This is a genomic window from Aquimarina hainanensis, assembly GCF_042684685.1.
Taxonomy (GTDB): Bacteria; Bacteroidota; Bacteroidia; order Flavobacteriales; family Flavobacteriaceae; genus Aquimarina; species Aquimarina hainanensis.
The window spans coordinates 115344-346029 of the sequence record NZ_JBHULX010000048.1 but is presented as its reverse complement, the minus strand read 5'-3'; the positions used below and the strand labels follow the sequence as shown (position 1 = coordinate 346029).

Genomic DNA, 230686 nt, shown 5'->3' with positions numbered 1-230686 from the left:
AGGAATTTAATGCCCGAGTCGTTGTTAATGCAGAGCAAACAGGGCAACCGAATCTACAGGTGTTTAAAACCTTGGAGCGTTCGATGACTGAGTTTGTAAATAATAATAAATGGACAGATAAAGAATTTAGAACAGAAGAACGAATCGAATGTACTTTTTTTATCAATATCAGTAGCTACGATAATGATAATTTTTCGGCAACCTTACAAGTACAGGCATCCAGACCTGTATTTGGTTCTGGTTATGCTACAACTATTTTTAATGTCAATGATAAACAATTTAATTTTAATTATCTGGAATTTCAGCCGCTGAACTTTAACCCTAATGGTTTTGAATCAAACCTGATTTCCGTAGTTTCTTTTTATTTATATACGATTTTAGGAGTAGATGCAGATACATTCGAATTAAATGGAGGAACTCCTTATTATCAGCAAGCCAAAACGATTGTAGGAAATGCACAGGGGAGTAACACGCTGGGATGGAATCTTCAGGATGGAGATAGAACACGATTTAAATTAAATGACGACTTGCTTTCAGGAACCTATGACGGATACAGAAAAGCAATGTATAGCTATCATAGAGAAGGCTTGGATGTGATGAATACCAATGTAAAAGAAGGAAAAAAAGTTATAGTAGAATCAATGAAGTCTATAGAAGAGATGCATAATGTAAGACCTAATTCTTATATGATGAGAGTCTTTTTTGATGCCAAAGCAGATGAGATATCGAGTATTTTTTCAGGCGGTCCTTCTATTGATATTGCCTCAACGATCACTTTGCTAAACAGGGTGGCTCCTACCTATTCAGACAATTGGAAAAAGATTAAATTTTAGCCATTTCTTTTTTTTGAAAGTTTTTTAAAACAATGGTATCTTTGGATTCTTGTAAACCCATTTAATATTCTATCCTTTGTTAAAAGGTCTTTCAATAAATAACTTCGCATTAATAGAACAATTACAGGTATCGTTTGATTCTGGATTGACTAATATTACAGGAGAAACTGGTGCCGGTAAATCATTGTTATTGGGAGCGCTAGGGCTTTTGTTGGGAAAAAGAGCAGATCTGTCCAGTAGTAAAGATAGCACTACTAAGTGTATTATAGAGGGGGTGTTTTCCCTGGGAAAATACAACTTAGTTACTTTTTTTGAAGAACAGGAACTGGATTATGAAGAAGAAACAATTATTCGTAGAGAGATTTTGCCTTCAGGTAAGTCCAGAGCTTTTATCAATGATACCCCCGTAACATTACAATCTCTGGCAGCTTTAGGAGGGAGGCTTATTGATATTCATAGTCAACATCAAACGCTGGACGTAACAACCAATGAATTTCAATTTCAGGTATTAGATGCGCTATCAGGAGCAGAAAGAGAAATAGAGTCCTATAAACGAGGATTGGTTCTTTTGAAACAAAAAGAAAAAGAAGTCGCTACACTTAGGCAAAATCAAGAAGAATTTACAAAGGAGTTTGAGTATAATTCATTTTTATATAAAGAACTGGAAGAAGCGAAGCTGAAAACAGAAGAACTTCAGGAGCTGGAAGAATTATATGAAACCCTAAATAATATAGAAGAAATACAGGAGCGATTGTCCGGAGCAGTCTCTTTACTTAATACAGAAGAAGTAGGGATATCGGATCAGTTGCATACGGTAAAATCTAATGTGTCACGAATAGCATCGTTTTCTAAAGCCTTAAAAGAGTTAGAAGCGAGAATTGAAAGTGTATATATAGAATTAGATGATATTGGAGGAACGCTGCATACAGAGCTCGAGAGTTTAGAGGCAGACCCGGGAAAATTACAGGAGGTTAGTCAGCGATTAGAATTGCTAAATACGCTTCAGGCTAAGCATGGGGTAAGTTCAATAGCAGCGTTGATTGCAATTCGAGATGAGCTGGAAGAAAAAGTACAAAAAACAGCTTCGTTAACAACGGACATTGAATCTCTGGATCAGGAAATCGAAAAAATTAAAACGAAGTTAGATAAAGTAGCGTTACTGATTCATGGTAAGAGGAAAAAAGCACTCCCTAAACTGGTTAAAGAATTAGAAACGATTCTCAGTGATCTGGGAATGGCAAATGCTACTTTTAAGGCAGCTGTAACCATGGAGGAAGCCTATCTGGCAAATGGGAAAGAAGTACTGGAGTTTTTGTTTTCTGCGAATAAAGGAGGAAACTACGGTTTGCTAAAAAAGGTAGCTTCCGGAGGAGAATTATCCAGAATCATGATAGCGATTAAAGCTATTTTATCCAGATATACACAATTACCTACCATTATTTTTGATGAAATTGATACAGGAGTATCAGGAGAAGTCGCTCATAAAATGGCAGATCTAATGAAAGCCATGAGTGAAAATCTGCAAGTTTTTAGCATTACACATTTACCGCAGATAGCAGCAAAAGGAGCCCATCATTATAAAGTATTCAAAGAAGATAGTAAGAATACGACTGTTACCCAGTTAAAGCTTTTAAGCAAAGAAGAGCGCGTAAAAGAAATAGCGGAGATGATCGGAGGAAAAGATATTTCAGAAGCCGCATTAAGCCATGCAGCTTCATTATTGGATCATTAAAATAAAAACAGAATACTAGGACATTTAGGTTGTTTTACTATCTTTACCGATCATATCATTTACTTTAAGTTATTACTAAATGTCACATAATTTATTAAAAGGAAAAAGAGGGATCATTTTTGGAGCATTAGATGAAAACTCAATCGCTTGGAAAACAGCAGAACGAGTTTTTGAAGAAGGTGGAACTTTTGTATTGACCAATGCTCCTGTAGCAATGCGAATGGGGGCAATCAATGAGCTGGCAGAAAAAACAAACTCCAAGATCATACCGGCAGATGCTACTTCATTAGAAGATTTACAGAATTTAGTGGAACAGTCTATGGAAATCCTGGGAGGAAAACTCGATTTTGTATTACACTCTATCGGAATGTCTGTCAATGTTCGAAAAGGACGTCATTATACAGATCTTAATTATGACTGGAGTGGAAAAGGATGGGATGTTTCGGCATTATCTTTTCACAAAACAATGCAGACATTGTATAAAAAAGATGCAATGAATGAATGGGGGAGTATTGTAGCATTGACCTATATGGCTGCACAACGCGTATTCCCTGATTATAATGATATGGCAGACAATAAAGCATATTTGGAATCTATAGCACGTAGTTTTGGATATTTCTTCGGAAAAGATAAAAAAGTTCGTGTAAACACCATATCACAATCTCCAACACCTACCACAGCAGGGAAAGGAGTAAAAGGGTTTGATGGATTTATCGATTATGCTGATAAAATGTCTCCTCTAGGAAATGCCACAGCAGATGAATGTGCTGACTATACAGTTACAATGTTTTCTGATTTTACTAAAAAAGTAACATTACAGAATTTATATCATGATGGAGGGTTCTCTAATGTAGGAGTAAGCCAGCATGTGATGGAGAAATTTATAGATTCAGAATAAGAAATACGGTTTTTTTAACCCTATTGATACATAAGAGCTTACTCTATATCGGAGTAAGCTTTTTTAGTCTGGGAGGTCAGTGTTTTTTCTTGATGATTCAGGAGCTGAAAAAAGGAAACTTCAATTTGGTTCGATATGAATAAATACTTCTGTCAGATGTGGGATTTTATCGAGTAAATGATCTTTTAGTTTGTGCGCTAAATCGTGCCCTTCAACAACAGTAAGTGTTCCTTCTACTATCGCGTGAAGATCAGCATGGTACTTCATGCCTGTTTTACGTATAAAACACTTTTCTGTTCCTAGAATTCCAGGCACCTCAAGAGAAGCATTTCTGATTTCTTCTACTAAATCATCATAGAGATGTTCGTCCATGATTTCTCCCAGCGCAGGTCTGAAAATAAGATAGCTGTTGTATATGATAAAACCAGCAGCAGCCAGTGCTGCCCAATCATCAGCAGTTTCGAATCCTTTGCCAAAAATCAGCGAAATAGAAATCCCGATAAAAGCCATTATAGAAGTGATGGCATCGCTTCTATGATGCCAGGCTTCTGCAATCAGAGAAGTACTGTTTATTTCTTTTCCTTTTTTGAGTACGATTCGATAAGATAGCTCTTTCCATAGAATGATAGCACTTAATACAAATAAAGTCCAGGGGGCAGGAGCCTGATGTGGAGTCTGTATGTTCTGAATGCTTTTATAAGCAATGATCGTAGCAGAGGTGACCAAAAATGCCACAATGATAAAGGTGATTAAGGGCTCGATTCTTCCATGGCCATATGGATGATTTTTATCAGCAGGTCGTTTTGCATAAGAAAAACCTAATAATACTAAAAAAGAAGCAAAAATATCTGTTGTAGATTCAATAGCATCAGCAATTAGTGCATAAGAATTTCCATAAATCCCGGCTATCCCTTTGATGATAGCAAGACAGGAGTTACTTATAATACTAAAATAAGTAGTTTTTATGGCAGCTTTTTCATGGTTCATGTGCGAGGGGTAAATGCTGTTGCTGGAAAACAATATGTGAGTTTTATCAAAGACTAAAAGAATGTGTCAATGATACGATTAAGATAAGGATAAAAAATAACAAAACCGATGAATTGTCAAACAAGTGTTTTGATATATTCGAAACCATTGGTGTTCTTTATTCCGTGGGTTGGATAGCCTAAGGAAGAACTGATATCATCCCCATAAAAGAAATTAAAAAGGAGGTGATAGCTTTCTTCCTTTTTATGAGTATGGTAGAAATGTTTGATAAAGGTATCGTCGTTTTTTTCTTTGAGAGATCTGATACTGTTAGTGTGTTTGTAGACATACCGCTCTTGCTGTACATGTTCTTCTAGAGAGCGAGGTTTTCCGTTCAAGCGCCAATATAAAGTTCGATACACGTATTCGAGGGTTCTTTCTTCGATTAAACGCTTTGTGTATATTTCGCTGGACCAGAAATAAGGCGTGCAGAAATTACGCGTAACCAGGGCGTTTATGTTGAATTTACTGTCAAAGTCGGTTGTGTATCTGTTTGTCCATCCTCCCTTTTCATCATCTGCTATATTAAGTGCTACTTGTATAGGGTGTTTTGATGAGGTGTTTATAGGAGTGAGGTTGCTAAGGGTGGTGGCGATTACGTCTTCTGCTCCTAATAGTTGCAGCTCTTTTATTTTTTGTAATAGATGAGGTTTTGCCATTGGGTTAAAACCTCCAATAGGAAATTTGAGCCCCCCTTTGACTCCTCCTTGAAGCATCCTAAGGTACGTTTTAAATCGTTCTATAGTAATCGGTTTTTGATATAGAGCTTCCATTGCAGATAGAACAGGTAGTACTTCGAATGTCATAAAGTAATTGTTTCGAGAGCGACTAAGCTACAAAAAAGATAGAGAACGAAACGTTGTTTTTGATAGAGGAAGGTTAGAAATGTTCGAGGTATTGGACTACCTGGTAATTTTAATATCTATATCATAAAACTAAAAAAACCTTCTTAAAAAGGGCTTAAAATTAGTTGGGTTTTGACAAATTACAGTAGGGGAGCGGTTACCGTATTACACGCAGTTATTTTTCAATTTCTTTAATGGATTTCAAAGTGTATTTATCGTAAGCCATTAAGTCTAATACTTTTGATTGACCAGTATGTAAGCATTTTTTGTAAATTAGTTTTCCATTCAGATAAACATAAAGTTCATTATCAACAGTCTTTTCTTTAAATACCATTTTCTTGAAAAGTTTTATTGAAATCTCGAACTCTTTTATTGTTATCTGAAGCTTTTCGATTTTCGTATTCTGCCCACCACATCACATCTCTCGGGTCGCCTTTTGCAGATTCCAAAAATGATTTAAAACTTTCAATTCCATTATCAGCTAAAAAAATAACACAGCGAATAATTCTATCAGAATTCAAATACTCATAATTAGTCAAATATTCGTTCAATATTTTTTTAGCAGAATCAAAATCCGAATTAAATCGAACTTTTATTTCTTTAACAATATCCTTTGGTAGTTCTTGCAATTTTGCTGCTAATTAAAAAGTGTTTATAAAAAAGCTCATAACTCCAAGGGTTCCAATATCCAGGATATAATAATAACAAACAATATAACAAGGAAACCAATATTTAACTTCAAAATTCTGTTGGCATTTCGTTATGTTATGCATTCAGTAATTTTTCTTCTACCATTATTCTTATTGCTTTTTCAGTTTCATTTTGTCCGTCATTCATTGAACCAGGTAGCATTATTAGTCTTTTCTTTAATTTAGAGTTATCATCTTCAAATAGCACTTCAAATCGAGAACGGGTTAATCCAAATATTGCTTTTTTTAATTTAATTTCTTTTATTTTATTTCTTTCTATTATTGGAGTTGTAGAATTATTCAAGCTTGTAATTATTCCATAGATCAGATATAGTCCGATAAAGCCGAAAAATATTGGTGTCACAATTTGACCATCTTGATAACTTTTAAATGCTGAATATAAAAGAAGTAAAGAAAGGCCACCATAAATTAATAATACTCTATTAATAGTATTTCCAACAGTAACTTTAGCTACATTACCAATTATTCCATCTCTCGTTAGAATAATTTTATCAGATAAGATATGACAAAATCCAGTTTTCGTTTTAAATATCTTTTCTGTTTTCATTAACTTTTTCTCGATTTACAAGGTTTATTATAAACTTTATCAGATGCTTTTTCAGCTTGTTCTCTAATTAATTTTGAACTGCCTTTTATTTTATAAACGATAACTATCCAATTTCAATTTTTAAGCGAACTTTGTAATTGGGTTTCTTCTTTTTTCGTTTACGATTATATCTTTCGTTTGCAAGGTGACTTAAAAGCCTTTTGGCTTTTTAAAATTAATGTTTAGTGTAAAATGTATTTTTACACCTTGTTGTACACTGTATTTTTATTTCCATTTTTCTATTAATTCAACTACTCCATTTTTAATACCTGCATAGAATTTTCCATTTTTAAATTCGGGTACTATGGTTTGGTTTATTACGTTTTTACAGATTTTGTCTGTCAAAATCTGTTTGGTTCCAGTTCCAGTTGCAATTCCGATTTTTCTACACGGATTGCACACGACAATTGTCATTCCATTATTTTTTTCTGCTTCACCAACTCCCCAATAATTACTTAAATCAATAGCAAATTTTTGTATATCCGAATAAGGTGAAATACTATCAATTGTCACAACTACTATTTGTCGAGTTGTTTCAATGTTATAGTCATAAATCAAATCCGATAGTTCTTTCCTTTCAGAAGGACTGAAAATACTATTATAATCGTTTACTATTTGACCTTTAAGTTTAGTTTCTCTGAACTTTTCAATTGTCGAGAAATCGAATTCGGGAATAGGTTTTTTTGTTTTAGTTTCTTGCGCTGAACCTTTGCAAGAGAGCAAATTTAAAGCCAGAAAAAAGATTAATATTTTAGTTCCGATTTTCATTTTTTTGATTATGTACAACGATTAGTATATGGCAAGTAAGGCAGTAGAAAGCGATGACCTTTCAAGTTTGCACAGGACCAAAACGTTGTATTTTGTTTTTAATTTATTCATTCTTAAAAGCCAAATCAACGATTTGGCGTTGTTGGTAAATAGCATTGAACTTTCGTAAACCACCGAATGCCCTATTTGCTATATACATTTAGCTTTTCGTTTTCATTTTTTTTCTGTCAAATCAATAAATTCAAGCATTTCAAGAGCATTATTTATCACAAAACTTTGTTTAGCGGATTTAGGATTCCAACCATTAGCTAAATAATAGTCAATCAATTTTATAATGACCATTGGTCTATTTAGATTTATCGTCCTACAATCAGAATTCTCTCCTTGAATTGTCGTTTTTCCTGTGTTTGAGAACCAAATAACTCCCGAATCAGGATAACCAACGATCCATTTATCTTTTTCATTATTATGATTTATCAATACATTATCTTCCTCTCGAAAATGTAATTTAATAGGTGAGTTTTTAAAGTTCTCTAGATAAATAACAATCAGTTCGGCACATTTTGATAATTTATATTCATCAAGATGGTAATGAGCTCTTTTCCAAAGATAAGTCTCCTTTTTGTGAATAATCTTCCTCATCTTTATTTTATTTATCCACTTCATTTTAATGAAAGCTAACGTTCTGTGTATGGCGTGTTGCGGAATTTTCCGAAGGAAACATTCCTATGAGTCACTAAGGTAGCAAATTTGCAATATACACTTTGTTACCTACAGTATTTTTAATTTTTTCGCTAATTCATTTCTCCAACTGTCAATCTCATTATATTTCTCATTGTATTCCTCCACTGGAATATTCAATAGTTTGTACAAAGTCTCTGATTTGTCAAATCCTAATTTTTCTCCTACAGTTTTAAATTTCACTATATCCAGTCCATTTTCAATATCGTCATTAAAATATTGAAACATAATATCTAAAAGAAGTAAATTCCAGTTAGTTCCGTAATCGGTATATATTTCGTCATTCTCTAGTTCGAAATGAAAGATTTTTTGAATAGTTTCATTGTATCCAAATACTCGAAAAGATTCTCCTTCATCATATATTGGAATTATATTTAACCCACTCAATATTTCGTAATTTGTAATTGTTGGAAAATAAAAATATGCACCATCGACTTTTTCAACACGAAATTTTAATTCAGAAATTTTTCCAATGTTTTCAATAAACGATTTTGGGGCGCCAAACTCTAATAGTTTAGATTCTCTTTTGTCTATTGGAATTAGTTTGTTCATATGTTCGTTAAGATACATAGTTTACATAAGTTAAAGATTAAGTGTTTACACTAAATTAGTTTCTACTCTTGTTGCTTATGTTTTAGGTTTCTTTGATCAAAGAAACCTAAAAATACATTTCTATAATAGACTTTCCAAATTCCGTTTCCTTGCTCTTGTATTCCTACGTATTTTCCTTTTAAAGCAGTTGTTAAATATACCCAGTAATAAGACTTCCATCTGATTGCTCCACTCTTAGTTCCTTTGAGTACTTTATAGTCATTATCATAATGATAGTGTGCTATTTTTTCAGGAAAAGGTCTACATGAAAACTCGTGTATATCAGCTGGTGTTTTCATATCCATTGTTAGCAAACGTATTATATTGGTCATAATCTGCTAAGCATCGAAGAACTTGAACACGAAAAGTCTGGATAACAAAATGAATCAAGATAATTTCTTGATCTTGTCATATTTCCTTCGAATACTTCTCCAGCAAGATTCCCTTGGAAAGAATTCGTTATTGTATAATTGCTAGAATCAGTACTGCCATCAGGACAAACTAATTCACCTGTATAAAAAACATCAGATGTCCATTCTAAAGATAAACTGTTTCCAGAAAGCACATAATTACCTATGTATCCAGCAGAACTACTATATGTGCCATCTTCAAAAAATTGAATTTGTTCAATTATACCTGCTGAAAATGTAGCATCGGGACAAACCATATCTTCTAATTGATTCCATTTCCAAATACCAGATAATTCAAAAGCGTTTAATGTAATGCTAAACTCATCTTCGGTAGAAAAATCTCCATCATTATATTTTATTTTTCCTGTAACAGTTCTTGGTAAAGTTGATTCATCTGCTGTTAGTTTTAAACTAATAGAATTATCTGAAGCTACATTTACTTCTACATTCACATCTGAAGGAAAGTCTTCTATAGTGATAAATTTACTATCACCTTCGGAATCAATTTCTTCTGAAGATTCAGGGATATCGTCATAGTCATAAGAAATAGGTTCGTAACTTGAACTTGATGAACCAAACCAACTACTAAACCAATTTGAAGTACTTGAAATTATGTTATTAACTCCGCTTTTTAAAGTATTCCACTTTGATTTAACTAAATTCATTTTTTCAATTGTGAAAGCCACAACTGTATTTGAATTTGAAATGTCAGAAGCAATTATATGTCTGTCTTTCGCTGTAATAGTGAAATTATGAAAAGAATCATTATTAACTTCAAAATCATTTGAGTTACCGAAACTATCACTTAAAGCGTGTTTAAAAGGTAAAAAACATTCGTTTATTAACAATTCGTGTGCTGCGCTAAGGATAGAATGTGCTGCATAAACACCAGCAATAAAACCTACAGCAGCAGTAACAGAACCTAATGGACCAGCAGCATTCAAAGATGGTAGAGCTGCAACAAAACCTAATACAGTTACTGTGGTTAAAACTACTCTTTTAGAATTAACATTAAAACAATCATAATCTGAATTGCCAGTCATAGAGTTACGTGATGCAACATTTAAAAAATCTGTAGTAAAGAGTGGATTTGCATTGTAAAATTTGGCAACTTCCATTTTTTCGTCATCAGATAATGTATTGAATTTTGTTAAAAAGTCATTTATTATCTGATTTGCAGAATTTAAACTACTAGTGACCTCTTGTGAAAAACTATTACTTGTTAAGTAGTCGTTTATGTCTTGACTCATTGAATTTATAGGATTTATCAATTCTGTCGTTATTACGCTATTTGGGTCTTGAACATTGTTTTCTGATACTTGAAAATCTAAACTACCAATTTTATCATCTATTTCTAATTCCAATATTTGATTTCCAGAGTTAATTTCAGGTACTGTAAAAATCAATTCATTATCAGAAGATTTGTAGAGTTCGATATCTTGACCTCCAAAAGTTCCTGTATAATTATTTTGCCCAAGTGTAATATTTGTGGTTACAATTACAAACCTTTGAGGCATTACAGAATTTGATTCAGTCGTAAGTTCAAAAGTTTCTGTTTGAGGATTAGCTTCTGTATTATCGTCTTTTGAGCAACCAAAAGAGATGATAATCAATAAAATCAAAAATAATTTTTTCATTGTAATAGTTTTTAAATTCAAAGATTAATATGTTCTTTGAGTTAGTCAATACCCTATTTGGGGTATTTATGTTTGCTAACGGTCTCGTATAACCCTCAGTTACGGGTTAAATTAACGTTTAGTATCGGTTTGGCACTGAGTTGAGCAATTCCGAGTAGATTCGGACGTAGTCGAATCCGCCGTAATTGCGGTTAGCATCCATGAAAAAGAGTTGCCTTAAGTTTGGTAATAAAACCAAATATTACGCAAACAAAAGACAACCCTTCAGCTAAGTTATTTATTGGCATCGACGTACACAAGCGAAGTTGGAAGATTCATACTTCAACCGATTTATTTGATGGCAAAACCATTACCAGCCCCTCTGTTCTCAAACCTTACAGCATTACATAGAAAAACACTACCCTAATCACCAAGTATCTATAGTCTATGAAGCAGGGTGTTTTGGATATGCAGTCCATAGAGCATTTGTCAGCTATGGATGGACATCCTTAGTTGTCAATCCATGAAAGATCACCTATTCCAAGTCCATGAGAATAGTTAAAACATTCATCTAACTTTTCCAATTGATAGTAAAGGTAGTAACTGTAAACTTCCGCATCCTTTTTACATTTGTAGCATTTTCTAGACCATTTATACAAGTTGATGTCTTCTTCGACAAAGAACCTAAAAATTAAGTCATGTAATTTCAGGGAAGAAGTACGCTTTGGATAATTGGAACACCCACCAAATTCACCATATTTTCCTTCGCGCAAAACATAGTGTCCTGTACAATCATTACATTTTATGTTCATCTAATTTTTTATTACTGTCAACGGTTTTGTGTAAAATGCGTTTTAATGCATTTTTACATAGTGTTAACTATCTTTTTCTTTTTTATACCATTCAATGAATCTAATATATTCAGTATCTATACAATTCGACCAAAAATCTCCATGCAAACTAGACCATCTTTTTGCTTCTTGATTCCAACTGAACTTATGGACAACTCTTCCATTATTCATCAATTCAATACTTTTGATAAAATCATTTCCATTTTTTTGGGCTTCGTTAAAAACAAAATCTAAAACGTTCAATCTTTCTGTTCCATAACGAGATACCTCAATCAAATCAAGGATGAATCCATCTTTAAATAACCTGTTTTCAACATCCTCATTTTTATTATTATCTAGAGAACTAATCGTTGACCACCTATCATTGGTTGCAGAATAAATTAATTTTTCATCTCTGATGTAAATGTTCTTGGTGTCATTGAATGCTACTTCGTAAGCATCTTTAAATATCACTTTTACATAATTTTTGAAATCATTACTAAACCCTGAAAATCTTATTTGATCTGCTTGATAATAAGATATTGAAGAATAATTAAAGACTGATTGACCTACTTTCGTTTTGTAAAATTTGGACCGTCCCGTGATTGTATCATGATCATACCCTTCATCTGCACCTATTTCCCAGTAGTGGAATTTCTCTAGGACAGAGTCATTCAAAAAATAATCTATTAAATGTTTTGAGGTATATAATATGTCTAAATATGAATGATCCGAATTCCAATAATAGTAGCACAAAGAAATTTCATTAATCTGCTCTAATATAGAGGTTAATTCATGTTCATCATTCTGAAAATTAACTGGAAACAATCTTACGTATCTGGAGGTATAATTCATTGTTTTCTATAATAGTTAACGGTTTTATGTACCTTGTTGTCTACAGTTTTTTACTTGTTAATTCACTCGAAATTATTTCGTTTTCATTTTCCTTAATGTGTTTTACTATCCCGACACCTAACGCAATGTATATTGTTGTTTTATAATTTTCCATTTCATTATTAACTTCAGTAATAGGACTTATTATATATTGACAACAAGTATATGTTTTGTTATTAATTTTCAGGTCTATATACTTAGAGAATAAGGTGATTTTACTAGTTGCTATCTCGGACATACTAAAACTATCTCCCATGTCATAGAACTCGGTAATTTCAGTATATTCAAAAGGAGTGTTTTCAATTGTATTTGGGTGTTTTAAAAATAAAGATCTAGTTATAAAAACTTTTTTTTCAAAATTAGAACGCCTCAAACCTTTCTCGGTGTTACGGACAAAATACTCCTCATCAAAAATATTAATTATATACATCTTATTTTCATCTTCCCATGAATCGATGACTTTATTTGTTACTATTCGTTCCTTAGTTTTAAATGTTTTTTTATTATAAATAGTCTGTTTGTAAATCCATTCATTACCGATTTTTAAAGGAATTAAATCTTTCAACTTACTTTTATTTAGGATTGATTCAAATTGTAGGGAACGTTTAGTATAAAATACGTTTTTAATGCATTTTTACACCTTGTTGGTAGTAGTTTTTATTCTTTTTTGGGTTTAGGAATGCTAATAGAGGGAAGTTCTTCCCCCATTTCTTTAGCTACTTGGTAATGGGACCAGTTCTCAATTTCCTGCTCCCCATAAATAATCATTCTTACTGCCGTATCCTTCACGTCCATATCACCTACATACATTCTCTCATGTTCAGGAATATTCTCATAAGCTTCTTTTAATTCTTCCTTTAATCTTACTGTGGGATTACCCATATATTTTTGATATATCTCTCGACATAATTCAATGGTTGAAGGTTCTCCATTTAACACCCGAATTGTGTCTTTTACTTCTAGTAGTTTTTCTGATATTTTCGCTGAATACCGTTCTTCTTTAATTTTGAAAAAGCCTAATCCAAAGATATTTACTTGAGTGCTAATAGGTAATTCTGTCAGTATCTTTTCCTCTAAGATCATTTGTTCAAATTGAGTCAATGATATCTCAAAGGGCTCCTCAAATCGATTAACCCATATTGATTCTTGGTCATAAACATCGAATCTCACTAAATGATATTCACCTTTCTCGTCCTTAAAGAAAAGGTTAATTCCCGTACCTTTTATTTTTTCAGGAAATGGGTCGTTTGGGTTTTTTTTCTTTTCCTTATAGATTTTTCCTTTTCCGCTTTCACCAATTGTTACTCCATTAACTTTTTTCTCCGAATAGCTGTAAATGTTGTCCAGTTTCGGATTTAGGTGTTTAACAATTGACCAAACGTAATCAATAAATGAATCTTTGTTGTAATTCCATGAACCATCACTTACAGTCCAACTTCCAAGACTATGAATTGAGATTTCTTCACCATTAGGAATATTAACAGCAACCCAACCTCTTTTGACGTCTTTTTTGAAATGCTCGAAATCTTCAAAATTCCAGCATTCAACCCGACCGTCTTCATATACTTCTAAGTCCACAAAAAAATGCGTTCCATTTCTGATAATTCCTGGAATTGAAACTCCTTCAATTACTTTAGTCCGATATGTGCTTGGGAGATTAAAGTCCACTTTATTTTTTCTAAATAGATTTAATTTCATTTATATTCAATTGCCACCAACGTTTAATGTAAAATGCATTTTTACATAGTGTTGTATTTTTGTTGTTTTTTTTGTTCAATTATCTGATTAATGTTCGATTTACATAATTCAATCAATTTTGACTGATCAAGTTTTTCATGGGCTTGCTTGCTGAATGCAACAATGTTGTAACTGTCAATCTTAATGTCTTGTGGAATTTTGAAGCCTTTTTTAATTTGTTTAAAAGTATCTGATTTTGAGAATTCAGAGTTTCTTGATTCAATCACTTCGATTGAGTTTTGTGCTACTATTAATTTCTTTTCCAGTTCTTTATAACCCCCATCAATTCTCCATGGGTCTAGGGAGCTTTTTTCAAGTTTAGACAATTCATCTTTCAAAAAGTTAAGTATCTGATTCATTCTTATTTTTGTCTCATTAATAATCTCAGACTCGTTAGTTAAATCACTAAACCCAAAATCAAAATCACGAGATTGATTTTTTGTATACCAATCATCAAATTCCTTATCACTACTGAATAAAATTTCGTTTTGGTTCACAGAATCTAAGATTTTTATTGGTCGACCTTTCTTGCAAACATTTGAGCTAAACCCAATGAGGTTTGATTGATGACTAGCCCAGAAGACCCGCTTATCAGTAAAATACTCTTCACCAAATAGTGAATAGTGTGATTTGTCTTTAAAAATTGCCTTATATCTCATTGATTTAGATTGATGAATTACAACGGTAACGCATAAGAATAGTAGCGGATTTTTATGCTATTGCTTTTCCGTTTGTTACTGCTGTTTGTTCTATAAATTCATTTTCGTTTTAGCGATTAAACCGCAATTATTTTTATGCATTGTTGTGCTTAGTGTTTTTATTTTACCACGCCATCGTAATTATCAAGTTTCCACCCTTTTTCAGGTCTTATTTTTCTCCAATCCCAATATTTGTCATAAAGTTCATCGTGAAGAAAATCTAGGTTTTCTGCTAATTCATCCGTTTTGTCAACAAAACAAATTTCAGTCCATTTTCCAAATCTCTCATCAGGTTCTGAAGTTCCGTCAATTATATTAAATAAATCGAACAAAACTCCAGCAGAGTTGTCAGCCAAAATTTTTCTTAATGCACTTTTTAAATTCGGGTCATTTTTTAATTTTTCTAAAGAGTTATATTCTTCTTGGGTAAAACCACAATTTGGCGGATATGTTACAAAATCCATATCACTTCCTTTATTTAGCCGATCAGAAATGAATTCAGCATTTTCCTCAATTTTTTGATTAGCGGATAATAAAAAAGTTTTGATGTTATATTCAGATAGTTTCATTTTTCAGCATTAAGGATAACGTTTACTATAAGTGGCGTAGTAGGGTAAAATGTTACCTTGCTATTGACATTTTCTGCGCTGATTTTATAATTTTCTTGCCATAAAATCTTTGCACAATAGCAACTATACACGAGCCTTCAAATCAACCCAAAAACCTGCTATGATATATACTTGATGCTAGAGTGCATGTTTTTTACGTTTCACTTTTCGTTTGGATTCGATTAAACTTCCATAAATATTTTTCAATTTCACATTCCTCTTGCGTTCCGTTTTTCACATTTCTTCCGCTTTCTGATTATCAATTTCGAGTTGCGTTCTGCTTTTTGTTTAAATAAAGTAATAATATTATGATCAAAACTGGTACAATCACACAAATCACAACTGATGCTTGTACATAATTCAATCCTATATGTTCAAACCAGTTTAAAAAATCTACAGATAGATCAAATAATTTATCTGAGAAAATTTCGAAATCTGGTATAATTAAAAATAATATTAGAACTAAAACCAGAAAGCTAATAATTAGGTGTTTTTTCTTGAGAATTTTACTGATCAAGAAAACAAAAAACGTTGGAATTACTATAAAATAGACAATGATATTTACTTCACGATATGTCAGTCCTGTAAGTTCTGAAATCCATTTTAGAAGTCTGTAAATTAAGTCAAAAATTTCATTCATTATTCAAAATGTACTCTAACGGTCTAGTGTATGAAAAGTAGCGGATTTCTACTCATTTACCTTTCGGTTTTGCACTGCTCTTTTTTATATTTACTTACTTTCATTTTATCACTTAAACCGCTATTACTTATACACCGTGTTATGCCACGTTATTATTTTGTCAATTCCAATATCTTTAAACTCGTTTCCCTTATAAAAACTGTTGTAAAAACTGGTTCTGTCTTTTGGATAATCAGTTTCATAGTTGGGCGGCACTCCTGTAATTTCATAAATGTTTCCTTTTGGGTCGCTATAAACTTCATTAGATAAGCTAAACTCCCATCCATTCGGTAAGTTTTTCCATAAAATTTCAGAAAAAATTCCATTTGTTGAAGAACCAAAACGTTTTATTTCAGGGTAAGCCATTGTACCAAGTGCAAAAATTTCGGCAGCGCTTGCAGTATTGTGACTTGTTAATACTGTCACTTTTCCTTGATAAACGTTCTTCGCTGGGTTTAAAATATATTCTTGCTCATTTGTGTAATTATTCCCATTTTTTGCCTTAATTGATAAAATGTGTTTTTGTTCTTTAATGAAATGACTCAATAGTTTTAATGCGACAGTTTCATAGCCACCACCGTTAAATCGTAAATCAACAATTATGGAATTAGTTTCTGCCAAATCTGACAGAATTTTGTTCATAGCAAAATCAACTCCTTTAAGCTCATCATCTAATTGAGTAATGCCAGATTTAGTTTCCAGAACTTTTTCATATTCTTGTTTAAACTCTTGTGCTGTTAAATCTTGATTTGGAATGTAATTAGAGAAATTGTTCATATCCGTAATCACAATGTAACCTATATTTTCTTTTTTCAGAATTCCCCATTGTATAAGGTCATTATTATAACTCTTGAAACCGTTCAAATAAGTAGTTACAATATCGTTTATTACTTCCTTTTTTGTTTTTCGGTTTTCATTCTTTTTGCTAATGACATTTTTTACTCTCAATGAATCTGGTACATCTAATCTGATGTGTCCATCATTAAAGCTTTTTAAAATATCTGCGAAAAGATTATACAATTCCTTATCGGACTGAATGTTTTTTAGGTTCTCTTGATATTCTATTTTTACGCTATTCCAATCGATATTACGTTGTTCGAAAAACGCATAATGTTTATCAAAAGTATTCCATAAAATGTTGAAATTTAGTTCAGGGGAATGATCTTTTTTTATGTTGTGATTTACACAATATTCAGGAAGTTTATCCGACCTTGTGAAACCATAATCAACAATACCACCTGGATTTAAAATAAGCTTGTCATTTTTGAAATCTACGATTCTAAATCTATCGGTTAATTTACCATTTGAAATTAATGGTAAACAAGAATTTTCAGTTGTATTAAAATATGTGTAAGTGGAATCTTTGATTGTTATAATTCTACCATAACCTTCTTGAATCCAAACTCCACTAATACTTTTATTAGGCATTGGTCTTTGGCAAGAAGCTAGAATTAAGATAAGAAAAATTGATGATTTTAATTGAGCTTTAATATTCATTGATTAATGTTTCAATAAGGACATCAAGTTTTTTAATTTGTTACAGTCCTAATGTAGCATGATGGTCTCGGCTATGGTCCGTGACCAACACCAGACATTTTTTAATACATTCAAGATAGGAAAAAATGACCAAGTGATAGGCATGGGTTATAGTCATTGTTAGCTACCGTTTTTTATTATTTTTTTCAATTCATCAACACTTAGAGAATCCAATTCACGATGAAGCATTCTATGACAATTTGCACAGACTAAAGCCAAATCATTTATTGATGTTAAAGATTCACCTTCTATTTCAGACAATGGTGTTTTGTGGTGACATTCCATAAACCCTTTTCCTAATTCTCCATAGATTTCATAAAAGTCAAATCCACATATTTCACAATCTAATTTTCGATACTTCTTTAAATAATTCTCTTTTTTCTTTTTATTCAGTTTCGGATTCCGTTCTCTATGTTTATGTAATTTATATATTACTTTTCCTTCTTTTACTTTTAATTGCTCTTCTTCGTCATCATCTCCAATTCGATATAAATTTTCGGTTAGTTCCGAATCAGAAATGGTTTTCTTTATTTGTTCTGCGATTCGTTTAAGTCCATCAGTATTATTTTGAAATTCAAAGAAAACTTCTTCGTCAAGTTTACTGTATCTATCCATTCCTTTTCCTTCATATTTAGGGTCAATGGCTTTGAAGTTATTCAACTTCATAGATACACCATTCGGATTTCTAAATTTCAAACTATCAATTCTCTCTGTATGAATTGGAAGCTTATTAAGTATTTCAGAAACTTCAATGACTTTCGGATTCTTACTATCCATTTCCCTTGGTTCAATTGAATGATAAAGGTCAAGAGCAAGTATTATTTCATCTCGATGCCATTTTGGTGGTTTCATTGTCTTTTCAAATGGTAGCTAACGGTCTAGTGTATGAGTAGTAGCGGGTTTATTCTCATGAACCTTTCGGTTTTGCACTGACCTTTATTTTATGTTTATACTTTTGTTTTATCACTTAAACCGCTATTACTTATACACATTGTTAGCACCTGGCTTTTTTCAAATTTTCAAAATTACTTATAAATAAATTCAATTAATTCAAGAGTCTTAGGGTATTTGACGCTAATTGTTTTCTGAATTTGGTTATAGTTTAATAATTTCAGGGTATGCTTTCCTGATTTTTTATCTACGGTTGTGTTATGTTGTACTCTGCTTCTTATGACATATAATTGCTCAAGCCAACTGCCTGCATTGGAAATTGGCTGTTCATAGGATTTCATTTTATCATATCGCCTTCTTTCTTCACCATAATTATTTTTATCACCTGTATAATCTTCTGGGTTTATTGTGTCATTTCGTATTTCTTGAATATAGTGAAGGACTAGGTAATCAACGAATTTTAGTGCGTCACTTAACCAAGCACCAACCTTAATATTTTTCGGTAAATTTTGAAATTTAGGGCAAAGTGTTAAACATACTGTCGCATGTTCTGAAGAGCCAATATATTCCTGTTCAGATAATATTTCATTAAAATTAACAGCTAATTCTCTTTGTATAACATCTTCATAGAAGAGAATAAAATTATCGTCAGAATCCGAAACATTAATAATTTTTTCTTCTATTAAATCGGTTACAATAGACCTCATTTTAGGGGATAAATTATTATCTGATTGTATAATCCCTTTTAAGTGGTTCAAGTTGCTTAAATCCATCATATGCTGAACCAAGATTTTATGAGTTCAACTGAAATTTCTTCTTTTCTGTAGTTCATAAACCAGTCTGACAATGTATACCTGATGTAAGGTTCTTTGTCATTTTTTATAAGGTCATTTAACTTATCTTTATTTATTGTTGAATAATCAGAATTACTTAGAAGTATTTTATAAAGGGATAATCTAATTAAAGGTGAGGACTCACTTTTTAAATTTTCAAAAACCTTTAAATTTTCTTCTTCACTCAGGTTTATGTTCTCTATAAAAAGAATATTTGTTTGATAACTAAACCATTCAAATCTTTTATATTTTTCTTTGATTGAAATGATTTCCCTTTTATATTCATTATCTATTGGATGATTGTTTAGATTCCAACAGAAATGATTTGCCCTCCAAAAAAATGTATTTAAACCTGCTATCCATATGGGTATAAGAGTTTTGCTTAACTTGATTTTGTCATTGTATTGATGCAATAAACGAACATAAACTCTCCATATATAAGCAGAGCCTATCAAGTCAACTTCTAACGATTCTAAATCATCAGAAACAAACATTCCATCATCAATTAGTTCATAATAATTCTCAATAATCTCATTTTCTATATCGTCAATTCTTCTTTCAATAATTGAAACTGCTTCATCTGGCTCAACATTTAATTCAAAGTAATCTCTTTGCATTGAGAATTCTTCAAAATATTCACTTTCGATTAATTTCTTTTCATCCTCGCTTAATATGATTTCCGAGACACTTTGATTTTTCAGGGCTTTCTTTTTTTCTTTGTCTAAATCACTTGAAACTTTCTCAATAATTGTTTTCTTGGAATTGATTGATAAAGCATGGTCTTTTAAATAAGAATCAATTAATAACAACCCATTTTCTAAATCGATATATTCATTAGAATAAATCTTAAAGTCATCTGTATAACGAAAGTATGATAGGGACTTATCTATCATTAACTTATCTAAATCATGTAATAATAAATTAGCTATAAAAAATGAAGCAATCGGACCAGTTGGTATACCGACTTGAAAAGTTGGTGAATTTCTTGTGCCACTCCAAATATTAAGACATAATAGAAGTAATTCGATTATTGAATTTTCAATTTGATTACTTTGTAAAATAAAGGCTAAGCTAGAATGAGGAATTGAATCGAAAAATCCCGTAATATCAGTATCTAGTTTGAATGTCAATTCGTTATTCTCTAATTGCTGATTGACCGAGTTTACAAATTCATTAAATAAGGGTACATAGTTCTTAAAGAAGCTATAATCAGGATTGAAATCATCTAGAATATTTATCCCAAACTTTACATTTTCATGAAGTATATTTCCAAAAACACATGAAGAGGTTGTTTGCATTTCATCATATACTTTTTCAGCTACATGATTTGCAATAGCCTGATAAACTATTGAGTCTTCAATGCTTAAAACTGTTTTTACTCGTTGAGTGCCAATTACTTTTGGTTCATAATATTTAAAAGGTCTGCTTGGTGAAAAATTTTGATTTTGAAGTCTTTCACTTAAGTCTCTTAGATTATCATCAAGCTTAATTTTATACAATGATTCTCCGAAAAAGTTTCTTACATCTTTAGTTGAAGACTTTTTAACTCTTTCATAAGCAAGTTTTAGTGATTTATAGTTGAAAATATTTTTCATGTATTTTTTTCAGCTTAGTGCTAACGTTCTGTATAAAAGCAGTAGCGGATTTATGTGTACTAACTTTTAGTTACCAAGTTAGTGAATTAAAACAAAAAACGGTTTGAGATTACTCCCAAACCGCTGTTGCTTTTATACCTTGTTGTAAGTAGTTTTTATTCTACTTCAGTAATTAAATCTTCTCTACTTTTCCTAACCTTTTTAAGGTTGACTAACCAATCATTTTCTGTATCCCGGTAACCCAGGGGAAGCAAAACACAGCTTCTTAACCCTTTTTCTCTGAGACTTAGTATTTCATCTAAGGCATTCGCATCAAAACCTTCCATTGGAGTAGCATCAACTTCTTCAAATGCGGCTGCCGCAATTGCTTGTGAAAATGCAATGTATGCTTGTTTTGCTGCGTGATTGAAATTTATTTCAGGATCTCTTGGAGGATACCCCTTCAAAAGCATCTGCCTGTAATTTTCCCATCCTTCATTTTTAAACCCTCTAACCTCATTAACTAGGTCGAACATCTTGTTAATTCTATCTTCAGTATATGTGTCCCAAGCTGCAAATACTAATAAGTGAGAGCAATCTGAGACCACAGACTGATTCCATGCGATTGGCTTAATTTTATCTTTTACTTCTTGATTAGTAACAACATATACTTCAAAAGGTTGTAATCCGCTAGAAGTTGGTGCCAATGATATCGCTTCTATTATATTATCAATTTTTTCTTGAGGAATTTTTTGATCATTCATGGCCTTGGTGGCATAACGCCAATTAAGTTTATCCAGTAATTCCATTTTTTTAGTTTAATTTTTTCAATAAAGTATTCGCTGCAAGCTTCCCTAATTCATTTGATGCTAGTGGACTAGATCCAGTAATTAACCTCCTATCAACACATACGGTTTTATCCATTTTAGTATTCATCAAATTAACACCTAGACTTTTTAATTTTTCACTTAGTCCATATGGCATTTTACCTGGTAGATAACCGAACATTGGTGTTTTATTGTCAACTGAATCTGGGAAAACAGCCATATTATATCCTTTGTATAAGAACTCTTGATTATCCAAAGTGGTTGATAAGAATGCTCCTGGTCCATGACATAGACTAATCGTAAATAAATCCTTTTCATTTGCCCATCTGAGTATTTTTCCAACATTTACGTCCTCAGGAATGCCAATCATTGCTCCATGACCTCCAGGTACAAAAACGGCAGCATACGAATCCGAATAATCAAATGAAGACTTAATGAATTCAGAAAGCTTAAGTGGTTTTTCAAAGCTTGCTTTATTTTCATTATAGATGTCTTTTACATGTTCATCTTTTTCAGGGAAAGCCCACATTTCAAAAACCACAGGTTTTCCCGTTGGGGTGGCAATTTCAAATTCAAATCCTGCATTTTTCAAATGAAGCATAGGTAACAAAGCTTCTACTGGGTGATTTCCTGTGGAGAAGAATTTACCGTTTTTCATTTCTAAATTCTTTTCTTCTGTGAAAATGACCAGAATTTTTGATTTTTTACCTTGGTATTTTTGATAGGTGATATTTTCAAAATCTGTTTTGTCAGATACTCCCATTTTTAAAGCCATTTTGGATGGGCTGTATGATCCATCTGATTCCAGTTTAGGAGCAAAACCCAATATTTTTTTAAGCATAACCTTTGTGTTTTAAATTTCAACTTCAAAAATCGGGTGCTGTTTTTGGATAAAAATTACCCTATGGTAATAAATCTATTTTTTAGCTATTTCTGCTCGCACTCTACTCAGACTTTGTTGAGTTATGCCTAGGTAAGATGCAATGTGATAATTGGAAACGTGTTGTTCAATATTAGGGTATTGTTCAAGGAACAAATTGTATCTCTCAAGAGCCGTCAATTGCAATTGGTTTAGGATTCTTTTATGCAAACTAACTACATGCCGCTCTAAGTTTTTTCTTTGAAAAGGTTCAAATTCTGGAAATTGAATGTAAATCTCATTTAATTTTTGAGCATTAAATTCAATAACATCAGAATCAGAGATACATTCTACTGTAAGTGAAGCGGGCTCATTGTTGTAAATTGCCATAAAATCACTAATCCACCAATCGTTAATTGCAAATTGTAGAGTATGCTCCTTGCCTTCCTTGTCAATACAAAACGAACGAAGACTACCTTGAGTAACAAAGAAAGTCTTGTTTACAGTTTGACCTGCTCTTATTAAAATTTCTCCTTTCGACACCATTTTTTCTTTGGAAATAGAATAGATATACTCCTCAGCTTGTGAGGAAAGGGAAATTGAATTTTTTATTTTATTGATTAAGCTTTGCAACTATAGTTTTTGAATTACTTACAACGGTAAATATAACAAACGTTGTTGTTCCGAAGGACAACTATGTTTTGTTATATAGTGTTATGTTCTTTTTTTATTTGTTCGGTCAACTTTAATATTCTTTTTGAATCCATTTCATCCCAATGAGGTTTTTTATATGAATATGAATTAAATTTTTTGATTGCTCGGTACAATGGTAAAATTATCTGATCATAATTCCCTTCGAATTCTTTGACCAGTTTTACCGGTTTACTTTCGAATTCGTCAGATTCTGAAATTATAATGTTGTAACTTTTCTCAAGTTTTTTTATCTCAAAATAATAACAATGAGGTCCCAAATGCCAGATTACTTTCGAAGGGTTTGTTATTCCGCTACTTAATTGAAGTAACGTATCACATAATTGTTCAATTGGATCGGTTGGAACATTAGAAAGATCTATTTCTAAACTGAAATCCTGCCATTGAAAATTCATAAATAGCCATCCATGTTCTGGAATTCCAAATTCGATATATATCCTGTTGTTCTTTTTCATTTAAATAACTCTGCCATTTCTTTGTTTCCAGAGTTCTGAGCTAAACTATGCCCTAAATTCCAAATCTCTTTTTCCCAGTTTTTCCATCCAGTACTATTTGGATTATTTGCCAAAATTTGAGTTTCAATATTTTTTGCAATCACATTATACTCGTAAGAAACTCCATCCAATGTAATTCCTTTGTTGGCGTCAAACATTTCAAGGTTATTTATTTTCCAGATAGGATCATCAGTATCATTGATTTTATCTTGAACATATAATTCTGTAATTTCTCCATTAGCGTTATAGAGAAAAAGACCTTGAGTAAGTTTCTCAGGATTATTAATTCCTCTGAATTCAGTTTTGTTATACTTAATTGTTATTAAACCACCCCAACCAACAAATGACAAACTCATTTTTGCGATCCAAATATAATCTATTGAAATTTCGTTGTCGCGCCAACCTTTTTCATTACGAATTGTATGTCCGCCAGCATAAAGTTCGTTCAATCCAACTTTAAGAGCTAAATTTCTTTTTATAGCTTCATTCAGCTGGAATTTTTTCAGTTTTTCAGATTGTTTTATTTCAGCTCTGGTCATTTTTTTGATTGAACATAACGGTTAGCTATGCGTAGTGCGGAAGCAGAAAATCACTGTTTTTCCGAGCTAGTACTTAGCCAAAGTTTATGTTTTGTTTTTATATTTTCTAAAATACTAAATTTAAATCTTTGGCAACAAACCAAATAAGCAACAACCTTTCGATTAAGCCAAAACCCCGCATTATCGCATAGGTGTTGTTACCCAACGTTTATTTTAAATCTTTTTGGTGACCGTCTACAATTGTTATTTTGTCAACAGTGCCGTCATATAGATTAAACACAATATAAGGTCCATTCTCAATTTTTAATGTTAAAGAGTCTTTGTCAATTCCGTTATGTGCTTTCCAATTTAGTTGAAGGTGATTTACAAAGCCTATCACTTTATGAATTTTACTTTTGGATTTGATTTTAAAATTTTCGAAAAGTGAAATGTCATATTTTTTGTATTCCAAATTAGAAAACTCCAATGGTTTTTCAATCAGTTTGAATTCAATTGCCATTTCATTAATTATACCATCAGTAAATCCATAACGATATTCTCCGTAATGGATATAACCATAATTTTTTTCTCCACTAACATTTGTCGGTTTACCCAAAGTCGCATATAAATTCCCTACAGTCATTCCCATTTTTACTCCATTTAAAGTTTTTCCTCCTTTTAAGAATTCAATCATACTTTTATTCCGATTTTGTTTTCAATCCAGTCGTGAAAATATATTATCAATCCAATTATGAGATGAAAACCAATTAATATTTGTCCAAGCAATTCTTCTGAACCTCTAGAATACATTCCAAATAATCCTGTGACAATATGATAAGCTGTCAATAAGAAAAGTCCAATATTAGATTTACTATTCAAAACCCATAATATTAATATTATCTGGACTATTTAATCTACCAATTTGAGTTGGAAGTCTTTCTCCTCCAATTTTGTTGTACACTAAAATCATCAAAATAATTTCAACTATGATTGTTAAAATTATGGCTGAAATTAAAACAGGTCTACTTTTCATCTAGTTTCTCTATACAATTTCTGTTTACGAACGTGTTTATATTTCCACATTCAATATCTTAATTTACCTAAGAACTTATTTAATTTGTGTCTGATTCCACCAAGTTCCCAATTTACGTCAAATTTTTTCTCTGGTTTATTCGAGTTTGGAGGTTTAGTGGCATAAGAAGGTCGAGCAACTTTACAATGTAACATTGGCTCGTTATTTATTATTGTTGGATAAAATTCTGCTGTATGAGATGTTTTTAAAAAGTATCTAATTTCGATTATCGTTTTATTTGATAGCGATTTATATATGTAAAGGTTTATATCATAAAGATTTTCATAAATCGCAGTCAATTCAGTAACAATTTTGTTCAACGATTTAGGTGATTTTTTATCATTAATTTTTTTTCGAATTTTAGCACGCTCAAAATAGTTCTTTCCAATACTTTCGTCAATTTCCGACATTATATATTCACAATTCCTCGATATTTTATTCCAACAAATATTAGTTGCAATATCAATCAAACTTGATGTAGCCTCAGAAATTTTATTTTCGAGTTCCGCTTTTTTCATAATGTTGGGTAACGTTTAATATATGTGTCGTAGCGGAACAAATTGTTACCTAACCATGGACACTTCTGCGCAGATTTTATACATTATTCTGCTTTAAAATCATTGCGCCATCATAAATATACGTGAACCATTCGATTAATCGATAATTAGCTATGATCACGTCATATAGTGTTATGCACTGATTTTATTTTTTCTTTTATTTCGTTCATTTCCCAATTCACAGGATAATCAAGGTCAATTTTTGAGATAATTTTTGGATTCTCAATTAATTTCAATATTTCATTATTCTGCTTAGTTGTCTCTTTAAATTTGTTCTTCATTTCTTCCGCTACATTTTCATAATTCCGTTCCGAAATAAGATCTTCAATGTTTTTTAATTCCAAAACCCATAACCTACTAATTTCAAAATTAGATTTAGATAGTAATATTTCTAAAGAATTAAATTGCTCTTTTGTTCGAGGATATCCTGTAAGTAAAATTCCGTTTCTAATTCCTTTAATATTCTCAGCGATTAATTCCGTAATCAGATCAGTTGAAACCAATTTTCCATCTTCCAGGCATTTATTAATTCTAATAGCTAATTCAGATTTTGAGTCATTCCTCAACTTATTATTAAATAAATCTTTGATAGAAACTTTTGTCAAATCAAATAACTTAATCAAAGTATTTTCAAATGATTCTTGAGAAGAAAAAGTACTGGATGTTATTAGGTGACATTGTTTCATTTAGTTTGTGCATAACGTGTTTGTATATGGTTTGTTGCGTGGTTTAGCACGTAATTTAGCAAACAAAAACCGAATAGAAAATCCGCGAGGATTTTCGTAAGTAGGCTAGAACTAGCAATAAATTATATACGGTGTTGGCAACAGTTTTACTCTTCTAATTTTTTTATTCGACTTTCAAGTGAATTTAACTTTTTCATATCAGGAAACAAATTTGAAACTTGTTCTGGTTGATTTAAAGCTGGATGTATTTCCGCTCCTTTTTCAATTAAGTTAGAAAGCATTTTAACAGATAATTTAAGTCGTTCAATTTGTTCATTATCATCACCCTCAAAACTTTCATTATATAATTCTCTTGCCTCAGCTTCTATCATCAAATCAAGTGCTCGTTTTTGTTTTTCCTGAATTTCTTTCAAGCTATCATTTTTAATCTCTAGTGATTTTACGTGTTGCTCAATTAATTGCCCTTCTTTAAATTTTTTAAAAATCACAGCAGCTGACCAAGTCAAACTTCCAATTAGAGTGACAGCAGCAATTGACCCTAAATAAACATCTAACCAAATTGAACCATTTTCTACACTGTCAATTCTGACTTGTCCGTTTATTTCATCATTTACAATAGCTTGTGATAGAATTTTATGGAAATCGGAACTAAATTTAGAGAGGTCTTCAAAGTCGGTAACTTCAGGAAGTTTAATGCTTATACTGTTTTCATTAGTTTCTCCAGTAATTTCTTTGAAACTTTTACTTAAAGAGCCTACAAGATTTATTAAATTTTCCAATTTTGCTTTTAATGGACGAGCTTCATTTATGTTTAATGAAATTCTATCTTTATTTGTTGTGAAAATTGCACTAGAACGTAGTTCATTTATTTCGTCTATTAATAAACCTGTTTTCTCTAATTTATTTATTGCTTTTCTAAACCCAACTAATTTATCAAAATAGGACATTCCATTATTTCCATTTTCCTTATACTCAAGAACTAATTCTTCGTTAAGTTCTGAAAAATGGTTTTTTAATTCTTTAATTTTCATATGAGTTTTTAATTGTTGCCAACGGTTTGTGTATGGTGCGTTGCGTTAGGTTTAGCGACTAATTTAATAAATAAAACTGCTGATAGTTCTTTTGCGAGTGATTTTCCGAGAAGAAAATCCGAAGCAATGAACTATACACGGTGTTGTGGCACGTTTTTTTTATTCCGCCATAATTAATTCCGCCATATTTATTAAATCCTTAGTTTGGATTTTTTCCAGACCATGATTATTAGCAACTTCCACAAAATCATTTAAATCACCGTTGTCAATAATGGTTTTTAATTCAAGTTGAAGTTCAGAAAATTCCTGTTCCCCTTCAAAATTTTTATAGTTTTCAATCTGCTCTTTAATTCCTGATTCCGTTAAATCATTATTCATCGTGGAAAGCATAGCAATCCAGTGATTAAAATATTCCTCAGGATATTTTTCAGAAAGTTCCATTCGTTTAATTTCCAATTTTACAATGTGCTACAACGGTTTTGTGTATGATTTCGTTGCGTGTTTAAGCACTAATGTTAGCAAATAAATTACAGATAGAAAATCCGCGAGGATTTTCGTAAGTATGCTATAACTAGCAATGAATTATACACGGTGTTGTAGCTAGTATTTTTTCAATTTTTTTCTGTTTCTCTTCATTATTCTTTTAAGTCTAAAAGTCAAAAATCTTTCGGTAATTCTTGATTCGATTTTATATTTATTTGCTTCAGCATATAACTTCTTTTCATTTTTCTCAATTTTTTCTCTTTGTCTTCTAATATCTTCTTTCCATTCATTCTGTTTTATTTTATTAATATGATTACCAAGTGATTTTGAAACTAATATTTCAGAATTTAAATTGTTTATGTGGTTATACAAAATTGATAGATGCAAATTGTAGTATTTTAAAAAAAGGAAATACTTTTTTTCTTTGATACACTCTATAATTAATTCTCTTAAAATGACTGTGATGTCATCTAAAACACTATGTACTGTTAAAATATAATTTGAATAAGCGCTACTTATATTTTTATAGCTTGGTTTTGTTAAATGAGTTAAGACTATATTAGAATTATTATTAGTTAAATATCGTTTAAAGTATTCGTCTTCGGCTTTATTAAATCCATTAAACGAGTTGATTTTAGGTATTTCATCTTTTTTCGTTTCAATTAGAAAGAATTTGTGATTGTATTTCATTTCCAATTCTAACCATCTGTTCCTTACTTTTAGGTAGTTACGAGTAAAAACTTTACTTAAATTTTCAAAATATTTATATTCTTTTAAAACTGAAGCAATAAAGACTTTGTCTTTAAAAACAAGTGATTTTCTTTTTGAGAGCAAAAACAAAAATTTTTCCAGTTTTTTATCTTTTCCGTATTCTTTTAATTGAGAATCAAAGATTACATCAGTTATCTCAACAAGAGTAGCCCAATTATGGTCAAGTCTATTTCTTAATTGAACTTCAACAACTTTATTGTCATTTGGTAGTTGTAGATAAAGATGAAGAGACTTATATCCATTGGGTTTAGGATTTTTTATATAATCTGTACGTTTTCGAACAGTAAATTTTTTAGTAATTAATTTTTCTAGTTTGTAAACTTCTCTATCATTATCAACTATACATCTGCATCCGGAAATATCCCACATTCTCGCAAATAGTTGTTTTTTTTTCGGGTCAACATTTAATCTTTTTAATTTCCCTATAATAGTTTCAATTCGCTTAATACGATAAGTGATAATTGCATTTTTATTTACTCGTTTACTTAATGAACATAGAGAGTTAAAAGTTGCATTAGTAGTTTCTTTGAAAGAGATTCTATGTTCTTGAATTTGTTCTTTTGTAGAGTTTTTAATGTTAGGATATTCAGCTCTAATTTTATCGCCAAGTCTATTTATATCTCCGTTAGTTTTTAACGTTATTTTCATTTAATAAATTTCATTTTCATATGAGTTCGCGATATTAGCTACAACGATTAGTATATGGCAAGTAGGGCAGTAGAAAGCGATAAACTTTCAAGTTTGCACTGAGCCAAAACGTTGTATTTTGTTTTTAATTTATTCATTCTTAAAAGCCAAATCAACGATTTGGCGGTGTTGGTAAAAAGCACTGAACTTTCGTAAATCACCGAACTCCCTATTTGCTATATACCTTGTTGTAAACCGTTTACTTTTCAAAATACCAGCCAATTGCGTTTAACTCATTCCACTTTATTGCGTCAATTAATTCTGCTTCTTTTTTAATGTTCTCAAGCCCAATTTTATTAATTAGAATTTCAACTTCGTCAAATAAGTCAATAAAATCAGGAATCTTTTCATAATCAGTATCCAATTCACATTGAATTCCAATTGCGGGATATTTATTTCCTAAAAAATCTCCATATCTTATAATTCCGAATTTTGTTCCATTAGGAAATTCCTTGAAGTGTATCGGTAACTTTCTTCTTAACACTTCTAAGCATTTTAATGTAAAATCGTCACAAGGATTCAAGACATCATAAAAGGAAGGTTCTATTACGAGAAATTGTTCCGTTTTATTATTTTCTTCTATTATCCACATTTTAGAACTTGATTTAGCAATGGTTTACAACGTTTAGTATATGAAAAGTAGTGGATTTTCAAGTACTAACTTTTCAGTTTTACATTATCCATAAATTTATGAAATTCATTTTTATTTAAGCAGTTAAACCACTATTTTTTATATACAGTGTTATGCTCTTTTTCTTTATTAACTGTTATTATCAGTTTGTTCTTTTCCTGGTCAATTTTTACAGTATCCCCTTTTTTAAATCCAAGTTGTTCAAGCCATAAACCTTCGAGTCTAATTTCAGGTACAAAGTAATCGCTTCCCCATCTGCGATAACGGAACTTACTGTGTATTTTTAAAATTCTAAATTTACCCACTTGTCAACTACTTATATGACAAATATAAAAATTTAAAACAGAATGTCAAACTTTTGTATGACAAAATTGTCGTATAATTAATTGACATTTGTTCTATGAATAAAGAACAACTTAAAAAGAAAGTCGGTCAGCGTATTGTTGAGTTAAGAAGTCAGAAAGGTTGGAATCAATCCGATTTGGCTCGTGCTTGCAATAAAGATAGACAGGCACTTGAAAAGTTAGAGAATGGAAGAGTTAACCCGACTATTTACACACTTTTGGAAATCGCTAAGGCTTTGGAAGTTCCGTTAAAGAAATTAGTTGATTTTTAAGTTGATTTTTTTTTTAACCATCTAAGCTTAGATCATACTTTACACAGTTTTTAAGATCCTGCTTATAAATATTGAGTCAATCCGATATGAGTTACTTACCGTTTTGAAAGTAATAAAACACTAATGAAACTATTGCTGAACTTGCGACACCAATGAAAAAACCCATTAAATAGTCAAACCATCTTGCCCTTTTTTGACTTGTAGAATGTGCTTTTAGAATAGCTTCAACTGTTGCTTTTTGAGTTTCTACAATTGGTTTGAGTTTCTCTTTTTCACTTTCAAGTTCTTGAATGGTTCTTTCGTTATCTTTTAGGCTATTTTTTTGCTCTTCAATAAAATCTTTTAAATTTTCTAAACTTTTAGAAACAGAGTCAAGGTCTTCAATTTGTTTTTCAATAGTCCTTGGTTGTTCTTTTCTTTTCTCTCTATCTCTAGCAATTTTTGTAACTAATCCTCCAAATAAACTTATTATAGCAGCTATGAATGTGAGTATTTCCATTTATTTTTAGTTTGGATTTTAGTTAATTGAGCATAACAATTGGATATGTGTACCGGTACACATATTTCCATTATATTTTTCTACAAATCTAGCGGATTTCTAATTGATTTAAAATTATTTAGGGCAACTTGTGTGTATACTTCTGTTGTTTTTGTACTACTATGCCCTAGTAAAGTTTGGATGTATCTAATATCTGTTCCGTCTTCTAAAAGGTGAGTGGCAAAAGAATGCCTTAACATATGAGGAGTTACCTTTCTTCTAATACCTGCTTTCTCACCTGCTCTTCTAACAATCTTGACAACACTTTCTGCTGAATATTTGTTTCTAAAAGCTCCTTCGAACAAATAGTCTTTAGGTTTCCATTTTTTGTAATAGATTCTTAAATCTTTTAGTATGGTGTGAGAGAGTAATGAATACCGATCTTTATTATTTTTAGCATTTCGAATAAAAATTAACATTCGTTTACTGTCAATATCAGTTACCCGTAGGTTTAATAGTTCACTTCGACGTAAACCTGCTGAATACAATAAACCAATAATGCAACGATGTTTTATATTATTAGCATGTTCGAGCATTGTGATAATTTCTTCTTTTGATACTACTTTAGGGAGTTGTTGCTGTTTTCTAGGTCTTTCAATACTATAAAATCGATTAGGCATTCCCATTACAATTTCATAATAGAATTTAATGCTATTGATAGCTTGATTGAGATAACTATTGGATTTGTTTTGACTAATGAGATGCTGTAAATAGCTTCGGATTTCCTCCTCTGACAAGGTAATAATATCCTTATCGAAATAGTGGTTAATAAATTTTTCAAATTGTGATATGTAGGTTTTACAGGTGTTTAAGGCATATCGTTTGAGTTCTAACTTTCTCAGGTATTCCTCTGGTACATACTTGTAAGAAGTTGTTTTGGTTCGATTACGATACCAGTTAATATCTACAGGTTCATTGTCTAGAATTACTTTTTCCTTAAAAAAAGAATTCCCGTTTACCCAAGTCACTCCTTTAAATTTGTTAAATATTTGATCTAGATTTTCTTTAGTGTTTACAATATACACCATTGAAAACTCTTTACTCCATCTAGGATTTGGAAGTTCTTTAATCAGTCCCTGAATCACCTTGTCAGGATAAAATTGTATTCCGATCATCTTTTGATTATGGATCAATAAATGTTTAAGGGTGATATGTTTATTAGGTTTCATAATACAAATATGTGCTATTTATAAACCATAGTAGTATTTTAGTCGAATAACATTCGAATAGGATTCGACTACTATTTGGTTAAACAAAAAATAATGAACACTTGTCCTCATTGCAATGCAGAAATCATTGGAAGATCTGATAAGAAATATTGTTCCCCTCACTGTAAATCTGCTCATCAATATCAAAAGCGTAAATCAGAAGAAGCTTTATATTATGCTATCGATAAACAGTTAAAGACGAATCGAAAACTTTTAAAGACCTACAATAAATCAGGAATGTCCACCATACGGAAAGAAAAACTGATTTCAGAAGGTTTTGATCCATCTTATTTTACACATTACTGGAAAAACAAAAAGGGACAAGTATATCTGTTCTGCTATGAATATGGGTATCTGGATTTAAAAGAAAGTCAAAAAGAAAAATATCTCTTAGTCACCTGGCAAGATTATATGAAGCATTAGATTATGATGATTTTAGGAGCTTTTTTTCTCCAATTGTGCTCCCAAAACAAGCGTAAAATTCTCCAAAAACAGTCGTTTATAAGGTGTTTTTATGCTTAAAACACCAGTGTTTTTGACCTAAAAAGGAAGAAAAAGACAGTGCTTAGGTAAGTTATTTCTTACTTTTTTATTGAAAAAAAAGAGACGTACAGCAATTAGTCAAGTGTTGTACAACAATTTGATGTTTGTTCTTAGAACAAATTCGGCTTTTTTTAGGCAAAAAAAGCCCCCAAACAGTAGGTTTCTCTGTTTGGGGGATGAGGGGTTATCCCATTTTTAATGGGGTGTTATTCATATTTCCATACGTATTGTACCTTCCCGGATTGTTCCGAAATGTCATTTCCGGATACTGCTTCCTGAGTGTAGAATGTATAGGATAGTGATAGAGCGGGATTCGATTGTAATAGGGAGGCTGTTATGGAGGTGTGTACTGTTTTCATGATGATGTTATTTATTAATGATATTGCAAAGAATGTTCCAAACTATAAATGTTGGGATGTAAATATTTGTTAAATAGTGTTTTATAGCTATTGAGGAGGGGTGCGCCGCGGGAGTTTAGGTGTGGATGTGCTGTGATGAAATTCTAAAATGCGATAGCGTAGCATCGTAGCCCAACTATGGTTGAATTCCTCATGTTTAGCAAATTGAAATAGGTTTAAACCACTTCTATAAGAAGAGTTCATTTTCGAAACATAGTTTTGAGATGTATTTCTGTTTAAAATAAAGAGAACGGTTTTATTCAAAGAATCATTCTTTGATTACCTTTGCTGTATGAAGCCAGACTTTTCATTTATTATACCTGTTTATAACAGGCCCGAAGAGATTAAAGAATTATTAGCGAGTATGAAAGCTATGGAGTATGATCAGCCATATGAAATAGTAATTGTAGAAGATGGTTCCACTGATACTGCAGCCGCAGAGGTAGAAAAATATAAAGATCAATTATCGATCAGTTATTATCAAAAGGAAAATACGGGACCGGGAGATTCCAGGAACTATGGGATGCGTGTGGCAAAAGGGAATTACTTTATAATTTTGGATAGTGATGTAATTTTACCGGCGGATTACCTAAGCGAAGTCGCTTCTTTTTTAGCGAAGAAGTTTGTTCATTGTTTTGGAGGTCCTGATGATGCACATTCGAGTTTCTCGGACCTGCAAAAAGCAATTAGCTTCAGTATGACTTCATATATGACAACTGGAGGAATTAGAGGAAGAAAAAATACGATGGGTAAATTTCAGCCGAGAAGTTTTAATATGGGCTTATCCAGAGAGGCTTTTGAAAAATCATCCGGATTCGGAAATATTCATCCCGGAGAAGATCCGGATTTGACCATCCGTTTGTGGGAGCTGGGATATGAAACAGCTTTGATTCCAACGGCAAAAGTTTTTCATAAACGAAGAATCTCCTGGGAAAAATTTAAAATACAGGTTCATAAGTTTGGGTTAGTGCGGCCTATTTTGAATAAATGGCATCCGCAAACAGCAAAAATAACCTATTGGTTTCCAAGCTTGTTTATCGCATTTGCAATACTGTCGATAGTCGCTGCATGTTTTGGGTACTGGTATTTTGCAGCCTTCCTGGCAGGGTATTTTTTACTGATTTTTATAGGAGCACTGCGATCTTATAAAAGTGTATCGATAGCAATCAAAGCTGTAATAGCTGTTTTGATACAGTTTTATGGGTATGGAAAAGGTTTTTTAACCGCTTATTACTATATTCATGTATTAGGTAAAAAACCAGAAGAGAAGTTTCGGAAATTATTTTTTCGGCAGTAGGTAAAAAAATAATTTAGCACAGGTGTTGATAAACCAGGGCAGGAACTCGGTGGGATGTCAGATTTTTAACGTCTCTTTTAAAACGATACTAATTATAGATGAAAGAACAAAGCAGTATACGTCATAGGTTTTCTTTTAAACGGAACAATGTAAAAACATTTCTGTTTTTTCTCACGTTTACATCCATGCTATGGTTGTTTATTCAGTTTTCTAAAAACTATACAAGAGAGGTGGAGGTGCCAATCCGATATGTGAATATCCCCAACGGAAAAATACTCAATACGACTAGTGACCTGAGCCTGAAGATTATTCTCAATGGAAACGGGTTTCGTCTGATGAGTAATAACTGGAAGAAAAATGCCTTGACTTTTGATGTAGAAGATGCTGTAACTGCTTCCGGTAGAGGGTATTCCTTTTTTATTGATAAGCAGGCATTATTACTTAAGAATAACCTGGATTTTAAAGGTCGGGTGTTATCTGTTCAGAAAGATACAATCCGGTTGAAACTGGATGAGAATTTAGAAAAAAAGATACCTGTAACAATCAATGGAAATGTGACTTTTACAGCAGGTTACGGAAGTGCAGAAGGAGTAATTCCAAGCCCCGATTCAGTAATTGTCTCCGGAGCAAAAAGGATTGTGGATACGATTGCATCCATACAAACAGAAGAATTTCTGATAGAAGGGGTTCATAAAAACTACAGTACAAAAGTAGCTTTGGATCGAAGTGATTTTCCTTTGGGAGTTACTGTGAGTCCCTTAGAAATTACCGCTTCTATAGACGTAAGTAAATTTACGGAAGGAAGTCAGGAGATCCCGGTGACACTTATTAATGTACCTGACAATCATGAGGTAAAGGTATTTCCAAAAGAAGTCAAGGTAGTGTATAGGGTTGGGCTGGATACATATAATACAATAGCGCCCTCTGATTTTAAAATTATCGCGGATTATCAAAAAGTAGCAGAAGGGAGTTCTTTTTTAATTCTGGAGATTAAGGAATATCCGGTTACGGTTCACGATGTGAGGCTGGGAGAAAAACAGGTGCAATTTGTAATCTTAAAATAGAAAGAAGATGAAAGTAGTAGGACTTACCGGAGGAATTGGAAGTGGCAAATCGACAATTGCTAATATGTTTCAGGATATGGGGATTGCTGTTTATATCGCGGATAAAGAGGCAAAACAGTTGATGAATACAGATGAAACCCTACAAGCTGCTATTGTAGACTTATTAGGAGAAAAAGCATATCAGGACGGAGCATTGAATCGAGCGTATATAGCGAATAAAGTTTTTCGGGATAAAGCTTTGTTAGAAGCATTAAATAGTATCGTGCATCCTGCAGTAGCGAAAGATTTTAACAATTGGAAGAATAAACAAAAGGGGCAATACGTTATAAAAGAAGCAGCTATTCTATTTGAGAATGGAGGATATAAAAAATGTGATTATACGATCCTGGTTGTCGTGCCAGAAGAAGAACGTATCAGGCGGGTGATGCAACGAGATAATACAACAGAAGAGCAGGTAAAAGATCGAATGAAAAACCAATGGACAGATGACCAAAAAGTCCCGTTTGCTGACTTTGTAATACGAAATAATAATCTGAAAAATACACACGATCAGGTTCAGAAAATCCACAATAAAATTATTCTCTTATCGTCTTGTGAATAAGTCATAGTATACTGTTAACATTTGGTTAAACCATAAAGTGGCTAAATGTTAAAGTCTTATTTTTGGGGCATGAATAAAAGACTATTCGTCCTGCTAATAATTTTGATGAGCTTGTCACTGATTGGTATCATTTTTGTGCAGGGATATTGGATTAATAATACGGTAGAAAATAATGAGGAACAGTTTTCGTTAAATGCAAAACATATTCTTATATCCGTATCAAAAGATATTCAGTATAGAGAGTTTGAAGAGATATTTTTTCCGTTGCAGCAAATTATAGATACAATTGATGCTCCGGATAATAAAACGATTCGACAATTGCTTGATATAAGCATTGATAGTACCAGAAAAGGATTGTCATATGCAAATGGTAGTTTAGAAGAAGATTATAAGCTGTTTTCTTCTTTTATAGCCTTCAATATCGATACGGTAAAGTTGAAAAAAGTAATATTGAATCGAAAGACAGATACGATAGGAGGAGAAAATGGAGCGCGTATCACAAAAAACAGAAAGATTTCTAAATTAGAAAGAATTCAAAGATTGACAGATCTTCAGCGAAGAGATTATGAAGAGGCTATAGGAGAAATCGCAAGTTATTTTCCGATACACAGGAGAGTAAAAAAAGAAGAGATAGAAAGATTAATAAATAAAGAGTTAGAAAAACGAGATATAAAAGTGGATTTTGAATATGCTATATATAGTAATGCACTAGCGACAAGAGTCCATTCTGATGATTTTAGCCTGGAATACCCAACTACTTATTCAGTACCACTTTTTATTAATGAACAAGGATTTAGTAAATATCAGTTGTATGTTAATTTTACAGGAAAGAAAAAATATGTATTATCCTCGATAAAAGGGATGACAATTCTTTCTATCATGTTTACATTAATTATTGTTATTGCTTATTCCAGTGCATTATCTCAATTAATTATGCAGCGTCAGATATCGGAGATAAAAACAGATTTTATCAATAATATGACGCATGAATTAAAAACACCAATAGCAACTATAAACCTGGCGCTAGATGCCATTAAAAACCCGAAAATAGGTGGAGATAGCGAAAAAACACAACGATACCTGACGATGATACGAGAGGAAAATAAAAGAATGCATGCTCAGGTAGAAAATGTTTTACGGATTTCTCAACTGGAGAAAAATCAATTAAATATTAAAAAAGAAAGACTAAAGCTACACGATATTATAGAAGATGCAATAACCCATGTATCTCTTATAGTAGAAGATAAGTCCGGATATATTAAAACCCATTTGGGCGCATTTAAATCAGCGATATTAGCCAATGATAGTCATATGATTAATGTCGTAGTTAATATACTGGACAACGCTATAAAATATTCTGAAGACTCACCAAAAATAGATATCTATACAGAGAATGTTAAGGATAGTATTCTTCTGAAAATTAGAGATCAGGGAAAAGGGATGAGTAAAGTAGTACAAAAGAAAATATTTGAAAAATTCTTTAGAGAACACACAGGGGATCTTCACAATGTAAAAGGGCATGGCTTAGGACTTACTTATGTAAAAAGAATCATAGATGACCATCACGGTCAAATTTGGGTAGAGAGCGAAAGGGGAAAAGGCTCTACCTTCATAATTAAATTACCATTAATATCATAAAATATGGAAACAGAAAACAAAAAGATTTTGCTTGTTGAAGATGATCCGAATTTTGGAACTGTGTTAAAAGACTATCTTGTAATGAATGATTACCAAGTAGTCCATGCCAAGAATGGAATGGAAGGTTTTGAAAAGTTCAAAAAGGATGATTACGACATGTGTATTCTTGACGTAATGATGCCATACAAAGACGGATTTACATTAGCAAAAGAAATCAGAGATAAAAATGAAGAGATTCCTATTATCTTCCTAACTGCCAAGGCAATGAAAGAAGATGTGCTTAAAGGATACAAGATAGGAGCGGATGATTATCTTAATAAACCATTCGATAGTGAAGTGCTGTTAATGAAAATTCAGGCGATTATGCAGCGAAAAACTACTGAATCGGTAGTTGACAGTAAGCAGTTTGAGTTTATGATCGGAAGTTTCCATCTGAATTCTAAGTTGAGATTTCTTACCTATAAGGATGAAGAATCTATAAAATTGTCTCCAAAAGAAAACGAATTATTGCGTTTATTGGCGTTGCACTTAAATGACTTAATGCCTAGAGAATTAGCATTGACAAAAATATGGAGAGATGATAACTATTTTACCTCTCGTAGTATGGATGTGTATATCGCTAAACTTAGAAAATATTTAAAACAAGACGAAACGGTAGAAATTCTCAATATCCACGGAGAAGGATTTCGACTGGTAGTTCGAAAAGAAGGGGAAGAAGAAGACTAGAAAATGTTTTTTTTAACCAAACCAATACTTTATTAAAGCAATATAAAAGGCTGTAGATGTCAGTGCATTTACAGCCTTTTTTTTATGAGAGAAACGTATCAATTTTCTGTATGATTTTCTTTGTGTCTTCCTGGTAGTCAAACCAGTGAATTTTTGGGTCTTTTCGGAACCAGGTTAGCTGTCGCTTAGCAAAGCGTCTTGTGTTCTTTTTTATTTCGGCAATAGCTGTTTCCAGAGACCATTCCTTATCCAGGTACTTGAATAACTCTTTATAACCAACAGTATTCAGGGCATTTAATGCTTTGAATTCATATAAAGCGGTTACTTCTTTTAGTAAGCCTTCCTCTATCATATGATCTACTCTGGTATTGATACGATCATAAATAATCTGACGATCGGCAGTAATCCCTATTTTTATAATATTAAAAGGACGGCTTTTTCCAGCGGCACTTAGAAAAGAAGAGTAGGGGGTACCAGTGCCAATACAGATTTCTAGTGCCCGAATCAATCGATGCGGATTTTGAATATCCATTTTGTTGTACTGTACAGGGTCTAATGTTTGTAACTGTTCCTGAAGTGCCGTGATTCCCTTTTTTTCAAAAACGTCATTTAAAGTAATCCGGATGGCAGGATCTATTTCGGGGAAATCATCAAGCCCATCAGTTACTGCCCGGACATATAAACCGGATCCTCCAATTAGAATAGCGATATCTTTTTTGGCAAATAAGGAGGTTAAGATGCTGAGTGCTTCTTTTTCATAATCTCCTACAGAATAAGCATCCTGTATGCTGATATGTTGTATGCAGTGATGAGGTGCCATACTCAGCTCTTCTGTCGTAGGAGCTGCAGTTCCGATCTGCATTTCTTTAAAAAATTGCCGGCTATCCGCAGACAAAATTTCGCAATCAAAATGACGTGCCAGTTGAATACTTAGATTCGTTTTTCCAATGGCAGTAGGGCCAACAATAACAATAAGATGTTTATTCATTATAGAGTGATTCTCCGCAATTGTGACAAAATTTAGCCCCGTCCTGGTGGTTATTTTCATTACAATTATGACAAGATTGGGTGTTTAAGTGAACTTTTTTTGAGTGCTGAGAATATTCTGCACTGACAATTCCTGTCGGAACAGCAATGATACCATATCCCAATATCATAATCAAAGCAGCTATAAACTGCCCGGCCGGGGTTACAGGAGCAATATCTCCGTATCCGACAGTAGTCATTGTTACAATGCACCAATAAACACTCACGGGGATATTTTTAAAACCGCTTTCTTCTCCTTCTACCAGATAAACAATAGTTCCCAGAATAATACATAGCACAATAACGGCAAACAGGAATACAGAAATTTTTGCCCTGCTGTTTTTTATCGCGGTACTTAGTTTATTTGCCTCTCCAATGTATCTCGATATTTTTAATATTCGAAATACCCTTAATAACCGAAGTGCACGTACGGTAAGCAGTGCGTGGTATCCGGTAAAGAAAAAAGATAAGTATAACGGAATCGTAGATAGAAAATCAATGATCCCATAAAAACTAAAAATATAGTTAGAAGGCTTTTTTATCGAAACAATCCGGGCAATGTATTCTAGTGAGAAAAAAATAGTGATAATCCATTCTGCATAATATAGCAAATCATAAGTCGATTGCGGGAGTCCTTTGACACTCTCCAGCATCACGAAAATGATACTAAGTACGATTAATATCAGAAGAATGATATCGAAAAATTTACCAGCCGGCGTATCTGCTTCATAAATAATTTCATGAAGTTTATTTTTCCAATGAGTTTCTGCTTTGTTTGAGTTCAAATTAGTTGGTTTTGGTCTAAAAATACTAAAAAAAAGTACGTATGCCCCAGAATGATTAAAGTATCATTTTTATTTTGATAAGGAATGATAGAGACATTTTTTTCAGAAACCATTATCTACTCATTACTGGTAGGTTTAATAATTTTTAACTTTTTGTTTTTTCTAATGTAACTTTGAATGATATGCTGGGCATCTCTGTTATGACTCATAGGTGTTATAATAGAGCGTAAAATCTCGATATTGTTTATCTGATAATTAAGGGTAAAGTACCCGAACCCCTGCAATATTCCATTTTCTATTAATACGACTCCGCGTTCGTCAACCTCTCTTCCCCGGTCGATCAAAACCATGGTTTCGTTTTTGAAAGAATGGTGATGTATTAATTCCATCACCCGTTCGTTATACTCGGCAGGAGATTCTTCTGATATACAAGCTCCATAGCATTGCTTAATAGTGTAGTTAAAACAATTTTTTTTGCCAGTATCTAATCCCATTAATTTTTGGCAGAGCTGATATTCCTCTGACCACTTAAACATAAAAGATTTGGCCTGCTGCCTGTTAGTGAATATAGTGATAGGTTTTTTTCTGAGGTCAATTCTTGCCGTTTTGAGATTGATATATCCTTTTTCGTCTGTAAATTGATAAAGAGCCTGATCAAAACGTGTTCTTCTCAGGGCCCGATTAAACTTAGGCTTGTGTAATTTGATTTCTTCATTCTCCTTTAATAAGGCGAGTAACTCACTTCCTGTAATCTCAAAAGTCACATGGGTAATTTCTTCCTGTATCCGTTTCGATTTCCGGTTATCACTGGTAAAATGCTGGTTGAGCCTTTTTTTGATATTCCTGCTTTTTCCGATATAGATAATCTTGCCTTCGGCATCGTGCATATAATATACTCCGGTCTCCGAAGGGACACTGTCAATAAGCTTTAGTAGCTTATCGTCAATTTGTCTTTTGGGTTTAAAACGAACCGTATTAGTGACAATCTTTTTTTCTACATCCTTGGCAAGAAGAAGTTTGAAAAGTTTTACAGTGGCTAAAGCATCTCCATTCGCCCGGTGCCTATCGGTCATGGGGATTCCCAGGCTTCGAACTAGTTTTCCGAGGCTATAGGATGGTTGATCCGGGATTAGTTTTCGGGAGAGTTCTACAGTACAAAGAGATTCTCTTTCGAATTCAAATCCCAGTCGTGAGAATTCCGTTTTCAGAATACGATAATCAAAACTCGCATTGTGAGCCACAATAATCGCATCTGTTGTGATTTCTACAATTCGCTTGGCAACTTCATAAAATTTGGGGGCATTTCTAAGCATTTCGTTATTAATCCCGGTCAGGTTGGATACGAAAGGCTGTATCGGACGCTCCGGGTTAATTAAACTTATAAATTGATCCACTATTTCATGACCGTCAAATTTATAGATAGCAATTTCAGTAATACCTTCTTCATTGTATTTTCCTCCTGTTGTTTCTATATCTAAAATTGCATACATATTGTATCGTTCCTACTTTTTTATACGGTTGTGGTTATACATAGTTTCTTTTTCCAAAAATAGAACTTCCAATACGAACCATGGTGCTACCGGAAGCAATGGCGACTTCATAATCCCCACTCATTCCTATGGATAGTGTTTTTAGTTGGGGGTATTGAGGAACCATTTCGTCGAATAAGTTTTTGATCACACTAAATTCTTGTCGAATCTGTTTTTGATTATCAGTAAAGGTAGCCATTCCCATAAACCCTTCGATATGAACATTGGATAAACTACTGACCTCTTCAGAAGCTAATAGCGCTTGGGCATCTGATGGAGAAAGTCCAAATTTACTCTCTTCTTCTGCGATTTTTATTTGTAACAGGCAATGGATGATCCGTTTATTTTTTAAGGCTTGCTTGTTGATCTCTTTTAATAGTTTTAAGCTGTCAACTGCATGGATCAAGTGAACATATGGAGCCATGTACTTTACTTTATTTGTCTGTACATGCCCGATCATATGCCATAAAATATCCTGAGGAAGCTGCTCCCATTTTTCTGTCATCTCCTGAATTTTGTTTTCTCCGAATACTCGGTGTCCCGCCTGGTAGGCTTCTTCAATATCGGCAACAGGTTTGGTCTTTGATACAGCGACTAGGGTGATCTCTTTAGGTAATGATTCTTGTATGTCTTGCAGATTAGATGTAATGCTCATAATGTCTCTTTCTAAGATACTTCTTTTATGGGGTATCAACGAATTTATTTTTCAAATTCATAAATAGTGATCCCACTTCTTAATTTAGGCTCAATATACGTGCTTTTTGGAGGCATGGTCAAGCCCTCATCGGCTATATTTTTCATTTGTTCAACAGTCGCAGGAAATAAACCAAAACCTGCTTTGAATTCCCCGGAGTCAACTTTTGTTTTTACATAAACAATGTCATTTTTTCCATGAGAGTATTCGATTCTGTCATCAGTACGAAGATCTGTTATGTTTAAGATGGGTTCAAGAATTGTTTTGAACAGAATATGAGCGTCTAGAGAATCTAATGCAGTATTAAATTCGTAGATTGTTTTTCTCAGATACAAAGAGTAAAACTCTCCTTCCAGGTATAAGCTAAAATGATGAGGTTTACTGGGTTTGTACACTTCAATTCCTCGATTTTCGATACGGAACCACTCATCCAGACGAATTAAAAATTCTTCTTTAGTAAGTCCGTTCAGATCTTTAATAAGGCGATTGAATTCATATATCCGAAGTTCGGATTCGGGAATCAGGTAACTCATAAAGAAATTATAGGCTTCTGTTCCTGTATGATTAGAATTTTCTTCTTTCAGGTCTTTGGAAAGTAAATAAGAAGAAGCGGATCGATGATGTCCGTCAGCAATATAGATGGTTTCCATAGCTGCAAACTCTTTTTCGATCTGCCGGAGAATTTCCGGTTGATTGATTTGCCATAAATAATGAGTGTCTCTGTAGGTGGTGGTAAACTCATATTCGGCTCTTTCTGCTACTGTATTTTTTATGATTGAGGTTATGAGGTCATTATCTGGGTAGGTGAGAAGCACAGGTTCTGCATTAAAACCTACTGTACGGAGATATTCTTTAAAGGTGGTTTCCCGATCCTGAATCGTATCCTCATGCTTTTTGATAACATTGTTCTCATAATCTTCGGCACTTGCGGCTGCTACAATACCACAAAAAGATTCCTGTTCCCTGTTGACAATCTTATACACATAATACGAGGTCTGTTGATCCTGAATAAAAATGTCGTCTTCCTTGAATTCCAAATACCTGTTTCGGACGAGCTTATATCGCTCTTCTCCCGAAATTACTTTTTGGTATTTGTAACCAGGGTTTACGATATGCAGAAAAGAATACGGATTATGCGTCATTCTGGAATCCCGTTCTTCTGGAGTATAACTTTGATAAGAGCGAGAGGCGATTAATCCTACTTTGTCTCTGGTGGGTCTGACTGCTTTAAAAGGTTTAATGGTAGCCATTAGTTTGAATTTATAAAATTTGTAGGATGTATATATCCTTTAGTATCATTGGAATATCCTTGTCCGATATCCATAAAGATATGATTTCTTATTTCCAGGTGTAAATGTGCGTAATATTTTCCATGGGCATTCCCTATAGTACCAATAGGTGTTCCTTTATGGAGTAAATCTCCTTTTTTGACCGCTATGGTATGACAATGTGCATAGACAGATTCATAATAGGAGCCTTTGTATTGATGAATAATACGAATTACATGTCCCCATCCGCCTCCGATATCCTGAGCAAAGGATACATATCCATTGGCAATGGCATAAATAGGATCGCCTAAATCACTATTTCCTCCCTTGATTCCATTCCAGTCTTCTCCCAAATGTGCATTTTCTCCAAAATGTTGCGCATTGTAATACCCTTTGGCATCAGGTTTGCCAACGGGGAAATCAAAACTACTGGCGATATAGGTTGGGTGTTTTTTAAAAAGATGATCCAGCTGCGGGTACTGCTGAGTATATGGAGAGGGACTTTTAGACATAGTAGCTAAACTTCCTTGCTCTTTTTTACAGCATATCTGTAATAAACAAATAAAAAGAAGGAAGTTTAGCTTCATAAAGTCATAAGAGATTATGCAAATTGCGTTGCTATTTTTTCCGCTTTTCTGCTCTCTGCATAGTCATAAAAGCCTTCTCCGCTTTTGATTCCTAGCTTACCGGCAGTTACCATATTTACTAACAGAGGGCAAGGTGCGTATTTCGGATTTTTAAACCCTTCGTACATTACATTTAATATAGAAAGACAAACATCTAATCCAATGAAGTCAGCTAATTGTAAGGGGCCCATTGGATGAGCCATTCCCAATTTCATTACAGTGTCAATTTCCTGAACTCCGGCCACTCCATTGTATAAAGTCTCAATAGATTCATTAATCATAGGCATTAAAATTCTATTGGCTACGAACCCTGGATAATCATTCACTTCTACAGGAACTTTACCCAGTGTTTTGGAAAGCTCCATAATCGTATTAGTAACTTGGTCAGAAGTGTTATACCCTCTGATAATTTCTACTAACTTCATAATAGGTACAGGGTTCATAAAATGCATACCGATTACTTTGTCTTGCCTGGAAGCTTTTGTAGCAGCTGCTATCTGAGTAATCGAAATGGAAGAAGTATTTGTAGCAAGAACCGTATCTTCTCCGCAAACTTCATCCAGCTCTTTAAAAATGTTCAATTTTAATGGTACATTTTCTGTGGCAGCTTCTACTACCAGTTGTGCATATTCAACTCCTTCTTTGATGTCTGTAAAAGTGGTGATATTGCCAAGTGTTTCTTCTTTATCAGCTTCAGAAATCACTTCTTTTTTGATCATTCGATCGAGGTTTTTGGTAATGGTTGCAATTCCCCGGTTCAGTGATTCTTGAGAGATGTCAATTAATTGAACTTTGAAACCTTTTTGGGCGAATGTATGTGCGATACCATTCCCCATTGTTCCTGCGCCGATAACAGCTATATTTTTCATGTCGTTGTCTGTTTTATAAATATTCAGAAAATAGTATTTTCTATGATGATCAATGTTGTAATCTAGTTAAAGCAAGCGATAATTTGCAAAGCTACCTCCAGTGCTTTTTTACCTTGTTCGAGCGAGACAATAGGAGTGCTGTCATTTTTTATAGCCTCGGCAAAAGTATCCAACTCATCAAGGATTGCATTGTTACTGGGGACACTCGGATTATCAAAATAAATTTGTTTTTTTACCCCTTCTGCATTTTGCAAAATCATGGCAAAATCGTCAGGTTGTTCGGGAGCGTCTTTCATTTTTACGACTTCGCATTTCTTTTCGAAGAAGTCCACCGATATATAGGCATCTTTTTGGAAGAAACGCGCCTTTCTCATATTTTTTAAGGAAATCCGGCTGGCAGTAAGATTGGCAACACAGCCGTTTTCGAACTCTATTCTTGCATTTGCGATATCAGGTGTTTCGCTAATTACAGATACTCCGCTGGCACTAATGTTTTTTACTTCAGAATTCACTACGCTAAGAATAGCATCTATATCGTGAATCATTAAGTCCAGTACTACAGGCACATCTGTTCCTCTGGGATTAAATTCTGCCAGTCGATGTGCTTCAATAAACATAGGGTTGTCTATTTTTTTTGCCACCGAGGTATAGGCAGGATTAAATCGCTCTACATGACCGACTTGTCCTTTTACATTATATGTATTAGCTAGTTCAATAAGCGCTTCTGCTTCTTGTACAGTATTGGTAATAGGTTTTTCTATAAATACGTGTTTTCCTGCTTTAATAGCTTTCTTTGCAACTTCAAAATGGGCAAAAGTAGGAGTGACAATATCAATCACATCTACAGCATCTATTAAGGCTTCGGCAGAGTCGAAAGGGGTAAAACCAAATTCTTCGGCAATAGCTGCTACCTGTTCTTTATTGGGGTCATAGAACCCGACTAAATTATAATTTGTTGATTGTTCTAATAAACGTAAATGAATTTTACCAAGGTGCCCCGCACCAAGTACTCCTGCTTTGAGCATATTTCAAGGTTTTAGACAAAAATAACATTATTTATAAATTTTAATTCTTATTTGTATCTAAAATGTAAAATATTCCTTTTAGAAGTAAAATTGTATGAGAATCTTTAAAATCTTTACGTAATTTTGGCTATTCAAAAAACGCGAATGAGAGCTAAAGATACGTTAAAACAAGCTGGAAAAAGAAAACAACTGGTCAAGGTATTGATTGATAAAGGGATTAAGGATAAAAAGGTGTTAGAAGCCATTAATTCAATTCCCAGGCATTTGTTTATGGATTCTAGTTTTGAAGATCATGCGTATCAGGATAAGGCATTTCCAATTGGTGCGGATCAAACCATTTCACAGCCATATACGGTGGCTTTTCAGAGTGAATTAATGGAGGTTAAAAGTGGTGATAAGGTATTGGAAATAGGAACAGGTTCTGGGTATCAGACAGCTGTATTATGCGAATTAGGGACTAAAGTATATAGTATTGAGCGACAAAAAGAATTGTTTAAAAAAGCCAAACTGTTTCTTCCTAAAATCGGATATCGCCCCAAACAATTGATTTTTGGTGATGGGTATAAAGGATTAGCCGAATTTGCGCCTTATAAAGCTATTATTGTTACTGCGGGCGCTCCTTATGTTCCTAAACCTTTATTAAGTCAATTAGCAATAGGAGGGAGGTTGGTGATTCCTGTTGGAGAAAACGCTCAGATTATGACCTTGTTCATACGAAAAAGTGAGACACAATTCGAAAAACACGAGTTTGGAGAGTTTCGTTTTGTCCCGCTGTTAGAAGATAAAAACTAAAAAGTAAAAAGCCTTTGCCATTGCAAGGGCTTTTTTAATTGTTATACGCTTTTTTTATACGATCCAGATTTCTCTTATTATCTCTGTTTTTAATCGTTTCTCTTTTGTCGTAAAGCTTTTTCCCCTTGGCGAGTACAATATCTAATTTAGCAAGCCCCCGTTCATTAATAAATAATCGGGTAGGAATAATGGTAAGACCGCTATTCTTTACTTCTTTTTCAAGCTTTTTTAATTCTTTTTTATTCAGGAGTAATTTTCGTTCACTCTTAGGATTGTGATTAAAATACGTCGCATGCGAATATTCTTCGATATGCATATTGATCACGAATAGTTCTCCCCCATTGTGGAATTCACAAAAACTTTCGGCAATACTGGCTTTTCCTTCTCGAATTGCTTTAATCTCTGTTCCTGCCAGTTTGATTCCGGCAGTGTATTTATCTAAGAATTCGTATTCGAATTTTGCCTTTCTGTTTAATATATTAATTCTGTTCTGACCCACGAGTTGATTTTTAATACTATTTCGGTAACGCTGTAAGCGCCCATAAAGCGAGGTAATATTTTATGGAACATCTTATAAGATGGCTGTAAAAATACAAAGCTTTCTCGAAAAGAAAGCTTTGTTATAGGATATATCTATAAAATTCGCCTATAATTGATCAAATTGAATAGATATTATTTTGTCTTGATCGTCCAGTAATAATTCCATGGACAGGCTTGCTTTCTCAAATGTAGCAGTATACGTATGTACTTTTCCCGAAGTGTTTTGGAATTCGGTTTGGGTTAATTTCCCAAATTGACTATAACATCCTTTTACAAAGGCAGCGACTCCTTCTTTTGTTATGTCATTTTGCGTTTCGGGAGTGTACAGTTCAAAAATAGCTGCTGCATCTTGCTGGTTAAAGTACTCTGTAAATGAGGTGGTTACTTTTTTGTAAGCATCGGCTTCCTGTGCAGTAATAGTCATTGATAGAACTGTAGAAAATAATAAAATAAGGGTATGTTTCATGAGTGTATTTTTTGGGGTTTGTTAGATTGCAAAATTACTAAAAAATCTTTTTTGTTAACATATCTCTACTCAGGAAGGGGTGGTTTTGTATGAAGGAGTATACCGGATTAAATCTGGTCTGACGAGTGCAGAAAAGTAAGAAGGGAAGGTTTGCAGAGGAATTGGAAGTTGCACCGGTTATTTAGAGAGAGGTACAACAGACGTTGAGAAAAACAAGTGCTGCCTTTTCGATACGTTTCAGTGTATTGGCACCTTGATTATTGGGGGATACGATAGTCGTACTTGTAATGCTTTAACAAAATTCTAGCATAAATGATTAGAATAAAGAGTACTTTCGTTATTACAGATGTACCTTGAGATTTGTACTGAGGTACTTTAAAAGAAATAAGTTTTTAATAGTAAGGAGGCTTCCTGAAATTGTAACATCTCACTATGTGAGTAAAATAAGTAGTTATGGTTCGTTTTTTATTTTTTTCGTTTTTTTTCGTGATGATTCATGTTTCGGTATTTTCTTATCAGCAGACGGCGCAGGAAATTGTAGATAAAGCAATCGAAAAGGCTGGAGGAACGGTATTCGATCAATCTGTGATTCATTTTTCCTTTAGAGGGAAACAGTATAGAAGTGAACGAAGAAAAGGGGTGTACCAACTGGAGCGCAAGGTTGTATCAGATACAAAAGAAGTGCACGATGTAGTGAGTAATAAAGGATTATTGCGGCGTGTGAATGGATGTGCGGTTACAGTTGCAGATTCTTTGGTGACTAAAATCAGTGATGGGGTAAACTCAGTGCACTATTTTGCAATGCTTCCGTATGGATTAAACGCTGCTGCAGTGAATAAAACCCTGGCAGGAGAGACGGTATTAAAGGGGGAACCTTATTACAAGATAAAAGTAACTTTTGATCAGGAAGGAGGAGGAACGGATTATGAAGACGAATTTATGTATTGGATACATAAAGAACGTTACACCGTTGACTATCTGGCGTATAAATATGCGGTTAATGGCGGGGGAATTCGCTTTAGAGAAGGATATAATCCACGAGTGGTTTCAGGCATTCGATTTGCAGATTATAAAAATTATAAAACGGAGGCCTTGCATACAGATTTGTCTCAATTGGATACATTGTTTGAGACCGGGAAATTAAAGCAGGTTTCTGTTATTGCCTTAGAAGATATTCATGTGTATGTACTGAAAGAAGATTGCTGTTAATTAATGTCCAATACAGTTTCTGTAATTTGATCTCCTGTGATTTTGATAATAAATAATTTGCCGTAATCTTCATGTTCGAGATCATCGTATTTCTTTTTTTGCAATAGCGTGTTTATAAAAGAAGGGATGGTATTAGAGTGCCCGATAATTACGGTAGTTTTTCCTTTTGTTTTTTGTTTAAAATCTTTCGATAATAGCTTGTTGGGAGCGTATGTGGTTATTGGTACCTTATTTTTTTGGGCGATAGGTGTAGCTGTTAGTTTTGTTCGTAGAAATTGAGTGCTGTATACGTAATCAATTGAGGAGGGAGCTAAAATAGCTGCCCACTTTTTTGCTCTGATATTTCCTTTTTCGGTAAGCATAGGATTTGGGTTTCTGGGGTCACTGAGGTCTTTTTCTGCATGCCGAATCAAGAAGTAAGTTGTTGTTTCTGATGTGGTAGAAGTAGTGGGAGAGGAACAACCAATAATAAGGATAGAAAAGAGAAATATACAGATGTGTTTCATAGGATTATTTTTTAATGATCAATTCCATGAGGATAAATTGGTTGATCTGGATATCTGATGGATTGAAGTTATTATCAGCAATAAGAATGAGAGAAGGGTTGCCATTAGGAAGGGTGGGACCTATCGTAATACCTTCTATATTGTCTACTATGTTATTTGTTAATTTTGCTCTGACGCTTTCAAAATCAAAGAGTAATTTTTTGGAAGCACTGGAATAAGGGGCATCGGATAAAGAGGTCTGATGAAGGGTATTGGTTGCATTTTTCTTATCAGCTACATAGAGTTTGACAGTATTTCCCTGTGTTCCGTAGCCGGATACATATCCTCGTTCCAGGATGATAAAAAGATCAGTAGTGATTTGTACCAGTCCGGTAATCCCATTGACTCCGAATTTTCCTTTTGGATCTCTTGCTAGCTTGTCCAGTGGGTAAGTAAATTGAAATGAAGGAGTTTTGCTCTTTTTGTCAAAGAAAGTGATTCTAGCGGGAGCCCCCTGATGCAGGAATGAAGGTTCTTCTCCGTCCTTTTGTAAAGGAAGCTCCATAGATGCCCAAAATCCCTTATTGTGTATGTCAGGGGTTAATCCCTCGAAAACAGCATTGTGTCTGGGGGCATTGCTCCCTGTAGCAAGCAGGTTGCCGGGAAGCTTGAAAGCATCTATGAAAGTACCGTTGAGCTCCGTAGTGAATATAGCAGGATTGCTATTGTTTTTAACAGACCCCTCACTGGTAAAAACCAATGTATTATTATCAGACAGTCGCAATGCTTCCAGATCCAGGGTTTTTTCTTCTGGGTTTTGAACTTTAATCGGAGCAGTAAAACGGATGTCTTCTATTTTGTTATTATTGATCTCTATAGAAGCTTTGTAGAATCTGGGATGTCTGGCGTCATCACATACGATATAATATTGATCGCTTTTTGGGTCATAATCAATACTGGAAAGCCCTCCAATTCTGGAACTACTAAATACAGTATCATTCTGTACAACATACTCGTCATGGAACTTTATGGAGATGTGTTTTCCGCTTTTGCAAGCAGTTAGGGTAATAAGAAAAAAGAATAAAAAATGAAAAAAGATACTTCTGAACATGCTGATTATTTATGATTGTAAAAGTACTGTTTTTTGCTTTCAGAAGATGGAAATAGGGTGTTATTATACGGTATAAAAAATATAAAAGAGACGTTATCATGGGTATGATGAAGTCTCTTTGTATATAGGTGATATCATAAATTAAATGAACTCTGGAAAAATGTTGCTATTTTCCCTAATAGGTCTATTCAAAAATGCCTAATTGCCAGGACACGACAAGCATTGATAAAAGGGCGATTATAAAAAATCCAATAAAAACATAATAAACTCTTTTTCTGGAAGAATTTATCCTTTTCGAGAATTTCATAGTGATGTATTTAATTGATTGATGTATTCTATAAGACGCCAAAAAACTAAAAAAGTTGCATTTTTTTGGATTTAATTTCTAAAATTCTTTCATCAAAGCTTTTTGCTTCAACAGGAGACTTAACTGATTCAAAAAGAGATAGTAACTGTTCATTGTGGTTCCATTTTTTTTGCTTTAGTAGATTAAAGTGAATGAATGTACTCCACAACACTGCTTTTAACTCTGTTTTATCTTCATTGAGCATCCTGATTTCTACTTGTAGCATGTTTTTATCAAAATTGATTAATTGTGATTCGATGCATACTTTCTCCATGGTAAATGCAGGCTTGAGATAAGCAATCTGATTGCTTCCGACTACCCAGCTTACTCCTTGGTTCTTTGCCATTTCAAAAATGTCAATTTGATAATGTTCTGCTACCTGATCTTCCCGGGCGTTGATCATATAATTGAGGTAAGAGGCGTTGTTTAGGTGGTTAAAAGGATCACAATCTTGAAATCGTATTCTGGCAAAACTGTTTAAAATTTTAGGTAAGGTCTTCATTATCTTTGTTTTTGTTAGTGAATAATTTTATACCAATCGGTATATTTTAGGTTAAAAAAATATTATTTTTTTATTTCATTCAGGATCATTTGATCCACTTTATCCATAATTGAAGAAAGATAGTTTTCGTCATTCATGGTATAGGTCATAAATACGGCTCCCTGGATCATTGTATAAATTTGTTTAGCATATAGCCAGGAATCTATAGCGGGTTTAATTTCTCCTTCTTTTTTTCCTTGTTCAATAATTTTTACCAGATTCTTTTGTATTCTTTCTATGGTATACTGAACATGTGCAAACAGTTCTGTGTTTTGATTATTAGCATCTACTCCCATATTTATAATAGGACATCCACCGTATTCATAGATGTAATCATAATAGTTGCGATAGAACTTGGTAAGTAAGGTCAATTTTTCAAAAGGCGAGTCACTTCTGTTTTGGTACTCTGTAATCCTGCGAAGTACTCCCTTTACGACCATATTAAAGGCTTCAATAGCGAGTTCTTCTTTGTTTTTGAAATTTCCATAGATAGCGCCTTTAGTGAGTCCAGTAGCTTTGGTAATATCACTAAGACTTGTAGCTGCATACCCGTTTTTATTAAAAATAGGGGCTACTTTCTTAATAATAAATGCCTTTGTCTGATCTGCTTTACTCGCCATAAAATTTACTTCTGAAACAAAAGTATCAAAAAAATAATACCAATCGGTATATTTTTATGTTAATTCTTTTTAAAATTTATAAAAGCAGGGAGGGGTTAGTGCATTTCTCTTGCTACCATACAGTTATCGGTACTTTTCTTGCTTTTGTAGTCAAGGAGAATTTTGTATTTTTTTAGGATGTCCTGACTTTGATTGCATCGTATTTTTTTAGAAGATACGGAGTTGGTTTTTATCGGTTGGTTGTTTTTGGTTTGGTATTCTTTTACTTTACACAAGATAGATTTTTCCTTGTCAAAATAATATCTTTTTTCCATCGTATGAGTAATATCAATAGGGTCTGGAGACTCTTTATATGTTTTGTAATGAGTTGTATGTGTAGTGAGTTGAAAAAAGAGCTGATTGTTCCATACATAATACTCATCTTTATGGCTAATATGATTCTGAGTATATGTGTGAAGAATGTGTTTTAGTTCGCTGCTGTTGTAATAATAAGTTATTATCCCACTTTCCGTAAAATCCTTGCAAAAATAAGAACTGTTTTCTTTGCTAAAAGAATTGCTCCCTATCAACTCTCTAATAACTTCATATTTTGTAGAAATATCAGAAATAATGCCCTTTTGATCCTGACTTTCTACATTTAAACAGCTCAATAATAGTACTGTTATACAAAATGTTCTCATCGGAGGCAATTTAGTTAAAACTTTTTCTTTTTTCAGAAAAAATTATCACCAAAATTACGGTTTTTTTGTTGATATCTTATTGGAAACCATTAATGTATCGTGTGGTATTTATAAAAAAAGCAATAAACCGGATGGCTTATTGCTTTTTTATTTAACACAAATTAATCAAAATTGCTTTAAGAAACTAGGTCTGTTTGGTTTCTAAATATCAATGCATCGTCAAATGCATCAATAAGGATAATGCTATCTGTAGAGACATTTCCTGCTAATATTTCTTTAGAAAGAGCATTGAGCACTTCTTTTTGAATGACTCTTTTTACGGGTCTGGCTCCAAACTCAGGCTGGAACCCTTTTTCTGCTAAAAGGGAAATGGCGTCATTTGTGGCATCTAAGGTAATTTGCTGCTGAGCCAGCATGGCAGATACCTGTTTTAATTGCAGGGCAACTACCTTTGTAATATCTACTTTAGTCAATGGAGTAAAGGTTATGATATCGTCTATTCGGTTTAGAAATTCCGGACGAATGGATTGTTTCAGTAGTTCTAATACTTCTGTTTTAGCCATATCCATAGCTGTTTCCAGGTCAGGGATATTTTCTAGTTTTTCCTGTATAATGTGACTCCCCATATTACTGGTCATAATAATAATGGTATTTCTGAAATCAGCAGTTCTTCCTTTATTATCTGTAAGCCTTCCTTCATCTAGTACCTGTAATAAGATATTAAAGGTATCGGGATGTGCTTTTTCTATTTCATCAAGTAGAATTACAGAATAGGGTTTACGTCTGACAGCTTCTGTGAGTTGCCCTCCTTCGTCATAACCTACATATCCTGGAGGGGCTCCTACTAATCTGCTGACGGCATGTCTCTCCTGATATTCACTCATATCTATTCTGGTCATGGCGCCTTCATCATCAAATAAATACTCTGCAAGAGCTTTTGCTAATTCTGTTTTTCCTACCCCTGTAGTTCCTAAGAAAAGAAAAGAACCGATAGGCTTTTTCTGATCTTGTAATCCAGCACGGCTTCTGCGGACAGCATCACTTACAGCTTGTATGGCTTCTGATTGTCCGACAACTCTTTTTTGTAACTCCTTTTCTAACTGAAGTAGCTTTTCCCGCTCACTTTGCAGCATTTTAGTTACCGGAATACCTGTCCATTTAGCAACCACTTCGGCAATGTCATCATTGGTTACTTCTTCTTTTATAAGTGATGATTTACTTTGCTGCTCTAACAGTTGTTTTTGTAAGGATTCCAGTTTTTCCTGCGCTTCTTTTATTTTTCCATAGCGCAATTCAGCAACACTGCCATAATCTCCATTTCGTTCAGCTCTTTCAGCTTCTAACTTATATTCCTCAATGTCTTTTTTAGTCATTTGGATGGCATCCACTACTTCTTTTTCGCTTTGCCATTTAGAAAAAATATCATTTCGTTCTTCTTTTATATTGGCGAGATCAGCGTATAGGGATTTTAACTTCGTTTCGTCATTTTCTCTTTTGATCGCTTCAATTTCAATTTCTAATTGCATAATTTTTCTATCCAGAACATCCAATTCTTCTGGTTTAGAGTTGATTTCCATTCGAAGTTTTGAAGCGGCCTCATCAATCAGGTCAATTGCTTTATCAGGTAAAAAACGATTGGTGATATATCGCTGTGATAGCTCTACGGCTGCAATAATCGCTTCATCTTTGATGCGTACTTTGTGATGTGTTTCGTATTTTTCTTTGATTCCCCGAAGAATAGAAATGGCACTTTCGGTATCTGGTTCGTCTACAATAACTTTCTGAAAACGCCTTTCTAATGCTTTGTCTTTCTCAAAGTATTTTTGGTACTCATCCAGTGTGGTGGCTCCAATAGCTCTGAGTTCTCCTCTTGCCAAAGCAGGTTTTAGGATATTTGCAGCATCCATTGCGCCTTGTCCGCCACCTGCACCGACAAGTGTATGTATCTCATCAATGAATAAAACGATGTCTCCATTACTGGTTGTTACTTCTTTGACAACAGCTTTTAATCGTTCTTCAAATTCTCCTTTGAATTTGGCACCGGCGATCAATGCACCCATATCCAGAGAGAAAATTTGCTTGTTTTTTAAATTTTCGGGAATATCTCCGGCAATGATACGGTGAGCTAAGCCTTCTGCAATGGCTGTTTTTCCAACTCCGGGTTCCCCGATAAGAATTGGGTTGTTTTTGGTACGTCTTGACAAAATCTGAAGCACTCTTCTGATTTCTTCATCTCTTCCGATGACAGGATCCAGTTTTCCACTTTCTGCTAATTGGTTTAGGTTTTTTGCGTATTTATTTAAAGACTGGTAGGTGTCTTCTGCATTTTGAGAAGTAACACGCTCTCCATTTCTGATTTCATTAATAGCAGCAGTAAGATCTTTTTCGGTGACTCCTTGATCTTTTAATATCTGTGCTACTTTGCTGGAAGATTTAAAAATAGCTAATAAGAGATGTTCTATAGAAACGTATTCATCATTCATTTTCTTAGCAACAATACTAGCTTCATTTAATGATTTTCCTGCTTCTCTTGATAGTTGAAGCTCTCCTCCGGAAACTTTAGGGAAGCTTTGTAAGGTGCTATCTACTACTTGCTGTAGCAATGATAAATTGACATTTAATTTTTTTAATATAAAAGGAAGTACATTCTCATCGACGGTAGAAATCGCCTTGAAAATATGTTCGTTCTCTATTTGTTGATGACCATAGCCCTGCGCTAATTGCTGCGCCTGCTGAATGGCTTCCTGTGATTTTATGGTGAAATTATTAAAGTTCATATGTGCTTTTCTTTTTCTTTTGTTGAGAAGGAATCAAATTACATACCTCTGTAATAAAGAAGTCAAAATGTCTGTTTTTGTGGTTTTTTGAAAGACAAAATGACAGGTTGTAAAGAATTGTATGGTAGATCGACTAATTTGTCACAGAACTGTTTCATGAAGAAGCATTTCATTAGATTTGTAATAATAAAGAACGATACTTACATTATTTATGGGGATATTTGATAAAATCTTCGGGTCAGGAGAGAAGAAAGAAGAGACCAAAAAGGAATTACCATGGAAGCAATTAACTGCTATGGAGCAATTGGATGAGATAGAAAAAGCATCACATTCCAAATTACAGGCTATTTTTAAACACTCTACACGATGTGGAATTAGTGGAATGGTAATTCGCAGTTTTGAAAGAAGTTTTGATTTGACAGGAGAAGACGTGGATTTGTATTACTTGGATTTGTTAAATCACAGAGATATTTCTTCAGAAATAGCAGCTAAATTCCAGGTGTATCACGAATCCCCTCAGTTTATTGTTATCAGAAAAGGACAGACAGTCCATCATGCATCTCATAGTGCTATTACCCCGCAGGTGTTGCATCAGTTTATGTAGCGGGGCGTTTTTCATACATTTTTAAGAACAGACCGGTAGCCATTTTACGTGCTCGGTTTTTAGCCAGTTCTGCTTTTTCACCACTGAATAAGTTGTCCAGTGTTGTGATCCATAGCTGAAGCCAGATACCGAATTGCTCGTTGGTAATACTGTGATTGAATGTTTTATCTACTTTTTGATGAACAGCTACCGGATTTCCTTTGAATTTTGGGACAAATAATAAATTTGTTTCCCAAAAATCAGTAAGTCTGTCGAGATGTGTATCCCAGTCAGAAATCATATGATTAAATATGGGACCTAAGATTTCATTCTCTCTCACTTTTTTATAAAAAGAGGTGATGAGAAGATAAATGTCGTCTCTGTTTTCTATGTCGTTCTTCATTTGTTTTTAGAATAACGCGTTAACTATGCATAGAAGTGTATTGACTCCCAGGCTGACAAGTAATGAATTAAATACAAATTTAGGCTTTAATTGCGCAAGAATCGAAGCATTGAAGAACATACTTACAAAAACACAGGCAGATAATTCTATAACTTGTAAGGTAGACCGCTCTTGCATTAAGATAAGCATAGCTGCTACAGAGCCCAGACAACTGGATAAAATAATCATTAATGGGATATATGCCATGTATAATTCTTTGAAATCATTGAGGAATTTTGAGTACATAATGTTGTTTTTTTTATATACTCAAAGGTACGCTTGACGACAGCTATTAATTTATGATCTGGATCATAAAGGCGTCGGATGGATCAGCGATATACTTTCCGGTTTTTAATAAGGAGTTCTCCTTTTTGTTCTAGTTTTTTGATACCTCTAATAACGGTTTCTACTCTTAGTCCTGTAAGATCTGCCAGTTGCTGTCGAGTGAGTGTAACTTTGTAGCTCTTAGGTGCTGTATTGCCTTGCGCTTCTTGTTTTTTGAAGTAATCCAAAATCCGGAGAATACGATGTTCGGGTTCTTGTGTGGAAATTTCCGATACCATAATGGCTTTATAATAGAGTCGGGAGGCTAGTGTACTGGTGAATTTATGATGAATTGTAGGGTGCTCTTCTAGCAGTTTAAGGAATTTCTCTTTTGGGAGCAACCATACTTCTGAAGCAGTAATTGCTTCTGCATTTGCAGGATATTTAAAATCTGAAAATAAAGGGGGCTCGCCAAAGCTTTTGTCTTTAGCGAAGATCCCTTGTATAAACTCTTTTCCTTCATCGTTATAATTATTCATCTTGATTTCTCCCGAAGCTACCTGATAATAAAAAATAGCATGTGATCCTTCGTGAAACAATACTTCACCTTTGTCATATTTTTTTAGAGTAGCACCTGCTTTTGCAAGTAATTCGGGGTCAATCATATTGTTTTAATTAAAACGATACCTGGTAATAATACCTTTTAGTTTGTTTTTTAAATCCTCTCCTGAGTCGTATACCATCTGCTCATTAGAAGGAAATGGAACTGCCTGTAACCCCAAAAATCGAACGAGTTCATCTTCCAGGGCTCTTCTGTCTCCGGAATGATTCGCATAAATATGCTCAAAAACATATTCACTGCTTAGCGGAAAAGCATCCAGAAGTTGTTTGGTTCTCAGGTTTCTATACTGGACATTCCCAACCACATTAGCAGCTTTGAATTGCTGAAATTCATAATAAGTACATCGAACGGTTTTTGTTTTGTCTACTTTTACCTTATTCCCCTCTTTATCTATTACGACCTCGCCATTTTCATCCAGTAAATACTCCCATCCATCAGTGATTACTTTTTCTCTGGAGAGTTCTCTTTCCCGCACTCGTTCCGGAGAGATGTTGATTTCCCGAAACGCTACTTCCATACTGTAATCGTATTTAATTCGGGATTGGGCTTTACTGTGATATACAGTCCAAAGATCATCTAATCCATAGGTGCTGAAATTGAGCATGTCTTCTTCAAGACGTCTAGGGATAATGACATCTGTTTTGTTTTTCATATTTACAATTACGAAATCAGTTCCTTTGAAGTGAGCTACTTCGATGAGCCTGTTCACGTCTTTGTAATTAGGATTGATTTTATTGAGGTAATTCAGGTCTTCGTATACCTTTCGGTACTCCATTTTGTTATGAGCACTTTCCAAAGCATTTTTCGAAGTAGTGTATAGATATTCAGATACTTTGTTTTTATACGATATAATCTGGGTATCGTATGATTTCATTTCAAAAACAGCATTTCTGTTTTCATTTACTATAAATAATGGCAGAATAGGCCTGATGCGTTCTTGTCTTGATTTTAGCTGCTGATAGGTTCTGAATATTTTTTCATAGTTCGCAGGGTTTTGATCTTTTTCCAGATAGGAAATTGTATTAATATCTCTGGCAACAACCTTGGCATAAGCATCTTCTAATAAAGGAATATAAGGCTGTTTTCTTTTTTTGTCTTTCCCTCTTTGTAATTGTTTTAAACTGCTTTGTATTACACTATCATAGTTCCCGGTATTCAAAGCTTCCTGATTTTTTTTGACACTGCTACAGGAACCTAATATCAGGGTAATACATAAAAAAAGTAATAATTTTTTCATAGGATCGGTTTATATGTCCACTATACGTTACAATTTTGGTGCCAAATAAGGTAATAAAAAAACCTCGGATATAAGCGTCCGAGGTTTTATGAATTGTTGGATCGTATTATTTTTTAGAAAAAACAGGAAGTAATTGAGAAGAAACTTCTCCAAATCCAATTCTTGTTCCTTCTTTTTCGCAATATCCTCTGATGATTACAGTATCATTGTCTTCTATAAACTTACGGCTGCCTCCTTCGTTTAGTTGAACAGGTTTCTCTCCTCTCCAGCTTAATTCCAACATAGAACCATAAGAATCTGGAGTAGGACCAGAAATGGTTCCACTTCCCATCATATCACCAGAATTAACAGGACACCCATTTACAGTATGATGTGCTAATTGCTGTGCCATATTCCAGTACATGTACTTAAAGTTGGTTTTGGAAACTACAGTTTCTTTTTTCTTCTCAGGTTGTATAGCAACCTCTAGTTTGATATCAAAACTTTTCTTACCCGTGTATTGCAGATAAGGTAGTTGCTCTTTTAAAGGCTTAGGACCATCTACACGATAAGGCTCTAAAGCATCCAGGGTTACAATCCAGGGAGAAATAGAAGAAGCAAAGTTTTTAGCCAGGAAAGGACCAAGAGGTACATATTCCCATTTTTGAATATCTCTGGCACTCCAGTCATTAAATAATACGAGACCAAAAATGTAATCCTCAGCTTCATCTACAGGAATTGGCTCTCCTAATTGATTCGCATCTGTAGTAATAAAAGCCATTTCTAACTCAAAATCTACTAATCTGGATGGCCCAAAAATAGGCGTATCAGAACCATTAATTAATTTTTGCCCCTGAGGTCTGTGCACAGGAATTCCCGAAGGAATAATAGAACTGCTGCGCCCGTGATATCCAACCGGAATATGTAGCCAGTTTGGAAGTAAGGCATTTTCAGGGTCTCTGAACATTTTTCCGACATTGGTAGCATGTTCAATACTACTGTAGAAATCCGTGTAGTCTCCTACAGTAACCGGAAGTTGCATTTCGATTTCGTCAAGTGCGAACAAGACTATTTTTCGATGCTCTTCATTGTTTTTTAACTGATCATTTTTAGCATCAAAAATATCGGCAATTCTATTTCTGACCAATCTCCAGGTTTTTTTTCCGTCAGAAATAAAGTCATTTAATGAGTCTTGTAAAAATATATCGTCTGTTAATGGGATACCTTCAAAATATCCCAACTGGTGTAAAGCACCTAAGTCTATGGCCGTATCTCCAATTCGGGTTCCTATAGTGATAATATCATCTCTGGTAAGAAACACTCCAAAAGGGATATTCTGAATAGGAAAATCCGTATTTGCAGGAGTTTCTATCCAGGTTTTTCTATTTGGGTCATTTGCGGTTATAGGCATTGTGATTTTTTTATGTATAATTATATGTCAAATATAAAGTTTTCATCGAATTTAAAGAATGTATTTGCTATTTTTGGTTTTTTTAAAATACAAATTGAAAATTCATGCAACGAGACGAACTAATTTTTGATTTAATCCAAGACGAAAAAGACCGTCAGGTTAATGGATTAGAACTTATTGCTTCAGAAAACTTTGTTAGTGAACAAGTAATGGAAGCGGCTGGATCTGTTTTAACTAATAAATATGCAGAAGGATACCCCGGAAAACGATATTACGGTGGGTGTGCTGTTGTAGATCAAGTGGAGCAAATAGCAATTGATAGAGCTAAAGAATTATTCGGTGCTGAATATGCAAATGTACAGCCCCATTCAGGTTCTCAGGCAAATACAGCAGTTTTTCATGCCTGCTTAAAGCCAGGAGATAAAATATTAGGATTTGATCTTTCTCATGGAGGACACCTTACTCATGGTTCTCCGGTTAATTTTTCCGGGAAATTATATACGCCGGTATTTTATGGGGTTGAAGAAGAAACCGGAAGATTAAACTATGATAAGATTCTGGAAGTTGCTAAGGCAGAACAACCTAAATTAATTATAGCAGGAGCTTCTTCTTATTCTAGAGAAATTGACTATAAAAAATTCAGAGAGATAGCAGATAGTGTTGGAGCGATTCTAATGGCAGATATTGCACACCCGGCTGGACTTATCGCCAAAGGGCTTCTGGCGGATCCAATTCCTTACTGTCATATCGTAACGACTACTACTCATAAGACATTAAGAGGTCCCAGAGGAGGATTGATACTTATGGGGAAAGATTTTGATAACCCATTTGGAATTACCTTAAAGAGTGGAAAACTTCGCAAGATGTCTTCTATTTTGGATAGCGCTGTTTTTCCAGGAAATCAGGGTGGTCCTCTAGAGCATATTATCGCAGCCAAAGCAATTGCTTTTGGAGAAGCATTATCAGATGATTTCCTGCATTATATGGTACAGGTAAAGAAAAATGGAGCAGCAATGGCTCAGGAGTTTCATAAGAAAGGATACAATGTTATCTCTGATGGAACAGACAATCATATGATGTTGATTGATCTGCGTAATAAAAACGTGACAGGGAAAGAAGCAGAAGAAGCATTGGGAGTAGCAGATATTACTGTTAATAAGAATATGGTGCCATTTGATGATAAATCACCATTTGTAACTTCCGGAATAAGAATTGGAGTATCTGCAGTAACTACCAGAGGTTTAAAAGAGGATGATATGCTTACTATTGTAGATCTTATCGATCACGCGATTGCTAATGTAGGAAATGAAGAAGCCTTACATGCGATAGCAGATAAAGTTAATAAAATGATGACGGATAAGCCTTTGTTTGTAGCCAATCAATTACAAAGCTAATTCATAACCATTGATATAAATATAAAAACCATCTGTAAGCACAGATGGTTTTTATATTTATATCGGTTTTTTAATACCCTAATAATTCATTTTTATGAATGATTCCAGTTATCTGGATCACTACTGTTGTTAGGAGATAAGCCAATGATATCTCCTTTAGTATCTACTCCCAAACCAATTACAGTTCGGTTCACATAATTAAAATAACTAACGACCTGATTAATTTCCAGAATTTCTCCATCGGATAGCTGTTGACTGCGTAAACGTTCTATATCAGCTTGTGTAATCGTATTATGAGCTAAGGTGAGTTTTTTGGCATATCGCAATCCTTCTTGATATAAGTCCTGAAACAAATCTTCCCAGGAATCATTATGAAAACTATCGATTATTTTTTGATGCTTATTGTCATCATTTAATAACCGTTTTAAACCGGCAGCATGATGATCTACACAATATGAGCAATTATTTAGGTGACTAACAAAAACTCCCAGCGTTTCCAGGTACCATTTGGGCAAAGTATTATTAGCATTATGAAGTACGTTTTTATAGAGTCCCATATGACCAGTCAATGTATGAGGACGAAGGCTGTGAATAGATAAAACATTGTCAATGTTATTATTAGGGCCTTTGATACGATCATAAATCTTTTTTAGCTGCCCTTGCGCTTCTTCATAGGAAATTTCTTTTATCCAACTCATAGTCTTAGTAATGTTAGTGAGTCTTAAAAGTACACTTTATTGTTTATAAAAAAGGAAAATTCTGAGAATGCTTGGAGGTTTTTTAGATAAAGTGCTTTAAAAATCCATGAGTTGATTATTTTGGTAGAGAAAAGAGGGGGAAATAAAGATCAAACTATTGATATTAGTAGTATATTTCCAAAAAAATTAATCTAAAAATGAAAGCATGGAGTTTTCTATGAGTTCTAAAAAGCTATTTTTTAGCGTTGTATGCTTCTTGAGTGTTTTAACAGGGTATGGGCAGGAAACTACAGTTATAGAAACAGAAGTAGCTACTGTACTGACTAAATCCCAAAAATTTATTCCTCAAAAATTAGATAGTGCTCTGATTTATGTCGAGAAAGCAGAAAAATTAGCCACACAGTCTACCGATAAAAATATTCATGCCCGAATTGCCATTCAAAAAGCGGGAGTGTACATATATCAGCGAAATTTAAAAGAAGCTTCGGCAGCATTAGCACCTTATAGAGAGGATACATCTTTGGATTCGATACTTATAGGAAAAGTGCATCAAAATATGGGAAGTGTCTTCCTTTCCGAAGGCAAAAAAGAAAAAGCTCTAGAACAGTATCTTCAGGCAATTCCCTTTTATGAACAGCAGAAGGATACATTGTCATTAAGTAAGATATATGCGAGTATAGGAAGTATCCAGTCTATGTCAAAAAATAATGAAGGAGCGATCGCTTATTTTACCAAAGCATTGACGTATAAAAATAATAATCCGATGCTAAGAGTACAGATTCTCTCGAATCTGTCTTTAGCACATTATAATACAAAAGCATATGATGAAGCGATAACAACGTCTAAAAAGGCACTCGTCATTGCAGAGAAAATAAACCATGCAGGTTTTTTAGCGATTATATACACTAATTTGTGTAATTTCTATAAAGAAACAAAAGCATATGATACAGGAATAACATATGGAGAAAAAGCACTGGCACTAAAAACAAAGCTAGGTCAGAAATCGAATCTGGAATATACATATAATAATATAGGATATTGCTTTTTAGGGAAGAAAGACTTTCAAAAAGCTAAACATTATTTTCTCAAAGCCTTGAGTTCTGCACCGCCTGAGAATCAATTGTATATTCTGAATAACTTAAAAGATGCTTCGAATGGACTACAAGAATATAAAGAAGCATTGCGTTATGCAGAACAATATGTACAGCTATCCGATTCATTACAGGTAGCCAAGGAAAAAACAAAAATTGCAGAAATTGTTACAAGATATGAGTCTGAAAAACAAGCACAACAGATCGAAGTTCTGCAAACTGAAAATGAATTGAAATCTTCCCGGATTCAGAATCAAAAGATATATGTAGCAGGAATAATACTATTGACTCTTTTATTGATTTCTATCCTTATTTTATGGAATAGAAACCAAAAAAATAAACAATTATTAAAACAGTTGCAGTTACAACAACGACTATTGCAAACTCAATTAAATCCGCATTTTTTATTCCATGCATTACAGAGTATACAGAATTATATTTTCAAAAATAAAAAAGAAGAATCCGTACAATATCTGGCTAGTTTTAGTACAGTAATGCGATCCGTATTAGAAAGTTCAGAGGAAGATTTTATTATAATGGAAAAGGAAGTGGATGTTTTATCCAAGTATTTGCACCTACAACAATTACATTATTCATTTGCATATAATATAGAGGTTGATGAAAGACTTCAGCAGGATAGTGTTCTTATCCCGACAATGTTTACCGAACCTTTTTTAGAGAATGCGGTTATACATGGAATTAAGAATGTAAAAAACGGATATATCAATGTGCGATATGCGTTAGTTAATAAAAACATTGAAGTAACCATTACAGATAATGGTAATGGTTTTCAGGAAGGAGCTTCTGATCATAACAAATTGCATAAATCGATGAGTTCTGATATTATTCAAAAACGAAGGGAAAATTATCAGAAGATTCATAATTTCCCTATAGAAGTACGGATAAAGTCTGATGAAAAAGGAAGTATTATTTCTATAAATTTCCCTTTAAAAGAAGAGATATTGTAAGTACTTTTGAGGTATGAGTATTTCTTTAAGTTGTATCATAATAGAAGATGATCATGGTACCAGGGATATGATCAGGGAACTTCTGGAACGTTCGTTTGATGATATCAAAATCGTAGCGGAAGCTTCAGAAATTGAGGAAGCAAAAAAAAAGATTATAAGTTATCAACCAGATTTTGTCATTCTGGATATTAACTTGAAAGATGGAAACTCTTTTGAGTTGCTTCGTTCTTTTGAAAATATACAATTTAAGATCATATTTGTTACCTCTTTTAGTACATATGCTATAGAAGCTTTCAGGTTCAGTGCTATTGATTATGTGATGAAACCTTTTGACCCTCAGGTGTTACTGCAGGCAGTAGAAAAAGTACAGAAAGAACATCAAAATGAACAATATCAGCTGCAGATCCGTTCCCTGTTAGACAATCTGCAACCGTCAGGAGATAAAAAAATTGTTTTAAAAAATGCAGATGCGATTTATGTAGTACCCTTGGCAGAAATTATATATGCTAAGTCAGATAATAATTATACAACCTTTTTTACGAAAGATCAAAGAGAAATTTTGGTATCCAGATCGTTAAAAAGATATGAGGAAGATCTGAAGAACCATTCTTTTTTCAGAGTACATCAAACTTTTTTAATCAATCTGGCGTACATTACTTCTTTTTACAAGAAGAGAGAAGAAGTTATTCTAGATCAAAAACATGCAATACCAGTTGCGCAAAGTAAAAAAAAGGCATTATTACATATTATTGATACTCTTTTTTAAGAACGCTTTTTCTGGTATAAAAGGCAATCTTTTAAGTTGGGATAATCGCTTAACTTAGGATGTGTAAAAGTCGTTACTTTTTGCATTCCTATTTTAGTCATTATAAGCTCTGATTTTTTATTGATCACAGGAGCAACAGCATAGATACTATCCAATTGTAAGTAGTCAAACCCATGTGCTAGACAGGCAAGTGCTCCTTCTGTGGCATATCCTTTATTCCAGCTACTTTTTTTGAGACGCCACCCAATATCTACAAAGGAAGCAGGTGTTTCGAGATAAGTCTGTTCACAAAGTCCAATAAAACCAATGCATTCCTGGGTATCCAGAATATCTACAGCAAAATAACAATATCCTTTTTCATCAAATGATTGCTGCATTCTGAGCATAAAGTCTTCGCTTTCTTTTCGAGTGGGCTTATAAGGAAAGAATTCCATCACAGCATCGTCTTGATTAATAGCTGCAAGTATTTCTATATCTTCCGATCTCCAATTGCGAAATCCTAAACGTTTGGAAGTAAAAATGTAAGAGTGAGTCATGTGTTTTTGATTATGGCTAAAACGATATTACAAATACTTGTTGCTACTTATAATCTTGATGGCTAAAAGCGCTAAAATGATAGCAGTTCCAATAGGAATGTAGTAGATTGATTGTGGCAATAATAACGCAATTAGCAGTGCTCCTATTGCAATTACTCCTACGGCGATTAAATATCCAATTTCGTCATAAAACCAGGCGTATGGAAAAAAGTGAGCACCCGTAATAATGGCATATGCCATGATAAAATAATCAGGTTGCTTAAGCAAGACAAAAACAAGTAAGGGAAAGTAGAATAACTGAGCAAAATTAAGCCATAATCCTAAAGGTTGTAACGGGTTGTCTTTGATTTTCCAATTCGTTTTAAAAACCTTAGATAGTCCAAAGGCTAACGGTAGCATGACAGTACCGAAAATAAATGTAATTACACTCTTGTTATATGGGGTGTAATCAAGCATCCAGATAAAAGAAATACCAATCCATACAATGGTTCCTGCGGTTATAAAATCAATCCCCTTTTTAGCTTGTTGCTGTATGGTTGATTTGATCACTCCAAAGTTGTTTTGTGTCATAGTTTTTATATATTGTTTAGAAGGGGAATAGGGTGTACGCTAATCGATACAAGATCCATTTCTATCCAAATATACAAATATGATCACAATCCGTGATGCGAAGTTTTTAGAGGAGCATATTACTCCTTGGTATCATCAAAAGCAGCACTTTCATAGGCTCCGATATCAGGAGCAGAAATACTTCTTTCAGTACCCGTAATATCTGTTCCCTGAGAAGGAGTACTTGCCTTTCCGTTTGCCGGAGACGAATCATCGATAGTAAGCTTGTTTTTTATAGGCTTATAAAATAGAGGGTCTTCATTAAAGAGCATGTTTTTGTAGAGGTTCTCATTAGAAAAGTCATACAATGGATTGTCTTTAAATTGTTCCTGAGGATCACTGAAGCCTACCAGGCAATGTTCGAAACTGTAATTAAAAGCAGCCTGATCACTTTTGCTAAGTAATAATTCGATAGGCTCATTCCCATAGATGATACAATTTTTAAAATCAGCTTGAATCAAATCTTTTTGTTCAATAGTATTTTCATCAATCTCAATAAAATTAGAAATGGATACGGCTGGGTATTGTCTGACACTAAACCCCCAGTAGTTGGCAAAGGTACAGTGATTAAAATCATACCGCCCTCCGTAGGTACAGGCTAAGGAAACTTCTCCAGAGTTATTAATCACCAGATTTTCTCCTTTGATATGTCCGGTTTTGGCAAGAATTCCAACATTGGAGCTATTGTATATCTGAGAATTTTGTATTGTTAGGGTAGGGACATCTGTACCATCGTTAGAGTCGATTAAAATCCCTACAGTAGCATTCTTAATGGTGGTATGTGTTATCTGGTGCCCGGTACTACCTTTAGTCAGCCAGATTGTTCCCCATTGTCCAGGAGTATCTGAGAAACTATCTTCAAGGCGATCCCCCTGAATAATCACTTCATTTTCCAAAATCTCGGCATCCGAACTGGGGGCTCCGTTGACTAATAGGGTAGCCTTATCAGGAACGATAAGCCCTGAACCTTGATGAAAATGAATTCTTGCTCCCGCATCAATAGTCAACGTTTTATTATTGGGAACCGCAGCATATCCATAAATAACGTATGGTTTCTCATTGGTAAAATGTAATTGCTCTTCTGTGAGAATAAACCCTTCTATTCGTATTTCATTATTGTCATTGTCAACGCCTAATAATAAGGTTTCTATTTCACCAGTCATAGTATTTCGTGAAGGGTGTAAAAAAGTAGCATCCTTTATCAGAGTTACCAAATCCACATCTTGTTGGGCTCCTTCTTTATCAAATAAGATTTTATCAGTATAGAGAAATTCCAGTTCATTGGTTTGCTGCGTAATATCAGTTGTTGTTTCTACGAAAACGAAAATACTGTCCTTAGCCAATACCTGAATATCTGTAAAAGAAGTACCTGCGATACCATCAACATTGAGTCGGTAGTTAGAGGTTTCTCCTCGTTCCAAAGAGATGGATGGGATAGAGAGATCATTACTGGTACGATTGTATACTTTAAAACTGTAGGTACTGGAGCCTATATTCGTAAATACAGTATCAAGGAACAAGGTGTCGGTAGAGAATTCCAGATTTCCGGTACTGGGATCTGCTTCAAAATCTTTTCGGCAGGAACTCCATAAAATAAGAATACAAAGCAACAATAACGACGTTAGATATCTCATAATTTGTTTAGGTTATAAAAGAAAAAGAGATCGAATTTATAGCTTCCTGAAAAGAAAATAAAATCAATATCAGTTCTGTGTTAAAAGTATAACTTTTTGATGACTACTAATATTGTTCTAAATAATAAATTTGATGAAGTTATCCTTTCTGTAAGAATGAAAACATTTGTACATTTGCTTTAAGTAAAATAAATAAGCACAACATAATAATCTATTATGAGTACATATGATGTAGCCGTTATCGGCTCTGGACCTGGAGGCTATGTGGCTGCCATTCGATGCGCCCAATTGGGTATGAAAACTGCAATCATAGAGAAGTATTCCACTTTGGGAGGAACTTGTCTGAATGTAGGATGTATTCCCAGTAAAGCATTGTTAGATTCTTCTCATCACTACGAGCATGCCGTAAAACATTTTGAAGATCACGGAATAGAAATTCCAGGGGAAGTAAAAATCAATCTGGAAAAAATGATCGCCAGAAAACAAGCGGTAGTTGATCAGACCTGTGATGGAGTGAGTTTTTTGATGAAAAAGAATAATATTGATGTTTATGAAGGAGTAGGAGCATTTAAAGATGCGACACATCTGACAATTACCAAAGCAGATGGTTCTTCAGAAGAAATAGAAGCAAAGCACAGTATTATCGCTACAGGATCCAAACCATCTACCTTACCGTTTATTTCTCTGGATAAAGAACGAGTAATTACATCTACAGAAGCTTTAAAATTAAAAGAAGTTCCAAAACATTTAGTTGTTATTGGAGGAGGAGTTATTGGATTGGAACTGGGGCAGGTATACAGAAGATTGGGAGCAGAAGTATCTGTAATAGAATATATGGATAGAATTATTCCGGGAATGGATAAATCTCTGGCTAGAGAATTACAGAAAGTAATGAAAAAGCAAGGAGTAAAATTCTATACCTCTCACAAAGTAACCAGTGTAACTACTTCTGGGAATGAAGTAAAAATTACAGCAGATGATAAAAAAGGAAACCCAGTAGAATTTACAGGAGATTACTGTTTGGTTTCTGTAGGGCGTCGTCCGTATACCGACGGTTTAAATGCCGAAGCAGCAGGTGTAAAAATAAACGAAAGAGGACAGGTAGAGGTAAATGATCATTTACAGACGTCTGCATCTAACATCTATGCTATTGGAGATGTGATCAAGGGAGCTATGTTAGCACATAAGGCAGAAGAAGAAGGAGTATTTGTAGCAGAAACTTTAGCTGGTCAAAAACCACATATTGATTACAATCTGATTCCTGGAGTTGTATATACCTGGCCCGAAGTTGCTGCTGTTGGAAAAACAGAAGAAGAACTAAAAGAAGCCGGAGTAAATTATAAAGCAGGGCAATTTCCGTTCAGAGCCCTGGGAAGATCGAGAGCTAGTGCAGATCTTGATGGATTTGTGAAAATATTAGCAGATGCTACTACAGATGAGGTACTGGGAGTGCATATGGTAGGAGCTCGTTGCGCAGATCTGATCGCCGAAGCTGTTACTGCTATGGAATTCAGAGCATCTGCAGAAGATATCTCTCGTATGTCTCATGCACATCCGACCTTTACAGAAGCGATCAAAGAAGCTGCGTTGGCTGCAACGGATAACAGACCATTGCATATATAGACAAAACTTTTTTGAACGAAATAAAACAAATAAAAGCCTTTAGGAGTATTTTTCCTGAAAGGCTTTTTTTATATGGTGTCTAATCTAGATAACACTTCCTGTTTATAATTTCTGCTGATAGGAATGGATTTACGGGCAATGACAACTTCTTCATTGGAATAAGAAGTAATTTTAGAAATCGCTATGATATATGAGCGATGGATTCGTAAAAAATCTTGTTTAGGCAATCGCGATTCTATGTTGCTAATAGTCTCCCGCGTTGTAATAACAATATCAATACAGTGAATTTTTAAGTAGTCGCTGTAACTTTCTATGTATAGAATATCAGAAAAGGTTACTTTCTTCATGCGTCTGTCTGACCGAACAAAAATAAAATCATGTGTTTTATTCTTATCAGAAGTATCTGAAATATTAGTGTGATATACATCAAAATAATTATTGACAGCTTGCAACAATCGTTCAAAAGAAATAGGTTTTAACAAATAATCCACTGCGTGAAGATCAAAACCGTCAATTGCATATTCCCTATAAGCTGTAGTGAAAATAATTTTACAGTTTTTATGAATAGAACGGGCAAAAGAAATACCTGATATTTCTGGCATATTAATATCCAGAAAAATTAAATCCACCTGGTGTTGGCTGAGATAATTAAATGCTTCAAGAGCATTTGCACAACTCATCAATACTTCAATACGATCAATTTTGGATAAGTGCGATTGAATAATTTCCCGGGCAGTAGGTTCATCATCAACGATAATACAAGAAATAAGATTTTTCATGAAATTGTTCTAATTAAGTTATGTTTTGAGGAATACTGTAGCGAGGTAGGGTAAAAAAATATGCAGTATAGGTAGATTGTTTTTATTGTCATCTAGGGAGTGAATCGAAGCTCTGTATGATACCATTGATTTGTCTGTGAGATCGTGAGTTGATGTTTGTCTTTGTACAATAAAGATAGACGCTTTTTTAGATTTTGTAATCCAATACCTTCTTTAGTATTAACAGGAGAAGATTTAACAGAATTTTTAACCCGGAAGCAAACTTCTTTATTGATATATTGAAGTGAAATATGAATAGATAATTTTCCATCGCTGATATGACCGTGTTTAAAACTGTTTTCTACAAAAGGGATGAATAACATAGGAGGAATTTTTAAGGTGTTTTTGCCCTGTGGCAGTTTTAATGAAATATCCAGTGTATCCCGGAATCGCATTTTTTCCAAAGCAATATAATCCTGCATATGATCGATTTCTTCTTCCAGTGTTACCATGGGCTTATTAGATTGGTACAACAGATAATCAAGTAAATTAGCTAGTTTAAGAATCATATCCGGAGTATCTTCAGATTTTTTTAAAGCAAATCCATAGAGTGTGTTTAAAGTGTTAAAGAGAAAATGAGGATGGATTTGCATTTTTAGATACTGAAGTTCCTGTTTTTTAAATTGTAATTGGGTTTCTAAAATTTTGTTTTGTAGGTTTTGATTAGTGGCTGTGGCGGTATAATTATGCTTGATCAGGCTGAATGCACTAAATAATATAACAATGAGATAGACAGCTACCATGACAAATAGGATACTTTTGCTCATGGGAGCCATTCCGGCAGTTTTTAATTCCGATAAAAAGATCAATCCATAAAAAATGGAGATAATAATAAAATACGTAGATAATACCAGCGTATAAATACTGTATAAAATAAGAAGGCCGTATCTTTTAGGGAGGAGGTAAGTAGGGATAATGTAATAATTAAAAGTATAGGTAGTTGCTATGGTTACAGGCATTAAAAATGCCGAAAAAGAAAATACATACTGAAAGTTAGTGCTTTGATGACCAAAAAAAACGATGTAAAAAACCAAGACTCCAACCCAGAAAATACTGTGAAGCAGAAGTTGCTGTATCTTGCGTAAAATGAATTTTTTAGAAATCATCAGCATACAATATCTGTATTTTTTATATTTAAAACATGTTTTTTTACATAGAAAACAGCTTTAAAAAGGGATTCTACTGGCTAAGTAGGGGATTTGGGGATTGTTTTGTTTGCCTATGGGGGGGCAGTATTTCAGTGCCAGTACAAACATAAGTATATTCTAAATCCTTATTATCAAGTAAAAAAGCAGTAAAAAACCGTTGTTAGTCGCAGAAAAAAGAAGCCAGCCCTAAAACAACTTAGTTTTGATCTCAAATAATGATTAAAAAATAAAATATGATGTCTATACTATTTACGAGTCTGTTACGAGTTTCTTTTTTTTCTACTGTTTATCAGCGTATGGAAGAAGGAGGTATTACTTCTATGAGTATTTTGATGTTATTGTTAATGTTGTGTATTGCAATGATCATAAAAGGAATTATTCATTTTAAAAAAGGATCCCTACCCACTGATAAAAACAGTAGGTTGATTAATTCGATTGGATTATTGGCCTTAATTATTGGCGTGTTTAGTCAATTATTAGGGCTGATAAGCGCCTTGGATCACTTTCACTTTTTAGAAGGCGCTTCTCCAAGTGTATTGGCAGGGGGGCTAAAAACTACTTTCTTACCTACACTATTAGGGACTTTTATCTTTATTATAGCCAGAATTGCCACAACTATTTTTATTTGGTTGACCAAAGAGAGACAAGAAGAAGGTGTTTAGAAAAAAACAGAAAAATAAGGTGAGCAATAATACCAATAAACTTATCAAAGAAAAGTGTACTAAAAAGAAGAATTAAGAACGTAGGTTTCTTAATTCTTCTTTAAAGAAATTATTGAATAAAGAATGCTGTTTTTTTAGATAGGAACAGCATACGATTGTTTGACCTTTTCCATTACAAAAGTACTATGAGCACTACCGATATTTTCAATAAGCCCTAATTTATTCAGTACAAAGTTCTGGTAGTGTTTCATATCTTTGACCAAAACCTTTAATAAAAAATCATAGTCTCCAGATATGTTATAACACTCGATTACTTCTGCAAGTGATTTAATATCTTTAATAAAGTTATTTCCAATTTCTTTTGTGTGTTGTTTTAAGGTAATATTACAAAATACAGTGAGACCACTGTTTAGTTTTTCCGGACTGAGTACAGCAACATATTTTTTAATATATCCGTGATTCTCCAGTCTTTTGACACGTTCGAAAACGGGCGTAGGGGATAATTGAACCTTTTGAGCAAGCTCTTTGGTAGTGATGTTAGAGTTTTCCTGCAGCAGTTTTAAAATCTTGATATCAACATGATCTAATCTCTCTAGAGATGGTCTTTCGGTTTTAAGAAACATAAAAAATGGGTTAGTGGTTACTACTTGTGAACCTCTAATTTATGTTTTTTTTGCCTATTAATTGCTTTTTTGTAGGTTTAATTTTCTGTTAATTAGTAGTTTAGTGGTTATTTGGGCTTTTGATAAGGATTGAGAATTGCTTTCCATTGATCGGATTCTGCAAATGTTTTGATGTACTGATTTCTTTTTATAAGAAGCGTTGTCATGTATTTTTGTAAGAAAATGATGTCCATACATACTCCGAGAATACCAAAAGGAGCAGTATAATCAAAATAATCTGTAAGTAAGGTATCGGAACCTACTGTAGAAAAATGATGTTCATGCCTGAAACGCTTAAAAACTCCCCGTACCATCTCATCTACAAAATAGTCAGGAGATTGGTAAGCAGTGATTTTAGATGTTAACGTCTGAAAAACACCCAAATGCTTTGCCCTCCAAGTAACTTGTTCTTCTAATTCGATTAGTCCAGAAGTTTTTCCAGCAATGGCTTCTTCTTTTGTATGGGCGGTTGAGATTTTGTGTAAGTCAATACTTCTGGATAAGTCAAAAACTATTTTTTTATCTGCTTTAATTATGGTTTGTAGTGCTATAGTAGGCATAGGTATATAGAAGTCATTAAGGAATTTTTAATTCGAATAAAGAAACAGTAGCATTGTGATAATGAGCAGGTAGTTTTTCTGTGTTTTTTAATGAAGAAAGCCCTAAGAAATCGAAGCCACATTTTTCGTAATAGGTAATTAATCCGCGGTTTTCTCCAACGGTATCCATCCGTATAAACTGCTTATTGTGGACTTTAGCATATTCGATCGTCCAATTGACTATTTTGCTTACCAATTGATGTCCCCGGTATTCCGGATGAGTCGCAATTCTATGAATGTAGATTGCAGGATCTTCATTTTTTTCTTCCCAGATATATGGGTCGTCAAAAGTAATAGCCCATACGCAGGCAACCTGATTATCTATAAGTATTTTCCATTGGCGTTGTTCCTCGATTTCTTTTGTTATTAATGAAGGGGCAAATTCAGGCCAGGGAACAGCCGATTTTGTTTTTTGGTATGCGGTAGCAAAACGATATAGCCGAAAGATTTCTTCTATATCATCTAGTGTGCTATTAACTATTTTTATAGACATATTATAAGCTTAGGGTCTCTTAGAATGTAGAAACATTAAAACAATTAGGACTGTTTCATAGTTACTGCATCATTGTATGATGATCTACTGTAATCAGTATTGATTTCAAGATAGTGAAAACGTGATATATCGGTAGTGTTCTTGTTGTTTTTAACGTTTAGAAAATGATGAACTAGTCCCAAAATAAAAGCCTCACCCCGAATTCGTAACGGAGAAGAGGCCTTTGCACAGTCGGAAAACAACATCCATTAGAGGTTTCAGAAAAGACCCCGAACTGCTCTAAGCATGTTGTGTACCATCTTCTATAGACCAAAGGGTATGCCAAAAATGAGTATATTAAAATGAGGGGGGGTGTTAAGTTGTTGTTTATTAGGTTTTTGTTCTTTGTAAAGTGTAGTTTTATAGTTTTTGATACTGTAGAAATAGCAAGAAAGAAGAAAGGAATACTGTATAAAAGATATCATAATAAAACATTTTTTATAAAGTAATGGTATCAGATAAATCTCAAGGAAAAAATTATGCTTATTTTACACCATATTGAATAACCCCGCAAAAAAGAACATATGATTTCTCATAGATACAAAAAAGCTTTTCTTTCTATACGAATGATGCTTGGGTGTATGATAGTTGTGTTTATATCTTGTAACTCATCAGTTCAGAAAGAAATAAAAGTTACAAAAGGAGTTTCCGAGGAATTGGCAGCAAGTCGGAAGCAACAAATAAAAGAGGTACTGTATACATTATCTTTTGATATTCCCAAAGAGCAAGAAAAGCCAATTCATGCTCATCTGCAATTAGAGGTAGATATATCAGATGTAGCGATCCCTTTGATATTAGATTTTGAAGAAAAGAGAAAAATGCTTCAATCCCTTTCTGTAAATGGAAAACCTGTAACCATTAGACATCAAAATGGACATTTGATTATAGAAGCGTCCTATCTGGTAGCGGGAAAAAATAGTATAGCAATTGATTTTACAGCAGGAGAACTTTCGCTTAACAGGAATAAAGATTATCTGTATACGCTGTTGGTACCGGATCGGGCTAGAACTCTTTTTCCGTGTTTTGATCAGCCAAATATAAAAGCAGCATATCAGTTGACTATCAATGCTCCCAAAGATTGGAAAGTGATTTGCGGTGCACCCTTAGAAAGAACAGAAGAAAAAGGCAATCATATTCGTTATGAATTTGGAACGACAGCAAAGATAAGTAGTTATTTATTTTCTTTTGTAGTAGGAGCCTTTCAGCAGGAAGTGCAAAATCCCGGAATTTTTGATATGACAATGTTGTATCGGGAAACTGATACTGTCAAAATAAAAAGTAGTATTCCTAAGATATTTGATCTTCATCAACAGTCTATAGATTTTTTACAGAAATACACGGCGTATCCTTTTCCGTATTCCAAGATGGATTTTGCTACTATCCCAGGATTTCAGTATGGGGGAATGGAACATGTAGGAGCTATTCAATATAGAGAATCTATATTATTTATGGATAGCACAGCTACTCTCAATCAGCAATTGAGAAGAGGTAAACTAATCGCTCATGAAACAGCACATATGTGGTTTGGTGATTTGGTGACAATGAAGTGGTTTGATGATGTGTGGATGAAGGAGGTTTTTGCTAATTTTATGGCAGATAAGATTATGAATCCGGTATATCCGTCAATCAATCACGAACTTTCTTTTCTAGCAGATCATTATCCGGCAGCTTATAGTGAGGATCGTACCAGAGGCGCTACGCCTATACGACAAAAATTACCAAACCTTAAAGATGCAGGCACTTTATATGGACAGATTATCTATCATAAGTCTCCGATTATGATGCGACAGTTAGAAACAGCTATGGGAACCTCTGCATTTCAGGAAGGAATACAAGAATATATACAGACGTATGCTCATGATAATGCTGATTGGAACCAACTAGTACAAATACTGGATGAGAAAACTCCATTAGATATGAAGCAATGGAGTAATGTCTGGGTTCATCAATCCGGACGTCCTGTTTATACAGATCAACTCATCTATGATGATAAGGAAAAGATTGTTTCTTATACAATTACACAACAGGCAGAAGATGCAACGGATAAAATATGGCCGCAACAATTCGAGATTGCTTTAGTTTATCCGGATAGTATTGCTACACTGGCAATTACCAGCACTCAAAAGGATACTCGTATTGATCAGGTCCAGGGGTGGCCCAAACCTCAGGCAGTACTCTATAATACTGATGGATATGGATATGGTGTTTTTCCAATTGATGTAACACGATTACAATTGATTCATAAACTTCCAAAGGCAGTGTCTCGTGGAGCTTCTTATATCAATATGTACGAAGCAGTATTATCAGGAACAATAGATGCAGCAAAAGCAATTCAATTTTTTATAAAAGCACTGCATCAAGAAAAAGAACCCCTGTTAATACGGATTTTGACAGGAAATATCCGCTCTCTTTTTTGGAAGTATCTACCCGTTTCTCAACAGGCAAAAGTTGTAGAGCTAATAGAACCTACCGTATATAGATTATTACAATCAAACATAGGTAGTGCTATAAAGAAGCCTCTTTTCGGGTTGTATAGCGCTATTGCCTATACTCCAGCGGGGAAAGACCGGCTATACAAAATTTGGAATAAAGAAGTAGTCATAGATCAGTTGTTACTCAATAAAGATGATATTACTAATTTGGCAATGCAGTTAGCTGTTTTTGAACATGAAAAACAAGAAATAATTCTTCAAAAAACTCAAGAAGGGTTAAAAAATCCAGATAAGAAAAAACGATTTACTTTTCTACTACCGGCATTGTCTTCTGATGTTCAGGTTAGAGATGCCTTTTTCGAATCGTTTAAGGAGGTATCTAATCGGGAAAAAGAATCCTGGGTTCAGACAGCAGTACGATTGATACATCATCCATTGCGACAGGAGGAAGCGGTCAAGCATTTGGATGTAAGCTTATCCTTAGTAGAGGAAATACAGCAAACAGGCGATATTTTTTTTCCAAAATCCTGGTTAAATAATACCATTGGGCAATACAGTTCTGAAGCAGCATATAAAAAACTTTCTCACTTTTTACAAAGTAAGCCAGAGTTTAGCCCGGTCTTAAAAAATAAATTGTTACAAGCTACAGATGCTTTATATCGAGTACAGAAGTTGCATAAAAAGAGTATTTCTCAATAGGCTATAGAGTATACAGTTAATAAGAGAATAGGTAGTATAAAAACGGAACAGCTATTGTTGTTGTTTAGAAAATAATATGATGAGGTATATAGGAATCTTTTTAGTAATGATAAGTAGTGTATATGCACAGCATTCTACGGTAGTTACTTCGACTTTTTTTTCTGATGCGGCAGGGAAAGATATTGCTTATCAGGTATACTTACCCGATAACTACAAAAAGCATAAAGATTCGCTAGCAATACTTTATGTATTACATGGGCATGGAGGAAGTGAAAAAGATTGGATGCATTCCGAAAAGGGACGATTACCATTCTTATTAGATAGTTTAATTACAATTCGAAAAATACCTCCGGTATTAGCTGTGACGATTAATGCAGAAAACAGTTGGTATATAGATCATGAACTTCCGATGGAAGAACTTTTTATACAGGAGTTTATCCCTATAATAGAAGAGCGGTATACATCTCCCAGAACCCGGGATAAAAGAGTTATAGCAGGAAACTCAGCAGGAGGTTTTGGGGCTTTACGTCTGGGGATGAAGTACCCTTCGTTATTTCATTCAGCCATTTTATTAAGCCCGGCGGCTTATTATCCGCAGCCACCTTTACAATCCTCATCACGCCGTATTCCGGCATTTGCAACTGAAGGTGTTTTTGATCCCCAAAAATGGGATGCCTGTTCTTATCCATATTTATTAGAAGCTTATAAAAAACAACAGTTACCAGTACGATTTTTCCTCTCTACAGGTGATGACGATCCTTTTGATATTGTGGAAGTAGTCATAAGCCTTCGTACTTTTATGAAAGCAGAAAAGATACCTCAGGAGTTGAGTATTATTAATGGAAGACATAGTTGGGATGTGTGGCGTTCGTGTCTTACGCGGGATATACAGCGTGCGTTTAACTCTCCAAATAAATTTTGAATATTTAGTTTTTCAGGAAGTAAAAAAATAAAATGAAGACTCAAGGTAGTACTCTGTTGGAAAAAATAAAATTCTTTTTTTGTAGATACAGTTTTAAGGAAATAGAAACATTTTTCGGAAGCAGCGGTAGAACTTACAGAAAATGTAATTTTTAAAGGAAAACATGTCGGAGTTATCAAAGTACATACACCATATCGTTTTATTCATAAAGGTACGATAGATGGGACATTAATAGTTTCTGAAAAATCCAAAGCAATTATCTTTGGAAAAATAAAAGGAGCTATTATTTCTAGTAGTGTGATTTGTTTACGAAAAGGTTGTGAAGTAGAAGGGGAATTAATCACTAAAAAAACAAGTATTGCTCCGGGGGCAAAAATTAATATAAATACAGAAAAATAAGGTATAATAATTTATTTTAGATTCATTCAATTTTAAAAACAATATGTCAGGATTTTTACCTCAATTAAAAGAATATATAGAATCCGGTGATGTAAAGTCGGCAGAAGCTATTTTGCCAATTGTCGATATAGAGGAAGATTCCTATGAATATGTCACTTTTATTATTGAGCTAAGAGCACTTGTAGCCTCTTATTATAAAGAGAAAAAACAGTTGGAATTGCTTGCGATAATACAATTGATTGCCACTTCAGAGAAACTTCCTTTTACAGAAAATTGGCCACAATATATCGATTTGATATCTAATGCGATAGGAGGGATTGTTGTACTGGATAAAAAATACGATCGGGAAGAGCTTTTAAAACAAGTACTAAATAAACTACCGAAAAAGAATCCTTATGTGGCAAACCATGAAGGAATTAATTATAATCTTGCTTGTTTCTATGCTATAAATGGACAGAAAGAAGAAATGATAGAATACATAAGAAGAGCCCGGTTTTATTTTGAAGCCGATAAGTTTTTACAAGATCATAGTTTTGACCAGTATAAAAAAGAAGCTTTTTTCAAGAAACTGCTCAACAGTACAGGAGATGCTGCATGGATTTGGTGGACACAAGCTTGGCCCATTATGGAGTGGTATGATGAGTCGAATTAACCTTATTTGATGAATCAATTAAGGTATATGAGTGCAAAAAATAGAAAAAGGAAGAAAGTAGATGTGTATCCGAGATATTACGGGATAAAAATGACATGTAGTACTTTAGGGATTATACTTTCTGTCGCTATCTTATTTGGATTGACACTTTTTTTATTGCAGGAACAACATCCCTTACTTTATGTAGGTAGTTTAGGGGCATTTGTAGTATATGGAATTTCGACATATGTCTATCATACCATGTCTATTCGATATCTTCATAATTTATATGATCGGGCAATGCACAGGAATAGTGGATTGATTATTACTTTGTCCTATACTCAAGAAGAATGGAATACATTTTATATCCAATATGGAGCATATCGCAGGAAAAAACACATACGAAACAAATTGTTATTTATTTTGCTGGGAGGAGCTTTGGGAATATTGTTATATAGAGACAATGTTCCATTATTTTTTTTAGGAGTTTTTATGGGACTTGTAATTTTTACTCCTTTGATAATACGATATCAATATGAAAAAAGGTACTATTATGCTCCCATTCATTATCAAAAAAGAAATGAGGTTAAACTAACGATAGATGGAATTTTAATCAACACTCATTTTATACCATTGTCTAATGAGCATGGATATATTAGTTTTTGTAAAGAAACGACCTTTTTAGATCAAAGTTGTTTGGAAGTTTTTATTGTCAAAGGCTTAGGAAGAGGGAAAAGAATTATAAAACAGTACATCCCATTGCCCAAGAGAAAACAACTTCCTCCAGAATCGATTGTTGAATTGATAAAAGAGCGTTTTTGTAATGTAGACTAGGCAGTAGTTGTTTGCTTTTACTCAATAAGTGATAAAACCATTCATTGTAGGAAACATATTGCTAATTAATAAAACGTGAATAAAATGTTAAATATTAAATAAAATGATTGCTTTTTTTGATGAAAAAATAGCTTCAAATTATGAGGTTTTACTCTTATGTGTGTGATATTGTTGTTTTTAAACAATTGATTTTTATTCTTTTATAAAGTAATGTTTTTTAATTAGAAGTAAGGTTTATCCGTAAAAAGTTATTTCGTAGTAGTTGTTAATTTAAACTAAATACGAAAAGTTTCCTTGCACGTATTACTGAATAAGGGTAAGTTTGCGCCCCTTTTTTATTTTAATTAAATCTAAATAAAAAGATGCGTTTGTTGCTTTCTATTATCGTGTTATTCTTTATTCATTTAAAAATTTTCTCACAACAACTTGTTGTAAAAGGGAAGATTGTGGACGCAAAGACTCATACCCCGATACCAGGTACCAATATTTATAACCCAACAGACCATACCGGAACCATATCTGATTTTAATGGAGAGTTTCAGGTAAGGGCAGTTGCGGGGGATACATTGGTGTTCTCTTCGTTAGGGTATAAAACTAAGAAGCAAAAAATAGATAAGGCAAAGCTTTTTATTGAACTTACTACAAGTTCTTTTGAGTTGGATGAGGTACAGATTATAGCAAAAGCTAATATCAATGATATCGATTTAAGAAAGGCTGTAGGGACCGTAACAACGATTCCAATAGGAAAGATAAAGGATCGCCCTGTTGTAAACATGATTGAAGCTTTACAAGGTCAGGTGGCAGGAGTACATATTAAAAGTAGTGGTGAATTAGGAAAACCGTTACAAATCAGAATAAGAGGGACTTCAACGCTACCAATTAAAACAAAAGATATTGCACCAGAAGACCGGTTTACAATAGACAACCGGGCAAATCAACCTCTTTATGTTTTAGATGGACAAGTGATTAGTGCAGCGTCTTTTGCGGCATTAAACATTAATGATATTAAAGAAGTCAAAGTTTTGAAAGATGCTGCTGCCAATGCATTATATGGAGTAAAAGCTGCTAATGGCGTTATAGAGATCACCGGTAAAAGAGGGATAAATGGAGAAACACAATATTCGGTTTCATTCCAGAAAGGAATAACATTAAAAGGTGAGCCTAGTATAGCAATGATGGGAACAAGGGAAAAACTGGAGTTTGAACGATTGTCTAAAAATATAAATACCCCCGGATATAATCTGTCCGAAGAATACTTTAGGAAGCTTTTTCCGAATGACCCAAAGCTTGAAGAACGTATCACAAGAGGAAAAGAAAAATTAGATTCATTAAAAAAAATAAATACCAATTGGTTCGATGAGTTAACGAGAATTGATACATATCAATCCTATAATCTTAGTATCCGTGGAGGAAATGAAAAGAATAGATTTTATATATCCGGTAATTTTACACAACAAGGAGGAAAGTTTGAAGGGAATAAAATTCATCGATTTACAGGAAGACTTAATTACGAATATAATTTGCTAAAAGATGTGCATATAATGTTTAATGCAGGTTTTGGCGTCTCAGAAAACACTACTCCTAATTCATCTTCATATACACCATCTCAGTTAATATACGAATTAAACCCCTATGAGCAACCAAACAATATCGGAGAACTAATATCGTATCCTGGCAGAACATTTTCGGATTTGGTAAATCAATACAGTAAAACAGCTGATGAGAATCGATTTAATTTTTCAGGAAATCTATTTGCAAAATTTTCAAAAAACCTACAACTATCCTCTGTAATAGGAATCGATTATGTCTATCAAGGGGCATTAGCAATTGTACCAAAAAATGCTTTTTCTGAAATGACATCTGGAGTTCCCGAAAACGAAAGAGGAAAGGCTACAAAAAATAAAACAATGGGGACTAATTTTAGTACAAATACCCGATTAAATTATCAGCAGCTCTTCGGGCGACATACTATTTCAGCCAGTGCTAATGTGGATTATTATAGAAATGGCTCCGATTTTATAGGGATTACAGGATACGGACTTCCTAGTAATTTACATTCAGGTGCAGGAATTAATAATGATATTGAAGGAGCCAGACGATCACGAACAGCTTCAAAAAAAACAACAGAAGCCCAATTAGGGTTTGGGTTTTCAAGCCTGTATAACTGGAATGATAAATTAGAATGGTATGGAAGTTATAAAATAGACGGCTCATCACTATTACCAAGTGACAAAAGGTGGAATACCTTTTGGGCAACAGGGATTGGATATACAGTAAGTGAAGAAAGTTTCTTTAAGAATAAGTTGATACGCTATTTGAAATTCAGAGGGAGTTATGGAGTAACAGCAAGCTTGGCAGGAATTACAGCATCTCTGGCAGTACCTACATTTTCATATGGTGATGATGGGTATTTAGGTATTAGAGAGTTTTACCTGCAAAGCTTATTTAATGATAAACTTCGTCCAGAAAAAAATACTTCGGTCAATGTGGGAATGAATATTGGAATTGGGAGTAATGTAAATATTTCCTTGGATGTATATCATAGAAGAACTGATGATATGCTACTTACGGTACCAGTTGCTCCTTCTAACGGATTTTCAGAACAATTAAGAAATGTTGGGATACTGGAAAATAAAGGAATCGAAATGTCAGTAAATGCCACATTAATTAATACAGATACTTTTACCTGGAGTACTTCAGGGAACTTGTCTTATAATAAGAATGAAATTATTGATTTATACGAAGGTACCGAATTAACACTTAGTAATAATCCTTTTCCGGATTATAAAGAAGGAGAATCGGCAGATTTAATTTATGGGTTAGTCAATCTTGGAATTTTTCCTGCTGATGGAACTCCCAGATACCGGCGTGTAGATGGAAGCCATTTTCATGGAAATTTGGAAAAACCTAACTCAGAAGATTTTGTCGTGTTAGGGAATGCGACTCCACCTTTTACAGGAGGCTGGTTCAATAGTCTAAGATATAAAGACTGGCAATTATCTTTTGATCTTTATTTCAATTTTGGAGGAAAAGCAGTTTATAACAATCAGTCTGTTGTTTTAGTAGATGATGATACCAATAAAAATGCAGTAAGAGGACAGTTACAGCAGACATGGTTTGAACCTGGAGATGAAGGAAGATTATATCCTTCATTAACATTGGGCACAGGAAATATTTTCGAAAACTTAAGCTATGCTTCAGACAGAACAGTAGGAAGAACAGATTTCATTAGACTTAATAATATTATGCTTAGTCATCAGTTTAACACCCGAAGCTTAGGAGCTTTTGGAAAAAATATAGACAATCTTAGGATGTATGTGCAATTGAAAAATATTGCTACCTGGTCAAACTTTGGAGGAGGTGATCCCGAATCTGCAAATCTGGTAGGTTCAGTTCAACCTATCATTACTATTGGAACAAATTTGAGTTTTTAATTATGAAAAGAGTATTCGGTATCATCATTATTTTTATCTCATCAGTTTCCTGTTCCCTGGATATTCCCGTAGAAGATGAAATTACAGGGCTAGATGTAATTGATAATATAGATATAGCCAATGAAACTTTATCGGGAATATATAATTCATACCCAAAAGATAAAGTCATGTTCTCTAAGCTGGCTGATGACTTTTATCCCAATCATACAATTTCTGAAAATATGTTTGATTTTAATTTGTACAGATGGGAAACTAATGAGTTAATTGTATGGGCTGCTTCTTTATGGCAGGATTATTATCACTCCATAAGCAGGGCAAATGTATTGCTAAACCAAATAGCATCCATTCAGACAACCACCCCAAAAGAAGGAGAAATACTTGATTTTATTCATGCCCAAACGCTTGCTTTAAAAGCATTTTCTTATTTGGATCTCATACAATTGTACGCTCCGAGGTATTCAGATTCAACACGGGAACAGGATGGAATTATCCTAAAGGATAATATAGCCTCTGAAGAAAAACCCCGAGCTACTATGGAAGCTTCCTATCGGGAAATAGAGAGATTACTACTAAGAGCAATTGAGTTATTTCCTCCCGAAACAACAACTAAATACAGGTTTTCAAAAAATAGTGCTAAGGCATTACTGGCCAGAGTATACCTGCATTGGAATAAATATGAAAAAGCGATTGTACTCTGTGATGAATTATTAAAAAGGAATATAAATCAGGAGAGTTATGCAAGCTTGTGGAGATCCCCTGATAATAGCGAAGAAGCATTGTTGGTGTTTGATAATGAGGAGTTTAATTATGCTTCTCTTTTTGATAATATAAGCGGGGAGTACGAGTATTATATACACTTTTCTATTACGTATGGTATTAATGATTATAGAAAGGATATTAATCTTCTGGAAGATGATTTCAGGAAGTTGGATAACTCGGTGATACGTGCGGATTTTTTAGGAAAATACAGAAATTCTTTGGTAGATGAGACTCCAAAACCAATAGTAGGAATACGATTGGCAGAACTGCATTTTATTAAATCAGAAGCACTCTATAAGTTATCCAGAGAAGAAGAATCTAGAGAAGCATTAAATTCCTTTTTATCACTTAGAAATGCTTCCCCTGTTACAACAACCGGATCAATTTTCTTACAAGATCTATTACGAGAAAAACAAAAAGAATTTCTCGGTGAAGGAATTCGGTATTTTGACCTAAAGCGGAATAGACTCCTTCTGGAACGAGTGGATTTTAACGACCATGCTATCATTGACCAGATATCTACAGATGATTTTAGATGGGTATTTCCTATCCCTGAAAATGAAATAAGACAAAACAAAAGAGTACAACAAAACCCCGAATGGGAAAAATTAATTTAAAACACGTAAATACTTATGAAAATAATACAATCAATACTATATACATTACTAGGAGTAATGCTTATTACATCTTGTAATAGCGATGATGATGGTGCAGCACAGTTTAATGGGGATGTCTCAGTTACACTGATCAACAAAGGAAATTCATCAGCGACAGAAGGAGAAGCTACGGATTTTATCTATGATGTTATTTTGAGTAAATCATTTGATTCAGCGGTGACTCTTAATTTTTCATTAGAAGATATTTCAGGTTATTCCTCTTTATTAGCAATAGATGCTCCAGTGATCATCAAAAAGAATACGACAAAAGGGGTACTGAAAATCACAATGCCAGCAAAACCAGATAGTGAAAATTTATTGTCTGAGGATAAAAACTTCCCCATACAATTAACTTCTTATTCCGGAATTGATAATAAAATAACATTATCTAGTAATGAAGCTATAGCAATAAAAGTTGAAGCGGATTTCACACCTCTTACTCAGGAACAAAAAGACTTATTAGAATATTACAAAACAAAGGGAATTGATCTTACTCCCTGGATTGGAAAGATCCCTGTAGAAGTAACTGTTCAGACAGACGGTAATGGAAGTTTTTCCCCTTTTGATCAGGCTACTACCAAAACGTATACAGGAACTACTTTTATTACACTGAGTGAAAGTGCAACTAAAGAAAAACCTTTATTAGTAATGACAAATAATGCTTTTGGGCTTTCTGAATACCTGCAATATGTCTTTAGAAACGAAACAATAAATAATACAGGGTTTTGGTACGCTCCTAATGATGATAATGTCAACCCTGCAGCAAAAGAAGTACTAAAGGCAATAGGAAATCAAAGTGAAACTAAGTGGCTGAATAAGGAGTATTCTTTTAATGTGATAGTAGATAATTTAGAATTTAAGGAGGATAATACGATTCATTTTGTACAAGAAAATGGAGCGCATGACATTTATACTAATTTTCTTGATGATCAGCGTGTAAAAGGATTATCAGCAGTTGATTTTCAGTATGAGTTCCCGCTGTGGGATGAGCTCGAAAAATTAGCTAAAGGAAATATTGAACTCACGAACCATATCATTTCAGGAGGATCTTTACATCCTAATAATTATATTGGGTATAGTACGATTTTAGAAGATGATTGGTACGAAACAAACTGGGTTACTCCGACAAGTAGTTATGATAATACAGATAAGGTTATGCAGTTTACATTTAATATAGATCATGCCAATTCTGGAGATTATGATATTGTAAAAGTAACCTATACCTCTCCTTATTAAAATTCCATAAAGACTAAAAACTTCAATAGTTTTTAACCGTATATAGATAACGGTGTACCGAGAGCTTTGTATTATTATAAGGTCAAAAAATTAAGTATTCATTAATAAGTAAACCCGTAAAAGACAAAGCTCTCTTGTTTAATTGATAATCGAGGTCTAAGTGTTCAGAGGGGTACTCCGAATTAACATCCATTTCTTATGTAATATCTCGTGAGCTTGTACCGAGGTAGATTACTACAATCAAGATAAAATTTCACCTGTATGGTTTACAGTTTTTTCAAAATAAGCAGTTATAACATCTATAGATTAATCTTACAAAAGTTTTATAGACTCACAGGGATACTTATTATTGTATGCTATAGTACTTTTAGTAATGCTCAAACGGAGAAATTATCCAAAGAGTTGATAAAAGGAAAGTTAGAAAATGGGTTTCAATATTATATCAAAAACAACACCTATCCACTACAAAAAACACTGTTTTATTTAGTAGTAAAGGCAGGAGCTATTCACGAAAAAGATCAGGAGCTTGGATATGCACATTTTTTAGAGCATATGGCTTTCAAAGGAGGGAAGCGTTTTCAGGAAAAAAAATATATAACATCTCTATATGAGCAGGGACTTCAGTTAGGAAAACATTTTAATGCCGTCACTAATTATCAATATACTATATACTCTATAGAATTTCCAAAAGAAGCAACACTGGAAATGCAAGAAGAAACATTTGCCTTTTTTGCTGATATATTAGACGGTTTGTCATTAGATAATGAAGCGATAGCTTCAGAAAAAAGAATTGTTTTAGAGGAAAAGAAAGTTGCGCCAAAAGTATCAGAATATTTTAAGTTTAGATTAGGAGAGAGCAAGTACAAATATCGCTTACCTATTGGCACAGAAAACAGTATAAAAAATATTACCAGGGAAAGCCTTGGTCGCTTTTATGATGAATGGTATCAACCAGAAAAAGCAGCAGTTTTTGTTGTAGGGAATGTCTTCCCTTCTCAAACAGTCTCATTAATTAAACAACAATTTGAAACTATTAAGAACAAGAGGACAAATAGCACTGTCAATGAAGGGATCTATGAATTTTTAGAAGAGGCGATGGCTATTGATATATCAGATAGTTATACATCTTCCAGATTATTTCTAGAATGGGGTTGGAAACGTCAGAGCGAAGAACAGACAGAAGATGTATTGAGAAGAAAAATAGTATATCAGATGCTGGGAAGGATTCTACAAAAGAGGACCGACTCCTTATTTTCTAAAAGGATTGATGGACTTAAGTTGACAGATGGGTATTTTATGGCAGATGTTAATTACACAACTATTTCCTGTAATCCAAAGACAAATCCCGAAATGACAATAAAGAATATATTGCGAGAAATTAAAAGAATTGCACTATATGGAGTTCCCGAAAATGAATTACAATATCATTTGAAAAAAAATCAACAATTCATAACATATAAAGAAGATAATTTTAAACAATCAGGTACTTATATTCAGGAGTATCTAGATCAATACTTAGATAAAAACGGTTCCTTTTTTTTAGAAAAAAAAGACAGTATTATTCAGCACCATATTTTATCCAATATCAATTCTAGAGATTTTAAAAATGAAGCTCAAAAACTATGGGATTCCAATACAATGAGGCTCTTTTTCGAACAAGCTGCTTCTGATGATACTAAGAATAAGTTTTCTTTGCAAAAGTTTAGAAAGTTGAAGAAACAACTTGATGCCGATAATATTCTTCCTTTGATAAAGAAGTATGCAAGGAAAAAAAACTCCTTAAAAAAAACATCAAAAAACAGGAAATTAACAGTACCGGAAATAGAAGAAGAAAAAGCTTTGTCATCTGTGTATTATCCGAAATTAGGGATCACCAGGTTAACTTATAAAAATGGACTTGACGTAGTATTGAAACCTGTTAAGAGCGAAACGGATGTTATAGAAGTTGTAGGCTTGGCACCGGGAGGGACTTCTTCCATATCAGACAGTTTGTATTATCAATATGAATCTACTATACCATATATAGAGTTAGGAGGCATAGGAAACCTTACTGATCGAGATTTAGAACAGTATCTAAGTGATAAAGATTTTAGTGTTTCCTTTGCCATCTCCGAATTTGAAAGGAATATACATGCGAGTACTCCACATCATCAGTTAGAAGAGTTTTTTAAGTATCTTTTTATAAAAATGACGGCAACAAAAACTAATGAAAAAGAGTTTACTACTGTTGTTCAGGATGAAATTAAAGCATTGAAGAAACGTACATCACATTTTTCTATTGTCAGCCCTTTCAAAAGAAAAGTTGATCAGCTAAAAAAGAACTATTTTCCTAATAGAAATGGTGCACAAACAAAAGAGGAATTCGAAAACCTGAACCTTTCTCAAATGCATAACTTTTATCAGAAAGCATTTGCTAATGCAGATTCCTGGAGGTTTATTATAACAGGTAATTTTAATAAAGACAGTATGTTACCATATCTGAATAACTATTTAGGAAACCTTCCACATAATAATAATCGGATGGAAAATAAAGAATTATTCACTCATTCAGAACATGAAAAAGAGTTGATCATTAAGGATCAAAAGTCAAGGAATACCACTAGTATCAGTTTTGTATTATATGGCGGGTATATCCCAACGGTACGAAATACAATACTAATTTCTCTAACAGAGCGTCTTATAAGAAACAGGGTCGTTAAGACATTAAGAGAACAACATGGAATGACGTATACTCCCTTTGTAGAATTAGAAAAAAAACGTTATCCAGCCTCTAATTATGTTTTAGAAATACATTTTGATTGCACTCCAGATAAAATCGACAAAGCAAAAAAAATAACTCAGCAAGTGTTGGAGGATATTATAGCATCTCCAATACAGGAAAAAGAATTGAAATATTATAAAAATGGAGTAGCATTAAAACATAATATGATCGTTTCTGATACAGATATTTATAACTGGAACTCTTACATAATAGAATGCTTGTCTAACAATGAAAAAATTGAGGATTTAGAAAAATTCCCAGCCATCTTGAGTGCTATTTCAAAAGAAGAATTACATGCTTTTATAAAAAGATCTTTGGATGTAGATAAAACAAAAATAGTCTCCTTTTTTTAAAAAAAATATAACCGGATATAAAAAACATTGAAATTGAAAAACAAGACGATACAGGAAGTTTGGGAATATTTTAATTAATTGGTATGTTTACTCTAAACTATGTTCAGGGTTTATCCTGAAAGTATACATGTCAGAGAATATTGAAAGCAGACAATAGACATATAACTACTCAAAAATGGGAGCTGGAAGGAATTTCGATTTCGCATAATATCATTCATTTTACCTCTTTAGAAAAGCACCGTTCTGTAAATGAGCTAGAAGCTGTTCGTTTACATTTTGGATTGAAAGGGGATTATGATTTTAGCTCTCAAAAATTACAAACTGCTCATACGTTTACAGGGCATCATAATAATATAATGTACTCTGATGGGCTGGATTTAGAGGTATGTGCAAAAAGCAAGCAAATCGAAACATTTGGAGTTAATTTTACTCCTGATTCCTTTGTCCAGATAGCGCAACATGGTAATGATGCGCTAAAGCGACTGGTAGAAAATGTTATTGACAAAAAAAATGCTGTGCTGTCAGATGAGTGGCGACCAAATAGCTTTAAGATACATCAGGTGATTAACGAAATCTTACATTGTCGTTTTGGTGGGGAATTAAAAAAACTATTTCTACTATCTAAGAGTATTGAACTTCTGGTTCTTCAGGCAGCATTATACGAAGCAAAAACATCGAATACTTTTATTAAGACCAATACAGATAAACGAAAACTATTCGAGGCGAAGGAGATCCTAACAGACCAACTGGGGGAACCACCAACAATCTACCAATTATCAAAATTAGTTGCCCTTAATGAGTACAAGTTAAAAAAAGGATTTAAAGAACTATTTGGAACAACTATTTTTGGATACATTCACCATAACCGGATGTGTATAGCACAACGTCTGCTGTTAGATACACAAAAATCTGCCAAAGAAATAGCCTATGAAATAGGATATAGTTCTCCTCAGCATTTTTCGAAAGCTTTTAAAAAAGAATTTGGAAAAACTCCCGATAGTATAAGACGTTCTCCTGATAGTACCCTCTAAAAAACAAGAAAAAAAACATCTTTGTTTCAATATTAACAATAGATAAAAAGAATGAAATACATCTGGTTACTAGTGCTATTCGCAATGACAGGTTGTATGTCAACAAAAAGAAACAAGGAGATGAAAATAGAAAAAGAAATCCATTTTTCAGTATCACAGGAAAGAGTATGGGAAGTGTTAACCAATCCTGAACAAACCAGAAAATACATGTTTGGATGCGAACTTATATCTGAGTGGAAGGTAGGTGCTCCAATGCTATGGAAAGGAAAGACAAATACAGGAGAGGTAATCGTATATGTCAAAGGAAACATTCTAGAGCTCGAACAAGGAAAGAAAGTTACTTTCTCGATGTTTGATCCTAATATGAATTTAGAAGATATTCCAGCAAATTACCTGATTATGACTTATGAAGTTATTGCCAAAGGAAAAGGAACGATTCTTAGGTTACGGCAAGAGAACTTTCGGAATAATGAAACTGGAAAAAAACGATATGAAGAATCTCTAAAAGGTTGGGAGGCGATTATCCCCGATTTAAAGCAAATAGCAGAGCAAGAATGAAATAACTTCTCGAGAACAGGCTCTTTCTGATATAAAAAAACACAGAAAAATGTTGATAGCTAGCAATAATATTACATAATAATCTTGGGAATACTCCAATTTAATTGGTATGTTTATCACAATGAAGCATATCATACTATTTATCATTCCATTCCTTTTTATGTGTCCCGCGACTGTTGATGAGGAAGCCTATATCGGAAAATGGGAAATCAAAGGAGGTTCTGTTATTGAAATTTATAAAGAGAAACAGGTGTTCTATGGAAAGATTTATAAAAGAGCTGCACAACCACTTTCTAATCTCAATGGACTAGACAATAAAAATCCGGTAAAAGAACTTCGGGGACGTCCGATTGTAGGTATGATTATTTTAGATAAGTTGACATATAATGAAGGAGAACTGTCTGGAGGAACTATTTATAATGCGGATAGTGGGAAAACATACACCGTAAAAGTATGGATCAATAGTGACGACCTTAATGTATGTTATATCAGAGCCTATAAAGGCTGGGTGTTTAAAACATTTACAGCTAAAAGGGTACCTCCATCATTACATTAGTACTACCTCGTCAAAATAACTTCATCTTTAAAAAAACTCCTGATGTACTCCATGTAGTAGCAAAGAAAGAACAAAGTATACAGGTTTTTATTTACTCATATACGATCTCGGTATAAGCATATAGGAGAGTATCTGGAGAATAGATGCTAACTAAGGGAAGCTTTAGAGGATTTAAATTTTGATAATCAAATACCAGATACATTCCAAGATGTATTCTTTTTTAATTTCTGCAAACCGATAATCAAATTAGCTATTATGAAATGATAAAAGTGTAACAAAAAAGAGAATAGGGTGTCGCTAGAAAAAGAACGTATAAATAAGATACCGATGAGTATAAGACCATTGAATTTTCGCCCTATCTATGTTTATCTTATAAAAACCATACTTGGTATTATAGGCTTGAGTATCCTCTGTAGCTGTAATAATCCGAAACCTTCCCATGATGTTACTTTTATAGAAAGAACCCCTGTCATTGATGGGAAATTAGACGCCTTTTTAGAATCATTACCATCTAAAGAGTTTACATATATCTGACAGTTTGACAATCCGGTTACGGATACGGTCCCTGTTCGTTATAGAATGGGATATACTGCTACACATTTATATCTCTATATAGAAACAGCAGAGGATCGTATCAATTATCACAGAAGAGGATATCTATGGGGAGATGGGTATAAAATTTTATTAGGAATGCCTAAAAAAGATTCATTGACGGATGAATACTATGAATTATCATATTCTCCTTCAAAAGAAAAGAATCATTGGGATCGACAGCGAATCATGGCTTATAATTTCAATCAGGTCACTAAACCGTTGAGTACACAATCTATATCACAGGAGGTCTCAACAGGAAAGAAGTTCGGTTTTGAAGCATTGATTGCCTGGTCTGATATAGAACCCTATCATCCCTGGTTTCTCGGGGAAATAGGGTGTAATATTTATTTTGCCAAGGGGATTAACTCTCAGGAGCACGGGTACATTACCAATGGATATTCTTTAGTAGATGATGAAGGAATCTGGAGTGAGGAAATACCAAAACGAAAATACCGGAAAATAACCTTTCAACTTCCTGAAACCGTTTCTCAACCAACCACCATTGCAGCTCTCAGAAAGAAAAATTTAGAAGAAGGGAAGCCACTGATCGTAGAAATAGCTTCTATCGCTAAAAAGGCAGTAGAAGAAACAATTCGTATTAGCTGCTTTAATAAGCAGAAAGAAGAGGTATTAACAAAAGAATATAAGATAAAGAGTAGCGATAATTTGACAAAAGAAAACCTGCAAGTTCGATTAGAAGGAATGTCTCCGGGCATATATACAGTACTGATACAAACAACAGAAAAAAAACTGGGGGAACACGTGATTAGTATTCGTCCGGAGATAGATGGGGAAAACATCAGTACAGAGATTCAGAAAAATAAACCGAAGTTACCTATGGGATCACTACATACATTGCAATTCGAATTAAATGAAATACTAAATAAATATAGGGCATTAAAACCATATGAATCTGGGGAGTCAGTACATCATTTATGGAAAGAATTCGAAAAAAAATTCAATGTTTTTAAGCAAGGAACTGATCCCTATAAAGGGATATCGGGACCGTACCGAAGAGCTTTTAAATCAAAATATGATCAAAGTTATCAACCGTATTCAATTAAGTTACCCGAAAACTATGACCCGGCTAAGAAATATCCGTTATTAGTTTTTCTACATGGTAGCGGTAGGGATGAACAAGGTTTGTTAAAAAAAGCGAGGAGTAATGGGAAGTTTATAGAAATTGCTCCCTTGGCAAGAGATTTATATAATGCATACGCTTATGAAGAATCACAACGAGATATTGTAGAAGCTATAGAAGCAGTAACCAGTTCGTTTTCAGTAGATCGTAGTCGTATGATTATAGGAGGGTTCTCTATGGGAGGGTATGGAGCTTTACGAGCATTTTATGAACATCCCGAACTATATAAAGGGGTAGCAGTTTTTGCAGGGCATCCTAATTTGGCAAATGAATGGCTGGACGAAGAACATCCTAATTTTTTAGAAGATAAATATTTGACTCCTTTTATAGGAGTTCCGTTATTTATCTATCATGGGAAAAAAGATGCAGGGTTGGATGTTAGACTAATAGAAGAAATGAGTGACAAATTAAAAAAGATAGGAGGGAAAGTAACTTGTAGCATCGTAGCAGATAAAGGACATGAGTACCCGGATACATTTACCAATACGAAGTATTTTAACTGGTTAGATTCTTTGATTAAATAGGGGTGATAATTGATTTACGACTTTTTTTCAGTTCAATAGGGGGTGGAGGCTTTCAATGCGACATGTATATGAAGCGCTTCAATATTAAATTATAATAACAAATAAACCTAAACATGAAATTAGTTAGAAAAAAAATCAGTTATATCGCTTTTGTAATTATTGTTTTTTTGATCAGTGCCTGTTCAAGTGATGATGATCAGGTAACATCGATAAAAACAGAAACGATACTCGGACAATGGGAAATGACAAGAGCAATAGAAGTGTCTTCGGGAAAAGCAATTCCGGGATTTGACACAAAACAGAAGCTGCTGTTTAATAAAGACAATACCTATAAAGTAGAATTGCAATATACAGAAGAACAGGAGGGCAAGATCATAAATAAAAGTATATCTCTGCCAGGAACATGGAATTTGGAAAAAGGAAATAAGCTAGCACTAAAACTGGATGATTTTGGTGCTATGGGAGAATTTATCTCCAATTCTGCAACCGAATTAGTAAATTCATATTATGCAGGAACTGCTATTGTTTCATTTTCTAAGGGAGAATTATTATTGATCAAAACCATCAAAAATGAAGAAGAAACGATGCAGGTAGGTCTAGCATATAAACGATTAAAATAAGGGAGGGTGACTTTCTTATAGTATTGTTTCATACCTTCTGTAATATCAAAAAATACAGTAAATAAACTGCTTTTATACATTTAGATCAAAGTAGTTTTTAAGGGATTGGGGATAAAACTGTACGTAATGTGTAAAAAGTTGTCATTTTTTTATGGCAACTTTTTATATTTATATCCGGGCCTGGTATGTATATAAATCATGATACCTGCCTTGTGTATTAGTTAATTCTTCATGAGTACCTTGTTCAGCGATATGCCCAGATTCAATGACTAAAATTTGATCTGCTTTTTTGATGGTACTCAATCGGTGCGCAATTACAAATGTAGTTCTTCCTCTCATTAACTCATGTAAACTTTGCTGGATTAACGCTTCACTTTCCGTGTCCAGGCTGGAGGTTGCTTCATCGAGAATGATAATTTTAGGATCAGCAAGAATAGCTCTGGCAATGGCAATTCGCTGTCGCTGTCCCCCAGAGAGTTTTACTCCTCGTTCTCCGATAAGGGTTTCTAAACCATCTTCAAAACGGTCTGTAAATTCATTGACATAAGCAGCTTCTACAGCATTGATTAGTTGTGCTTCTGTAGCATCAGGTCGCGGGAATAAAATATTTTCCCGAATAGTACCCTCGAATAAAAATTCATCCTGTAGTACTACTCCCAGATGCTGTCTGTAACTCTGCAAATTGACAGTAGATAAGTCAATTCCATCAATAGTAACTGTACCCCTGTTAGGAGTTAAAAAAGAAGATGCCAGTCCTGCAATGGTAGATTTTCCCGATCCTGAACTTCCTACAAGTGCAGTTACAGAACCTGAAGGAGCCGAAAAAGAAAGATTGTGAATTACTTGTTTGTTTTCCTCGTAAGAGAAGGATACATTATCAAAGATAATATCTCCTCGCATACGATCAATATGTACCGTTCTTTTTTCCGGATCTTCTTCTGGAGGAAGGTTCATCAATTCTTCAGTTCTGTCCAATCCAGCTAATGCTTCGGTAAGTTGACTCCCGATATTGCCCATTTGTACAATTGGAGTAACCATAAAGCCTAATACCAGTGTGAAGAATAAAAAATCCCCAGTGGTCATAGTTCCCTGAATCATAAAATATCCTCCGATAGCCATAATTCCAGCAGAAGCAATTCCTAATAAAAAGGTAGAAGAGCTACTCATAAATGCTGTGGCCGTCAGGCTCTTTTTTACATTTTGAAACAAACGATCAACGCCTCTTTCAAATACTTCGCTTTCCTGCTTTTCGGCATTAAACCCTTTGATTACTCGGATTCCTGCCAGTGTTTCGGTCAAACGTCCTTTGACTTCGGCATTAAGAACACCTCTTTTTCTGAAAATAGGGCGGATATACCCAAAAGCTTTCAGGGCAATCACCCCAAAAATAGAAACCGGAAATAAAACGAACAGTGTCATCCAGGGATTAATAGATATCAATATGATTAGAGAGACAATAGCAGTAAACGTACCTCCTACTAATTGTACAAGTCCTGTTCCGATCAGATTGCGAACCCCTTCCACATCTGTCATAATCCTGGATACCAGGGCTCCAGATTTTGAGTTGTCAAAAAAACGAATTGGTAAGGAAAGTACTTTTTTTTGTACTTGGGCCCTTAATTCAGCAATTAAATACTGTGCCTGTACACTTAATATTCGGGTGAGTAAAAAAGAAGAAACCGCTTGGATTAACAATGCTGATCCGACATATACTAAAAGAGTAATGAGTGCATTGTAGTTACTGGTAGGAATGATATCATCCAGTAAAACTTTACTTTGCCAAGGGAGTACTAACCCTGCCAATCGACTAATAACAATCAGGAAAAGTCCTATAAAAACCAGGTTTCGCTTGGGCCAGATGATGGTCTTAAACGCCTGTCGCATAGATACCTTTTTTTTCTTTCTTGATGTTGAAGATGCATTAGCCAGATGTCTCATGTGTATAGTTGTAGATCAGTTCTTGTTAGTGATTAGTGTTTTTTCTTAACAGCATTACTAAGGTTGTATATATCAGGGAAGGAACCCCAATCCAGATGCCTTCGTTGATTAAAATCGAGAGCCCTCTCATACTGATAAATTTTCGAGCACCAATAGGAGATACCTCTATAGGACGCCAGGGGAAAAAGTGGCGAGTATCATCAAAAGGAGAAAAGAAAGCAACTCCCAACCCTCCGGTTGTCATAGCGTCCAGTATTCCGTGAGAAAGAGTGCAAAAAGCGAAGAATATGCTAAAAAGAATGCCTTTTAAAGAGAAAGATAATTTTGGATAAAAAATAAATGACATACTCATCCCCCAGAGTATGGCAAATAAAATGGAGTGTGTAAACCCTCTATGTCCCCAAAAGCTATTATATGCAATGTGAAGCTTAAACCCAATTACATCGGCATCTGGTACCATTGTACACCCTATCCCGAGAAGCCAGAACTTAAAGGATCTAAATTCCTTAGGGAAGCTGCTTCCGATTGCCATAGTAGCCATTGCATGTCCAAAAATAGAGGCCATTGATCTTATCTCTTTTTTTTCTTTTTATGTTTTTGATTAAAAACTTTATCTCCTTTTGTTTTTGGTTTTTTGTACTTCTTTTTGATTTCCCTCCGGTAGGAACCTCCCAGGTTTACTTTTTTGTTTTTAGCCTTTTTTTCATGAAAAGCAGCACCAGCTTCATCATCATTAGGACGTTTATGAGGATTGTAAATTTCCTTGATTTTTGGTTGTTCTTCAGGAATTAATTCTGTTGAAATCTCAACCGTTTCAGGCAAAGGAAGCTGCGGGATTTTCATTTCCATCAATTCCTCAATATCATTGAGAGCTTCTACTTCTTTATCTGTTGTAAAAAGGATAGATTCTCCTTGTTTTTGAGCTCGCCCTGTTCGTCCGATTCGATGCATGTAGTTTTCTGGGTAATCGGGCGTATCAAAATTAATAACATGAGAAATGTCTTCGATATCCAACCCTCTGGCCATTACATCAGTAGCAATAAGGATACGATGTTCTCCCGTTCTAAAATGTTCAATACTCTGTAATCGGTAATTTTGTGTTTTGTTAGAATGAATAACACAACAAGCCCCTGACAGGGATTGTTCCATCAGGTCAAATAAACGATCAGCTATTCGCTTATTTCCAGCAAAAACTAATGTCTTGTGGAATATTTCTTCATCCTGGAGTAAATGCGTAAGCAGGTTTACTTTGGTATAAAAATTAGGTGCTTTATAGACCGATTGATTGATGTTTTCTAATGGAGTTCCACTTTTGGCAATCGATATTTTTTGCGGAGCGATAAAAATATCCGTAATAAGTGCATCTACTTCATCGGTCATGGTTGCTGAGAACATAATATTTTGACGTTGAGCAGGAAGAATATCAAAAATATTCATCAATTGATGCCTAAACCCCAGATCCATCATGACATCCACCTCGTCAATAACGAGTTTCTGTATAGATTTTAATTGCAAAGCTCTACTAGCAGCGAGATCAAATAAACGCCCTGGAGTTGCTACTATAATATCCAATCCCTGCGCCACGACTTGTTTTTGCGTATTGATATTTGTACCTCCATATACTCCGGCTATTCTCACATTGATATACGCCGTTAGTTTTTCAATTTCATCAACTACCTGTACAACCAGCTCCCGGGTAGGGACTAATACCAATACACGAGGGTTTTTCTGAACCGAATACTTGAGCATTCTCAGAATGGGAAGCATATACGCATAGGTTTTACCAGTTCCGGTTTGAGCAATTCCCACCACATCCTTACCAGACATTACTACAGAAAAAGCTTGCTCCTGGATAGGAGTCGGTGTTTCAAAACCAATATCATCCAGTGCATTAAGAAGTTGCGTGCTTAAATTTAAATCTCTAAAGGTCACTTCATCTATTTTTAATGCTGCAAAGGTAGCCTTATTTTGTGACTGTAGACATATGTAGGGAATAAGCTTTTGATAGGAGAGAAAAGAGAGGTAGTATAACAGAAAGAAAGATGGCAATTTTAAGTGCTAATTGTTTGGAGTATTTTTTATAGTAGGAATAAGGTGTTAACTATTTTTTAATAGGTGCTTATATTATTGTTTATGAATTTGAAATATCTCTTTAAGTATTGATAAAAACATTTCTAAAACAAGAATTACTGATGCTCCAGACAACCTTTTTGATAAAAATTACGTCTAGATATATAACATGTAATAAGGTATGGTAGGCTCCTAATTTGTCCTAGTATCAGGGGTACCAAAAACTCACCTTGATGTGAAAAAATATATTTCAAACAAAAATCTCGGAACTTGTTCTGAGATTGTGTAACCTATGTCATATGGAATTGATTATAAAATACTTTCGCCCATCAACGGTATATAAAGGAGTTTGGCCCATAAAAGTATATGTATTGAAACTCTTTTTTTTATTGATGTTTTTACTGGTAGCAAAAGAAGCCTGGACAACATTGATTACCCATAAAGGAGATTGGAATCCAGAGGTAGCAGTAGCATGGTGTGCTATAGCAGCTTATACCACTTTATCTGGTTTAGGGATTATACATACCTTAAAAATGCTGCCAATCATGCTTTTTATGTATTTGTATAAAAGTCTTTGGTTATTTTTTGTAGCTTATCCTCTATGGAAAAACGGAACCCTCGCAGGAAGCGAAGCAGAAGATTGGACACAAACTTTTATGCTGATTGTGATTCCTGTAGTCTTTACTCCCTGGAGATATGTTTTTAAAACCTATGTATTGGGGAAAGATAAAGTATAGAGACTACATTAGCGATACTCCTTAGATTTAGTCTATAGTAACAATTGATCAGGTAATGACATATAATCATGTGGTTTGTAACCATAGAAGATGATATTTAAAAAAGATTCACTTCAGGAATAGTGTTACTATAGAAAAAGAATAAAATTAATAAATTATGAGAGGAGTAATCATTATACTTATAAGTATGTTTTGGTGGGGAAAGTTATTTGCGCAAATAACTTTTCAAAATACAATTTCTAAGACTGAAAAAATATATGGAGTCTCTAAATTCTGGAACGAAGTGAACTATAATTTTGTCTACTTTGATAAGGTTGATGAAAAAGCGTGGGAGTCAATGTATAAGTCATTACTCATGGAAGTACAGAATACTAAAACTGATTATGAGTATTATCGTTTATTGCAAAAATTTTGTGCAACACTAAAAGATGGACATACAAACATATGGCTTCCAAAAGGCATTAGAAATCATATTCTTAATGGAGAATTTGGAGACTATAAATTTTCTTTAAAAAATATTAATGGTAAAGCAATTATTACACAAATAAACTCGGATAAGAAGGAAGAAATACCCGTTGGGACCGAAATCATTGAAGTAAATGGATTACCAACGAGTGAATATATCCGTGCATTTGTAAAACCTTACATTGCTACCTCTACAAAACATATACTAGAAAATCAATCGGTAGCCGAGTTATTAAAAGCTCCAGAAGAAACGCTATTTAAACTAAATTTAAAAAAACCAAACAAGGAAAAAATATTTTTAGAGCTTCTTGTAAAGAAAGCCACTGATACTAAAATGTATCCACCAAAGAAAGCGAAAAGTTTACTAGACTTTAAATGGCTGAAAGGAGAAATAGCTTATGTGAGTTTAAATAGTTTTGGAGATCCAAAAATTGATTCGCTTTTCATTGCCCAATTACCGGAAATAAAGAAAGCTAAAAAACTTATTGTAGATATCAGAAATAATGGAGGAGGGAACACAAATATCGGAATGGAAATACTAAAGTATTTAACGAATGATAATGAGTTACAAAATGTCCAGTCATTAAGCAGATTACATGTGCCTACTTTCAAAGCATGGGGACTAGCGTATAATTTAAAAGCAAAAGATACCTTGCAAGGATCTGAAGAAAATAGAAAGTTGATTCGTCAAGCATATTTAACAACAAAAGGAAGTTATTATCATAGATTCCCTTACTATACAACAGAAAATAAAATAGATATGTCCTCTCGTGTTGTCATCCCTACTGCGATTTTGATAGGTAATAATACAGGATCTTCTGCTGAGGATTTTTTAATTTCATCCGATAATCAGCAACATATGATCAAAATAGGAGAACCAACGTATGGAAGTACCGGTCAACCTATGTTATTTAATTTACCAGGAGGAGGTGTTGCTAGAATATGTACAAAAAAAGACACGTATCCAGATGGTCGAGAGTTTGTCGGATATGGAGTTCAGCCAGATATTTTGGTTAAAAAAACATATGAAGATTATATATTTGATAAAGACCCTGTTTTAGAGAGAGCTGTTGAATATTTAAATAAAGGTTGATTTTTTTTATACGTAAAATGCTTTGTTGGCTACTATAGCACTCTAATCAAACAGCTCGACTATGGAGAAAAAAACTTAATCGATATAATTCTTTTAAAATTAATACGAAAGAGGAGTAATGCCGTGTTTTGAAAATGGAAAATACAATAGATAACAAGGGACTTAATTAAAAACAAAAATTCGTGACATATAATGAAATTATAGAACATCTGTATGAGTTACAAGATCCCGAAAAAGTAGTTTTTAAAGAAAAGAAATTCGGTATTGTGTCTAATAACTCTTTAGGGATATACCATAAAGAGTTAAAAGAGATTGCCAGAGAAATAGGTAGAGATAACAAGCTGGCGCTACAATTGTTTGATAGTGGGATTTATGAAGCCAGGCTTCTATGTAGTAAATTATTTACTCCAAAAGATGTAACAGAACCATTGATGGAGAAGTGGGTGAAAACTTTCGAAAACTGGGAAATCTGTGATAGCTTTTCTATGGGGCTTTTTGCCAAAAGTGAATGGGCACTTACTAAAATTTTAGAATGGAGTGAAAGAACTCCGGAATTTGAAAAAAGGGCTGGTTTTGCTACTATGGCAGCGTATTGTATGGCAGATAAAAAGTCCGGGAATGAATTATTCGAACAGTTTTTTCCTCTCATTGAGCGAGAAGCTGATGATGAAAGGTTGTATGTAAAAAAAGCGGTCAATTGGGCCCTGAGAAATATAGGGAAACGGAATGTAGATTTGAATAAGCAAGCCATTGAAGTAGCTAATACCTTAATAAAATCGACTACCCCCACTGCAAAATGGATTGCTAAGAATGCACTGAATGAACTACAAAAAAGACCCATACGCATGTCAGACTACCCAAGAGCGATTTACAGAAATCCCAATACCTGATATTGGTTTTGTTCTTAATGATTTATATGCTTTTTTAATATCGACTAGGTGAAGCGTTTAATAAAGGAAATATAGCTAAGGTTTCTAACAAGATTCTTACTAGCTTTGTATTCTTTTTATAAAAAATATGGAAGCTATTATTACAGTTGTGGGGTTTTTAGGAGCAGGTAAAACAACCTTGCTGCGATATTTGATGACCAATTTTATTGAAAAATCCTGGCAGCCTTATATTATTCTCAATGATTATGAAAATGCCCATTTGGATGCTCAGCAGTTTGCAGAACAAATTGAACCAAAATGGGTGAATGCTCTTACAGGAAGCTGTATTTGTTGTAGTGGGATTAATGAGCTTAGGAATTTAGTGAATAGAATCCCAGAACGAACCAATGGCGTTACACTCATAGAGGCAAATGGAACCTCAGATGCATGTGCTCTTATGGAGTTTTTGGGGGTAGGATTACAGGAACGTTTTTTACCACCTATACAGGTATCTGTGGTAGATGTAAAGAATTGGCAACAGCGAGGAGAGCATAATGAACTGGAAGCAAATCAAGTTCAGGTATCTTCCCTGATTGTTCTGACACATCTGGAAAAAACAAGTAAACAAAGGCAGGATATCGTGATCAAAGAACTGGAGTCTCTTGCCCCTATGGCAACAATAATTCCTATGGAGGCACTGGAGGTTTTATTACTACCTGAACTCCTGCCATCAACAGCCACCCCAACAAAGTTAGTGCATCAAAAAGCACATTGGTCCTCCTGTTCGGCAGATGTGCCAGTGTTACCAGGAATAGCGAGTATTTATTCGATTTGCAATGCCTTGCCTTCACATATATTGCGAGTGAAGGGGTGTGTGCAGATTAATAATGAAAAAGGATACACATATTTTGAACGAAAACCAGACGGAGAAATACATATCAGACCTTTTAATGGAATTCCTGTTACAGGAACTAAGTTACTCACCATAGGTCCCGGGAGTACCCCATCTCTGCTCGAAGAGGCAATCCAAATGAGTTTGGAGACTATGGATGCTTCTTGATATTAATACTGTCCTCAAGTCAAGTTCACAGAAAATATCGTTTAAAAAACAAGCCTTATCTTTGAGATAATCAATAGATATATGAAAAACATGTTAGCATTTTCCGGCTCTAATAACAGCCAGTCAATCAACCATCAGTTAGTGGAGTTTGTAGTGAGAGAATTAGGGATAGAAGGAACCAAAATTATTAGTTTACTACAGTATGAGATGCCTATGTATAGTGAAGATTATGAAAGAAAGAATGGGCTTCCGGGAATGGCATTGGCACTACGACAGGAAATCTCCGAAGCTACTTATTTAATTATATCAGTTAATGAACATAATGGTACGTTAAGTGCTTTTTTCAAAAATGTAATCGATTGGTTGTCCAGAGTAGATCGCAATTTTCTGGCAGGAAAAAAGATATTATTGATGAGTACTTCTCCGGGGCAAAGAGGAGGAACAGGTGCATTAGAAACCTGTAAGCAGCTATTGCCCAGATTCGGAGGTGAGATTATAGAACATTTTAGTTTTCCTTCGTTTTATGCAAACTACGATACCGAATCAAAGCAACTTACTGATGAAATGATTTTATTGGGATTAAGGGAAGTTCTCACTACTTTTGCTCAACAAATTAACTAAGCAGTGCGTAGTATTAAAAGCTATACATTAGAAGATGTAGATAATTTTAAAGAACAATTACTTTATTGGGCGCAACAGTTTGATGAGATAGTCTGGTTGGATTCGAATCAATATGCACAGCAATACGGTAGTTATGATGCCGTATTAGCAGTAGATGCTTTTACATCCATAAAAACAGATGATCAGGGAGCTTTTGATAAACTAAAAGAGTATCAGGGGATTACCTCTGATTGGATTTTTGGGTACTTATCATACGATCTTAAAAATGATACAGAGTTACTATCCTCTAAAAATACAGATTATCTTTATTTTCCTGAGTTATTCTTCTTTCAGCCCAAACGATTGTACTTTATCAGAGGTAATGAAGTGACTATGTCGTACCTTAGAATGGCGGAAGATGAGATGGAAACAGACTTTTCTGAGGTATGTGCAATTAGTAAAGAAACGATAGATAACAATACTACTTCCAGTTGTGAACGAATAAAAATACGCCTTAGGATTACCAAAGATGTATATAAAGAGAAAGTGGAGACCATGTTGGAGCATATCCATCGTGGTGATATATACGAGGCAAATTTCTGTCAGGAATTTTACGCAGAGAACAGCTGTATCAATCCATTGGATACATACAGACGATTAAATGCGATTTCAGCACCACCTTTTGCTACTTATTTCCGAATGGGAAGTAACTATTTATTGTCGGCTTCTCCGGAGCGATACCTGAGAAAAGAAGGACAAAAAATTATTTCACAGCCGATAAAAGGAACTGCTAAGCGATCAGCAGATAAAGAAGAAGATATGCAGTTGATAACACAACTGAAAAACGATCCTAAAGAACGATCAGAAAATGTGATGATTGTCGATCTGGTACGAAATGATCTTTCCCGGACAGCAACAAAAGGAAGCGTTCAGGTAGAAGAATTGTGCAAGATATATAGCTTTGAACAGGTACATCAAATGATTTCTACAGTGGTATCAGAAGTATCACCTTCGATTTCTCCTGTCGATGTGATCAGAACGACCTTTCCTATGGGAAGTATGACAGGGGCACCTAAAATATCTGCTATGGAAATCATTGAGAAATTAGAAAGTGCAAAAAGAGGACTGTACAGCGGATCTGTGGGATATTTTAGCCCCGAAGGAGATTTTGATTTTAATGTGATTATTCGCAGTATTCTTTACAATGAGGCAGCTGCTTACATTTCATACACGGTAGGAGGAGCTATCACGGCAAAATCAACTCCCGAAAAAGAATATGAAGAATGCCTGATCAAAGCAAAAGCAATGCGGGAAGTGTTGGAGTCATCGAATTAAAACATTAAACCAGATGTTTTCTGAAACTTTTTCGGATATGGATAATGGTTTCTTTAATTTCAATAGCTGTTGTATTCATAACAATAGCGATCTCTTCGAAATTTAATTTTCCAAATATGAATAGATCTACAATTTTAGAAGTTTCCAGAGGCAACCAGCTGTAAAAATGGCCCAGTAATTTCTGTTTGATAGGTACAGTAGAGGCTTCAGGTTCAATAATACTTAGCATAAGAGAATCTGTATCGTCATAAACAAAAGACTGTTTGGTGTCCGGTTTTTGATGGTAGCAAATATCGTTGAGTTCTTCATCCATGATTAGATGCTTATCACTGTCAGAGGTAAAGCACTCTTCTAATTTTTGCAATTCATTTTTTAGTAGAAAGCTGGTACTGATATTTTGCTGATGCCACCCTTCTTTGGCATAGAGTTCATCTAGCAAGATGCCGCTAATTCGGAATAACTTTAGTTCTAAAGAGAGTTGGTCAATTAGACTGATGTCTGCAGTACTTTCATGAAGAAGAAGAATAGCCTCATCAATAATATCGTCAGCACAATACATATTTCTGGGAAGAATCCCAGTACTTTCTGCAATATAAAGACGATGTTTCACATAGGGGGTTAAGTGAGGAAGAATCGCTAAAAGCTTCTTATTAAACCCAAATTCGTTCTTAGCCAGCGAATTTTTCTGGCGTTCCATTTGTTCATTCATAATCATGCAGGTTTTAAGGGGAATCTAAAAATAGTGAAAATTAGGCAATTATACTATGTTTGGAGGAAGAATTTAGTACGTTGCCATGCTTCAGATTGCTATCGCTTGACAAAATCGTATCTTTGGGAACCATATCATATCTAAAATTAAGAGTTCATTGTTATTACGATTCAAAAATCATATCGATAAAACCCTTCCTTTTTTTAAAAAACAAAAAGTGATCATTGCCTGTAGTGGGGGATTGGATAGTATGGTATTAACATCACTGTGTAATCAGTTGCATATTGATATAGCTCTTGCTCATTGTAATTTTAAATTGAGAGGGGATGAAAGTGATGTCGATGAATTGTTTGTAGAAAATAATGCTACTCGATTAGATATTCCATTTTTTTCTACTTCTTTTGATACAGAGTACTATGCCAGGGAACAAAAAGTTTCCATACAGATGGCAGCCAGAGCATTGCGATACGAATGGTTTGAAACTTTAATTAAAGACACAAAATATACCTGGGTAGCTACAGCACATCATGCTGATGATTCTCTGGAAACTTTTTTGATAAACTTATCCAGAGGAACTGGGATCGATGGACTTACAGGAATTCCTGCTATAAATGGAGTGTATGTTCGTCCATTATTGCCTTTTTCCAGAGAGGAAATTCATCAATATGCTACTACTAATAAACTTCAGTGGAGAGAAGATAGTAGTAATGCCAGTACTAAATACATCCGAAATAAACTAAGACATGATGTAATTCCACAGCTCAAAGAGATACAACCACAATTATTACAGAATGTAGAGAAAACACTTGGATACTTGCAACAAAGCAGTGCATTTATAAAAGATCAGGTAGCAGGAATCAGAGAACAGTTATTTGTATACGAAGATACAGGTGTGATAAAAGTACCGGTAGCCCCCTTTTTACTAATGGAAAACCCCAAAAGTTATCTGTATTTTTTATTTAAAGAATATGGATTTACTTCCTGGGATGATGTAGTAGGAATGCTATCTGCTCAATCAGGAAAACAACTGTTTTCAGAAACACATCGATTGCTAAAAAACAGAGACAACTTATTAATAACGCCCATACAAAGGCAAGTAGCCAATAAAACATATCAAATTCCCGAAGAAGAAAGGGTCGTGATGATTGATTCGGGAACATTGCGTTTTGAGGAAGTTAAGGAAATTGATAAAACAGCCCTAAATACAGTCTACCTTGATAAAGAAAAGTTAAAATATCCATTAATTGTAAGAAAATGGAAAGAAGGCGACTATTTTTATCCCTTGGGAATGAGAGGGAAGAAGAAGCTGAGTAAATATTTTAAAGATGAAAAATTATCTTTAATAGAAAAAGAACATGTTTGGTTATTGTGTTCAGGATCAGAAGAAGAAATCGTCTGGGTAGTGAATTACAGAGCTGATCATAGGTTTAGAATAACATCCCAAACAAAACAAATACTAAAAATAACAATACGCTTATGAGGTTTTTATTACTCCTGACTTTTGTGTTTATCTCCCACCTGGGAATTGGACAAATACATGATCCGGTGATTTGGAATGCTGCTGTAGAAAAAGAAAATGACTCTATATACAGTCTGGTTTTTTCTGGAGATATAGAAAGAGAATGGCATGTATATTCGCAGCAAGGCTATCCGGAAGATGCAATAGCGCCAATCCCACTTTCTTTTGTGTATCCAAAAGAAGAAGGTTTCGCAAGAATAGGAAAAGCATCAGAAAGCAAAACAAAGACTTCGTACAATGAGGTTTTTGAGCTCGATGAAACGTATTTTGAGATAGAAGCGATATTGACGCAAAAAATAAAAGTAACTGATAAAAACCTACGCTATATAAAAGCAGAGATAGAGTATCAGGTATGCAAAGAAGTGTGTATTAACGAGAACAGGTATTTTCTGTTTGATCTCGTTGCTCTAAAAGGGCGTGTGATAAAAGCAGCTGAATATGAATCTTCGGAAATAAAAGAAGAAGCCCCCAAGGAGATAAAAACAAACTCATTGCCGTTTTCTTCCAATCAAGGTACTGGAGCAGAAAAAGACAAAGTTGAAACAACTGAAAAAAGCTCGAAAAAAGGATTGTGGAGTATCTTTTTTATTGCCTTCTTTTCTGGGTTTGCTGCTTTGTTGACACCATGTGTTTTTCCAATGATACCAATGACAGTTAGTTTTTTTACGAAGCAAAGTAAAAATAGAGCTGTAGGAATTCGAAATGCCTTATTGTATGGATTGTTTATTATTGTTATTTATGTAGCATTAGGATCTGTAGTTACCGGAATTTTTGGAGCAGATGCCTTGAATGCATTGTCCACCAATGTTTGGTTTAATCTTATATTTTTTGCCTTATTAGTCATTTTTGCAATTTCCTTTTTAGGAGCATTTGAAATCATGTTGCCTAATTCTTGGGCAAATAAAGTAGACCGACAAGCCGATAGAGGAGGGATGGTAGGAATTTTCTTTATGGCATTGGCATTGGCGATTGTTTCTTTTTCCTGCACAGGACCTATTGTAGGAACACTTCTCGTAGAATCTGCTTCTAAGGGAGGAGTCGCTCCAATTATGGGAATGCTGGGGTTTTCTCTGGCGATCGCATTGCCCTTTGCATTATTTGCATTGTTTCCGGGATGGCTTAATTCACTTCCCAAAAGCGGAGGATGGCTTAATACAGTAAAAGTATTTTTAGGGTTTTTAGAGTTGGCATTCGCTTTTAAGTTTTTATCTAATGCTGATTTAGTGTTACAATTACACTGGCTGGAAAGAGAAGTGTTTTTAGCTATTTGGATAGCGATATTCGGAGTGTTGGGGCTGTACTTATTAGGAAAGATTCAATTGCCGCATGATTCTCCCATAGAACGGATATCGGTAGGGAGATTATTATTAGCGATACTAACATTGACATTTACAATATACCTTATTCCGGGATTATGGGGAGCACCTCTTAAGTTAATCAGTGGTTTTCCTCCTCCTTTGAGCTATAGTGAATCACCCTATGGAGTAGGAAGTTCAAAAGGAAGTGCAGTGCTTAGTGGAGTTCCTCTGCCAGAAGGCGCAAAATACGGAGAACACGATATCATAACTTTTACAGATTATGATAAGGGATTGGCTTATGCAAAAAAAGTAAACAAACCTGTATTGATTGATTTTACAGGCTATGCCTGTGTCAATTGCAGAAAGATGGAAGAAAACGTTTGGGTGCAACCGAAAGTATTAAAACTACTGAGTTGTGATGTCGTAATGATTTCTCTTTACGTAGATTATAAAAAAGAATTACCAAAAGATGAACAATACATATCAGAGACAACCGGCAAAAAGATAAAAACAATAGGGAATAAATGGAGTGATTTCCAGATTCGAAAGTATAAAGCAAATGCACAGCCATATTATGTATTAACTGATCTTGAGGAAAACAACCTGAATGACCCTATAGGATATACATCAGATGCAGCAGTGTTTTTAGATTGGCTAGAAAGCGGCATCAAGAAGTATCCTAAATAAACGTTCTATTTGTTAAAATCTCCTTAATAAGAAGGTTCTTGTCGTACCATTTTTTTTATCTTCCGACATAATCAATAATGCATATCGATGAGAACCATTACCAGCAAACTGGTATCAGCTTTGTTTCTGATAATCAGTATTACAGCTTATTCACAGGATAAAGCTACGTACCAAGTAAAAGACAATTACACTAAATTAGAAGTGGATATTGTCATGAGGGATGGAGTGAAACTTCATACTACTATCTATTCTCCTAAAGACACTAGTAAAAAATATCCAATTTTGATGACACGAACTCCATATAGTTCCAGACCATATGGAAAAGATCAGTTTCGATCAAAAATAGGACCGAATGAATTCCTGATGAAAGAAGGAAATATCATCGTATACCAGGATGTAAGAGGAAGATGGATGAGTGAGGGAGTGTATGATAATATGAGAGCGTATATCCCTAACAAAAAGGGGAAGCAGTTTGATGAAGCGAGTGATACGTATGATACGATAGACTGGTTAGTGAAAAATGTAGAAAATAACAATGGTCGAGTAGGAATATGGGGAATTTCATATCCTGGATTTTATGCGACGTATTCTTTACTAGATGCACATCCCTCTTTAAAAGCAGTTTCTCCTCAGGCGTGTATTGGAGATTTCTTTTTTGATGATTTCCATCATAATGGAGCGTATTTACTTAGTTATTGGAAAATAACACCTCTGTTTGGACATGAGAAAACAAAACCGGTACAAGAGGCATGGTATACGTTGCCAGATATAAAAACAAAGGATCAATATCAGTTTTTCCTGGATGCAGGTCCCTTGACCAATCTGGAAAAACATTATGAACCGAATAATGTTTTCTGGAATCAGATAAAAGAACATCCTAATTATGATGATTTTTGGCAAAAAAGAGGAATTATCCAGCATTTGAAAGATATTAAGCCAGCAGTAATGGTAGTTGGAGGGCTTTTTGATGCAGAAGATTTGTACGGTCCTTTCGAGACCTATAAAAATATAGAGAAGAAAAGTTCGAATTATAATACCATGGTTTTCGGACCTTGGAGTCATGGAGATTGGGCAAGGAACAAAAAGAGACAAGCAATAGGAAATGTCTATTTTGGAGATGACCTATCGCTGAATTATCAAAAAAATGTAGAAACAAAATTCTTTAATCACTTTCTGAAAGGCGATGGAAGCCATAACACTGGATTACCTGAGATTCAAATTTATGATACAGGAAAAAAAGAATGGAATACTTTTGATGTATGGCCTCCAAAAAATACAGAGAAAAAGACATTTTATTTGACAGCAGAAGGAAACTTAGGAGCTACTGCAGGAACTACACCTGCTGAGTTTATAAGTGATCCAGCTAAACCTGTTCCATATACTGAGGATATAAAAGTAGTGTTTACTCCCAGAAAATATATGACAGATGATCAGCGATTTGCTGCGAGAAGACCAGATGTATTGGTATATGAAACTCCAGTTATGGAAGAAGATATGACCCTGTCCGGAGATATCCTGGCTAAACTACAGGTAGCAACAACAGGAACAGATGCAGACTGGGTTGTAAAAGTAATTGATGTATATCCTCCGGATGCCAAGGATACGGAAGAAACACAAGAATACCTGAAAATGTCTAATTACCATTTAATGGTTAGAAGTGAAGTGATGAGAGGTCGCTTTAGAAATGATTTTAGTAAGCCGGAACCTTTTGTCCCGAATAAAAAAACAGCAGTGACTGTAAAATTACAAGATGTCCATCATACCATAAAAAAAGGTCATAAATTACAGATACAGGTTCAAAGTACTTGGTTCCCATTAATTGACCGGAATCCACAGACATTTGTACCGAATATCTTCAAAGCAAAAGCATCAGACTATACCAAACAAACACATCGTGTATATTCTGATTCTTCCATAGAATTTTCTGTTTTAAAATAATTCCATGTAGATATGATTATCAGACAAATAATAAATAAAGGAGTTCCTGTTCTATGTGCTCTGATTGTTTTAGGAAGTTGCAAAAAAGAAGAAAAAAAAGAAACAACTCCTTCTCAGGAGGAGATAGCAGCTTATTCTAAAAAAATGAATGATTGGTTTGAAGAGACATTTCAGGAAGATGTAGCTGAATCACCAATGTGGCAGGCTTATTTGGGGATTAAGACAGAAGATTATGGAAAGTGGGATGATATCTCACCGGTAAAAGAAGCCAAAGATCACGAAAAAGCCCAAAAACAATTAGCGTATCTTCAGGATTCAATAAAAGTAGAAAAACTCAATAAGGAGACACAATTGAGTTATAAGCTAAAGAAAGAAAATTTAGAAAATGAGATAGCGGATTATAAATACAGATTGTATAATTATCCAGTGAATCAAATGCATGGAATGCATGCAGAGTTACCTGCTTTCCTTATCAATATGCATCGTGTAGAGACGGTAAAAGATGCAGAAGCCTATATTGCTAGATTGCATGGGATGAAGCCATTATTTACACAATTGGAAAACAATTTAGATGATCGGGAAGCAAAAGGGATTCTTCCTCCGAAATTTGTATTTGATAAGGTGCTAGATGATTGCCGTAATATTATAAAAGGAGTTCCGTTTGATGCATCTGGAGAAGAAAGTGCTTTGTATGCAGACTTCAAAAAGAAGATAGGCACACTGGAAATAACAGAAGAAGAAAAAAAACGTCTGGAAGAGGAAGCGAAAAAAGGATTGCTGGAAGGAGTACAGCCAGCTTATAGACATTTGATAGTATTTTTGGAAGATCAACAGAAGAGGGCTACCACAGAGGATGGAGTCTGGAAATTTCCTGATGGAACGGCTTTTTATAATCAAGCTTTACAACGTACAACGACGACAAAAATGACAGCAGAAGAAATCCATGCTTTAGGACTGTCTGAAGTTGCTCGTATTCATGATGAAATGAGAGCGATTACGAAGAAAGTAGGTTTTAAAGGAAATCTACAGGAGTTCTTTGTTTTTATGAAAGAAGATGCACAGTTTTACTATCCGAATTCAGCAGCAGGAAAAAAAGAATACCTGGAACAGGCAGTGGCACTAATTGACACGATGAAGTCAAAATTAGATGATTTATTTATGACCAAGCCCAAAGCAGATATTGTTGTAAAAGCTGTGGAGCCTTTTAGAGAAAAAAGTGCAGGAAAAGCATTTTATGAAAGTGGAACTCCGGATGGATCAAGACCTGGGATCTATTATGCAAATTTATACGATATGGAAGCAATGCCGAAGTATCAAATGGAGGCTCTGGCTTATCATGAGGGAATTCCGGGACATCATATGCAATTATCCATAGCCCGAGAACTGGAAAATATTCCGAAGTTTAGAAAGTTTGGAGGATACACAGCTTATATCGAAGGATGGGGATTGTATAATGAATTCTTGCCAAAAGAAATAGGAATGTATAGCGATCCATATGCAGATTTTGGAAGATTAGCGATGGAACTATGGAGAGCATGCAGATTAGTAGTTGATACAGGGATTCATGCCAAAAAATGGACAAGAGAGGAAGGAATTACGTATTATGAAACCAATACGCCAAATGCGAAAAGTGACGCTGTAAAGATGGTTGAGAGGCATATTGTAATGGCTAGTCAGGCAACCGCTTATAAGATCGGAATGAATAAAATATTGGAGCTTAGAGAGCAAGCCAAAAAGCAGCTTGGAGCAGCATTTGATATCAGAGAGTTTCATGATGTAGTGCTCACCAATGGAGCACTTCCGCTGACAGTATTAGAAGAATTGGTGTTGGAATGGGTAAAAACAAAAGAAACAACTTCCTGATTACTTTTAAAAAGAATAGAAGAAACAAGGTGCAAAAAGAGGTCATTTTTATAAAAATGACCTCTTTTTTGTAGCTCATAAACTAGTGATTATAAGGGAATAAAAACACGAATTTTGTGGACTCTTAATGTTAATTTTACATACTTAGTTATTTATATGTCAAACTTTTATTGTATATTGAACAGGAGATCGTATGCTTTTAAACAACTAAATAGATCGTATTTAGGGGGGAAGAAAGATAAAGTATACCTAAGGGATGCATTATTTGACTAATGAATACACGTATGTGCTATATGTTGTTTTAACAATGTATAGTTTTTGTTAAGTTACTTTATATGAATTACGATGAAGCTTTATAGGTTTTTTATACGTTCCTTTCTGATTATCATTTCTTCGTCCTTGTCTGGTCAGACAACAACTAAGGAGCAGTTAAATAAAGTTAGCAAAAAAGCTTTTATGTTGATGCAGCAAGATGCATACTATGAGTCTTTTACACTTTTGGATTCTGTTATAGCAATCGCCCAAAGAAAACATTTTAAAGATATTGAAGCCAATACCTATAATCGATATGGATTAGCGTATGTGCAACTTAATCACTTTAAGAAAGCAGAAGAATTTTATCTCAAAGCGATGAAAATTAATGACTCCTTAAGTCATACAAAGATGCTATGTGATAATCTGGTTAATTTGGCACATGCCTATATGCTACAAAAGAACTATAAAAAATTAGATAGTTTTTTTCCTATAGTAAAACAAAAGGTAGCTGATCTAAAAAGACCAGAGATATTCTTTAATTACGAAACAGAGATCATGGCATCTTTTAACCGGGAACGTTTTGACCACGTTATCGAAGTAGCGAGAAAAGCACTGAAAGAAATCACTTTTCAAGAGTATCAGTCCTTCTTTACAGGAGATGATTATAAAAAAATATTGAAAAAACGATTTACTGTTACCTATCGGTTGTATTTAGGCTTTTCACTCATGGAAACCAAAAAGAATGTGCAAGAAGCATATCATTTATTGACGGCGTTGCAAAAAGAAAATCTGGAAAAAATTTTGTGGTTTAGCCCTAGAGTTTTTAAGAATAAATCACGATTGTATTATTATAAATCGAAATACTTCACTGATAATCAAGATTCTGTAGCATATTATACCAGTAAGTCAAGAGAAAATAACCTCATAGCAATTAATATGTTGGAGGAAAAAACAAGTTCTCATAGTAAATACATTATAGAAAAAATAAAAACGGAAAAGAAAATAGAGCAAGTAAAACTATTATCTGATAAAGAAAAAAACCAGAAAGAAACAGCAAAGGTTATTTCTATTTTATCAGTACTGATAGGGATTCTCTCCGTGATATGTGCCTATTACTTTTATATATCAGGTAAGTATAGAAAGGAAAAAAATGTAGCATTGAGAGAAAAAAATAAACGTTTGATGGCACTGGATACACAACGAACTCGTTTTTTCTCTGTGGTAAGCCATGAATTGAGAACTCCAATCTATGCATTGACAGGTCTGACAGAAATGCTTAAGAATGAAAAGAATGCCACGATGGCAAAGAAGCATATTAGTGCTATAGAGTTTTCGGGGAATCAACTGTTATCCATTGCAGAAAATGTATTGCAGTATACCAAACTAAAAGTAGATTCTATTTCCTTGGAAAAAAATACAGTGGATATTGCTAGAGTGATAGAAACATTATGTCATTCTTTATCTTCAGAAGCTGCCAGAAGAAAAGTTACTATGCATACAGATTTCTCGGATATACAAGAACCGTTAGTGGTAATCGATAAGCGGGTTATTGTACAGATTATGTATAACCTGGTAACCAATGCGATTCGTTTTAGCGAAAAAGGAAATGTATGGGTGAGTGTAGAAGGGTATAAGAGTGATGAAGAAAATAAAACAATTCTTCATTTTATTATTAAAGATGATGGGGTAGGAATCCCTTATGAGAAACAAGAAGATATATTTAAGGATTACCGTACAACAGGAGGAGCAATTGACCCTAAAAAAGGAATCGGACTGGGATTGCAAATCGTAAAAAGACTCCTGAGATTGTATAATTCTGAGGTGAATCTAATCTCTGAAGAAGGTAAAGGAGCTACTTTTTCATTTTTTCTGACCTTGGAAAAAGGAAAAGAAGAAAACATAGAAAATCCAATTTCATTTTATAAAGAGCGATTGGCAAACAAAAGAATATTAAATGTTGATGATAATCAGCTTAATTTATTGATAACAAGTAAGGTGCTAAAGGATATTAAAGTCGAGTGTGATGTGGTAGATAATGGAGATGCAGCTATTAGTTTGGTGAAAAAAAATAACTATAATCTAATTCTGATGGATGTTAATATGCCGGGAAAAGACGGAAATGAGACCACCAAAGAAATTAGAAAGTTCAATAGTACTATACCGATTATTGCACTAACTGCTGTGGATCTAAAAGAAGTGCAGGAAACGGTATATTCTTCAGGAATGAATGATATTATTACAAAACCTTATAATACGGAACAGTTTTATGAGAAGATATGTGATTATATCATAAAAGCAGAAGAAGGATAACCTGTTTTTTTTGATAAGATAAGGATTGATACCCTTGGATTCTGTGTATTTATCTATTTTTGGACATAGAACACATAAACTTGTTTTTTTGATGAATGTAGGGCTTATTCTCACATATGGAAGCTTAGTTGGCAGTGTCCTTTTTGCAAGGTATCCATTGCTTGTTTTAAAGAGAGTACAACTTTGGCAATTAGTATTGGTTATCTCATTAGGGGCTGCGTTGGTATTCGGATATGCTACGAGTATAGCTATAGGGTATGGGATTCTGTATGGAGGAATTATTTTTTGGTCTCAAAAAACAAAAAATACCTGGGTATTCTTACTATCTCTGGTTGCAGCCATCCCGTTACTGTTTCATTTTTCGTTTACGGGTTTTCATAATTTTAAATACCTGGATGCTATTCGGATAACAGAAACATCCAGCCCGTATAGCCTTTATTTTAATCTGGATAAAACGCTTATTGCTGTATTTATATTAGGGTTTTCAGGAAGAAAAAAAGAAATCTCCTGGAAGAGGGTTTTTAGTACAATACTTCCTGTTTTGGGATTGATGAGTACAGTGTTCATTGCTTTGGCATTAATGTTTGGATATGCTAAGTTCGAATGGAAACTACCGTATTTTACCCCTGTGTGGATTCTGATTAATTTACTTTTTGTTTGCACAGCAGAAGAAGTACTTTTTAGAAAATGGATACAGACAAGGTTAGAAGATTCCATGCGATCAAAAAATAAGCATATTGTGGCAATTGCTATATCAGCGGTTTTATTTGGTCTTGCTCATTATACCGGGGGAGTACCCTATATTCTTTTATCCACAATAGCAGGATGTTTTTACGGATATGTATATTATAAAACAAAACGAATAGAGAGTGCTGTACTGCTTCATTTTTTGTTTAATCTATTGCATTTTGTCCTGTTTTCGTATCCTTCATATACAGGCTGAAACCGAATTGGACATGCTTAAAGATCGAAGGAAGCCGAGATGTAGTTATTTATTGGTCCATTAATTTTTTAAACTGATAAAAGAATCGTTCGATAAGTCTCAGATCTTCTGTAATAATTTCAACAACACCACGCATCTCTTGTTTGAATTCAATTTCTCTGGAATAAGAAGTAACTAGTTTTTCGGGAAGTTGCACATCGATAAGGTATAAACCATCTTTATTAGGAAGCAAGGAGATATTCTTAACAGTGCCTTGAAGCATTCCAAATTCATTATCAGGATAATTTTCTAACTTGATATTGGCTTTTTGTCCTACTTTTATTTTTCCTGAATTCTGTGATGGAGCCTTTATTTTTGCCAGATAGGAAGAATGTTCTGATGGAATGATAATAAATACAAGATCACCAGAGGTTACCGTTTGATTTTCTGTCCAGAAATTGAGAAAAGAAACCCGTCCGTTGATATCGGATTTTAAGACATATTGTAATTCCCAGTCTTTGATACTCTTTTTTAGCTGATCAAAAGACTGTAACACTTTTTTGAAAAGGTTGATTTCTTCTTTTCGTTTATTGATTTGCGTTCCTTTAGAGGTTTTATTGGCGTTGCTGATGTTTTCTTTTATTTGCGACAGTTGTACATCGTTATTCTCATAGTTTCGCTTTGCTTGCAGGTGGTCCAACTCCTTGTTTTCTAATGTTTGTGCAGAAATAACCCCTTTTTCAAATAACTTTTTTTGACGTTCTAATTCCCTGCGCTTGAAGTCCAACTCTGCTTTATTGATTCTCTTTTGCCCTTTTAAGCTCTCATACCTGCGATATAGTTCCGATAATGATACCTGGTTAGCAATTGCTTCATTGGAGAAAGGTTGTAATTCTTTGTTTAGCAAGTATTCCGAATAACTGTTTTCAAAAACAGCGAAAGTAGTTTCAATATCTCCCAAAAAGAGAACCGGTATCTTATCGATAGGGAAATTGAAATCGCTATTATTGAGTTTGATTGTATCTATAATTGATTTTAAAAGAAAGACATCTTTATAATTAGCTGTATTTCTGAGAATAGCTAATGGAGTGCCTTCAGATACGATCTGATTGTCTTTGACCAGAAGTGTTTCGATCTTCCCTGTAATTTTGGCATATTCTTTTTGTGGTGGGATTTGCGTAGTTATAATAGCTTCGGCAGGAATAACATCTGGATATTTGATTAGCCAGGATAAGAAGAAAACCAAGAGTAATAATACCAAGATAAGCGCATTTCCCCATCGGATCATCCAATGTGGGACTTTGGTAAGAATTTCCTGTACTTCTTCACTTCTCAGTTGTATGTCATCTAATTGATCCGGCATAAATTAATTTTGTATATAGCGTGATTAACTTCCTAGTTCTAACTGATTCTTAACTAGATTAAAATAACTTCCTTTCTTTTTTATAAGTGTTTGATGGTCGCCTATTTCTACAATAGCTCCATTGTCAATAACTACAATTTGATGTGCATTTTTTACGGTACTTAATCGATGAGCTATAACCATAACAGTTTTATTTTCGAAAAACTGATCTAGTTTTTTCATGATGATTTTTTCATTATTGGCATCCAATGCAGAAGTAGCCTCGTCAAAAAACAAGTATTTAGGGTTTTTGTAAACAGCGCGAGCTATGAATAATCGTTGTTTTTGTCCAGTACTAAGCCCTACACCTTCCATTCCTATTTTTGTATTGTACGATAGGGGTAGTGATTCTATAAAATCTTTAATGTTAGCTACATCAACAGCATGGGCTAATTTTTTCTTATCGATAAATTCTTCTCCAATAGCAATATTATTAGCAATAGTATCATTGAAGATATATCCTTCTTGCATCACGACTCCAAATTGATCTCTCCAGGCTTTTTGAGAGATATTAGAGAGGTCGTATGGACCGATAGAAATACGACCGTGATTTGGTTCATAAAACTTCAATAGTAGTTTCATTAAAGTTGTTTTTCCACTTCCGCTGACTCCTACAATGGCGGTGATTTTATTTGCCGGAATGGATAAGTTTAGGTTTTTTAACACCGCTTTATCTGAGCCGACGTATTTAAAATCAAGCTCCTCAATTTCAAACCCTATATCATCAGGAAGTTCATGGATTTTATCATCTCCAGGTTTTTCTTCATCTTCTTTATTGTGTATTTCCCCTAAGCGCTCCAGAGAGATTTGTGCATCCTGTAGTTCTCTCAGGAAATCAATCAATTGACTGATTGGGGCGTTGAGTTGCCCGACTATAGCTGTAATTGCGAGCATCATCCCCAGTGTAATTTCACCATCAATCACATATTTAGCAGATAGGACGGTGATAAGAATATTTTTTAACTCATTGATAAAAGATGATCCGACACTTTGATATTGTTCCAGCGCAAGCCCTTCTACCGATATTCTGAATAGTTTAGCCTGTACGAATTCCCAATTCCATCGCTTTCGCTTCTCGGCATTGTGCAATTTGATTTCCTGCATTCCATTGACTAACTCGATTACTTTGCTTTGTTCTTCACTAATTTGTGAAAAACGCTTATAATCTAACTGCTTTCGTTTCTTAAAGAAAATCAATATCCAGACAAAATATAAAATACTCCCAATAGCAAAAACACCAAAAATTGATAGACTGTAAAAAATAAGAACAATGCTAAAGACAACCAGATTGACAAGAGAGAAAAGTACGCTTAAGGACGACATGGTTAGAATTCGTTCTATACGTTTGTGATCGTTAATCCGTTGTAGTAAGTCTCCGGTCATTTTTACATCAAAATAAGAAATCGGAAGACTCATTAGTTTGATAAAAAAATCGGAAATCAGGGAGATGTTAATGCGTGTACTGAGATGCAATAAAATCCAGCTTCTCAGGATATCAATCAGTGTTCTACCTATAAATAAGGAAAGCATGGCAAAAAGCACCAGATATACAAAGTGAATATCCTGATTTTTAATTCCTACATCTACAATACTCTGAGTAAGGAAAGGAGTGACAAGCTGTAATAAACTACCTGCAATTAACCCTAAGATCAATTGAGTGATAAAAGACTTATACTTAATAAGGTATTTAGCTATAAATTTAAAACCGAAAGTTTCTTCAGATTCATCGAGTGTGTCATTATAAAACTTGGGAGAAGGTTCTAATAATAAAGCGATTCCTTCAATGGTTTCTTCTGTTGCATTTTTTCCGATCCAGAATTGAATGAATTCGTCCTGAGAATAGGTAATCAGTCCGTGGGCGGGATCCGAAATATAAAAAGAGCGTTCCCCTTTTCGGTTGACCTTAATCTTATATAAAACGACATAATGCACTTTATTCCAATGGAGGATGCAGGGGAGTGGGACTTCCTGTAATTGATGTAATGCAATTTTTACCCCCAAAGATCTGAAACCAATACTTTCTACAGCTTCACTTAAACCTAATAATGAACTTCCTTCTCGGGTGGTTTCACTTAAGTCCCGTAAACTTTGCGTGTTGATTGTTTTCCCGTAATGTTTTGCAATAATTTTGATACAAGTAGGACCGCAATCTTTTGATTCAGCTTGTTTGTAAAACGGAAATTTAGGCATTAAATGTTTTTATTAAGTTGATTTGGTGTGGGGATTCATTCTTACAAAGAAAAGTATTTTTTTTAATTTTAATACGGTTCTTGTTGATTAATACAATCCTCACTCCTTTTTAGGAAAAGATACGAAAGGAAGGGATTTGTTACCCAACTTCTTCGTGATTTTTAAAAAACAACGTTGAATCCTTGCTTTTTTTACGGCAAAAAAATACTACAGGAGTTAGTAAAACCTTATGATAACACGTAAAAAAAATGCCATAAAATGATTTTGGAAATTAATATTACTGATCTTTTCCTGTTTTCTGAATATCGTCTCTTTTTTCTGTAGTTTAGTTTCGAGAATTTAAAGCGTCTGTTTTGAAAAAAACGGTTGATAAAACCTTCCTTTTTTACAATGATAACCGGTTGATTTCTTAGGAAAAAAAAGACGGGATATAGTAGGATTACGATATGTGCAAAAAACTAAAAACACTGGTTTTATGAGGGTTGTTGTGTTTTTTGTAATGAAAAAACAAGAAATTAATAGTTTGAGAAGTGAATCCTGTTTTTTTATTGAAAAATAGTCAGTTAAATAGTTAAAAAAAAGGCAAATGCGTAATTGTTGTTGAATTTATCAACCGAAAACGTTTGAGTTTTTTTTCAGATTAGGTTATTATAATCAATAGCAATAGTTTTGGTTTCAATGACGAGAAAAGTTAAAAATATTGGAGTTTTGACCTCAGGAGGTGATGCTCCAGGAATGAATGCAGCCATACGATCCGTAGTAAGATCTTGTACGTATTACAATCTTCAATGTTTTGGTATTCATAAGGGGTATGAAGGATTGATAGAAGGTGATATACGTGAGTTAAATGCCCGATCTGTACGTAATATTATTAATAAAGGAGGTACGTTTTTAAAATCCGCCAGATCTCAGGAGTTTAGAACTCCGGAAGGGCGAAAAAAAGCGTATGATAATTTAGTGAAATACGGTATAGATGGCTTAGTCGTTATTGGCGGAGATGGAAGTTTTACCGGAGCCTTGAAACTCTCGGAGGAATATGGTTTCCCGGTAGTAGGAATACCAGGAACCATAGATAATGATATTAATGGAACGGATTATACCATTGGATATGATACGGCACTGAATACAGTAGTAGACGCCATTGATAAGATCAGAGATACAGCAAGTTCTCATAATCGTTTATTCCTTATTGAAGTAATGGGGAGAGATGCAGGAGATATTGCCCTGAATGCAGGAATAGGAGCAGGAGCAGAAGAAATTCTGATTCCCGAAGAAGATATGGGAGTTGACAGACTGATTGAATCGCTGAAAAGAAGTAAAAAATCAGGAAAGACCTCTAGTATAATTGTCGTTGCAGAAGGAGATAAATCCGGAAAAAATATTTTCGAATTAGGAGAATATGTAGAAGAACACTTAAAGGGATATGAAGTACGAGTTTCCGTACTAGGTCATATTCAGCGAGGAGGAGCTCCAAGTTGTTATGACAGGGTGCTGGCTAGTAAATTAGGTGTTGGAGCTGTAGAAGCACTGCTAGCAGGAAAAACCGAAGTGATGATTGGAGTTGTTCATAAAAATATTACAGAGGTACCCCTGCGAACAGCATTAGAGAAAAAGAAGTATAAGCACGATAAATTAATTAAGGTAGCTGATATTACTTCGATATAAAATTAACCACTATAATAAAAAAAACCACTTAAAAAACGTAAAGTATGAGTAAGTTGAAAATTGGTATTAACGGTTTTGGAAGAATAGGAAGAATTGCTTTTAGAATTGCTTCAAAACGAGAAGATGTAGAGATTGTGGCAATTAATGACTTGTTGAATGTAGAGCATTTAGCATATTTGTTACAATACGATTCTATTCATGGACGATTTGACGGAACCGTTACTGTAAAAAATGGAGATTTTTTGGTAAATGGAAAACCCATACGTGTTACTGCAGAGCGAAACCCAGAAGATATTAAGTGGGATGAAGCAGGAGTGGACGTGGTTATGGATTGTACTGGAATTTTTACAACTTTGGATAAAGCAAACGCACACTTAAAAGCTGGAGCTAAGAAGGTGGTGATTTCTGCTCCTTCTGCAGATGCGCCAATGTTTGTGATGGGAGTAAACCATCAAGATGTAAAACCAGAAGATACGATTGTATCTAATGCATCTTGTACAACAAACTGTTTGGCACCCTTAGCCAAAGTAATCGATGATAATTTTGGAATTGAAGAAGGATTAATGACGACGGTACATGCTGCTACAGCAACACAGGCGGTAGTAGATGCTCCTTCCAAGAAGGATTTTAGAGGAGGTCGTTCTGTCTTGAATAATATTATCCCTTCTTCTACAGGAGCTGCAAAGGCTGTTGGGAAGGTAATTCCTAAATTAAACGGTAAACTGACAGGAATGGCATTCAGAGTTCCTACTGGAGATGTATCTGTAGTTGACCTGACAGTAAAAACAGAGAAGTCTGTATCTTATGAAGAATTAAAGTCGGCAATCAAAAAAGCTTCTGAAAATGAATTAAAAGGAGTGCTGGCGTATACTGAAGAAGATGTAGTATCTCAGGATTTTGTTGGAGAATCTCATACATCTACATTTGATGCTAAAGCAGGAATAGCACTTAATGATAACTTTTTCAAGTTGGTAGCATGGTATGATAATGAATACGGATATTCATCAAAATTGGTTGATTTATCTGTACATGTTGGAAATATGTAATTAATAATTTGTTATATTACTCCGAGGTGTGTAGCTTCGGAGTTTATTTTTTTATAACATTAAAAAATATTGTAAATGATCTTATTGGCTGATGGTGGTTCTACAAAGTGTGATTGGATTCTTCTGGATGATGAGGGAGAAATTGTATTTAAGACTCGAACGGAAGGGTTAAATCCCGCTGTTTTTGATAAGACGGTATTGGAGGCAAGAATTAGGAATAATAAAGAACTAATGGCTCATAAGGATACCGTAAAAAATGTTCATTTTTATGGAGCTGGATGTGGAACAGAAACTGCAATAGCGTTGCTTAATGAAGTATTTCGGGATTTTTTTACAGTTGCAACGGTAGATATCAAAGAGGATATTGTGGCAGCAGTATATGCCGCTACGACAGATCCTGGAATTGTATGTATTCTGGGGACAGGTTCTAATAGTTGCTATTACGATGGAAAAGATATCCATCTGCCTATGGAATCCCTTGGGTATATCATAATGGATGAAGCAAGTGGGAATTATTTCGGGAAGCGTTTAATTCGCGATTATTATTACAACCGAATGCCTAAAGCGGTCGCAACTGCTTTTGAGAACCGTTTTGATCTATCGACTAATACGGTTAAGAACAATCTGTATAAAGAAGCAAATCCAAATGCGTATTTGGCCTCATTTGCAGAGTTTATCTTTACCAGTGAGCGCAATGATTATTTTTATACAATCGTAAAAGAAGGTATTGAAGATTTTGTACAATCTCATGTCTTGTGTTTTGATAAAGTAAAAGAAGTACCTGTACACTTTATAGGTTCTATTGCGCACTTTAGTGAAGATATTATTAAATCAGTATTGACTCCTCATGGAATAACATTGGGAAATATTGTACGACGACCTATTGATGGTATTATTGCGTACTATAAAAATCAAGTATTGAATTAATTGATTTCTGATAAGACCTTCAGAGGGAATAACATATAAAGAAATAGCTTTAAGTAATTAACTTAAAGCTATTTTTATTAGGTGTAGTCCTTTCTCAGAGAAACTGAGTTTAAGAGCAGCTTCATGTCCTTTTTCAGACATTTTATTCCATGTTTTTTGTAAGATAGAAACAACTTTTTTCTCCTCGTGTTTAGCAATAAAAGGTTCGTAATAGAACGCTAAAAATACTAAGCAAATGACATCTTCCAATAGCTGGCTTTCCGGATCTTTTTTTAATTTCTTTTTTTGTAATAAAAAAGAAACCCGGTCTATAACATCCTGAGTATATCCTACTTTTTCTAAAATATCAGCAGCTTTGGTAGCATGGAACTTTTTTAATTCTTCTCTCCATCTCAGGTATCCCACCCGATCCATTGGATAACTGTCTCTGGGGATTTCCCATCTGCATATATGCTGACACCGGCAGGCTAGCTTTACCGCTTCTGAGGCATCCGGCTGGAAGGAAGAAAGTGTTTGTGTCATTCGCTGACCATAAATTAATTCTTTAGGAATTTCTTTCCCTTCAACAATTTCTTGATTAGGGTCTTTTGCATTTGCCTCATCAAATAGTTGATAGGCTGTTTCTAGAAGAGATATTGACATTAAACCGTATATAATTACTTAAAAAAACAAATGTACATTTTTACGCAAAATATTAAAAATAGGAGTTCTTGACTAAGGAACATATTCCCAGATAAAAGAAACACTAGTTCTAATATCATAGTGTAATAAACTAATTAAAGGACCAATATATAAAAGCGATTGTTTTCCCGTTTGTAATACTTCATCTACTTCTTCCTAAGTGTTTAGGGAGCTTTGGGGGAAATCAATCGATAGATGTAGTCCAGTTCGGGATCAGTTTCATCCAGGATATGTCTAAGGGTTGTTTTGATATATCTGTCTGGCGGAATTCCACTTCCTTTCGGGATGGTGGTATCACGTACATAATGATTTGTTTTTATCATATACAACACCATGCGAATCGAGGAGTTAGGAAATTGGTAAGATACCGGATATTCTCCATTATGATGATAATAAGCGCCTCCTGTTTCTTCTCCTATAGTTATAATTTTTTTGTCATTTTTAGCGAGTAAAGCAAACGAAGCAGCAGTAGCAAACGTGTTTCCGCTAGTAAGTACATACACTTTTCCCGAGAATGGATGTTGCTGCGGAACCATCATGGTTTCCATATTGTCAAAATTTAATTTCCATCCACTATATACGGGGTGATTTATGAATTTATCAGTTAGAAATTCTTTTTCTGGCAAAAACACTTTTTGCACGTATTTTTTTTCTGGAATACTCAGAGAAGTAATGTAATCATTAATCCGTTGTTTAAAATATGTTTGTGTGAGATAAGAATACAATGTAATAGCGTTTTTACGCATTCCGCCATCATTTCTTCGTATGTCAATGATAAGATGTTGTACCTTATTTTTTTTAATTTCTTTGAAAATATTCGAGATGTCTAGTTCGAATTTATTAGGATCGATCTGAAAAGAGTTAATCGTTAGAATAGCAGCGTGATATTCTTTTTTATAACGAATTACAGGGAGTTTATTTTGAATATATTTTAGTGAGTAGGCGGCTTTTTCCTCTTGATGAAAAGCTGCGAAATTCGAATTTCTTTTAAACGCTCTGTGCTTTATAGTGGCAAGTTTATCAGCTGATATAATGGCGGTTTTTTTTTCTTTTTCAGAAGGGGGGGAGTACTCAATTACAAATTCTTTCTTAAACCCAAACTCATACGACAGAAGTTGTCCAAAGTTTTGTTCTATTCCCTTCATTATTTTGGTAGTATTAATTCCATCATTAGGGATGTATTTTTTTAGTCGGGTAATAATTTCTATATCACTATTATCATGTATACGATGTATTCTGCTACCTACAGGAATATCAAATTCTCCTGTATCTGTATATAATTGCCTATCGATGATTTTGATAAGTAATGGAAAATGTAGCTGATGATTACTAAAATGTTTGGGTGGGAATAGTAATAAATGACCATCATTGACCTTGTCAGTTATAGAGAGCATCTTTTTATATAACTCTAAATCGGTAATCGTATCTTGTATCGTACGTTTTGTTTCAGAAAATAACGTAGCAATTTCTGTCTCTGAGATATAGTCGTATAAACCAGGATGCCCCTGCCTGAGAATATTTTCGAAAATGGTCAAATCAGTAATTGCTTTTTCTGGGGTAATCTTTTTTTGAGCAAATAAAGATGTATTAAGCCCTGCAAAAAACAGGATAAGGTGGCGTAGCTTCATAATGAATAAAGAAAACGTTTCTTTTTAAAGACGGTTGAATGACCAGTGATATTACAGGTTCCCTTTTGTAAAAGTAAAAAAAATAAGAGTACAATAATTTGTACTCTTATTCGGATGGTTAATTACTCGTAAAAAAAGATTTATTTAGAGTTTCGTTAATTGAGTTTTCTCAATTGTTTTTTTATTTTTTTAATTACTGATTCTATAGGTCTTTCAGGCTCTATAACATTATAATCTCCCCAGAACTGCGGATCAGAAAAGCCAGAGGCTTCATCACTGATTACAACTGAAGATTTTAATCGTTCGCTCGCTTTTAAGAAAAGATCTTCCTGGTTTTTCTTCCAGTCTGTAATAGCTAATTCCACATTTAATTTATAATGTGAATTAAAGAGTCTCTTCTTCCAGTTAATTTTAAATGCAAGATCTATTTTTCCATATCCGTAATACCATTTTCCTGCTTTCTCTCGATAATAGATATCATAAGATACTTCTGTCGGATATACTTTGGCACTTCCTGGTTTCTTTTTTACAAACATTTTACTGGCTTTTTCTTTATCAGAAAGATTTAGGCTCAAAGTAGCCTTTGTTAACGCCATTGTTTTAGCATCTACATATAATTTCCCTCTGTATAACAAGTCTTTGATATAGGGGTGTTGTTCAAAATTTAGGACATAGATATCCCGATCGTTAATTTTGGTGGTTTCATCAAAACTGAATCGGTAGTAATTGGTTATATCACTGGTTAGTAAGAAATCAGTGTTTTTTATAAGGTCGATATAAAGACTGGTGGAGGGACCTCCCTGTAACTTGATCGCCAATGTATCTAATTTTTTATAATCAGCACTTTTCCTTGCTCGATGAAGCTTGATCATATCAGGTTTGGTAGAAGTGTATGGATTTTTATAAATCTCTACAACTGCTTCTGAAAGTGAAACATACGTTCTTCTTTTTTTTATAGATTCTCTGTAAAAGGCTGTCATTATTGTATGATCCCCAAAGTAGTTTACTCCTTTCTTTTTGATAACAGCTCTGATAATTTCTTCAGGGGTGGAGGGAGTAAGATTAACCTGAGACAGTTCAGTTATAGAAGGAATCAGATAGATGGTATTCTTTTTTTGGTTTAGAGATGAAAGAAGAATTTTTTTATCCTTGAATCCCAGATGCGATATCAAAACTGTATTTTCAGCTATTTTTTTAGGGACTTTTAATAAAAACTCCCCTTCTTGATTACTTATAGTCGAAATATTCGTGTCTAATAATGAAATAGTAACAGAAGAGATGGGTTTTTTAGAAGAGTGATCAATAATATAGCCCTTATAAGAATCGTAATTAACTGTTTCCTGAAAAGCAGAGCTTTTTGAATATGGGAAAAATAGACATGTTATTAAAAAATATAAAAGAGGATAGGAGGTGAAGGAAACGGAAGGATTATTGTAGTTTTTCATCTGCATGTTTTTTTTAAAATAGAAATGTACTCCCTGAGTACTTATGACTATGAAGGGAAGTATTCTCTATTGTATTAGTACTATAAAAACAGCATCCTTTTGTTTTGGATAAAAAGGATTACTACAATATAATGATTTTTAGTGGTTTATCTAGTTTTTTGTCATAAAAATACTACCTGAATATTACCTTTTTTGTAAAAACAAGTAGTCAATCGGTTTTTTTATGCGATCACAGATATTTTATAGCTGATTATGTCTTAATAGGTTATGATATAGTTTGTTAGTAGAATTGATGATAATCAGAAAACCAGTTTTTTAATTTTATATTTAGAATCTCAGTGGTAAATGGTTTTGTAATATAGTCATCCAATCCTTTTGCGATGAAGCGTTCTGCATCTCCAGGGAGTGCATTAGAAGTTAGAGCAAAGATAGGTGGGACATTTTTGTGATTCTTTCGGATAAGTTTAGATGCTTGTATTCCATCAAGTTGTGGGAGATTGATATCCATTAAGATCAAATCATAAACCTCTTCCTTAAAGGTTTCTACAGCCTCCCTTCCTGTTTTGGCAACCTCTACGGTACATCCCAGGTATTTTAGTATTTGTTTGGTAACGAGTATGTTGGTTTCTGAATCTTCTACCAATAAAACATGTAAGTCAAACTTAGTTATGTTTTTTTGTGAGGTTGTTTTAGAAGATATTGGGGCAGTAGGTTGATGAGGTGCTGTATGAGCATTAAAAGTAAACCAAAAAGTACTGCCTCTGTCCAATTCACTTTTTACACCTATTTTACCTCCCATAAGGCTTACCAGTTTTTTGCAGATGGATAATCCTAAACCGGTTCCTTCACCACTATATATTGTCTGATCATCAAATTGGCTAAAACGACTAAATAACCTTTTTTGGTCAACTTTACTAATACCGATTCCCGAATCGATGATCTCTATTTTTACCTGTAACTGATCTTCCTTTTTAGAGAGTAGGGACGATTTAATTTGGATTGTGCCCTCTGAGGTGAACTTTATGGCGTTCCCAATTAAGTTAGAAATGATTTGAGTTAGTCTGTTACTATCGACCAATATATAGTCGGAAAGTGCTTCATCATATTCGGCATGAATGTCAATTCCTTTTGCTTTAGCAGGGGCAAGAAACAAGTTTACATTTTGATTAATCAGTACTCTGTAATTGACAGATTCTGGTGATAAAACGAATTTACCTGCTTCTATTTTAGAAAGGTCTAAAATTTGATTGAGAATGTTTAATAAGTTAAGTGAAGATTGATGAATGGTCGTGACATATTCTTTTTGAATACTACTTAATTCAGTATTCTTTAGCAATAAGTCTATCATCCCAATAACTCCTACCATAGGAGTACGGATTTCGTGACTCATATTCGCAAGGAAGTCCTGTTTGAATTTAGAGGTTTTAAGGACTTGCCTGTTCTTTTGTTGGAGTTTATCGAGGTTTCTCCCTCCAAACATAGCAAATATTCCCAGGAAAAAAGGAGCTGTATCAATAATGTACAGCAAAGAGTTATTTTTCTGAACAAAAAATATAGATGACCACGAAAAATCTAACCCAAGTTTGTTGATTTCTATAATGGTAGCTAATATAGGAAATCCACAACCGAATAATATTCCATATAAGGTGTATTTGATCGTCGCAGATTTATAATATACATTTTGACTCATAAGCATCTTCCCGGTTAAGTCTGTTAAAATGATATATATCCCTGATTAGAAGAAGTTGGGGGCGAATTCTAAAGGGATTTGTTATTACAATATAATATTTTTTTTATAAGAGTTTGTCGGTGAGTTTTTTAATTATAAAAAATCCACGACTTTATGCCGTGGATTGTACACAAATAACCTTACTTTTTTGTGTTTATTAACCTTTGAAAACTATTTTTCTTAATTTATATCCTTCGATTTTAATTAAGTATGTTTTAGGATCCATATAGTTGTGGATATAGTCATCAATTTCTCCTTTATCCAATAGCCTTCCGGATAAAGTATATAGACTGTAGGTCAATCCTTGAGGAACCTCTTTTATATCTTTAAATGTTTTATTATCTGTTGTTTGCTGACAAGTAGAATCAGCTAGGAATCTATTGATAAAAGTTATTCTTCCTTGCTCGTCTCCTTCTAGTGTAATTGTTGCTGACTCATCCGTGTCGATAATCCCATTTCCTGTTAAGTCTCCTAGGATGATAAGACAAGCATTTCTAACTTTAATTCGTACGCCATTTTCTATGTGTAAGCTTTCCGTAATGAAGATTACTCCTTCATCGGTATTTTCATCTAATCCGTCAATAACAGTATCTTCTGTAACGGACATTAATTTACTTGAGATATCTATTTTTACATTCGCAAATGCTATGCTGGTAAAAAATAATAATAGTAGGGGTAAGGTTGCTTTCATAGGTTTCAATTTTTGTTAGATTTAGATTCTTTTTTAGTAAGTTAAAACTTACATAACAATGTTTTTTATCGTCGTAAAGTTATTAATCATCGACAAGATACAAAAAAAATACGTTAAAACCGTAATTTATTGCTAAGATTTTTTTAAATAAATTGAATTTTTAAGAATTCATTCTTTCGAAAGACCAGTGTTTACTAGCTGTATGAAAGATTCTGTTTTTTTAATATTTCTTTAACAAAAAAATGAATTTTTATTCATTCTAGATAATTGGTCGTTAAATAACTGTTTTTTAGAGAGCTAAAATATAAAAGTATTTTATGCGCTTTTATTTTTTTAGCTTTATACTATAAATATCGATAAACTAGAGGAATGAAACGAACAAAGTTATTGTTGTTTTTTCAACAATTTAGCATTTGGTTTAAAATCTTGTTAGGAGAGTTGATGAATAACTTAATCAGCCTGGTGCTTATTCTTGCTGTATATTTGACACTATGGCATTTCCCTCAGACAATTGATTTATTATTAATATTAAATCAGGCAGATGCCTTTTTTCTGGAGATTCCTTTATATTTTGTATTGCTTACAGCAGCTGCTTTTTTAATATGGAATATCCCTAAGTATTTTTACTATCATAATTATAAAGATATATCGCTAGCTAATTTAATAGGGTTTATTCCGAATCAACATTATCGATTTCAAAATCGTAGTGGTTTTGCCAGTTACTCATATATCGCAAGAGTTCATATGCGAAAAGTGGTTCCCAGAATATTAGGGACTTTATTATTAATTATATCAGCATTGAGTATTCTACATGCGATGAAATTATTCGGGCTTGAAAATATGTATACTTCTTTTTTAAGCCCTGAGGTATCATTGATGATCAGTATATTATTTTTATTATGCCTGTGTGAGCCAAGATTGTATAGGCGGTTTCAGAAAATGTTTTTGAAATTACCAAGAACAGATATTGTTGTTTTGGCAGTGTTGATAGGGTTGATTGTTTTAATGATCTCCTTAGGGAGTTTGAATACGCAAGCCGAAAAAGATTTGGGAAAGTTGTTTCTTTCGAATTCGGCTTTGGTTTTATTCTTCTTTCTATTGTCATTTAATAGTTATCGTTTTTTGAAAAAATTTCCCAATAAGAAGTTTTATGGAGCTATTTTGGCTGCAGGTTTTCTCATCCTGTTAGGGTTTATAGTACTTAATTTTATACCTGACTGGGCAAGTATGATTAATCCATTGACCGTTTTAATCTTATCACTTTTAAGCCTTTTTATGATTTCATTCATTTTGATTCTTATTGGAAAAAAAATAAAACTTCCCTTGTTGTCGATGAGTTGCTTTTTATGCTTTCTCTCCACTACTTTTTTTACCAGTTCCTCGACACATTATCAGTTAGAGTTAAAAGATACAGAGGTGAAACGAAAACCAATGGAAGCTTATTTTTATCAATGGATACAGAGTAGAGAGCACTTAATACAGGCGCATAAAGAAAAATTTCCGGTGATTATAGCTTCGGCAGAAGGGGGAGGTTCCAGAGCAGGTTTGTGGTCTTTTCTGGTACATAGTTATTTATATGAAAAGACTAAAGGAAAGTATTTTGAGGAACATTTGCTGTCTCTTACGGGAGCCTCCGGAGGAAGTGTAGGTAATGCGATGTTTTTTGCGACATCCAAAGAAGCCAGTGATGAAGAAAAGCTTGCCACCTTCAAAGCGCAAGAAAATATGTACGGACTAAAGTATAAAGCAAGTCAGGTGTATAAAAAGAATTATTTATCAGCATCTATTCTCTCTTTTTTAGGTAGAGACTTGTTTAAAATGATTACTTCCCTTTTTAAATTTCAAAACAGAGGGCAACTCTTGGAAGAGCAGTGGAAAACATCTCATAGAAATTATTTTTCGGAAGAAGGTATTGAGAATAGTCTTTTGGGACAAGAGTTTTTATCTTTCTATAAAGACATTAGCAGCACTATACCTGCCCCTCCATTATTACTAATTAATACTACACATACTCAGTCTGGAAATTACAATGTGATTAGCCCTGTGACATACGACCACCTGCGCCCTCTAAGCGGAATGAATGATTTTCTGGGAAATTTACAATATAGCTATCCGGATAAATCCATTGCATTATCAACTGCCATGCGGATTAATGCAAGTTTCCCTTATGTGACACCTGTAGGAGAAATAAAGCAGCTGGATGAAGAAGGGAATGAAGTGTATACAGATCAATATGCAGATGCAGGATATTATGATAATATTGGAGGAAGAGTTTCCAAAGGAGTAGAAGAAGTATTTATCACAGTGTTGCAAAAATCTTTTCCTTCTTTGGTAGACAAAATTGAGATAAAACATCTGGTTATTGCTCATAATGAGAAAAGAAAAGCCATGAAGAAAGCTACCCAGTTATCGGCTCCTTTAACTACGTTGCAAAATGTGAGAATAGGCCATACAAAAGAAGCGATGAATAAATTGGGAAATTCTTATGCGGTGACCTTGACTCCTCAAGCGATTGTTCCGTATATAAAAAAGAGAAGTTATGGGAGACATAATGAATCTGATGAACGAATGATTACTCCCGTATTACCAGTAGGAAGATATTTATCAACCATTGCAATACGATCAATGGAAGCCGCCTTAGAACGAGTCAAACCAAAACTGGATACAATTTTATAAAATATTTTACGACAATTGTCGTTTTATTTTGTATTTTTGTCTTAATAAAAGTATAAGGTTATGGGAGCAGTATCGCCGTTGGACATGTTTAGCTTAGAAAATAAAGGAATGTTGAGGTATCTGAATATAGATATACCACTTAGGAACATGTATGACTTTATTGAGCTATCCAGGAATGGAATAGATAAGAAAGCATTATTACATCTGGCTAAAACAATTGATTTTGATATTAAAGAATTGGCGCAGATACTTTATTTATCAGAGAGAACCATTCAGCGATATGATCTTAATAAAAAACTAAGTACAGAGGCAAGTGCCAAGGTATTACAGTTAGCTAAATTATACGCAAAGGGAGAACAGATCTTTGGAGATCTGAATAAGTTCAAAAGCTGGATGGAGCATCCCAATGTTGCATTGGCAATGAAAAAACCTAAAGAGTTATTGGATACTACTTTTGGTTTTCAGTTATTAAATGAAGAACTAATACGAATCGAGCACGGAATTTTTGCATAGCAATGCAGGTTTATAGAATAGCTAAGAATAAATATATACGAGATCTTACAGGAATAGGAGCAAAAACTGTAGGAGGAAGGTGGAACCCTAAAGGTGTTGCAGTACTGTACACGAGTACCAATGCGGCTTTATCCGCTTTAGAAGTACTAGCACATTTGCCGGCGGCATATTTTCCCAACGATATGGAAATAGCTACTATAGAACTTCCTGATGAACTTATTACCGAAATTAAAATAGAAGACTTACCTGATAACTGGAATGAAATACCTCCTCCTTTGGAGGTTCAAAACTTTACGATGAGCTGGATTACAGATAATACACATTTGGGACTAAAAATTCCTAGTATTATTATTCCTAAAGAACAAAATTTACTGATTAATCCGGAACATCCGGATTTTAAACAGGTAAAACTAATAGATGTGGCTCCTTTTTCATTTGATACCCGCTTACTACGTTAGACGTCCTGGAAAGACAATACATTAGATAATTGATAGCAGTAGTTTGAGGATTATCGAAATGCTTTTTTGCAAAGAGATTAGGGAAAAAAGCAAAAAATACGGGATATAGATGGTAACGAATTGATGAATCTTACGTCTTAGATAATAATAGGCAAACCTAAAGATAAATAACCAAAAAGTATAAAAATGAAAAGTACTTATTATTTAGCTGCTTTTTTACTGGCATTTGTTGGGTGTAAAAACGAAACAAAAAGTGAGCAAGTAAAGGAAGAAACAGCTACAGTAGCTCAAACAGAGAAAATCCCGGGGATTGTACTGGAAAACATGGATACTAGTGTAGACCCAAAAACTGATTTCTATAACTATGTGAATGGGAATTGGATGAAGAACACTGAAATTCCGGAAGATAGAACCAGGTGGGGAGGTTTTGGAGTATTACGTAAGAAAACAGATGATGATGTATTAACGATCTTAAAAGAAGCAAAATCCAGCGGAAAATATAAAGAAGGAACAGATCAGTACAAGGCATTATTGATTTTTGAATCACTAATGGATACGGAAGCTAGAGATAAAGCAGGAGTAACTCCATTAAAACCGGCGCTAGATAAAATAGCAGGAATAAAAACAATCGCTGATCTTCAGAAAGTATTAGCTACAGAAACAGCAGTTTCAGCTCCATTTCTGGGACTGGTATCTTTTCCTAACCTTAGTGATAGTAATGTAAATGCTCCATATATATCTACAGGGGGCTTAGGCTTACCAGAAAGAGATTATTATCTGGATCAAGATGAAAAGTCTAAAGAAATCAGAGGGCAATATGTAGATCACATCACAAGAATGTTGCAATTTATAGGAGATACCGAAGAAGAAGCAAAGAAAAAAGCAGCGGTAATTCTTGATATTGAAACGAAATTAGCAGCTCCGAGATTGGATAAAGTACAAAGTAGAGATACTCGTAATTTTAATAACCCAAGATCCATCGCAGAATTGACTAAAATGACTCCTTCTGTTAATTGGAACGATCTAATCAAAGACCTTGGTATCAAAAAGACATTAGATACCGTTATTGTAATGCAGCCTAAGTATATGGATGCTTTAGAAAATGTATTGAAATCTACACCAATTGAAGATCTTAAAACGGTGATGAGATGGTCAACACTTAATAATTCAACAAATTCACTGTCTACAGAAATCAATAAAGCAAATTGGGATTTTTATAGCAAAACATTAAACGGGGCGATTAAGCAACGACCATTGGAAGAAAGAGCCTTGGCAATTGTTAATGGTACAGTAGGAGAAGCAATAGGACAATTATATGTAGATTCAAAATTCCCTCCAGAAGCCAAAGCAAAAGCAGAAAAAATGATTGCTAATGTTATCAAAGCATATCAAAAGAGAATCGAAGTGCTAGAGTGGATGAGTGATAGTACAAAAGCGAAAGCAATTGAGAAACTGGATAAGTTTACCGTAAAAATCGGATATCCAGATAAGTGGGAAGACTACTCAAATCTGGAAGTGAAAAAAGGGAACTCTGCTTTTGAAAATATGATGGCTGTTTCTAAACGATCTTTCTTAAAAAATATGAAAGAAATAGGAGAGCCGGTAGATAGAACTAAATGGGGAATGTCTCCGCAAACAGTTAATGCGTATTTTAATCCGTTGTTTAATGAGATTGTATTCCCAGCAGCGATTCTACAACCACCTTTCTATAATTATACTGCAGATGAAGCTGTTAACTATGGAGGAATAGGAGCTGTAATAGGACATGAAATATCACATGCTTTTGATGATTCGGGAGCTCGATTTGATGCAAATGGTAATTTGGCAAACTGGTGGTCCGCAGAAGACCTGAAAAAATTTACAGAGAGAGGTAATGCGTTAGCAGAGCAGTATAGTGCTATTGAAGTACTGGATAGTGTGTATATTAATGGAAAGTTTACTTTAGGAGAAAATATAGGAGATCTAGGAGGGGTTCTAGGAGCATATGATGGTCTGCAAATGCATATTAAAGAAAATGGGAGACCAGAAAAAATCGATGGGTTTACACCTGAACAACGATTCTTTATGTCATGGGCAACTGTATGGAGAACTAAAATAAGAGAAGATGCATTGAGAACTCAGATAAAAACAGATCCGCACTCTCCAGGAGAGGTGAGAGCAATACAACCACTACTTAATGTGCCGGCATTTTATAAAGCTTTTGGGATCAAAGAAGGAGATAAAATGTATTTAGCTCCTGAAAAGCGCGTAAATATTTGGTAGAATACAGTATTCTAACAATACATAATAAAAAAAGAGATGATTTTTCATCTCTTTTTTTATTATTTTAATTTTAACGGTTTTGGTAAATAAATCTCATGTAACAAGGAGATATTTGTAGGTTTGTTCATGTTTTTTAGTTAAAAGGTAAGAAGTTTGTTTTTTGATGAAAAACTGAAGGTGTTTTTTTAAAGTTAAAGTTATTTCTATTAACTAAAACTTAACAAATACAATACTACATTTGCTCAAAATACCAATGGGTATTTTTTCAATGTATCCCCACTTTATTATAGTTGTATATAGCAGTATATCTATCATGATATAAGTTTTTCCTTTATTGTGTCAATAATTGGAGAGTAACTTTATTGTGATAAAATGTTAATTATTTTATGAATAAAATTACTTCGAGCTACCTCATTTGTTGTTTCATTTTTTTTAGTTCCTTCATCACATTACAAGCGCAGAATGTATGGTGGAAAACATCAGAGGCAGGAATTAAGAGAACAAGTATAACGACTTCAGAATACGCAGCCATAGAGATTGAAGGAAGTGTATTATCAAAACAGTTAGAACAAACGCCGTATCGATTTTCAAAAACAAAAAGTAGTAAGGTTATTGTTTTTCCAAATGAGTATGGAGCACCTAAGCAATACAGTATCCAAAAAATAGCCGTATTACATCCGGCACTGGCTAAAAAATTTCCGTCTATAGAAAGCTACATAGGAAGGTCGTTAGACGGATCGAATGAAACAGTGCGTTTTGTCTATTCTCCTTATACAGGAATCAAAGGAGTGATCTCCAGATCTGGAAAGACAACGATTGGTTTTAAACCTCATAATAAACGTACACATGTCTTCTATTCTACTAAAAATGAAATAATAGATGCTGATTTTGATTGTAGTACGGAAGCTTTTGAAAAAGTAATGCCTCAGCATGGGTATAGTACGAATAGAAATGCTGATGATGGGAATTTAAGAAGGTATCGGTTGGCATTGTCAGTAAGTGGAGAGTATGCCCAGTTTTTTTTAGATGGAACAGAAATAAATGATCAAGAAAGAAAAGCGAAGGTATTAGTTGCGATGATTGCAACTATGAATAGAGTAAATGGAATTTATGAAAGGGATTTTGGAGTGACAATGCAAATGATCCCTGAAAACGATGAGTTGATATTTTTGGATCCCCGAAATGATCCTTATTCTGGTAGATTTGGTTTTAAACACGAGCTGCAAAGTACGATAGATGATCACCCGAATATTGGATCTGCTAATTATGATGTAGGGCACTTATTTCATGTAGAAGGAAGTGTATATGGAAATGCAGGGTGTATTGCTTGTGTTTGTACAGATGGTAAGAAAGCAGGAGCTTATACAGTACATAATGCTCCGGATTCAGATCATTTTAATATGATTGTGGCACATGAATTCGGACATCAATTTGGAGGATATCATGTGCAGAGTAGTTCTAATTGCCGAAGCGGTAATAACAGTGAGGTAGAACCTGGAAGTGGGAGTAGTATTATGGGGTATGCAGGAATTTGCCCAACAAATGTGCAGCAAGAACCAGATGATTATTTTAATTATGTTGATATTAGAGATGTTGCTATTTGGACAATTAATAACAGTAATTGCGCAGAAGTAATTCCAACAGGGAATACTGCCCCTGTAGCTAATGCGGGGAATGATTATACAATACCAAAATCTACCCCCTTTATATTGGAAGGGTCAGCAGTAGATGGGGATGGAACAGATCAACTGACATATTGTTGGGAGCAGAATAACCCGGAGAATCCTCTTTCATCGGCTTCACCACAACCTACCTGGGATGTAGGACCTTTATTTAGATCCAGACAACCTACCGATACTCCGGTACGTTATATGCCGCAATTAGAAGATGTAATTCAAGGAAATCTAACCCCTACCTGGGAAGTTTTGCCGGCGGTTTCAAGAACAATGGTATTCGAACTAACGGTACGAGATAACGCTATAGCAGGAGGACAAACAGCAACAGATGAAAAAATCATCACAGTAGATGAAGCTTCAGGTCCTTTTATGGTTACTTCTCAGCAAACATTTGAACGATGGAATGTAGGAGAAGAAGTAGTCATTACCTGGGATGTAGCAAATACGAATGTCTCTCCTGTAAGTGAAGCAAATGTAGATATTTTATTGTCGGTAGACGGAGGACGCACTTATCCTCACTTGCTGGTAGATAATACACTGAATGATGGAGTAGAAACCCTTACTGTGCCAGATATAGCAGGTGCAGATGCGGCAAGAGTAATGGTACGGGCATCCAATAATATATTTTATTCGATCAATACAGCAGACTTTAAGATTCAAACAACAGATTTTGAAATATCAAAAAAGACAGATAATACAGTTACCTGTGAAGGGGTTCCTGTTGATTTTACAATAGATTACCAAACATTTGTAGGCTTTCAGGAAAAAGTAACTTTCTCAGCCGTTACTCCGCCTGCTGGCTTATCAATTGTATTTGATCCTGTAACCATAGAAGGGATACAAAACAATAAGGTACCTGTAAAAGTGATGGTATCAGGAACTGAGAATCTAGGAGAAGGAACATACCCATTGACAATTAAGGGAACTTCTCTGTCTGGGATAGAAAAAACATTGATTCAAGAGCTGAAAGTCTATGAAAATAGGATTCTTCCATCTGGCTTAATAAGTCCTGCAAATGGAGAAAAAGAAGTGCTGTTACAGCCGGTCTTAGAGTGGGAAGAAAATAGTAATGTAGATTTTTATGAAATAGAAGTAGCATCGGATAGTAATTTTAATACACTTATAGAAAGTTTTAGAACAGAAAGTACAAGTTTCTCTCCTCAGCCTCTTATGAATAATACGACATATTATTGGAGAGTTCGTAGTACCAATCCTTGTGGAAGTGCTGAGGTCTCAGCAGTGTTTACTTTTATTACCAAATGTAATGATGTGACAAATTTCAGATCTACCGGAGTTGGAATTAACAGTGTAGATCTTAGCTGGGATGATATATATGCATCTGAATGGGAAATTGAGTTTGGAGAATTCGGATTTACACAAGGAACAGGAACCAAAATAACAGTGACGACTAATCCATATACTGTAGAAGGATTGCAATCTAATACCTTATACGATTTTTATATAAAACCTATTTGTACAGGAGGAGGAATTGCTACAGGGTTACGAAGAGTCGTTACTGCTGAGGACTTTTGTGGAGGAAATCATTTTTATGATTCAGGAGGAGTAGATGGAGATTATAAGAATCATGAACTAACGACGACGGTCATGGTGCCATCTTCTGTAGATGAGAGAGTACGTGTTTCTTTTCTTTCTTTTGACCTCGAAGAATGCTGTGATCATTTGAGAATATATGATGGACCTAATACAGATGCACCTTTGTTAGGACAATACTCAGGGAATTCTCCCGGAGAAATTGCATCTTCTCATGAGTCAGGCGCATTAACATTTGTTTTTGATTCGGATAGTAGTGTTACTGGAGCAGGGTGGGATGCGGTTGTTTTTTGCGAGCCAAAGCCTAATTGTACAAAACCAGTGAACATCAGAGTGTTAGAAATGAAAACAACTTCTGTCGAACTGGAATGGGATGTGACTAATGAGGTTACTTCCTATGAAATAGAGTATGGAGCTGCGGGATTTGTCAGAGGAACGGGAACTGTACTATCTAGTGTTGTTCCAACAATCCAATTAGATAATTTGATTGGAGATTCTGAGTATGATCTGTATGTTTTTGCGAATTGCTCGGTTGGGCGTACTGAAGCATCTTTCTTTTCTTTCAGAACCGGAGTAAAATTATGTGGAGAACAATATTTTTATGATTCAGGGGGAGCATCAGGAGAATATTCGAATAATGAGAATAAAACCTATGTGTTAATACCGGATCATGCAGAAGATAAAGTCAAAGTAGTATTTGAACAGTTTCTATTGGAGGGATGTTGTGATAAGCTGGTTATTTATGATGGACCTAGTAGTGCATATCCTTTGATAGGAGAGTATCGTACAACATCTCCGGGAGAAATAACATCAACGCATGAAAGCGGAACGTTAACGTTTGTATTTACATCAGATGGCAGTGTTACACGAGATGGTTGGGCAGCAAAAGTTTCATGTGTTTCACAAAATAGCTGCGAAGCGCCTTCCGATCTGGAGGTTATGTCTGTAGGAATTCAGGAAGTGACATTATCATGGAGAGGAAATCAACAGACCACTTCTTCTTGGGAAATAGAATATGGAGCCTCTGGATTTATAGCAGGAACAGGAACAAAGGTAACAAGTGAGTCTACCGAAATAATACTTAATGGCTTAGATAAAAACACATATTATGAAGCCTATGTAAGAGGAAATTGTACCCAGGGGGGAACTAGTTCTAAAATAGGTCCGATCCGTTTCAAAACGCATCAAACTCTTTGTTCAGAAGGACAGTTTTATGATTCAGGAGGGAGTGATGGGAATTATGGTAATAACGAAACAGAAACAACCGTACTACAACCTATGAATATAGGAGAAAAAGTAAAAGTCGACTTTACCTCTTTTGAGTTAGATGATTGTTGTGATGTGTTACATATTTATGATGGTCCGGATACGACATTTCCATTGATAGGAAGTTATTCAGCAACGAAGCCGGAAACGATTATATCTACTCATGATACAGGAGCGCTTACATTCGTTTTTGTATCAAATGAGTCTGTATCGGGAACAGGTTGGGAAGCTACAGTTTCTTGCGTGAGTTTATGTGAGCAACCTGTTTTATTGGCGCATAAAACGATAACAGCTACAACAGCCATCATCGTCATTAGGGACGAGCAATTACAAGAAGGTAGTTTCGAAATTGAATACGGGAAAAAAGGGTTTACCCGAGGAGAAGGGAATACGTATATTTCTGACACAAAAGAGATTCTTTTGGAAGCCTTAGAACCAGGAGTAGTATATGAATATTATGTAAGAACTATTTGTGATTCCGGTTTACGACCAAAACAAATAGCAGTACAAGAATTAAAAACATTAACAGTCAGTGAGGAAGTAATGATTTATCCAAATCCAAGCAATGGAAAATTTATGATGACCTATGGAGGAGAAAGCAGGATGAAAGAAATGTTGTTATTTGATATAAAAGGAACCTTGATAGCTAAAAAGCAAGTAGGTCCTTTTAATAAAGAAAAGGAGATGAATTGGTCATACCCAAGATCAGGAGTATATTTTATAAAAGTAATTTTTGATACTCACGAAGAAGTGAGAAAGGTGATGTTTTATTAATTGTTTAAATAACGGACTTTTGCATTAATATTGATAAAGCAGAGCGCTATTTTAAAATAGTGCTCTGCTTTATTATTTTTATAAAGAATATTAATTGTCTTTTATCTCATTAATGAGTAAGAATGCCTTGTTTACATGTTCTTTTTCTAAAAACAAGGTAAAATAATTGGAGGTAGAAATCATCTCAAAAACCGGGATTCCTTCATAAGCAAGCAATTTAAAAATATAGAAGTACAAGCCAATAGTTTTAGAATTATCATTGGGTAATTCTATTGAAATTGAAGATAATTCATCCGTAACTGAGATACAAGTTTCATCTCTAAAATGCTTTTCTACAACATTTTTTAAAGAGGAAGAAACAAGAATGTTGCTTTCTTGAAAATTACTGGAATAAGTGAAATACGTTTTCGATTTTTCTTTCACATCATTTAATAAGTTAGACTGACTTGATAAAATAGTATTAGAATTTAAAAAAGCATATTCTGTAATACCGGAGCGCACTGTAATATCTCCAAGATTTCTGAGTGTTGTAGTATTTGTTATACGCTTTGGGTGATATCGGCGTAAGGCCATTACTATTGATCCTGATTTAACAGGCTTACGCATAACTTTCTCTACCTGTGGCTGCAAATCTACAGCTAACGAACTAAAGTTAATGATGTTTCTGGATAACGCATCCTCTATAAAAGGCTGATGCCTTAAAATATCATGTACACAATCTGTAATTGTCTTCATTTTTTGTTACATATTTAACAGATTGTGTAAATATAGACTTTTTTTATTAAAATATTTATTATAAGTAAAGTATTAATTAATTATGCATATAGAATAAAACAAAAGCTATTAACCAACATATATAAAATAAAAGAATGAGAATTCTAAAGTTTGGAGGGACATCTGTAGGGTCTGTTGAGAATTTGAGGATAATAAGAAATATCCTTACGAGTGATAATGAGCAAAAGATAGTAGTATGTTCAGCGATGTCTGGTGTTACAGATCAACTAGTAAAGCTGGTAGAATCTGCTAGGTTTAATGATAATGAAGCAATTACCAGAAACCTGCATGCATTAGAAAGCAAACACCATGAGGTTGTAGACCAACTAATAGAAAGACAGGAATTGAGGAATACATTAAAAGATGGTATTTCTGCTATGATAACAGCAATGTTTGAATTGGCAAGTAAGCCGTATTCTGATAACCTGAATGCTGAGATTGTAACCTATGGAGAGACACTGTTGACCTATGTGTTTTCCGGGTATCTGAATGAAGTTGGTGTTTCTAATGTCTTATTAGATGCCAAAGAGTTTATGTATGTGGAATCTGTAGAAAAACCAAATATAGAAGCTGTTTCTAAACGATTGAGAAAAGTGCTGGACCATGAACCATCTTCCTTATATATTACACAGGGATTTGTATGTAGAGATCAGTTTGAGAAAATAAGTACGCTAAAAAGAGGAGGAAGTGATTATACCGCTACCATTATTGGCGCAGCTATTGATGCAGATGAGGTTCAAATTTGGACAGACATAGATGGATTGCATAACAATGATCCTAGATATGTAGATGAAACCCATCCGATATCACATTTAACTTATAATGAAGCAGCAGAGTTAGCTTATTTTGGAGCAAAAATATTACACCCGCAAACAGTGTCACCCGTTGTTAACAAAGATATTCCTGTTTTATTAAAGAATACCTTTAATCCAGAAGCAGAAGGAACGGTTATATCTAATAGAACATACCAAACAGGGTTAAAAGCAATATCAGCAAAAGATAATATTACAGCAATAAAAATTAAGTCCAACAGGATGTTGATGGCTAGTGGATACCTTAGAAGAATTTTTGAGGTGTTTGATAACTTTAATACCTCAATTGATATGATTACAACATCAGAGGTAGCTATTTCTTTAACCATCGATGATACATCTTATATTGATGAGATTGTAAAAGAAATAGAAAAATATGCAGAGATTACTGTTGAAGAAAACCATAGTATTATTTGTATTGTAGGAGAGTCGGTGATTAAAGATCAAAATTCATACAGACTGTTTGAGATCTTAAACTATATTCCTGTGCGAATGATTTCTTATGGGGGAAGTAATAACAATATTTCTCTTCTGGTAGATACAAAAGATAAGATATCTTCTCTACAATATTTAAATGAAAAACTGTTTCGTTCTCATCGAGAAGCAGTAGTATAAGTGTTTGTTATATGTAACGATGAGCTAAAAAGTAGGGCATAAGCTTTATAAAAATTAAAGGTTATAATAGTGTGATTATGACTATAAAGTGTACTCCCTGCTTTTACTTTTAAGATTTTAATTTTTAAACAACCTGCAATCTATGTTGAATGCAGGTTGTTTTTATATAAATAGTTTTCTTTTTTGTGTGTTAATAATGATGCGATTAATGAAAAATAACGCTTGTTTGTTTTTTGAATGTATCAGTTTTTATGTTTTGTTTGCTGATTATCAATGTGTTTGGTGTGATTAGGTCAGGTTTTTAGTATTTTTATTCTACATAAATCATTTTAAAGAATAGAGATGCTTGTAAAAACCTATGGAAGCTCAGTATTTGGTATTGAAGCTACAATTATCACAGTAGAAGTGAATGTAAATAAAGGAATAGGGTATCATTTAGTGGGACTACCTGATAATGCAGTAAAAGAAAGTAGCTTTCGTATTGCAGCAGCCTTGGACAACAACAAATTTAGACTTCCGGGAAAAAAAATAACCATAAATATGGCGCCGGCTGATTTAAGGAAAGAAGGGTCAGCTTATGACTTAACAATCGCTATGGGAATTCTTACGGCTAGTGGTCAGATAAAATCAAAAGAATTATCTGAATATATTATCATGGGAGAACTATCCTTAGATGGCAGCTTACAACCAATAAAAGGAGCGTTACCAATTGCAATTAAAGCCAGAGAAGAAGGATTTAAGGGAATTATTCTCCCTAAACAAAATGCAAAAGAAGCTGCGATCGTTAACGACATAAAAGTATACGGCGTTGAGAATATAAAAGAAGTCATTGATTTTTTCGAAGAAACAAAAGAATTAACCGCCACGATAATTGATACGCGGAAAGAATTCTATAAAGAGTTAGAGAGTCCAATATATGACTTTGCAGATGTCAAAGGACAAGAAGGGATAAAACGATGTATGGAAATAGCAGCAGCCGGAGGGCATAATATAATTTTGGTAGGACCTCCTGGAAGTGGAAAAACAATGTTGAGTAAACGATTGCCGGGGATTCTACCCCCAATGACACTTCATGAAGCCTTGGAGACGACAAAAATTCACAGTGTCGTCGGAAGAGTAAAAGAAAATATAGGGTTAATGTCTCAGCGTCCTTTTAGAAGTCCTCATCACACCATATCAGATGTGGCATTAGTAGGAGGAGGAACTTATCCACAACCCGGAGAAATTTCCCTATCCCATAATGGGGTTCTTTTTTTAGATGAATTACCAGAGTTTAAAAGAAGTGTACTAGAAGTAATGAGACAACCATTAGAAGATAGAGAAGTTACCATTTCCAGAGCTAGATTTACAGTAACATACCCCAGTAGTTTTATGTTAGTAGCTAGTATGAATCCCAGCCCTGGGGGATATTTTAATGATCCAGATGCCCCAGTTACCTCTTCACCAGCAGAAATGCAGCGTTATCTGGGAAAAATATCAGGACCTTTGCTAGACCGAATAGACTTGCATATCGAAGTGACCCCAGTTCCTTTTGATAAATTAAGTGAAGAGAGAAAAGGAGAGTCCAGTGTCGAAATCCGAAAACGGGTAATAGCAGCAAGAGCACTTCAGGAAAAAAGATTTGAAAATGATTCCTCTATACATTATAATGCTCAAATGGAGGTAAAGCAATTAAGGGCTTATTGCGAATTGGATCAGGAATCAAAATTATTATTAAAAAAAGCAATGGAGCGATTGCAGCTTTCTGCCAGAGCTTATGACAGGATCTTAAAAGTATCCCGGACTATTGCAGATTTAGAAAATTCAGTATGTATTCAGCCATCACATATTTCAGAAGCTATCCAATATAGAAGTTTGGATCGAGAAGGTTGGTTGGGATGAAAAAGGAATGTAATAAACGATGGACCTAGAGAAATGAGAGATGTATTAATTTAGAATTAATATATATTATGTTGCTAAGGAAATGAGAAAATTAAGATAACCATTTGTTAATCTGCCACATAGCGGAAAGAAGTATATGCTTGGTTCGGAAATAAAGTTAGAGAAGCCTCTGTGCATAGAGAACTACTGTGTTAAGGAGCACATTTTTTGGTATCTTAGATACAATAAAGAAGAACTTTTTAGAGTTATTATGCGTTTATTGATTGTTTGTTTAGTTACAAAATATATATAATAATTAAGCATTATAATGAATAAAGAAAGTTATAGACCCAATAACTAACTTTTAAAACCGTTATCATAAAATAGATAAAGTATTCCTCATTGAGTAGTTGAGTCATATTATAAAAAAAAGATATTATAAGTTATCAACGGTTCTATTTCATTATTGTTTAATAATTGTGAAAAAATTAACTATTTAATGCTGTAATTAACACAAACATTTCACTTAAATTTAACCATTATATAAACAACTATGAGTAAAGAAGAATTATATAAAGTAATGCTTGCCTATAAAAATAAGCATGGTTTTACAGAGAGTAACCAAAGTAATTTTATTTGGGCAATAGAGAGCCTTAAAAAGCACACTGAAATTTCTAAACTAGATAAAGAAAGTCCGATATCTATTTGATATATACATATTAAAATTAATTAGACCCTAATTTTAATAGTTACAATTTTCTTCACACATTTAGTTTTTAGTGCTTTACATTGTTTTATGCATGTAATGCATTTACGTAAGTAATTAAAAATTAGCAAATTTTAACATTTTTTTAGTAGTCCTTTGGGACTACTTCTTGTTTCTAAAAGATTACTTTAGTTCTCAATCAAAAAACAAAAAGAAATCATATGAAACTCAGGGTATCTGGACTATCATATATGGTAGTCCTTATTTTGTTTGCAGGAATTATAAGCTGTAAGAAAGAGAGTGTAATTAATAAAGAATTAAAAACAGAAGAAGTGGGGAAACTATCTGTAGATTATCAAAAATATGAATTAGAAAACGGATTACAAGTAGTATTGCACCAGGATAAATCAGATCCGATCGTATCGGTCGCAATACAATATGGAGTGGGATCTAACAGGGAGAAAAAAGGACGAACTGGTTTTGCTCATTTATTCGAGCATATGTTATTTCAGGAATCCGAAAATGTACCACAAGATCAGTTTTTCAAGACAATACAAGATGTAGGAGGAACATTAAATGGAGGAACCTGGCAGGATGGTACAATTTATTATGAAGTCGTACCCAAAAATGCGATGGAAACAGTTATGTGGCTTGAATCAGATCGAATGGGATTTTTAATTAACACTGTTACAGAAAGTGCGTTTAAAAACCAACAGGAAGTTGTCCAGAATGAAAAAAGACAGCGTGTAGATAATCGCCCATACGGACATACTAATTGGGTGATAAACAAGCATATTTTTCCAGAGGGACATCCATATAATTGGCAGGTGATAGGAGAACTTGAAGACCTTCAAAATGCAACAGTAGAAGATGTAAAAGAATTCTATGATAAGTATTATGGACCTAATAATGCTACTTTGGTACTGGCGGGAGATTTTGAGATAGAAGAGGCTAAGACGATGATAGAAAAGTACTTTGGGGAAATAAAAAGAAGACAAGAAGTAGAAAAGTTAAAAGTACAGAATGTTACCTTGTCATCATCAAAAAGGTTATATCACGAAGATAATTTTGCGACAACTGCACAATTAAGTATGGTATGGCCTACTGTAGAACAATATACGAAAGATGCCTATGCTTTAAATTTCTTGGGAGAGTTGTTATCAGAAGGAAAAAAAGCACCACTTTATAAAATTCTGGTAAAAGATAAGGAACTTACGTCAGCGACCGATGCATGGAATGGATCAATGGAAATTGCAGGAAGATTCTTAATCCGAATTACAGCAAATGAAGGAAAAAGTCTGGCAGATGTAGAAGATGGAATTAAAGAAGCGTTCAGGTTGTTTGAAGAAAAAGGAATTACTGATACAGATATAGAGCGTATAAAAGCAGGCTTAGAAACTGAATTTTACAATGGGATAAGCAGTGTTCTTGGAAAGTCATTTCAATTAGCAAGATACAATGTGTTTGCAGGAGACCCTTCTTTTATTACACAGGATATAGATAATATCAAAGCCGTAACTAAAGAAGATGTTATACGTGTATATAATACTTATATCAAAAATAAACCATATGTATTAACAAGCTTTGTCCCAAAAGGGAAATTAGACCTGATAGCAGAGAACTCTGAAAAAGCAGCAGTTGTAGAGGAAGAAATAAAAGATAATAAAGAAACAACGGTAGCAGAAAAGAAAGAGGAAGTAAAGAAAACACCTTCTACTTTTGATCGCTCAGTAGCTCCTGTTATAACAAATACGCCTAAACTAACTGTGCCTTCTTCCTGGAATACTACTTTACAAAATGGATTAAAAGTGTATGGAATTGAGCAAAAAGAATTGCCTTTGGTGAGCTTTAATCTTGTTATTGATGGAGGGCATTTACTAGATGGTTTTGATAAAGTCGGGGTAGCAAACCTAATGACAGATATTCTTATGGAGGGGACACAAAATAAAACTCCTGAAGAATTAGAAGAAGAAATAGAGTTGTTAGGAGCTACAATAGATATGTATACGACTCGAGAATCTATTGTTATTAATGGAAATACGCTTTCAAGAAATTTTGATAAGACCATGCAGTTAGTCGAAGAAATCCTTCTGCAGCCGCGATGGGATGAGGAAGAGTTTGGAAGAATAAAAACAAAGACAATTAATAAAATAAAAAGATCAGAAGCTAATCCTGAAGCTGTTGCCCGCAATGTATACAATAAATTATTATACGGAGAAAAACATATGTTTGCGCATCCTACTTCAGGTACCGTTGCCTCTGTTACAGGAATAACAATAGATGACCTGAAACAGTTCTACGCAGCGAACTTCTCTCCTAAGATTAGTCGATTTAATATCGTAGGAGATATCAATAAAGAGAAAACAATAAAAACATTAAGGGCTATTGAAGAAAAATGGGAAGGAAAAGAAGTAAGAATCCCTACCTATAAAATAGAGAATAAAAGAGATAAAGCTTCATTGTATTTTGTGGATATCCCTAATGCCAAACAATCGGTGATTAATATAGGGTACCTCTCTATGTCTAGGAAAGATCCGGATTACTTTCCTGCAACTGTAATGAATTATAAATTGGGAGGATCTTTTTCGGGAACCGTGAACTTAATTCTGAGAGAAGAAAAAGGGTATACTTATGGTGCGAGATCCAGGTTTAGTGGAACCAATATCCCAGGTACATTTACAGCTTCCTCTAGTGTAAGGACTAACACTACATTAGAATCGGTCCGTATTTTCAAAGATGAAATCCAGAAATACACAAAAGGAATATCAGAAGAAGATCTGACGTTTACTAAAAATGCATTAATCAAATCGAATGCGAGAAGATTTGAAACACAAAGAGCACTTTTAGGAATGTTACACGATATGTCTAAGTATGAATTATCTTCTGATTATATAGCAAAAGAAGAGACTATTATTAATGAAATGACCTTGGAAAAACATAAAGAATTAGCAAATAAATATCTGGATGTTAGTAAAATGGTTTATTTAGTAATAGGAGATGCAGCTACTCAATTCGAACAATTTAAAAAAGAAGGGTTTGATGAAGTAAAGTTATTAGATAAAGAAGGGAAAGAAGAGGCATTAACAGATGTAAAAATGTAATCGAACCACATTTCGGTAATTTAGTATAAGAAAAGGAGTATCTTCAGATACTCCTTTTTTAGTATTCTTTCCTTTATAAAGGAAAAGAATACAATTGAACTATAGATAACTGTAAGGAATAATAACAGAATTCCTTTTTTCTTCAGGTTTGGTGAGCCTATGATTTTTTTAACGTTTAATACCTCTATAATAAATATTACTTTGTTGTAGAGGGAGTTAGGATTAACTTTATGAATAGCGAATTATTTAGTTGAGCAATCCTTTTTCTTTTAGAAAAGTAAAAATTTTTTGATCCACAGCCGAAATAATATTCATATCCTGATACGAAAGCCAACGAATTTCGTCTATTTCACTAGCCGCTTTTAGCTCTCCGGAATAGGTGGCACTATAACAAGTCATTTTTACAATAACTCCTTTTGCAGCACCATCTGATTGTGCTTTAAATGTTCCAATATAATTAAGAGAATCCGGATGAATTGTGACACTCAACTCTTCAGAAATTTCTCTGATAAGTGTTTGTTGATCTGTTTCCCCCGTTTCTCTTTTTCCTCCAGGGATGTAGAATGTATTTTTTCCTTTAGAACGCGTACTCAGAATCTGCCCGTCTTTTATTTCGATAAATGCTATTTTATCAACTTCTTTCATAATAAATAAAATACTAGTTTACTATAGGTAATTATGATCGTTTCATAATGCACAAAAATATTGAATATTACTTAGCCGTAAGCACATTTATATTATTCAATCCATACAGGAATCTCTACATAGCTATGAGTGTACCACTTTATTTTTAGAGGGGAGGTTGCGTCTGTAATTGTTTCTGTAGTAACCTCTTTCCCGGTTCCGTAATTTAATTCAGAAAATGGATTTTTATTAATGTTTAGATGAATTAATAATCGGCTTCCTTTTTGTAATTGTTTACTAACGAGGTGAGTATTAGTGAAAGGGATTTCTTCAATTTTATTCGGTGTCAATAGCTTTCTTTGGGTTATATCATTAGCATAACTGGCTCTTCCGACAATATAGGATAAATGAAAATAAGTCCCATTGGGCATTACTTCATAAAGGGTTACGCCAAAATCAAAATCTTTTTTATTACTACTAGCGTATAGTTGCCCAATAAACGAACCATTAACTAATAATGGTTTTTCCAGAGGGGCACTAATGAAATTAAATCCATTACTAGAATCAATTTCATCACTTATAATTGGATCAGGATAATAGTTGTTATTCGATGTTTCCCTATCAGCAAAGTCAACCTCTTGATATAGAAAGTTATTTGTCACAGGTTTACTTTTCTTTAAACTATAAAATGTCCCGAGAGGACTAGCAGTAAGATATAATTTTAGGTGATCGTTATTCATTTTATTGATAGAAGAAGCACTTCGCCATTGATTAGCTCCCATTACCTGATAGTTGATTTTATCTTTTAATATTGTTGGTTTTTTACCCTTTTTGAAAATATAATCAAACCATTGATAGGTAATTTTATTTGTATCGATGAGGGCATCTTTATCTACACTATAGCCATTGATTTCTTTAGCACCATTTCGTTGTGCTCCAAAATGTCCATAAGGACCAATGATCAAATAGTGTTCTGCATTGGGGTTGTATTTATAGTGTTCTCTTATGTAATATAATCCTGAATTTTGTGAATCATTATAATAACCATCAATTGATAATACTGGAATTGTAATTTTTGAAAAATCTTCTTTGTAAGGAGCCATATTTTGCCAATATTCATCAAAAGAAGGGTGCTGGATCCATCTTTGAAATAAAGGATTAGGTGTGCCGTCGATACTATCCAGTTTATTATAGGCGACTCCTGTTTCCCACCAGCGATTTTGCATATTTCTAAACCGCTGTCTATCATTTCCTACAATTGTATCCAGGTATTTATTATTACCTACATAAAAAGACCATTCATAGTTAGGGTTTATAAAAACATTATTTTCCATAGGCAGTCCCAAACCAGGTCTGTTTGCTACATATGGTACGATGGTTTTTAAGGCAGGATGTAGCTTTTTAGTAGCTGCCCATTGTGTAAAACCATTATAACTACCACCGTACATCCCAATTCGCCCATCACACCATTGTTGTTTACTGATCCAGTCAATTACAGTATAAGAATCAGTTGCATCATGTTCATACGGTAATATTTTACCCGGACTAAATCTTTTTCCTCTGGTATATGCAATAACAGCATTATAACCATGATCTACAGCCTGTTTTAGTGTTTTTAGATCCCTTCCCGTATCTCGTACATAGATGGTGTATTGTAAAATGGTAGGTCTAGGAGTCATATCTCCTTTTTTTCGCGCTAGTATTCCCGAAATTATTCCTCCATCTTCGGTTTTGATCAGAATATCTTCAATAGTGTATTCATTAACATTTGTTGTTTTGGTAGAAGAATTACACCCTCCAATAAGAAAGATAAGAAGCCATGCGATTAATTTCATTTTATACGTTTTTTATGTGAAGGTTATATTGAAATAATAGTTTTTAGTAACAGCAAACTTATAAAGTGCATAATTGGTAGGAGAATTGTTCTTACCTGTATCAGTTTCTCCGGAATGTTCAACATATCCTCTTTTTCGATTAACTGTAGAAATCGATTTAATATAAAGCCATTTCTTCAGAAGAAGCGTATTCACATTTTGATTTGCAATGGAGGCGATCGCTTTTTTATGCTGTTGAGCATAATAATGCAAAACTTCAAAAGAGAGAGTAACTAAGATGAAAAGAATTGATGTGAACTTCATTGTATTTTGTTCAAGATCACCATATAGGGTGCTACTATAAGTAGCATTAACAAAGTTTATGTTACGCATAGGAAAGTATTTTAACAATTTAAAACGTTTTCCAGGGGTATTATTTGAGTGAAATTTGAAGATATTTTTTTGATGTTTGCATGGCAGGGGTAACAAAAAACAACCTAGTGTATATAAAGTCGAAGATCTGAATTTTTGTATGTGTTACTAAATAGTTTAAAAAATTATTTTTTTTAAGCACAAGGGTAATGAATCGAAAATATAAGGTCTTAAGAATGATAAGGAATCACATAAGCCTTATTGTGCTATTTAATAACAGCTAAACAATGCAAGTATGAAGAAAAAACGACTTTTTACATTATTGATGACACTATCTGTGTTTTGCAGTGCTTTTTCCTGGGAAGGTTTGAAAAGTTCAGAAACAACGCAAGAGGAAAATACGCGTATCGATGGAATGCCCAAATTTGATACGACCTACAATATCTTATTTTTTGAAGATATTGAACAGTATCGCAGTTTTTATCAATACCTGGAAAAATGGGCAGATCAAAGAGATATTGATGAAGGGTTAGATAAAATAGAAGCGATGTTTCCAGGGTATATTTCATATAGAACCTGGTTTAATACTACTTACAATTGGTTGGATGGAGCTTTCACAGAAAAAGAATTGGAAGCAATCTATGCCAAGGATATTCATGGAGATGATATTGCTAAGACACTATATAATCAATACAGTGAGATTGGGATAGGGGAGTATGTCTATACAAAATTGTCTGAAAATATGACAATCAAAACCCCTAAAACAAAACTACATCTATTAGAAACACTAAGGAAAGAAGAACGGGGAGGAGATAAGCTTCCGGAAAAGGTATTAAAGCAAGAAGGGACTAAATTATTGTCCAAGAAGTTTACATTTCAGAAAAGTACAGTATATGTAGGAGAAGATACATATTACGAATCTTCAGCATCAGTAAGTTCAGGCGTATGCGAAGTGTATAGAAAAGGATTACGGGTTGCATTAGATAAGTTTGTTCACAGCGATGATGAGGATTGCGCTCCTTATTGCTGGTCACAGTCATTGTATACTGCGGATGAAATCAAAGTTGATTGGGGAGATGGTTCTCCCATAGAGACACATACCAGTGTTTCTAATATTAATTTGAGTCATACATATACGACCTTAGGAACCAAAACGATCACTACTACAATTACATTTACAGATCATGATGGTACAGAAAGAGTATTATCGGATACGACAACAGTAAGTGTTAATGATATTGTTTGTGGAGCTCCGGTAGAATTTTCAGTAACAGGGGATTCCTCTTCAGGAGATTATCTGTTAGCTTGTAAAATGTGGTTTGTAGAGCATATAGAATTTGCATACCAGGCGATTAAAAGTTATTCACATTCCTGGAAACGGCAACCTAGCGGATTATGGAAACGCAAGCGAGCAGAAATCTATGTAAAAATAGACAATAGTATTTTTAGAGATGAGGCGTGTAATTATTTACAAACAGTAACAGGAGATAAACATCGCAACTGGCGGAAAAAAGTGCAAAAAACCAAGGAAATTACAGAAGCGGGATATTATATAAATGTCAGAGCATCAAATGGAGAAGTGAAGACATATCATTATTTGAAAAAAGATGGAGTTCATCTAACCAAATACTTGGCGTATTACCCTTGCGAAGAAGAAGAGCCTTGCGAGGAAGTGGTAGAAGCTGTTAATTATCTTCCAATGTCTGATGTGTTAGGAGATGGAGCGGGAGTACATACCTACCCGACTCTTACAGGAGATGTGAATGGAGATGGAAAACAAGACCTTATTTTCGTAGGTCAAAATTGGAGTGGCGCAGGATTGAATGTCCGTACCAAACTATCTAACGGAGACGGTACCTGGACCGCAACATCTGACGTACTGGGGGATGGCATTGGTGTGCATACGTATCCTACGCATGTGGGAGATGTTAATGGAGATGGGAAAGCTGATTTGGTATTTGTAGGTCAGAACTGGAGTGGTGCAGGATTGAATGTCCGTACCAAACTATCCAATGGAGATGGCACCTGGACAGCAGTATCAGACATACTAGGGGATGGAATTGGGGTACATACCTATCCATCACATATAGGAGATGTTAATGGAGATGGGAAAGCTGATTTGGTGTTTGTAGGTCAGAACTGGAGTGGTGCAGGTTTAAATATCCGTACAAAATTGTCTAATGGAGACGGTACCTGGACAGCAATATCAAATGTACAGGGAGATGGTGTTAGTGTGCATACCCATCCATCACATATGGGAGATGTGAATGGAGATGGGAAAGCTGATTTAGTATTTGTAGGCCAAAACTGGAGTGGTACAGGATTGAATGTTCGTACCAAACTATCCAATGGAGATGGAACCTGGACGCATACTTCTGCCATATTAGGAGATGGAGCAGGCGTACATACCTATCCATCACATATGGGAGATGTGAATGGAGATGGGAAGGATGATTTGGTGTTTATTGGTCAAAATTGGAGTGGTGCAGGTTTAAATATCCGTACGAAACTGTCTAATGGTGATGGGACCTGGACTCATAAATCGGATATACAGGGAGATGGAATAGGAGTGCATAGTTACCCGACACTAACAGGAGATTTTAATGGTGATTGCTTAATGGATATTGCTTTTGTAGGAAGAAATTGGGGGTGTGCAGATGCATTGTTTATTCGCACAAAACTGTCCAATGGTGATGGTAGCTGGACACATTATCATGAGTTGCAGGGAGATGGAGCAGGAGTGTTAGAGTATCCGGTAATAGCAGCTGATGTAGCAGACAGTAGCAATGCGGATTTAGTGTTTGTAGGTCAAAACTGGAATGATTCCGGGTTACATATAAGAACCAAAGCAGCTCAATTTACCAGTGAAGGGTGTTGCCTGGGAGGTCCTTTTGCAGAAGCAGATTTTATAGGAGGATATGGAATTAATCAATTTCCTTCATATTATGGAGAAACAGCAGTACATGGATATTGTCCAGGAGATAAAATTATAGTAAATGGAGCTGCCAGCTCTTGTGAAAATCGTTATTTCTTAGAAATTGCTGAATTTGATCTGACATCCTGGACTTTGGTAGGGACTCCTCTGTTTTCTGATTGGATTTGTACAGATTGTACTGTGCCAGATGGGATTGCTATTAATGATTTGGTGACTCCCGGAAGCCTGGAACAAGGTAAAATTTACAAGTTCAAGCTTGCAGTAGGAACCCCTTGGGTAGAAACAAATCAATTCTTTACATATGGATATTGCAAAAATGGAGCAGTAATTTCTACAGAAGGAATACATATTGGAGAAAAACCTCAGGTAGAAATATTCCCGAATCCGGCAACAAATAATATCCGGATTGATACAAGACAAATATCAAATGCGTATTCTATAAAAATATATGACCTCACTGGAAATCTGGTGCGGGGACAAAAACTAGAAAAGCAACAACAGATACAACAAATGAGCCTGACCAAAATGCCTCCGGGACTCTATATGGTTTCTGTATACGATAAGCATGGAGTATTACTCGTTACCAATAAATTAGTTAAAAAATGATCAGATAATCATTTGGATAAAAGACATATTTTGCTGTTTTTGTAGATAAAAACAGGGCTAATTTTCCCGTGAAAGGTCAGATGAAATCATCTGACCTTTGTTGTGAATGGAATCGGATTTAAGTTATTGTTAATCAGGTTTTTAATTTTTGTTTTTTTGAATAAGGTATAGGTGTTTATTTATAAATAAACATAAGCTCTTGTTTTAATAAAAAGAAAAGCACTATATATTTGATGTCTGGTGTCGGTCTTATGAAATAGATTCGATAACAACTTAAGTAACCCCAAAAATATGAATAGTTAAAGTAGTCTCTCCTAATAGAGTATACATAGGTTTTAGTAAAAAGTAAATTGCTTTGACACAAGTATACCAGGTGTTTTCATATAAAACGAATGGTACTTCTCGATTATTGAAAAAACAATACATTTTTAAATATGGAAGCGAAGTGATTTGGAATCTATCTAACTGAAATAGTTTTGGTTTAAAAAAAGAATAAAAAGGAAAAAGAATGATGAGAAATTACTTGATTACATGTGGTATATGGATATGTACTATCTTTTCTGTGTTTGGTCAGCAAATAGATATTTCAGATAAAAATGTCTTACTCAAGTTTTATGAAGCAACTAATGGAGCTAATTGGCATATGACCTGGGATCTGTCAGGAGATGCGGTGAACTGGTATGGTATAACACTGAATGGAGAGGGGAAAGTGACAGAAATTAGCCTTTCGTATAATAATTTAGAAGGGAGTATCCCTACTGAATTAGCAATGCTCGATCAATTAGAAAAAGTATCTCTTCATAATAACAAATTAAAAGGGGGACTTCCAGATTTAAATGCATTAACTGTATTGGATGTTTTTCGGATTTCGGATAATTATTATCGTTTTGAAGATTTAGAGGCAACATTTGATGATTTATCAATAAGACTGTCTGATTATCGTTATGCTCCACAACAATCTCCTATAGGAAAGGAAAACATAGCTCAGCTAATTGCCGGAGAGAAAAAGGTGTTTGAAATATATAGTGATGCTACATCTAATATGTACCAATGGCGAAAAAATGGAGTGAATATTGACGGAGCTATACAGAAGAAGTACACCATTGATGCAATGTCAATGGCAGAAGAAGGTGTGTATGATTGTGTAATTACAAATAGTAAAATAGGGGAATTAGAGCTAGTTACTAATGGAATAGCAGTAGTTTTAAGCAAAAACCTCATAAAAAATGCAAGTTTTGAAGATTGGTTTGACATTTTTGGTTCCCGCAGATTGTCAAAATGGTATGCAGGTATCGATGTTAACAATACATTGACTAATATTACAGAAGTAGCAGATGCAATACAAGGTATAGTTGCAGTAAAGATGCAAACAAATCGTATAGATGGGGGAGGAAATAATTTTGGAGAACTAAGTGTTGATACGAATCATAGATTTAGGTTAGAAAGTGGAAAAAGATATCAAATATCGTATGACTATAAAATTGTCTCAGGCAATTTTACGAAAATAACTACTAAATGTTTGGAAGGAGGTCTTTTAGAAAACCAGGAAGATAAAACGATTTTATCTGGACAAGGGTGGCAGAGCCACTCATATAACTTTACGGCAGATCGTACTTCTGATGCTTATGATTTCAAAATTACAGTGTATGGAGATACAGCAGATAGTGAAATATTACTAGATAATTTTTATATAGTAGAAGAAGAAAACATACAAACAACCCCAACAAGCTTATCAGAGTTTTATACGTTTAGTTCAGGAACAGAGACCTATGTCCCGATTACTGATCCAGATGAAGAATATACACCTGTTGAATATTCGTACTCAGGAAGTTATATTCCTTTTGATTTTTTGTATGCAGGTCAAAAAAGATCTTATATGTATTATTCAGAAAATACTAATATTGCATTTGGGTCTACTTTAGGGGTTATAACAAATGACTTGTCTTTTTTCAGAAAAGAGATGATTGCCCCGTTAAAAGATGAAATGAATATTGGAGTTGATACACGTATATTGTTGAAAACAAGAGGGGTTGCTCCAAATAGAGTGTATGTAGTAGAATGGAAAAATGCGTATTGGTCAGATGATAAAGTTAATGGAGCCGTTAATATACAATTGCACCTAGAAGAAGGAACAAATAATATTAAATTTGTTTATGGTCCTGGTACAGCGAGTACAGCGCAAAAAGCAGCTTCAATAGGAATGACGACTGTATTTGGAGAAACTCCTTCTTTTATGAGTGTCACTCCAGGAAATCCAGCGACAGTAAGTACAACGACTTCGTATCATCAAATAAACAGAGAACAGTTTCCAAACGAAGGAACTGCTTATACATTTACCTATATAGGAGTTCCTCAATGTCAGCAACCGACAGAAATACAGGTAGATGAAAGAGAGTCAGACACAGAGATGCGACTTTCTTGGTATACCAAAGGCTTTTCAGGGAAACACACCTTATACGTTAAAAAAGCATTTTCGACAGATTCTCCAATGTCATATATAACCAATAAAGGAGAATATATTGTTACAGGCTTATCAGCAGATACAGGATATGAAGCTTGGGTAATTAATAATTGTTCCCCAGAACAATCAAGCGTAAGAAGCCCTGTTAAATATTTCAGAACACCTCCTCTTTGTAGGGGACCATCTGATCACACAGATTCGCAAGTTCAAAAAAATAGTATTTCGTTAAGTTGGGAAGGAAAAGGGAATGAAAGCCAATGGGATGTTGTTATTTTACCCAGAGGTCAAGACTTAGGAGGAGAATCCGAAGAAGAAGACCTTCCTATTATTACAATAGCGACCCCTTCTTATACTTTTGAAAACTTAGAAGAAGATACGGAGTTTTATATTTACTATCGTGCAAATTGCGGAGAAGGGGAAGTAAGTTTATGGAATTCAGGTTTTTTTAGAACGACATCTGATTGTGCTAGACCAAGAGAATTGCAATCGATAGTAACTACTGCCACAACAGCCACAGTGTCTTGGACTCCTATTGGGAGTGAAACAAGCTGGGAGATTGTAGTACAGAAAGAAGGAGCAGAACCAACAGGAGGAGGTGTAATTGTATCTTCTCCGGAATATGAAGTAATAGGAGTGGATAATACAAGTATCTATGAGTATTATGTTAGAGCAATTTGTTCCGAAACGGAAAAAAGTGCTTGGTCCCGAAAGGTGATAACAGAAGAGCTCCAGTCAGAAAGAGAACTATTAATAGCTTTTTATGAGGCAACAAATGGACCTAATTGGAACTATAAAGATAGATGGAATACAGATAGTCCAATAAGTACTTGGGAAGGAGTATCCGTAGTTGACGGAAGAGTTAATGAATTAAATTTATCAAGAAATAACTTAAAAGGAACATTGCCTGAAGCTCTTTTTGAATTGACGGCCTTGTCTTCAATATCTTTATCAAATAATCAATTAACAGGAGAGATTCCGACTACGATAAACAGATTAATCGACTTAAAGCAGCTAGTAATGAATAATAATCATTTTTCAGGAAGTATTCCTGAAGAATTGGGAGAATTACTAGGGTTGGAAGGAATGTATTTAGAGGGGAATCAATTTGAAGGACTTTTTCCAGTATCCATTGGAAATCTGAAAAACTTAAAAGCGTTAGGGCTTCAGAGTATGAATGCAGAGACAGTTCCAAGTAGTTATGCTAATCTTACAAAATTGCAAATTTTAAATATTTCTGGATCTAATCTTAACACATTCCCTTCTTTTGTAAAACAAATGAAGAGATTGTATTTTCTGGAATTAGATGACAATGAGTTGGAAGGAGCATTCCCCGAAGAATTACTTTCATTGCCAAAATTAAGATTCTTGAATTTGAGTAGTAATCATTTTTCAGGAGTACTTCCTGAGGCAATTACACAATTAGATTTGTGGAATCTTGATATTCGTAGGAATACCTTCTCAGGAAGTATCCCCGAGCAATTAGGACAACTAGAGAATTTATATTCATTTGATATGAGAGATAATCAATATGATTTTGAGACTTTAGAGACATTTCAAAAAACAACTCCTTTAATTACTAGTTGGGAGTATGTTCCTCAGTCATTTTCTATAGAAGAGTTAAAAATTGAAAAATTTATAGGTGAGATGCTTTCAATAACAACCCAGGTAGGAGGAGAAAACAACCTGTATCAGTGGTATAAAGACGGAGTAAGTATAGAAGGAGCTACTACTAAAACGTTAGAAAAGAATAACATTAGTTTAGAAGAAAGTGGAATCTACTATTGTACAGTATCTAATAGTTTGATAACAGGGTTTAGTATACAAAAAGAACGTTTTATAGTACAAGTTCAGATCGTTGATACAGATCAGGATGGAGTTAATGATGCGATCGATCAATGTTTAGATACTCCGGCAGGAGCATTAGTAGATGTGCATGGTTGTACTATTGTTACTATACCAGATGATTATGTGACTATTCAGATAATTGATGCTTCTTGCAGGGGGGGAGAAACAGGAAAAGTACTAATGAATACAGCACATTCTAATTATGAAATTACAGCAACCTTAACGGCAGAAGGAGTTTATAAAACAACTACTCTATCGACATCTGGAGAGATAAAAGGGCTTATGGCAGGGACATATAATTTGTGTTTGACTATGGAAGAAGCTCCTTCTTTTGAGCAATGTTATACTGTGACAATAAATGAACCTGAAACACTAGCAGTATTCGCAACTACGGATTTTAAAAGTAGTAAGACTGTTTTAAATTTATCAGGAGCAAATACCTATTATATTGATATTAATGGATTGCAGTTTTCGACCAATGAATCTTTGATGCCTATAGTATTAGATCAAAAGAAGAATGTAATTAAAGTAACAACAGATCTTTCATGTCAGGGAACCTACCAGAAAATAATTTATCTGCAGGATACCGTAACTACCTATCCAAATCCATTCACAGATGATGTATATCTTTCGATTCCTTATGAAAAAGGAAGAGCCATGGTTTCTCTATATACCCTGACAGGGCAAGAAGTTTATACCAGTTCATACACTTTGTCAAGTGAAGATATTCGTATAGATACGAATAGGTTGCCTATAGGAAATTATATGGTTAAAGTTACTACTGCTACTGCACAGTATAATGTGAAAATTGTAAAAAAATGAAAAAGGAATTTTATATTTTAATATGCGTATTTTTAATAACAGCCTGTTCGGGGAATGATGATGAAGGAACGTCACAACCAACAGTTCCAACAGTTGCAAAATTGGTGTTTCCTGAAAATAATCAAGAATGTACAGAAGGAACTCAAATGACAGCTACAGAAAGCACTGTGATATTTAAATGGAACGAATCTGAGCATACAGAAGAATATACGGTTGTGATAAAAAACTTATTGACGCAAACAACATCAAGAGTTACTGCTAAAGAAACAAATACACCGATACGATTACAAAGAGGGACTCCTTATGAATGGTATGTGATATCTGTTTCTGCATCAGGGAATACAGTAGAAAGTAATCCATGGAAGTTTTACAATGCAGCAGAAGGAAGTACTTCGTATGCCCCTTTTCCGGCAACAATCGTTTCTCCAAAAGTAGGAGAAGAAGTTGATATTACAGAGACTTCTGCGAATGTCTCATTACAATGGAAAGGAGAAGATATCGAAGATGATATTCTGTCATATGTAGTATATGTAGGAACAGATAATAATTCATTGTCCAAAGTAGGAGAGGTGGCTAGTAATTTAACTGATATTGATATGTATGTAATAGAAGGGAATATTTATTACTGGAAAGTGGTGAGTATCGATGCTAAAGGAAATAAGTCAGATTCTTCTCTGGGAAGATTTATTGTAAAATAGATTAACATCTCTTGAGATTCTGAAAAGAAAGAATAAAAATACACAAAAGAAACCTTTAATTATAAATATTATGAAACACCCAATTCTAACAAGAACAGCTAATATTATATGTTTTGTAACAGTAGTTTTGATGTCTAGTATTTCTTGTTCTTCAGATGATGGAACTACAAACATGAAAGAAGAAGAAAAAGAAACTATAATAGGTTATACGGATGTAGAATTTGCATTAGAAGGCAATACAGAAGGAGGAAGATGGTTCGCGTCAGTATCCGGGAAAGTATATAAAGAAGCAGAATTGACGCAAGTTACAGGAGCAACTGTTGATTTAGTATCGGTCAGTAATTCGGCTTTTATTGCTTTTTCTAGCCCGGATGATTCTAATAATTCGGTAACTGTTCCTGGAGCAACCAGAACTAAAACACAACATGAGAATGTGACCATGACAGCAACAGCTTTTGATGCTATTAAAGATGATAGCGCATTAAAGAATATTACAATAATACACGATACGGAGAGTATTGGAATATCTGGATTTGAAGGGAAAATAATTCTTTTTGAAAATGCAAAAGGAAAGAAAGGAGCAATCCGATTAAAAGCAATAAACGCTAAGCGACTATTAGTCGATATTAAAGTCATGAAATAAAAAACAATGGCATAAAAGTATAGAAGTAAAAACAGCATCAAATTAATTTTGATGCTGTTTTTTTATAACCTGGTTTGTGGTTAATTTATAATTAACGTTTGATAATTAGTTTTTTAGAAACCACATTGCCGTTGTTCAGGGTAATATTGATAAAATAAACTCCTTCTTTATGCTTAGATAGATCAAGAACTCCATGCTTACTTTTTGTCGAGTCTAGTACCTTTAATAAGGCTCCAGAAGGAAGACTAAATACTTCGATTTGTTGTATAGGTGTATTCATTGTACTGGTGATAGAAAAAATACCATCACTGGGATTGGGAGCGATCCGGATAGATTCTTCTTCCTGTGCACTTGGCAAATTCTTCTCCTTCAATGCATCTGGGAAATTAAGAACTTTATCAGCTTTTCTTTTTGATGATTGTACTTCAGATGGCAATGTTGTTCTGGGAGGGCGTTCAGACCATTTCCCAATACAAAAATCAAAACATTTTTGACATTTGGTCCCATCTCTCAGAATTACTGTCATACATATTGTATAATTGGCAGGAGTAGCAATGTAACTAATAGGCAATCCACTGTATACCAAACTTCCATTTTTATAAATCTGTAATTGGGTAGAAGCTCCTGCAGGAACTGTCTGTGGTAAAATACTAATTGCAGTATTACCAGATCCCATTTCATTGAGCTCTAATTTGAAATTCGCCTTGCAAGGAGGCGGAGTGATATCGCAAATAATTAGTTTATGAAGACTAAGCTCTACTACCGGTAAGGAAGGAGAAAAAGGATAGAACCAAAGATTATCAAAATTATCAGTAGCAGTAAAAGTATATGTGTATACAGTTGTACTGGGAGGACTGGTAGCATTCCAGTTCTCATTGGCAATAAGTTGATTAGGGCTAGGAGTAGCAGGAATAGGACCTCCGCCACTACCCGTTACGGCTCCTATGACATCTCCTTGCGTAGCAACAACTTTAAAAAATGCATCAGGATGAGCTAATCCTCCTCCCCTAACTACCGTTTTGGCAGTAAAAGTAATACAGTATTGTCGTCCTTTAACAAAATTATACGAGTGATAGTTAATCCCTTCTCCGCGGGAGTTGTACGACCACATCCAGGCGGTTCCTGGATTAACAGAAGGCGAGCCGTGAGAGGCTTGCCAATCTGCATTGCTGATAAAGCTGGAATCAGGTTCAAAATTCATATCAGCTTCAATACAATCCCCATTGGGGCATTGTGCATTGATAAGCTGACATAGTAAAAATAATAAAGTGAAAAACGTTGGTACTTTTTTCATTTGATTGTGTGTTGTGATTTTATAGTTTGAAAAGTATAAAATCTAGGTTTTCCTTACTCTGTTATGTTGGTTTTTCAGGTGCCACCAGTAAGATCGATCTACTCATAAGTACACAAACAGAAAAAGTATTACCCAATTGATCCACAAAAAAATAGAAATTAAAGGAATGAAGTATTGGTCCGAAAACAAAAATAAGCCAATATATACCACATACAGTAACGATAAAAGAATAACGCAAAGAACAGAAAAGAACCAGAAATAGCTCATTTTAGGATTTAAATAAATGTTAATGCTGTAAGGTTTAATTACTAAAAAAATAATAATATCACGTGTAAGGTCTTGATTATAAAATAGATGTGTTAAGTGCTTTTTTTTGTCTTTTTTTAAGGGAGCGTTAATTGCGAGTTAATTGATTGATATGTTGAGGCTTATGAATGATAATGATCTCATATTTGCAACGGCGAAAAACAAAAATATGAATCGGAATAATAAGGGATTATTCACAGGACTACTATGCAGTATTTTTATAGTTGTATCTTGTGAAAAAGAAGCCCCTTCAGTAGAAAACTCACAAGAAGAATCGATAGCTATTGGACTCCAAAGCAATAATTATGCTTTGTTTCTAAAAGATAATACCATTAAAACACCTGCTATTACTCCTAAAATAGTACAGATTTTGGAAAAATATGAATTGTCAGAAGAACATATTGTTTCCATTTATTCTGGAGAGTTTAAAGGAGCTCTTTTGCATCAGATACCAAACAATAAAAAAAATAAAATAGCAAGGGATCCCGAAGTCAAATATATGGTATTGGAAAGTACATTGGATTTTGATAGAGAAACAACAGAGATTTATTCAAATCGCAATTGATTTTTTAAATTACAAATACATACTACAATCAACCCTTTTATAACTATATAACAGTACTTCTACCTATCATTATATTATTTATTTTGTTTTTGGATTGTTTCTAATACCCTTCTTTCAATAATGGTGGGGGAATGCTGTTATCATAGTTTTTTTAGCTCAATAATCGAGATTATACACTTAGAACTTGTTACTAACGTAAGATTCATTTCTTTCCTTATATAATATCTTACATCCTGTGATCAGGGAAGACTATAATTTTTTTCTAAAAAATACCTCCAGAATTTCTTGAGCTTTCTGAGATAAGTCCCTCAAAACAATATAATTTTTCGATAGTAAAACCATTAACGGTTCATTGTTGGGTAATGAATTTCTACAAGCTGCACTAGTAAGTACTATATGTGATTCTTAATTGAGATAGGTAACAAAAATTAAGAGACATGTATATAGTGGTGTATGACCCAATTATGGAGTACATCATAACAAAGCTTGAGGTAGCCGAAAATCATATAGAGTAGGCACAAATTATATAACAAACGATTATGAAAAAAGTATTTGTTTTATCTGGGGGATTAGAAAAGTTTTCTGCTCAAGAAGTAAAAAACATGGAAAACATTGTTGGTGGTGCTATCTACGAAGAAGAAGTGATTTACTACCCAACAAGTGGAGGAAGACATTGCCCACAAGGGATGATTTGGTCTAATGCATTACAAAAGTGTGTCCCTGCAAGAGCAGAGGCAACTCCCGAGCGGCTTTCTATGTAGGGTCGTATTTTTTGATTAGATGGCAGAAGCTGTTTTAACAGCTTCTGTTTTTATAAACACGAAAGAGTTATAGAATGGAATTTGATGCATTAGTGGTAAAAGTAGCAAGTAGGTGTAATCTGAATTGTTCATATTGTTTTATGTACAATATGGGAGATACAACATATAAGAAACAACCGAAATATATGGACGCAGATTGTGTTGATGCGATTTTGGAAAAAACAATTGTCTATCTAAAAAAGTACCCGAGAAAAAAATTCACCTTTATATTTCATGGAGGGGAACCATTGCTTATTGATAAAGTATTTTATAGGGAATTTGTCTATAAGGCAGAAAAAGCAAGAGAGCAGCTGTTAACAACTAGTTTTGAGTATGATATGCAAACCAATGGAGTACTGATTGATAAGGAGTGGTGTTCTCTTTTTAAAGAGTTAGCTATTTTTCCGAGTATCAGTGTTGACGGAACAGAAAAAGCACATGATATGTATCGGGTAGATCATAAAGGCAGGGGAAGCTATCAGGCTGTTCGAAAAGGGGTACAGTTATTAAAGCGTGAAACTGGACTGGCTACAATTGCCTGTGTCATTAATACAGAGGAAGATCCTATAGTTATATATAATAGTTTTAAAGAGATGGGAGCTCATTCGGTGAATTATTTAATTCCGGATTATACCTATGATAATGTTCCTTTTGATCCTAATACAGACGAGACTTCTATGGCGGATTGGCTGATACAATTGTTTGATCATTGGATAGCAGATCCAGATAAGTATATTATTCCGATATTCAAGGGGCTGATCAATTCCTTGTTGGGGATAACAGATCACGAGCATAATGAATCGAAGGTATTGGTGATAGAAACTAATGGAGAAATCGAAGCGATAGATTCATTAAAAGCATGTGGTCAGGGATTCACTAAGTCAAAAATGAAGATACAAACACATAGTTTTACAGATATCCTGACATCTCCTTTAGGAAGGTTATATTTTGAGAATAGTACCCATATGTTGTGTTCGCAGTGCAAAGCATGTCCAATACTGGAAATTTGTAAAGGCGGGAGGTTGGTTCACCGATTTAAAAAAGAAAATGGGTTTAATAACCCTTCGGTATATTGCAGGAATTTGATACAGTTAATAGCGCATGTACAACATCGTTTAATGGATATATTTCCCAGTATCTATGAAGATTCGAATATTAGTATGATAGATACTTCAGAAATTATCGAATATCTTCATACGGTTGATCTCACTACAGAAATAAATGAGCATACCAAGGAGTTGATCAGTTTTGCACAATAATAACCGTAAGAAAAATAAAAGAGAAGGGCTAAGAGAATAATTTTTTTCGAATACGACTTAAGCTTTCCGGTTGTATTCCCAAATACGAAGCAATAATAGTTTGAGGAATTCTCTGGTCGATATCAGGAAATTCTTTTAAAAAATTCAGATATCTTTTTTCGGCACTAAGCAATAATAAGTCTCGCTCACGCTTTTCTTTGGTTATAAACCCTTTTTCTACAAAGCCAAGCAATAACTGAGTCCAGAATAAGTCATTTTTTACTAAGTCAATCCATTTTTGATACGGAACGACTAATAATTCAGCGTCTTCCAGAGCTTCTATATAAAAATGAGAAGGGGTTTGAGCAATCATCGCTGAATAAGAACAAATAAACTGATGTTTTGTAATAAGACTTTTTGTGTATTCATACCCTTTTTCATGGATATATACATACCTGAATAAGCCGGTATGGATAAAAGCAATTTTTTTTGGAACCTCTCCTTCATGAACAAAATATTCATTCGCTTGAATAGATAATACCTTACTTATAGAGAGTAGGATATCTATTTTGTCATCAGGGAGTATTTTCTGTAAAGCTGCTCTCATGGTTTTGTACTGATAGCTTACTTCCCAATACAGAAATTAGCAAAGATATTACCCAATAAATCATCGTTAGAAATTTCTCCGGTGATTTCCCCAAAGTGATACAGTGCCTGTCTGATGTCGATAGCCATCAAATCCCCTGATAGACCACTGTCCAGACCATATTGCACTTTTTGTATTTCTTCCAATGCTTTTAATAAGGCATCGTAATGTCTGGTATTGGTTACAATGGTATCATCGTTTCGTAAGGCACCTGTATTAACAAAATTTAATAAAGAGTCCTGTAGTGTATCTACTCCTATATTATTTTTAGCAGAAAGTAAATGAACTCCTTCAATTGTATTGCTTAGAGTAGTAGCAGCTTCAGAAGAAAGTTTATCAACCTTATTAGCGACAATGAGCAAAGGTTTTTGAGGGTATTTATTTTTAATTTTTCCTATTTCTGTTTGTAATTCGGTAATACGATCAGCAGTTAGGTCAGAACTATCGACCAGATAAATTACTACCTGTGCTTGTTCGATTTTTTCAAAGGTTTTCTGAATACCAATACTTTCTACCACATCTTTAGTATCTCTGATTCCCGCTGTATCGATAAAACGAAAGCCAATACCGCCGATAATGATTTCGTCTTCAATAGTATCTCGTGTGGTACCTGCTATATCAGATACAATAGCTCGTTCTTCATTTAAAAGTGCGTTCAGCAAAGTGGATTTTCCTACATTAGGCTCTCCAACGATAGCAACAGGGATCCCATTTTTTATAACATTTCCGACAGCAAAAGAATCGATAAGTCTTTTTAATACCTTCGTAATTCGCTCAATTAATGCTCGGAATTGAGAACGATCAGCAAATTCTACATCTTCTTCTGCAAAATCTAATTCCAATTCTATTAATGAGGCAAAGTTTAATAACTCTTCTCTTAAGGCTTTAATTTCATTACTAAATCCACCTCTCATCTGTTGCATAGCAATTCTGTGAGAAGCTTCAGAATCAGAAGCAATTAAATCGGCAACAGCTTCTGCTTGCGATAAATCAAGTTTAGCATTAATAAAGGCTCGAAGTGTAAACTCTCCAGGATTTGCAGCACGACAGCCTTTGCGAAGCAATAATTGAATAATTTCTTGTTGGATATAAGTAGAGCCATGACAGGAAATTTCTACAGTAGGCTCTCCTGTATAAGAGTTACTTCCTTTAAATAAAGAGATCAGTACTTCATCTAATACCCTGTTTTCATCTATGATATGCCCCAAATGAATAGTATGACTCTTTTGATCTAATAGGTTTTTTCCCTTTTTGGATCTAAATAGAGGAGCACAAATATGAAGAGCATCTTGTCCGGAAACTCTGATAACAGCAATGGCACCTGCGCCACTCGGAGTCGCCAATGCAACAATGGTATCTTTGGAGATCATAGATTAATAATTACAACTGCAAAAGTAATTATTATGTTTCGGGTATGTTATAATAGTTGCTCTTTTTTATACTGAATACACTGCAGGGAAAAAGAAAAAGTAGCTAGATGAGCCCCAAATAAAAATCTATAAAAAATGTGAAACTTATAATTATAATCTTAAAGAATAACGAAAAGTGATGCAAATTATCCGATTTATGGTACTTTTTTAGCCAGATTTTCTGGGAAACTGATCTATTTATCTATATATTGGTAAAGTTAATGGTTTTAAAGTAGTTTGAGTATGGTAAAAACAGAAAGTATAAATGGATGCTTTTTTTGGGGAATGTTGCTTTTTGTTACAACCGTTTTTAGTCAAAAAAAGACAATAGATGTAGAAATCAGAGATACAGTTGATAGAGTCGTGTATCGACTGGTAAAGAATGACAGTATTGTAGAAGCTAGAATGTATCTGGACAAGTTGTTGGAAAAAGGAAAAGACAACCCGCGAATGCAAGCTTCCTATTATTATAATTATGGAGTTATTTTTCTTTCCTCAGGGAGGTATAATAAAAGTCTCAACTATTTTAAAAAAGCGCGTCGGGTTTCTCAGAACATCCCCGAACGACCTTTCGAATTAGAAATCCCTTCTTTGATGCTTCGGGTATACAGAGAGGCGAAGCAATTTGATAAGGTTGATAGTCTGTATGCGATTAATATTTCTAAAAGCCTTAAAGAGAAAAACCTGAATAAGTTTTATAATTACAATGATTTGATCATCAGTTATATGGATCGGAGAGATTATAAGAATGTAGTATTGAGCTCAGAAAAAGCGCTAAAAGAGCTGGATGAATTTGATTTTAAAAATGAAGATTCCATTCGCATGCATATTGTAGATGATATTATTCGCAATGAATATAAGCTTCATCTGGCAATGGGGTTGATAGAAGAGAAAAAAGAATATAGTTATTCTTATAGGTTGTTAAACGAAGTAGAAAAAGATTCTTTGTTATTTGTAAAGAGAGAACGAGATGCCTATTTGAAATGTATAGCACATTATAAATCCAGGTATTTTTATGAATACAGTCCTAATATAGATTCAGTATACTACTATCAATCTCTGGCATATCGGTATCAAAAAATATTTAGAGAGAAATTAAAAGAGAGAGCCTCCAATGCCGATGAATTTATTTATGAAATTTTACGTCAGGAAAATGATATAGCAAAACTCTCTATTATCAATAAAAAGAATAAAGAACTGAGCACAAACTTTTTCTATATTAGTTTTTTGATCAGTTTTTTATTAGCCCTTGCTCTGTTATTTAGTATTTATGTCTACCGGTCTAATAAGATGAAAAACGATATAAATGAAGAGCTAAAAGAAAAAAATAAGCGATTATTGGCTTTGAATGAAGAACGATCTCGTTTTTTTTCGGTAATCAATCATGAGTTGAGAACACCGATATATACCATTAAAGGATTAACGGAAATTATTGAACAAAATGAAGATGCTACTCAACGTCAAAACTATATCAAGAAGCTGCGTTTTTTTAACAATCATTTATTAGGATTGGTAAACAATACATTGGAGTACACCAAATTTCATTTAGGAAATGTTCGATTAAATAAAGAAGGATTTTCCCTAAAAAAAATGATGGTGGAAATAACCAGCTCTTTTTCTCATCAGGTCGCAGAAAATAACACAGAATTACATTTGTCAATCCAGAAAGATATGAGTAGTAATGTCGTAGGCGATCGGGTAAAAATCTCTCAGGTATTAATTAATCTCATATTCAACGCGATTAAGTTCACTCCCGATGGGAATATATGGTTATCTGTAAGAAAAGTAAAAGAAAATGAAGAGAGTATCACTGTTTATTTCGAGGTGAAGGATGATGGAATTGGTATAGCAAAAGAAAAGTTACCTCGTATCTTTAATGGGTTCAATGGAACTCAGCATATCGATGAGTATAAAGGAGGTTCTGGTTTAGGGTTATATATCGTAAAAAGAATTGTAGAAGACTTATTTCAGTCTTCCATTGAAGTATCCTCAGAAGAAGGCAAAGGAACTTCTTTTGGTTTTGAGGTTGTTCTGGAAAAGTGTAAAAAAGAGAAATATTATAAAGAAAGTATTAATTATGGAGCTCTTTTAAGTGAGCATAAGATACTGGTTGTAGATGATAATAAAATTAACCTGATGATCACGAAAAAGACAATAGAACGATCAGGAGCGCAATGTGATATAGCAGATAATGGCGAGCAAGCAATACAAATGATCAAGGATGTAACATATGATGTTGTTTTTATGGATATTCATATGCCGGGAAAAGATGGATTGGAAACAACCAGAGAAATCAGAGAGTTTGATAAGGAAGTTGTAATTATAGCCTTAACCGCAGTAGATCTGGAAAATATGGATAATAAGATCAAAGACTCAGGAATGGATGATATTGTGATAAAACCCTTCAAAAAACGAGATCTTTTTCAAAAAATATTGGCTTTTTCCAAGGAACGAAAATAGCGAATATTATAAAAGAGATATTAGTTTATAAAAAAGAGGGGCGAACTGTTTTGATAATATAAAGGCGATAAATCACAAACATAATTTCTAATGCTTCACCTCTTAGTATCATTTGTATATATAGTTGCCCCTCTTAGGGTATTGCTTCATAAGGAAGTTAGTGTTGGTTAATTCTAAAATCAGGGTATGCATCCATACCGTGCTCATGAAAATCGAGCCCTTCTATTTCTTCTTGTTCTGAAACCCTTATTCCGGAAAGTTTTTTAATAGAAAATAGAATAAAGAAAGAAGTTAGAAGGCAGAAAACCCCTATGATAACAATACCTATAAGTTGTACAAAGAATTGATGTAGTCCTGCCATTTTTCCAAAAATACCGACAGCAAGTGTTCCCCAGATACCACAGATCAAATGGACCGCAATAGCTCCAACAGGATCGTCTAAGGTAAGTCTGTCGATAAGAGATATTCCGAAAACAATCAATGTTCCGGCAATGACACCTACCATAATAGCATCCATAGGAGACATTTGATCTGCTCCCGCGGTGATGGCGACTAATCCACCTAAAATCCCATTTAGGAACATGGTTAAGTCGTAGTTTTTATAGATAGCGGTGGAAACCAGAAAAGAAGATAAACCACCCGTTGCAGCGGCAATACATGTGGTAACCAATGTCAGAGAAGTGGTTGCAGGGTCAGCAGACAATACAGAACCTCCATTAAAACCAAACCACCCCAACCAGAGGATCAAAACCCCCGCAGCAGCCAGTGTAATGCTATGACCAGGGATGACCATAGGTTTACCCTCGGATGTGAATTTTCCAATTCGGGGACCTAGAAGGTAAACGGCTACCAGTGCTGCCCATCCACCAACAGAGTGAACAAGGCTAGAACCCGCAAAGTCATAAAATCCCATAGAATCCAAAAAACCACCTCCCCATTTCCAGGAACCAACAATAGGATATATTAACCCTACATATATAATAGTGAAAATCATAAAACTACCAAGCTTGATACGTTCTGCAACGGCTCCGGAAACAATGGTTGCAGCCGTTGCTGCAAACATGCCTTGAAATAGAAAATCTGTCCAATAGGTATATCCGGTATTATAAGAAAGGTCTAAAGAGCCTGTCTCAGTTATGGGAGAGTTAAGACCAAAACCAGAAAACCCCAATATTCCCAAGGCCTCTTTGTCAAACCCAGGATACATAAGGTTAAAACCAAAAAGAGAGTATAAGATAAGTCCAATGCAAATGATAAACATGTTTTTGAATAGAATGTTAATGGTGTTTTTTTGTCGGGTTAACCCTATTTCCAGAAAAGAGAACCCCAGATGCATAAAAAAAACAAGGGCAGTACATATCATCATCCAGACATTGTTAGTAGTAAATAGTTCCATAGTGATATAATAAATGTAGTAGTCGTTTATAAATTTGTTTAGAATAATATTATATGGTAGCGTTTCCTTGTTCGGATGTTCTGATACGATAGGCTTCTTTGATATCTGAAACAAAAATTTTCCCGTCACCAACCTCTCCTGTTTTGGCTGCTGTAAGAATAGCATTAATGGCAATCTGTTCATACTCGTCATTAACAACTATAGAAAGGTATCTACGTTGTATATCAGAAGTACTATAGGATACCCCTCTGTAGACACTCCCTTTTTGTTCATTGCCTACACCTGTGACATCCCAATAAGAAAAAAAAGAAATTCCCTGTTGATGTAAAGCTTCTTTTACGATACGATATTTAGACCGTCTGATAATAGCTTCAATTTTTTTCATGATATTTTGATTTTTAATGTTAAAATCATGGTAAATGTATAAAATATTAATATTAAGTATGTTTAAAATAGGGTATTGTTGCTTATTTTTATTCATTTATTAATTTTAACCCTATTATTTTTAGGGGTATTCTTTATTTTTAATCAAAAATGATAAAAATGCAATGTGTAGCTGTTATTTGTGCTGTTTTTTCGAAATCGTTTTCGTTGTAATAAGTTGATAATAAGAAATATGTGGTGGCTCTTGAGAATCATCTTATTTAGAATTATTCTAAGAAAAACCCATTATGGAATTCGTAATAAGAAGACTTTATTTTGGGATTATTTTATTCTAAATATGTTTTTTTTACGGAGCTCAGAAAAGTGATCCCGATTGGTTTCATTTTCTTTTTCCTTCATTAAGGTTTTGTTAATTTCATCGACCTGAAACCATTTTTAACGGAAAATTATGAAGAAACAAGGAATGTATTTGCCAGAATTCGAACACGACGCTTGTGGTGCCGGATTCATATGTAGTTTAGAAGGTAAAAAATCGAATGATATCATTCATAAAGCTCTGGAAATTCTCGAAAAGTTAGAACATAGAGGTGCTGTAAGTGCTGATGGGAAAACAGGAGATGGAGCTGGGATATTGATCGACATTCCCCATGATTTCTTTGTAAAACATTGTACTTTCAACTTGCCTGCTTCAGGAGAATATGCCGTTAGTAATGTGTTTTTACCAAAAAAAGAGAATCAACGACAGTTTTGTATTGATACTTTAGAAAAAAACATAGAAGAGCAAGGGCTGACCTTATTAGGGTGGAGAGATGTTCCGGTAGGAGCTGAGCACCTGGGAGAGATTGCCGAGAAAACAGAGCCTTTTATTAGTCAGATATTTATAGGAAAAGAAACCGAAGACCAAAGCTATTTTGATTTTAACCTGAAACTCTTTATCGCTAGAAAAGTTTCAGAACATACCATCTTTAATTCTAGACTGTCGGAAAGTAAGTTTTTTTATATTCCTAGTATGTCTACAAAAACGATGATATTTAAAGGACTGTTAATGCCGGAAGATATTAAGTTATATTATAAGGACTTGTTAGATCCAATGGTAGTAACTCGTCTGGCATTGGTACATCAACGATTTTCTACGAATACATTTCCTACCTGGGATTTGGCACAACCCTTTCGTTACATGTGCCATAATGGAGAGATTAATACCTTAAGAGGAAACGTCTCCAGGATGAGATCGAGAGAAGAGTTATTGCAGTCAGAATGGTTTGGTGATGAAATAAAGAATATTTTGCCTGTGGTACTTCCTGGGAAATCAGATTCTGCTTCGATGGATATGGTGGTAGAACTTCTGGTAATGACAGGAAGATCCCTTCCAGAGGTAATGATGATGATGGTTCCGGAAGCCTGGGAGAAAAATGAAGAAATGTCCGATACCAAAAAAGCTTTTTATGAATATAACTCCTGTACGATGGAACCATGGGATGGTCCTGCATCTATTCCATTTACAGATGGAAATTATATAGGAGCTGTATTGGATAGAAATGGTTTGAGACCTTCTAGATATACAGTGACCAAAGATGGGTATGTAATTATGTCATCAGAAACAGGAGTTGTAGAGGTACAACCATCAAATATAGCATACCACGGGCGATTAGAACCCGGAAAGATGTTTTTGGTGAATATGGATGAAGGAAGAATTGTAAATGATGAAGAAGTCAAAGAAGAAATAGCTGCCAGACATCCTTATAGAGAATGGATTGCTACTAATATGGTACATCTCAAAGATATTCCTTATAATGACTGTCCATTGTTTTTAGGAGAAGAATCCGTCGCTAAAAGAAAAGAAATATTCGGGTATACACAAGAAGATATTGATACGATTATCATCCCGATGGGACAATTAGCTAAGGAACCGATCGGTTCTATGGGATCGGATACACCTATTGCAATTTTATCCGAAAAACCACAACTGATTTATAACTATTTCAAGCAGTTATTCGCACAGGTAACTAACCCGCCATTAGATGGGATTAGAGAAGAAATGATTACAGATATCAGTCTTTCTTTAGGGGCAAGTCATAATATCTTTGATGTAGTCGAAAGACATTGTAATAAATTAAAAATACAAAACCCGGTAATTTCCAAAGAAGATCTGGATAAAATTAAAACCTATTCAGATAAAGGATTCAAAGCCACTTCAGTTCCGATGTTATATAATATAAACAGAGGGTTGAATGGATTAGAGGATGCTCTGGAAGCGATGCTTCAAAAGGCATCAGAAGCAATAGATGAAGGAACAAATATTATTATTCTTTCAGATAGAAATGTCAGTAAGCATCGGGCGCCAATTCCAGCATTGTTAGCCTGTTCTTTTATCAATAGCGGGCTGCAACGATTAAAAAAGAGCTCTAAGGCAAGTATTATTATCGAATCAGCAGAGCCTAGAGAAGTACACCATTTTGCATTGTTGTTTGGATATGGAGCAAGTGCAATTAATCCATATATGGTTAATGAGATCATAAAAGAACAAATAGAAGAACAGAATATATCAGAACTTTCTTTCGAACAGGCAGTATACAATTATAACAAAGCTGTTGGGAAAGGAGTACTTAAAGTCATGAATAAAATAGGGATTTCTACCTTGAATTCTTATAGAGGGTCTCAATTATTCGAGTGTATAGGAATTAGTTCCAAGGTCGTTAATACATATTTCCCGAATACCGTAACCAGGATAGAAGGAGTGGGCTTATATGAATTAGAAAAAGAAATTTCAAAAAGACACGAAAGAGCCTATATGGCTAATGATATAGAAGGGGATTTAGACTTGGAAATAGGAGGACAGTATCGCTGGAGAAGAAATGGGGAAAAACATCAGTTTAATCCGTTGTCGGTAGCAAAGTTACAGAAGTCAGTACGAGATAATGATCCGAAAACATATAAAGAATATTCAGAACTGATTAATGAACAGTCTAAAAACCTAATGACTATTAGGGGGGTATTAGAGTTTTCTAATTATGATCCTATTCCTTTGGAGGAAGTAGAACCCTGGACAGAAATTGTCAAGAGGTTTAAAACAGGAGCTATGTCATATGGATCTATTAGCAAAGAAGCGCATGAGAACTTGGCAGTAGCGATGAATCGAATTGGAGGGAAAAGTAATTCAGGAGAAGGAGGAGAAAATCCGTTGCGATTCTATAAAGATGTAAATGGCGATTGGAAAAACAGTGCAATTAAGCAAGTAGCATCGGGGAGATTTGGAGTTTCTTCGAACTATCTCACCAGTGCAGCAGAGATTCAGATAAAGATGGCACAGGGAGCCAAACCAGGAGAAGGAGGACAATTACCAGGACCTAAAGTGAATCCCGAAATCGCAAAAACAAGGAATTCAACTCCTTATGTAGGGTTGATTTCTCCACCTCCACATCACGATATTTATTCTATAGAAGATTTATCACAGTTGATTTACGATTTGAAGTCTGCTAACAGAGATGCCAGAATTAATGTAAAGCTGGTATCAGAAGTAGGAGTAGGAACAGTTGCGGCGGGTGTAGCAAAAGCAAAAGCTGATGTCGTATTGGTTTCCGGTTTTGATGGAGGTACAGGGGCATCCCCTTTGACATCGTTAAAACATGCAGGACTTCCCTGGGAGCTGGGAATAGCAGAAGCCCAGCAAACATTGGTAGGAAATAACCTGAGAAATAGAATTGTATTAGAATGTGACGGGCAGTTAAAAACAGGAAGAGATGTAGCGATTGCTTGCTTATTAGGAGCAGAAGAATTCGGTTTTGCAACAGCTCCTCTGGTAGCTTCTGGTTGTGTAATGATGCGAGTATGTCATCTCAATACATGTCCTGTAGGGATTGCAACTCAGAACCCTGAACTCCGTAAACGATTCAAAGGAAAACCAGAGCATGTGGTTAATTATATGTATTTCATAGCACAGGAATTACGAGAGATCATGGCACAACTCGGGTTTAGGACAGTGAATGAAATGGTGGGGCAGGTGCAGAAATTAAACCATAAAAAAGCGATAGATCACTATAAGGCAGCAGGAGTAGACATTAGTCCAATACTACATCAAGTATCCGTTGAAGAAGGGGTTAAATTATACAATACAGAAAAACAAGATCACTGTTTAGAAAAGTCAATCGATTTTGAAATAGTAAAACAGGCGCATCCCGCACTGTTTAGAAAAGAAAAAACTGTATTGGATTTTGATATTGTCAATACAGATAGAGCAGTAGGGGCTATTCTTAGTAATGAGATCTCCAAGATCTACGGAGCGCAGGGATTACCAGAAAATACGTTGCGATTGAATTTTACAGGGGCAGCAGGACAAAGTTTTGGAGCATTTGCCACCAGAGGTTTGACTATGGTAGTGAACGGGAATACAAATGACTATTTAGGAAAAGGGTTATCAGGAGCAAAACTGGTTATCAAAGTACCCCAGGAAGCAACCATTGTTCCGGAGGATAATGTTATTACAGGAAATGTAACATTGTATGGAGCGACAGCAGGAGAAGTATATATTAATGGAAAAGCAGGAGAGCGTTTTTGTGTCAGAAATTCAGGGGCAACGGCAGTTGTAGAAGGAATAGGAGATCACGGATGTGAGTATATGACCGGAGGAGTTGCTGTTATTCTGGGAGAAGTAGGTAGGAATTTTGGAGCAGGAATGTCAGGAGGAATAGCCTATATATATGATGACAAAGGTACTTTTGAGAAAAACTGTAATAAAGAATCATTAAACCTGGAAGAAGTAACATTGTATGAAGATAAGAAGGAACTAAAAGCACTTATAGAAAACCATTATAATGCGACGTTAAGTCCATTGGCTCAGCGCATTTTAGAAAACTGGGAAACAGCATTATCTAAATTTATCAAGATATTCCCAGAAGAGTATAAACAAGCCTTAAAACGATTAGAAGAAGAGAAATTAGCCGCTCAAGAAGCATAAAACGATATTGATATGGGAAAGACCACTGGATTTTTAGAATTTGAAAGAGAGATTGAACAGTATCAGCCTGTTAAAGATCGTATTAAAAATTATAAGGAGTTTACAATTCCTTTAGAAAAAAAAGCATTAAAAAATCAAGGCGCCAGATGTATGGATTGTGGAATACCATTTTGCCATAGTGGTTGTCCTCTCGGGAACCTAATCCCTGATTTTAATGATGCTGTATATAGAGGGAAATGGGAAAAAGCAGCAAGAATACTTCATTCCACGAATAATTTCCCTGAGTTTACAGGAAGGCTATGCCCGGCACCTTGTGAAGAGGCATGTGTTATGGGAATCAATCAAAACCCGATAACCATAGAGAATATAGAAAAAAATATTGTAGAGCAGGCATTTAAGAACGGATGGATTAAGGCTAAACCACCTGCTGTTCGAACAGGGAAAACAGTGGCGGTAGTAGGGTCAGGACCCTCAGGATTAGCAGCTGCACAACAACTAAACAGAGCAGGGCATTGGGTTACTATTTTTGAAAGAGATGAAAAACTAGGTGGGTTATTACGTTATGGGATTCCTGATTTTAAAATGGAAAAACAAGTAATTGATCGCCGTTTGGAGGTATTGGAAGAAGAAGGAGTTATTTTCAAACCGAATACCTGGATAGGAAAAGATATTACTGCAGAAACATTGAAGAGTGAATTCGATGCAGTGGTTTTATGTACAGGAGCAACTGTCAGAAGAAGTTTACCAGTAAAAGGAGGAACGCTCAATGGTGTTGTTCAGGCAATGGATTTCCTGAAACAAAACAATAAAAGAGTAGACGGTATCAAAGAATTAGGAGAAGAGATTCTGGCAACGGATAAGGATGTTATTGTGATAGGAGGAGGAGATACAGGATCAGATTGTATTGGAACTTCGGTTAGGCACGGAGCGACCTCTGTAACTAATTTTGAGATTATGGGTAAAGGTACTATAGAACGGCCAGCACATCAACCTTGGCCCTTTTGGTCGATGCGTTTACGAACAAGCTCATCTCATCAAGAAGGAGCAGAACGAAGATGGAGTATTTCTACGAAAGAATTTATAGGAGATGATGAGGGGAATCTGGTTGGGTTGATTACAGTAGAAGTAGAATGGGTAAAAGAGAATGGACGCTTTAACCTGAAAGAAGTACCAGGAACAGAAAAAGAATGGAAGTGTGATCTGGCATTACTCGCTTTAGGATTTACTGGTTCCGAAACAACTATTGCAGAGCAGTTAGGAGTCGATATGGATGCCAGAACCAATATACAGGCAGAAACCGGTTCGTATGCTACTAATGTCAAAGGTGTTTTTGCTGCAGGAGATAGCAGACGAGGACAATCGTTAATTGTCTGGGCAATCGCAGAAGGGAGACAGGCAGCTCATTACGTAGATACCTATCTTATGGGGAGTTCGGATTTACCATTAAAAGGAGAAGGAGATCTGCCTAGAGTATAAAAATAAACAACCTCTGAGTAAATGTAAGATGAAGGGGTGTAGAAAAATGAATTATAATTTAGAGGGAAACCTCAATGCCTTTTAATACTGATTATTAGGTGAATAAAATATTGAAGAGTAAAGTTTGTTTGAGTGAGTTAGATAAACTTTTATTGTTGTTTGTTTTATAAATGAAAAGCTACTAACCTCAGTTAGTAGCTTTTTTGATATATAACTTTTTCTTTCTGATCATATGGAAACATCTGAGATGTTTTTAAATAAAAAAATGTAACAAAATGCAATTCTTTTCGTCATATTAATACAATGTTGCTAATTTTATTAGCATATATAAATCAATCATCAATCAAAAAACTACTATATTATGAAAAAAGACAGCAGTGTTCTCGTTCTGGCACATCTATCACAGTTATTGGATGTCATCACAGGTTTTGGAGGATTTATAGTGCCTCTGATTATTTGGTTAACCCAAAAAGACAGAATTGATCAAATGGATGCACATGGAAAATCGATTATTAATTTTCAGATCAGCATGCTGATTTATATGATTATTTGTATCCCGTTAATTTTGTTATTCGGACTAGGGATTGTAGGGTTGATTGTATTAGGAGTAATATACCTTATATATCCTATTGTCAATGCTGTTAGAGCGAGTAATGGGCAACAGCCATCTTATCCGTTGTCACTGAATATTATCGGATAGACCAATATAACAAACAATACGATAAAGCCGACCTTTAGTCGGCTTTTCTTTTGAGTTCAATACATATCCTGATATATGTATTATATGTAGGAACCGATAAGTAATGTATTGGCTCCTTCTACATCGTGATATTGTTCAAAAGTAATTGTATCGGAGAGCGTTTGGATAAGTTGATCTATTTGCTTGTAATTCTTTACGTGAATTCCTGCATTAAATACGACTTTACCATTTTTATTTAAAAGTCGTAGTAAGTTTCTCCAAAAAATAACAGAATAGTATTCTTCTGGTACTTTGTTATCTATAAATAAATCGACAATAATAATGTCGTAATGATGAACACATTTGTACACAAAATGAGAAGCATCCTGACATACAATTTGTAAATTTTTTGATTCATCTATAAAGAACTCTTCTTTTGCAATTTCAATAACAACAGGGTCGATTTCTATAGCGGTTATTTTTCCTTTGTGTTGGAATCGCTTTCGCAAAGGATTAATAATACTACCGCCTCCAAGACCTAATAAGAGGATGGTAGCTGTAGGTGGGATCTCAATTTTAGACAATCCGTAGGTTAGTAACTTTTGTAGTGTGCCATAAGAGTAATTGGCATTTTTACTATCGAGTACTTTTTTTCCATTAATCCAGGTGAGTTCAAGGGGTCCGTTAATAGTAGAGTCGATGGTCCTGGTCAAAGGCCATACGTAGCTCAGTAATTTTTTCATGTAATTATTTCTATGGTTTTAAGAGGCATTTGGTAGTACCTGAAAGACAAATGCGTATTCATGGAATAGCATTCTTATGTCAATTGATAACATACGAACTATTGAACTGTATGCTATATCTGAAAAACTAAATAAATGGGGTTGCTTTTTTAGTAGAAATAAAGAAGAAAAGGTTCTCTGGTGGAGCGTGTAAAAATTGTGTCATACGGGTAGAAATTTTAAGATTATATTTCCAATGTAACAACATATGACGATTATTTTTAGTGTTTCGTTATTGTTTTTATCAATTTTACCATAAATAAAACTGATTATGTTTTGTATAAGAGTAAAAAAAAAGGAATTTGATAAAAATAAATGAAATAATTGAATAATCTGTAAAAACAAGACCTGATAAGGGAGGAGCTATCAAGTCTTGTTTTTGCTAATAAAAATCATGAATACAGTTCTTTTTTGTAATATGGTAAGAGATATTCCTACAAATAAACATTTGAAGCTGTTTTTTTAGGAGCTTATTTGTAAGGTAGATTGGAGCGTTATTTTATAGAAGAGGATCTTTTTCCTCTTGTGATGTCAATATGAAAACCAACTGTGAGGTAATAGCTGTTTTGACTGTCAAAATCATACAGGGTTTTATTATCATCATCAATTAGCTCATAATTTTCAAATACAGAATACATCCCTTTAATTGATAAACGCGTAAAACGGCTAGCCCAGAATGCATATCCGATTCCAGCTGATACAGATGTAAAAATAGCTTTTGTTGCTTGGGTAGAAGAAACGCTATGAAGAGAAACGGGGGTAGACAGCGTGGTCATAAAATCATTTAATTCTCCGGAGATACTGAATAGATGGTTTCTGTGAGGTTGATATTGAATCTGAGTTTTAGGCATTCCTATCTGTACTAGGAACATACGACCTATTTTCTTTTCAATCATTAACAATGGCGTAATTCTGGATTCTCCTATCATGGTGAAATACCCGACACCAGCACTGATTTTTAAAGTGTTTTTACTAAAAGAACGCTCTACAAAAAGTCCTCCATTCCATAAGAAGTTGTCAATGGTATGTGCTATGGGTTTATTAGAAAGTAAGGAAGTTAGACTAAAAACATTAAAACTCCACGCAGGAGTGATTCTGTGCTTAAAAAGAAAGCTATGGTTTATGGTATAGATACTTGTCAGGTCTTCAGAAAATGGAAGTTCTTGATTGTATGTGAACTCGTGAATATCCATGCCGATAGTATTGATAAATAGTGATTTCTTAGTCGTAATTGGAGGAGGTGTTATTTTTATTCGTTTTCTGTTGTAATCAAAATTTTTTTTGGAGAGAGACATTAGGTAAGTAGTCGATACCATATCTCTGTTTTGCTGAGCATAGCAATTAATACAGAGTAATAGAATAATGTATATTCCGAATTTTTGTAACATAATTTTTTCCCGTTTTTACTTTTAGGTTTGTTTGTGTTTTCAAACCCAAAGATCAACAGGAAATCTCTTCGTGAAATTGCCAAATGACAAGAAATACTTATTTGATTTCCTTTCGTATTCGACTCAGAGAAGAAGGAGTGATCCCTAAAAAAGAAGAGAGGTCTTTTAGAGGAACGCGTTTGACAATATCTGATCTCTTCATAATGTCGAGATACCGTTCTTTGGCGGATAATGTTTGGAAGTTATGAACTCCGTTGAGGACACTGGCAAAAGATTCTTCCCATAACAATCGACCAAATTTTTGCCATATAGGGTAGGTTTCGTATAACAGCTCCATTTTTTCGTGCTTGATGGTAAGCAATTCAGTGTTTTCAATTGCTTCAATATATGTATTAGATCTGCCTCGGGCTTTAATTTTAGAAATATCGGCAATCATTTCCCCTTCAAAGGCAAAATAACGAGTTAATTCGATATCATTATGCACGATATACATGCGTAAACCTCCTGAAAGAATAAAGTAATAATCAGTTACAAGTTGATTTTTTTTGATTGCAAATTTTCCTTTAGCAATCGTACGTGACTCAAACGAAGATACAATGGTGCTGAGTACATTGTCATCAATATCAATGCGTGCCTTAATGTATTTTGCCAGTTTATCCATAGAAGAAGAAAGAAGCGTGAGGGAATTTGTAGTAAGGGCTCAAAACAAAAAAACCACAACACAATTGTTGTGGTTTTCGATATATATTAATTTTCGTATTTCTAATCATTAAGCATTACTGGCATCACTAGCATCGTAACATTTTCTCCCTCATCAAGCCCATCGATAGGAGTAAGGATTCCCGCTCTGTTAGGCAGAGACATTTCTACCTGTACTTCATCAGCGTTAAGGTTATTAAGCATTTCACTCAGAAAACGAGAGTTAAACCCTATCTGCATATCATCTCCTTGATAATCACATGTCAATCGCTCTTCTGCTTTATTAGAGTAATCGATATCCTCAGCAGAGATATTAAGTTCAGCTCCTGCAATTTTTAAACGAATCTGATGTGTCGTTTTATTAGAGAAGATAGAAACCCTTTTTACTGAATTCAGAAATTGTGTTCTGGCAATTGTTAATTTATTAGGATTCTCCTTAGGAATTACTGCTTCATAATTAGGGTATTTACCATCGATAAGACGACAGATAAGCTGTGTGTCATCAAAAGAGAACTTCGCATTTGATTCATTATATTCTATAAGTACATCGCTATCACTACCCGCCAGAATTCCTTTTAGCAGATTTAATGGCTTTTTAGGCATAATAAATTCTGCGGCCTGAGAAGCCTTCACATCTTCTCTGGAATATTTAACAAGTTTATGAGCATCGGTAGCTACAAAAGTTAATTGCTCTGTAGAAAACTGAAAAAACACACCACTCATAACAGGTCTCAGGTCATCATTACCGGTAGCAAAAATGGTTTTGCTAATTGCGGTAGCCAGAATGTCCCCTAGAATATTGGTAGCACTAGGGTCTTCTAATTCTACAGCTTTAGGAAATTCTTCTCCGTCAGCATACGCAAGTGCATACTTACCGTGATTAGAGCTGATTTCTATAGTGTTATTGTCACCGACCACAAACGTCAAAGGTTGTTCCGGGAATGTTTTAAGAGTTTCTAATAATAATTTTGCCGGGACAGCAATAACTCCCTCATCTGCTGATTCAACTTCCAGTTTAGCAGACATAGTTGTCTCTAAATCAGAAGCAGAAACCGTTAAGGAATTCCCATCTAGTTCAAACAAAAAATTGTCTAAAATAGGCAAGGTATTACTATTGTTAATAACACCTCCTAATACTTGAAGTTGCTTTAGCAGGTATGAACTGGATACTATAAATTTCATGTGCGATTCGTTATGTACAGTTTACGCAAATATAATTTTAATCTGCAAGGAATATAGTATCTCTAAAACTATAGTTATTAACAATGATAGAGGAGTTATTGACCAAATAGGAGGGAAATTACTTTTGTTTTGTATTGTTTTTATCTTTTAGTAGTGCATCTGTATAATGCGCCTGATGTTTTTCTTTAGAGAAACGAAGTTTATTGTATGCTTTCGAACCTCCTTTGGGAATAGATAAAGATTGCCACTGCGAATTAGAAATCATTTTGCCAATATATACGATTTGACCAATATGATAGGAGTAATGTGCCAATTGACGATGAATCGCTTCCGGTATTCGATGTCCTATATTACGAATGTATACCAATTGATCGAAGTTGGTCTTATTAATGGTGTCTAGGGCGGTAAACAGGCAAGCCCATCCTTCTTCCCATTTTTTGAGTAATTCAGTTTTGGAATGAATATCATTTGCGAATTCCTCATCTCTTTTTCTCCATTCTTTTTCTCCGTCAGTAGTCAAAAAATCAGTCCATCGGGACATCATGTTCCCCCAGAGGTGCTTGATGAGAATTGCAATGCTGTTACTCGCTTCATTGTACTGCCAGAAAATGGCGTCGTCCGGCAATTGATGCAAGGTTTTTTCGCCTAAGGTTTTATAATAAAGGAATTGTTTTTTTATGCTCTCTATATAGTCATTTCCATCCATAATAATTATGATAAAAAGTGTATCTCTTTAAAAATACAAAATAGTATCATATTTGCTGTAGTAAGGATACAGAGCGAAAAGAACCTAAAGAGGTTTTTTGTACTTTCTTTTTCTCAAAAAGATAAACGCAACACCAAATAAAACAAGACATAATAAAGGCATTATAATATTAATTGCCTGCCATGTACTTTTTTGACGAACTACCTTTTCTATTTCTAAAAATGGGATGTTTATTTTTTTACTTCGTACACTAATAAGTCCCGAGTCATCCATCAGATAATTGACGGCATTCATCAAAAATTCTTTATTCCCGTATTGGAGATTGAGAATCGGGTCATAGCCTAATTCCATCGGACGATTTTTTCGTACGTAGTTCTTTGCAATATCACCATCGGCAATAACAATCATTTTTGAAGGAGCACCATGATCTTTATGCGCTTCATTTTTTACAGGTTTTACGCGGTTTTTATAGTTAGATTTAAAAGAACCTTCCAATAAAACTGCCAAATTTTGCTTCCCTTGATTGTAAGAAGTAAGATCCGGTTTTTTTTGAATAATATCCAGCGATATTTGTTTAGGAACTCCTTCTAGTTTTGTTTTTTCAGAGCTTTGTAATAAGATCGTTTTTTTGATATCGTTTTTTAGGGTGTCAATCTGATTTGCAAATTCAAATTGAACCGCCTCAATATTCTTAATAACGGGATGCTCACTTTTTGTTTTAGCCAGAGGGTTGTAAAACCAAGGGAAAGTATTAAACTGAGTGTTATTTCCTTCTCCTGATGCCAGTACCAGAGGGGAGGATATTAAATCATTAACCAATACCGGATTAATTCGAACTCCGTAGGAGAATAGCAGGTCATTAAGCTGCAAATCTCGGATTGTTGCTAGTGCGCTCCCACTGGGAGTGAGCAGGCTATCGATTTCCATATCCACAGGTTCGACCATCCAGATTGCTTTTCCTCCATGCATCAGATATTGATCCAATACATATTTTTCATTTTCACTAAATGTCTGGGTAGGTTTGGTATTAATAATCAAATCAAAATTCTGTAGATCTTCCAATGTTTTTAATGGATTCCCGTTAGCAGAATCCAAAGGAAAAGAATTGAGGTGATAATGCTTTTGCAGGTTTCTAACGAAGTCGGCAATTTTCAATCCATGTAATTGCCCATTCCCTTTGAGAAGGGCAATTTTTTGTTTGTTTGATCGAAGTAGTTTCGTCAACCCATCAGCAAAAGCATATTCGAGTTGCTGAATTGAATTACTAACACGTTCTTCTGTAGAAGCTCCAATAGTATGTTTGACCAATGGAATTCGAACACTTTTATCCTGATAATTTACAATTGCCCAGGGAACAACCGTTTCGGTTTCTGTTTTTCCGCTTTCCTTAACGGTGACCTGCATGGGGGTTAATCCGTGTTGCTGTAATTGTTGCAAAGTCTCTTCCCGGATTTCTTCTTCCTTTAGCGGATCGATGAAAATGTATTTTACTTTCGGATTCAGTGCATTGAATTCTTCCAGTAGTTGTTTGGTTTCGGTTTGTAAGCGCCTGAACTCAGAAGGGAAATCTCCTTCTAATAAAACATCAATAGCAATAGGTACTTCGATATCCCGAACTAATTTCTTGGTTGCTTCTGATAGTGTAAATCGTTGGTCATGAGTAAGGTCAAAACGCTTGTAATACGTGTTTCCAATAGCGACGACAATGACCCCAATGATACAGCTCAATGCGATGGACTTCATTTTTTGAACGATAGTTTTCTTTTGCAGGGTAATAGCTGTCATGACTAAAAAAACAATAAGCACGAGTAGAAAATATACCACATCTCTGGTATCGATAACCCCACGGCTAATTCGTTCATAATGAAACTGCATTCCCAACTGCTCGAAAAAGAGACCACTTACCCCAGAAGGATCAAATTCTGCCAAACTGTTCCATCCCAAATAGAATAAGAAGGATAAAAGCGCTGCAATAAGAAAAGCAATAATCTGGTTTTGTGTAATTGAAGATGAGAAAATACCAATAGCAGTATATGAGGCACTTAGTAAAAATAGTGCTATATATGACCCAAAAACACTTGCAGCATCGATATTTCCCACGGGATTTCCAAGCTGGTATAAGGTGATAAAATAAAGAATGCTAGGTAGTAAAGCGATTCCTATCAGTATAAAATTTCCTAAGAATTTTCCGAGAACAATTTCTCTCTTTTTTAAAGAACTAGTTAATAGGAGTTCTAATGTTCCTGATTTTCTCTCTTCGGCAAAACTTCTCATAGTGGTAGCAGGTACCAGAAATAGTAAGATCCATGGGGCAAGCTGAAAAAAAGGAGATAAATCCGCGAAACCGCTATTCAGTATATTATAAGGACCTCTAAAAACCCATAAGAAGAGTCCGTTAATCAGTAAAAAAATAGCAATAACTAAATAGCCTATTGCCGAGGCAAAAAAAGTGTTTATTTCTTTTCTTATGAGTGCAAGCATAGTGCTGTCATTATATTTTATAGCGCATTCGTAGCAGGATCATTAAGAGGATTCTGTCATACTCCAGGCTTCTGGTTTTTGATTGAATTTGATTTTGGTTTGCGCCCAAACTTCTTTGAATAACGCAGAGTTCCTATAGTTATTGAGATGTGTTTCCGATTCCCAGTGACTGTAGGTGAAAAATTGATTAGGAGTATGCTTATCTCTAAGTAATCTCAAGTGCGAGCACCCTTCGAAATGCCGAATGTGTTGCTTGTTTTTTTCGAACACGTTTAGAAATGCTTCAACCTCTTCCGGGATAAACCCCATTTTAACGACTCGTATGATCATGTTACTTACTCAAAATTAATACTGACTGTATCTCTGTAATCTAATCCGAATAAGCTGGAAGCGCCTCCCACCGTTTTGGGATTACTTTTATAAATGGCTAATTCCAGATAATCAGAAGAATTAAAAATAGCTAATTTTTTACCATCTTCTTCCCGTTTGCTCTTTTCAATCGAGAAATTAATAGCATCACTATATCGTTCATATACATTTTCGAAGATTGCATTTCGGGCATAGATTTTGAATTTTCTTCCTTTACCAACTTCTTCGAATAGTTTTCTGGTAATATTAGTGATAAGGTTTCCGTAGTTATCAATATAGATAATGCTGCCTACAATTTGCTTATCCCCGACATTAACGATAGGAGTCATTCCTTTGATAATTTTAATCTCAGAAATATTTTTGCCAATAACCTCCAGCGTTCCTCCCCGGGCGATATGACAGGCTACTGCTACAAAAACATCAAGAACAGGAAAGTTAGTGTCAATTGCATTATGAATATTAATTTCCACAATTTTTTCGGGAATAAATTCAGAAGCGATCAATCCGATAAGACCATTATTAGCACAAATGAAGTAATGATCATTGAGCTTAACGGCAATATGTTTGTTTTCAGGGTTGGGCTCACTGTCAATCCCCACGATATGAATACTGCCTTTTGGAAAGCTTTTATAGGCATTCTGGATAATATAAGCAGCTTCGGTAATATGAAAAGGAGAGATCTCATGAGAAATATCAACAATTTTTGCATCAGGTAATTCCGTATAAATAGCACCTTTAACGGCAGACACAAAATGATCTTTGATTCCGAAATCTGTTGTTAAAGTTATAATAGGCATGAACAATAATTGTTAATATCTTTTAATTGTAAGCGTCTAAAAATATGTAAATTTGTTTTGAAGTTGTTCGAAGTTTTATACCTGAATAACAAACTGTATTATTTATGCCCTGATTGATGTATGTGTTTGTGCTATCTGTAAATGATGTTCAAAATACTCAAAAAAGGAATAAGAACGCAGACGTTTTTCCAGTTCAAACCTCAAATAACTTCGCAAACTTAGTCAATCCTAAAAACAAATCATACTAAAATTTGTATAGCTTTTGAATGAACTTATAATAGAACTAACAGAAATAAATCCAAAGGAGTTTTTTGGACTCCAGAATGGAAATATCGAATTATTAAAAAAATACTTCCCCAAACTAAAAATTGTTGCCCGAGGCAGTAAGATTAAAGTCTATGGAGAGGAAGAGACACTGGAAGAGTTTGACATTCGCTTTAATATGTTGCTAGAGCATTTTGCCAAGTATAATAAGCTGGATGAAAATGGAATCGAACGTGTGTTGACAAGCGAGAGCAAGGCAGATTATGAGACCTCTGATGTCAGTTCCGAAGTATTAGTTCATGGAGTAGGAGGAAAACTTATAAAAGCACAATCAGCTAATCAGCGCAGACTGGTAGAAACTTCTTATGCCAATGATATGGTTTTTGCAATTGGTCCTGCCGGAACCGGAAAGACCTATGTAGGAGTTGCACTGGCAGTAAAAGCCCTAAAAGAGAAACAGGTAAAACGAATCGTTCTGACACGACCAGCAGTAGAGGCAGGGGAGAACCTTGGATTTCTTCCAGGAGATATGAAAGAAAAGCTGGATCCGTATATGCAGCCATTGTATGATGCTTTACGCGATATGATTCCTCATGAGAAACTAGCTAGCCTGATAGAAAAAGGAGTGATACAAATTGCTCCCATGGCATTTATGAGAGGACGAACACTGGATAATGCTTTTGTCATCCTGGATGAGGCGCAAAATACCACACATGCCCAGATGAAAATGTTCTTAACCCGAATGGGGAAGAATGCTAAATTTATTATCACAGGAGATCCGGGACAGATAGACTTACCACGACGGGTGACTTCAGGACTAAAAGAAGCCTTATTGGTTCTGAAAAATATCAATGGAATCGGAATTATACATCTGGATGATAAGGATGTGGTACGTCATAAATTGGTGAAAAAAGTGATCGCTGCTTATAAAGAAATAGAAAACAGGAACGGATAAATACTTTTTTAGGCAGGATTTTCTTCAAAAAGACAGATATTTGCAGACACCTAATCTACTGAGATTTCAGTATAGAGGGAAGGCAGCTTGTTATAAATTTAATTTAGAGTAAAACAAATGAATACCATTACAGGTACGGATTTTAATTTTCCGGGTCAAAAATCAGTGTATAAAGGAAAAGTAAGAGAGGTGTATACAATCAATGATGAGTTGTTGGTAATGATTGCTACCGATCGTTTATCAGCGTTTGATGTGGTAATGCCTAAAGGAATTCCTTTTAAAGGGCAAATCTTAAATCAGATTGCTACTCAGATGATGAAAGCTACAGAAGATTTAGTGCCTAATTGGCTAATTGCTACTCCGGACCCAAGTGTCTCTGTAGGGCATTTATGTACCCCGTTTAAGGTCGAAATGGTTATTCGGGGATACCTGTCAGGACATGCAGCGAGAGAATATAAAGCAGGAAAAAGAGTATTATGTGGAGTACCAATGCCAGAAGGTATGAAGGAAAATGATAAATTCCCTTCTCCTATTATTACACCTTCGACAAAAGCAGATAATGGAGAACACGATGAAGATATTTCCAGAGAAGCTATTTTAGCCCAGGGAATTGTTTCGGAAGCCGATTACCTGGTTTTGGAAGATTATACCCGAAAACTTTTCCAGAGAGGAACTGAAATAGCCGCCGAACGCGGATTAATTTTGGTAGATACGAAGTATGAGTTCGGTAAAACGAAAGACGGTAAGATTGTACTGATTGATGAGATTCATACTCCGGATTCTTCCAGATACTTTTATGCAGAAGGATATGAAGAACGACAAGAAAAAGGAGAAGCTCAAAAACAATTATCAAAGGAATTTGTGAGACAGTGGTTGATCAGTAATGGTTTTCAGGGGAAAGAAGGACAACAAATACCAGAGATGAATGAAGCATATATCAATTCTGTTTCGGATCGATATATAGAGCTTTTTGAAAACATTACAGGTACTACCTTTGTAAAAGGAGATGTTACAGACATCAATAAGCGAATTGAAGAAAATGTATTGACGTATTTAGAAACTGTTTAATACATCATCTATATAAAATTAGCAAAGAGCATTCACATTAGTGAATGCTCTTTTTGTTGAAGTTATAATTTGTATTTTTTTATCGTTTCTTCAATTCCGATTTTATGTGCTTCTTTTTTAAAAAAGTTAGGAGGTTGTCCGAATTCTTCTTTAAAACATTTAGTAAAATATTTAGCATCTTTATAACCGACCATAAACGCAGCTTCAGAAATGTTGTACCCTTGCTTAATGATTAGTGTACAGGCTCTTTTTAATTTTAAGCATCGTTGAAGTTCTACCAGTGTTTTTCCGGTAATTTCATGACATTTTCGATAAATAACAGAATAGCTCATGTGCAGGGAATCAGAAAGTTCCTCTAATTTATAATTGGTGTTTTCTATCTGTTTGTTTAATTCATCTAATAAGTTGTCCATAAAGATGTCATCTTTGGAGCGTACATGATGATCTTTGGGACGACTGATGACATCTGTTTTATACTTTGTCAGTATTTTTTCTCTGGTTTCAATAATATTGTTGATACGCAATAAGAGTTCATGAAAGTTAAATGGTTTTTTGATAAACTCTACCGCACCGGATTGTAATCCTTCTAATTTTGTTTTGGTCGTATTCTTGGCAGTTAATAAGATAATAGGAATATGAGCCGTTGTCTTTTTCTTTTGCAGGGTTTTGCAGAATTCGATTCCATCCATGACAGGCATCATTACATCACTAATAATCACATCAGGAAGGTGTTTTTCTGCCAGAGCAACACCTTCCAGACCATTTTCTGCTAAGAGGATATTATATTGATTGGATAAGATATCTTTTAAGAAAATTTGCATTTCTACATTGTCTTCTACAATCAGTAAGGTATAGATAGCTTTTTGGGAACAAGGAGTTGTCAATACAGGAACAGCTCCTGTAATAGATGGAGACAGTAATTGGTGTTCAGAAACTTCTTCTTTTATTTTTTGTTCCTCGGAAAAAAGATCTTCTCTGGAGGATAGTGTTACGGTGAAGCAACTTCCCTTAGGTGTTAGAGGGGTCACGCTGATCTCCCCGTAATGAAGAGCGATCAATTCTTTACTCAGTGCGAGTCCAATTCCAGATCCTTTGGTGTTTTTACCGATTTCTGATTGATAAAATAGTTTAAAGATATCATCCGCTTCTTCTTTTGGAATTCCAGGACCGTTATCTGTCATTTTTATAAATACCTGCTGAGCGGTTATATCCTGACTTACTGAAATTTTAATTGTACCTTCTCTGGGAGTAAATTTAAAAGCATTAGACAGCAGGTTGTATATGACATGTTCTATCTTTTCTTTATCATACCATATATGCAATGCTTTTGTCGGGTACTCTTGTATAAAATCAATGTTTTTGAAGCGCGCTTGTTCCGAAAAAGAAAAAGCGATATTCTTTAAATCTTGTATGAGATCGTTTTTAGCTACCAGTATCTTTAATCTCCCCATTTCTTTATTTCTTACAATCATAAGCTCTGTAGCGATTCTGGAAAGTCGGTTTGCATTGTTTTTAATCATTAATAATCGCTGATTGAGTAGCTGATTTCCACTGGATTTTGCACGTTCTAGCATATCGTCAATTGGACCAGTAATGAGCGTAAGGGGTGTTTGAATCTCATGAGACATTTTGGTAAAAAAATTCATTTTCACAGCATATAATTCTTTTTCCTTGTGGTTTTGCCAGGCTTCTTTATTTAATTTATTTTTTAGTTGTAGCCAGGAACTGATACTATATATGATTAAAGAAGCAAAAATGGTGTATAAAATATATGCAGTTGTACTAAGCCACCAGGGAGGTGTAATGCGTATATTTAATTTTCTGGAAGGAATATTCCATATCCCTTTTTTAGCTCCCCCTTTTACTTCGAACGTATACCGACCATGAGGGATATTAGTATATGTGGCAATACGATCTTTTTTAGGGGTAATCCAATTTTGATCAAACCCTTTCAATCTATATGCATAGTGGTAATTGGGGTTTAACACATTATCAATGGCAGAAAACTGAAAAGAAAAAGAGGCCTGGTCAGCATTTAAGTATAAGTCAGATACATTTTCGGTAGTGGTAGAGAGTTGATTCCCTAAAATTTGTTTCGCGGGTTTGTTTAAAATTTCAATGGTGTTGATATAAAGTTGCGCATCAGTTTCTTTCTGGATCATCTGCTTGGGATCAAAAGAAGTTGCTCCGTTTTCTCCTCCAAAATAAATGATTCCATGAGTGTCCTGATAGGTACTCTGTACTCCATATTCGGTCACTAAGAGTCCGTCAGCTTCATAATAGGAGGTAATCAAATCTTTTTTGAGATGGTATTGGTGAATACCATTAGTGCTACTAATCCAAAGAATATCCGGAGTTTGTATTTGTATGTCTTTAATGTCGATATCATGTAAACGCGGATTTGTGAGGTGAGAGGTATACACATTTTTCGCAATATTATATTGTAATAAAAAACCAGAACGACAAGTAATCCATAAGTTTTGCTTGTTATCAGGATGAATAGAAAAGTTCTTGCAATCGGTATCGACATGATCTTTAGGAAAAGGAATGTGAGTAAAATCAGAATTAGCGATTGAATGTTGGTTCTCATTAAAGCGAAAGATTCCTCCTCTGACAACAGATATCCAGAATGTATTTGTATTGTCTTCTTTTATATCTATGACATGATCCCCGAAAAGACCGTTTACTCCCAGATCGAAATTGGCTAAAAAGTTCTTATCAGCATCATAGAGATGCATTCCAATTTTAGACCCTACCCAGATTCTACCCTGTGTATCTTTTAGTAAGCTTAATATATGCAAGGTCGTTTTTCCAGTATTAGATGTGATCGGAATTTTACTAAAATGCTGCTTTTTGATATCATAAACCCATAAGCCGTTCTGATAAGTAGCAATCCAGATATTGCCATTAGTATCTTCTACCAGACAATTGATATATTTTCCCTTGAAAAAAGAAGTATCTGTTTGCTGGTTGTTGTATTGTACTTTTTGCTTATCAGGAAATACTCTATTGATTCCATTGCCGTCAGTACCTAACCACAAAGAATTATCCGATGCTTTTAAAATCGATAAGATTTTATGAGGTGTTCCTTTGACACAGCCATTATAGTATTGAATATTGTTATTCGTATAGGGCAAGACATCTATTTTTCCTTTCTTTAAGGTCAACCATATATTCCCTTTAGAATCTTCATTAATATGAGTAATCGAGTTATTGCTAATAGAAAACTTATCCGTTTCATTGTGTTTCAGAATGGTAGTGGTATCTGTCTCCGGGTCGATTCGATATAAACCATCTCCATCAGTACCCGCCCAGATAACCCCTCTACTATCACAAAAAACTGAAATAAACATATCTGTTTTTTGTATGTTTTCATTGGTTTTGCTAAACTGTGTAAAACCGTTTCTGGTTTCCTGATTATAACAAAACAGACCGTGTAATTCAGAAGATATCCATATTCTATTCTTTTTGTCTAATGCCAATTTTATAATATCTTCCTTATCAATAGGAAAAGGAGTATCGGCTTTCGTGAATACCTTTTTTTGTGTATCAAAAAGATATAGATCTTCCGGGGTACTGACCAGGATTGTATGCGGGTTGACAAAAATCATACTATTGACCTTCTTAAAAGGAGTAAATGCCCCGGGGATACTCGCTATTTTTTTCAACGTATCAGTCGCATGACTATACGTGTATAAAGTTCCGTGTTTTGAGCCAAACCATGTATTTGTAGCTGTAGGAAGAATATATGTGATTTGATTGGAATCATGAAAAGTACGAAGTTGTTCCCTAAAGGAAGTGTATTCTCCGTAGGGATTAATTTTTGTTAACTCTCCTTTCTGAGTAGCAATCCACAAATTGTAATGGCGATCTTTTGTGAAAAAAAAATCTCGGTCACTGATAAAATGTTCTCCAAAAATTTGTTTATAAGAGGTAAAAAAATAGTCATACCCATTGTATTTATACAATCCATCTGTATTGGAAATCCAGATATACCCAAGGTCATCTTCTACAGTCTGAGAATAAAATGTATTAAAAGTTTTATCCAGATGTATAAAATGAGAAGAAGATTGCCCATAAAAAGAAAAGGATAAAAAACACCAAAGTCCCCAGAGGAACCATTTTCTTTTTTTGGGTACGATCGTCTTGTTTTTTAGGGGGTATTGTAGCGTTTTAGTGGACACAATAATAAAAAAATAAAGTAAAATGATCTGTTTGAACTATCGAATTTACGCATAATGTGTTCGAAAACATAATAAAATGGAAGCGTTTTTGTTAATAACCTCCCAAAGAGCTTATATAACTGAGATTAGGGATAAATAAGAACATTTTTTTAGGGTGTTTTTTTGTCAAAAATGGTTGAAGTAATAGTGGTATTAGAAGAGTTGAACAATATACACCTGTAATTAGCCTAAAAACACTACGGACTGTTTTTGAATATCTTACCAACTTTGTAACCGTAACAAAGCGAAGAAAGCTAGCTACATAATTAACTAAGAATGAAGTAAGAAGTGCAATAACTAATAATGAGTACAAGAAGAAGTTTTATAAAAAAGTCAACATTAGCAGGAGCAGGAATTGCAATAGCGCCAGCTGTTACTTTTGGAAAAACTGGAAAGAATAAGAAAGGGAAGTTAAAAGTTGGTGTAATTGGCGTAGGATTACGAGGAACCAATAATTTGGATAATCTATTATTACGAGATGATGTACTGATTACGGCGGTATGTGATATAGATCCCAAAAGAATTGATATAGCGTTAGAAAGAATAGCCAAAACAGGGCAGGAGAAACCAAAGGTATTTGGTAATGATGACTATGATTATCGAAATCTGTTGAGTTTAGAAGAGGTAGAAGCAGTCGTCATTTCTACTCCCTGGTTATGGCATACCAAAATGGCTAAAGATAGCATGTTAGCCGGTAAATATACAGGATTGGAAGTTTCAGCTGCCAATACATTGGAAGAATGTTGGGATTTGGTTAATACTCATGAAGAAACGGGTTCTTTTTTAATGATTTTAGAGAATGTGAGCTATAGGAGAGATGTATTGGCAGTTTTGAATATGGTGCGACAACAGGTATTTGGAGAATTGGTACACTATCGATGCGGGTATCAGCATGATCTGAGAGCTGTGAAGTTCAATGATGGGAAACAACCCTATGGAGGAGGTGTGGAATTCGGAGAAAAAGGAACTTCAGAAGCTCGTTGGCGTACACAACATTCCTTATTACGTAATGCGGATGTATATCCTACTCACGGACTTGGACCTGTAGCGATTATGGCAGATATTAATAGAGGAAACAGATTTGTCTCGTTGACCTCTCATGCGTCAAAAGCAGTTGGGCTAAATAATTATATAGTTAATCACCCTAACGGAGGAAAAGAACACCCAAATGCGAGCATCAAGTGGAAACAAGGAGATATAATTACATCTACTATCGAAACTGCCAGAGGAGAAACAATCATTGTTACACATGATTGTAACCTGCCCAGACCTTATTCATTAGGGTTTAGAGTACAGGGAGTTCATGGAGTTTCAGAGTTTGATTATCATACCAAACGAATTCATATCGAAGGAGAAACAGGAGGTCATGGATGGGAAGATATGGAGCAATGGTTAGTGCAGTATGACCACCCTTTATGGAAAAAATATGGGACTCATGCAACTGCTTCTGGACATGGAGGCATTGATTTCTTTGTGATTCATGCTTTTGTCGAAGCAGCAAAAGAAAAAGTAGCCCCTCCGATGGATGTGTATGATGCAGCAGCATGGAGTGCTGTAACACCGCTATCAGAAGCATCTATAGCAAATAATGGAGAACCTCAGGATTTTCCGGATTTTACCCGAGGAAACTGGATAAAAAGAAAACCGTACGACTGGATAAAAGATACATATTAAAGTAGCTGCCAGAGAAATAATAAAAATAAAAACAAATTAGAATTTAGTTAGTCATATGAGAACATAGTGAGTACAGTATAGCAAAAGTGTGAGTAATCTATTTATATTATATAAAAGTGTAAATATTATCAACGCAAATACTTGTTGTTATAAGTAGGTTGCCAATTGATTAAATGCCACACTAAGATTAACAAATTGGGGGTTAATTAGGAGTGATTATTTATGCTTTTGTTGTCCTCACTTGTATTACCAATGACACTAAAAAATATAAAATACAGACAATAATAATACCCTATATTATTCTTACAGGAAAAAAAGGTAGGGAGTGAATTACATAAGTCGAACTGTTATAATCTATGAGAGTCGTATATTCTTTTAGTATTTCATTTTTGATTAATTAAGATTGACAGTTTTCCCCCCTGTACTATGAATTCCCCCTCCTTTTTATCTGTTTGTTATAAAAAATAGCTATAGTCAGTGAAAACATACTGTTTTTTATTCATTGTCAGACATTTATTGTTTTATGTTTGACGTTCTTTTTACACGACTTAACAAAAAGACGTAATAGTAAAGAGGGTAAGACCAGATACCCATTGATGCTATTCTTGTTTATTTTCTTTTTGTTAAGTCGTAACTATTTGTAATACAGTCAGTTGTTGCTTTCGTCGAAAAAACTTTTTTTTTGATTTAAAATATTGTGAATAAAAAAGTTAAATGCTTAATTTTAAGTTAATTATAACTAATAAACCAACAACAATGGCGACAACAAGTGATCAAATTCAGTTTATAGGACCGTATGCAGGTCAGAAAAATCCAGGGGCTAATTCCAGTGCCGCATTTGCATTAGTAACCAACGGAGGAGATGAAGCAATTAATATCATCGGGTGGAGCTCACCTACCGTACCGATGGTTATGCCTATGTATTTTGGGCTAGACCAGAATGAAGTATGGTCGATGATAGATGTACCTTCCAGAATTGTAAACGTATCTCCAGGGGTTCCTACTTTATTTGCTCCAGGCTATTTACATATTATGCTAATGAACTTACAATCCGAACTTCCTGAAAGTTTTGATTTGGTATTTACAATCAAAACCGAGTCCGGAACAACCTTTGATAAAACAGTAACATTCGAAACCGTTGAATGGAACCACTTAATTCGGCAGAGTGTCCCTTCAAAACCGGTTTTGTAATGTGATAGGATGCTATGATTTGTGAGAAGTTTATTGTAGCATCTATTATATCTACCAGGTAAATTCATAGGATAGGTGTTGGGGAGTGATATGATCCCCTCAGCTTTTGTTTAGCAATTGTAGAAGAATTTATGTGTGGAATTAAAATGCAGGAACAAATACTTTTTGGTTTGTAATCCTCCAGTTTACCTGGTATTCCAAAAACTGTTAACCTGAGCTAACAGTGGTATAGCAGCGCGTTAAGTCCTGTACCTTGTCAGGCTCAGTTTGACAATTATTACTATTTTTATGACGACCACTTTCTGTTTAGGGAGTGGTTTTTTTAATACGTTCGTTTTGACGCCCCATTCTCTAATACATAGGATTACTTAAAGAAATGTACAAGTCCTCATCATAGCTGTAACCGGTTCTTGCTCAAATCCATTCATCGACAGCTAAATAGCATTTCGTCTACAGTAATTTGTAGTTAATCTGATCGCCCCTGAAAGCTTTCCTTATTCCTTGTAATTTTATCATAAGATTTTAAAAAACACCTGTATATATGAAACATAAAGTAAGCAACAGTGGTTGCCTCTAAAAAGAAACATATACGAAGGATATTATAACATACAACCCCAAACCCGCTAACAATTGTAAGTTAATCAATAATAAAGTCGGAATGATCAGTGGCAGAAGAGGCTGACGTTTCGACTTTATTTTTTGTGTTTATAACATGTTTTTACTTACTGATAATTGCGCTGCCAATGCGCTGAAGTTACTCTCCATGGCAGGTATTTCTTTCTATTGTATTCAAGTATACCACGAGTAGAAAAACATCTTCGTAAGAGGAGTTATACTCTGAATTTGTTGAACGTTATATAAGTAAGAGTGCACATATTAATGTATACCATTTGCTTTTTTGTATTCACGACTTTTGTTTTTCATATATTCAAAAACATCAAGGACACTTTTTGTATTGTATAGCAAATGAAAATCCGTTTGATGAATACAAAAACTAATAAAATCATCAATATTGATATACGGGATACCAAAGGCTTCTGCTATTGTTTTTTTAGGAAAAACAGCAATGATCTCTTTCTCTATACTGGTATTCTTATCAAGAGTTAATCGATGTTTAAGCTTTTTAGTCCTTCTGGAAAGACGGTTTAAAATTTTGTTGAGGTTTACTGCGACACCAACTCCAAAAGGACTTGCTCCAAACTCAATAAACTTTCCATGATCAGCCTCAAATAATAATCGTTCATTTTTTCTTTTGGCTTTTATTTTATTGTTAGGGAGACCAAGAGAAGATGGGGATATAAAGAGAATAGTATCCTTTTCCGAATTAAAAAGACTAAATGGTGTAATGACTACCTCATCCAGGCTAATCGTTCTTTCATGTAATTCGATGAGTATTGTTTTTTGCTGTATGATATTATCTGTTATTGCGATTTGTTTTGTGTCGTATTGAACGGCTGTTAACCGAATTGTATCCGAAACATTAACATCGATAGTGAATACTCCATCCTTATCAGTAATGGTATGTTTGTTAGTATTTAGATTAAAAACCAAAACTCCTGTGATATCACTATCCTTACCTTGTATTTTCCCGGTAAGTTCAAAATGCTCCTGAGCATGCCCCATGCAGAAGATCATATAGAATATCAATAGCCCTGAATGTTTAAATAAGTAATTGTTTTTCAAGTTTTTTAGTATTAGGTTCTATTATAAACCTTTCGACTGTACCAATGTTACAATTAGGAAGCAATACAGGAAGAATTGATAGAAAATAATACAAGCTGTAAGTTGTCTATTTTGACCAGCCATCATCACATTCATACATTTTTCAGAAACTAATTGAGTTATCGGTATTATCCATTTACAAATATGTGATTAGTAAACAGTGTATGTGGGGCACTTACTAAATTTATATCAAATTTTAGAGAGGGTTCAACTCTCGAACTCGCATTGTGAATTCTAAATGTTATTTGCCACCCTTCGTTTAGGGAAACTAATAATGTCGTTGTTGAGTTTTCCTGATAGACGATTTCAATAAGTCTTGTTGGTAATTTTAATTTTGGAATTTTAGCAGTTGATTTTATACGACCTAATGGAAGATTCAGAGTGCTGTGTAGGTTATAAGCCTGGATTTCTACTTTCTTTTGGGATTTGATGACTTTGTAAAAATCGTGATGCCCTATTAGGTATTGGACTAAATTTTCTGCAACAATAGTAGGGTTTTCTTTGTCCAGACGAAGCAGTTCTTTTCTAAAGGCATCTAAGATGGGCATATAAACTACCTGATGCATATTTTCAATCGAACTCCATTTCGTTGATTTGTCTTTGGCTCTCAGTGCAGTTAACATATCAAATATGGGATTGATTTCTTGGAAATAGGTATTGGAACAAGAAACACCCAGCCATTTTTCTCCAAAGTTGATTTTATTTGATAATCTTGAATGTTTGACGGCTCTATGGTTATTTTTTGCAGAAATTCCGATTTCCCATTTTTGCAGGGGACGTATTAGTAAGACATCTCGAACATCTCCTGTTTGTCCGGCTTGATCACTTGCTAATTCCAAATTCAATATATCTTCTTTGCCGGTACTATTCGATAATCTGGGTTCTAAAGCAATAAGAAAGTTTATTGCGGCATGGGCTGTATTCCTAAAAGTAGCTTGCTCTTTCTCACTAAAGCCTTCAAAAAAAGCTTTAGCAGTTTTATAAGGCTCGTTTTCAGTTATAGATACAGCTGTTATTGTATGTAGATATTCATAAAACCCCAAGAGCAAGGCATATTCGAAGGCTTTTCCATTAACTGTTTGACTAGCCATAGTGTTTTAAAGCGTATTTGCAGATACAACTGTTTTCCGGGTTTTCTGCTTTTGTTTTTTTTCTGCATGCTCGATTTGAGACTTAATACTTATGGCAATATGCTTGGCAAGGTTTACAGGCACGGCATTTCCTATCATTTTATATCCGGCAGAAACGTGTTTGTAATAAAAAATGAAATCATTAGGGAAAGTTTGAATTCTCGCGCACTCTCGCACACTTAATCTACGGTATAGTGCTTCTTTTCCCGGAACAAAAACCCGTACATTCTGTTCGATAAGTTTCATTTTTGGTGCTTGTGGGTGTAGCGGAGCATGCCTTCCTCCGGCCTGGATCGTAAATGATTGTTCATCCCAGCTTCGCACTCTGTTTCTGGACATAAACATTGAAGAAAACCCACCAATCATATATTCGTGATTAGGGATGATGCAGTTTTCTTTATTGGTTTTGTTTCCTTCTTTGGCAGGAACTACAGAATCTTTTAAATCAGCAATTGCTTCTTCGAGTGTGATTTTTTCTTGTAAGGGAGCGGGGAACTGAAATTCAAAATCAAGATCTTCTCGAATACCTACAAAGAATACTCGTTTTCTGTCTTGAGGTACATCAAAATCCGAGGCATTTAATAGCTTGAAAGATAATTTATATCCAGCATTTTTAAACATCTTTTTAATGTTTTTTAAGGCATCCCGATGTCTTTCCAATAGCATTCCACTTACATTTTCAGCCAGAAAAAATTTAGGTTGTTTTGCTTCTAATATCCTTATAAAGTCATAAAAAAGCTGACCGCGTTTATCATCGATTCCACGTAGGGATCCTGCCTCGCTCCAGCTTTGACATGGAGGTCCCCCGATAATACCATCACATGCCGGAACTTCTTCTGATTGTATATCTACAATGCTTCGTCTGTCCAGAATGGTATTTTGATGGTTTTTTTCATAGGTTTCCCAAATATCTTTATCGTATTCATTTGCCCAAACAACAGAAAAACCTGCTTTTTCAAACCCTAAATCGAGACCACCGGCCCCTGCAAAAAATGATACTATATTCATAGATGTTATGCTTGTAGTGTTTGCTTTAATTTTCTGCGGTATTCTGCTTTTTCTTCCGCGATTTGAAGTAGTTGTTTGGTGCAATTGGTTTCGTAAATATGTTTTCCGATTTGATCAGTTATATATTCGTTTCTTAGTTCTTTAAGAGTAAGTTTGAATACTTTTGCAAGTTTTGGTAAGCGTTTTTCGTCAAAGTCTCGTTTTCCGTTTTCAATTTTGCTCAGGTTTGCAGCATCCAAATCCAGTTTGGCAGCAAGCTGAGTTAATGTCAATGCATTTTCGTTTCGTAAAAGCCGGATGTATTCTCCAAAAGTGGTTTTCATAAGACTTGTCATTTTTTGACAAATTTATGGGTTTTGATTCGAATAATCAATTCGGACATCAGGAAATTTTCACCCTTTTGGGTTTTTCCCAAGAATCCTCGTATAGGCAATATGTAAGTCTAATTAGTCAGTACGTAATAGAAGTTATGATAAATAAAAAGGAAAATAACACTGGAACGCACATTTTTGTGATGTTCAGTAATGTTTTGTTAGCCACGTTGTATAGAATTAACTCAGGGTATTGTTAGTATAGGATGTTTTATATAGAAGGTGTTATTATTTCAACCCTCCAGTTTTTATCACGCTTAAATTTCCGGTTAAAGTTTGGTGATTTTGCACCTATATAGATCATTCCGGTAGCGGGGATTGCTAGTAAAAATGCAGATGGATTGACTAATGCTCCAATCAAGGCGCCAAATCCTAACATTAGTGCTCCTCCATAGGTAAAAAGTCCAGTGATAAGAATAGATAGAAGTAAAGGATTTCGTTTGATAGTTTCAATATCAGATATTTCAATTTGTGTACCTTTTATGATGATTGAGTTATTCTCGATTTTAAAACGTCCCGAGATCTTATCTCCTCCTGTTGTCTTTATTTTTATTCGTTTATTCTCCTTAATGATGATTTCTTTTTGCAGAATGTGATGTGTGATTTTTATCGCTCGCTTCTGACTGAATATAGTACAGCTAATAAGCAAACTAATGATGGTAATAGAAATGGTTTTCATTCTTTGTTCTTTATTAAAAATAAAAATGTTGTATTGAGTGATACGTTAATTTCATTTTTTAATTAAACTATAAAAAAATATAGTAACAAAAATAATTATAGTATTGAGCCTTTTCAATAACGGTCAAAAATGATAGTATTCATTTTTATAGAAATGATATCTCAAAGGCATTTAAATTCAGAAGAAATAATACACTTATTTTATTAGTAGTAAGACAGGGGATATTGATATAAAAGGGAGAAGATGTCATTTAAAAAATAAGCCACCGGATCTGTAACAAGGTAGGAAAACCAAAAGAATTGTTCTAGAGAGCACATTGGATATGCCGTGTTAATTATTGTTTTATTGAGTGTTCGTTGCTATTCTAAACCCTAAGTCTTCTATTTTAAAAGAGAAAGGATGGCTTCTTCTGCTGCCCATGAAATACCTTAAGCTTCTAAATTTTAGATTGGACGTAGTGGTCAAAGATGTATGTGGGCTTACAGGAATGAAAATCATACAAGACATTTGCAATAGGTAATCTTGATCCTCATAGTTTATCAGGGCATAGGCATTATAATTGTAGGAAACCAAAAGAAGAAATTGCAAAAGCTCTTCACGGAAATAACAGGGAAGATTATTAAATAAGAATTAAAAAGTTACCAGTTTTCCCAGAACAAGATAAAAGCCTGTGACAAACAAATCGAAACTTTCATCAAAAAAGAATTGAAACAACATCCTGAAAGAAAAAAACTCAAGACAACAGAAAAAAGTATAAGCGAACAAACAAAAATGCCCCACAAATCAAAAATATAAACCAAATCGCTTTTAAATATTTTGATGGAGTTGACCTATTTGCTATTGAAGGGGTAAGCCATGCTTCAATTCTTAGTATAATGAGCGAAATCTATCCCGAAGGATTTAAAAAATTCCCAACAACTAAACACTTTACTTCTTGGCTTAGGCTAGCACCAAATAATAAAATATCGGGAGGAAAAATATTGAGCAATCGAGTTCCCAAAGGTAGTAATAGACTTAAAATAGGACTAAGGCAAGCAGCAAATGCAATTGGAAATTTAAAAGACACCCATTTATCTGATTTTTTAAAAAGAGTAGCTTATAGAAAAGGAAGGTACTCAGCAGTAAGTGTAACAGCTAGAAAACTGGCTGTAATTATATGGAATATGGTAACTAAAAAAATGCAATATCAACCACCCAGACAATATCTTTTCTTAGATCAAAAAAGAAAACTTGGACTTATCAAAAGAATTAAAAAACAAATCGATAAATTTGACTTAAAACCTGACGAATTAGGGTTTGAAAATAACCTAATAATCAATAAGCATAATTGACGTTAGTCAGAATTGAGAAAAAAGACAACCTGTAACATTACATATGAAATCATAGTAACTTAATGCAAGATCAAAAGGTAATTTCCTTTTTGCGTAGGCACTAAATTTTTATAAATTAAACAAGAAATAAAAATGCACGGATAGATCAATTGGTTTAGGTGTGTTTACTGCTATAATAGAATTGCGATATGTTATAATTTAGTAAAAGAAACAAGATATTCATTTAATAAATAAACTATAACATCTAATAAATAAACTATAACATCTAATAAACCATAATAATATGCTATATATCATACTTATACCAGGATTTGTACTATTACTAATGTCTATGTTTTTTATGATTGTTGGTGTACACTATTTTATAAAAATAAAACGTATGATCAAAAAAGGGACAATGACAGAGGGTAAAATCATAGGTTATGTAGAATATTTTGGGATAAATGATGAGGTTATTACGCATTGTCCAAAAGTTACTTTCAAGAATAAGAAAGGAAAAAATATTACAGCAAGATCGGAGACAGGGTATGTTTCACCAAAGGATAATATAGGCGCTATAGTAAAAGTGTTATATATTCTGGAAGAGTCAGGGTACTACAAAGTCCTATTGGACTTTCGAAAGTGGAAAAAGTTAGGGTATAGCTTTTTGATTCCTGGTATTATCTTCTTGATATGTGGGTTTTTGATACTGTATGTAAACTACCCAAGCATACCTTAGATTTCTTATGTCAGCAATAGATGCCATGAAATGTAATATAACAGCTAATAAACCACTTCACTATATTTTAACAACCAAAGTATACCTTAAATATAAGGATGCAAAAGTAGATACTGTTCGATTTTTAGTAGGAAATTTCTAAAAGCTCGGGAAAATTTTTGATGAGGTCACCTATAGTTTTGTTAACTCGTTTACTTACAATAGACCATTTTGTAATAAATTATAGCCTTGTGCAACAGTTACGTTATTACAGTATACATGCTCTTTTATTGACATTGTCAAAGAATATAATCCCGCAAGGCTTGTCTTGAAATTGAAAAATTGTTTCTAACGAATGCCTTGCAGGCTTGCCCCTGGGTAATTTACTCTTTTTTTTGTTCCTGCTCAGTATAATGTTGGTTTCCTGTAATCATCTTGCTCTTGTCATGCATTGCATTGGACATTCCTAGCATACATGCAGTAAGTATTAATAGTATTTTTCTTTTTATCCATTGGATTATATACCCGGATTTTCCCAACCCAGGAGTATTTTGTTGTTTATACATCTTAGTAATAATAAATGAGTAGACATTTGTTTTACCATATTCGTGCAGTTATGCATAAATATGTTTAGAAAATCAGCTTCTTTTATAGGCTGTATAAACAGGGATGGTGATGATGGGTGGTAATGATTTTATTTAAAAAAACACATTGAGCTCTTACAGCGCTTATTTTTTGATATCGCTTACTCCATATATTAAGTGTAACCCGGATAAGTAGACTACATACATCTTTAAGTTTTCGGAATATAATACATAGTATTAACAATCGTTTTTCTATACGATGTAATCCAGTGTATACATACAATTCCGATTGGGCATGCCTATGACCTTTTCGGTTGTCGGTAAATAAGATTGGATAGTATGTGGGCGTAGTTTTTTGAGAAGATATAGAACATTCACCAACTGCTAATCCTAAAATTAGAAGAAGGGAAATCAGGTATTTTATATATTTTCTCAATGTATTTAGACCAATAATTAATTTGGAAGGAGAGGGATATACAAGGGTTTTGTACACCGGCTACCACAGATTTCAAAGGTACTACTTTTTACTTAATCAGAAGTAGGAACAATTTTTTGTAGGTTCAGAACACCTCAAACATGTACAAGAAGTATCAGTGTCAAATCAATTATTAAGGGAACTGATGAGGAGAATCAAATCGTTTAGTATTCCATACTATCTTCATGGATAAAATTATACGTGTTATCCATCAATTTTTTTAGATATTCTTCAAAACTGTCTGCTATGACCTTGAATTCATCCGGATCGTGTAAAAATCGTATTACCTGTCCTTTTTTCCCTTTTTCAGAAGGGCTATAATCAATAAATAATTGAGAAGTCCCTCCATTATTCATACAATTAGAAAAATGAAGCCAGTTCATTTTATCAGCTTCATTAGTTATTTTTTCGTCGATAACAATCCCCTCGTATCTTTCTTCAATATAATCAGCATAATATTCTTGGGCTTGGTTCTTATTTTCTATTATTTCGTTGGATGATAACAGGTAATAAGGATATTCGTACACATCAGATCCTAACATAAAGAATGTAATCTCCGTTTCTCCATATGTTCTCCAATAAGTTCCATCTACATACTCAAGTAACCCGATCAAAGCATCAGAAATTTCAGGATACATTTGCCTTAACATTGCTACATTTTCTTGTGTTGCTCCGGATATCACTTTTTCAAAATGTTCCCAATCTTTTTGTCCTTTGTTGTCAAAATATGCATTTTTAAGTCCTTTTATATAAGTTTTAACGATGGAATTCATTTGGCTGCTATAAATGGTTGTAAGTAATTTCGTTTTTTGTGTTTTTTAATTCATTCAGTTTTCTCCTAATCAGTTTTCCCTCTTCGTAGCTAACATCTAACTTATTCAATTTAATGCAAGAGGAGTTTTTTTGATTAGTTATTTCCAAGGTAGATTTTATACCGTTATAATTAAAAGATGCTGTTCTATTTAATTTTTGTTCTAAATAGGTTTTATTACGGATTATTAGAATTAATCTTTTTTCTGTCAGAATTAAAAAATCATTTTTATTTCTCGTTAGGAGATAAAAAGCAGTGATAATAGAAATCCATTGACTAAAAAAGGCTTCCCAAAAAGATTGTTTAGATTCTTTTTTTAACAGAATAATTCCAGATTCATTTTTCAGAATAAGATTAATCTTTTCCTTAGTTATCTTACGCACAGTATGATCCGTTATCTTATTAATTATCTCACATTATTTCTATAGTAAGTGTATAAGTAAATATACATCATTTTTGCTTCTTTGGTAAATCAAAAATTATAGAAGTAACTGTGGTAGGTATTGGTTAATGTCATCTGTTTTAAGCTGTTTTTTTCTTTAAAAAGCTAAAAAAAGAGACTTAAAACCATTTTTTAGTCCTAAATGACGATTAAAAATCATGTTTTTATAAGGATACTGCAAGAGGTATTCCAAATGTATTGTTTTTCTGTTGTAATTTGTTGTTATATAGTTTATTGTGTTTATTGGGGAGATGCTTTTTTACTTAAAAAGGAAGATCTTTTGGTTAGGGAGATCAAGTGTTATAAGGAAATAAAACAGGGTTCTTTTTGTATAACAAATAGTTAGATCCTGGAAGGGGATAAGGGCAATAGCCTGGAATCTTCCAAAGCAGCAGTTCTGTGACCGGCATATTGAAGGTAATCTTCACTTTGTGCAAATTTCATAAAAACTTCTACAGAGACATGTGCGACTAATAATACCGCGTCCCATTGTTCTCCTTCTGGTCCGATCAGGTATTCTTTTCCGGTTCCGGAAAAAAGAATTCTGCTTCCTGCTTGTTCGAGTAGAGGGGCAGTATGTTTCATATATAGTGCATAAGCAGCAGCTCCCGTAATCGTTTCTGCAGGGCGAAGTGCCGGGAGAGCGCTATAATCGGCAGTAACCTTAAATTTTAATAGGTTGAGCATTACAATTTCTCCTTTTTTATGAAAATCGAGATAAAATTGTTTGCCCGTTTCAGGCGTAGCGTGAAGGTAGTTTTTCATAAGAAAATATTTTTCCTATAAAAATAGGAAATCGTAACTGGTTTTTATAGTAACTACGGGAATTGTACTGTAGAAGAATAGCATCAACAAATAATGGCGATTTGAAAAAAAATCAGCTGAAGGTTTACATTCAGACAGTTATCTTCCGGACAGTTTTAAAAGATGAGTACAACTCCTTATTGCGCTGCAGTAGTAAAGTCAATCAAAAGAGGGCGTAATGGAATATCGTTCTCCGTTCTAAAATTATTTGATACCAAAAATTGATAACGTTTATTAGGAACTAAGGAAACCTTGATACGCCATTGAGTGCGATCTTCTGACCATACCCGATCCTTAATATGGATGGTCGGAAAGGCTTCTTTCCCCAGATCGCCATAATCAATTCCGGTATTATACCCGTTCAGAGGTTCTGAAAATTCGAATGTAATTTCCGTAAGTTTAGGATTTACATTAGTACTCCCATTTTCGAATTGTTTAATTGCGACAATTGTAGGTCGTTTTTTTTCAAAATCAGTATATAATGTTTCCAAAGATTTAGAAAAATAGTTAGTAGCCTTTACATAAGTTTCAATCGCTTTTTCATTGGTATAATCCAATTCAATCAGTTGTTTGATTGCTTCTTTTTTATTCGGGGCGGCATTATAGAAATTCTCTGCCATTTGATAGCCAACATAATACCCCATATCGCGTATACCGAATGCATTCGGTGCATTGCTGTATAGCCACTTACGTTCATTGTTTGGATAAAACATTTCTTGTTCGAATATTGCCCGTACCTTTTCTGGATTGCGCTTACCATATGCCACAGCAGGAGTAGAGGAAGGTGTGTTGAGCGCTAATGTAGATACGAATTCTGCAACTCCTTCATAGATTACCTTAGAGAGGATATTGTGTACTATTGGTTTTTGCTGTGTATGTACATATTCATGCACATTCAATAAGACAATATCATTTATTGGTTCTGAGTCAAAGAATGTACGTAGCGCGTTACCTTGTCGCTCAGGAAACTCTGTAGTTACCGTATTTTTATCGGTCATTGCCATTTCACTGCTGATCAGAACTAAGCTATCGAGCGTAGTTCCTCCTGTTCTAAAAACTCCCATGGTAAAATAAATTGTAGCTGGTTTGATTTCCGGGTACAATTCAGCTAATTTTTCTATTCCTTTTTCAAAAGCCGCTTCATAACTCCCGGCTTTTAAAGTGTTTTTCCGAATGGATGTCCAGAACTTCGGGTATTGATTGATGGCATCGATATAGTCTTTAGGAGTATAGTTTCTGGCTTGTCTGATTGCATCTAACCCGGGACTTCCTTTTTGTAGATATAGACTGTCCAGATACTGATACTGCATGACAGTATCTTTTGTGGTTATAATTTGGTCATAGGCTTCCCAAAAATGAGTGATATCGGTCGTCACAATTTTTTTTGAAGAAGAATGCTTAGATTGGCAATTAGCCATTAGGAATGCAAGTATTAATACGGGAACTACCTTGGTCATTTGTTGTTTTTTAGAAACTATATAGAGTTGGTGTCTTCGCAAAGAAAAATGTTACAAAATGGTATTTGTTTTTCTATCCTCTGTTTTGTGTAAATGATTGATAAACAATCAGTAGTTCTAACAAGAATGATCAAATTATTCCGTAAAAAAAGGGACTTGCCTTATCTACAAGCCCCCTCTTCCGTTTTAAAAAAACTAATCAACTATTTCTTAAGGTATGTTTCTTATAAAGAAACCGTAGCAGTAGTGGTTATATTAGTAATGGTGTTGACTCTTTTATCATTTTCAAAAGAAATGATTGCTGCTACGGTTCCGTTTTCCTGGTATGTTTTCCATGTTCCCTCACGTTTTCCCGCGATAAAATCTCCTTCTATCTTTACTTTTCCATTATCATAAAAAGCTTTCCATCTCCCATCTTCCAGCCCGTTTTTATAAGACTCTATGCGTATCAGTATTCCCGCTTTATTGTATACATACCAGTTTCCTTCTTCTTTATTATTTATAAAAGCCCCTTCTTTTTTTAATTGTCCGTTATCGTGATATAATTTCCAGTTCCCTTCTAACTTCCCATTAACCGTTTGTCTTATTTCTTTAACGGCTCCATTATTATAGTATCTGGTATTTGGAGTATCAACAGCTATTTGATCCATCTTTTTATCGAATTTTATAGAAGCTTGTGATTGTTGTGCTAGTATAACACTTCCTGCCGTTTGAACTAAGACGATGATAATGGTGATAATATGTTTCATGGTTGTACTGTTATTAATTGTTGACACTGCAAAGATTCTACTTTTTTAAGGTGTGTACTATACCGTTATAAGTGAAAATGCATACCCTGTTTTCAGGGTGTGTTTTTGTAAGTTGTTGTTTTTTAGTGTTTTTGTGAAAAGGTGTGGAGAAAATAACGATTCGAAATGTTTTCTTCTTTTAAACAATATAGATGGGTCAAGAAAAAAATATGACTTGGAAGTGATCTAGACTTTTTTGATTTAAGTGAAAAATAGTGGTTTTGTGTTCAGATAAAGTAATTTTTTAGTTGCATAGCAGAGCTACGGAAGTCAAAAATTGCGAAATATGAGCGCAAAAAGATATTTTTTTAACAAATTGAAAAAAGTTTAAATCACTTCTTGGTATAAAAAATTAAAAGCAAGACGTTTTGCCTTGCTTTTTAATTTTGTGGATAGTACGTTAATAGTTTCCTGATTAGGTATAGCTAAAAACGCTTATAGCAGTATCTTATCAGCAAAGTATATGTTATGGAGCTGGAGATTGAGAAGCTGCCTGCATAGAAGAAAGTACCTCTTCGGTCACATCTTTTCCTCCACGTATATTTGTATACAGGGAGCTGATGGTATAAATAGGTCCCCATGGAATTCCCCACCATCCGATAAAAAAGCTAAGAAGAGTCCACCCAATACTATACTTTATAGTAGATTCTCCTTTCTTGATAAAATAGATGGCAGTATTTTTTCGAAAAGTCATTAGAATAATAGAAATACAGTATTGAAATACGATAAAACGGGCGCCGTTGACGAGCTCTTGATTGATTTGATCTGTTGTTAATCCTTCGATGTTTTTTATTTGTGCCATATCTAAGAGGGTTTAGCAGGAATTAACTTCCTATTTGAAAAAGAATATCTAAGTGTATTTGTGTATTTCCTTTTTGGAGGGTATCAAGACTTTCGGTACCTCCAATAGCGAGTGCAGGAACGAAATGAAAACTCTCATTGCCGGAGAGTTCTCCATACCGTTTTATTGCAGCAGTAAACAACTCTTTCCGAAGTACTGAATCGATAAACTCTTTATCACAGACGATATGATTAAAGAAGCCTGTCAAGCTCCAGCAACAATTGGTAATGTCACGATAGTGAGGAGTAATCATGCAGACATCTTCTTCCTCATTCCCTAGTTGTCGGTAATAGAATAAATCGCCAAAACCATTGATGGCAATAGGCGTATAAGTAGCGACTTCTTTTCCTAACCAGGTCCATAGTGTATCATTAAAGTCATCGGGATTGACAATCTCCAGAATTCCGTGATTGTATTTTCCAAATCCGTAGTGTTCCCATAATGCGAGTAGAGCAGCCGGGACTTTTTGCTCGTATTTTTTTAGAATTTCCGAACTGGCTTTTTGAGTATGTGTAGCGGTATACTCCTGTAGAAAAGGAGCGAGTTCTGTAAGTTGCATTGAATATTGTTTAAAAAGTTAATCAAGTGTACTGATCATATTATAACTACTGCTGGAAGTTGTTTTTTGCTGACGGGCAATGCGAATTTCATTTTTGATCCGGTCGTCTTTAAACGTTATTTTTCTGTCCAGATACCCTTCTTTCGTATAAACAGCCCATTCTCCCTGTCGTTTTCCTTGAGAAAAAGAACCGATAACCCGCAACGTTCCATTTGGATAAAAAGCTTTCCATTCACCTTCTTCCACTCCGTTTATATATCGTTCGATATAGGCGAGTGAACCATCTTCTTTATAGCGTTTCCAGATGCCATTTGCTTTATTGTTTTTAAATCTCCCTTCCTTCTTTAGCTTCCCGGAACTATAGTAGAACTTCCAGGAACCATCTAACTTTCCATGAAGAACTTCTCTTTCTTCTTTTAGGGTACCGTTTTTATAATAGAATTTTTTGAGAACCCGCTTTTGCTCCTCATTATTGAGGGAAATATGTGTTCTAGTACTTTGCGAACTGTTTTTCTGTACCTCTTGCGCATTAGCTTGAATGACAAGAAATAAATGCATAAGGATAATAACGCTTTTGATGAGCTTTTTCATAGTGTTATGAATATCATAATTGTACAAGGCAAAGATGCTGTGCTTATCAAGGGTATGAAATACCTCAAATAGGGAAAATCAATACCCTGTTTTCAGGTATGTGATGTGGGAGTATATAGAAAAAAATACAGTGATTTCTCTTGAAAAATAAAAAGGAATGCATATAAAATGAGAAATAACAGAAGAAATTAAAAGGGGGATTTACCCCGAATATACAAAGCCGTTTTCCTATGATTTCTTAGTGATTTGACTTGTGTTTTTTATTAGGAAGCACTGTAATTTTACATCAGTTATATCAGTAGTCTCTCTGAGGGGATTAAGAAAAATAACATTTTTATTTTCAGAGACGGGGGAAAGTCAAACATAGGTAGGGGTACAGTTTGTTTTAATTCGGAAACTGAGACACAAAAAACAGGTTATCACAGAAAACAAACTCAGGGAGAAACTGATATATAAACCCAGATATAACATCAGGGGGTTAATAAAGGAATTGGGGGATTTCTTTTTAGTAGGATGCGATATACGACCCCATGGTATAATGCCTACACATAAAAAACCGATAAGGAAGTACGATTCCCGTTCTATTCTGATTACCACTACTGAGCATACATACAGCTCAGGAAAGAAGATATACTAATAAACGAAACAATCAGCTATGATTTTTGAGGTACTACAAATCATCAGAGAAGAGGTCAATAACTTTTTTAATGCGACGATAGAAGAAGAGCCGGTATTTCTGGATAATATAGCTTTTATAGATACAGATGTTTCCGAATCTTCGGAAACCAATAATATCGTATTAACACTACTGCATTTAGAAGAAGAGGCAACTTTAAAAAACGTTCGAAATTACCGTATAGAAGGAACAAAAGTAGCTTATAAAAATAATAAAGTATACCTGAACTTGTATATCCTCTTTGCGGCAAATCGAACAGGGTATAAAGAGTCCTTAAAAAGCATTTCAAAAATTGTAGCATTTTTCCAGTCCAAACGGGTATTTACACAGGCGAACACAAGCTTTGACAGAGCACTGGAAGGAATGGATAAAATTAAAAATTTCAAATTTTTAATCGAACTATATACCCCCTCATTCGAAGAGATGAATTTCATCTGGGGTACGTTGGGAGGAAAACAATATCCATCTGTTATTTATAAAGTAAGCGTATTAGAGATAGAACGGGATATACTACAAGCAGAAGGAAGTGTCATCACAGAAATCAATGGGAGTTTAAATCAATTATAATGGCTTTTAAAACTGTTTATAAATCATTGGCTAAGATAGAAGTATACCACTCGTACTTCTTAGACGATGGAGCACAATCGTTTACATCGATGAATGCAGCGACCAAGGAACTGCAATTGCTCACTTATGATGTGTCAGAGTACCTGGATATCGTTCCCACTTTTGCTACGGCAAAAGAAATGATAAACCACAAACTGGTTTTTAGAAAAGGAACGGACCATTTTAGTATACTCAATAAGGTGACCGAATCCGGAAATGATGTGATATCCGATATCTTTTTAGCAGAAGAGCTGACCTTGAGCTTTTATATCTATCACAAGGATTATCGGTTCTATAATTACTCTTCCATTCCCAAAGAATACGGACGTTTGTATCATTTTTCGAATACCAAACCAGCAGCTGTGTCAGGGAGCTATACCTATATGGAAACTGCTGCTTCCGCTGGATTAATTACTACTGCCAGCCGTTTATCAGAAGCAGCAACACGAGGGGTATGGTATGCAATAGAGCAAGAAAACAAACGACAAGACCCACAGATCAGATTGGATAAAATATTTGATGTAGAGGGAGACGAACTAGAAAGTACCGAAGGACAGTTAATTCTGAATCAGGCGGTGATCAAAGAACAAAGCAGAGGACTCATAGGAATTATCCAACTTCGTATGAAAGGAGATGGAGGAAGAGATACTGTAGCTATAGATACCTTAGATCCTGAAAATCCAGTAAGCCTGCACCTGGACCCCATTCCTGTATTCCGAATTCATTTTGACAACAGAAAAACAATCTGGCGATATATAAAACGAGCAGAGAATAACTTCCTGGAAACACAATCAGTAAAACCTCTGACTAAAAATGGGTTTATCGAGATAGATCCAGATGTTGATTTTGCAGCTCCTTTACCCGTAGATATCAATACATACCTGTTTCCTAATCCAAGAGCAGATACCATCCGGACAGTGACAGATCAGGACACGAATACTACAACTACATATTCTGAAATATACATTTAAAAAAAACACAAAAAATCATGGCAAGTACATACAATACACCAGGGGTTTATATAGAGGAAATCGTAAAATTTCCCCCTTCGGTAGCACAAGTAGAAACAGCAATTCCAGCCTTTATCGGATATACAGAGAAAGCAACCGCTAAAATTAATGGAGATTTAAAAGGGCTCCCTACCCGTATCACTTCGATGTTGGAATACGAAACATATTTTGGCGGAGCCAAAGCAGAGACCACAATAAAAGTAGCCATCACTGATGAAAAGATTGATGGAGATATACAACGAACAATTGTAGTGGATCAACCCTCAGAAAAACAACCATTTTTGATGTATTATTCCATGCAGATGTATTTTGCTAATGGAGGAGGTCCCTGTTATATTGTTTCCGTAGGACGATATGGAGATAAGTTGGATGAAGAAGATACAGAGGTAACAATGATTACCAATACCACAGCACTTCTCACGGGATTAACAGCACTAAAAAAAGTAGATGAACCTACGTTAATTCTCTTTCCAGACGCAACCAGGGTAAGTGGTATTGATGCAGCTACTTTTTATGGTTTGTACAACAAGGCATTAGAACAATGTAAGGAATTACAGGATCGGTTTACCATTATTGATACTTTGGGATATGATGAAATCCCGACAGATACTTATGTTTCGGATCTTAGAGGAAATATAAGTGCCAATAAGGATGAAATTAAGTACGGAGGAGTATACTATCCTTACCTGGACACAATATTGGATTATAAGATTGACGAAAATCGCATTGTCATTCATCATAAAAACGAAGAGGAACCAGAAGCACAAGAGGTCATTACATCGAATCTGAATACAATGGATGTAGCTGCGGCAGTAACTGCTATTGCCAATGAAATAGGAGATTTTGATACTACTTTTGAAGGGAGTCTGATAGCCGTATTGCAGTTTTTATACGATGCGACTAATGGGTTTAATATGGGTGCTTCAGGAGCAGGAACTGATGTCAAAAATTATGCAGCTCCAAGACCGTTAACCCTGCATAGCTTATTAGAGACGTTGCAAGCTGATCTGGAACATCTTATTCAATTAAAAGAAAATACGAATGTAGAAGCCAATGCGGCAATTTCTGCTTTATCTGATGAAATCCCGGTGATTGATGTCAGTCCAATAGAAACTGCATTGACAAATTTCAATGATCTTTTTGAAGGAGATGGAAAAATAGAAGTACTCTATAAAGCATTAAAAAAATTAACAGCCAATCTCAAAAAGAATATAGACGAGGGTAATGAAACCAAAGTGAATAACTTGATAGATTCCAATACCTCCAATGTATTAAAAGAAATCGAAACCCTGATTACCGTAGCCGATATCGATAACCCGGCAGATACAGATACCACATTATTCGATAGCGTAGCAGCTAATTGGGAAACATTAAAAGATGCGATTATAGATAATAACCCGGATGATGGTACTCCGGAAGATATCTCTCAAGATACCAATAATGGAGCTCTGCATGGAAGAAGTCTGGCATCTATAGAACAATTGGATAATGTGACCTATAATAAAATTTTGGTAGAAATAGGAAAACTTCCAATGGAACTACCTCCTAGTAGTACGATGGCAGGGATCTATGCCAAAATAGATAATGATAGAGGCGTATGGAAAGCACCTGCGAATGTGAGTCTGAATTATGTAACCAAGCCTTCTGTAAAACTAACAAATAAAGAACAAGATCTGCTGAATGTAGATGTACAGTCGGGAAAATCAATAAATGCAATCAGAACCTTCACCGGAAAAGGCGTATTGGTATGGGGAGCAAGAACATTGGCAGGAAATGATAAAGAATGGCGTTATATCCCGGTGAGACGCTTTTTTAATATGGCAGAAGAATCCATCAAAAAAGCCACAGAACAATTTGTGTTTGAACCTAATGATATGAACACCTGGGTTCGGGTAAAAGCGATGATCAATAACTTTCTGACATTGCAATGGAGAGCAGGAGCTCTGGCAGGTCCCACCCCGGATAAAGCATTTTATGTCAATGTAGGTCTGGGAGAAACAATGACAGCTGATGATGTATTAGACGGGAAGATGATTATCGAAATCGGAATGGCTGTCGTAAGACCAGCAGAATTTATCATCCTTAAGTTCTCTCATAAAATGCAGGAAGCATAATTGATTAAACAAATTCCATTAACACAAAAAAATACTAGAAATCATGGCAGAATATCCATTACCAAAATTTCATTTCAAAGTAACGATAGGAGGTGATACCGAATTGAATTGTACCGAAGTTTCAGGACTTGACTTTGAAACAGAAGTAATAGAATACAGAGGAGGGGCAGATAATGACTATTTCAAAAAGAAACAACCGGGAATGACCAAATTTGCTAATATCTCGATCAAACGGGGAACATTTGCATCTAGCAAAGGACAGTTTTATGAGATGTGGAAAAAGAATGTCTTCTTTCAGGAAGAAGCAGAAAAGTACAGAAGTACGCTTACCATTAGCCTGCTGAACGAAAACCACGATCCGATTGTAACCTGGGAAGCAGCTGATGCTTGGTTGATGAAAATACAATCAACCGATCTCAAAGCAGATGGGAATGAAATAGCGATTGAATCCGCAGAATTTGCAATTAACAGCCTTACGCTTGCCTCATAATGGAAGCATTTTATCCACCAGTAGGTTTTCACTTTAGCGTCGAGTTTACCGGGTTATCGACTGCTAAAAAAGACCACCACTTTCAATCCGTTTCCGGATTGTCAGTGGATGTGGACACAGAAGAGATAACCGAGGGAGGAGAAAATCGATTCAAACATAAAATTCCGGTACGAACCAAATATCCCAATCTTATACTAAAAAGAGGGATGCTCATTGACTCCAAAGTAGCCGAATGGTGTAAAAAAGCGGTTGAAAATTTCGATTTCCAACCCATTAATCTCATTGTGAATTTATTAAATGAGCAACACCAACCATTACTGAGCTGGAATGTAGTACATGCATATCCGGTAAAATGGGCTATTTCGGATTTTAATGCAGAAGAAAGCAAGCTCGTCATAGAAACCATCGAGTTAACGTATAACTATTATAACACTATCGTACCTAATGGGAGCAATTGAAATCAAAGAGTTACATATCAAAATTAATGTGGATAATGAAACCAAACCTACTGCGGGTACTATGAAAACAGGAATAGACAGACAACAGTTGATTGCGGAGTGTGTCGAACAGGTTATGGACATTATTGACAACCAAAAAGAACGATAATTATGAGCACCGGAGAGTTGACAAAACTGGTAGTAAAAGCCTATAAAGATCCTAAATTCAGAACTGCAGTGGCAGAAGGAGAGTTTACCACATTGGTAAATCCGGAAAAATACATCTTTAAGTATAGGATCGATCAGAATAACGATCAGGCTTCCGGAACTAGTGATTTATCTCCCCGGTTTAATAAAAAACTACCGGAAGATCTGGATTTGGAATTTTTATTCGATAGATCGGGTGTTATTATTCATTATGGAACAGACCCTAATAGTAGCAAAGATGATAAGGTATATAAAGATGAAGGCGAGGGGATTATAGGAGATATTGAACAGTTCAAAAAGGTGATGCTCGATTATAATGGAGAAGAGCACAAACCAAATTATGTTATGATCTCCTGGGGAACTCTTTTATTCAAAGGCAGTTTGACAGAGATGGATATCGAGTTTAAATTATTTAAACCCGATGGAACACCGATTCGGGCAGTAGCCAAAGCAAAGTTTCAGGGGTTTGTAGAAGATGAACTCCGGGTAAAAAAAGAGAACAATCAATCCCCTGATTTAACGCATATACGTATAGTAAAAGAAGGAGATACATTACCGCTGATGAGTTATCAGATTTACGGAGATTCCCGCTACTACCTGGAAGTAGCTAGAGCAAATCAGTTACACCATTTCAGAAAATTGATACCAGGACAAGAAATATATTTTCCACCAATAGAAAAAACACCCTAATCATGGCAGAAGGAAGTGTAATACAAACCTCAAAAAGTGCAGATCTGGTCACTCATAAGATTCTGGTTAATGGAGAAGAATTATCCAAACAATATCAGGTCAAAACCATTCAGGTGAGCAAAGAAGTGAATAAGATACCCACAGCCTCTTTGGTATTGCTTGATGGAGAACCATCTAAACAGGATTTTCAATTGAGTAACGAAGCCTTTTTTACCCCTGGATCAGAGATAGAAATTACTGCGGGTTATCACTCAGATGAAGAAACTGTTTTTAAAGGTTTGGTGATTAAACACACGATCAAGATAAGGAATAATGGTTCTTATTTGATGGTGGAGTGTAAAGATGAAGCGGTAAAAATGACGATAGGAAAAAAAAGTACCTATTATTACGAAGCTAAAGACAGCAGTATTATCGAGGAAATCATCGATACTTATGGATTACAAAAAGAAGTAGAATCAACCAATCATGAGCATAAAGAACTGGTGCAATACAATTGTTCAGATTGGGACTTTATGGTTAGTAGAGCACAAGCTAATGGCAAACTGTGTTTTATCGATGATGGAATGATCACTGTCGCAAAACCAGATATTACCAAAGAATCCATAGAAACGGTCACTTTTGGAGCGACGATGCTGGATTTGGATGCTGAGATTGATGCGAGACATCAATTGACTAAGATCACTTCCTATGGTTGGAATTATGCAGATCAGGAAATTGTAGAAGTGGAGGCAAAAGACCCTTCTATATCACTGAATGGGAATCTGACCCCTGGCGACCTATCGGATATTATGTCTTTGGAAAATTATGAATTGAGACATGGAGGAGCTCGTACTGTAACAGAGCTACAAGACTGGGGAGATGCCCGATGGCTATTTCACCAATTAGCAAAAGTAAGAGGCAGAGTGAAGTTTCAGGGGATTCCGGCAGTAAAACCAGGAGAAATAATCACCCTTTCCGGAGTAGGAGACCGGTTTAATGGAAAAGTATACGTGACAGGAGTACAACATCACCTTGCAGAGGGAAACTGGACAGTCGATGTACAGTTTGGGATGAACCCTACATGGTTCTCTGAGACCTATGATATAAATCCGCTACCAGCTTCAGGGTTAATAACTGGGGTATGTGGTTTACAGGTTGGGATTGTAAGTCAGTTAGAAGAAGACCCTGATGGAGAAGACCGGATTTTGGTACAAATCCCTATTATCAATACGCAGGAACAAGGAATTTGGTGCCGGGTAGCCACCTTAGATGCTGGAGAAAACAGAGGATCATTTTTTAGACCAGAAATTTCGGATGAGGTTATTGTAGGGTTTATCAATGATGATCCCAATGATGCGATTGTCTTAGGAATGTTGCACAGTAGTGCCAAACCAGCTCCAATAAGTGCGACCGATGATAATCACGAAAAAGGGTTCATTACCCGAAGTGAGATGAAACTACTCTTCGATGATGATAAAAAATCCATCACCATCGAAACCCCGACAGGAAAAAAAGTAATTCTGGATGAAGATGCAGGAACGATTGTTATAGAGGATGATCACGCCAATGTTATCACAATGGATGATAGTGGAGTAACCATGGAGAGTGCAGGAGATATCAATGTTTCTGCCACTGGAGATGTTATTATAGAAGGAACCAATATCAACCTGAAAGCCAATGCCAATTTAAAAGGCGAAGGAACTTCAGGAGTAGAAATGTCGTCCAGTGCGACGGCAGTTCTCAAAGGATCATTAGTACAAATTAATTAAAACAAACCAATAAAATGGGAGCAGCCGCCAGAGTAGGAGATATGCATGTATGCCCAATGGTAACAGGAACCGTGCCTCATGTGGGAGGTCCTATACTACCAGCGGGAGAACCAACCGTATTAATAGGAGGAATGCCAGCCGCCCGGGTAGGAGATATGGCAACCTGTACAGGACCACCCGATACGATTATTTCTGGTTCAGGAACAGTAATGATCGGGGGAATGCCAGCCGCCAGAATGGGAGATAGTACAGCACATGGAGGAACAATAGTATTAGGAGATCCCACCGTATTAATAGGAGGATAAATTATGGAAACAAAAACATCATTTCTGGGGAGTGGATGGAGCTTTCCACCCGAGTTTACTAAAAAAGGAAACGCCAGTGTCAAACTGACGGCAGATGAAGAAGACATTAAAGCAAGCCTGAAGGTCTTGCTATCAACAAGGCTAGGAGAGCGAATAATGGTACCGGAATATGGGTGTAACCTGGAAGAGTTACTTTTTAAGCCCCTGAATCTGACACTGAAAACGTATGTAAAAGAATTGATTAAAAATGCAATTCTCTATTTCGAACCAAGGATTGATGTAGAAAAAATAGAAATAGATCAAACAGAAGAATGGGAAGGCAAATTACTAATTGTCATTTCCTATAAAATTAGAGTAACAAATTCGAGAAGCAATCTGGTATTTCCTTTTTATAAGGAAGAAGGAACCAATGTGTAACCACAGCTTTTCACACGAATCAAACGAAATACCAAAGCGGTAATCAAAAAGGGGAATACCCATCGCATCTTATAAAAGATGTAGTTATAGCTCGATTATCGGGTACATAAAATTAAAACGGATGAACAGGAATTGCGAACATACTTCTTTTTTGTCGATGCGAAATGGAACGGCTCAGGAACAACGTTTTATAACGATGTTGGATCCGGATCAGGTAACATTGCATGAACTCACTGTAGAAGACTGGATGCGCTTTGCATTCTCCTTTTCCAAACAGTTAAAATATTATGATACAGCCACCAATGAAGTCGTTGGAGATTGGGAAGCTTTTTTTCTTAATGAAGAAGAAATAAAAACCTTTGTGTCAAAAATACAGGAAATAGAGGAAGGAACTGCTGATTCAGCCGACATTACTCCACATCTTACTTTATTTGCAGCCTTTCTGAAGCTGACTTCGTATAGTCAACAGCGTTTAAACGGGATTACCAAACGCCATTTGGATTTTTATTACAAAGAGGTATTACAACTTCGTAACAAAGAAGCAAAACCCGATAAAGTACACCTGTTATTCGAGTTAGCAAAAAAGATAACTACTGCCCAAATACCGAAAGCTACTCCAGCAGATGGAGGAAAAGATAGTACAGGAGAAAAGCGAATTTATATAACGGAGGAAGAGCGGGTGATCAATGATATGAAGGTTGCAGAGGTTCGAACGGTGTACCATGATGAAGGAAGTGGAATTCGGCAAGCAGGTATAGCAAACTCGTATGATGGAATAGGGGGAGACTTTCCGGATGATGATATCCGGTGGTGGCCCTTTGGATACCCATCCGATACCCGGGGAGCTACCCAGCAGATGACAGTATATCCAGACCTTCCGTTTGCGAAATTGGGATTTGGGATAGCCTCTCCGGTGTTACAACTCAAAGAAGGTAAGCGGAGAATTACCATCGTCATTACCCTTTCAGAAATTCCCACAGGACATTCCTTTTCAATCACTACAATAGGAGATGCCGTCGCAGTATTTTTTAGTGGAGAAAAAGAATGGATTCCGGGAACTATTATTGTAGCGGATTCAAGCTTCGAGGCAGGAGTATTAACGCTGGTTATAGAACTGGATGAAGGAAAAGAAGCCATTGTAGGATATGACAAAGCAATATTGGAAGAACCGTATACAACCACAGATCCGGTAGTACGGTTTTTGGTGAACGCTCAGGCAACAGCCAATGCAGGCTATGTTTTCCAACAGTTGTTTGCCAAAACAAAGGTTACTCAAATTACAATTAGTGTATCAGTAAGTGAAATTCAGGACGTAGTTCTGGAAAATGATTTAGGAATGCTCGATGCATCCAAACCTTTTTATCCTTTTGGTCCACAACCCAAAAAAGACGCCGGGTTCTTTATTGGAGCCTCAGAGATATTGGATAAAAACTGGGAATCGATTAGCATAAAAGCGCAGTGGAAAGACTTGCCGGATGATTTCTCAGAGTTGTATACCGCTTATAGAACCGAATTTGAAGAACGGATTAGCAAAGCATTTTATACTCTTACACTGGATGATAATGGAAATTTACAAGAAGGAGAATTGACCAGGATCGTCGATAATAAAGAACATTTTACCACAGACATCAAGGTATTACACAATGGGGTATGGAAAGAAGCAGCGGGGCAGCAGCTATTTGCCGACGAATGGACCATCAATTCATCGATACAGTTTGAGGAACCTTTGCCTCTTTTATTTATGGAAAATATGATGTGGGGGGTATATCCGCTAAATAAGTTTGGACAAGTACAGAAAGAACCTAAAAAAAATAAGTTTCAAAAAAACAGACTACGAAGAAAAAGTACGCCACAACAGTTCTCCGCCAGTGTCAAGAAAGGATTTATTCGGATTACTTCTAATGAGTCATTCCTACATGAGATGTACCCAAGAATATTTTCAGTAGCACTGTCCAAAGAATCTAGCCAGGAAGTACTTATTCCTAATGCTCCGTATACACCTATGATCGAACAGCTTCGATTAGGGTATAGCGCTACAGCGAGTAGCAGTGATCAGGAAGTTACCTTATTTCATGAACATCCCTTTGGGATATCGGAAGAAACTCAGGAGATAAAAGAAAATTCTGTAGCTTCATTGAGTAACCAGGTGATTCGGCTTGTTCCTGCCTATAAAAAGGGGAGTTTATTTATAGCCATAGAAAACGGGACAAACCTACAACAGTTGTCATTACTGGTACAGGTATTGGAAGGTAGTGAAAACCCGGAAACCACTAATGAATTCGAAGAAGAAGAAAAGTTAGAATGGTCTGTACTATGTGATAATGAGTGGTTGTCACTACATCCTTCGTATGTTTTGAGTAATACCACAGATAATTTTTTGAAAACAGGTGTTGTTACACTTACGATTCCGAAAGAGGCTACAAAAGAAAATACCAAATTCCCGGAAGGGTATTTTTGGATTCGGGTAGATAACCCCAAAGATTATGATACGATAAGTCAACTCATCGATATACAGGCACAAGTAGCAACGGCGGTCTTTTCACCAGAAGGAAATAGCCTGGAGCATTTGACATACGGATTACCGGCAGAAACAATTAGCAAATTAACAGAGCGTCTGGTGACGATCAAAGGAATAACACAACCTTTTAACTCATTTGACGGGAAACCAGAAGAAACTGATCGCGCTTTTTACCGAAGAATCAGTGAACGTTTACGGCATAAAAACCGAGCAATTAGTCAATGGGATTATGAACATCTGATATTGGAAGCATTTCCGGATATCTATAGAGTAAACTGCTTACGGCATACCTCTCAGGAATCGTTTAAAGCCCCGGGAGAAGTTACATTGGTCGTTATTCCTAATAGTATTCAGAAAAATGTATACGATCCCTATAAACCCAGAATTAGTAAGGCGAAACGAAATGAAATACAGCAGTTTATCAATACGCTGAATACATTGCATGTGACCGCTGCGGTCATCAATCCGGTATATGAAGAAGTAAGAGTGATCCTAAAGGCAAAATTCTATAAAGGAAAAGATGAATTTTATTATACAATACAATTACAAAAAGATATTGCTAAGCTCTTTGCTCCATGGGCTTTTGAAGAAACAGCTGCTATTGATTTTGGAGTGACATTACATGAAAGCAGCGTCATTAATTATATAGAAAAGCTATCCTACCTGGATTACATAACAGATTTTCAGTTACAGAAACAAGTTGGGGTAGCAGCAGATGGAAGCCTTCTTTTTGAAACGGTAAAAAAAGTAAGCCCAACAACACCCAAAGGGATTTTAACCTCTGTAAAATATCAAGAACATCAGGTACGTATAGTGGAGCATGAATGCCCGGTATAATCAAGAATAAAAAAGATGCAAACGACAACAACCATAGCAAAACAGATACATACGGGAGATGACCTGGATTTTGAATTTTTAAAAAAAACAGGAATAGAGTATATCGAGAAACTGGGGAGTGACCTATGGACAGATTATAACGCCCATGATCCTGGGGTTACCATTTTAGAAATGTTAGCCTATGCAATAACAGACCTGTCACAGCGTATAAATATGCCTATACAGGATTTGGTTGCAACAGAAGAAAATAACCTGAAAAACATGCATGAGCAGTTTTTATCAGCGATTCATATTCTTCCTTCCAAACCCATCACTGCCTTAGATTATCGGAAGTTGTTTTTATACATTCCGGGAGTTAAAAATGCTTGGATCGCAGCCCGTGAAACACAGGTGTTTGTAAATTGTGATGAACATCCTGCCTCCTTATCATACACTCCTTTTGAAGAAACTGAAATAACACATGATCCGTTTATTCTAAAAGGACTGAATACCATTCTGTTGGATTTGGAAGATGAGGTAGAGGAGCCTGATCAGGTAATAAATACCGTAAAGAAAATATATCACCAAAACAGAAATCTATGCGAAGATTTGGTGGAGGTCTCTGTCATCGAAACACACCCGATAGCTATTTGTGCGTATATCGATCTTCATCCGACAGCAGATGAAGAATATGTATTAGCATTGATATATCAGGCAATTGACGCTTATTTTTCCCCAACAGTTGATTTTTATTCCCTGAAGCAAATGTTGGATAAAGGGTATACTACCGATCAAATTTTTGAAGGACCGACTCCGCTTCCGGAAAAGGAAAATACTCCTGTCAAAGGAGGATTTATTGACAGTAAGGAATTAGCCGCAGCAGATCTGAGAAGGGAAGTACGTCTATCAGATATTGTACAATTGATTATGAAGATAGAAGGGGTTCATATTATCAAAGATATCTCTATTAGTAATTGCGATGGAAGTACAGGAGAAAATCAATGGAATATTTGTATAACCCCCTGGCATAAACCGATCCGCTGTGATAAAAGCACGTTTAATTTTACAAAAGGAATATTACCTATTGGAGTTAATGAAGAAAAAGTAGCTCACTATCAAGAACAGCTTCAGGAAGAAGAACGAGCAAAAAAACAAGAACATAGTATAGAAGATATTCCGTTTCCCAAAGGAACCTATAGTGCCCCTGATAGTTATACAACTTTTCAAAATGACTTTCCAGATACTTACGGAATTTCAACCATCGGATTACCGGGAAAAGCAACAGTTACCAGAGAAGCAAAAGCAAATCAGCTAAAGGCCTATCTGTTATTTTTTGATCAGGTACTGGCGAATTATTTTAAACATTTGTCCAAAGCAAAAGCATTACTCTCTATCGATGATACATTAAAAGCGATGTACCTGGATGCTGCCATATTTTCGGAAGAAGAAAAAGTAGCAGCCAAGCAGATGTATTTTTCACAGCCGGTAACGGATTTGGCTGATAGAGATTCCATATTACAGACGCCAGCTACCTATGAACAAGAACTGATCGCTATCATGGGAGATGTAAAAGGAGTAGGAACAGGCGAAGAGGTGTTTTATAAAAAGCGAAATGAATTACTAGATCATTTACTGAGCCGTTTTGCAGAGCGTTTTAGTGAATATACATTTCTAATGAAAATGCTGTATGGGGACAATACAGTATCCAATGATGAAATACTCAGTGCCAAGCTTCATTTTCTACAAGATTATGAGGTGTTGAGCAGAGAAAGAGGAGTGGGAAGTAATTATTGTTGTCCTGAAGTTTCTACTACGGATACAGGGATTTGGGATACGGTCAATGTCTCCGGAGTTCAAAAACGAATCGCTCGTTTATTGGGAATAAAAGACTACAGCAGAAGAGATCTGACAACAGCATTTTTGGAAGTATACGAGGAGAAAGATACCGATGATCTAAAAGAATATAGATGGCGGATTAAAAATGACACAGGGGTTTTACTGTCATCCAGTAAACACTATCATCATCTGAATCAGGCATATGAAGAGCTGTTTCTGGCATATTACTTGGCACAGCAACAAGAAAACTTCGAGTTTAAAAAAACAGCAGGAGGGGATAAAACCTATTTCAATCTTATAAACCCCGAGGTTACAGATAGTACGGATGAAGACAGAATTGTCGCTAGGAGAATTGCATTTACAGAAACAAAAGAAGCTTCTATTGAAGCCAGAGATGCATTGATCGAGTTAATAAAAGAAATAAGTGTAGATGAGGGGATGTATATGATAGAACACATACTGTTGAGACCGGATCGTTATCATCTTGATCAGTTCGAAACAGAAGAGTCGTTAGCTCCTGATGCACCGGCAACACTTTTTATGCCGGTTTGTATCGATGCTGACTGTACTGCCTGTAGTCCGATCGATCCGTACTCATACAGAGTGACAATTCTGTTTCCCGGATGGACCAGAAGATTTAGGAATAAAGATTTCAGGCAGTTTGCAGAACAGCTTATAAGAGAAGAACTACCCGCACATGTCATGGCGAAAATATGTTGGATAGGACAGCCGGCAAAACTAGTCGCTGATGAAGCAAATGATATGTTGAATATTCAGGAACGATATAAGGCTTTTTTAGAAGCAATTTCCTGTACGAATACAATAACAGCAAAAAAAGATATAGAAAATTACCGATCGACTCTCAACGATTTGATAACACAAATCAATACCGTTCATACTATTTATCAATCGGGGCGATTACACGATTGTGATAATGAAGAGACAGAAACCAAAGGGAATAAGATCGTATTAGGAAGAACGAATATAGGCAACCTTTAATAGTAGCAGAAGTCATGGCAACACTAAAATTAGAAGAAATCACAACCACCTACAGATCATTTGTAGATGATCAGGTGTTAACAGCAGCACAGTTAAATACAATCATAGACTATTTTGAGGATCAACATAGACTCACCAGAGTCTGTTTAAGTGGAGTTGGAATTGTATGTGGAATGAAGGTAGCTTATCAGGGGGGCGAAACTATTACAATTTCACCAGGGTGTGCTGTTACTACCGATGGGGATTTGATACGATATATGGGTAATACCTATACACACATTAAATCTTTTGAGGATAGAGACGCGGCATACGAACGTTTTTCGGGGATCGATAACCTGATTGAAATAGTACCTTCTTCCGAAGAATTGCAGCCACTTAGTACATTAGAAGATTTGGAACGGAAAGTAGTGGTGTTATACCTGGAAAATTACAAAAAAGAAGAAACGCCTTGTACTTCCACAAATTGTGATACACAGGGAGAAGAGCATATTGCCAATATTCGGATACTGCTACTCAATCCGGAAGAAGTGAATGCCTTGCACGCAGCAGATACTGTTTTTTCGAAACACCATACGATGGAGCAATTTCTAAACCTCCCGGAAGCAGCTGTAAAAAGAGTTATTCTCAGTCAATTAAACACGAAAAAATACAGTCAGCTGGTTGCAGCATATGCCCGGGTAATGAATGAAGCACCAGCAACTTTATCCGCATTGAGAAATGGAATAAAAAGCCTGTTCACAGATTTTGATGCACTGCTGCAAATAGAAGATGCCGTAACCAAAAAAAATGAAATAGAGACAGCGTTTACCCATCTGTATACCTTCTCGTATAAGCAATTACCACTCGATATTCAATATCGTTATGATTTACTTAGAGATTTGGAGATGACCTATGAAGAAATTAAGCAGCAATTATTCGATTTGCGACTAGGATGCTGTACAGCCGAAACGGCATTTCCTAAGCATATCGTCTTAGGTGAACTCGTACAGGAAAAAGCTTATTCCCTGTATCGGCATTCGTTCTATCCGGCAGCGATAATACCAGATGGGGTACATCGATTACAACAACTAAAAAGCTTACTTAATAGAATTCATCAAATGATGAAAGCCTATATGATACATAGTGTAGAGCAGATAAAAATTACGCCATCCAGCATCGGCAATAGTGCTTTGGGAGAACGTGCCATTCCTTATTACTACCAAACGACGAAAGAACTCATCAAATATTGGGATTATAACAAAACCCGTCAGTTCAAAGAAGGATATAATCTAGCCTATTCCCCTCAGTTTTTATCCTCTTTGGATAAGATACGCAACCCTCTGGATTATACTCTGGAGAAACATAACTTTTATAGAATCGAAGGTCATTTGGGAAAAGATTATGCATCAGCACTACGAGAAATAACCGACCTGAAAGTTCAAAAAGGTTTGGCATTTGATATTAAGGTATTGAGTATTGATGAAACTCTGGAGGGGATGGATATAACAGATTTTAAATGCCATTTCGAAGACCTAAATGTGATCCTTCAAGCCTGGTTAAAGGAGCAAGAGTGTTTGTATAAAGATATAGCCCTTTTCTTTTCGAGTTTTCAGAACAGACCTCCCTGGAAAAATACACATTATATGGCAGCAGGAATTGCCTCTGAGACGGTAGCAGCAGAAACAGTATCTCCGGTTATAGAAGCATCGGAAACCATATCCCGAAACAGTCACCTGGGAAATCAATTAGAAAAAAAGACCCTTGGTAATGTGTATAAAAGAAAGGTTTATACTCCTTTGCGTATTGTAGAAAATGCTTTGAATACTTCAGAAACAGTATTAGGAAGTATGATTAAAGAAGCGATAAAGAAGCATCCTGACAGAGAAGCAGAAACTATTGTCAAAGCAATTGATGACAAAGTAAAAAATATGGCAGAGATTCAGCAATTAGATGAGGATACAAAGGCAGTATCCATTGTATACCCATATCGACTAATTGTATATGTTGATGCAGTAGAAAAAGCCATTCCTACCGATGTTTCGGAAATCAGTGAAAGCAGGCTCCGTCAGTTTGCAAAAGCGACCAAAGAATTATGTGATTTGGTAGAAAACTACCAAAAAAGATTACATACAGCATTACACAAAAAGAATACTGTTTACAAACGAAAAGGGTATGAATCAAGAGTAACATTATTGCTGGATCAGTTAACGCTTAACTGTTGTGCTGCAGAAAAGATTAATGTGCTAAGAAAAGAAATAGAAAAACGAAAACTTAAAATATTAGAAAGCAAGTCACTCGCTAAGTTTATCGAAAGACATCCCGGTTTAGAACATACCGGAGGTGTAGTGCCAGGAGGAACATTTGTATTAGTGTATAAAGGAAAAGAAAAGAGAAAAAAATATCCGAGACCATTATTGCGGGCAGAAGAAACCCGAACAAAAGCCAGTGTAGCTAGAGAAGTAGAAGAAATGGTGACTCGTATCAATACCTTATCTAATAATGCATTGACAAAAGAAGAGGTAGCAAGAACACTACACAATATAGTAGGACGTATAGAGGATGTTACCATAGCTCCTTATTATGATATTGCAGCAAATACAGTCGTGGCAGATTTTTCATTGCCTTATCTGTGCTGTAGTGACTGCAGCCCTGTTAACTTTATTGTTCCGGCTCCTCCTGTATCCCTGAGATTACCGGCAGCACATGTATGCCTTGATGAAGATACTCAACCTCTTTTATTCGAAGTACAACCTACTGAAGGTATTGTCAAAGCAGTAGTATCTTTGGGGGAGAATGGAGGTGTACGAAGAAATGATGATGCTAAGTTTGTTTTTGATCCGACTTTGGTAAGCCCTGGTTTATATGGAAAAGAAATTACGTTTACCGTGAATGATCAGGTAACTGATTGTGTGATAAAAGTATATAAGAAACCAACCACAGGATTATCACATACCGTACAATATTTAGATGAAATAAGAAGCCGGGCAAGAGTTATCTATACTCTTTCCGGAGATCAGTTAGGTGAGACGATTGCCTATAGATGGACCTTTGGAAATGAAGAGAGTAGTACTGAATCACCTAATTCAGATGGAATATTAACCAAAGAGTTTTCGCTTCCGGTTAATGAATCGAATAGCATGACCACTCATCTGGAAATGACGAATGGGATCTGTACGATGGAAGCAAGTACTCAGATCAATTTTGAGGGGCCTATAGCAGTAGATTTAACACTTTTGGAAACCGAAATATGTTTAGACACAAGCACCTCTGAACCTCGTGTAATAGGAACAATCCCTAGTCCGGCAGAAGCAACCATTGCTATAGCAGATCCGATCACAGAGATCACTATAGATGGAACGGATATCTTAATTCATCCATCTAATTTTATAACCTTTGATCAGGAAATCGGTTTTACAGTAGCAGGAGAAACTGTAAGTGCAAAATTAACCGTACGGAAGAAACCAGAAGTTGGTATAAAGTTTTCACCCAACCCACTGGTAGTACAACAAGGAGATACAGAAGTAACAGTAGATCTCGGTATCAGTAATAATAATGATTTTAATGAGGATTTATTTGAATATTCCTGGAATGTAGGAACCGCTAATCCGAAAAAAGGGAAACAGATTACTCATACATTTACAGGATTAGAAACCCAAACTGCCAGTCAGATAAGTCTGGCTGTCGATCTGGAGGTAACAGGAGTCCCTTGTATAATAGCCCCTCTTCTCAATGTCAAAATTCCTGTGCAGGTACTTAGAGAAGATTCAGTAGTAATCTCATTATCAGAAGAAGATTTCTGTGAGGACGATAAGCGGTTCTATCCGTTTACCATCACTCCAGATGGGAGTACGGTCACTATTGATGGGGAAGGCGTTGTAACCCGAAACGGTCAACAAGGCTTTGTACCGTCAACAGCCAGTACTGGCACTGTTAATTTTACAGTAGATGGAAATCCCTCAGGAGTATCCGTGACAGTGCATTCGATACCAGATGCAACTGTTTTTTATACGGCTAATGCAGCCAGTTTTGTCATCGCTGCAACTACACCTCCAGAGGCAAACTGGACATATCACTGGGATATCGTTTTAAGAGATGGAAACAACAATGTGTTGGACGCTAGTGGTTTAGTGATTAGGAATCATGTGGTTAGCTGGAGTAGAGAAGAAATTCCTGCAGCTTTTGTAGAACTCACTCTAACTGTAGGAAGTAGTGCAGGAACAAATGTAGTGTGTGATCAGGTAATTACAGAAGTGATCGATATACATAAAATAAGTTGTGAAGAAAACCAATTCGGGATGGTGCGGCTAATGCATCAGCTTCTTCAAAAAATGGTAAAAGACGGACAGTTGACCAGTACCAATCCGATATTGAAACAATTGGTGAATCGCATTGTAGAAGAGTATGCATTTTTTTCCAGAGAAGAAAAT

194 protein-coding genes and 1 pseudogene (2 of these 195 only partly in view) are annotated in these 230686 nt (G+C 34.7%); 87 read left to right on the top strand and 108 right to left on the bottom strand.

All coding sequences use genetic code 11. From position 1 onward, the window contains the following. From porD to ACFSTE_RS22585, 3 genes are all read left to right on the top strand, one after another. A protein-coding gene (porD, locus tag ACFSTE_RS22595; protein ID WP_176030983.1) for a type IX secretion system protein PorD crosses the window boundary here: on the top strand, positions 1 to 833 show its 3' portion. The gene continues 55 nt to the left of window position 1, outside the view; only the last 833 of its 888 coding nucleotides appear in the window; its start codon lies off the left edge, out of view; its stop codon occupies positions 831 to 833. 76 nt (positions 834 to 909) lie between these two features. Further along, complete coding sequence (gene recN / locus ACFSTE_RS22590; RefSeq protein ID WP_176030982.1) at positions 910 to 2565, top strand: DNA repair protein RecN; 1656 nt, start codon at positions 910 to 912, stop codon at positions 2563 to 2565. A gap of 79 nt (positions 2566 to 2644) precedes the next feature. Next, positions 2645 to 3463: an enoyl-ACP reductase FabI gene (locus ACFSTE_RS22585; protein WP_176030981.1), complete on the top strand. Its 819-nt coding sequence runs from the start codon at positions 2645 to 2647 to the stop codon at positions 3461 to 3463. A 120-nt stretch (positions 3464 to 3583) separates the two neighbouring features. Here the strand turns inward: ACFSTE_RS22585 and ACFSTE_RS22580 are convergent, their stop codons facing one another. The 32 genes from ACFSTE_RS22580 to ACFSTE_RS22425 all read right to left on the bottom strand — a co-directional run bounded on the left by ACFSTE_RS22580 (position 3584) and on the right by ACFSTE_RS22425 (position 30668). Continuing rightward, complete coding sequence (locus ACFSTE_RS22580; RefSeq protein ID WP_176030980.1) at positions 3584 to 4450, bottom strand: cation diffusion facilitator family transporter; 867 nt, start codon at positions 4448 to 4450, stop codon at positions 3584 to 3586. A gap of 116 nt (positions 4451 to 4566) precedes the next feature. Then, entirely contained in the window at positions 4567 to 5295 is a 729-nt protein-coding gene (locus tag ACFSTE_RS22575) for a hypothetical protein (protein ID WP_176030979.1), read from the bottom strand. Positions 5296 to 5657: 362 nt separating this feature from the next. Then, on the bottom strand, positions 5658 to 5963 hold the full coding sequence (locus ACFSTE_RS22570; protein ID WP_378253874.1) for a hypothetical protein: 306 nt from the start codon (positions 5961 to 5963) through the stop codon (positions 5658 to 5660). A 136-nt stretch (positions 5964 to 6099) separates the two neighbouring features. After that, positions 6100 to 6591, bottom strand: a complete 492-nt coding sequence (locus ACFSTE_RS22565; protein WP_378253876.1) for a phosphoribosylaminoimidazolesuccinocarboxamide synthase — start codon at positions 6589 to 6591, stop codon at positions 6100 to 6102. A 264-nt stretch (positions 6592 to 6855) separates the two neighbouring features. After that, entirely contained in the window at positions 6856 to 7398 is a 543-nt protein-coding gene (locus ACFSTE_RS22560; protein ID WP_378298413.1) for a TPM domain-containing protein, read from the bottom strand. Between the two features lie 213 nt (positions 7399 to 7611). After that, positions 7612 to 8040, bottom strand: a complete 429-nt coding sequence (locus tag ACFSTE_RS22555; protein WP_378253880.1) for a hypothetical protein — start codon at positions 8038 to 8040, stop codon at positions 7612 to 7614. Between the two features lie 129 nt (positions 8041 to 8169). After that, positions 8170 to 8691 (bottom strand): hypothetical protein, encoded by a 522-nt coding sequence (locus tag ACFSTE_RS22550; protein WP_378298411.1) that lies wholly within the window; start codon positions 8689 to 8691, stop codon positions 8170 to 8172. Between the two features lie 62 nt (positions 8692 to 8753). Beyond that, positions 8754 to 9029, bottom strand: coding sequence for a hypothetical protein (locus ACFSTE_RS22545; protein ID WP_378298409.1), 276 nt, complete (start codon positions 9027 to 9029; stop codon positions 8754 to 8756). Positions 9030 to 9058: 29 nt separating this feature from the next. Continuing rightward, complete coding sequence (locus tag ACFSTE_RS22540) at positions 9059 to 10777, bottom strand: hypothetical protein (protein WP_378253886.1); 1719 nt, start codon at positions 10775 to 10777, stop codon at positions 9059 to 9061. A 488-nt stretch (positions 10778 to 11265) separates the two neighbouring features. Next, the gene (locus ACFSTE_RS22535; protein ID WP_378253888.1) at positions 11266 to 11568 is read right to left on the bottom strand and encodes a topoisomerase DNA-binding C4 zinc finger domain-containing protein; all 303 of its coding nucleotides are present in this window, start codon (positions 11566 to 11568) and stop codon (positions 11266 to 11268) included. 63 nt (positions 11569 to 11631) lie between these two features. Continuing rightward, positions 11632 to 12441 (bottom strand): hypothetical protein, encoded by an 810-nt coding sequence (locus tag ACFSTE_RS22530; RefSeq protein ID WP_378253890.1) that lies wholly within the window; start codon positions 12439 to 12441, stop codon positions 11632 to 11634. A 40-nt stretch (positions 12442 to 12481) separates the two neighbouring features. After that, complete coding sequence (locus ACFSTE_RS22525) at positions 12482 to 13045, bottom strand: hypothetical protein (protein WP_176030970.1); 564 nt, start codon at positions 13043 to 13045, stop codon at positions 12482 to 12484. 92 nt (positions 13046 to 13137) lie between these two features. Further along, a complete protein-coding gene (locus ACFSTE_RS22520; protein WP_378253893.1) occupies positions 13138 to 14178 on the bottom strand; it encodes a DUF7638 domain-containing protein in 1041 nt (346 codons plus the stop codon). 41 nt (positions 14179 to 14219) lie between these two features. Beyond that, on the bottom strand, positions 14220 to 14876 hold the full coding sequence (locus tag ACFSTE_RS22515; protein ID WP_176030968.1) for a hypothetical protein: 657 nt from the start codon (positions 14874 to 14876) through the stop codon (positions 14220 to 14222). A 158-nt stretch (positions 14877 to 15034) separates the two neighbouring features. Next, positions 15035 to 15484 (bottom strand): hypothetical protein, encoded by a 450-nt coding sequence (locus tag ACFSTE_RS22510; RefSeq protein WP_378253895.1) that lies wholly within the window; start codon positions 15482 to 15484, stop codon positions 15035 to 15037. A gap of 802 nt (positions 15485 to 16286) precedes the next feature. Then, a complete protein-coding gene (locus ACFSTE_RS22505; RefSeq protein ID WP_378253897.1) occupies positions 16287 to 17699 on the bottom strand; it encodes a S41 family peptidase in 1413 nt (470 codons plus the stop codon). Positions 17700 to 17858: 159 nt separating this feature from the next. After that, positions 17859 to 18590 carry an HNH endonuclease gene (locus ACFSTE_RS22500; protein WP_378298407.1) on the bottom strand — a complete coding sequence of 244 codons (732 nt, stop codon included), beginning with the start codon at positions 18588 to 18590 and terminating at the stop codon, positions 17859 to 17861. A 173-nt stretch (positions 18591 to 18763) separates the two neighbouring features. Continuing rightward, on the bottom strand, positions 18764 to 19405 hold the full coding sequence (locus ACFSTE_RS22495; RefSeq protein WP_378253901.1) for a hypothetical protein: 642 nt from the start codon (positions 19403 to 19405) through the stop codon (positions 18764 to 18766). After that, a complete protein-coding gene (locus ACFSTE_RS22490) occupies positions 19402 to 21057 on the bottom strand; it encodes a reverse transcriptase domain-containing protein (RefSeq protein ID WP_378253903.1) in 1656 nt (551 codons plus the stop codon). Before ACFSTE_RS22490 ends, ACFSTE_RS22495 begins: the two co-directional genes overlap by 4 nt. Before the next feature lie 155 nt (positions 21058 to 21212). Then, on the bottom strand, positions 21213 to 21845 hold the full coding sequence (locus ACFSTE_RS22485; protein WP_378253905.1) for a nitroreductase family protein: 633 nt from the start codon (positions 21843 to 21845) through the stop codon (positions 21213 to 21215). A gap of 4 nt (positions 21846 to 21849) precedes the next feature. Then, positions 21850 to 22704 (bottom strand): glyoxalase III HchA, encoded by an 855-nt coding sequence (gene hchA / locus ACFSTE_RS22480; RefSeq protein ID WP_378253907.1) that lies wholly within the window; start codon positions 22702 to 22704, stop codon positions 21850 to 21852. A 75-nt stretch (positions 22705 to 22779) separates the two neighbouring features. Beyond that, entirely contained in the window at positions 22780 to 23355 is a 576-nt protein-coding gene (locus tag ACFSTE_RS22475; protein WP_378253909.1) for a Crp/Fnr family transcriptional regulator, read from the bottom strand. 71 nt (positions 23356 to 23426) lie between these two features. Continuing rightward, positions 23427 to 23888, bottom strand: a complete 462-nt coding sequence (locus tag ACFSTE_RS22470; RefSeq protein WP_378253911.1) for a hypothetical protein — start codon at positions 23886 to 23888, stop codon at positions 23427 to 23429. Next, positions 23885 to 24466: a hypothetical protein gene (locus ACFSTE_RS22465; RefSeq protein WP_378253913.1), complete on the bottom strand. Its 582-nt coding sequence runs from the start codon at positions 24464 to 24466 to the stop codon at positions 23885 to 23887. Before ACFSTE_RS22465 ends, ACFSTE_RS22470 begins: the two co-directional genes overlap by 4 nt. Positions 24467 to 24674: 208 nt before the next feature. Next, a complete protein-coding gene (locus tag ACFSTE_RS22460; RefSeq protein WP_378253915.1) occupies positions 24675 to 25139 on the bottom strand; it encodes a hypothetical protein in 465 nt (154 codons plus the stop codon). Between the two features lie 389 nt (positions 25140 to 25528). Next, positions 25529 to 26035, bottom strand: a complete 507-nt coding sequence (locus ACFSTE_RS22455; protein WP_378253919.1) for a hypothetical protein — start codon at positions 26033 to 26035, stop codon at positions 25529 to 25531. Positions 26036 to 26196: 161 nt separating this feature from the next. After that, positions 26197 to 26760, bottom strand: coding sequence for a nucleoside monophosphate kinase (locus ACFSTE_RS22450; RefSeq protein ID WP_378253920.1), 564 nt, complete (start codon positions 26758 to 26760; stop codon positions 26197 to 26199). 146 nt (positions 26761 to 26906) lie between these two features. Continuing rightward, entirely contained in the window at positions 26907 to 27791 is an 885-nt protein-coding gene (locus ACFSTE_RS22445) for a hypothetical protein (RefSeq protein WP_378253922.1), read from the bottom strand. A gap of 159 nt (positions 27792 to 27950) precedes the next feature. Beyond that, positions 27951 to 28232, bottom strand: a complete 282-nt coding sequence (locus ACFSTE_RS22440; RefSeq protein WP_378253924.1) for a hypothetical protein — start codon at positions 28230 to 28232, stop codon at positions 27951 to 27953. Positions 28233 to 28391: 159 nt separating this feature from the next. Further along, positions 28392 to 29693, bottom strand: coding sequence for a RelA/SpoT domain-containing protein (locus tag ACFSTE_RS22435; RefSeq protein WP_378253926.1), 1302 nt, complete (start codon positions 29691 to 29693; stop codon positions 28392 to 28394). Between the two features lie 238 nt (positions 29694 to 29931). Then, positions 29932 to 30324 (bottom strand): hypothetical protein, encoded by a 393-nt coding sequence (locus ACFSTE_RS22430; protein ID WP_176029726.1) that lies wholly within the window; start codon positions 30322 to 30324, stop codon positions 29932 to 29934. Positions 30325 to 30455: 131 nt separating this feature from the next. Further along, positions 30456 to 30668 (bottom strand): SymE family type I addiction module toxin, encoded by a 213-nt coding sequence (locus tag ACFSTE_RS22425; protein ID WP_378253928.1) that lies wholly within the window; start codon positions 30666 to 30668, stop codon positions 30456 to 30458. Positions 30669 to 30763: 95 nt separating this feature from the next. Here ACFSTE_RS22425 and ACFSTE_RS22420 point away from each other — a divergent pair, with 95 nt between their 5' ends. Then, positions 30764 to 30979, top strand: a complete 216-nt coding sequence (locus ACFSTE_RS22420) for a helix-turn-helix domain-containing protein (RefSeq protein WP_378253930.1) — start codon at positions 30764 to 30766, stop codon at positions 30977 to 30979. 91 nt (positions 30980 to 31070) lie between these two features. Here the strand turns inward: ACFSTE_RS22420 and ACFSTE_RS22415 are convergent, their stop codons facing one another. Further along, positions 31071 to 31478, bottom strand: a complete 408-nt coding sequence (locus tag ACFSTE_RS22415) for a hypothetical protein (RefSeq protein WP_378253932.1) — start codon at positions 31476 to 31478, stop codon at positions 31071 to 31073. Between the two features lie 80 nt (positions 31479 to 31558). After that, on the bottom strand, positions 31559 to 32686 hold the full coding sequence (gene xerA / locus ACFSTE_RS22410; RefSeq protein ID WP_378253934.1) for a site-specific tyrosine recombinase/integron integrase: 1128 nt from the start codon (positions 32684 to 32686) through the stop codon (positions 31559 to 31561). Between the two features lie 93 nt (positions 32687 to 32779). On the opposite strand from xerA, the gene ACFSTE_RS22405 reads away from it, so the two are divergent. Beyond that, positions 32780 to 33148: a hypothetical protein gene (locus ACFSTE_RS22405; RefSeq protein WP_378253936.1), complete on the top strand. Its 369-nt coding sequence runs from the start codon at positions 32780 to 32782 to the stop codon at positions 33146 to 33148. A 326-nt stretch (positions 33149 to 33474) separates the two neighbouring features. Here ACFSTE_RS22405 and ACFSTE_RS22400 read toward each other — a convergent pair whose 3' ends face one another. Next, positions 33475 to 33627: a hypothetical protein gene (locus ACFSTE_RS22400; protein WP_378253938.1), complete on the bottom strand. Its 153-nt coding sequence runs from the start codon at positions 33625 to 33627 to the stop codon at positions 33475 to 33477. A gap of 331 nt (positions 33628 to 33958) precedes the next feature. Between ACFSTE_RS22400 and ACFSTE_RS22395 the strand changes: the two genes are divergently transcribed. From ACFSTE_RS22395 to ACFSTE_RS22375, 5 genes are all read left to right on the top strand, one after another. Further along, positions 33959 to 34963: a glycosyltransferase gene (locus tag ACFSTE_RS22395; RefSeq protein WP_176030955.1), complete on the top strand. Its 1005-nt coding sequence runs from the start codon at positions 33959 to 33961 to the stop codon at positions 34961 to 34963. Positions 34964 to 35061: 98 nt separating this feature from the next. Further along, positions 35062 to 36027, top strand: coding sequence for a CdaR family protein (locus ACFSTE_RS22390; RefSeq protein ID WP_176030954.1), 966 nt, complete (start codon positions 35062 to 35064; stop codon positions 36025 to 36027). 7 nt (positions 36028 to 36034) lie between these two features. Then, positions 36035 to 36628, top strand: coding sequence for a dephospho-CoA kinase (gene coaE / locus ACFSTE_RS22385; protein WP_378253940.1), 594 nt, complete (start codon positions 36035 to 36037; stop codon positions 36626 to 36628). Between the two features lie 69 nt (positions 36629 to 36697). After that, on the top strand, positions 36698 to 38266 hold the full coding sequence (locus ACFSTE_RS22380) for a sensor histidine kinase (RefSeq protein ID WP_176030952.1): 1569 nt from the start codon (positions 36698 to 36700) through the stop codon (positions 38264 to 38266). 3 nt (positions 38267 to 38269) lie between these two features. Then, the gene (locus tag ACFSTE_RS22375; RefSeq protein WP_176030951.1) at positions 38270 to 38992 is read left to right on the top strand and encodes a response regulator transcription factor; all 723 of its coding nucleotides are present in this window, start codon (positions 38270 to 38272) and stop codon (positions 38990 to 38992) included. An 82-nt stretch (positions 38993 to 39074) separates the two neighbouring features. On the opposite strand, the gene miaA is transcribed toward ACFSTE_RS22375, so the two are convergent. From miaA to ACFSTE_RS22335, 8 genes are all read right to left on the bottom strand, one after another. Next, a complete protein-coding gene (gene miaA / locus ACFSTE_RS22370; protein ID WP_378253943.1) occupies positions 39075 to 39980 on the bottom strand; it encodes a tRNA (adenosine(37)-N6)-dimethylallyltransferase MiaA in 906 nt (301 codons plus the stop codon). Continuing rightward, complete coding sequence (locus ACFSTE_RS22365; RefSeq protein WP_176030949.1) at positions 39973 to 40803, bottom strand: ion transporter; 831 nt, start codon at positions 40801 to 40803, stop codon at positions 39973 to 39975. The genes miaA and ACFSTE_RS22365 overlap by 8 nt, the downstream gene beginning before the upstream one ends. Positions 40804 to 40919: 116 nt before the next feature. Continuing rightward, positions 40920 to 42293, bottom strand: coding sequence for an exonuclease domain-containing protein (locus tag ACFSTE_RS22360; RefSeq protein WP_378253945.1), 1374 nt, complete (start codon positions 42291 to 42293; stop codon positions 40920 to 40922). A 34-nt stretch (positions 42294 to 42327) separates the two neighbouring features. Further along, positions 42328 to 42987, bottom strand: a complete 660-nt coding sequence (locus ACFSTE_RS22355; protein WP_378253947.1) for a YggS family pyridoxal phosphate-dependent enzyme — start codon at positions 42985 to 42987, stop codon at positions 42328 to 42330. A gap of 44 nt (positions 42988 to 43031) precedes the next feature. After that, a complete protein-coding gene (locus tag ACFSTE_RS22350; RefSeq protein ID WP_378253949.1) occupies positions 43032 to 44276 on the bottom strand; it encodes a DUF1015 domain-containing protein in 1245 nt (414 codons plus the stop codon). Continuing rightward, positions 44276 to 44881, bottom strand: a complete 606-nt coding sequence (locus ACFSTE_RS22345; protein WP_378253951.1) for a M23 family metallopeptidase — start codon at positions 44879 to 44881, stop codon at positions 44276 to 44278. The genes ACFSTE_RS22350 and ACFSTE_RS22345 overlap by 1 nt, the downstream gene beginning before the upstream one ends. Before the next feature lie 14 nt (positions 44882 to 44895). Further along, positions 44896 to 45789 carry a 3-hydroxybutyryl-CoA dehydrogenase gene (locus tag ACFSTE_RS22340; protein WP_176030944.1) on the bottom strand — a complete coding sequence of 298 codons (894 nt, stop codon included), beginning with the start codon at positions 45787 to 45789 and terminating at the stop codon, positions 44896 to 44898. Between the two features lie 62 nt (positions 45790 to 45851). Further along, positions 45852 to 46814: a Gfo/Idh/MocA family protein gene (locus ACFSTE_RS22335; protein ID WP_378253954.1), complete on the bottom strand. Its 963-nt coding sequence runs from the start codon at positions 46812 to 46814 to the stop codon at positions 45852 to 45854. Positions 46815 to 46958: 144 nt separating this feature from the next. Between ACFSTE_RS22335 and ACFSTE_RS22330 the strand changes: the two genes are divergently transcribed. Further along, a complete protein-coding gene (locus ACFSTE_RS22330) occupies positions 46959 to 47606 on the top strand; it encodes a protein-L-isoaspartate(D-aspartate) O-methyltransferase (protein ID WP_176030942.1) in 648 nt (215 codons plus the stop codon). Positions 47607 to 47640: 34 nt separating this feature from the next. Here ACFSTE_RS22330 and smpB read toward each other — a convergent pair whose 3' ends face one another. Then, complete coding sequence (smpB, locus tag ACFSTE_RS22325; RefSeq protein WP_176030941.1) at positions 47641 to 48105, bottom strand: SsrA-binding protein SmpB; 465 nt, start codon at positions 48103 to 48105, stop codon at positions 47641 to 47643. Positions 48106 to 48252: 147 nt separating this feature from the next. Beyond that, positions 48253 to 48612 carry a DUF3887 domain-containing protein gene (locus ACFSTE_RS22320; protein ID WP_378253956.1) on the bottom strand — a complete coding sequence of 120 codons (360 nt, stop codon included), beginning with the start codon at positions 48610 to 48612 and terminating at the stop codon, positions 48253 to 48255. A gap of 453 nt (positions 48613 to 49065) precedes the next feature. Here ACFSTE_RS22320 and ACFSTE_RS22315 point away from each other — a divergent pair, with 453 nt between their 5' ends. Further along, positions 49066 to 49821 carry a DUF6503 family protein gene (locus tag ACFSTE_RS22315; RefSeq protein WP_378253958.1) on the top strand — a complete coding sequence of 252 codons (756 nt, stop codon included), beginning with the start codon at positions 49066 to 49068 and terminating at the stop codon, positions 49819 to 49821. Here the strand turns inward: ACFSTE_RS22315 and ACFSTE_RS22310 are convergent. The 6 genes from ACFSTE_RS22310 to clpB form a co-directional block, all read right to left on the bottom strand. Next, entirely contained in the window at positions 49818 to 50327 is a 510-nt protein-coding gene (locus ACFSTE_RS22310) for a phosphoglycerate mutase family protein (protein WP_378253960.1), read from the bottom strand. The two genes, ACFSTE_RS22315 and ACFSTE_RS22310, sit on opposite strands and share 4 nt — an antisense overlap. Before the next feature lie 4 nt (positions 50328 to 50331). Then, a complete protein-coding gene (locus ACFSTE_RS22305; protein WP_378298405.1) occupies positions 50332 to 51417 on the bottom strand; it encodes an esterase-like activity of phytase family protein in 1086 nt (361 codons plus the stop codon). Between the two features lie 353 nt (positions 51418 to 51770). Next, a complete protein-coding gene (locus ACFSTE_RS22300) occupies positions 51771 to 52265 on the bottom strand; it encodes an acyl-CoA thioesterase (protein ID WP_176030936.1) in 495 nt (164 codons plus the stop codon). Positions 52266 to 52327: 62 nt separating this feature from the next. After that, positions 52328 to 52924, bottom strand: coding sequence for a TetR/AcrR family transcriptional regulator (locus ACFSTE_RS22295; RefSeq protein WP_176030935.1), 597 nt, complete (start codon positions 52922 to 52924; stop codon positions 52328 to 52330). Positions 52925 to 53019: 95 nt separating this feature from the next. Continuing rightward, positions 53020 to 53604: a hypothetical protein gene (locus ACFSTE_RS22290; RefSeq protein WP_176030934.1), complete on the bottom strand. Its 585-nt coding sequence runs from the start codon at positions 53602 to 53604 to the stop codon at positions 53020 to 53022. Between the two features lie 176 nt (positions 53605 to 53780). Next, the gene (gene clpB, locus ACFSTE_RS22285) at positions 53781 to 56381 is read right to left on the bottom strand and encodes an ATP-dependent chaperone ClpB (RefSeq protein WP_176030933.1); all 2601 of its coding nucleotides are present in this window, start codon (positions 56379 to 56381) and stop codon (positions 53781 to 53783) included. 211 nt (positions 56382 to 56592) lie between these two features. Here clpB and ytxJ point away from each other — a divergent pair, with 211 nt between their 5' ends. After that, positions 56593 to 56985, top strand: coding sequence for a bacillithiol system redox-active protein YtxJ (gene ytxJ, locus ACFSTE_RS22280; RefSeq protein ID WP_176030932.1), 393 nt, complete (start codon positions 56593 to 56595; stop codon positions 56983 to 56985). On the opposite strand, the gene ACFSTE_RS22275 is transcribed toward ytxJ, so the two are convergent. The 5 genes from ACFSTE_RS22275 to fahA all read right to left on the bottom strand — a co-directional run bounded on the left by ACFSTE_RS22275 (position 56978) and on the right by fahA (position 60919). Beyond that, positions 56978 to 57367 carry a group III truncated hemoglobin gene (locus ACFSTE_RS22275; protein ID WP_176030931.1) on the bottom strand — a complete coding sequence of 130 codons (390 nt, stop codon included), beginning with the start codon at positions 57365 to 57367 and terminating at the stop codon, positions 56978 to 56980. The two genes, ytxJ and ACFSTE_RS22275, sit on opposite strands and share 8 nt — an antisense overlap. Before the next feature lie 6 nt (positions 57368 to 57373). Further along, on the bottom strand, positions 57374 to 57652 hold the full coding sequence (locus ACFSTE_RS22270) for a hypothetical protein (RefSeq protein ID WP_176030930.1): 279 nt from the start codon (positions 57650 to 57652) through the stop codon (positions 57374 to 57376). 83 nt (positions 57653 to 57735) lie between these two features. Beyond that, positions 57736 to 58335, bottom strand: coding sequence for a Crp/Fnr family transcriptional regulator (locus ACFSTE_RS22265; protein WP_176030929.1), 600 nt, complete (start codon positions 58333 to 58335; stop codon positions 57736 to 57738). 6 nt (positions 58336 to 58341) lie between these two features. Then, a complete protein-coding gene (locus ACFSTE_RS22260) occupies positions 58342 to 59529 on the bottom strand; it encodes a hypothetical protein (protein WP_176030928.1) in 1188 nt (395 codons plus the stop codon). Between the two features lie 106 nt (positions 59530 to 59635). Then, entirely contained in the window at positions 59636 to 60919 is a 1284-nt protein-coding gene (fahA, locus tag ACFSTE_RS22255; protein ID WP_176030927.1) for a fumarylacetoacetase, read from the bottom strand. 104 nt (positions 60920 to 61023) lie between these two features. On the opposite strand from fahA, the gene glyA reads away from it, so the two are divergent. Next, positions 61024 to 62313 carry a serine hydroxymethyltransferase gene (glyA, locus tag ACFSTE_RS22250; protein WP_176030926.1) on the top strand — a complete coding sequence of 430 codons (1290 nt, stop codon included), beginning with the start codon at positions 61024 to 61026 and terminating at the stop codon, positions 62311 to 62313. A gap of 92 nt (positions 62314 to 62405) precedes the next feature. Here the strand turns inward: glyA and ACFSTE_RS22245 are convergent, their stop codons facing one another. Further along, on the bottom strand, positions 62406 to 63011 hold the full coding sequence (locus tag ACFSTE_RS22245) for a carboxymuconolactone decarboxylase family protein (protein WP_176030925.1): 606 nt from the start codon (positions 63009 to 63011) through the stop codon (positions 62406 to 62408). A 205-nt stretch (positions 63012 to 63216) separates the two neighbouring features. Here ACFSTE_RS22245 and ACFSTE_RS22240 point away from each other — a divergent pair, with 205 nt between their 5' ends. Then, positions 63217 to 65070, top strand: a complete 1854-nt coding sequence (locus ACFSTE_RS22240; protein ID WP_176030924.1) for a tetratricopeptide repeat protein — start codon at positions 63217 to 63219, stop codon at positions 65068 to 65070. Positions 65071 to 65083: 13 nt separating this feature from the next. Continuing rightward, positions 65084 to 65836, top strand: a complete 753-nt coding sequence (locus ACFSTE_RS22235) for a LytR/AlgR family response regulator transcription factor (protein WP_378253968.1) — start codon at positions 65084 to 65086, stop codon at positions 65834 to 65836. On the opposite strand, the gene ACFSTE_RS22230 is transcribed toward ACFSTE_RS22235, so the two are convergent. From ACFSTE_RS22230 to ACFSTE_RS22220, 3 genes are all read right to left on the bottom strand, one after another. Continuing rightward, a complete protein-coding gene (locus tag ACFSTE_RS22230; protein WP_176030922.1) occupies positions 65833 to 66372 on the bottom strand; it encodes a GNAT family N-acetyltransferase in 540 nt (179 codons plus the stop codon). The genes ACFSTE_RS22235 and ACFSTE_RS22230 overlap by 4 nt on opposite strands. Positions 66373 to 66399: 27 nt before the next feature. After that, on the bottom strand, positions 66400 to 66942 hold the full coding sequence (locus ACFSTE_RS22225) for a DUF7010 family protein (protein WP_378253970.1): 543 nt from the start codon (positions 66940 to 66942) through the stop codon (positions 66400 to 66402). 119 nt (positions 66943 to 67061) lie between these two features. After that, entirely contained in the window at positions 67062 to 68615 is a 1554-nt protein-coding gene (locus ACFSTE_RS22220; RefSeq protein ID WP_378253972.1) for a right-handed parallel beta-helix repeat-containing protein, read from the bottom strand. A gap of 216 nt (positions 68616 to 68831) precedes the next feature. Between ACFSTE_RS22220 and lpdA the strand changes: the two genes are divergently transcribed. Beyond that, the gene (gene lpdA / locus ACFSTE_RS22215) at positions 68832 to 70238 is read left to right on the top strand and encodes a dihydrolipoyl dehydrogenase (RefSeq protein WP_176030919.1); all 1407 of its coding nucleotides are present in this window, start codon (positions 68832 to 68834) and stop codon (positions 70236 to 70238) included. Positions 70239 to 70306: 68 nt separating this feature from the next. Here the strand turns inward: lpdA and ACFSTE_RS22210 are convergent, their stop codons facing one another. Then, positions 70307 to 71017: a LytR/AlgR family response regulator transcription factor gene (locus ACFSTE_RS22210; protein WP_176030918.1), complete on the bottom strand. Its 711-nt coding sequence runs from the start codon at positions 71015 to 71017 to the stop codon at positions 70307 to 70309. 92 nt (positions 71018 to 71109) lie between these two features. Then, the gene (locus tag ACFSTE_RS22205) at positions 71110 to 72168 is read right to left on the bottom strand and encodes a sensor histidine kinase (RefSeq protein ID WP_254884059.1); all 1059 of its coding nucleotides are present in this window, start codon (positions 72166 to 72168) and stop codon (positions 71110 to 71112) included. Between the two features lie 269 nt (positions 72169 to 72437). Between ACFSTE_RS22205 and ACFSTE_RS22200 the strand changes: the two genes are divergently transcribed. Then, positions 72438 to 72866, top strand: coding sequence for a MotA/TolQ/ExbB proton channel family protein (locus ACFSTE_RS22200; protein WP_176030917.1), 429 nt, complete (start codon positions 72438 to 72440; stop codon positions 72864 to 72866). Positions 72867 to 73000: 134 nt separating this feature from the next. Here the strand turns inward: ACFSTE_RS22200 and ACFSTE_RS22195 are convergent, their stop codons facing one another. The 3 genes from ACFSTE_RS22195 to ACFSTE_RS22185 all read right to left on the bottom strand — a co-directional run bounded on the left by ACFSTE_RS22195 (position 73001) and on the right by ACFSTE_RS22185 (position 74620). After that, entirely contained in the window at positions 73001 to 73489 is a 489-nt protein-coding gene (locus tag ACFSTE_RS22195; RefSeq protein WP_176030916.1) for an Lrp/AsnC family transcriptional regulator, read from the bottom strand. Positions 73490 to 73596: 107 nt separating this feature from the next. Next, positions 73597 to 74088, bottom strand: coding sequence for an SRPBCC family protein (locus ACFSTE_RS22190; RefSeq protein ID WP_378253976.1), 492 nt, complete (start codon positions 74086 to 74088; stop codon positions 73597 to 73599). 16 nt (positions 74089 to 74104) lie between these two features. Further along, positions 74105 to 74620, bottom strand: coding sequence for a GNAT family N-acetyltransferase (locus ACFSTE_RS22185; protein ID WP_378253978.1), 516 nt, complete (start codon positions 74618 to 74620; stop codon positions 74105 to 74107). 563 nt (positions 74621 to 75183) lie between these two features. Between ACFSTE_RS22185 and ACFSTE_RS22180 the strand changes: the two genes are divergently transcribed. The 15 genes and pseudogenes from ACFSTE_RS22180 to ACFSTE_RS22110 all read left to right on the top strand — a co-directional run bounded on the left by ACFSTE_RS22180 (position 75184) and on the right by ACFSTE_RS22110 (position 94799). Next, complete coding sequence (locus tag ACFSTE_RS22180) at positions 75184 to 77790, top strand: M1 family metallopeptidase (RefSeq protein ID WP_378253980.1); 2607 nt, start codon at positions 75184 to 75186, stop codon at positions 77788 to 77790. 76 nt (positions 77791 to 77866) lie between these two features. Next, positions 77867 to 78712 (top strand): alpha/beta hydrolase, encoded by an 846-nt coding sequence (locus ACFSTE_RS22175; RefSeq protein ID WP_176030913.1) that lies wholly within the window; start codon positions 77867 to 77869, stop codon positions 78710 to 78712. A gap of 138 nt (positions 78713 to 78850) precedes the next feature. Next, a pseudogene (locus tag ACFSTE_RS22170) lies at positions 78851 to 79111 on the top strand (polymer-forming cytoskeletal protein); the annotation flags it as partial. Positions 79112 to 79154: 43 nt separating this feature from the next. Then, complete coding sequence (locus ACFSTE_RS22165; RefSeq protein WP_378253982.1) at positions 79155 to 79763, top strand: TPR end-of-group domain-containing protein; 609 nt, start codon at positions 79155 to 79157, stop codon at positions 79761 to 79763. Between the two features lie 27 nt (positions 79764 to 79790). Continuing rightward, a complete protein-coding gene (locus tag ACFSTE_RS22160; RefSeq protein WP_378253984.1) occupies positions 79791 to 80576 on the top strand; it encodes a hypothetical protein in 786 nt (261 codons plus the stop codon). A 362-nt stretch (positions 80577 to 80938) separates the two neighbouring features. Next, on the top strand, positions 80939 to 84010 hold the full coding sequence (locus ACFSTE_RS22155; protein ID WP_378253986.1) for a SusC/RagA family TonB-linked outer membrane protein: 3072 nt from the start codon (positions 80939 to 80941) through the stop codon (positions 84008 to 84010). 2 nt (positions 84011 to 84012) lie between these two features. After that, positions 84013 to 85386 carry a RagB/SusD family nutrient uptake outer membrane protein gene (locus tag ACFSTE_RS22150; RefSeq protein ID WP_378253988.1) on the top strand — a complete coding sequence of 458 codons (1374 nt, stop codon included), beginning with the start codon at positions 84013 to 84015 and terminating at the stop codon, positions 85384 to 85386. A 15-nt stretch (positions 85387 to 85401) separates the two neighbouring features. Next, a complete protein-coding gene (locus ACFSTE_RS22145) occupies positions 85402 to 86661 on the top strand; it encodes a DUF4929 family protein (protein ID WP_378253990.1) in 1260 nt (419 codons plus the stop codon). A 261-nt stretch (positions 86662 to 86922) separates the two neighbouring features. Next, positions 86923 to 89775, top strand: coding sequence for a M16 family metallopeptidase (locus tag ACFSTE_RS22140; protein ID WP_378253992.1), 2853 nt, complete (start codon positions 86923 to 86925; stop codon positions 89773 to 89775). Between the two features lie 140 nt (positions 89776 to 89915). Further along, positions 89916 to 90806, top strand: a complete 891-nt coding sequence (locus tag ACFSTE_RS22135; RefSeq protein WP_378253994.1) for a helix-turn-helix transcriptional regulator — start codon at positions 89916 to 89918, stop codon at positions 90804 to 90806. 51 nt (positions 90807 to 90857) lie between these two features. After that, positions 90858 to 91364 (top strand): SRPBCC domain-containing protein, encoded by a 507-nt coding sequence (locus tag ACFSTE_RS22130; RefSeq protein WP_176030904.1) that lies wholly within the window; start codon positions 90858 to 90860, stop codon positions 91362 to 91364. A gap of 121 nt (positions 91365 to 91485) precedes the next feature. Continuing rightward, a complete protein-coding gene (locus ACFSTE_RS22125) occupies positions 91486 to 91920 on the top strand; it encodes a DUF2147 domain-containing protein (RefSeq protein ID WP_378253996.1) in 435 nt (144 codons plus the stop codon). A 327-nt stretch (positions 91921 to 92247) separates the two neighbouring features. Continuing rightward, positions 92248 to 92454: a hypothetical protein gene (locus ACFSTE_RS22120; protein WP_378253998.1), complete on the top strand. Its 207-nt coding sequence runs from the start codon at positions 92248 to 92250 to the stop codon at positions 92452 to 92454. Positions 92455 to 92499: 45 nt separating this feature from the next. Continuing rightward, the gene (locus ACFSTE_RS22115) at positions 92500 to 94179 is read left to right on the top strand and encodes an alpha/beta hydrolase-fold protein (protein ID WP_378254000.1); all 1680 of its coding nucleotides are present in this window, start codon (positions 92500 to 92502) and stop codon (positions 94177 to 94179) included. 113 nt (positions 94180 to 94292) lie between these two features. Next, entirely contained in the window at positions 94293 to 94799 is a 507-nt protein-coding gene (locus ACFSTE_RS22110) for a hypothetical protein (RefSeq protein ID WP_378254002.1), read from the top strand. Positions 94800 to 94967: 168 nt separating this feature from the next. Here the strand turns inward: ACFSTE_RS22110 and ACFSTE_RS22105 are convergent, their stop codons facing one another. From ACFSTE_RS22105 to ACFSTE_RS22095, 3 genes are read right to left on the bottom strand one after another with little or no spacing between them, the layout of a single operon-like run. Then, complete coding sequence (locus tag ACFSTE_RS22105; RefSeq protein WP_378254004.1) at positions 94968 to 96737, bottom strand: ABC transporter ATP-binding protein; 1770 nt, start codon at positions 96735 to 96737, stop codon at positions 94968 to 94970. 25 nt (positions 96738 to 96762) lie between these two features. Continuing rightward, positions 96763 to 97302 (bottom strand): metal-dependent hydrolase, encoded by a 540-nt coding sequence (locus tag ACFSTE_RS22100; protein ID WP_378254006.1) that lies wholly within the window; start codon positions 97300 to 97302, stop codon positions 96763 to 96765. A gap of 5 nt (positions 97303 to 97307) precedes the next feature. Then, on the bottom strand, positions 97308 to 98669 hold the full coding sequence (locus ACFSTE_RS22095; protein WP_176030898.1) for a DEAD/DEAH box helicase: 1362 nt from the start codon (positions 98667 to 98669) through the stop codon (positions 97308 to 97310). A 437-nt stretch (positions 98670 to 99106) separates the two neighbouring features. Here ACFSTE_RS22095 and ACFSTE_RS22090 point away from each other — a divergent pair, with 437 nt between their 5' ends. The 6 genes from ACFSTE_RS22090 to pabB all read left to right on the top strand — a co-directional run bounded on the left by ACFSTE_RS22090 (position 99107) and on the right by pabB (position 104966). Further along, positions 99107 to 99544, top strand: coding sequence for a hypothetical protein (locus ACFSTE_RS22090; protein WP_378254008.1), 438 nt, complete (start codon positions 99107 to 99109; stop codon positions 99542 to 99544). Positions 99545 to 99701: 157 nt separating this feature from the next. Next, the gene (locus tag ACFSTE_RS22085) at positions 99702 to 101102 is read left to right on the top strand and encodes a S41 family peptidase (RefSeq protein WP_378254010.1); all 1401 of its coding nucleotides are present in this window, start codon (positions 99702 to 99704) and stop codon (positions 101100 to 101102) included. 182 nt (positions 101103 to 101284) lie between these two features. Beyond that, positions 101285 to 101992, top strand: a complete 708-nt coding sequence (locus ACFSTE_RS22080) for a DNA alkylation repair protein (RefSeq protein ID WP_176030895.1) — start codon at positions 101285 to 101287, stop codon at positions 101990 to 101992. A gap of 127 nt (positions 101993 to 102119) precedes the next feature. Further along, on the top strand, positions 102120 to 103031 hold the full coding sequence (locus tag ACFSTE_RS22075) for a GTP-binding protein (RefSeq protein ID WP_176030894.1): 912 nt from the start codon (positions 102120 to 102122) through the stop codon (positions 103029 to 103031). Positions 103032 to 103112: 81 nt separating this feature from the next. Further along, entirely contained in the window at positions 103113 to 103652 is a 540-nt protein-coding gene (locus tag ACFSTE_RS22070; protein ID WP_176030893.1) for an NADPH-dependent FMN reductase, read from the top strand. Between the two features lie 3 nt (positions 103653 to 103655). Next, complete coding sequence (pabB, locus tag ACFSTE_RS22065; RefSeq protein WP_378254013.1) at positions 103656 to 104966, top strand: aminodeoxychorismate synthase component I; 1311 nt, start codon at positions 103656 to 103658, stop codon at positions 104964 to 104966. A gap of 4 nt (positions 104967 to 104970) precedes the next feature. Here pabB and ACFSTE_RS22060 read toward each other — a convergent pair whose 3' ends face one another. After that, complete coding sequence (locus tag ACFSTE_RS22060; RefSeq protein ID WP_378254015.1) at positions 104971 to 105675, bottom strand: hypothetical protein; 705 nt, start codon at positions 105673 to 105675, stop codon at positions 104971 to 104973. A 157-nt stretch (positions 105676 to 105832) separates the two neighbouring features. On the opposite strand from ACFSTE_RS22060, the gene tilS reads away from it, so the two are divergent. The 6 genes from tilS (at position 105833) to ACFSTE_RS22030 (ending at position 116488) form a co-directional block, all read left to right on the top strand. Continuing rightward, a complete protein-coding gene (gene tilS, locus ACFSTE_RS22055; protein ID WP_378254017.1) occupies positions 105833 to 107155 on the top strand; it encodes a tRNA lysidine(34) synthetase TilS in 1323 nt (440 codons plus the stop codon). Next, complete coding sequence (locus tag ACFSTE_RS22050; RefSeq protein WP_378254019.1) at positions 107152 to 109179, top strand: protein-disulfide reductase DsbD family protein; 2028 nt, start codon at positions 107152 to 107154, stop codon at positions 109177 to 109179. Before tilS ends, ACFSTE_RS22050 begins: the two co-directional genes overlap by 4 nt. 87 nt (positions 109180 to 109266) lie before the next feature. Beyond that, positions 109267 to 111117 carry a CocE/NonD family hydrolase gene (locus tag ACFSTE_RS22045; RefSeq protein ID WP_176030888.1) on the top strand — a complete coding sequence of 617 codons (1851 nt, stop codon included), beginning with the start codon at positions 109267 to 109269 and terminating at the stop codon, positions 111115 to 111117. Positions 111118 to 111129: 12 nt separating this feature from the next. Then, positions 111130 to 112980: a DUF885 domain-containing protein gene (locus tag ACFSTE_RS22040; RefSeq protein ID WP_378254021.1), complete on the top strand. Its 1851-nt coding sequence runs from the start codon at positions 111130 to 111132 to the stop codon at positions 112978 to 112980. 345 nt (positions 112981 to 113325) lie between these two features. Further along, positions 113326 to 115545, top strand: coding sequence for a response regulator (locus ACFSTE_RS22035; RefSeq protein WP_378254023.1), 2220 nt, complete (start codon positions 113326 to 113328; stop codon positions 115543 to 115545). 91 nt (positions 115546 to 115636) lie between these two features. Beyond that, a complete protein-coding gene (locus ACFSTE_RS22030; protein WP_378254025.1) occupies positions 115637 to 116488 on the top strand; it encodes a CPBP family intramembrane glutamic endopeptidase in 852 nt (283 codons plus the stop codon). Between the two features lie 49 nt (positions 116489 to 116537). Here ACFSTE_RS22030 and ACFSTE_RS22025 read toward each other — a convergent pair whose 3' ends face one another. Both ACFSTE_RS22025 and ACFSTE_RS22020 read right to left on the bottom strand, forming a co-directional pair. Continuing rightward, entirely contained in the window at positions 116538 to 117830 is a 1293-nt protein-coding gene (locus tag ACFSTE_RS22025; protein ID WP_176030884.1) for an HlyD family secretion protein, read from the bottom strand. Between the two features lie 24 nt (positions 117831 to 117854). Continuing rightward, on the bottom strand, positions 117855 to 120059 hold the full coding sequence (locus ACFSTE_RS22020; RefSeq protein WP_378254027.1) for a peptidase domain-containing ABC transporter: 2205 nt from the start codon (positions 120057 to 120059) through the stop codon (positions 117855 to 117857). A 678-nt stretch (positions 120060 to 120737) separates the two neighbouring features. Between ACFSTE_RS22020 and pfkA the strand changes: the two genes are divergently transcribed. From pfkA to ACFSTE_RS22005, 3 genes are all read left to right on the top strand, one after another. Further along, positions 120738 to 121724, top strand: coding sequence for a 6-phosphofructokinase (gene pfkA, locus ACFSTE_RS22015; protein WP_176030882.1), 987 nt, complete (start codon positions 120738 to 120740; stop codon positions 121722 to 121724). Positions 121725 to 121768: 44 nt separating this feature from the next. Continuing rightward, positions 121769 to 122770, top strand: a complete 1002-nt coding sequence (gap, locus tag ACFSTE_RS22010) for a type I glyceraldehyde-3-phosphate dehydrogenase (RefSeq protein ID WP_176030881.1) — start codon at positions 121769 to 121771, stop codon at positions 122768 to 122770. 75 nt (positions 122771 to 122845) lie between these two features. Further along, a complete protein-coding gene (locus ACFSTE_RS22005; RefSeq protein ID WP_176030880.1) occupies positions 122846 to 123697 on the top strand; it encodes a BadF/BadG/BcrA/BcrD ATPase family protein in 852 nt (283 codons plus the stop codon). Positions 123698 to 123754: 57 nt separating this feature from the next. On the opposite strand, the gene ACFSTE_RS22000 is transcribed toward ACFSTE_RS22005, so the two are convergent. From ACFSTE_RS22000 to ACFSTE_RS21980, 5 genes are all read right to left on the bottom strand, one after another. Then, on the bottom strand, positions 123755 to 124339 hold the full coding sequence (locus tag ACFSTE_RS22000; protein WP_378254030.1) for a DUF4202 domain-containing protein: 585 nt from the start codon (positions 124337 to 124339) through the stop codon (positions 123755 to 123757). A 203-nt stretch (positions 124340 to 124542) separates the two neighbouring features. Beyond that, the gene (locus ACFSTE_RS21995) at positions 124543 to 126006 is read right to left on the bottom strand and encodes a S41 family peptidase (protein ID WP_378254032.1); all 1464 of its coding nucleotides are present in this window, start codon (positions 126004 to 126006) and stop codon (positions 124543 to 124545) included. Positions 126007 to 126161: 155 nt separating this feature from the next. Further along, entirely contained in the window at positions 126162 to 127451 is a 1290-nt protein-coding gene (locus tag ACFSTE_RS21990; RefSeq protein ID WP_378254034.1) for a carboxypeptidase-like regulatory domain-containing protein, read from the bottom strand. A 280-nt stretch (positions 127452 to 127731) separates the two neighbouring features. After that, complete coding sequence (locus ACFSTE_RS21985; RefSeq protein WP_378254036.1) at positions 127732 to 129141, bottom strand: ATP-binding protein; 1410 nt, start codon at positions 129139 to 129141, stop codon at positions 127732 to 127734. 196 nt (positions 129142 to 129337) lie between these two features. Next, complete coding sequence (locus tag ACFSTE_RS21980; RefSeq protein ID WP_176030875.1) at positions 129338 to 129871, bottom strand: hypothetical protein; 534 nt, start codon at positions 129869 to 129871, stop codon at positions 129338 to 129340. 369 nt (positions 129872 to 130240) lie between these two features. Between ACFSTE_RS21980 and ACFSTE_RS21975 the strand changes: the two genes are divergently transcribed. The 5 genes from ACFSTE_RS21975 (at position 130241) to ACFSTE_RS21955 (ending at position 141047) form a co-directional block, all read left to right on the top strand. Then, on the top strand, positions 130241 to 132547 hold the full coding sequence (locus ACFSTE_RS21975) for a hypothetical protein (RefSeq protein WP_378254038.1): 2307 nt from the start codon (positions 130241 to 130243) through the stop codon (positions 132545 to 132547). A gap of 60 nt (positions 132548 to 132607) precedes the next feature. Further along, on the top strand, positions 132608 to 133060 hold the full coding sequence (parS, locus tag ACFSTE_RS21970; protein WP_176030873.1) for a type II RES/Xre toxin-antitoxin system antitoxin: 453 nt from the start codon (positions 132608 to 132610) through the stop codon (positions 133058 to 133060). A gap of 2 nt (positions 133061 to 133062) precedes the next feature. After that, positions 133063 to 133518 carry an RES family NAD+ phosphorylase gene (locus ACFSTE_RS21965; RefSeq protein WP_176030872.1) on the top strand — a complete coding sequence of 152 codons (456 nt, stop codon included), beginning with the start codon at positions 133063 to 133065 and terminating at the stop codon, positions 133516 to 133518. Between the two features lie 186 nt (positions 133519 to 133704). Further along, complete coding sequence (locus tag ACFSTE_RS21960) at positions 133705 to 135780, top strand: M13 family metallopeptidase (protein WP_378254041.1); 2076 nt, start codon at positions 133705 to 133707, stop codon at positions 135778 to 135780. Between the two features lie 386 nt (positions 135781 to 136166). Beyond that, positions 136167 to 141047, top strand: a complete 4881-nt coding sequence (locus tag ACFSTE_RS21955) for a reprolysin-like metallopeptidase (RefSeq protein WP_378254043.1) — start codon at positions 136167 to 136169, stop codon at positions 141045 to 141047. Between the two features lie 90 nt (positions 141048 to 141137). On the opposite strand, the gene ACFSTE_RS21950 is transcribed toward ACFSTE_RS21955, so the two are convergent. Continuing rightward, positions 141138 to 141782 (bottom strand): hypothetical protein, encoded by a 645-nt coding sequence (locus ACFSTE_RS21950; protein ID WP_176030869.1) that lies wholly within the window; start codon positions 141780 to 141782, stop codon positions 141138 to 141140. A 134-nt stretch (positions 141783 to 141916) separates the two neighbouring features. Here ACFSTE_RS21950 and ACFSTE_RS21945 point away from each other — a divergent pair, with 134 nt between their 5' ends. The 4 genes from ACFSTE_RS21945 to ACFSTE_RS21930 all read left to right on the top strand — a co-directional run bounded on the left by ACFSTE_RS21945 (position 141917) and on the right by ACFSTE_RS21930 (position 148915). Next, the gene (locus ACFSTE_RS21945) at positions 141917 to 143248 is read left to right on the top strand and encodes an aspartate kinase (RefSeq protein WP_378254045.1); all 1332 of its coding nucleotides are present in this window, start codon (positions 141917 to 141919) and stop codon (positions 143246 to 143248) included. A gap of 342 nt (positions 143249 to 143590) precedes the next feature. Continuing rightward, complete coding sequence (locus tag ACFSTE_RS21940) at positions 143591 to 145129, top strand: YifB family Mg chelatase-like AAA ATPase (RefSeq protein WP_378254047.1); 1539 nt, start codon at positions 143591 to 143593, stop codon at positions 145127 to 145129. Positions 145130 to 145661: 532 nt separating this feature from the next. Continuing rightward, entirely contained in the window at positions 145662 to 145817 is a 156-nt protein-coding gene (locus ACFSTE_RS21935) for a hypothetical protein (RefSeq protein ID WP_176030866.1), read from the top strand. Between the two features lie 218 nt (positions 145818 to 146035). Continuing rightward, entirely contained in the window at positions 146036 to 148915 is a 2880-nt protein-coding gene (locus tag ACFSTE_RS21930) for a M16 family metallopeptidase (RefSeq protein WP_378254049.1), read from the top strand. A 246-nt stretch (positions 148916 to 149161) separates the two neighbouring features. Here the strand turns inward: ACFSTE_RS21930 and ACFSTE_RS21925 are convergent, their stop codons facing one another. The 3 genes from ACFSTE_RS21925 to ACFSTE_RS21915 all read right to left on the bottom strand — a co-directional run bounded on the left by ACFSTE_RS21925 (position 149162) and on the right by ACFSTE_RS21915 (position 151746). Further along, entirely contained in the window at positions 149162 to 149560 is a 399-nt protein-coding gene (locus tag ACFSTE_RS21925; RefSeq protein WP_176030865.1) for an NUDIX hydrolase, read from the bottom strand. A gap of 92 nt (positions 149561 to 149652) precedes the next feature. Then, entirely contained in the window at positions 149653 to 151374 is a 1722-nt protein-coding gene (locus tag ACFSTE_RS21920) for a CocE/NonD family hydrolase (protein ID WP_378254051.1), read from the bottom strand. A 12-nt stretch (positions 151375 to 151386) separates the two neighbouring features. Beyond that, positions 151387 to 151746, bottom strand: coding sequence for a hypothetical protein (locus tag ACFSTE_RS21915; RefSeq protein WP_378254053.1), 360 nt, complete (start codon positions 151744 to 151746; stop codon positions 151387 to 151389). A 274-nt stretch (positions 151747 to 152020) separates the two neighbouring features. Here ACFSTE_RS21915 and ACFSTE_RS21910 point away from each other — a divergent pair, with 274 nt between their 5' ends. The 4 genes from ACFSTE_RS21910 to ACFSTE_RS21895 all read left to right on the top strand — a co-directional run bounded on the left by ACFSTE_RS21910 (position 152021) and on the right by ACFSTE_RS21895 (position 161735). Next, positions 152021 to 155266: a T9SS type A sorting domain-containing protein gene (locus tag ACFSTE_RS21910; protein ID WP_378254055.1), complete on the top strand. Its 3246-nt coding sequence runs from the start codon at positions 152021 to 152023 to the stop codon at positions 155264 to 155266. A gap of 508 nt (positions 155267 to 155774) precedes the next feature. After that, positions 155775 to 160394, top strand: a complete 4620-nt coding sequence (locus ACFSTE_RS21905; protein ID WP_378254057.1) for a T9SS type A sorting domain-containing protein — start codon at positions 155775 to 155777, stop codon at positions 160392 to 160394. Then, positions 160391 to 161092, top strand: a complete 702-nt coding sequence (locus ACFSTE_RS21900; protein WP_378254059.1) for a hypothetical protein — start codon at positions 160391 to 160393, stop codon at positions 161090 to 161092. The genes ACFSTE_RS21905 and ACFSTE_RS21900 overlap by 4 nt, the downstream gene beginning before the upstream one ends. Before the next feature lie 70 nt (positions 161093 to 161162). Next, on the top strand, positions 161163 to 161735 hold the full coding sequence (locus tag ACFSTE_RS21895) for a hypothetical protein (protein ID WP_378254061.1): 573 nt from the start codon (positions 161163 to 161165) through the stop codon (positions 161733 to 161735). Positions 161736 to 161826: 91 nt separating this feature from the next. Here the strand turns inward: ACFSTE_RS21895 and ACFSTE_RS21890 are convergent, their stop codons facing one another. Then, the gene (locus tag ACFSTE_RS21890; RefSeq protein ID WP_378254063.1) at positions 161827 to 163029 is read right to left on the bottom strand and encodes a T9SS type A sorting domain-containing protein; all 1203 of its coding nucleotides are present in this window, start codon (positions 163027 to 163029) and stop codon (positions 161827 to 161829) included. A gap of 475 nt (positions 163030 to 163504) precedes the next feature. On the opposite strand from ACFSTE_RS21890, the gene ACFSTE_RS21885 reads away from it, so the two are divergent. From ACFSTE_RS21885 to ACFSTE_RS21875, 3 genes are all read left to right on the top strand, one after another. Continuing rightward, positions 163505 to 163900, top strand: a complete 396-nt coding sequence (locus ACFSTE_RS21885) for a hypothetical protein (protein ID WP_176030859.1) — start codon at positions 163505 to 163507, stop codon at positions 163898 to 163900. 539 nt (positions 163901 to 164439) lie between these two features. Then, complete coding sequence (locus ACFSTE_RS21880; RefSeq protein WP_176030858.1) at positions 164440 to 164661, top strand: hypothetical protein; 222 nt, start codon at positions 164440 to 164442, stop codon at positions 164659 to 164661. 74 nt (positions 164662 to 164735) lie between these two features. Continuing rightward, entirely contained in the window at positions 164736 to 165959 is a 1224-nt protein-coding gene (locus tag ACFSTE_RS21875; protein ID WP_378254067.1) for a radical SAM protein, read from the top strand. A 28-nt stretch (positions 165960 to 165987) separates the two neighbouring features. On the opposite strand, the gene ACFSTE_RS21870 is transcribed toward ACFSTE_RS21875, so the two are convergent. Together ACFSTE_RS21870 and mnmE are read right to left on the bottom strand one after the other, a co-directional pair. Beyond that, on the bottom strand, positions 165988 to 166545 hold the full coding sequence (locus tag ACFSTE_RS21870; RefSeq protein ID WP_378254069.1) for a Crp/Fnr family transcriptional regulator: 558 nt from the start codon (positions 166543 to 166545) through the stop codon (positions 165988 to 165990). 17 nt (positions 166546 to 166562) lie between these two features. Then, a complete protein-coding gene (mnmE, locus tag ACFSTE_RS21865; RefSeq protein WP_378254071.1) occupies positions 166563 to 167954 on the bottom strand; it encodes a tRNA uridine-5-carboxymethylaminomethyl(34) synthesis GTPase MnmE in 1392 nt (463 codons plus the stop codon). 282 nt (positions 167955 to 168236) lie between these two features. Between mnmE and ACFSTE_RS21860 the strand changes: the two genes are divergently transcribed. Then, positions 168237 to 170453, top strand: a complete 2217-nt coding sequence (locus ACFSTE_RS21860; RefSeq protein ID WP_378254073.1) for a response regulator — start codon at positions 168237 to 168239, stop codon at positions 170451 to 170453. A 157-nt stretch (positions 170454 to 170610) separates the two neighbouring features. Here ACFSTE_RS21860 and ACFSTE_RS21855 read toward each other — a convergent pair whose 3' ends face one another. Both ACFSTE_RS21855 and ACFSTE_RS21850 read right to left on the bottom strand, forming a co-directional pair. Then, positions 170611 to 171849 carry an ammonium transporter gene (locus tag ACFSTE_RS21855; protein WP_378258883.1) on the bottom strand — a complete coding sequence of 413 codons (1239 nt, stop codon included), beginning with the start codon at positions 171847 to 171849 and terminating at the stop codon, positions 170611 to 170613. Between the two features lie 49 nt (positions 171850 to 171898). Continuing rightward, positions 171899 to 172234: a P-II family nitrogen regulator gene (locus ACFSTE_RS21850; RefSeq protein WP_176030852.1), complete on the bottom strand. Its 336-nt coding sequence runs from the start codon at positions 172232 to 172234 to the stop codon at positions 171899 to 171901. A 447-nt stretch (positions 172235 to 172681) separates the two neighbouring features. Here ACFSTE_RS21850 and gltB point away from each other — a divergent pair, with 447 nt between their 5' ends. From gltB to ACFSTE_RS21835, 3 genes are all read left to right on the top strand, one after another. Continuing rightward, positions 172682 to 177187, top strand: coding sequence for a glutamate synthase large subunit (gene gltB / locus ACFSTE_RS21845; protein ID WP_378254075.1), 4506 nt, complete (start codon positions 172682 to 172684; stop codon positions 177185 to 177187). Positions 177188 to 177199: 12 nt separating this feature from the next. Further along, positions 177200 to 178663: a glutamate synthase subunit beta gene (locus ACFSTE_RS21840; protein ID WP_378254077.1), complete on the top strand. Its 1464-nt coding sequence runs from the start codon at positions 177200 to 177202 to the stop codon at positions 178661 to 178663. A gap of 361 nt (positions 178664 to 179024) precedes the next feature. Further along, positions 179025 to 179363 carry a DUF4870 domain-containing protein gene (locus ACFSTE_RS21835; RefSeq protein ID WP_176030849.1) on the top strand — a complete coding sequence of 113 codons (339 nt, stop codon included), beginning with the start codon at positions 179025 to 179027 and terminating at the stop codon, positions 179361 to 179363. An 80-nt stretch (positions 179364 to 179443) separates the two neighbouring features. Here the strand turns inward: ACFSTE_RS21835 and ACFSTE_RS21830 are convergent, their stop codons facing one another. The 8 genes from ACFSTE_RS21830 to ACFSTE_RS21795 all read right to left on the bottom strand — a co-directional run bounded on the left by ACFSTE_RS21830 (position 179444) and on the right by ACFSTE_RS21795 (position 187746). Next, positions 179444 to 180085: a spermidine synthase gene (locus ACFSTE_RS21830; RefSeq protein ID WP_176030848.1), complete on the bottom strand. Its 642-nt coding sequence runs from the start codon at positions 180083 to 180085 to the stop codon at positions 179444 to 179446. A 533-nt stretch (positions 180086 to 180618) separates the two neighbouring features. Continuing rightward, positions 180619 to 181512 (bottom strand): DUF6268 family outer membrane beta-barrel protein, encoded by an 894-nt coding sequence (locus ACFSTE_RS21825; RefSeq protein ID WP_378254079.1) that lies wholly within the window; start codon positions 181510 to 181512, stop codon positions 180619 to 180621. 97 nt (positions 181513 to 181609) lie between these two features. After that, complete coding sequence (locus ACFSTE_RS21820) at positions 181610 to 182173, bottom strand: Crp/Fnr family transcriptional regulator (protein WP_176030846.1); 564 nt, start codon at positions 182171 to 182173, stop codon at positions 181610 to 181612. A gap of 101 nt (positions 182174 to 182274) precedes the next feature. Continuing rightward, positions 182275 to 183393, bottom strand: a complete 1119-nt coding sequence (gene dnaN / locus ACFSTE_RS21815) for a DNA polymerase III subunit beta (protein ID WP_176030845.1) — start codon at positions 183391 to 183393, stop codon at positions 182275 to 182277. 118 nt (positions 183394 to 183511) lie between these two features. After that, positions 183512 to 184099 (bottom strand): DUF1572 family protein, encoded by a 588-nt coding sequence (locus ACFSTE_RS21810; protein WP_378254082.1) that lies wholly within the window; start codon positions 184097 to 184099, stop codon positions 183512 to 183514. 84 nt (positions 184100 to 184183) lie between these two features. After that, on the bottom strand, positions 184184 to 186580 hold the full coding sequence (gene gldG / locus ACFSTE_RS21805; RefSeq protein WP_378254083.1) for a gliding motility-associated ABC transporter substrate-binding protein GldG: 2397 nt from the start codon (positions 186578 to 186580) through the stop codon (positions 184184 to 184186). 42 nt (positions 186581 to 186622) lie between these two features. After that, positions 186623 to 186910: a putative quinol monooxygenase gene (locus tag ACFSTE_RS21800; protein ID WP_176030842.1), complete on the bottom strand. Its 288-nt coding sequence runs from the start codon at positions 186908 to 186910 to the stop codon at positions 186623 to 186625. A gap of 5 nt (positions 186911 to 186915) precedes the next feature. Further along, positions 186916 to 187746, bottom strand: coding sequence for an SAM hydrolase/SAM-dependent halogenase family protein (locus tag ACFSTE_RS21795; protein ID WP_176030841.1), 831 nt, complete (start codon positions 187744 to 187746; stop codon positions 186916 to 186918). A gap of 262 nt (positions 187747 to 188008) precedes the next feature. Here ACFSTE_RS21795 and ACFSTE_RS21790 point away from each other — a divergent pair, with 262 nt between their 5' ends. Both ACFSTE_RS21790 and ACFSTE_RS21785 read left to right on the top strand, forming a co-directional pair. Next, positions 188009 to 188965: a PhoH family protein gene (locus ACFSTE_RS21790; RefSeq protein WP_176030840.1), complete on the top strand. Its 957-nt coding sequence runs from the start codon at positions 188009 to 188011 to the stop codon at positions 188963 to 188965. Positions 188966 to 189082: 117 nt separating this feature from the next. Next, entirely contained in the window at positions 189083 to 190033 is a 951-nt protein-coding gene (locus ACFSTE_RS21785; protein WP_176030839.1) for a phosphoribosylaminoimidazolesuccinocarboxamide synthase, read from the top strand. A 62-nt stretch (positions 190034 to 190095) separates the two neighbouring features. On the opposite strand, the gene ACFSTE_RS21780 is transcribed toward ACFSTE_RS21785, so the two are convergent. Beyond that, positions 190096 to 194217 (bottom strand): response regulator, encoded by a 4122-nt coding sequence (locus ACFSTE_RS21780; protein ID WP_378254086.1) that lies wholly within the window; start codon positions 194215 to 194217, stop codon positions 190096 to 190098. Positions 194218 to 194559: 342 nt separating this feature from the next. Here ACFSTE_RS21780 and ACFSTE_RS21775 point away from each other — a divergent pair, with 342 nt between their 5' ends. Both ACFSTE_RS21775 and ACFSTE_RS21770 read left to right on the top strand, forming a co-directional pair. Further along, positions 194560 to 195930 carry a Gfo/Idh/MocA family protein gene (locus ACFSTE_RS21775; protein ID WP_176030837.1) on the top strand — a complete coding sequence of 457 codons (1371 nt, stop codon included), beginning with the start codon at positions 194560 to 194562 and terminating at the stop codon, positions 195928 to 195930. 756 nt (positions 195931 to 196686) lie between these two features. After that, entirely contained in the window at positions 196687 to 197121 is a 435-nt protein-coding gene (locus ACFSTE_RS21770) for a copper chaperone PCu(A)C (RefSeq protein WP_176030836.1), read from the top strand. Between the two features lie 876 nt (positions 197122 to 197997). Here ACFSTE_RS21770 and ACFSTE_RS21765 read toward each other — a convergent pair. From ACFSTE_RS21765 to ACFSTE_RS21745, 5 genes are all read right to left on the bottom strand, one after another. Beyond that, positions 197998 to 198804, bottom strand: coding sequence for a carboxypeptidase-like regulatory domain-containing protein (locus ACFSTE_RS21765; RefSeq protein ID WP_378254089.1), 807 nt, complete (start codon positions 198802 to 198804; stop codon positions 197998 to 198000). A gap of 167 nt (positions 198805 to 198971) precedes the next feature. Beyond that, positions 198972 to 199934: a HaeIII family restriction endonuclease gene (locus ACFSTE_RS21760; protein WP_176030834.1), complete on the bottom strand. Its 963-nt coding sequence runs from the start codon at positions 199932 to 199934 to the stop codon at positions 198972 to 198974. A 6-nt stretch (positions 199935 to 199940) separates the two neighbouring features. Continuing rightward, complete coding sequence (locus tag ACFSTE_RS21755; RefSeq protein ID WP_176030833.1) at positions 199941 to 200981, bottom strand: DNA cytosine methyltransferase; 1041 nt, start codon at positions 200979 to 200981, stop codon at positions 199941 to 199943. Between the two features lie 5 nt (positions 200982 to 200986). Next, complete coding sequence (locus tag ACFSTE_RS21750; protein WP_176030832.1) at positions 200987 to 201304, bottom strand: helix-turn-helix domain-containing protein; 318 nt, start codon at positions 201302 to 201304, stop codon at positions 200987 to 200989. A 259-nt stretch (positions 201305 to 201563) separates the two neighbouring features. After that, positions 201564 to 202031: a hypothetical protein gene (locus tag ACFSTE_RS21745; protein WP_378254092.1), complete on the bottom strand. Its 468-nt coding sequence runs from the start codon at positions 202029 to 202031 to the stop codon at positions 201564 to 201566. Positions 202032 to 202813: 782 nt separating this feature from the next. Here ACFSTE_RS21745 and ACFSTE_RS21740 point away from each other — a divergent pair. Both ACFSTE_RS21740 and ACFSTE_RS21735 read left to right on the top strand, forming a co-directional pair. Beyond that, complete coding sequence (locus ACFSTE_RS21740; RefSeq protein ID WP_378298419.1) at positions 202814 to 203362, top strand: transposase; 549 nt, start codon at positions 202814 to 202816, stop codon at positions 203360 to 203362. 283 nt (positions 203363 to 203645) lie between these two features. After that, positions 203646 to 204080 carry a DUF3592 domain-containing protein gene (locus ACFSTE_RS21735; protein ID WP_378254096.1) on the top strand — a complete coding sequence of 145 codons (435 nt, stop codon included), beginning with the start codon at positions 203646 to 203648 and terminating at the stop codon, positions 204078 to 204080. Between the two features lie 362 nt (positions 204081 to 204442). Here ACFSTE_RS21735 and ACFSTE_RS21730 read toward each other — a convergent pair whose 3' ends face one another. From ACFSTE_RS21730 to ACFSTE_RS21690, 9 genes are all read right to left on the bottom strand, one after another. Next, the gene (locus tag ACFSTE_RS21730; RefSeq protein WP_378254100.1) at positions 204443 to 204625 is read right to left on the bottom strand and encodes a hypothetical protein; all 183 of its coding nucleotides are present in this window, start codon (positions 204623 to 204625) and stop codon (positions 204443 to 204445) included. 657 nt (positions 204626 to 205282) lie between these two features. Further along, a complete protein-coding gene (locus tag ACFSTE_RS21725; protein ID WP_378254104.1) occupies positions 205283 to 205891 on the bottom strand; it encodes an SMI1/KNR4 family protein in 609 nt (202 codons plus the stop codon). Between the two features lie 7 nt (positions 205892 to 205898). After that, positions 205899 to 206312 (bottom strand): hypothetical protein, encoded by a 414-nt coding sequence (locus tag ACFSTE_RS21720; protein WP_378254106.1) that lies wholly within the window; start codon positions 206310 to 206312, stop codon positions 205899 to 205901. A gap of 401 nt (positions 206313 to 206713) precedes the next feature. Continuing rightward, positions 206714 to 207136 carry a DUF1330 domain-containing protein gene (locus ACFSTE_RS21715; RefSeq protein WP_176030826.1) on the bottom strand — a complete coding sequence of 141 codons (423 nt, stop codon included), beginning with the start codon at positions 207134 to 207136 and terminating at the stop codon, positions 206714 to 206716. 176 nt (positions 207137 to 207312) lie between these two features. Continuing rightward, positions 207313 to 208632 carry a hypothetical protein gene (locus ACFSTE_RS21710; RefSeq protein WP_378254108.1) on the bottom strand — a complete coding sequence of 440 codons (1320 nt, stop codon included), beginning with the start codon at positions 208630 to 208632 and terminating at the stop codon, positions 207313 to 207315. Positions 208633 to 208856: 224 nt separating this feature from the next. Continuing rightward, positions 208857 to 209381: a toxin-antitoxin system YwqK family antitoxin gene (locus ACFSTE_RS21705; RefSeq protein WP_378254110.1), complete on the bottom strand. Its 525-nt coding sequence runs from the start codon at positions 209379 to 209381 to the stop codon at positions 208857 to 208859. A gap of 505 nt (positions 209382 to 209886) precedes the next feature. Continuing rightward, entirely contained in the window at positions 209887 to 210222 is a 336-nt protein-coding gene (locus ACFSTE_RS21700) for a hypothetical protein (RefSeq protein WP_176030823.1), read from the bottom strand. A 22-nt stretch (positions 210223 to 210244) separates the two neighbouring features. Continuing rightward, a complete protein-coding gene (locus tag ACFSTE_RS21695) occupies positions 210245 to 210820 on the bottom strand; it encodes a T6SS immunity protein Tdi1 domain-containing protein (protein ID WP_378254112.1) in 576 nt (191 codons plus the stop codon). A gap of 18 nt (positions 210821 to 210838) precedes the next feature. Further along, complete coding sequence (locus ACFSTE_RS21690) at positions 210839 to 211411, bottom strand: toxin-antitoxin system YwqK family antitoxin (RefSeq protein WP_176030821.1); 573 nt, start codon at positions 211409 to 211411, stop codon at positions 210839 to 210841. A gap of 655 nt (positions 211412 to 212066) precedes the next feature. On the opposite strand from ACFSTE_RS21690, the gene ACFSTE_RS21685 reads away from it, so the two are divergent. From ACFSTE_RS21685 to ACFSTE_RS21625, 13 genes are all read left to right on the top strand, one after another. Beyond that, positions 212067 to 212654, top strand: coding sequence for a DUF4255 domain-containing protein (locus tag ACFSTE_RS21685; protein WP_176030820.1), 588 nt, complete (start codon positions 212067 to 212069; stop codon positions 212652 to 212654). Continuing rightward, positions 212654 to 213664, top strand: a complete 1011-nt coding sequence (locus ACFSTE_RS21680) for a hypothetical protein (RefSeq protein WP_378254115.1) — start codon at positions 212654 to 212656, stop codon at positions 213662 to 213664. Before ACFSTE_RS21685 ends, ACFSTE_RS21680 begins: the two co-directional genes overlap by 1 nt. Before the next feature lie 17 nt (positions 213665 to 213681). Next, positions 213682 to 215817 carry a phage tail sheath family protein gene (locus ACFSTE_RS21675; RefSeq protein ID WP_378254117.1) on the top strand — a complete coding sequence of 712 codons (2136 nt, stop codon included), beginning with the start codon at positions 213682 to 213684 and terminating at the stop codon, positions 215815 to 215817. A gap of 43 nt (positions 215818 to 215860) precedes the next feature. Continuing rightward, complete coding sequence (locus ACFSTE_RS21670) at positions 215861 to 216307, top strand: phage tail protein (RefSeq protein ID WP_176030817.1); 447 nt, start codon at positions 215861 to 215863, stop codon at positions 216305 to 216307. Beyond that, entirely contained in the window at positions 216307 to 216765 is a 459-nt protein-coding gene (locus tag ACFSTE_RS21665) for a phage tail protein (RefSeq protein WP_176030816.1), read from the top strand. Before ACFSTE_RS21670 ends, ACFSTE_RS21665 begins: the two co-directional genes overlap by 1 nt. Further along, on the top strand, positions 216752 to 216913 hold the full coding sequence (locus ACFSTE_RS21660) for a DUF5908 family protein (RefSeq protein WP_176030815.1): 162 nt from the start codon (positions 216752 to 216754) through the stop codon (positions 216911 to 216913). The genes ACFSTE_RS21665 and ACFSTE_RS21660 overlap by 14 nt, the downstream gene beginning before the upstream one ends. Before the next feature lie 2 nt (positions 216914 to 216915). Then, complete coding sequence (locus ACFSTE_RS21655; protein WP_378254120.1) at positions 216916 to 217641, top strand: CIS tube protein; 726 nt, start codon at positions 216916 to 216918, stop codon at positions 217639 to 217641. 2 nt (positions 217642 to 217643) lie between these two features. Next, positions 217644 to 219389 (top strand): type VI secretion system tip protein VgrG, encoded by a 1746-nt coding sequence (gene vgrG / locus ACFSTE_RS21650; RefSeq protein WP_378254122.1) that lies wholly within the window; start codon positions 217644 to 217646, stop codon positions 219387 to 219389. Between the two features lie 14 nt (positions 219390 to 219403). Beyond that, the gene (locus tag ACFSTE_RS21645; protein ID WP_176030812.1) at positions 219404 to 219694 is read left to right on the top strand and encodes a PAAR domain-containing protein; all 291 of its coding nucleotides are present in this window, start codon (positions 219404 to 219406) and stop codon (positions 219692 to 219694) included. Between the two features lie 3 nt (positions 219695 to 219697). Continuing rightward, positions 219698 to 220111, top strand: a complete 414-nt coding sequence (locus ACFSTE_RS21640) for a GPW/gp25 family protein (protein ID WP_378254124.1) — start codon at positions 219698 to 219700, stop codon at positions 220109 to 220111. 121 nt (positions 220112 to 220232) lie between these two features. Beyond that, the gene (locus ACFSTE_RS21635) at positions 220233 to 223466 is read left to right on the top strand and encodes a baseplate J/gp47 family protein (protein ID WP_378254126.1); all 3234 of its coding nucleotides are present in this window, start codon (positions 220233 to 220235) and stop codon (positions 223464 to 223466) included. A 15-nt stretch (positions 223467 to 223481) separates the two neighbouring features. Continuing rightward, positions 223482 to 226280: a hypothetical protein gene (locus ACFSTE_RS21630; protein ID WP_378254128.1), complete on the top strand. Its 2799-nt coding sequence runs from the start codon at positions 223482 to 223484 to the stop codon at positions 226278 to 226280. Between the two features lie 14 nt (positions 226281 to 226294). Further along, on the top strand, positions 226295 to 230686 hold the 5' portion of the coding sequence (locus ACFSTE_RS21625; protein WP_378254130.1) for a DUF4402 domain-containing protein. Its footprint extends 381 nt past the window's final position; 4392 of the gene's 4773 nt are visible here — the first part of the coding sequence; the start codon lies at positions 226295 to 226297; its stop codon lies off the right edge, out of view.

Bases quoted from the DNA above. Each gene is read 5' to 3' on its own strand.
- ACFSTE_RS22585 (WP_176030981.1), top strand. From the start codon at position 2,645: ATGTCACATAATTTATTAAAAGGAAAAAGAGGGATCATTTTTGGAGCA.
- ACFSTE_RS22580 (WP_176030980.1), bottom strand. From the start codon at position 4,450: ATGAACCATGAAAAAGCTGCCATAAAAACTACTTATTTTAGTATTATA.
- ACFSTE_RS22575 (WP_176030979.1), bottom strand. From the start codon at position 5,295: ATGACATTCGAAGTACTACCTGTTCTATCTGCAATGGAAGCTCTATAT.
- ACFSTE_RS22565 (WP_378253876.1), bottom strand. From the start codon at position 6,591: ATGAAAACAGAAAAGATATTTAAAACGAAAACTGGATTTTGTCATATC.
- ACFSTE_RS22560 (WP_378298413.1), bottom strand. From the start codon at position 7,398: ATGAAAATCGGAACTAAAATATTAATCTTTTTTCTGGCTTTAAATTTG.
- ACFSTE_RS22555 (WP_378253880.1), bottom strand. From the start codon at position 8,040: ATGAGGAAGATTATTCACAAAAAGGAGACTTATCTTTGGAAAAGAGCT.
- ACFSTE_RS22550 (WP_378298411.1), bottom strand. From the start codon at position 8,691: ATGAACAAACTAATTCCAATAGACAAAAGAGAATCTAAACTATTAGAG.
- ACFSTE_RS22545 (WP_378298409.1), bottom strand. From the start codon at position 9,029: ATGAAAACACCAGCTGATATACACGAGTTTTCATGTAGACCTTTTCCT.
- ACFSTE_RS22540 (WP_378253886.1), bottom strand. From the start codon at position 10,777: ATGAAAAAATTATTTTTGATTTTATTGATTATCATCTCTTTTGGTTGC.
- ACFSTE_RS22535 (WP_378253888.1), bottom strand. From the start codon at position 11,568: ATGAACATAAAATGTAATGATTGTACAGGACACTATGTTTTGCGCGAA.
- ACFSTE_RS22530 (WP_378253890.1), bottom strand. From the start codon at position 12,441: ATGAATTATACCTCCAGATACGTAAGATTGTTTCCAGTTAATTTTCAG.
- ACFSTE_RS22520 (WP_378253893.1), bottom strand. From the start codon at position 14,178: ATGAAATTAAATCTATTTAGAAAAAATAAAGTGGACTTTAATCTCCCA.
- ACFSTE_RS22515 (WP_176030968.1), bottom strand. From the start codon at position 14,876: ATGAGATATAAGGCAATTTTTAAAGACAAATCACACTATTCACTATTT.
- ACFSTE_RS22510 (WP_378253895.1), bottom strand. From the start codon at position 15,484: ATGAAACTATCTGAATATAACATCAAAACTTTTTTATTATCCGCTAAT.
- ACFSTE_RS22505 (WP_378253897.1), bottom strand. From the start codon at position 17,699: ATGAATATTAAAGCTCAATTAAAATCATCAATTTTTCTTATCTTAATT.
- ACFSTE_RS22500 (WP_378298407.1), bottom strand. From the start codon at position 18,590: ATGAAACCACCAAAATGGCATCGAGATGAAATAATACTTGCTCTTGAC.
- ACFSTE_RS22495 (WP_378253901.1), bottom strand. From the start codon at position 19,405: ATGATGGATTTAAGCAACTTGAACCACTTAAAAGGGATTATACAATCA.
- ACFSTE_RS22490 (WP_378253903.1), bottom strand. From the start codon at position 21,057: ATGAAAAATATTTTCAACTATAAATCACTAAAACTTGCTTATGAAAGA.
- ACFSTE_RS22485 (WP_378253905.1), bottom strand. From the start codon at position 21,845: ATGGAATTACTGGATAAACTTAATTGGCGTTATGCCACCAAGGCCATG.
- hchA (WP_378253907.1), bottom strand. From the start codon at position 22,704: ATGCTTAAAAAAATATTGGGTTTTGCTCCTAAACTGGAATCAGATGGA.
- ACFSTE_RS22470 (WP_378253911.1), bottom strand. From the start codon at position 23,888: ATGAAAAAGAACAACAGGATATATATCGAATTTGGAATTCCAGAACAT.
- ACFSTE_RS22465 (WP_378253913.1), bottom strand. From the start codon at position 24,466: ATGACCAGAGCTGAAATAAAACAATCTGAAAAACTGAAAAAATTCCAG.
- ACFSTE_RS22460 (WP_378253915.1), bottom strand. From the start codon at position 25,139: ATGATTGAATTCTTAAAAGGAGGAAAAACTTTAAATGGAGTAAAAATG.
- ACFSTE_RS22455 (WP_378253919.1), bottom strand. From the start codon at position 26,035: ATGAAAAAAGCGGAACTCGAAAATAAAATTTCTGAGGCTACATCAAGT.
- ACFSTE_RS22450 (WP_378253920.1), bottom strand. From the start codon at position 26,760: ATGAAACAATGTCACCTAATAACATCCAGTACTTTTTCTTCTCAAGAA.
- ACFSTE_RS22445 (WP_378253922.1), bottom strand. From the start codon at position 27,791: ATGAAAATTAAAGAATTAAAAAACCATTTTTCAGAACTTAACGAAGAA.
- ACFSTE_RS22440 (WP_378253924.1), bottom strand. From the start codon at position 28,232: ATGGAACTTTCTGAAAAATATCCTGAGGAATATTTTAATCACTGGATT.
- ACFSTE_RS22435 (WP_378253926.1), bottom strand. From the start codon at position 29,693: ATGAAAATAACGTTAAAAACTAACGGAGATATAAATAGACTTGGCGAT.
- ACFSTE_RS22430 (WP_176029726.1), bottom strand. From the start codon at position 30,324: ATGTGGATAATAGAAGAAAATAATAAAACGGAACAATTTCTCGTAATA.
- ACFSTE_RS22420 (WP_378253930.1), top strand. From the start codon at position 30,764: ATGAATAAAGAACAACTTAAAAAGAAAGTCGGTCAGCGTATTGTTGAG.
- ACFSTE_RS22415 (WP_378253932.1), bottom strand. From the start codon at position 31,478: ATGGAAATACTCACATTCATAGCTGCTATAATAAGTTTATTTGGAGGA.
- xerA (WP_378253934.1), bottom strand. From the start codon at position 32,686: ATGAAACCTAATAAACATATCACCCTTAAACATTTATTGATCCATAAT.
- ACFSTE_RS22405 (WP_378253936.1), top strand. From the start codon at position 32,780: ATGAACACTTGTCCTCATTGCAATGCAGAAATCATTGGAAGATCTGAT.
- ACFSTE_RS22400 (WP_378253938.1), bottom strand. From the start codon at position 33,627: ATGAAAACAGTACACACCTCCATAACAGCCTCCCTATTACAATCGAAT.
- ACFSTE_RS22395 (WP_176030955.1), top strand. From the start codon at position 33,959: ATGAAGCCAGACTTTTCATTTATTATACCTGTTTATAACAGGCCCGAA.
- ACFSTE_RS22390 (WP_176030954.1), top strand. From the start codon at position 35,062: ATGAAAGAACAAAGCAGTATACGTCATAGGTTTTCTTTTAAACGGAAC.
- coaE (WP_378253940.1), top strand. From the start codon at position 36,035: ATGAAAGTAGTAGGACTTACCGGAGGAATTGGAAGTGGCAAATCGACA.
- ACFSTE_RS22380 (WP_176030952.1), top strand. From the start codon at position 36,698: ATGAATAAAAGACTATTCGTCCTGCTAATAATTTTGATGAGCTTGTCA.
- ACFSTE_RS22375 (WP_176030951.1), top strand. From the start codon at position 38,270: ATGGAAACAGAAAACAAAAAGATTTTGCTTGTTGAAGATGATCCGAAT.
- miaA (WP_378253943.1), bottom strand. From the start codon at position 39,980: ATGAATAAACATCTTATTGTTATTGTTGGCCCTACTGCCATTGGAAAA.
- ACFSTE_RS22360 (WP_378253945.1), bottom strand. From the start codon at position 42,293: ATGTATGCAATTTTAGATATAGAAACAACAGGAGGAAAATACAATGAA.
- ACFSTE_RS22355 (WP_378253947.1), bottom strand. From the start codon at position 42,987: ATGAGCATTACATCTAATCTGCAAGACATACAAGAATCATTACCTAAA.
- ACFSTE_RS22350 (WP_378253949.1), bottom strand. From the start codon at position 44,276: ATGGCTACCATTAAACCTTTTAAAGCAGTCAGACCCACCAGAGACAAA.
- ACFSTE_RS22345 (WP_378253951.1), bottom strand. From the start codon at position 44,881: ATGAAGCTAAACTTCCTTCTTTTTATTTGTTTATTACAGATATGCTGT.
- ACFSTE_RS22340 (WP_176030944.1), bottom strand. From the start codon at position 45,789: ATGAAAAATATAGCTGTTATCGGCGCAGGAACAATGGGGAATGGTATC.
- ACFSTE_RS22335 (WP_378253954.1), bottom strand. From the start codon at position 46,814: ATGCTCAAAGCAGGAGTACTTGGTGCGGGGCACCTTGGTAAAATTCAT.
- ACFSTE_RS22330 (WP_176030942.1), top strand. From the start codon at position 46,959: ATGAGAGCTAAAGATACGTTAAAACAAGCTGGAAAAAGAAAACAACTG.
- ACFSTE_RS22320 (WP_378253956.1), bottom strand. From the start codon at position 48,612: ATGAAACATACCCTTATTTTATTATTTTCTACAGTTCTATCAATGACT.
- ACFSTE_RS22315 (WP_378253958.1), top strand. From the start codon at position 49,066: ATGGTTCGTTTTTTATTTTTTTCGTTTTTTTTCGTGATGATTCATGTT.
- ACFSTE_RS22310 (WP_378253960.1), bottom strand. From the start codon at position 50,327: ATGAAACACATCTGTATATTTCTCTTTTCTATCCTTATTATTGGTTGT.
- ACFSTE_RS22305 (WP_378298405.1), bottom strand. From the start codon at position 51,417: ATGTTCAGAAGTATCTTTTTTCATTTTTTATTCTTTTTTCTTATTACC.
- ACFSTE_RS22300 (WP_176030936.1), bottom strand. From the start codon at position 52,265: ATGAAGACCTTACCTAAAATTTTAAACAGTTTTGCCAGAATACGATTT.
- ACFSTE_RS22295 (WP_176030935.1), bottom strand. From the start codon at position 52,924: ATGGCGAGTAAAGCAGATCAGACAAAGGCATTTATTATTAAGAAAGTA.
- ACFSTE_RS22290 (WP_176030934.1), bottom strand. From the start codon at position 53,604: ATGAGAACATTTTGTATAACAGTACTATTATTGAGCTGTTTAAATGTA.
- clpB (WP_176030933.1), bottom strand. From the start codon at position 56,381: ATGAACTTTAATAATTTCACCATAAAATCACAGGAAGCCATTCAGCAG.
- ytxJ (WP_176030932.1), top strand. From the start codon at position 56,593: ATGGGGATATTTGATAAAATCTTCGGGTCAGGAGAGAAGAAAGAAGAG.
- ACFSTE_RS22275 (WP_176030931.1), bottom strand. From the start codon at position 57,367: ATGAAGAACGACATAGAAAACAGAGACGACATTTATCTTCTCATCACC.
- ACFSTE_RS22270 (WP_176030930.1), bottom strand. From the start codon at position 57,652: ATGTACTCAAAATTCCTCAATGATTTCAAAGAATTATACATGGCATAT.
- ACFSTE_RS22265 (WP_176030929.1), bottom strand. From the start codon at position 58,335: ATGATTGACCCCGAATTACTTGCAAAAGCAGGTGCTACTCTAAAAAAA.
- ACFSTE_RS22260 (WP_176030928.1), bottom strand. From the start codon at position 59,529: ATGAAAAAATTATTACTTTTTTTATGTATTACCCTGATATTAGGTTCC.
- fahA (WP_176030927.1), bottom strand. From the start codon at position 60,919: ATGCCTATAACCGCAAATGACCCAAATAGAAAAACCTGGATAGAAACT.
- glyA (WP_176030926.1), top strand. From the start codon at position 61,024: ATGCAACGAGACGAACTAATTTTTGATTTAATCCAAGACGAAAAAGAC.
- ACFSTE_RS22245 (WP_176030925.1), bottom strand. From the start codon at position 63,011: ATGAGTTGGATAAAAGAAATTTCCTATGAAGAAGCGCAAGGGCAGCTA.
- ACFSTE_RS22240 (WP_176030924.1), top strand. From the start codon at position 63,217: ATGGAGTTTTCTATGAGTTCTAAAAAGCTATTTTTTAGCGTTGTATGC.
- ACFSTE_RS22235 (WP_378253968.1), top strand. From the start codon at position 65,084: ATGAGTATTTCTTTAAGTTGTATCATAATAGAAGATGATCATGGTACC.
- ACFSTE_RS22230 (WP_176030922.1), bottom strand. From the start codon at position 66,372: ATGACTCACTCTTACATTTTTACTTCCAAACGTTTAGGATTTCGCAAT.
- ACFSTE_RS22225 (WP_378253970.1), bottom strand. From the start codon at position 66,942: ATGACACAAAACAACTTTGGAGTGATCAAATCAACCATACAGCAACAA.
- ACFSTE_RS22220 (WP_378253972.1), bottom strand. From the start codon at position 68,615: ATGAGATATCTAACGTCGTTATTGTTGCTTTGTATTCTTATTTTATGG.
- lpdA (WP_176030919.1), top strand. From the start codon at position 68,832: ATGAGTACATATGATGTAGCCGTTATCGGCTCTGGACCTGGAGGCTAT.
- ACFSTE_RS22210 (WP_176030918.1), bottom strand. From the start codon at position 71,017: ATGAAAAATCTTATTTCTTGTATTATCGTTGATGATGAACCTACTGCC.
- ACFSTE_RS22205 (WP_254884059.1), bottom strand. From the start codon at position 72,168: ATGCTGATGATTTCTAAAAAATTCATTTTACGCAAGATACAGCAACTT.
- ACFSTE_RS22200 (WP_176030917.1), top strand. From the start codon at position 72,438: ATGATGTCTATACTATTTACGAGTCTGTTACGAGTTTCTTTTTTTTCT.
- ACFSTE_RS22195 (WP_176030916.1), bottom strand. From the start codon at position 73,489: ATGTTTCTTAAAACCGAAAGACCATCTCTAGAGAGATTAGATCATGTT.
- ACFSTE_RS22190 (WP_378253976.1), bottom strand. From the start codon at position 74,088: ATGCCTACTATAGCACTACAAACCATAATTAAAGCAGATAAAAAAATA.
- ACFSTE_RS22185 (WP_378253978.1), bottom strand. From the start codon at position 74,620: ATGTCTATAAAAATAGTTAATAGCACACTAGATGATATAGAAGAAATC.
- ACFSTE_RS22180 (WP_378253980.1), top strand. From the start codon at position 75,184: ATGATTTCTCATAGATACAAAAAAGCTTTTCTTTCTATACGAATGATG.
- ACFSTE_RS22175 (WP_176030913.1), top strand. From the start codon at position 77,867: ATGATGAGGTATATAGGAATCTTTTTAGTAATGATAAGTAGTGTATAT.
- ACFSTE_RS22165 (WP_378253982.1), top strand. From the start codon at position 79,155: ATGTCAGGATTTTTACCTCAATTAAAAGAATATATAGAATCCGGTGAT.
- ACFSTE_RS22160 (WP_378253984.1), top strand. From the start codon at position 79,791: ATGAGTGCAAAAAATAGAAAAAGGAAGAAAGTAGATGTGTATCCGAGA.
- ACFSTE_RS22155 (WP_378253986.1), top strand. From the start codon at position 80,939: ATGCGTTTGTTGCTTTCTATTATCGTGTTATTCTTTATTCATTTAAAA.
- ACFSTE_RS22150 (WP_378253988.1), top strand. From the start codon at position 84,013: ATGAAAAGAGTATTCGGTATCATCATTATTTTTATCTCATCAGTTTCC.
- ACFSTE_RS22145 (WP_378253990.1), top strand. From the start codon at position 85,402: ATGAAAATAATACAATCAATACTATATACATTACTAGGAGTAATGCTT.
- ACFSTE_RS22140 (WP_378253992.1), top strand. From the start codon at position 86,923: ATGGTTTACAGTTTTTTCAAAATAAGCAGTTATAACATCTATAGATTA.
- ACFSTE_RS22130 (WP_176030904.1), top strand. From the start codon at position 90,858: ATGAAATACATCTGGTTACTAGTGCTATTCGCAATGACAGGTTGTATG.
- ACFSTE_RS22125 (WP_378253996.1), top strand. From the start codon at position 91,486: ATGAAGCATATCATACTATTTATCATTCCATTCCTTTTTATGTGTCCC.
- ACFSTE_RS22120 (WP_378253998.1), top strand. From the start codon at position 92,248: ATGAGTATAAGACCATTGAATTTTCGCCCTATCTATGTTTATCTTATA.
- ACFSTE_RS22115 (WP_378254000.1), top strand. From the start codon at position 92,500: ATGGGATATACTGCTACACATTTATATCTCTATATAGAAACAGCAGAG.
- ACFSTE_RS22110 (WP_378254002.1), top strand. From the start codon at position 94,293: ATGAAATTAGTTAGAAAAAAAATCAGTTATATCGCTTTTGTAATTATT.
- ACFSTE_RS22105 (WP_378254004.1), bottom strand. From the start codon at position 96,737: ATGAGACATCTGGCTAATGCATCTTCAACATCAAGAAAGAAAAAAAAG.
- ACFSTE_RS22100 (WP_378254006.1), bottom strand. From the start codon at position 97,302: ATGGCCTCTATTTTTGGACATGCAATGGCTACTATGGCAATCGGAAGC.
- ACFSTE_RS22090 (WP_378254008.1), top strand. From the start codon at position 99,107: ATGGAATTGATTATAAAATACTTTCGCCCATCAACGGTATATAAAGGA.
- ACFSTE_RS22085 (WP_378254010.1), top strand. From the start codon at position 99,702: ATGAGAGGAGTAATCATTATACTTATAAGTATGTTTTGGTGGGGAAAG.
- ACFSTE_RS22075 (WP_176030894.1), top strand. From the start codon at position 102,120: ATGGAAGCTATTATTACAGTTGTGGGGTTTTTAGGAGCAGGTAAAACA.
- ACFSTE_RS22070 (WP_176030893.1), top strand. From the start codon at position 103,113: ATGAAAAACATGTTAGCATTTTCCGGCTCTAATAACAGCCAGTCAATC.
- ACFSTE_RS22060 (WP_378254015.1), bottom strand. From the start codon at position 105,675: ATGAATGAACAAATGGAACGCCAGAAAAATTCGCTGGCTAAGAACGAA.
- ACFSTE_RS22050 (WP_378254019.1), top strand. From the start codon at position 107,152: ATGAGGTTTTTATTACTCCTGACTTTTGTGTTTATCTCCCACCTGGGA.
- ACFSTE_RS22045 (WP_176030888.1), top strand. From the start codon at position 109,267: ATGAGAACCATTACCAGCAAACTGGTATCAGCTTTGTTTCTGATAATC.
- ACFSTE_RS22040 (WP_378254021.1), top strand. From the start codon at position 111,130: ATGATTATCAGACAAATAATAAATAAAGGAGTTCCTGTTCTATGTGCT.
- ACFSTE_RS22035 (WP_378254023.1), top strand. From the start codon at position 113,326: ATGAAGCTTTATAGGTTTTTTATACGTTCCTTTCTGATTATCATTTCT.
- ACFSTE_RS22030 (WP_378254025.1), top strand. From the start codon at position 115,637: ATGAATGTAGGGCTTATTCTCACATATGGAAGCTTAGTTGGCAGTGTC.
- ACFSTE_RS22025 (WP_176030884.1), bottom strand. From the start codon at position 117,830: ATGCCGGATCAATTAGATGACATACAACTGAGAAGTGAAGAAGTACAG.
- ACFSTE_RS22020 (WP_378254027.1), bottom strand. From the start codon at position 120,059: ATGCCTAAATTTCCGTTTTACAAACAAGCTGAATCAAAAGATTGCGGT.
- pfkA (WP_176030882.1), top strand. From the start codon at position 120,738: ATGACGAGAAAAGTTAAAAATATTGGAGTTTTGACCTCAGGAGGTGAT.
- gap (WP_176030881.1), top strand. From the start codon at position 121,769: ATGAGTAAGTTGAAAATTGGTATTAACGGTTTTGGAAGAATAGGAAGA.
- ACFSTE_RS22005 (WP_176030880.1), top strand. From the start codon at position 122,846: ATGATCTTATTGGCTGATGGTGGTTCTACAAAGTGTGATTGGATTCTT.
- ACFSTE_RS22000 (WP_378254030.1), bottom strand. From the start codon at position 124,339: ATGTCAATATCTCTTCTAGAAACAGCCTATCAACTATTTGATGAGGCA.
- ACFSTE_RS21995 (WP_378254032.1), bottom strand. From the start codon at position 126,006: ATGAAGCTACGCCACCTTATCCTGTTTTTTGCAGGGCTTAATACATCT.
- ACFSTE_RS21990 (WP_378254034.1), bottom strand. From the start codon at position 127,451: ATGAAAAACTACAATAATCCTTCCGTTTCCTTCACCTCCTATCCTCTT.
- ACFSTE_RS21985 (WP_378254036.1), bottom strand. From the start codon at position 129,141: ATGAGTCAAAATGTATATTATAAATCTGCGACGATCAAATACACCTTA.
- ACFSTE_RS21980 (WP_176030875.1), bottom strand. From the start codon at position 129,871: ATGAAAGCAACCTTACCCCTACTATTATTATTTTTTACCAGCATAGCA.
- ACFSTE_RS21975 (WP_378254038.1), top strand. From the start codon at position 130,241: ATGAAACGAACAAAGTTATTGTTGTTTTTTCAACAATTTAGCATTTGG.
- parS (WP_176030873.1), top strand. From the start codon at position 132,608: ATGGGAGCAGTATCGCCGTTGGACATGTTTAGCTTAGAAAATAAAGGA.
- ACFSTE_RS21965 (WP_176030872.1), top strand. From the start codon at position 133,063: ATGCAGGTTTATAGAATAGCTAAGAATAAATATATACGAGATCTTACA.
- ACFSTE_RS21960 (WP_378254041.1), top strand. From the start codon at position 133,705: ATGAAAAGTACTTATTATTTAGCTGCTTTTTTACTGGCATTTGTTGGG.
- ACFSTE_RS21955 (WP_378254043.1), top strand. From the start codon at position 136,167: ATGAATAAAATTACTTCGAGCTACCTCATTTGTTGTTTCATTTTTTTT.
- ACFSTE_RS21950 (WP_176030869.1), bottom strand. From the start codon at position 141,782: ATGAAGACAATTACAGATTGTGTACATGATATTTTAAGGCATCAGCCT.
- ACFSTE_RS21945 (WP_378254045.1), top strand. From the start codon at position 141,917: ATGAGAATTCTAAAGTTTGGAGGGACATCTGTAGGGTCTGTTGAGAAT.
- ACFSTE_RS21940 (WP_378254047.1), top strand. From the start codon at position 143,591: ATGCTTGTAAAAACCTATGGAAGCTCAGTATTTGGTATTGAAGCTACA.
- ACFSTE_RS21935 (WP_176030866.1), top strand. From the start codon at position 145,662: ATGAGTAAAGAAGAATTATATAAAGTAATGCTTGCCTATAAAAATAAG.
- ACFSTE_RS21930 (WP_378254049.1), top strand. From the start codon at position 146,036: ATGAAACTCAGGGTATCTGGACTATCATATATGGTAGTCCTTATTTTG.
- ACFSTE_RS21925 (WP_176030865.1), bottom strand. From the start codon at position 149,560: ATGAAAGAAGTTGATAAAATAGCATTTATCGAAATAAAAGACGGGCAG.
- ACFSTE_RS21920 (WP_378254051.1), bottom strand. From the start codon at position 151,374: ATGAAATTAATCGCATGGCTTCTTATCTTTCTTATTGGAGGGTGTAAT.
- ACFSTE_RS21915 (WP_378254053.1), bottom strand. From the start codon at position 151,746: ATGCGTAACATAAACTTTGTTAATGCTACTTATAGTAGCACCCTATAT.
- ACFSTE_RS21910 (WP_378254055.1), top strand. From the start codon at position 152,021: ATGAAGAAAAAACGACTTTTTACATTATTGATGACACTATCTGTGTTT.
- ACFSTE_RS21905 (WP_378254057.1), top strand. From the start codon at position 155,775: ATGATGAGAAATTACTTGATTACATGTGGTATATGGATATGTACTATC.
- ACFSTE_RS21900 (WP_378254059.1), top strand. From the start codon at position 160,391: ATGAAAAAGGAATTTTATATTTTAATATGCGTATTTTTAATAACAGCC.
- ACFSTE_RS21895 (WP_378254061.1), top strand. From the start codon at position 161,163: ATGAAACACCCAATTCTAACAAGAACAGCTAATATTATATGTTTTGTA.
- ACFSTE_RS21890 (WP_378254063.1), bottom strand. From the start codon at position 163,029: ATGAAAAAAGTACCAACGTTTTTCACTTTATTATTTTTACTATGTCAG.
- ACFSTE_RS21885 (WP_176030859.1), top strand. From the start codon at position 163,505: ATGAATCGGAATAATAAGGGATTATTCACAGGACTACTATGCAGTATT.
- ACFSTE_RS21880 (WP_176030858.1), top strand. From the start codon at position 164,440: ATGAAAAAAGTATTTGTTTTATCTGGGGGATTAGAAAAGTTTTCTGCT.
- ACFSTE_RS21875 (WP_378254067.1), top strand. From the start codon at position 164,736: ATGGAATTTGATGCATTAGTGGTAAAAGTAGCAAGTAGGTGTAATCTG.
- ACFSTE_RS21870 (WP_378254069.1), bottom strand. From the start codon at position 166,545: ATGAGAGCAGCTTTACAGAAAATACTCCCTGATGACAAAATAGATATC.
- mnmE (WP_378254071.1), bottom strand. From the start codon at position 167,954: ATGATCTCCAAAGATACCATTGTTGCATTGGCGACTCCGAGTGGCGCA.
- ACFSTE_RS21860 (WP_378254073.1), top strand. From the start codon at position 168,237: ATGGTAAAAACAGAAAGTATAAATGGATGCTTTTTTTGGGGAATGTTG.
- ACFSTE_RS21855 (WP_378258883.1), bottom strand. From the start codon at position 171,849: ATGGAACTATTTACTACTAACAATGTCTGGATGATGATATGTACTGCC.
- ACFSTE_RS21850 (WP_176030852.1), bottom strand. From the start codon at position 172,234: ATGAAAAAAATTGAAGCTATTATCAGACGGTCTAAATATCGTATCGTA.
- gltB (WP_378254075.1), top strand. From the start codon at position 172,682: ATGAAGAAACAAGGAATGTATTTGCCAGAATTCGAACACGACGCTTGT.
- ACFSTE_RS21840 (WP_378254077.1), top strand. From the start codon at position 177,200: ATGGGAAAGACCACTGGATTTTTAGAATTTGAAAGAGAGATTGAACAG.
- ACFSTE_RS21835 (WP_176030849.1), top strand. From the start codon at position 179,025: ATGAAAAAAGACAGCAGTGTTCTCGTTCTGGCACATCTATCACAGTTA.
- ACFSTE_RS21830 (WP_176030848.1), bottom strand. From the start codon at position 180,085: ATGAAAAAATTACTGAGCTACGTATGGCCTTTGACCAGGACCATCGAC.
- ACFSTE_RS21825 (WP_378254079.1), bottom strand. From the start codon at position 181,512: ATGTTACAAAAATTCGGAATATACATTATTCTATTACTCTGTATTAAT.
- ACFSTE_RS21820 (WP_176030846.1), bottom strand. From the start codon at position 182,173: ATGGATAAACTGGCAAAATACATTAAGGCACGCATTGATATTGATGAC.
- dnaN (WP_176030845.1), bottom strand. From the start codon at position 183,393: ATGAAATTTATAGTATCCAGTTCATACCTGCTAAAGCAACTTCAAGTA.
- ACFSTE_RS21810 (WP_378254082.1), bottom strand. From the start codon at position 184,099: ATGGATGGAAATGACTATATAGAGAGCATAAAAAAACAATTCCTTTAT.
- gldG (WP_378254083.1), bottom strand. From the start codon at position 186,580: ATGCTTGCACTCATAAGAAAAGAAATAAACACTTTTTTTGCCTCGGCA.
- ACFSTE_RS21800 (WP_176030842.1), bottom strand. From the start codon at position 186,910: ATGATCATACGAGTCGTTAAAATGGGGTTTATCCCGGAAGAGGTTGAA.
- ACFSTE_RS21795 (WP_176030841.1), bottom strand. From the start codon at position 187,746: ATGCCTATTATAACTTTAACAACAGATTTCGGAATCAAAGATCATTTT.
- ACFSTE_RS21785 (WP_176030839.1), top strand. From the start codon at position 189,083: ATGAATACCATTACAGGTACGGATTTTAATTTTCCGGGTCAAAAATCA.
- ACFSTE_RS21775 (WP_176030837.1), top strand. From the start codon at position 194,560: ATGAGTACAAGAAGAAGTTTTATAAAAAAGTCAACATTAGCAGGAGCA.
- ACFSTE_RS21770 (WP_176030836.1), top strand. From the start codon at position 196,687: ATGGCGACAACAAGTGATCAAATTCAGTTTATAGGACCGTATGCAGGT.
- ACFSTE_RS21760 (WP_176030834.1), bottom strand. From the start codon at position 199,934: ATGGCTAGTCAAACAGTTAATGGAAAAGCCTTCGAATATGCCTTGCTC.
- ACFSTE_RS21755 (WP_176030833.1), bottom strand. From the start codon at position 200,981: ATGAATATAGTATCATTTTTTGCAGGGGCCGGTGGTCTCGATTTAGGG.
- ACFSTE_RS21750 (WP_176030832.1), bottom strand. From the start codon at position 201,304: ATGAAAACCACTTTTGGAGAATACATCCGGCTTTTACGAAACGAAAAT.
- ACFSTE_RS21745 (WP_378254092.1), bottom strand. From the start codon at position 202,031: ATGAAAACCATTTCTATTACCATCATTAGTTTGCTTATTAGCTGTACT.
- ACFSTE_RS21735 (WP_378254096.1), top strand. From the start codon at position 203,646: ATGCTATATATCATACTTATACCAGGATTTGTACTATTACTAATGTCT.
- ACFSTE_RS21730 (WP_378254100.1), bottom strand. From the start codon at position 204,625: ATGTATAAACAACAAAATACTCCTGGGTTGGGAAAATCCGGGTATATA.
- ACFSTE_RS21725 (WP_378254104.1), bottom strand. From the start codon at position 205,891: ATGAATTCCATCGTTAAAACTTATATAAAAGGACTTAAAAATGCATAT.
- ACFSTE_RS21715 (WP_176030826.1), bottom strand. From the start codon at position 207,136: ATGAAAAACTACCTTCACGCTACGCCTGAAACGGGCAAACAATTTTAT.
- ACFSTE_RS21710 (WP_378254108.1), bottom strand. From the start codon at position 208,632: ATGACCAAGGTAGTTCCCGTATTAATACTTGCATTCCTAATGGCTAAT.
- ACFSTE_RS21705 (WP_378254110.1), bottom strand. From the start codon at position 209,381: ATGAAACATATTATCACCATTATCATCGTCTTAGTTCAAACGGCAGGA.
- ACFSTE_RS21700 (WP_176030823.1), bottom strand. From the start codon at position 210,222: ATGGCACAAATAAAAAACATCGAAGGATTAACAACAGATCAAATCAAT.
- ACFSTE_RS21695 (WP_378254112.1), bottom strand. From the start codon at position 210,820: ATGCAACTTACAGAACTCGCTCCTTTTCTACAGGAGTATACCGCTACA.
- ACFSTE_RS21690 (WP_176030821.1), bottom strand. From the start codon at position 211,411: ATGAAAAAGCTCATCAAAAGCGTTATTATCCTTATGCATTTATTTCTT.
- ACFSTE_RS21685 (WP_176030820.1), top strand. From the start codon at position 212,067: ATGATTTTTGAGGTACTACAAATCATCAGAGAAGAGGTCAATAACTTT.
- ACFSTE_RS21680 (WP_378254115.1), top strand. From the start codon at position 212,654: ATGGCTTTTAAAACTGTTTATAAATCATTGGCTAAGATAGAAGTATAC.
- ACFSTE_RS21675 (WP_378254117.1), top strand. From the start codon at position 213,682: ATGGCAAGTACATACAATACACCAGGGGTTTATATAGAGGAAATCGTA.
- ACFSTE_RS21670 (WP_176030817.1), top strand. From the start codon at position 215,861: ATGGCAGAATATCCATTACCAAAATTTCATTTCAAAGTAACGATAGGA.
- ACFSTE_RS21665 (WP_176030816.1), top strand. From the start codon at position 216,307: ATGGAAGCATTTTATCCACCAGTAGGTTTTCACTTTAGCGTCGAGTTT.
- ACFSTE_RS21660 (WP_176030815.1), top strand. From the start codon at position 216,752: ATGGGAGCAATTGAAATCAAAGAGTTACATATCAAAATTAATGTGGAT.
- ACFSTE_RS21655 (WP_378254120.1), top strand. From the start codon at position 216,916: ATGAGCACCGGAGAGTTGACAAAACTGGTAGTAAAAGCCTATAAAGAT.
- vgrG (WP_378254122.1), top strand. From the start codon at position 217,644: ATGGCAGAAGGAAGTGTAATACAAACCTCAAAAAGTGCAGATCTGGTC.
- ACFSTE_RS21645 (WP_176030812.1), top strand. From the start codon at position 219,404: ATGGGAGCAGCCGCCAGAGTAGGAGATATGCATGTATGCCCAATGGTA.
- ACFSTE_RS21640 (WP_378254124.1), top strand. From the start codon at position 219,698: ATGGAAACAAAAACATCATTTCTGGGGAGTGGATGGAGCTTTCCACCC.
- ACFSTE_RS21635 (WP_378254126.1), top strand. From the start codon at position 220,233: ATGAACAGGAATTGCGAACATACTTCTTTTTTGTCGATGCGAAATGGA.
- ACFSTE_RS21630 (WP_378254128.1), top strand. From the start codon at position 223,482: ATGCAAACGACAACAACCATAGCAAAACAGATACATACGGGAGATGAC.